This is a genomic window from Klebsiella sp. 54 (assembly GCF_018223875.1).
Lineage (GTDB): Bacteria > Pseudomonadota > Gammaproteobacteria > Enterobacterales > Enterobacteriaceae > Klebsiella > Klebsiella quasipneumoniae.
The window spans coordinates 115,344-344,221 of sequence record NZ_JAGRRA010000010.1; the positions used below are offsets into that span (position 1 = coordinate 115,344).

Consider the following 228,878-nt stretch of genomic DNA (forward strand, 5'->3'; position numbering starts at 1 on the left):
CTGTAACCCCGGCGGGCGGGGTTACAGGCGGGCGCTACCGCGATAACGGCAAACTTACGGTTTCTTCGACTGGTCGTGCTTCGGCCAGTCGTCGTCATCGTCCCATTTATCGTTAAAATCACGGTGCGGCGGCAGATCGGGTTTGTTGTTGAGGAATTTTTTGTGGTCAACGCGGTTTAGATCTTTAATCACGTTGATAATTACCCCCACCAAAAAGACCAGCACCAGAATCCACCAGTGTTTAATAAGCCATTCCATGCGCGCTTCCTCTTTACGTCAGTACGTCAGGCGACCAGCTGTTCCATTACGCGTTGATACATCCGCGCCAGCAGCTGCAGGTCGGCGGCGTTCACACATTCATTAATTTTGTGAATTGTGGCGTTCACGGGGCCCAGCTCAACCACCTGCGCCCCCATGCGCGCGATAAACCGTCCGTCTGAGGTGCCGCCGTTGGTTAACAGCTGCGGTTTGATCTCATTATAGTGCTCAATGGCATTGACGACCGCATCCACCAGCTTGCCCCGTCCGGTAAGGAACGGCTGTCCGGAGAGCCACCACTCCACGCTGTAACGCAGCTGGTATTTTTCCAGCAGGGCGACCACCCGGGCTTTGATCGTCTCGTCAGTCAGTTCCGTACTGAAGCGGAAGTTGAACTGGACGAACATATCGCCAGGGATCACGTTGTTGCTGCCGGTACCGGACTGCACGTTGGCAATCTGCATGCTGGTCGGCGGGAAGTATTCATTGCCTTTATCCCACTCGATATTGACCAGCTCCGCCAGCATCGGCGCGGCGCGATGGACGGGGTTATCGGCAAGGTGCGGATAGGCGACGTGGCCCTGTACGCCGTGAATGGTCAGGTTACAAGTCAGCGAGCCGCGGCGGCCGTTTTTCACCACATCGCCGACCACTTCGGTACTGGAGGGTTCGCCGACCAGACAGTAGTCCAGACGCTCGTTACGCGCCATCAGCGTCTCCACCACTTTGACGGTGCCGTTTTTCGCGCTGGCCTCTTCATCAGAGGTGATCAAAAACGCCAGCCGGCCCCGATGGTCCGGGTACTGCGCGACAAAACGCTCTGCGGCAACCACCATCGCCGCCAGCGAGCCTTTCATATCCGCCGCCCCGCGGCCAAACAGCATCCCGTCGCGGATGGTGGGTTCGAACGGGGGGTTGATCCAGCGGTCGGCGTCGCCTGCCGGGACCACGTCGGTGTGGCCGGCGAAGGCCAGCGTCTCGCCGTGGCCGCGCCAGGCCCAGAAGTTCTGCGTATCGCCGAAATCCATCGGTTCAACGGTAAAGCCGATCGCACGCAGGCGTTCAATCATTAACGCCTGGCATCCCGCATCATCGGGGCTAAGGGAAGGGCGGCGAATAAGCTGCTGAGCCAGCTCAATGACCGGGCAAGACATAGACTATACCTCGTTAAACTGCTGATAACTTGCTTCACTAAAACCCAGCAGCATAGGACGACCGGGCGCGCAGAGCAATGGGCGTTTGATGATCGCCGGCATTTCCAGCATCAATGCGGCGGCGGCATCGGCATTATCGATGCTGTTGCGCAGCGATTCGTCCAGTTTGCGCCAGGTGGTGCCGCGGGTGTTCAGCAGCGCCTGCCAGCCCAGTTCGGCAATAAAGGTATCCAGTTGCGCGCGGTCGAGGCCATCGGTGCGGTAGTCATGGAAGCGATAGTCAATCTGATGTGCTTCCAGCCAGCGGCGGGCTTTTTTAATGGTATCGCAGTTTTTAATTCCGTACATGGTGAGCATAGATAAACCTTTAACATTCAATTAAGCGGTTAACTCAGATATTTCCGAATATATAAGCCTTGTTGAAATAATACGTGATTCAGATGAATAAATATAACCTTTTACCGGGTATCTCATGCAATGCGTTAGGGTGATTAAAATTCGCCCAGCCGCGGGCATGATGTGAGGGCATTAACAATATTACGAAAATGTTGCTTGATGGTGCTCTGTATCACATAATTTTTACATACGAGACGGCATAGTGGCGGCAACCAGAGGTTTTATCTCTGTCAGCGGTCCACAAGACAATCAGAGCAATAGGGGAGCACAACTTCCCATCAGCAATGAAGTTATATAGAATCGACCATAATAATAAGAGAGGCTATTATGATTGAACATGAACTGGGGAACTGGAAAGATTTTATTGAAGGCATGCTTCGTAAATAAATTTCCGCAATGTGAGCAGGGGAATAACGCGACGTAAATAAGCGCGTCATAGTTCTGAACACATAAAGAAGGCGACCATCCAGGTCGCCTTTTCTGTTATTACGGCTCGCCGCCGTCGCCCGACGGTTTATTGCGGACGCTCCTTCAGCGGAAAGCGGCGACGCACCAGCACAAAGAACAGCGGTACGAAAAAGATGGCCAGCACGGTGGCGGAGATCATCCCGCCCATCACCCCGGTGCCGACCGCATGCTGGCTGCCGGAACCGGCGCCGGTACTGGTGGCCATCGGCAGCACGCCGAAGATAAACGCCAGCGAGGTCATCAGGATAGGGCGCAGGCGCTGACGGCAGGCCGACAGCGTGGCGCTGAGCAGATCCTGGCCTTTCTCGTTAAGCTCATTGGCGAACTCGACGATCAGAATGGCGTTTTTCGCCGACAGGCCGATCACCGTCAACAGGCCCACCTGAAAGTAAACGTCGTTCTCCAGGCCGCGCATCCAGGTCGCCAGCAGAGCGCCAATCACCCCGAGCGGAACCACCAGCATCACCGAGAACGGCACCGACCAGCTCTCGTACAGCGCCGCCAGGCACAGGAACACCACCAGCAGGGAAATTGCGTACAGGGCCGGCGCCTGAGCGCCGGAGAGGCGTTCCTGATAGGACATGGCGGTCCATTCGAGGCCAAAGCCGGTCGGCAGCTGCGCGGCCAGCTTCTCCATCATGTCCATCGCGGTACCGGTACTGATGCCCGGCGCCGCTTCACCGACGATCTCCACCGCCGAGTAGCCATTGTAGCGCTCCAGGCGCGGCGAACCGGTCTCCCAGCGCGAGGTGGCGAAGGCCGAGAACGGCACCATCGTGCCGCTGCTGTTGCGGACGTACCAGAGATTGATATCGTCAGGCAGCATCCGATATTTCGCCGCCGCCTGGACGTAGACTTTCTTCACCCTCCCGCGATCCATAAAGTCGTTGACGTAGCTCGACCCCCAGGCGGTTTGCAGCGTATCGTTGATGTCGTCAATGGAGACGCCCAGCGCCTGAGCTTTACGCTGATCGATATCGACCTGTAGCTGCGGGCTGTCGTCGAGCCCGTTATGCCGGACGCGGGTCAACAGCGGGTTTTTAGCCGCCAGCTCAAGCAGCGTATCGCGCGCCGCCATCAGCGCATCGTGCCCCTTACCGGCGTGATCTTCCAGCTCCATGTCGAAGCCTGCCGAACTGCCGAGGCCGCTGATTGCCGGCGGGCTGCTGGCGATGACCCGGGCTTCGTTGATCTGATTAAACGCTTTGGTGGCGCGTTCAATAATGGCAAAGGAGGAGCCGGTTTGCGGATCGCGCTGGTCCCAGTCTTTGAGGCGCACAAACATGCGGGCTACGTTCTGCCCGTTGCCGCCGGGGCCGGAGCCAACGGTAGCGAACACTGACTCGACGTTCTGCTTCTCGTTATTGAGGAAGTAATCTTCCGCTTTCTGTACCACTTTCAGCGTCTGCTGTTGGGTGCTGCCGCTCGGCAACTGTACCGAGGTGGTGAACATCCCCCGATCCTCCAGCGGCAGGAACGAAGTGGGCAGATGCAGGAACAGGAATACCATCCCGCCGAGCAGGACGATGTAGATCAGCATCCAGCGCAGCGAGCGGTGAAGGATCTTGCCGACGAAAGTTTCATAGCGGCTGGCGCTGCGGTTAAAGGTGCGGTTGAACCAGCCGAAGAAGCCTTTTCGCTCATGGGATTCACCTGGTTTAATCGGCTTGAGCAGGGTAGCGCAAAGGGCCGGGGTGAGGATCATGGCCACCAGCACCGAGAGGACCATCGCCGCGACGATAGTAATAGAGAACTGGCGATAGATAGCGCCGGTGGTGCCGCCGAAGAAGGCCATCGGCACAAACACCGCCGACAGCACCATCGCGATCCCCACCAGCGCGCCCTGAATTTGTCCCATCGATTTGCGGGTGGCTTCCCGCGGCGACAGGCCTTCCTCGCTCATGATGCGCTCAACGTTCTCCACCACCACGATGGCGTCATCCACCAGCAGGCCGATCGCCAGCACCATCGCGAACATCGTCAGGGTGTTGATGCTGTAACCACAGGCATAGAGCACCGCGAAGGTGCCCATCAGCACCACCGGTACGGCGATGGTCGGGATCAGAGTGGCGCGGAAGTTCTGCAGGAAAAGATACATCACGAGGAAAACCAGCAGGATCGCCTCCAGCAGGGTTTTCACCACGTCGGTAATAGAAGCCTTCACGAAGGAGGTGGTCTCGTAGGCGACTTTATATTCCAGCCCGTGCGGGAAATACTGCGAGAGCTCATTGAGGCGAGCGATCACGCGCTCCGCGGTGGCCATTTCGTTGGCGCCGGAGGCGAGCTTAATTCCCAGGCCAGAGGCGGCCTGGCGATTGTAGCGGCTAAGATAGTCATACTTCTCCGCCCCCATCTCCACGGTAGCGACATCGCCGAGGGTCACCTCTGAGCCATCCTGATTGACGCGCAGGGTGATATTGCGGAACTGTTCGGGGGTTTGCAGCAGAGATTGCGCGTTGATGGTGGCGTTCAGCGCCTGCTTATCCACGGAAGGCGTGCCGCCGAGCTGGCCGACGGCAATCTGGGCGTTCTGCGAACTAATAGCGTCGGTAACATCCTTGGTGGTCAGCTGGAAGCTATTGAGCTTTGCCGGATCGAGCCAGATGCGCATTGAGTATTGCGAGCCGTAGGCGTCGATATCCCCCACGCCGTTGACGCGACTGAGCGGGTCCTGAATGTTACTGGCGACGTAGTCGGCGATATCCTGTTTATCCATACTGCCGTCGGTGGAGACGAAGGCGAGGGTCAGGATATTGGTATCGCCGGTCTTGCGTACCGTAACCCCCTGGTTTTGCACCGCCTGCGGCAGTTTACGCATCGCCGACTGCAGCTGGTTTTGCACCTGCTGTACCGCTTCGTCCGGGTCGGTACCGGCGGTAAAACTGAGGGTGATGGTCGCCTGGCCGGTGGCGCTGCTCTGGGATGACATATACATCAGGTTATCGAGGCCGGTCATATTCTGTTCGATAACCTGGGTGACGGTATTCTCCAGGGTTTGTGCGGAGGCGCCAGGATAGTTGGCTGTAACCCGTACATTCGGCGGGGCCAGATCGGGATACTGTTCAACTGGCAGCGACAAAATGGCAAGGGTGCCCGTCAGGCATAACAGGATTGCCAGCACCCACGCAAAAATGGGGCGATCGATAAAGAAATTCGCCATCAGAATGAAAACCTCATATGCACATGTTCTTGTTATTGCACAGCCTGTGCCACTTTAGCGCCAGCGCCTCCGGCAATCGTGGAGAAATTAAGGAGATAGTGTAATTTATCATGTTGCTTTTGCCGTATCGTAAAGAAACATCGACCTTTCGTGCCGCCAGGTCGGCCACACCGCTTCGCCCGCCGCACCCGGGGACGCATTATCCCTTGCCGGTGTGAAACCTGATTTCATATAAGTCAAAAAAATTGATCCAAAACGGATTCTTTCCAGAAAAAGGGTATCCTGGGCAAATGAACATTGTTCCGGCCTCGTCTTGTCGGGTAATAAATAGGCATGCGCATTAAGGGGTTATTCACCAATAAGACAAAAGGAAGCCATGAACCACTTTATATTGAGCGATAGCCGAAAATGTATCGGTTGCCAGGCCTGCGAAGTGGCCTGCGTAATGGCGCATAACGAGGAGCAACATGCGCTGACCCCGCAGCGCTTTTTGCCACGTATCACCGTGATTAAAGCAGAGGGGCAGCGTAACGCCATCACCTGCCGCCACTGCGAAGACGCCCCCTGCCTCCGCAGCTGCCCCAACGGCGCCATCGCCCAGACTGGCGACAGCGTTCAGGTCTGTCAGGAGAAATGCATTGGCTGTAAATCCTGCATGGTGGCCTGCCCGTTCGGGGTGATGGAGGTGGTGGTGACGCCGCAGGCCGCAGGCCAGGTGAAAGCCAGCGCGCAGAAATGCGATCTGTGCGCGGGCCGCGAGGCGGGACCGGCCTGTGTGGAAAACTGTCCGGCGCAGGCGCTGACCCTCGCCGACGATGAGACATTGACCACGATGGCCAGGCAGCGGCGTCTGCGTTCGGCCTGCCAGGAGGCGCAGCCGTGGCAGCGCGGCGCGGCCCCCGCCAGACAGCCCGACGCCGGCGAGAAGGTCAGGCAGATGGCGATGACGCCGCCGCGCGGAGAGCCGGATAAGCTGCCGGCGGAGGTGCGCAAGAACCACTTTGAGGAGATCTATCAGCCGTTCAGCCCGACCCAGGCCCGGCAGCAGGCCGCCCGCTGCCTGAAATGTGGAGAACACAGCATCTGTGAATGGACCTGCCCGCTACATAACACTATTCCGCAGTGGGTCGAGCTGGTGAAGGCAGGGGATATCGCCGCCGCGGTCGCCCTGTCCCATCAGACCAACTGTCTGCCGGAGATCACCGGCCGCGTCTGCCCCCAGGACCGGCTGTGTGAGGGTGCCTGCACCCTGCGTGAGGAAAGCGGTGCGGTCACCATCGGCAATATTGAGCGATTTATATCCGACCAGGCGCTGGCCAGTGGCTGGCGTCCGGACCTCTCGCAGATTAAGCTGAACGGTAAACGGGTGGCGATTATCGGCGCCGGGCCGGCCGGTCTGGCCTGCGCCGATGTGCTGGTGCGCCACGGCGTGCAGCCGGTGGTCTTTGACCGTCATCCGGAGATCGGCGGTCTGCTGACCTTCGGCATTCCGGCGTTCAAGCTGGATAAGTCGCTGCTGACCCGGCGGCGGGCGATTTTCAGCGAGATGGGCGTCCGCTTTGAGCTCAACTGCGAGGTGGGGAAAGATATCCCTCTGGCGACGCTGCTGGCCGAGTATGACGCGGTGTTCGTCGGCGCCGGAACCTATCGCTCCATGAAGGCCGGCCTGCCGAATGAAGAGGCCCCCGGGGTCTACGATGCGCTGCCGTTTCTTATCGCCAACACCAAACAGGTGATGGGGCTGGCGGAATCGGCGCAGGAGCCTTATGTCAACACCGCCGGGCTGAACGTGGTGGTGCTGGGGGGCGGCGATACGGCAATGGACTGCGTGCGTACCGCGCTGCGCCATGGCGCCCGCCAGGTGACCTGCGCCTATCGGCGGGATGAAGCCAACATGCCGGGCTCGAAAAAAGAGGTCAAAAACGCCCGCGAAGAGGGAGCGCTTTTTGAGTTTAACGTCCAGCCGGTGACGCTTGAGCTGGACGAGAACGGGCGGGTGAACGGGGTTCGCTTTTTGCGCACCGAGCTGGGTGCTCCGGACGCCGGGGGAAGACGCCGCCCGACGCCGATCCCCGGCAGCGAGTTTGTTATGCCGGCAGATGCGGTGATCATGGCCTTTGGCTTCCACCCGCACCGCATGCCCTGGCTGGAAGCGGCGGGGGTGGCGCTGGACAGCCAGGGGCGTATTAAAGCCGGAGTGGAGAGCCGTTACCGTTATCAGACCAGCCAGGAGAAGATTTTTGCCGGCGGCGATGCCGTGCGCGGCGCCGACCTGGTGGTGACGGCGATGGCGGAAGGCCGTCACGCGGCGCAGGGGATCCTTGACTACCTGGGGCTGAAAACGACGCCGCTTCACTGACGACAAACCCGGCTCCGCAGCGTAGTATGAGGGCGTCCTTTTACGCTGTGGGGTCGGTATGTCACTCAATATTCACGTCATTAAAGATAAAATCCTCTCTGAGAACTGGTTCGTACTACGCAACATGACCTATGAGCTGACGCGGGCGGACGGCAGCGTGGTGCGCCACAAGCGCGAGGTCTACGATCGCGGCAATGGCGCCACCGTGCTGCTCTATAACCGCCATAAGCAGACGGTGGTCCTGGTGCGTCAGTTTCGGGTCGCCACCTGGGTCAATGGCAATCATGACGGCATGCTGATTGAAACCTGCGCCGGGCTGCTGGACAACGACGAGCCGGAGGCCTGCATTCGTAAAGAGGCAGTGGAAGAGACCGGCTATGAAGTGGGCGAGGTGCGAAAGCTGTTTGAGCTGTTTATGTCGCCAGGGGGCGTCACCGAAGTGGTGCATTTCTTTATCGCTGAGTACAGCGACGCGCAGCGAACGACCAGCGGCGGCGGGGTGGATGACGAAGCCATCGAGGTGCTGGAGCTGCCCTTTAGCCAGGCGCTGCAGATGGTCGCTGACGGGGAGATCCGCGACGGGAAAGCGGTCATTCTGCTGCAGTATTTGCAAACCTCTGGCCTGATGTCGGGGAACTCTGACAAATCCGATTGAGTCAGCGGCTGCCGTTGTCCAGGATAGGCGCCGTGGTTGGGTTTATCTGGGGTCGGGCGGTTCATGCTTTTTCGCATCATTTTTTTCCTCTTTCTGGCGGTGCTGCCTTGCTCACAGGCATGGTCGGCACCGGCGCAGCAGCGCTTCAACGACTGGCAGGTCACCTGTAATAACCAAAACTTCTGCGTCACCCGCAACGTGGGGCTGCATTATGGTCTGGTGATGACCCTCAGCCGCAGCGCCGGGGCGGCTACTGATGCCAGCCTGCGTATCGAACTGGGCGGCACCGGCAATCCGGTGGCGACGCTCGCGCCGATAGCGCCGCGCCTGCTGCTGGATGGTAAACCGCTGTCCCTGACCGACAAGCGCTGGCGCATTGAAGATAAACTCATTAAAACTGACGACAGCGTGACGATCGATGCGTTCCTCCAGCGGGTACAGGAGGGAAAAACCCTCTCGTTGGCCAACGGCCTGCAGACTATCTCCCTGCAGGGGCTGAAAGCGGCCCTGTTTTTTATCGACGCCCGGCAAAAGCGGGTGGGCAGCGAAACGGCCTGGGTTGGCAAAGGGGAGGAGCCGCCGCTCAGCGTACCGCCGGCGCCGGCGCTGCGCGCGGTGGCGAGCGCAGACATGGCGCAGTCGCCGCTGGGGCGTGATGAGCTCAACGATCTGATGGACTATGGCAATGAGCGGATGAGCAACAGTAACTGCTCCCTCGATCCGTTCCGCCGCGAAATTCGCGTCACTGCCCTGACGGATGACAAAGTGCTGCTGATGACCAGCTGCGAATCCGGGGCGTACAACACCGTCTGGCTGGCCTGGCTGGTCTCCCGCCAGCGCCCGTATGTCGCCCGCCAGGTGCGGCTAACGCTGCCATTTCAGCCGCCGGGCGAGGCGCCGCGGGAGATAGAGCTTATTAACGCCAGCTATGATGACCGCCGCCATGAGCTGGTGACCCTGGACAAGGGGCGCGCGTCTGGCGATTGCGGGATCCAGACCCGCTGGCGTTTTGACGGCCAGCGGTTCAGCCTCTCCCGCTACGCGCAGCAGCCGACGTGCGACAACTGGCAGGGGCCAGACGCCTGGCCCACGCTGTGGATCACCCGTTAAGCACCTGTTCGGCGGTGGCGACGATATGGTCGACCGTAAAGCCAAAGAACGGGAACAGCTGCTCCGCCGGGGCGGATTCACCGTAGCCGGTCATGCCGACAATCTTGCCTTTTAAGCCGACATATTTATACCAGTAGTCCGCTATCCCGGCCTCGACCGCCACCCGGGCGCTGACGTCCGACGGCAGCACCGACTCGCGCCAGGCCTCGTCCTGAGCGTCAAACACATCGGTGGAGGGGAGCGAAACCACTCGCACATTCACCCCGTTGGCCAACAATTTTTCCGCCGCCAGGACGGTGATCTCCACTTCCGAGCCGGTGGCGATGAGGATCAGGTCGGGTTTGCCTCCGGCATCCTTCAGCACGTAGCCGCCCCGGGCGATATCCTGCACCTGTTGCGGGGTGCGCGGCATCTGCGCCAGGTTTTGTCGCGACAGGATCAGCGCCGTCGGTCCGCCCTGACGCGCGATGGCCGCCTGCCAGGCGACAGCGGTCTCCACCTGGTCGCATGGGCGCCAGGTGCTGAAGTTGGGCGTCAGCCGCAGACTGGCCAGCTGTTCCACCGCCTGGTGGGTCGGACCGTCTTCCCCCAGACCGATGGAGTCATGGGTATAGACCATGATCTGCCGGGCCTTCATCAGCGCCGCCATGCGCGCGGCGTTGCGGGCGTATTCCACAAACATCAGGAAGGTCGAGGTATAGGGGATGAATCCCCCGTGTAGGGCGATGCCGTTGGCCACCGCGGTCATGCCGAATTCGCGCACGCCGTAGTGAATATAGTTGCCCGCGGCATCCTCTTTAATCGATGTCGAGCCAGACCATATGGTCAGGTTACTCGGCGCCAGATCCGCCGAACCGCCCAGCAGCTCCGGGAGGTGCGGGCCATACGCGTTCAGCGCGTTCTGCGAGGCTTTCCGGCTGGCGATCTTCGCCGGCTCGGCCTGCAGCTTCGCCACGTAGTCGCGGGCGGTCGCGGCAAAATCCTCCGGCAGGGCGCCATCCATGCGGCGGGTCAGCTCAGCGGCCAGCTCCGGGAACTGCTGCCGGTAGGCGGCGAATTTCTCGTTCCAGTCGTGCTCGGCTTTTTCGCCGCGTGGACGCGCATCCCAGCCCTGATAGATCTCTTTCGGGATCTCAAAGGGGGGATGTTTCCAGCCCAGCTGCTGGCGGGCCAGGGCCACCTCTTTTTCACCCAGCGCCGCGCCGTGCGACTCCTCTGAGCCGGCTTTGTTGGGCGAACCGAAGCCGATGATGGTCCGACAAATGATCAGCGACGGCTTATCTTTCACCGCCTGCGCTTCCGTAATGGCCTGTTTGATGGCCTGCGGATCGTGGCCGTCAATGTCGCCGATCACGTGCCAGTGGTAGGCGCGGAAACGTTCTGCCGTATCATCGGTAAACCAGCCGTCGGTTTTGCCGTCGATGGAGATGCCGTTGTGGTCGTAAAAACCGATCAGCTTGCCCAGTCCGAGCGTGCCTGCCAGCGAACAGGCCTCATGGGAGATCCCCTCCATCAGACAACCATCGCCCATGAAAACCCAGGTGTGATGGTCGATAATCTCATGACCGGGGCGGTTAAACTGCGCCGCCAGGGTGCGTTCGGCGATGGCCATACCGACGGCGTTCGCCAGCCCCTGGCCCAGCGGGCCGGTGGTGGTCTCCACCCCGGGGGTATAGCCATGCTCCGGGTGACCCGGCGTTTTAGAGTGCAGCTGGCGGAACTGCTTCAGCTCTGACAGCGGCAGATCGTAGCCGGACAGGTGCAGCAGACTGTAGAGCAGCATCGACGCGTGGCCGTTGGACAGAATAAAACGGTCGCGGTCCACCCAGCCAGGGTTCTGCGGATTGTGCTTGAGAAAATCGTTCCACAGCACTTCGGCAATGTCTGCCATCCCCATTGGCGCACCGGGGTGGCCGGAATTGGCTTTCTGCACCGCGTCCATGCTCAGGGCGCGGATGGCGTTGGCAAGCTCTCTTCGGGACATAGTTTTCTCCGTGAGACTAAAGTGACAGTTTGGCGGCAAGCAGATCTTCCAGTTTGCGTTGATCGACGGCGAACAGGCGGATACCCTCCGCCAGCTTTTCGACCGCCATCGGATCCTGATTATGTTCCCAGCGGAACTCCGCCTCGCTGAGCGGCACCGGGCGCGGCAGGATCTGGCTGGCAGGGATCAGTTTGCGCACCACCGGGGCGTCGCTGGCCTGCAGCTCTTTTAACAGGGGCGGGGCGATGGTCAGCCGGTCGCAGCCGACCAGGGCAAGGATCTGCTCGGTGCGGCGGAAGCTGGCGCCCATCACGATGGTGTTGTATTTATGCTGTTTGAAGTAGTCATAGATATTGCGCACGGATTTCACCCCCGGATCTTCCTCAACCACGTAAGGATCCAGCGGTTTGCGCGCCTGATACCAGTCATAAATACGTCCGACGAAAGGGGAGATCAGATAGACCCCGGCCTCGGCGCAGGCCCGGGCCTGGGCGAAGGAAAACAGCAGCGTCAGGTTGCAGTGGATCCCCTCTTTTTCCAGGGTCTCGGCGGCACGGATCCCCTCCCAGGTGGAGGCCAGCTTGATCAGGATCCGTGACTTATCAATGCCCATCTCCTGATACAGCGCCACCAGATGGCGCGCTTTCTCGATGCTCTTCTCCCGGTTGAAGGAGAGCCGGGCGTCTACCTCGGTGGAAACCCGGCCCGGAATGCTTTTGAGGATCTCCGCGCCAAAATTGACCGCCAGCTTATCGCAGGCGTGAGTCACCTGCGCTTCACGGCCGCCTCCTTGCTTTTTCGCCCAGGCGATCGCGTCGTCAATGAGTCCGCTATAGGACGCCAGGCCGGCGGCCTTCAGCAGCAGGGAGGGGTTAGTGGTGGCATCTTCCGGATGGTAGTGGCGGATGGATTCGATGTCGCCGCTGTCGGCGACCACGGTGGTGAACTGCTTGATACTGTCTAGCTGATTCATAGATAAGTCCTCCTGGAACAAGGTGTTACATGAGTGCTTGCCGGTATGCGGTATAAATATTGATGAGGTACATAACCAAAAAGCATAGCAGACGGGGCTATTATTGGCGGCGAATCCGGGTAACATAACCGCTATAAATTGATAACAACCAGATCATAGCGATGGCTAGAGTTTGGCGGTGTTCAAAGTTTATCGCCCCGCCAGGAGGGATACTGTCTGCCACTGAAAGGTGAACGACAGGATGGTCATCACGCTTTTTCCCTACGAACGATACGTGAAAGAAAGGAATATAAAATGGATGAGCAGTTAAAACAGAGCGCCCTCGACTTCCACGAATTTCCGGTTCCCGGAAAAATCCAGGTCTCGCCGACCAAACCTCTCGCCACCCAGCGCGATCTGGCGCTGGCCTACTCGCCGGGCGTCGCGGCCCCCTGTCTGGAAATTGAAAAAGATCCGCTGGCGGCCTACAAATATACCGCCCGCGGCAACCTGGTGGCGGTGGTCTCCAACGGCACCGCGGTGCTGGGACTCGGTAACATCGGCGCGCTGGCCGGCAAGCCGGTGATGGAGGGCAAAGGCGTCCTGTTTAAGAAATTCGCCGGCATCGATGTGTTTGATATCGAAGTCGATGAGCTGGACCCGGATAAATTCATTAACGTCGTCGCCGCCCTCGAGCCGACCTTCGGCGGTATCAACCTCGAAGATATTAAAGCGCCTGAGTGTTTCTACATTGAGCAGCAGCTGCGCGAGCGGATGAATATTCCGGTTTTCCACGACGATCAGCACGGCACGGCGATCATCAGCACCGCGGCGATCCTCAACGGCCTGCGCGTCGTTGAGAAGAATCTGTCCGACGTGCGGATGGTGGTCTCCGGCGCCGGGGCGGCGGCAATTGCCTGCATGAACCTGCTGGTGGCGCTGGGGATGCAAAAGCACAACATCGTGGTCTGCGATTCGAAAGGCGTTATCTATAAGGATCGTGAGCCCAACATGGCGGAAACCAAAGCGGCCTATGCAGTGGAAGACGACGGCAAACGCACCCTCGATGACGTGATCGACGGCGCGGACATTTTCCTCGGCTGCTCCGGTCCGAAAGTGCTGACCCCGGAGATGGTGAAGAAGATGGCGCGCGCGCCGCTGATCCTCGCCCTGGCCAATCCGGAGCCGGAAATTCTGCCGCCGCTGGCGAAGCAGGTCCGCGATGATGCCATCATCTGCACCGGCCGCTCCGACTATCCTAACCAGGTCAACAACGTGCTCTGCTTCCCGTTCATCTTCCGCGGCGCGCTGGACGTCGGCGCGACGGCGATCAACGAAGAGATGAAGCTGGCGGCGGTGCATGCCATTGCCGAGCTGGCCCACGCTGAGCAGAGCGAAGTGGTGGCCTCCGCCTACGGCGATCAGGATTTAAGCTTTGGCCCGGACTACATCATTCCGAAACCGTTCGACCCGCGGCTGATCGTCAAGATCGCCCCCGCGGTGGCGAAGGCGGCGATGGACTCCGGCGTGGCGACGCGCCCGATCGCTGATTTTGACGCCTATATCGAGAAGCTGAGCGAGTTCGTCTATAAGACCAACCTGTTTATGAAGCCTATCTTCTCTCAGGCGCGCAAAGAGCCGAAGCGTGTGGTGCTGGCGGAAGGGGAGGAGACCCGGGTGCTGCACGCCACCCAGGAGCTGGTGTCGCTGGGGCTGGCCAAACCGATTCTGGTGGGCCGCCCAAGCGTGATTGAAATGCGCATCCAGAAGCTGGGCCTGCAGATCAAGGCCGGCGTTGACTTCGAGATCGTCAATAATGAATCCGACCCGCGGTTTAAAGAGTACTGGAGCGAGTACTATCAGCTGATGAAGCGCCGCGGCATTACCCAGGAGCAGGCGCAGCGGGCGGTGATTAGCAACACCACAGTGATTGGCGCCATCATGGTTCACCGTGGCGAAGCGGATGCGATGATCTGCGGCACCATTGGCGAGTACCACGACCACTACCGCGTGGTGCAGCCGCTGTTCGGCTATCGCGACGGCGTCAGCACCGCCGGGGCGATGAACGCGCTGCTGCTGCCGAGCGGTAACACCTTTATCGCCGATACCTATGTCAATCACGATCCCTCGCCGGAAGAGCTGGCAGAGATCACCCTGATGGCGGCGGAAAGCGTGCGTCGCTTTGGTATTGAGCCGCGGGTGGCGTTGCTGTCGCACTCCAACTTTGGCTCTGCCGACTGCCCGTCAGCCAGCAAGATGCGTAAAACCCTGGAGCTGGTGAAGGCCCGCGCCCCGGAGCTGATGATCGATGGTGAAATGCATGGCGACGCCGCGCTGGTGGAAAGCATCCGCAACGATCGCATGCCGGACAGCCCGCTGAAGGGGTCGGCCAATATTCTGGTGATGCCGAATATGGAAGCCGCCCGGATCAGCTATAACCTGCTGCGCGTCTCCAGTTCGGAAGGGGTAACCGTCGGGCCGGTGCTGATGGGAGTCGCGAAGCCGGTGCATATTCTGACGCCGATCGCCTCCGTGCGTCGCATCGTGAATATGGTGGCGCTGGCGGTTGTCGAAGCGCAAACCGAACCGCTGTAAACGTCATAAAAAAGCCCCGGTACTCCGGGGCTTTTGGTCTGAATTGGCTTCGTTTAGATCCAAGCTTTCACTTTAATAAACTCGCTCAGCGCCGCTTCGGGGCTGCCGGCCTCCGGCTGGTAATCATATTCCCAGCGTACCAGCGGCGGCATCGACATCAGAATCGATTCCGTCCTACCGCCGGTCTGCAGACCGAACAGGGTGCCGCGGTCCCAGACCAGATTGAATTCAACGTAGCGGCCGCGGCGATAGAGCTGAAAATGGCGCTCGCGCTCGCCGTACGGCGTGGCTTTCCGGCGTTCGACGATGGGTAAATAGGCATCAGCATAGCCGTTCCCAACCGCCTGCATAAAGGCGAAGCAGTGGTCAAAATCCGGGGTGTTCAGGTCGTCAAAGAACAGACCGCCGATGCCGCGCTGCTCCTGGCGGTGCTTGAGATAGAAGTACTCATCGCACCATTTTTTATAGCGCGGATAGACTTCCTCGCCGAACGGCTGACACAGATCGCGGGCGGTACGATGCCAGTGGACGGCATCCTCTTCAAAGCCATAGTAAGGGGTTAAATCAAAGCCGCCGCCGAACCACCACACCGGGTCGGCGCCGGGCTTCTCGGCAATAAAGAACCGCACGTTGGCATGGCTGGTGGGCACATAGGGGTTCAGCGGATGAACCACCAGCGAGACGCCCATGGCTTCAAAGCTGCGTCCGGCCAGCTCCGGGCGGTGGGCCGTGGCGGAGGCAGGCATGGCGTCGCCATGGACGTGGGAGAAATTGACCCCGGCCTGTTCGAACACATTGCCCTCGCGCAGCACCCGGCTGCGTCCGCCGCCGCCGCCTTCCCGCTGCCAGGCGTCTTCAATAAACGGCGCGCCATCTACGGCGCTCAGCTGCTGACAGAGGCTGTCCTGCAGCTGGAGCAGAAAAGTTTTAACCTGCGCGGCATCGGGTTTCATTAACGTCTCTTCGAATGGGCTTTCTGGTTATCGAACCAGTGGAAATAGCTGATAATGCCGTTGGCAATCGCGGTGGCGATTTTCTGCCGGAAGGCGGTGGTGCCGAGCAGTTTTTCCTCGTTCGGGTTAGTAATGAACGAGGTTTCCACCAGCACGGACGGTATGGACGGCGACTTCAGCACCACGAACGCCGCCTGTTCGGTATTGCGGCTGTGTAGCTTATGCACCGGCTTGATCTTTTTGAGGATATGCGAGCCCAGCGTCAGGCTGTTTTTAATGGTGTCGGTCTGCACCAGATCGAACAGCACCTGCTGCAGCAGATGGTCTTTATCCGTCGCTTTCTTACCGGCGACCTCGTCGGCGCGGTTTTCGCGATCGGAGAGGTATTTCGCCATGGCGCTACTCGCCCCGCGGTTTGACAGGGCGAACACCGAGGCGCCGGCGGCGCTCGGGTTGGTGAAGCCGTCGGCGTGGATCGACATAAACAGATCGGCGCCATGCTGATGGGCAATCTCCACGCGGTCATACAGCGGGATAAAGGTATCGCCGGTGCGGGTCAAGCGGGCGTCAATGCCGTTGCTGCGCAAGATGCTGCGCACGTTCTTAGCGATCGCCAGCACCACATGCTTCTCTTTCGAGCCATTATGGCCGATAGCCCCGGTGTCGATGCCGCCGTGGCCCGGGTCGAGCATCACAATGCGGCGGGCGCCGGCCTTTTTGGCGGCGGGTTTGCTGTGTCCATTTGATGTTTTCAGTGGCTGCTCTTTTGCGCTGACCTGTGCAGTGACGCCGCTCAGCGTCATGGCAGCCAGCCCGGCTTTCAGCACCTGACGGCGCGAAGCAAGTATTTTTAAGGGTTTAAAAGTGCTCATTCGGCCTGAATTGTAAACAAGTGATGTCCAATGTTATATCGTATCGCGTTTGCCGTTACGACCATTCAAAATAAGAATTGTTTTACTTTTCATTTCAATACATGACAAAGTCATATTATGCCATTTTTTGTCGCTGATTTCGCCTGATATTGGCTATCAGTCATATTCGCGCCATAATCACTGTTTTTAACCGTCAATGGTGGGGAATACCATGGAGATTCGCGTTTTTCGCCAGCAGGATTTCGAAGAGGTTGTGACGCTGTGGGAGCGTTGCGATCTGCTGCGTCCCTGGAACGATCCGGAGATGGATATTGAGCGCAAGCTGAATCACGATGTCAGCCTGTTCCTGGTGGCGGAAGTGAACGGCGAAGTCGTCGGTACGGTGATGGGCGGATATGACGGCCATCGCGGGTCGGCCTACTATCTGGGGGTCCATCCGGAATATCGCGGCCGGGGTATCGCGAACGCGTTGCTCAACCGTCTGGAGAAAAAGCTGATTGCTCGCGGCTGCCCGAAAATCAATATTATGGTCCGCGAGGACAACGACGTGGTGCAGGGGATGTACGAGCGGCTGGGCTATGAGTACGCCGACGTTCTGACCCTGGGCAAACGCCTGATTGAAGATGAAGAATACTGAGTTTATCCCCGCCGATTTTGATGCCCATGGCCGTCTGCGCCTGCCTTTTCTTTTCTGGTGCGTACTGTTGTTACAGGCCCGCACGTGGGTGCTGTTCTTGATGGCCGGCGCGTCGCGCCAGCAGGGCGACGCGATTCTGAATCTGTTCTATCCCGATCACGACCGCTTCTGGCTCGGTTTACTTCCCGGCGTGCCGGCGGTGCTGGCCTTTCTGCTTAGCGGCTATCGTCAGCGCCTGCCGCGCCTGTGGCGGGCGATGCGCTGGCTGCTGGTGCTATCGCAAGTGCTGCTGTTGCTCTGGCAGCCGATGCTATGGCTGAGCGGCGAATCGCCCTCATCGCTGACCATTGCGCTGCTGGTCGCGGATGGCTATGCCCTGTGGTGGCTGGCAACCAGCCGTCGCCTCGGCGCCTGTTTTCGCCAGACTAGCTTTTAATGGCACTTTTTACCGATCGTGAACTCCAACATGCGTTGAATGACTCAGAAAGGATTGTGAAATGAAATCGCTACGTGTAATGCTCTGCGCGCTTCCGCTGGCGCTCACCGGCTGCTCAACGATGAGCGCGGTCAACTGGTCGGCGGCCTATCCGTGGAACTGGTTTGGTTCTTCCACCGAGGTGACCGAGCAGGGGGTGGGTAAACTGACGGCGTCCACGCCGCTCAACGAACAGGCCATTAGCGATGCCCTGGGGGGCGACTATCGTTTGCGCAGCGGAATGAAGACCGATCAGGGCAATATCGTCCACTACTTTGAAGCGCTGAAAGACAACAGTGTGGCGCTGACCATCAATGGTGACAACGGTGCCATCAGCCGGATTGAGGTGCGTGATGCCGAAATCAAAACCGCCAGCGGCGTGAAAATCGGCACACCGTTCAGCGATCTGTACAGCAAAGCCTTCGGCAACTGCCAGAAAGGCAGCAATGACAACGGGGCGGTCGTCGAGTGCCAGGCCGAGGGGAGCCAGCATATCAGTTACGCCTTCACTGGCCACTGGAGCGGCCCGGACGAACTGATGCCCTCCGACGATACGCTGAAAAACTGGAAGGTCAGCAAAATTATCTGGCGTCGCTAAATTGATCTGAAGAGACACGACGGCCCTGAAAAACGGTTACAATGGCGCGTTAGCAACGCGACAGCGTTGTGGTTGCATCATTTCAGGAGGAGCGATGTCTCAGGTTCAGAGCGGCATTTTGCCGGAACATTGCCGCGCGGCGATTTGGATTGAAGCCAATGTCAAAGGGGACGTTAACGCCCTGCGCGAAGCGAGCAAAATTTTTGTCGATAAAGTGGCCACCTTTCAGGCTAAATTCCCTGACGCCAAACTCGGTGCCGTGGTGGCGTTCGGCAATAACGCCTGGCGTCAGCTGAGCGGCGGCGAAGGGGCGGAAGAGTTAAAAGATTTTCCGGTCTACGGCAAAGGGCTGGCGCCGTCCACCCAGTATGACCTGCTGATTCATATTTTATCCGCCCGCCATGAAGTGAACTTCTCGGTAGCGCAGGCCGCGCTGGCCGCCTTTGGCGACGCTATCGAGGTGAAAGAAGAGATCCACGGCTTCCGCTGGGTGGAAGAGCGTGACCTCAGCGGCTTCGTCGACGGCACCGAAAACCCGGCGGGGGAAGAAACCCGTCGTGAAGTGGCGGTGATCAAAGACGGCGTGGACGCGGGCGGCAGCTACGTGTTCGTCCAGCGCTGGGAGCATAATCTCAAACAGCTGAACCGCATGAGCGTGCCGGATCAGGAGATGATGATCGGCCGCACCAAGGAAGCCAATGAAGAGATCGATGGCGACGAACGTCCGGTCACGTCGCACCTGAGCCGCGTTGACTTAAAAGAAGATGGCAAAGGGCTGAAAATTGTTCGCCAGAGCCTGCCGTATGGCACCGCCAGCGGTACCCATGGCCTCTATTTTTGCGCTTACTGCGCGCGTCTGTACAACATCGAGCAGCAGCTGCTGAGCATGTTCGGCGATACCGACGGCAAACGCGACGCGATGCTGCGCTTCACCAAACCAGTGACCGGCGGCTATTACTTCGCGCCGTCGCTTGAGCGTATTCAGGCGCTGTAATTTGTCCCCTCACCCTAACCCTCTCCCCAAAGGGGAGAGGGGACGGTACGGTGCGGTTATGGAATCTGCGTGTGGACTCTCTTTCTCCCTCTCGTTGAGGGAGAGGGAACCGTTCGGTGCGGTTATGGAATCTGCGTGCGGACTCTCTTTCTCCCTCTCCCTCAGGGAGAGGGGCGGGGTGAGGGCATTGGCGACTCAAGCGCTTCAAGTATCCTCTCCATCACCGCCTCTTCATACTCTTCAAACTCATTATTCCAGAAGCGTAAAACCCGCCATCCCTGACTCTGTAGCCAGCGGGTGCGGCGAACATCGTAGACGCGTCTCGGATCGTGTTGACCGCCGTCCAGTTCAATCGCCAGCCATGTTGCGCAGCAGGCAAAATCGAGAATATAGGGGCCAACGGGATGCTGGCGGCGAAACTTATAGCAAGCAAAACGGCGGTTGCGCAGTAAGTACCATAGTCGACGTTCTGTTGGCGTTAAGCTACGTCTGAGCTGACGAGCAAATATCTGTGTGTTTTTCATATAAACCCAGTGCGCGCCTGGCTGCCGTTTGTCACAATGACACGTCTAATCTGCGAGCCGCTTTCAGCTAAGCTTTGCCAGGTGCTTATTCCCTTTTCGACTTCCAAATCGCCAAACGGTATATAAAACCGTTACTCCTTTCGTACCCGTTATAAATATGATGATCATCAGTAAATGATCATTTTTGATAAGGGTGCGCAATGGCCGTTAAATCACTGAAAAAAGGATATCTGGCGCTGGCGGCTTCCCTGCTGCTGGTGGCGCAGGCGCAGGCGACGGAGCTGCTGAACAGCTCCTATGATGTCTCCCGCGAGCTGTTTGCCGCCCTTAACCCGCCTTTTGAGCAGCAGTGGGCGAAGGACAATGGTGGAGACAAGCTGACCATCAAGCAGTCGCACGCCGGCTCTTCCAAGCAGGCGCTGGCGATCCTGCAGGGCCTGAAGGCGGACGTGGTGACCTACAACCAGGTGACGGACGTGCAGATCCTGCATGACAAAGGCAACCTGATCCCGGCCGACTGGCAAAGCCGCCTGCCAAACAACAGCTCGCCGTTCTATTCGACGATGGGCTTCCTGGTGCGCAAAGGCAACCCGAAAAACATTCATGACTGGAACGACCTGGTCCGCTCTGACGTTAAGCTGATCTTCCCGAACCCGAAAACCTCGGGCAACGCGCGGTACACCTACCTGGCGGCTTGGGGCGCGGCGGATAAAGCCGACGGTGGCGATAAAGCCAAAACCGAACAGTTTATGACCCAGTTCCTGAAGAACGTCGAAGTCTTCGACACCGGCGGACGCGGGGCGACCACTACCTTCGCCGAGCGCGGCCTGGGCGATGTGCTGATCAGTTTCGAGTCGGAAGTGAACAATATTCGCAAGCAGTATGAGGCGCAGGGATTTGAAGTGGTGATCCCGAAAACCAACATTCTGGCGGAGTTCCCGGTGGCCTGGGTGGATAAAAACGTCAAAGCCAACGGCACGGAAAAGGCGGCGAAAGCCTATCTGAACTGGCTCTACAGCCCGCAGGCGCAGAGCATCATTACCGACTACTACTATCGGGTAAACAACCCGAAAGTGATGGATTCGCTGAAGGATAAATTCCCGCAGACCGAACTGTTCCGCGTGGAGGACAAGTTTGGCTCCTGGCCTGAGGTGATGAAAACCCACTTCGCCAGCGGCGGCGAACTGGACAAACTGCTGGCGGCGGGGCGTAAGTAATGTTTGCTGTGTCGTCCAAGCGCGTGCTGCCGGGCTTTACCCTGAGCCTCGGCACCAGCCTGCTGTTTGTCTGTCTGATTCTGTTATTACCGCTCAGCGCGCTGGTGATGCAGCTGGCGCAGATGAGCTGGGCGCAGTACTGGGATGTGATCACCAACCCGCAGGTGGTGGCGGCCTATAAGGTGACCCTGCTGTCGGCGTTCGTGGCCTCGATTTTTAACGGCGTCTTCGGTCTGCTGATGGCGTGGATCCTTACCCGCTATCGTTTTCCGGGCCGCACGCTGCTGGATGCCTTAATGGACCTGCCGTTTGCGCTGCCGACGGCGGTAGCCGGCCTGACCCTGGCCTCGCTGTTTTCGGTAAACGGCATTTACGGGGAATGGCTGGCGAAGTTCGATATTAAAGTGACCTATACCTGGCTCGGTATCGCCGTGGCGATGGCTTTCACCAGCATCCCGTTCGTGGTGCGTACCGTGCAGCCGGTGCTGGAAGAGCTGGGACCGGAATATGAAGAGGCAGCGGAAACGCTGGGCGCCACGCGCTGGCAGAGTTTCCGCAAGGTGGTCCTGCCGGAGCTGTCGCCGGCGCTGCTGGCGGGCATCGCTCTGTCGTTTACCCGCAGCCTCGGCGAATTCGGCGCGGTGATTTTTATCGCCGGCAACATCGCGTGGAAGACGGAAGTGACGTCGCTGATGATCTTTATTCGTCTGCAGGAGTTTGACTATCCGGCGGCGAGCGCCATCGCCTCGGTGATCCTGGCCGCCTCGCTGCTGCTGCTGTTTTCCATCAATACCCTGCAGAGTCGCTTTGGTCGACGCGTGGTAGGTCACTAATGGCGGAAGTTACTCAATTGAAACGCTACGACGCGCCCCGCATCAACTGGGGCAAATGGTTTCTGATTGGCGTCGGGATGCTGGTTTCCGCCTTCATCCTTGTGGTGCCGATGCTCTATATCTTCATCCAGGCCTTCAGCAAAGGGTTAATGCCGGTGCTGGAAAACCTGGCGAACCCGGACATGCTGCACGCCATCTGGCTGACGGTGATGATCGCCTTGATTACCGTGCCGGTGAATCTGGTGTTCGGGACCTTGCTGGCCTGGCTGGTCACGCGCTTTACGTTCCCGGGACGCCAGCTGCTGTTGACGATGCTGGATATCCCGTTCGCCGTCTCGCCGGTGGTCGCGGGTCTGGTTTATCTGCTGTTCTACGGCTCTAACGGTCCGCTGGGCGGCTGGCTTGATGCACATAATCTGCAAATCATGTTCGCCTGGCCGGGCATGGTGCTGGCGACGATCTTTGTCACCTGTCCGTTTGTGGTGCGTGAGCTGGTGCCGGTGATGATGAGTCAGGGCAGCCATGAAGATGAGGCGGCGGTATTGCTGGGGGCTTCCGGATGGCAGATGTTCCGCCGGGTGACGTTGCCCAATATTCGCTGGGCGCTGCTGTACGGCGTGGTGTTGACCAACGCCCGCGCCATCGGCGAATTCGGCGCGGTGTCGGTGGTCTCCGGTTCGATCCGCGGAGAAACGCTGTCGCTGCCGCTGCAAATTGAATTACTGGAGCAGGATTACAACACCGTCGGCTCGTTTACCGCCGCGGCCCTGCTGACGTTAATGGCTATTCTGACCCTGTTTTTAAAGAGTATGTTGCAATGGCGTCTGGCCAATCAGGAAAAACGCGCGCAACAGGAGGGAAATCATGAGCATTGAGATTGCCAATATTAAGAAATCGTTTGGTCGCACCCAGGTGCTGAATGATATCTCGCTGGATATCCCTTCCGGACAAATGGTCGCGCTGCTGGGGCCTTCCGGCTCCGGGAAAACTACCCTGCTGCGGATTATCGCCGGGCTGGAGCATCAGACCAGCGGTCATATCCGCTTCCACGGCACCGACGTCAGCCGGATGCACGCCCGCGACCGTAAAGTGGGCTTCGTCTTCCAGCACTATGCGCTGTTCCGCCATATGACGGTGTTCGATAACATCGCTTTTGGCCTGACCGTGCTGCCGCGCCGTGAACGACCCAATGCGGCGGCGATTAAAGCCAAAGTGACCAAACTGCTGGAGATGGTGCAGCTGGCTCACCTGGCGGATCGCTATCCGGCGCAGCTGTCCGGTGGTCAGAAGCAGCGCGTGGCGCTGGCGCGCGCCCTGGCGGTAGAGCCGCAAATTCTGCTGCTGGATGAACCTTTCGGCGCGCTGGATGCGCAGGTGCGTAAAGAGCTGCGCCGCTGGCTGCGTCAGCTGCATGAAGAGCTAAAATTTACCAGCGTGTTCGTCACCCACGATCAGGAAGAGGCGATGGAAGTTGCCGACCGGGTGGTGGTGATGAGCCAGGGCAACATCGAACAGGCCGATGCGCCTGAACGCGTGTGGCGTGAGCCGTCCACCCGCTTCGTGCTGGAGTTCATGGGGGAAGTGAATCGTCTGCAGGGGGTTATCCGCGGCGGACAGTTCCACGTTGGCGCCCACCGCTGGCCGTTAGGCTATACCCCGGCATACCAGGGGCCGGTGGATCTGTTCCTGCGTCCGTGGGAAGTGGACATCAGCCGCCGAACCAGCCTGGATTCGCCGCTGCCGGTGCAGGTCCTGGAGGCCAGTCCGAAAGGACACTACACCCAATTAGTCGTCCAGCCTCTGGGGTGGTATGACGAACCGCTGAGCGTGGTGTTAACGGGCGATGAGGCGCCGTCCCGCGGCGAACGGCTGTTCGTCGGGCTGCAAAATGCGCGCCTGTACAACGGTACCGAGCGTATCGAGCCACGCGGCGAGCTTGCTCTGGCGCAGTCGGCCTGATAGCTTAAATCCATGTGCTTTTGCCGGGTGAGGCTGTGCTTACCCGGTCTGAAATTATCACGCGTCTGGTAGGCCGGGTAAGCGAAGCGCCGCCCGGCTTTTTTATTGAGTAAACATCGTGAATACACTCGAACACACCATCGGCAATACCCCTCTGGTCAAACTTCAGCGTCTGGGGCCGGACAACGGCAGCGAAATCTGGGTCAAACTCGAAGGCAATAATCCGGCCGGTTCGGTGAAAGATCGCGCTGCGCTGTCGATGATCGTCGAAGCGGAAAAGCGCGGCGAAATTCAGCCCGGCGACGTGCTGATCGAAGCGACCAGCGGCAACACCGGTATCGCGCTGGCGATGATCGCCGCGCTGAAAGGCTACCGGATGAAGCTGCTGATGCCCGACAACATGAGCCAGGAGCGCCGGGCCGCGATGCGCGCCTACGGCGCCGAGCTGATCCTGGTCACCAAAGAGCAGGGGATGGAAGGGGCTCGCGACCTGGCCCTCGAGATGGCTCAGCGCGGGGAGGGCAAACTGCTCGATCAGTTTAACAACCCGGACAACCCCTACGCCCACTACACCACCACCGGGCCGGAAATCTGGCAGCAGACCGCAGGGCGTATCACCCACTTTGTCTCCAGTATGGGGACCACCGGCACCATTACCGGCGTGTCACGATTTCTGCGCGAACAGAGTAAACCGGTGACCATCGTCGGCCTGCAGCCGGAGGAGAGCAGCAGTATTCCCGGGATCCGCCGCTGGCCGGCAGAGTATATGCCGGGGATCTTTAACGCTTCGCTGGTGGATGCGGTGCTGGATATTCATCAGCAGGATGCCGAGAACACCATGCGTCAGCTGGCGGTGCGGGAAGGCATTTTCTGCGGCGTTAGCTCTGGCGGCGCGGTAGCCGGGGCGTTACGTATCGCCCGCGAAAATCCAGGCGCGGTGGTGGTGGCGATCGTCTGCGATCGCGGCGATCGCTACCTCTCCACCGGCGTGTTCGGCGAGGAACACTTTAGCCAGGGAGCGGGTATTTAATCATCGAGCAGGTCGGTGCCGTAGGAGTTATCGACCGTGCACAACCAGCGCTCCCCCTGCTTCTGAAAGACATAGGTTGCACGTCGCGTAACCTGTGTTATCCCCTGTGCCGTCGGGATATCCAGCCGGGTCTCCATTATCACCAGCGCATTGCCGCCGCCCTCAATGACCTCCATTTTCCCCTGGGTCACTATCAGCCGGTGCTGGAAATAGTCGGCAATGGCGATAAACGCTTTGCGGATATTCTCTTTCCCTCTGACCACCATGCCCGGTTTGACGACCAGCGCGGCGTCTTCCGCGTAATAGCCCATCAGGGTATCGTAATCTTCCTGCGAGATAGCGCGGTCGCAGGCTTCGATGACTGCTTTTAGGGTCAGGTCAATGTGATGCATCTCTGGTGCTCCTTATTGTGAGCGATGTGTCCGCCACCGTGAGCGTTTCATCCGTTTCGACGATCCGGACATGCAGGTAAGACTACGCCTGTTTTCGTTTATTTTTACAGTAACTTGTCGGCAGTAGCTACCACTCCCCGATGAGTTCGACACACTACCTGCGTCAGGGAGCGTCTAAGACCTGGGCTATATCGGCCGCCAGGCGGGCAATCTCATCGTCATTCAGGCGGCCCAGCGACAGGCGTAGCCCGTGGGAGGGCGTACGAATGCCAAACACCTCCCCCTCGCGGACCAGCCAGCCGGCGCGGGCCAGCCGTAAGGCGTAGGGCTGGCTCGCTGTTGGCAGCGGCAGCCAGAAATTAAGGCCGTCGCCAGGCGTAGCATGGCTGTAGCCGTGCCGGGCCAGCGCTGCCGCCAGTTTCTCATTCTGCTGGGGATAGTGACGGCGGGTTTCCGTCATCGAGGCGATAAACGCCTCATCGGTGAGACAGGCCAGCGTCAGATCCTGCAGCAGATGGCTCACCCACTGGCTGCCGGCGTTAAGCCGCAGGCGCAGCGCCGAGGAGGTGTCGATATCGCTGGCGATAAAGGCCAGCCGCAGGTCTGGCCCGAGCGTTTTTGACATCGAACGCACCACCGCCCAGCGCTGGGTGCTCGCGGGCAGAGGAGAAAACCAGGGCGTAGCCGACAGCAGGGCAAAATGATCATCGACGATCGCCAGCACCTGCGGATAACGGACCAGCACCTCCCGCAGGGCATGCGCCCGGGTTTCCGTCAGGCTACAGCCGGTAGGATTGTGCGCGCGCGGGGTTAAGATCACCGCCCGCGCGCCGTTGCGTAACGCCTCCTCCAGCCCGACAGGATCCATCCCCTCGGCATCCACCGCCACCGGGCAGGGGGTAAAGCCAGCGTAACGCACCATATTGATGCTGCTAAGAAAACAAGGATCTTCAACCACCACGCCGTCGCCGGGGAGCAGCAAGGCGCAGAGCAGACGCTCCAGCGCGTCAATCGCCCCGCTGGCGAGGTTCAGGGCAAAGGGAACGGTTATCTCCCCGGCAAACCATGCCTCAGCCCATTCGCCAAGCCGCGGCTCGATGGGGGCATCGCCATACAGGTGGGGCATGCGGGCAATTTGGCCCAGATAGCGTGCTAAATCAGGCAGTCTGGCGGGGTCCGGATTGCCGCTGGAGAGATCGTTCAGCGGCGTCGTGGGGTCACCGCCCTCCAGCGCCGGCAGCGGATCCCGTGCTTTGATGGCCGTGCCGTTTCGTCCCTGGCTCACGGCCAGCCCGGAGGTGACCAGCCGTTTATAAGCGGCGGCGACGGTATTGCGATTCACCGCCAGCTGGCTGGCGAGCTCGCGTACCGGCGGCAGAACTTCTCCGGGCTGCAGGCCACCGCTCTGCACCAGATGGCGGATATGATCGAAGATATCGCTGGCGGTTTTTCCGGCAAACATTATTGACCTATGACAAAATGAAATTTAGCATAGGACGAATCATAATCAGAGCGTGACCCGCTGTCCAGCGGGGGGAGAAAAGATGGGCCAGCAAGATGACATACAATCAGTGCTCTTTCACGACAAAAGCCGGGCGTCGGAAGTCGATATCGTCGCCGTGCAGTCGCAGGTAGTTTACGGCAGCGTCGGCAACAGTATCGCGGTACCGGCGATTAAACAGCACGGTTTGCGTGTGCTGGCGGTGCCGACGGTGCTGTTCAGCAATACGCCCCATTATGAGACGTTCTATGGCGGCATTATCCCGGAGGAGTGGTTTGTCGGGTACCTGCAGGCGCTTGAGGAGCGCGACGCGTTGCGCGAACTGCGTGCGGTGACCACCGGCTATATGGGCAACGCCGTGCAAATTGAACGCCTGGCGCAGTGGCTGACGCGGGTCCGCGACCGCCATCCCGATCTCTGTATTCTGGTGGATCCGGTGATTGGCGATGTCGACAGCGGCATCTACGTCAAGGCCGAGATCCCGGACGCCTATCGTCAGCACCTGCTGCCGCTGGCGCAAGGGATCACCCCTAATCTGTTTGAGCTGGAGACGCTGAGCGGCCGGCGCTGTCGCAATCAGCAGGAGGCGGTCGCCGCGGCGCGAAGCCTGCTGTCGGACAGTCTCAAGTGGGTGGTGATCACCAGCGCGCCAGGAGAGGCCGCTTCGACAATCAATGTGCTGGTGGTGACGGCCGATGCAGTGCAGGTGGTGGTTCACCCGCGGGTGGAGACGGACTTGAAGGGTACCGGCGATCTGTTTTGCGCTGAGCTGGTGAGCGGGTTGCTTTCGGGCCTGGCGCTGGGGGCAGCGACGGAAGCAGCCGCCCAGCGCGTGCTGGAGGTGATGAACTGGACTGCCGCGCAGGGGTGTGACGAACTGATCCTGCCGCCGCTGGAGCAACAGAGATGAAAAGCTATCGGTTAGTGATCCGTCAGCAGGGACGCATTGTTGGTCATTTTGATACCACAGGGGAGGCGGCGCTGGAGGATGCCTGCGTGGCGCGGTCGCTGTTCGGCCTGGCCGGAGGATATCAGTGCGAACTGCTGGTCTCTGACGGCGAGCGGCGCATTCTGGAGAGCACCCCGGAAGGATTGCGTCTCTTATCTCGCGAAAAATGCTATCAGCCGGTGACCCACGCGATATAAAAAAATGGCGCCTTTCGGCGCCATTTCTATGCAGCAATCATTACTTCTTGATGCGGATTACCGGGGTTTCACCCACGGTCACGCTACCGGACAGTTTGATCAGCTCTTTGATCTCGTCCATGTTGGAGATAACCACCGGAGTCAGGGTAGACTTGGCTTTCTCTTCCAGCAACGGCAGATCGAATTCGATAACCGGGTCGCCGACTTTCACGCGCTGGCCTTCTTCAGCGATACGCTTGAAGCCTTCGCCTTTCAGTTCAACGGTATCAATACCGAAGTGAACGAACAGCTCGATGCCGCTATCAGATTCAATAGAGAACGCATGGTTGGTTTCGAAAATTTTACCAATGGTACCGTCTACCGGCGCGACCATTTTGTTGCCGGTCGGTTTGATGGCAATCCCATCGCCCACAATTTTTTCCGCAAAAACCACATCCGGCACGTCTTCAATGTTGACGATCTCACCGGAGAGGGGAGCAACAATCTCAATAGTTCCGGTGTCTTTCTTGTCATCAGAAACCAGAGATTTCAATTTATCAAACAAACCCATGATCTTCTCCTAAGCAGTAATTTGGGCCGCGCATCTCGTGGATTAGCAGATTGTTTTTTCTTCAATGAACTTGTTAACCAGCGTCATTAACTCGTCCGTTGTCGGTTGAGCAAGAGCCTGCTCTGCTAATACTTTCGCATCTTCGAAGTTCGTGTTACGAATAATCTTCTTGATGCGCGGGATGGAAATGGCGCTCATAGAGAATTCGTCCAGCCCCATACCCAGCAACAGAAGTGTAGCACGTTCATCGCCCGCAAGCTCACCGCACATGCCAGTCCATTTACCTTCAGCGTGAGAAGCATCAATAACTTGCTTAATCAGATTCAGTACAGACGGTGACATCGGCTGGTAAAGATGTGAAATCATATCATTACCACGGTCAACTGCCAGAGTATATTGCGTTAAATCATTGGTGCCGATACTAAAGAAATCAACTTCTTTGGCCAGATGACGAGCAATGGTCGCCGCAGCCGGTGTTTCCACCATCACGCCGATCTCAATGGATTCGTCAAATGCTTTACCTTCGTCACGCAGTTCCTGTTTGTAGATTTCGATCTCTTTCTTCAGCGCACGCACTTCTTCAACAGAGATGATCATCGGGAACATAATGCGCAGCTTACCGAAAGCGGAGGCACGCAGGATGGCGCGAACCTGATCGCGGAGGATCTCTTTACGATCCATGGCGATACGCACGGCACGCCAGCCGAGGAACGGGTTCTCTTCTTTCGGGAAGTTCATGTACGGCAGCTCTTTGTCGCCGCCGATGTCCATGGTACGCACGATAACGGCCTGAGAGCCACAGGCTTCAGCCACCGCTTTATAAGCCGCAAACTGCTCTTCTTCGGTTGGCAGCGCGTCGCGATCCATGAACAGGAATTCAGTACGATACAGGCCTACGCCTTCGGCGCCGTTGCGCTCAGCACCTTCGACGTCGCGAACGGTACCGATGTTGGCGCACACTTCAACCTGATGGCCGTCGAGAGTAATCGCCGGCAGATCTTTCAGTTTCGCCAGTTCGGCTTTTTCTTCCGCAACCTGAGCCTGCAGATTACGCAGCGCTTCAATTTGCTCGTTAGACGGGTTGATCAGAACCTGGTTGTTCACCGCGTCGAGAATCAGATAGTCGCCGTTTTTCACCTGCGCCGTGATGCTGCCGGTGCCCACGATGGCCGGCAGTTCCAGGGAACGCGCCATGATGGAGGTGTGGGAGGTACGGCCGCCCGCGTCGGTGATGAAACCCAGCACTTTTTTCAGGTTCAGCTGTGCGGTTTCAGACGGGGTCAGATCGGCGGCGACGAGGATGACTTCATCCTGAATCGCGCTCAGATCGATGATAGCCAGACCAAGGATGTTGCGCAGCAGGCGCTTACCGATATCACGTACGTCAGCCGCACGTTCTTTCAGGTATTCATCGTCCAGCTCTTCCAGGGCAGTGGCCTGACCGTCGATAACTTCATTGGCTGCCGCGTCGGCAGTCATGTGCTTATCTTTAATCAGGGCTATGATTTCCTGCTCAAGCTCCTCATCTTCCAGCAGCATAATATGCCCTTCGAAGATGGCTTCTTTTTCTTCACCGAAAGTTTCACCAGCTTTGGTTTTGATGACCTCCAGCTGGGCGGAGGCCTTGGCGCGGCCGCTCAGGAAACGTTCGACTTCCTGATCAACCTTATCGGCAGAAATTTTCTTCCGGTCGATGACAATTTCATCTTCCTTCAGCAGCAGTGCTTTGCCGAAGGCGATACCCGGGGATGCTAAAATGCCTGAAATCATAACCCTACCTTACTTGTGACTGATATGAAAAAGAACCCGTGAACTTACTCGAGTTCAGCCATCAGTTTAACCAGATGCTCAACAGCTTTCTGCTCATCTTCGCCTTCCGCGGAGAGGGTCACTACGGTGCCCTGGGTCAGGCCCAGAGTCTGCAGTTTGAACAGGCTTTTGGCGCTGGCGCTTTTGCCGTTGGAGGTTACAGTGATCTCAGAAGTGAAGCCTTTAGCTTCTTTAACAAACTGAGCAGCAGGGCGGGTGTGCAGACCGTTCGGAGCGGTAATGGTAACTTCTTGCTGGAACATTATATTTCCCCAACTTATAGGTTTAGTGTTGTGGACCTAAAGTCTAGTCTAACGACTCGACTTTAGCCTGTATTATTAGCGCCGGCGTTACGTTTCCGGCCTTGGCGTCGGCAGCGCCTGGCGCTGCGAAGACCTGCGGGCCATTGACGTCTAGCACGTCATTAAACATTATGCCGCGAAAGGAAGACTTGAACCAAATCATAAAATCGATTCAGCTGGCGGAAATCCTCTTCTGAATAATTTCGCGCATCAAAATAAATGTGCTGGTTAAATACCAGACCCTACGAGGTGAATCAATGCCAGGAGGGGTAAAACTTTGACGTATGCCACAAAAAAGCACCTGAAAAGGTGCTTTTTTACACATTATTTACAAGCTGGCACTACTGTTGCAGTTCTTTCTCGGTGAAGAGATCGGCAAACAGCGCGGTGCTTAAATAACGCTCACCCGAGGAAGGCAGGATAACCACAATATTCTTATTGGTAAAGGCCTCATCTTCCTGCAGCTTCAGCGCCGCGGCAACGGCGGCCCCGGAAGAGATACCCGCCAGGATGCCTTCTTCTTCCATCAGGCGGCGTGCGGTGGAGATCGCTTCATCATTGGTGATGCCGATTACTTTGTCCACCAGCTTCAGATCCAGGTTGCCAGGAATGAAGCCGGCGCCGATGCCCTGAATTTTGTGCGGGCCCGGCTTGAGCTCTTCACCCGCCAGTGCCTGGGAGATGACCGGCGAATCGGTCGGTTCAACCGCGACGGTGATCAGATCTTTTTTGCCCTTGGTGTTTTTAATGTAGCGGCTGACGCCGGTCAGCGTACCGCCGGTACCGACGCCGGAGATGAAGACATCCACCTGACCGTCGGTGTCTTCCCAGATTTCCGGACCGGTGGTCTTTTCGTGGATTTCCGGGTTAGCCGGGTTGCTGAACTGCTGCAGCAGCAGGAATTTTTCCGGGTTGCTGGCGACAATCTCTTCCGCTTTCTGAATGGCGCCTTTCATGCCTTTGGCACCTTCGGTCAGCACCAGGTTGGCGCCCAGCGCTTTCAGAAGCTTACGACGCTCAATGCTCATGGTTTCCGGCATGGTTAGCGTTAGCTTGTAGCCGCGTGCCGCCGCCACGTAGGCGAGGGCGATACCGGTGTTGCCGCTGGTCGGTTCGACCAGTTCCACGCCAGGTTTCAGCACGCCGCGCTTTTCAGCATCCCAGATCATATTGGCGCCGATACGGCATTTTACGCTAAAGCTCGGGTTACGAGATTCTACCTTTGCCAGGATACGACCGTTACCAATTCGGTTCAGTCGTACCAGCGGCGTATGACCGATAGTCAGGGAGTTGTCTTCAAAAATCTTACTCATGGCCCGTCCTTAACTGTATGAAATTTGGGGGTACGGCATCAGCATACCCGCTTAAAGAATATGCGGAAGTAAGGATTTAGCATATCTATATGCGTAAGGGAAATAATGATGAGCAAGAAGGAATAAGCGGAGATATAAGGAGCGGCGCTCGCCGCTCCCCGGGGGAGGTGTGACGACTACTTCCAGCTGGCGTGTCTGTCGCGATAGCAATCGACCCACATGGCGGTGGCGCCGCAGATAGCCACCGGGAGGATCACCAGGTTTAACACCGGGATCATGGTGAACAGGCTGGTGAGCGCGCCAAACTGCATATTCATCACCTTGCGGCTGCGCAGCGCTTCGCGCATGGTCCTGAAGGGGACCTTGTGGTTATCGAAGGGGTAATCGCAGTATTGAATCGCCAGCATCCATGCGCTGAACAGGAACCAGAGTACCGGAGCCACCGTCTGGCCAACGCCGGGTATAAAGTAGAGCAGCAACAGCACGATGGCGCGGGGCAGGTACCATGCCAGCTTCTGCCACTCACGCTTCATGATGCGTGGAATATCCTTCATGATGCCAAAGACGCCGACGTCCGGCGGGGTGGCGCCAGTCAGACGCGCTTCCAGCTGTTCCGCCAGCAGGCCGCTGAACGGGGCGGCAATCCAGTTGGCAATAGTAGAAAAGAAGTAGCCAAACACCAGCAGGATCGACAGCACCACCACCGGCCACAGCAGGTAGTTCAGCCACTGCAGCCAGTCAGGTACATGGCTCATCAGCGAAGGGATCCAGCTGTCGAGACGGGTAAACAGCCACCAGAAAGCACCGCCCATCAGCAGCACGTTAACCAGTAAAGGCAGGAAGACATAACGACGTATGCCCGGCAGCCCGATGAGTTTCCAGCCCTGCGAAAAATAGTGTACGCCGCTACGCGGGGTCGGTGCGGATGATGAAACCATAGCCAGGCATTGCTCCTTTTTTAACATCCAGTGTGAATGCTCGCTTATTTTATCGGGTCGTCAGACAATAACCAGTTAGGAAATGTTCGAAAAAACAGCAAAAAGCACGATTTAGTTCATCTTTATGTGGTGAAAGCGACCGACGCACTTGCACTTGAGGTAATCGGCAAATACTCTTAGTGAGTAAATGTTTGCCGTGGTGGCAAGGTGTTAGAACAACAGAGAATATAATGATGCAGGATTTGCGTCTGATATTAATCATTGTTGGCGCGATCGCCATAATCGCTTTACTGGTACATGGTTTCTGGACCAGCCGTAAAGAACGTTCTTCGATGTTTCGCGATCGCCCACTGAAACGTATGAAGTCGCGCGACGATGAGTCGGAAAACGACGACTTTGATGATAATGTTGAAGGCGTAGGTGAAGTCCGCGTTCATCCGGTGACTCACGCTCCGCACGGCGCGCATGGGGAGCATGAAGCCCCTCGTCAGGCGCCGAAGCACCAGTACCAGCCGCCTTACGAGCGCCAGATGCAGCAGCCTGTGCGTCCTGAGGAACCGGTTCGTCAGGCGCCGCCGCCGCGCCAGGCCCCGGTACAACCGCAGGGACAACCGTCTGCGCCGCATGCGGCTCCGCAGCCGGGCTGGCAACAGCCGCAACCCGCGCAGCCGCCCGTGCAACCGCAACACCAGCCGCAGCCTGTTGTGCAACAGCCTGTCGCGCCGCAGCCGGTGACCCCGACCGTCGCCCAGCCGCAGCCGGCCGCTCCGCAGCAGCCTGCGCCACAGCCTGTTGCCGCGCCGCAGCCCGCGGTGGCTGAACCGCAGCCGACAGAACCGCAGCAGCCTGCAGCGCCGCAGCCGAAAGAGCGTAAAGAGACGGTCATCGTGATGAACGTCGCCGCGCACCATGGCGCGCAGCTTAACGGCGAGGTGCTTATCAATAGCATCCAGCAGGCCGGCTTCAAGTTTGGTGAAATGAATATTTTCCACCGCCATCTGAGCCCGGACGGCAGCGGCCCGGTGCTGTTCAGCCTGGCCAACATGGTGAAGCCGGGGACCTTCAATCCGGACAGCATGGCGGATATGATGACCCCTGGGGTGACTATCTTTATGCAGGTCCCTTCCTACGGTGATGAGCTGCAGAACTTCAAGCTGATGCTGCAGTCTGCGCAGTATATCGCCGATGAAGTGGGCGGCGTGGTGCTTGACGATCAGCGTCGCATGATGACGCCGCAAAAACTGCGTGAATACCAGGATCGTATTCGCGAAGTGAAAGACGCGAACGCCTGACGTCCCGCGTTATCTCAACTCCTTCTCAACCCCCGCCTGTCGGGGGTTTTTTATCATTGATGGTGTGATATGGAACCGATCGAACAACAACTGACTGAACTGCGAACCACGCTTCGCCATCATGAATACCTGTACCACGTTATGGACGCGCCGGAAGTGCCCGATGCGGAGTACGACCGGCTGATGCGCGAGCTGCGCGAGCTGGAGAGCCAGCATCCGGAGCTGATTACCCCGGATTCGCCGACTCAGCGCGTAGGGGCGGCGCCACTGACCGCCTTCAGCCAGATCCGCCATGAAGTGCCGATGCTGTCACTGGACAACGTGTTTGACGAAGAGAGCTTTCTGGCCTTCAACAAGCGGGTGCTGGATCGCCTGAAAAGCACTGACCCGCTCATCTACTGCTGCGAGCTGAAGCTCGACGGTCTCGCGGTGAGCATTCTCTACGAAAACGGCGTGCTGGTGCAGGCGGCGACCCGCGGCGACGGCACCACCGGCGAGGATATTACCTCTAACGTGCGAACCATCCGCACCATCCCGCTCAGGCTGCATGGCGATAATATCCCCGCACGCCTGGAGGTGCGCGGGGAAGTGTTCCTCCCGCAGGCCGGGTTCGAAAAAATCAATGAAGAAGCTCGCCGCACCGGCGGAAAAGTGTTTGCTAACCCGCGCAATGCGGCGGCGGGCTCGTTGCGCCAGCTGGACCCGCGCATCACCGCGAAGCGACCGCTTACTTTCTTCTGCTACGGCGTTGGGGTGCTGGAGGGCGGTGAGCTGCCGGCCAGCCACTCGGCCCGTTTACAGCAGTTCAAAGCATGGGGATTACCGGTGAGCGATCGCGTCACCCTTTGCCATACCCCCGAGGAAGTGCTCACTTACTATCGTAAAGTCGAGGAAGATCGTCCCCATCTGGGCTTTGACATTGATGGCGTGGTGATCAAAGTCGATTCGCTGGCGCTGCAGGAACAGCTGGGTTTCGTCGCCCGCGCGCCGCGCTGGGCCGTAGCCTTTAAGTTCCCGGCCCAGGAGCAGATGACTTTCGTCCGGGACGTGGAGTTCCAGGTGGGCCGCACCGGGGCGATTACGCCGGTGGCGCGCCTGGAGCCGGTCCATGTCGCCGGCGTGCTGGTGAGTAATGCCACTTTGCATAACGCCGATGAGATTGAACGCTTAGGCTTGAAAATCGGCGACAAGGTGGTGATTCGCCGGGCAGGCGATGTGATCCCGCAGGTGGTCAACGTGGTGCTTTCCGAACGTCCGGCAGATGCCCGGGATGTTGAATTCCCGACCCACTGCCCGGTCTGTCAGTCAGACGTTGAGCGAGTGGAAGGCGAGGCGGTAGCCCGCTGTACCGGCGGCCTGATCTGCGGCGCGCAGCGCAAAGAGTCGCTCAAGCACTTTGTCTCCCGTCGCGCGCTGGACGTTGACGGCATGGGCGATAAGATCATCGACCAGCTGGTGGAGAAAGAGTACGTCCATACCCCGGCGGATCTGTTCCGGCTGACCGCAGGGAAACTGACCGGGTTGGATCGGATGGGGCCGAAGTCCGCGCAAAACGTGGTCAACGCTCTCGAGAAAGCCAAAGAGACAACCTTCGCGCGTTTCCTCTACGCCTTGGGCATTCGCGAGGTAGGAGAAGCCACGGCGGCAGGCCTGGCGGCGCATTTTGGCACCCTAGAAGCCCTGGAGCAGGCTTCCATTGAGGAGCTGCAGAAGGTCCCTGATGTCGGCATCGTCGTCGCCACCCATACTTTCAACTTCTTTGCCGAAGAGAGCAACCGCGATGTCATCGCGCAGCTGCTGGCGGAAGGGGTTCACTGGCCGGCGCCGGTGGTGGTGAAGGCGGAAGAGATTGACAGCCCGTTTGCAGGCAAAACCGTCGTCCTGACCGGCAGCCTCAGTCAGTTGTCGCGGGATGATGCCAAAGCGCGTCTGGTGGCGCTAGGGGCGAAGGTGGCGGGCAGCGTGTCGAAGAAAACCGATCTGGTGATTGCAGGCGAAGCGGCGGGTTCTAAGCTGGCGAAAGCGCAGGAGCTCGGCATCGAGGTGATTGACGAAGCCGAAATGATGCGCCTGTTGGGAGAATAACGTGGATAAAGCGCAGCTGGTCGAGATCGCCAATACCGAGATGCCGTTCGGTAAATACAAGGGGCGTCGTTTAATCGATGTCCCGGAGGAGTATTTATTGTGGTTCGCGCGCAAGGATCAATTCCCTGCCGGCCATCTCGGCGAGCTGATGGCGCTGACCCTGCTGATTAAAAGCGAGGGGCTGAGCGATCTGGTCCAGCCCCTGAAGAAAGCGCGTTAGGCTTTGGCGGCGTTAGTCTTTTCCTGAGCGAGACGCGCATCGGTTTGCCGTTTATAGCGCCGCGCCAGCACCGCGCAGACCATCAGCTGGATTTGATGGAAGATCATCAGCGGCAGCACCATGATGCCGAGGATGGAGGTCGGGAAGAGAATATTGGCCATCGGGATGCCGTTGGCCAGGCTCTTTTTCGAACCGCAGAAGACGATGGTAATTTCATCAGCTTTGTTAAAGCCGCAGCGGCGGGCGACGAACACGTTGACCGCGATGACGATGGCCAGCAGCACCAGGCTGACTACCACGATAAACAGCAGCGATCCCAGGCCCACTTTATGCCAGATCCCGTTCACCACCGCCTCGCTAAAGGCGGAGTAGACCACCAGCAGAATCGAGGTCTGGTCGGTCTTACCAATCCACTTCTTATGCTTCGCCACCCAGTTGCCGATCCACGGCCGCGATAAATGGCCGAGCACGAAAGGCAACAGCAGCTGCAGCATGATCTTTCCGACCTGCTCGAGGCTACCGCCTGCGCCGTGAAGGTTCATCAGGACCCCCACCAGCAGTGGTGAAACAAAGATGCCCAACAGGCTGGAGGCCGAAGCTGAGCAGACCGCCGCCGCGACGTTGCCTCCGGCCAGCGAGGTGAAGGCGATGGCGGATTGCACGGTGGCCGGCAGAATGCACAAATAAATAAAGCCGCTGTAGAGCATTGGATCGACCTTCACCGGCGCCCACCAGGCAAACAGAACCCCCAGCACCGGGAAGAGGATAAAGGTGCTGCACATCACCCACAGATGCAAACGCCAGTGGCTGCCGCCGGCGATAATTGCCTCCCGGGAGAGTTTGGCGCCATGCATAAAGAACAGCAGGGCGATGGCGGCGGTGGTGAGATGTTCAAAGAAGGGGACGAAAGCGCCACGGGCCGGGAAGAATGAGGCCAACAGGACAACGGTGACCAGGGTTGCCGTAAACGGATCGAGAATGCGGAAAAGTTTCATAAACGCTCCTGAAAAGAGATGCGCTATTGTGCTTTTTTTGATTTGAGAAATAAAATTGATTTATTGCATCTATTCATGAATTAAAAAGATGAATTACTCTCTGCGTCAGTTAAAAGTATTCGTTACCGTTGCCCGCGCCAGGAGCTTTAGCCGGGCGGGGGAGATGATTGGCTTAAGCCAGTCGGCCGTCAGCCACAGCGTCAAGGAGCTGGAGCATCAGACCGGAGTCCGTCTCCTTGACCGTACCACCCGGGAGGTGGTCCTCACCGAGGCGGGTCAGCAGCTGGCAGGCAGGCTGGAGCGTTTGCTCGATGAGCTTGCGGTGACGCTGCGCGATGCCGGTCGGGTAGGCCAGCAGCTGAGTGGCACCGTTAAGGTCGCCGCCAGTCAGACGATTTCCGCCCACCTTATTCCGCAGTGTATTGCTCACAGTAATCGACGTTATCCTGATATCGATTTTGTGCTGCACGATCGGCCCCAGCAGTGGGTCCTGGAGAGTATTCGCCAGGGAGAAGTGGATTTTGGCATCGTGATTGATCCAGGCCCGGCGGCCGATCTGCAGTGCGAGGTAGTCCTGGCGGAACCTTTTTTGCTGCTCTGCCGGGAGGATCATCCTTTTGCCAGCCTGACTGAAGTGCCGTGGCAGGAGCTACAGAATGAGAGACTGATCCTGCAGGACTATGCTTCCGGCAGCCGTCCGCTGATTGATGCGGCGCTCAGCAGGCTGGCTGTCCGGGCGAACATTGTGCAGGAGATTGGCCATCCGGCAACGCTGTTTCCGATGGTGGAATCGGGAATTGGCATCAGCGTACTGCCGGCGCTGGCGCTGCCGTTACCGCAGGGAAGCCATCTGGCGGTAAAGCGACTGACTCCGGTAATGGAGCGGCAGCTGATGCTGGCATGCCGGAAAAACCGCTCGCTGTCGACCGCCGCCCAGGCGTTATGGGAAATCGTGCGAGAAGAAGGGGGCAATCTCACCGCCGCCAGGGTTGAAGATCCGCTGTATCAGCGTTGATCGCGTTTTATCGCCACGGGGAAGCTCGTGGCCGGGGCTGTGTTCCACGCATAGCAAAAAGGCGCCTTTAGGGCGCCTTTTTACATTGGTGGGTCGTGCAGGATTCGAACCTGCGACCAATTGATTAAAAGTCAACTGCTCTACCAACTGAGCTAACGACCCGAAGTGGTGGGTGATGACGGGATCGAACCGCCGACCCCCTCCTTGTAAGGGAGGTGCTCTCCCAGCTGAGCTAATCACCCACTTCGGTACTTCACATTTTGACAGAAAATCCAGCTGGCGAGAAAGTGGTGGGTGATGACGGGATCGAACCGCCGACCCCCTCCTTGTAAGGGAGGTGCTCTCCCAGCTGAGCTAATCACCCACTTCTCAATTTTCTGTTCTACACGGCGGAGACTACGTTAAGTAGTGGTGGGTGATGACGGGATCGAACCGCCGACCCCCTCCTTGTAAGGGAGGTGCTCTCCCAGCTGAGCTAATCACCCCCGCTGTGTGGAGTCGCATTATAGGGAGAGTTGAAAATGAGTCAACGCCTTTTCTAAAGAATTCGTTCGTTCGTCGTAAAATTAAACAAAGCGATCGTAAAACCGGCGTCATAGCATGATTTATAAACAAAAATGGCAAACCGCGACGTTCCGACGGGAACAACATTGAGGAATCAGCCCACGGTGTTAGAATATTGACCCATAATTTCCACCGGACATTGCCGTCTATCGGCATCTTTATTAAACGTAAGGCCAATTCATGAAAATCAAAACTCGCTTCGCGCCAAGCCCAACCGGCTATCTGCACGTTGGCGGTGCGCGTACTGCTCTCTATTCCTGGCTTTTTGCCCGTAACCACGGCGGTGAGTTTGTACTGCGTATTGAAGACACCGATCTCGAACGCTCCACCCCGGAAGCAATTGAAGCCATCATGGATGGCATGAACTGGCTGAATCTGCAATGGGACGAAGGTCCCTATTACCAGACCAAACGTTTCGATCGTTATAACAACGTGATCGATGAGATGCTGGAAGCCGGTACCGCTTATAAATGCTATTGCTCGAAAGAGCGTCTGGAAGCGTTGCGCGAAGAGCAGATGGCGAACGGTGAGAAGCCGCGTTACGATGGCCGCTGCCGCCATAGCCACGAGCATCATGCCGACGATGAGCCGTGCGTGGTGCGTTTCGCCAACCCGCAGGAAGGGTCAGTTATTTTTGACGATCAGATCCGCGGACCTATCGAGTTCAGCAACCAGGAGCTGGACGATCTGATCATTCGCCGTACCGATGGTTCCCCGACCTACAACTTCTGCGTCGTCGTGGATGACTGGGACATGGCGATCACCCACGTGATCCGTGGTGAAGATCATATCAATAACACGCCGCGCCAGATCAACATCCTTAAAGCGCTGAACGCGCCGGTGCCGGTATACGCGCACGTATCGATGATCAACGGCGACGATGGCAAGAAACTCTCCAAGCGCCACGGGGCGGTCAGCGTGATGCAGTATCGCGACGATGGCTACCTGCCGGAAGCGTTGCTTAACTATCTGGTGCGTCTGGGCTGGTCCCATGGCGATCAGGAGATCTTCACCCGCGAAGAGATGATCGAGTTCTTCTCGCTGGGGGCGGTCAGCAAATCCGCCAGTGCGTTCAACACCGACAAGCTGCTGTGGCTGAACCATCATTACATCAATACGCTGCCGGCGGAGTATGTGGCGACCCATCTGCAGTGGCATATCGAGCAGGAAAATATCGATACCCGCAACGGTCCGCAGCTGGCCGAGTTGGTGAAGCTGCTGGGCGAGCGTTGCAAAACGCTGAAAGAGATTGCCCAGAGCTGCCGCTACTTCTATGAAGAGTTCGCTGAGTTCGACGCCGACGCGGCGAAGAAACATTTGCGTCCGGTAGCGCGTCAGCCGCTGGAAGTCGTCCGCGACAAGCTGGCGGCGATTAGCGACTGGACGGCGGAAAACGTCCACCACGCGATTCAGGCGACCGCTGATGAGCTGGAAGTGGGCATGGGTAAAGTCGGTATGCCGCTGCGCGTGGCCGTTACCGGTGCTGGGCAGTCTCCTGCGCTTGACGTAACCGTCCATGCAATCGGCAAGTCCCGTAGCGTAGAGCGTATCAATAAAGCGCTGGCTTTTATCGCTGAGCGCGAAGGCCAGGCGTCCTGACGGGCACGTAGATAATATAACGGCAGGATATACTCCTGCCGTTTTTTTTGTCTGTTACGCCGGGCTGGCGATGCCGAGGCGGGCAAGAAAACCGCTAATCCCTTCCCGGGCCAGCAGGTCGCGGAGCTGCAGCTGTTCTGCCGGAGTCATCAGTTGCAGGGTTTCTGTGATTTGCCGCCAGATCGCGTCCGCCTCATTGACCAGGTAAGCGCCTGGCGATTCCGCGAGATGATTGTCGCTAAACAGATGGCGTCTGGCGGGAATGTTAGTCAAAAACTCACGCACCGGTTGGTCGATGACCACCAGTCGCGCTCGTCCCCCTTTAACGCCGGGTATCGCTTCTGTGCGCCATTTCTTCTCCCGAACCCAGCGATTGATCGTTTGTCTGGCCAGCCCCAGGCAGTCGGCAAGCTCTGCGGGCGTCATTTTATCTTTTAGTTTCATCATGGTTTACCGATCGCGGATCCCTAACCGAAGCAGTAACCCGGTGATCCCCTCGCGCAGCAACAGCGACATAAGCTGCTTCTGCTCGCTGGGGGTGAGTTCTTTACAGAGGGTCAGCAGCAGCGATTCCAGATCGCTGTCGTGGGGAGAATAGGTGCCGGGCGTCTCCGCCACGCGCTGGGCGCTGCGGATAAACTCCCTGACTTGCTCATTGACATGGACCAGGCGCGCCTTGCCGCCCTGGACGCCAGGCCGCGGAGAGGTCTGCCAGCCTTCTTTCCGCACCCACTTATTGATAGTTTGCCGACTGTAGCCGGTCAGATGGGCGATTTCTTCAGGTGTCATTCGTTCCTTGAGCATACTATTTCCTGAGTAAATGTATGGGAATTAGCTGTCCATGTTATAGCATCCTTTTACTGGAAAAGGTGACCTGTTTAACTTCTGGCTGCGATAAGGCTCGCAATGTCAGCAGGTTGCCTGCTTTTTCAGCGATTGAATCGAGAAGGATAATTTTGCCGTTGACACCTGAGCGAGGAATTCATATTATGCCGCCCGTCAACACGACACGCTTTACGTTACGGGGCTATAGCTCAGCTGGGAGAGCGCTTGCATGGCATGCAAGAGGTCAGCGGTTCGATCCCGCTTAGCTCCACCAAATTCTGCACCCAGCGGATTTGGTTCGTAAAGAGGTCCTGTGGGGCTATAGCTCAGCTGGGAGAGCGCTTGCATGGCATGCAAGAGGTCAGCGGTTCGATCCCGCTTAGCTCCACCAAAATTCAGAACCCTCGCTTCGGCGGGGGTTTTTGTTTTTATCTATTTTCATGTAAAGCATTTTCTGCTTAAGTCAGTTAATCTCCAGCAATTAAAATCGAAAGTAATTTCAGACTTTTTCCTGATAAATCACCTTGCCTGCCCTAAATAAGCAACATAACATTTCCCCCATTAAACGTAATGAGGTTGCCGGAGTTTTAATTAACAATAATGGTTGATAAAATTAACATTAATATCAAAAAAACTCTGTTGGCCTTTATCGTCTGTTTAGTCGCTATTCCGCTGGCTCGTTTTATTTCACCGCAAACGGTTATTGATGGCAATCTTATTTATATTGCCTGGCTGCCCATTAGCGTGATGTTTTCTGTTATTTTTATCTTTGGCCGCTATGCGATTGCGCCATTAATCCTCGCATTTGCCATCACCAATTGCTTTCTTATTAAATTAACGCTACCGCAGGCGCTTATCTTACTCTTTTGTCAGCTGTTTGCGGTGTTCTTCTCCTGCGCTATTCTAAGACTGATGGTGGGTAAGCGCTGGCGCTGTGGCCCGACGGCAAAACATATGGGAGCGCGGATCTTCTGGGGCGGCTTCTTCGCGCCGGTGCTGCTGAAACTCACCATGTACCTTGCCGGGCAATATTTTGCTTTTCCCTTATCTATTACCAGCTATTTTGGCAGTATGCCATTGATTTATACCGTAATAGATATTCAAAGTTTAATCAGCGCGGCATTAATTTTTACCACTTTTTTATATTATCCAATGCGGATGATTATCAATCCACGCTACGCCCGACGTTTCTGGCGGCAGGAATGTTTACCGTGGCTGGCAGCAAAATATCGTTCCTTTACGCTATATTGGTTTATTGCGCTGGCGGTGATATTAACGCTATTGTGTGCGCCGTATCAGTCTGAATTTATTGCCGGTTATTTAGTTCCGGTGATTTTTATCGTCTACTTTATCGGGATTAGCCGAATTGGTCATGCGCTGCTGCGTATTTCATGGTCGGTCTCGGCTTTTTTACTGGTGGTGTATAACAAAAACTTTCTCCAGGGCGTCCAAAGCGAGTATTCATTATCCTTTGTGCTCTCAGTGCTGATCTCCTTTACTATCTGTTTGTTTTATATGGCAGACACCTATGCCCGTAGCGACCGCAATAAACGCCGCTGGCGTAGTCAGGCGGAAGAAGATCCGCTGACTGGCTTGCCTAACCTGCGCGCGCTGGAGAGCCATTTACAGAGCTGTCCGCAGCAGGTTATCTGCAGCCTGCGTATTCATAATCTCGACTTTCTCAGCAGGCATTATGGCCTGATGATGGGGGTGGACTGTAAACGGCAGATTATTCGGGCGTTGCAACCGCTGCTGGGGGCGACGGATAAAGTTTTCCAGGTGCCGGGCAGCGAACTGATCCTCGTGCTTGACGGACCGGAGCCTTCGTCCCGTTTGCATCATATGGTCGCGGTTCTCAACCACAAAAAATTCAGCTGGCACAATCAGCCGCTGGATCTGGAGTTTGGCGCGGCCTGGGGCCGCGACGACGGTCAGCGCGAGGGACTTCACCAGATGCTGGGTCAGCTAAGCTGGCTTTCCGAACAGGCGGGTAGCGAACGTCGGGTGCTGGCCCTGGATGAGGAGCAGGAGCTGGTGGTGGATCAAACCACCGAACAGGTGCGTCTCCTCATGCGCGTCAAGCAGGTGCTTAAAGAGCGGGCGCTGATGCTCTATGCGCAGCCGATTCATAACAGGGAAGGGGAGGGATATCATGAGATCCTCACCCGCATGCGCTGTGGCGATAGCGTCATTATGCCCGATCAGTTTATCCCGTTGATTGTGCAGTTTAACCTCAGCCAACGTTTCGACATGCTGGTGCTTGAGACCTTGTTCAGCGTGCTTCATCAGCACCCTGGCCAGCGATTCTCGGTCAATCTGCTGCCTGCAACTCTGATGCAAAAGGACAGTGCCGTGCAGATTATCGCGCTGTTTCAGCGCTATGCGGTCTCACCAGACCTTATCACTATTGAAGTCACTGAAGAGCAGGCCTTCTCCAATGCCGACATCAGCCAGCAAAATCTTGAAGCGCTGCGCGCGTTTGGCTGCGCCATCGCCATTGATGACTTTGGCACCGGGTATGCGAACTATGAACGGCTGAAGCATCTGCAGGCCGATATCATCAAGATTGACGGCTGCTTCGTTCGCGACATCCTCACTGACCCGCTGGACGCCATTATGGTGAAATCGATTGTCGAGATGGCGCGGGCGAAACAGATGAGCGTGGTGGCGGAATATGTCGAAAGCGAACCGCAAAAAGCGCGCTTGCTGGAGCTGGGGGTGAATTATCTGCAGGGCTACCTGGTGGGCAAGCCCCAGCCGCTGGGCGAATGACGGGTAAAAAAAAGCCGGGCATTGCCCGGCTCAGAGGACTGGCGCCTGTTACAGAACCAGAGCCGCAATTGAAGCAGACAGTACGCTGACCAGCGTGGAGCCGTAAACCAGCTTCAGACCGAAGCGTGAAACCACGTTGCCCTGTTCTTCGTTCAGACCCTTGATCGCCCCGGCGATGATGCCGATAGACGAGAAGTTGGCGAAGGAGACCAGGAAGATAGAGATAATTCCTTCCGCACGCGGGGAGAGCGTCGAGGCGATTTTCTGCAGATCCATCATGGCGACGAATTCATTGGAGACCAGCTTGGTGGCCATAATACTACCCACCTGCAGCGCTTCGCTTGCCGGCACACCCATCACCCAGGCGACCGGGTAGAAGATATAGCCAAGGATCCCCTGGAAGGAGATGCTGTAGCCGAACCAGCCGGTCACGGTGGCGAACAGGGCGTTCAGCGCGGAGATCAGCGCGATGAAGCCGATCAGCATCGCCGCCACGATAATCGCAACTTTAAAGCCCGCCAGAATGTATTCGCCCAGCATCTCGAAGAAGCTTTGACCTTCGTGCAGATTGGACATCTGCAGATTTTCTTCACTCTCTTCCACGCGGTACGGGTTAATCAACGACAGCACGATAAAGGTGCTGAACATGTTGAGCACCAGCGCCGCGACGACGTACTTCGGCTGCAGCATGGTCATATACGCGCCGACGATGGACATCGATACGGTGGACATCGCGGTCGCCGCCATGGTGTACATACGGTTGCGCGACATTTTGCCGAGAATATCTTTATAGGCAATAAAGTTTTCCGACTGGCCGAGGATCAGCGAGCTGACGGCGTTGAAGGACTCCAGTTTGCCCATGCCGTTGATTTTCGACAGCACGGTACCGATGGCGCGGATAACAATCGGCAGGATGCGAATATGCTGCAAAATACCGATCAAAGCGGAAATGAAGACGATAGGGCACAGAACCTTAAGGAAGAAGAAGGCCAGACCTTTGTCGTTCATACTGCCGAACACGAAGTTTGTCCCTTCGTTGGCAAAGCCGAGAAGTTTTTCAAACATCTCGGAGAAGCCTTTCACAAAACCCAGACCAATATCGGAGTTCAGGAAGAACCAGGCCAGCAGGACTTCAATGACAAGCAGTTGAACAACATAACGAATACGGATCTTTTTACGGTCATGACTGACCAACAGGGCCAGTATAGCCACCACAACGATCGCGAGGACAAAATGCAAGACGCGGTCCATAGTTGCTCCAAATATGAGGCAGGTTAAATTTCCGTGCACATTCTATGCAACGGCTTTAAAGAAAACGAGATCAATTGCACACTATTGCAAGGAACTGTGACCAATGGCAAAAATAGTGATCAAACATCCACTTTTGTTATGTTACGTAAAGGTTTTAAAAGTTGCATTCTTGTACTACTCTTAATATTTGGCGCGATCGGGTTTTCTGACGCCCTTTTCCATATCCGGCCAGCAATTGTTCCCTCCTATCACAGCAATTATTATCTCCATTCTAAATGAACTTGATAATCATTCGCATTTTGATAGCATGAAACATAGCAAAGGCTATATTTCCAGAGGCAGAAGATGACTAGCAGTCGCGTTGAGAATAGCAGTAGTCGCGCCGCGCGCAAGGTGAAGCTCGCCTTAATGGGGCCCGCTTTCGTCGCTGCCATTGGCTATATCGATCCGGGTAATTTCGCCACGAATATTCAGGCTGGCGCCAGCTTTGGCTATCAGCTGCTGTGGGTCGTAGTATGGGCCAACCTGATGGCGATGCTGATCCAGGTGCTCTCTGCCAAACTGGGCATTGCCACCGGTAAAAACCTGGCCGAGCAGATCCGCGACCATTACCCGCGCCCGGTCGTGTGGTTTTACTGGGTACAGGCGGAAATCATCGCCATGGCCACCGATCTGGCCGAATTTATCGGCGCTGCGATTGGCTTTAAGCTGGTGCTGGGCGTATCGCTTCTGCAAGGGGCGGTGCTGACCGGGGTGGCGACCTTCCTGATCCTGATGCTGCAGCGGCGCGGGCAAAAACCGCTGGAGAAGGTGATTGGCGGCTTGCTGCTGTTTGTTGCCGTCGCCTATGTCGTTGAATTGATCTTTTCCCAGCCCACGCTGGCTCCCCTGACCAAAGGGCTGGCGATCCCTACGCTGCCCAACGGCGAGGCGGTATTCTTAGCCGCCGGGGTGCTGGGGGCCACTATTATGCCGCACGTGATCTACTTACACTCCTCGCTTACCCAGCATCTGCACGGCGGGACGCGAAAAGAACGCTATAACGCGACCCGCTGGGATGTGGCGATCGCCATGACCATTGCGGGGTTCGTTAACCTGGCGATGATGGCGACCGCCGCGGCGGCATTCCACTTCAACGGCCATACCGGCGTCGCCGATCTCGATCAGGCTTACAGAACGCTTGAGCCACTGCTGAGCCACGCGGCGGCGACTATCTTTGGCCTCAGCCTGGTCGCTGCAGGTTTATCCTCGACGGTGGTGGGGACTCTCGCAGGTCAGGTGGTCATGCAGGGCTTCATCCGCTTTCATATTCCGCTGTGGTTTCGCCGGGCGGTCACCATGCTGCCGTCGTTTGTCGTCATTCTGCTGGGACTGGATCCAACGCGTATTCTGGTGATGAGTCAGGTGTTGCTCAGCTTTGGTATTGCGCTTGCCCTGGTGCCGCTGCTGATATTTACCAGCAATGCAAAGCTAATGGGAGACCTGGTGAATACCCGTTGGGTGAGAGGCATCGGCTGGGCGATAGTCGCCATTGTGGTGAGCCTGAACGGCTGGTTAATTGTGGGATCGCTGCTCGGGGTGGATTGATGACTTCCTGCTGCGGAATAAAGCAAAGGGGAGCCGATGGGCTCCCCTTTTCGTCTGTTAGTGATGGCCATGTCCATGACCGTGACCGCGTCCGCCGGGACCTCGTCCCCAGCCGCCGCGATGGTCGTCGCGGTCGCTCCAGCCCGCGCGATAGCCGCGCTCCCAGGCTTTATCTCTGCCTTTGTCCCAGCCGCGGTGCCAGCCGTTGTCATGACGATGCCAACGGTTATCACGCCATTCATAGTGACGACGCCAGTAATCACGGTCGCGCCAGCCGCCACCGTCCCAGTAGTTACCGTAATTGTCACGATCGCCTATTTGTAATTTTACTGATGGCAGCAGGGTGATTTCACCAGCGTTAGCGACTAGTGGCGCTGCGGCCAGCAGTACTGCTGCCAGAATCAGTGACCTGAACATACTCTTCTCCTTCACGATCGGGGCCGTAAGCGGCCTGTTAACCTGATATTACGGGCCGGTAAAGACCCGTCGCATCGGACGAACTCCGAAAGCGCAGAAAAGAGCACTTTTTGCTAAAGTAACATTTGCTTTACAGCGCCAGGATGGCATCAATCGCCGCGCACTCCCCGGCGCTGAAATGACGGTTTTTCAGCATCCCAACCGCATCATCCAACTGGGCGGTTTTGCTGGCGCCGATCAGCACGGAGGTGACTTTCTCCTCGCGCAGCACCCAGGCCAGCGCCATCTGCGACAGCTTCTGCCCGCGGGCTTCCGCCAGCATATTCAGCTGACGAATTTTTTCTAATTTGGCGCTGGTCAGTTGCTCCGGCTGCAGAAAACGACTGCTGCTGGCGGCGCGTGAGTCTGCCGGAATGCCGTTAAGATAGCGGTCGGTCAGCTGGCCGCCGGCCAGCGGTGAAAACGCTATACTTCCCACCCCTTCGGTCTGCAAAAAATCCAGTAATCCCTCTTCCACACCGCGTTCAAACATGGAGTAGCGAGGCTGGTGAATGACGCAGGGGGTGCCGAGGTCGTTAAGGATTTTCACCGCTTCTCGCGCCTGGGCGAGCGGATAGTTAGAGAGGCCGACGTACAACGCTTTACCCTGGCGGACAAGATGATCGAGCGCGCGCATCGTTTCCGTCAGCGGTGTCTCCGGGTCCGGGCGGTGATGATAAAAAATATCGACATACTCCAGCCCCATGCGCCGCAGGCTCTGGTTCAGACTGGCCACCAGGTATTTGCGTGAACCCCAGTCGCCGTAAGGGCCGTCCCACATGGTGTAACCCGCTTTGGTGGAGATGATCAACTCATCGCGATAGGGCAGGAGGGCCTCTTTAAGGATGCGGCCAAAATTGCTCTCCGCCGAGCCCGGCGGCGGCCCATAATTATTGGCCAGGTCGAAATGGGTAATGCCGAGATCAAACGCGTGCAGGAGCATCTGCCGGCTGGTTTCCACCCGCGTTTCATCGCCAAAGTTATGCCACAGACCGAGAGAAATCGCCGGGAGCTGAAGGCCGCTGCTCCCGCAGCGACGATAGGCCATCGTTTGATATCGCGTGGTGCTTGCCTGGTAAACCATTCTTCCTCCGCAGATAAAACAAGGTGTGTATGCGTTTACACTAATCAATGTTTTGCGTGGAGTACACCGCTTTTTAGGCGTAACTATTGCTTTACACCGGCTTTATCGTCCCCCTTCTGGACAGGCGGATCGCTTATTCAATACTCAAATTACACCTGCACCAAAATGAGGATAATGGACATGCAACCGACCTACACTATTGGGGATTATCTGCTGGATCGCCTTGTTGACTGCGGTATTGACCGCTTGTTCGGCGTACCAGGAGATTACAACTTACAGTTTCTCGATCGCGTCATTGCGCACAGCGCCTTGGGGTGGGTCGGCTGCGCCAACGAGCTGAATGCGGCCTATGCTGCTGACGGTTACGCACGCATTAAGGGGGCCGGCGCGTTACTAACAACCTACGGCGTCGGCGAACTAAGCGCCCTGAACGGCGTGGCGGGAAGCTATGCGGAGCATATTCCGGTATTACATATCGTCGGTGCGCCCTCCACTGGCGCTCAGCAGCGCGGCGAACTGCTGCATCACACCCTGGGTGACGGCGATTTCCGCCATTTTGCGCGAATGAGCGAGCAGATCACCTGTAGCCAGGCGCTGCTGACCGCTGGCAACGCCTGCCATGAGATCGACCGTGTTCTGCGCGATATGCTGACGCATCATCGACCTGGCTATCTGATGTTGCCGGCCGATGTCGCCAGAGCGGCAGCGATTGCCCCAGCGCAGCGCTTGCTGGTGGAGGCCGCTCCGGCGGATCAAAACCAGCTCGCCGGATTCTGCGAACATGCCAGCCGCCTGCTGCGGGGCAGTCGACGCATTTCCCTGCTGGCGGACTTCCTCGCGCAACGCTATGGCCTGCAGAACACGCTCCGGGAGTGGGTAGCGAAAACCCCCGTCGCCCACGCCACCATGCTCATGGGCAAGGGGCTGTTCGATGAGCAGCAGAGAGGTTTTGTCGGCACCTACAGCGGCATCGCCAGCGCGCCGCAGACCCGGGAGGCTATCGAAAACGCCGACACCATCATCTGCATTGGGACGCGCTTCACCGACACTATCACCGCAGGATTCACCCAGCATCTGGCGCGGGAGAAGACGATAGAGATCCAGCCTTTCGCGGTCAGGGTGGGCGACCACTGGTTCAGCGGCGTGCCGATGGATCAAGCCCTGGCTGCATTAATGACGCTTTCCGCCCCGCTGGCGGCGGAGTGGACGGCGCCTCAGGTCGTGGCGCCGGAAGTGGAAGAGGAGGGCGAAGGCGAGTTAACCCAGAAGAATTTCTGGTCGACAGTGCAGGATGCGCTGCGCCCCGGCGATATTATCCTCGCCGATCAGGGGACGGCGGCATTTGGCATCGCGGCGCTTAAGCTCCCCTCTGAGGCATCGCTGATCGTCCAGCCGCTGTGGGGATCGATTGGTTTTACCCTCCCGGCCGCCTATGGCGCGCAAACCGCGGCGGCAGAGCGGCGGGTGGTGCTGATCGTCGGCGATGGCGCTGCCCAACTCACGATTCAGGAGATGGGCTCTATGCTGCGCGATAAGCAAAAGCCGCTTATTCTGCTGCTGAATAACGAAGGGTATACCGTGGAGCGGGCGATTCATGGCCCTGAGCAGCGCTACAATGATATTGCCCTGTGGGACTGGCAGCGCCTGCCGGAAGCCTTCGCCCCGGACGTTGCCTCGCGCTGCTGGCGGGTTACGCACACTGCTGAGCTACGGGAGGCGATGGCGGAGAGTATCACCTCCGATACTCTCACCCTGGTGGAAGTGATGCTACCGAAAATGGATATCCCCGATTTCCTGCGCGCGGTGACGCAGGCGCTGGAGGAACGAAACAGCCGCGTTTAGTCGGTATGGTGTCTGGCAATCATTAAGGGCCTCCCGGCCAGCAGCAGCCAGGCCGGGAGCATCACAATGCACAGCAGCGGCAGCAGCGTGGTGTCCGGAACCACCACAGCGGCCATAAACAGGCTCAGCCAGCCGTCGCGGGTGACGACCAGCACCATGCCGAGGATCGCGCAGGAGACGGTAATTGCCGCCGGCACGGCGTCCACGTGGGCATGCAGCATCAGCCCCAGCGCCACGCCGACGAAGACCGCGGGGAAAATCCGCCCGCCGCGAAAGCCGCAGGCCGAGGCGAGAACCAGCGCAGCCAGTTTGACCAGCGCAATGAGCAGATAATCCGAGGCGGTCAGCGTCTGGCTGAAGGCCAACTGCTGCATCTCATCCAGCCCCTTAAACAGCGTTAAATGTCCGCCAATGGTTCCAAGGATCCCTAACAGCAAGCCGCCGAGGCCCAGCGTCAGGATTGGGTTTTTCAGGCGATGCATCAGCGTGTGCAGGCGCGGCAGACACCAGACGGCGACCATACCGACAGCGATAGCGATCAGGGCGACGATCATGCCGCTGACGATATCGACGAAGTGCATCTGGCTATAGTGCGCGATCGGCAGCGTGAAGTGGGGGTGGAAAAACAGCCCGGTCGTCAGCGCGCCCGCGGCGGCGGCAAGCATCGGGGCAAACAGACGATCCCACAGCGGCGACTCGTTGCTGCTGTTCAGGGTTTGCGAAAAAATCAGCGCGGCGGCCACCGGGGTGCCGAAGAGGGCGCCGATGGTGCCTGAGGCTGCGAGAATGGTCCAGTCCAGAGAGCTGACCCGGGGGAACAGTCGGGAGCCGACGGCGACGGCCAGCGCAATATTCACCACCATAATTGGATGCTCCGGGCCCAGGCTGACGCCGCCGGCGAGGCCAAGGATCAGCGCCGCCAGCAGCCCGGGCAGCGCGCCGGTGGCAATAGGCGCGCCGATTAACGACTCGGTCGCCGGGTCCGGCCCGGCGTGCCCCGGGCTGTAACGGACGACCAGGCCCACCGCGATCCCCGTCGCCGTGAGAATGGCGATGATCCACAGCGGGTTGTCGGCGCTCACCCCAAACTGCACAGGCAGATTGCTCCACAGGAAGCGCTGCAGCAACGCGGCAACTTTCATCGCGCCGATCAGGATCAAACTGGAGGCGATGCCAATCAGAATAGCTGGCACCGACAGGATCAGCATTGTTCTGGCGCGAGGATGGAGCATGAAAATGTCCTTGTTAAAGTTCAGGAGCACTACTTTGCCTTTGTCGACGGGGATCGTCGATGCAAATGGTGCTGAAACGATAAAGTTAAGGCGGCGTCTGATACCCGTGGCCTCGTTAATAGGCTACTTTGCATTGATTACAAACTAAATGTGAACTGTGTCGCTAAACAAGGGGCGTCCGCGAGTTGGACGTTGTTGTTAAGCCGCCATGAATTTACAGTGTGCCAAAAGATTTATTTTGACTTTAGCGGAGCCGTAACGGAATGACAAAATTTGCTTTAGTAGGAGATGTCGGGGGGACCAACGCCCGCCTGGCGCTGTGTGATCTGGCGAGCGGAGAGATCTCTCGTGCAAAGACCTATTCCGGGCTCGATTACCCCAGTCTGGAGGCGGTGGTGCGCGTCTATCTCGAGGAGCATCAGGTGACGGTCAGCGAAGGCTGTATCGCCATCGCTTGCCCGATCACCGGCGACTGGGTGGCGATGACCAACCATACCTGGGCCTTCTCCATCGCCGAGATGAAGCGCAACCTTGGCTTTGCGCACCTGGAGATTATTAACGATTTCACCGCCGTTTCAATGGCCATCCCGATGCTGAAAGCTGAGCACCTGATTCAGTTCGGCGGCAGCGCGCCGGTAGCCGGCAAACCGATCGCCGTTTATGGCGCCGGAACCGGGCTGGGCGTAGCCCATCTGGTGCACGTTGATAAGCGCTGGGTCAGCCTGCCAGGCGAAGGCGGCCATGTCGATTTTGCGCCGAACAGTGAAGAAGAGGGCATTATTCTGGAAGAGCTGCGCGCTGAACTGGGGCACGTCTCCGCAGAACGCGTGCTCTCGGGGCCTGGTCTGGTCAACCTCTATCGCGCGATAGTCAAATCGGATGGTCGACTGCCGGAGAACCTGCAGCCGCGTGAGGTCACCGAGCGGGCGCTGGCGGATAGCTGCACCGACTGTCGCCGGGCGCTGTCGCTGTTCTGCGTCATTATGGGGCGCTTCGGTGGAAACCTGGCGCTGACCCTGGGGACGTTTGGCGGCGTGTATATCGCCGGCGGCATCGTGCCGCGCTTCCTGGAGTTCTTTAAAGCCTCCGGCTTCCGCGGCGGTTTTGAGGACAAAGGCCGATTTAAAGCCTATGTCCAGGATATCCCGGTTTACCTGATCGTGCATGACAACCCAGGCCTGCTGGGCTCCGGCGCGCATCTGCGTCAGACGCTGGGTCAGGTGCTGTAAGCGCATTCCTCCCGGGCTACCGCCGTAGCCCGGCAAGGCGGGGCTCCCCGTCGTCTACAGATTCATCAGCTGGCGAAACTCTTTCACTTTACTGCGACTGACCGGAACCTGAAACTCCAGGTCGCGCAGGCGTAGCACGTAGGTATTGTTAAACCATGGCTCAATTTCACGAATTTTGCTGAGATTCACACAGTACGAGCGGTGACAGCGAAAGAAATGTGCGGTGGGCAGTTTGCTGCAGAATTCGGTAATGTTCATCGGCATGACGAAAGACTCCCGGCGAGTGTAGACGAAGGTCATCTTCTCGTGCGCCTCTGCATAATAGATATCATGGATACTGGTGACGATGATCCGCTCATCTTTTATCAGATTGATGGTGTCGTTTTCCCGAGGCGCCGCGCTGGCTAGCCCGGAGGCGGCGTTATTTTGCTGCTGCCAGGCGGCGGTCAGCTTCTGCAGCATATTGATGATGCGCGACTCCTGGTAGGGCTTCAGAATGTAGTCAAACGCCTCCAGCTCAAAGGCTTCCACGGCGTGTTCTTTCCACGCGGTGATAAAAACGATAAAAGGCTTATGGGCGAACTGGCTGATGTTCTGCGCCAGCAGAACGCCATCCAGCGACGGAATATTGATATCGAGAAAGATGGCGTCGACCTTGTTGTGCTGGAGAAATTTCAGCACGTCCAGGCCGTCGTCAAAGCTGCCGACGATCTCCATCTGGCTGTGGGTGTTGATAAGCCAGGAGAGCTCCTGTTGGGCCAGAAACTCATCCTCCACAATGATAACTTTCATCTTTTCTCCGCTCATGACAACAGAGACTCCGTCAGCGCCTGCGGCGTAGAGTGATTGGGGACATAAAAGGCGATTTCCGTTCCTGGCGTCAGGGTGCGGATATGCAGCCCCTCGCCGTAGAGCAGTTTCACCCGATGATGAACGTTGAGCAGGCCGATTTTGTTACCTGGCATTTCATCGGCTTCCACGCGGGCGACCACGGCGGGATCGATGCCGTTGCCGGTGTCGCGAACGCTGATGCGAACCCGATTGCCGCACTCATTGATGCCGATCGTCACCACCCCTTTCCCTTTACACGGCTGAATGCCGTGCACAATGGCATTTTCCACCAGGGGCTGGATAAGCAGGCTCGGGATTACGCAGCTGACGTCGTCGTCAATATCATAGATGACCGTCAGTTTGTCGCCGAATCGCGCCTGTTCAATGGCGATGTAATCTTTGATCTGATACAGCTCTCGTTTGATATCGATCTGCTCATCGTCTTTTAATTCGATGTTATAGCGCAGATAGCGCGACAGATTAAAAATGAGCTGGCGCGCGGTGTCCGGATTAAGGCGAATCGAGGAGGAGATCGCGTTCAGGGCATTGAATAAAAAGTGTGGGTTAATCTTGCTTTGCAGAGCGCGCAGCTCCGCTTTGTTGGCCATCTCCCGCAGCTGTTCGGCGCGGGAAACCTCCAGCTGGGTGGAGATGATTTGTGACAGGCCTATCGCCATCTCCTGCAGCGTCGAGGTGATGCGATGGGCGTGGCAGTAATAGATTTTTAGCGTGCCGGTGACCACCCCCTTTTCCCACAGCGGGATGACCATTAAGGAGTGGATCTCCGGCGTGCGGTGGGCTTCGTCATTGTTTTTTATAATGATCTTTCCATAACGAATGGCCTGTCGGGTGGTGGGGCTGATGACATCGTCATGGTGTTGATAGTTGGCTTCACCGACGCCCACGTAGGCCAGCACGTGTTCCGTATTGGTGATTGCCACCGCGTCGGCGGTAATGTCGCGGCGGATGATGTCGCAAACCTGGCGCAGAGAATCGCTGTTGACCTGACGGAACAGCGGCAGGGTTTTGTTGGCAATGTCGAGCGCCAGTTTCGCCTGCCGCGCGGCGCTGGCCTCCTTTTCCCCTTCCACGCTCTGCACCAGCAGCACGATAAAGCCGATGCAGACGCTGCCAAGGATCATCGGGATACCAATTTTCGAGACGATATCCAGGCCGAGGCTCAGAGAGGGCGCCCAAACTATCACCAGGATCATGGTCAGGGTCTCGCAGAGCATGCCGGCCAGAATGCCGATTTTCCAGCGTTGATCGCGGGCCACCTTGCGGTTAATCAACCCCGACAGCAGACCGGCGATGATGCTGGTGATAAAGCAGGGTACGGCGGTCACGCCGTCAATATCAATCAGATAGCGGTGCACACCGGCAATCACCCCGACAATGGCTCCCACCCATGGGCCAAACAGGATCCCGCCGGACATCACGGCGATGATGCGCACGTTTACCAGCGATCCTTCCACCGGCACACCGGACCAGGTACTGAAGAGCGCGAACAGCGAGAAGATGGCGGTGACAGCCAGCAGCTCTTTCGGCGTATGCGCTGATTTATGCAGCAGTTCGCGGAACAGGCGGAGGCGAATAAGGAAAAACAGGCAAATAAGCATCAGGGCCGCACGATCATAGACCGCCAGCATCATAGTAAAGATTTCGTGCATGGGTGCGCCGCGTCAGTGGCCAGAAAAGGACATGATAAAAAACCTGACGACAGAAGACCAGCCGCAGAAAAATAATGAGGAAAAGGCACACTTTTAAAAGGGGATTGAATCATAGCAAGGCGACAAACCGCTAGACGCCAGAGGAAACGATAAATACCCGTGATAGAAAAGATATCAATATGTTACCACTTGCATACAAAACGGTATTCATCCCGCGGCGTACTGCCGTATTTAGCGCAGACGATACCCGTTTTTAACGCCAGTGATTATTTTTCGTCAGGGCACTCGACAACGTGTTTTTTTTCAGGTTATTTTCTAAACGAGCCGCAACAGCGGCAGCGTCGCTCGGACGGTCCGGGCGCTAACGTTAATCAGAGGAACCTATGGCTGAATCCAGTCCTGAACGCCGTTTTACGCGTATCGATCGTCTCCCCCCGTACGTTTTTAATATTACTGCCGAACTGAAAATGGCTGCGCGCCGGCGCGGCGAAGATATTATCGATTTCAGTATGGGCAATCCCGATGGCGCGACGCCGCCGCATATCGTGGAAAAACTCTGCACCGTCGCGCAGCGGCCTGACACCCATGGTTACTCTACCTCGCGGGGGATCCCACGCCTGCGTCGCGCTATTTCGCGCTGGTATGAAGAACGCTATAACGTCGATATCGATCCGGAATCGGAAGCGATTGTCACCATTGGTTCGAAAGAGGGGCTGGCGCACCTGATGCTGGCGACGCTGGATCATGGCGACACCGTGCTGGTGCCGAACCCCAGCTATCCGATCCATATCTACGGCGCGGTGATTGCCGGGGCGCAGGTGCGCTCGGTGCCGTTGGTGGAAGGGGTGGATTTCTTTAACGAACTGGAACGCGCCATCCGCGAGAGCTATCCGAAGCCGAAGATGATGATCCTTGGCTTTCCCTCGAATCCGACCGCGCAGTGCGTTGAGCTGGATTTCTTTGAAAAGGTTGTCGCCCTGGCGAAGCAGTATGACATCCTGGTCGTCCACGATCTGGCCTATGCCGATATCGTATATGACGGCTGGAAAGCGCCCTCCATTATGCAGGTGCCCGGCGCGCGCGATGTCGCCGTCGAGTTCTTTACCCTGTCGAAAAGCTATAACATGGCCGGCTGGCGCATTGGCTTTATGGTCGGCAATAAGACCCTGGTGAACGCGCTCGCCCGCATCAAAAGCTACCATGACTACGGCACGTTTACGCCGCTGCAGGTGGCGGCGATAGCGGCCCTGGAGGGCGATCAGCAATGCGTGCGGGATATCGCGGAACAGTATAAGCGCCGCCGCGATGTGCTGGTGAAAGGGCTCCACGAGGCCGGCTGGATGGTTGAGTGTCCGAAGGCGTCCATGTACGTCTGGGCGAAAATTCCGGAACCTTATGCCGACATGGGCTCGCTGGAGTTTGCGAAAAAGCTGCTTAACGAAGCGAAGGTTTGCGTCTCTCCTGGGATTGGCTTTGGCGATTATGGCGATACCCATGTCCGCTTCGCGCTGATCGAGAACCGGGACCGGACGCGTCAGGCGATCCGCGGCATCAAGGCGATGTTCCGCGCGGATGGCTTACTGCCCGCCGCGAGCTAGCGCTTCGGCGAATACGCTATAACAAAAACGGGAGCCTGTGGGCTCCCGTTTTTTTGACACCGCTGCAGTCTAGATCATCAGGGCAAAAGTACCGGCCCAAACGATGACCATAAAAGAGAGACCCATAAAGAAGTATTTCACGACTCATCACTCCACGCGCTTATGCGACGTTCAAATGAATTAATTGTTCTGTTTTTCAAGGGCTGTCGCCGGTGAAATCTCACCCTGCGGCAGCTCGCAATTCTGTGCGTTTAGTGCTCCAGATGGCGCTAATGTACGCCTAAAAAATCAGGGAAACAAGGGGCATTTTTTTATTAATTTTTAGTTACTTACGAGTGTCGTGATTCGGCGACACATTAATTTCGCCCGGTAATAAATTTAGCGCCAGCGACGCTACCAAAACGGGTTTCTCGTTAGTGAGATTAGCGGGGCTAGTCAGGCTTGGCGCGCGGCATTCAGGTTGCCACGCGCCGCCGGTTTAATGCAGATCAGAGGCGCGCTGTCGCCACTCGGCCGGGTAGTGCGCTGGGATAAAGCGCAGCGTGAGCGCCATGAGTAACAGGACACAAAGCGCATGCCAGGACCAGTCAAGGGTGTAGTTCCCGCTCAGGCTACGCAGCAGGCCGGAAAGCCAGGGCGACAGGCCGGCGATGATAAATCCGATACCTTGCATAAAGGCTACCAGCCGGCCGGCCACCGTCGGTTGCCCGGCGTGATCGAGGGCCAGCACCAGGCACAGGGGAAACGCGCCGCCCAGACCCACGCCGCAGGCGAGGGCCCAAAGCGCTGGGAAGTGCTGCGGCAGCCAGATGAAGCCGCAGAACCCAATCAGCTGTAGCGCCAGAGCAAGCAGCAGAAGCTGGCGCCGGTCATCCTGGCGAGCCAGCGCCGGCAGCAGCAGCGCGCCCGCGGTTTGCCCAACCGTCAGCAGCGCCAGCAGCGAGCCGCTGTACTGGGCGCTGTCGCCAAGCTGCATATAGTAGGGCGGCAGCCAGGCGATTAGACTGGCGTAGCCGGCGTTGATCAGTCCGAAATAGAGTCCCAGCGTCCAGGCGCGGCGCTGGCCAATAATCGCCACCCGGGGCGCGGCGCTGGTCTGATGCGGGGCGCGGGGCAGGTGCCGACAAATCGCCAGCCAGCTGAACAGGGCGAGGAGGGCGGGGAGCGCCCACCAGGCCAGCGCATCCCGCCATGCTGTGCTATGCGACGCCAGCCATGGCGTAAACGCAGCGCCTAACCCGCCACCGCCCATTAGCGCCGCTGACCATAGCCCCATCACCAGCGGCGTCCGGCGGGCGAACAAGCGCTTAATTACCGCCGGGATGGCAGCCTGGATTATGCCGATGCCAACGCCTCCGGCCAGGGCGCTGGTGAGCAGTAGGCCGCTATTCGGAGCGATTTCCCGCAGCAGGGCGCCCGCCGCGATAATCAGCAAGCTTAGCGCAATGCTACGGTTTTGACCGACATAACGATCGACCGAACCGGCGGCCAGCGCCAGCACGCCCATCGCTATCACCGGCAGGGCGGTCAGTAGCGCGGCCAGGGTATAGCTCATCCCGCTGGCGTCGCGGATCTCCGGAAGCAAAGGGCCGATGGAGGTGAGCAGCGGTCGCATATTTATGCCGATCAGCACCAGGATCCCCAGCGTCAGATTCTGTCGCAATACGGCTTTCATGGCTGCTGTTCCGCCCACCGCTGATAAACTGCCAGCCCCTCCGGCTGCGGGCGATGATGGATCGGCAACGTCTGCTGCGCCAGCGGCTGCTGCAACTGCTGATAAATCGCGGCGGTAGATAGCTGGAAAGGTTCTCCGTCCTGATTGCTGTTGGCGAAAAACACTTCCCGCACGCCAGTTAAATAGAGGGCGCTAAGACACATCGGGCAAGGTTGTCCGCTGGCGTAGATAACGCACTCGCGCAGAACCTCGCTCCCCAGCCTGGCGGCAATATCGCGGACGGCATTTAGTTCGGCATGCGCCGTTGGGTCGCCGCTTAGATGAAAGGTATTGACGGCTTGGGCGATAACCTCGTCATGGCGCACCAGCACGGCGCCAAAGGGACGACCGCCGTGGCTGATGTTGTGGTTTGCCAGCGTTAGGGCGCGCTGGAGATAGCGATCGTGAGCGGACATAGTCACTCCTGCATAAGATGATGTTCAGGGGAAAAAAGGCAACGGGTCGTGCGTAGAGGGTACGTAACTTGTTTCATAAGTTAAAAGACTTATTTATGATTAACCCTAGTTGAATTACTTATAGGTAAGCGGATGCTCCTGCGCCATCTTTCCTACTTTATCGCCGTGGCAGAACACCGTGGCTTTACTCGCGCCGCCGCGGCGCTGCACGTCTCCCAGCCTGCGCTGTCACAGCAGATCCGCCAGCTTGAAGCCATGCTGGAGGTTCAGCTTTTCGACCGTTCTGGCCGTTATACCCGGTTAACCGATGCCGGAGAGATCTGGCTGGAGTATACCCGCCGGGCGTTACGCGATCTTGAGGAAGGGCGGCGCGCTCTGCATGACGCTGAGGATCTACAGCGTGGCAAACTCCGCATTGCCATGACGCCGACCTTCACCACCTATATGCTGGGACCGCTGGTGGAAAACTACTATCGACGCTACCCCGGAGTGAAATTGCTGATTCAGGAGATGAACCAGGAGCGCATGGAAACGATGTTGCTGCAGGATGAACTGGATGTCGGCATTGCCTTTGACGAAAGCCGTTCCCGGGATATTGTCGTTCATCCGCTGCTGACGGAAACCCTCGCGTTGGTGGTGAGCCGCAGTCATCCTCTGGCCAGAGAGAGCGCGCTCCGGCTGCAGGCGCTCGACGCGCAGCCGCTGATTTTACTGAGCAGCGAGTTTGCCACCCGGGAGCAGATCGATCGTTATTGCCGTCGTCATCGGCTCGAACCTGACGTGCGGATGGAGGCCAACTCTATCGGCGCCGTTATGTCGGTCATTCGGCGCACGCCCCTTGCGACACTGCTGCCGGCGGCGATCGCCGGGCAGTTTGATGATGTAGTGGCTATTGAGCTCGAACCTGCGCTGCTGCAGCGAACGGCCTGTTTGCTACAGCGCAGGGATGCATGGCAGAGCGCCGCGGCACGCGAATTTATCGCCCTGGCGCGGGAGATTGCGCTAACGCTTGAGCAGGAAAACCGCCTGCCTCCTGCCTGACGGCCTGCGTCGCTCGGCGGCGAGCCTGGACTAACGGTGGGTTGCGCTGCTGAAGTCGGCCTCATCGGGCAGGACATCCTCTCTCAGCATGACTTCCTCCTTAAGCCTTTCCAGCACGTGATGAAAGAGCTGGGTCTTGTCTGGCTCAGCCATCTTCTGCAATTTCACATTAAATAAAGTATGGGACTGAATTAGATCGTGGATAAATTCCAGCAGTACCTCACTTTGCGGAAGGGAGGTTAATTCCTGATGGATATAACCGGTTTGTTGCCGTAGCGGATTTTTTGTGACATCCATCGGTCGGGCGCTAATGCTATGGGCAAATATTTTCTCAATTGCCTGACTGGTAATATAGAGCCGGTTCAATGACAGGGTGGGGTTTTCTGCCTCCTGCGGAATGAAGTGACAATATACAAACGGTTTCTCAGGCAGCATCATGCTGAGCCTGTTTTCATGATGAATATCGTCAGGCGCCTCCAGTAACGCCATTAAATTCCGGCTGTGCGGATGCCAGAGACCTGACGCAGTGACCTTGACGTTGAACTGCGTGACGGTATTCCCGCGCAGGGTTTCCATGACGGGAATATCGCCATCAAGCCGCAGAATGCTATGGACATGAGAGTGTGGCGACCAGAAGGTTTCCATCGTCTCCGATGAATTGAGTGGATTAAATGTGCTGGTTACTTCTTTTTCCTGATGAGAAAGGACGGCGAGTTTTAATGTTCCCCGCGTCGGGTTAAGCTTCAGGCATAGATTGATCGCGCCGATATCATGCCAGTGAAGAATGTCTTCAATTTCGCAGTTTAATAATTTTTGCGCCCGGGGGAGAGAGCAATACTCCATTGGCGGTAAATTATTTAATTTCCAGATATTCCGTTCTGTTATATTCATAAGTTTTTTTGTTGCTAAAAAATAGCGGTTAGTATTGGGCGTAATCATCTAACAGCCACGTTTTATTGCTTGGGTTTAATGACCTGATTAATGAAATGCATTCACGTTGAGAATATTATATCGATAAGTTGATTATTCTTATTGTTACGTCAGATATTAACTTGACTGCGTTATCCTATCATTTATTTCGCTCGAGAAAAATAGTTTGCTTAACGCCTGAATACAACACTTTTTTGTTATTTTTTATTAATGACTCCGACGAGGGAGAACACAGCATGAGGAAAACGCGGCTCTCGAGATAAATGCCATGACGACAGGGATAACGCAAACGGACGCTCTCGGCATCCGTTTGCGGCGGCCATGCTTATCGGCTGACAGAGGGATAGCGATCCCCCGGCTGCGCGATGGCATACCAGGCCATCATCTCCGCGGTTCCCGGCTGCCCTTCAGCTGGCGCCCAGTCCATAGTGTCGATTTCAGCAAGCGGCTGATAAGCGCCTTGTTTAACTTCAAATACCATTCCTCCTGCGTCAAGTGAGAGCACCGTATGCCAGGTGCCGGGCTCCATTTCCAGGGCCGTGCAGGTTTCACCCAGCACCACCCGGTTAGTAATCACGCCATGGTCATCAAAATTTAGCACCACAAAGCGGCCTTTCAGCGACAGCAAAAGTTCAAAAGTATGTCGGTGCCGGTGCGGGCGGATATAGGTGCCGGGTTCCATAGCGATAGCCAGGCGCTGCACCGGATCGCTCAGCTCAGGGTGAAAATTGCGATGGGCACGTAAGCGCGGGGAAGTGGCTGCCGCTTCGCTCTGCTGCTGCATATCGCTAAGGGTGATCTGTTTCATACCAACGCCTGGCTCCTTTGTTGTCCAGAGAGTGTTGAATCGGCAGGGCGGCAGGTTGACGCCCAGGCCACGCGATATTGTACGCAGAAAGTGTGTTGCTGTCGGTTAATTGTCGAGGCTATCGAGTACAGGAGGACTTCTGCCAGGCAACCACACAATTCCTTCCTGCTTTTTTTGCCCGGTACAGGGCGTCGTCGGCGCGGTTAAGTAATTCAGTCTCTACCGTTTTAGGATCCTCCGTAGTGGCAAGGCCGATACTGATCGTGACGCTCTCGGGGAGTTTAACCCTGCTGCTGACGTCGCCTGGGGAGATAATAGCCTGGCGAATCCGCTCGGCGATGAGTTGCGCCTGCTGTTGGCCAACGTCAGGCAGTAATAGTGCAAATTCCTCGCCGCCTGTTCTGGCCACAATATCATCTCTTCGAACCTGATCCTGAAGAACCCAGGCTACATACTGAATAACAAGATCTCCCTGAAAGTGGCCATATTTGTCATTTATGCGTTTGAAATGATCGATGTCGCATAACAAGATAGACAATGGTTTTTGCACAGAGACCCGTTGCATTTTTTTTGTCAGCGCAAGGTAAAAATAGCGACGGTTGTACAGCTGCGTCAGATAATCACGAATCGAGTTCTGATAGGCATTCTCATATTTATTGTTGGATAATTGATAAAGCTTAAACGCATTAAGGAAAATAATAATAATAAAGATCAGGGTGCCCAGCGTTTCGAAAAGCCTCGCTTTATACCATGTGTTTTCGCTAGCGACATCTGCGGTTGTTAAGAAAGAGAAGGTTAAGATATAAACGAAGCAGTAAAAATAGATTCCTGTCCAGAATATATTTCTGAAGCGGGTTAATGCAATCGTCGTGAAAAAGAGGAGCGTCCACATGTAAACCATTATATTACTGGCTAAGCGTATCGTTGGTTCATACAAGTGCATTGAGGAAAATCCAACAATCAGGACGATAGCTAAAGTAAGGCTTATGCAGGCAAAGGTAATAATAATGTGATTATGGGAGGCCAGCAGGCGATGAGAACGAAATCTGTATACTAATGCCGCGGTGATGATTTGGGTGAGTGTTAAGGCGTTGCGGTAAAAGTAATATCGCAGAAATTCATTGTATGAGATTGAGTCGTTGAGATTGCAATAAAACAGTTTGCTGTAATTTTGTAACGCAAGAATCATCATTATTGCAGAGCCAATAAAGGCACAGGCTACTGGTATGAGAAACAGACAGCGTTTATCACTTAAGTATTTTAAAGCGATAGTTATTGATATTAAAAAGTAAAATATCAGTATAATAAGGGTCATGCCGTAAAACAACAACGGCGCCGGGGTCGTTATCGTGTTAATGTAGGTTGTGGTAAAATTAATTAAGCAAAATAGCGCCAGTATAGATACTATAAAAAACAACGGTGTCCGGAGCGTTAATGAGGCTGAAGGCCTGTTCATTAGGTCATACCTGTCAGGGTAAGAAAACTATGTTGTTATGATCGTGAATATCAATATTGTGAATGACGGTGAGGAGTGAGCAGTATGCTTTTCGTGCGGTTGCTGCTGACGATATCATTACGTTTTACAACTCGTCTTTTCCTGTGAGTCTTTCATTTTATTTGTAAAATGATCACTGGTGTTTTCCTCTTTTTAAAAAGAGGAATGGCGCAACGGGTTTTATATCTATAAATAAATCACTTTGTGCGTTAACAGGGAGGGGCATTGATGATCAGGTCGGTACTAGCTTGAGTGAACTATCTACCGGAGCTGCAGAAAAATCATCAAAAATCGCCGTGGATCCGACATAAAACAGGAGGGTAATGGTGTCCCCTGCAGGAATCGAACCTGCAACTAGCCCTTAGGAGGGGCTCGTTATATCCATTTAACTAAGGGGACAAGGCGGCACGAGTATAGCGTTTTTCGCCCGCCTGAGTAAGTGCCATACCGTCTGACTGCTTAAACCCTCGCCATTCTGAGCGCTTTTTTTATGCCCGGTCGGCGTTTTTGGCTTTTCCGGCGGCCTGCGCGCGGGCTTCTGCTTTTCGCTTGTTGCTCATGTCGTTACGGATCTGCGCATGGCTCAACAGCGCGAAGATGAAGGTTCCGCCGCAGATATTTCCCGCCAGCGTCGGCAGGGCGAACGGCCAGATGAAGTCGCTCCAGGGCAGGCTTCCGTTAAATACCAGATAGAGGATCTCTACCGAGCCCACCACGATATGGGTGGTATCCGCCAGGGCGATAAGCCAGGTCATCAGAATGATCACCACGATTTTGGCGGCGCCGGCGAGGGGAAACATCCAGACCATGGTGGCGACCAGCCAGCCGGAAATAATCGCATTGGCGAACATCTCCGTCGGGCTGTTTTTCATCACATCTTCGGCGATGCTGACGAAGGCCTGGCGGGTCGGCTCATCAAAAACAGGCATATAATTGAAGGCCCATGCGGCAACCGCGGTGCCGATGAGATTGCCCGCCAGTACCACCGACCATAGCCGCATCAGCAAACCGACGTTTCCGGGGGTGGGATTGTGCATCACCGGCAGTACGGCGGTGACCGTGTTTTCCGTGAACAGCTGCTGGCGGGCCATAATCACGATAATAAAGCCGAAGGTATACCCGAGGTTCTCGAGTAAAAATCCGCCAGGGATCCCCTCCAGTTTGACGTGAAAAATCCCTTTCGCCAGCAGGGAGGCGCCCATCGACAGACCGGCTGCAATCGCCGACCACAGCAGGGCCAGCGCATCGCGCTCCATCTCTTTTTCCCCTTCCTGGCGAATATGTTCATGGATCGCCATCGCCCGAGAGGGAAGGCGATCTTCGTCAACTTCTATCTCTTCACCGCGCTGTTTTTCTTCACTTTCGACCTCGCGTTCGTCATCCGCAGGCTTTAATTTGTTATCGTCTGGTTCATCCATTTCACGGCCCTCGCTGACAATTTATCTAGTTAAAGCGTAGCGGCTTTCCCTGGCGACTGGCTGGGGATACTCTTAAATCGCAAAAATGGTTACGCCAGATTTTTATCGCTCCGCTAGAATAGGAGCCCCGCGATCTCGTTATTCCCAGGCTATGATCAAATCAACAACTTGGGTGATATAGACATCGTTCAACGTGCTGTTACAATCGCTCACATCTTTACGGGCGGAAACGTTGTCTTTCCGTCATGGATGGCAACTCGCGATAGCCATAAAAACCAGGGAGACATCTATGAATTATCGCCTGTCGGCGCTTGCGCTTGGCGCCACATTGCTGGTGGGATGTGCCAGTTCCAGCTCTGGCGATCAGCCGCAGGGGCGCTCAGACCCGTTAGAAGGGTTTAACCGCACGATGTTCAATTTCAACTTTAACGTGGTTGATCCTTACGTGCTTCGTCCCGTCGCGGTGGCATGGCGTGACTATGTTCCGCAGCCGGCGCGCAATGGCTTAAGTAACTTCACCAGCAACCTGGAAGAGCCGGCGGTGATGGTGAACTCCTTCCTGCAGGGCGACCCCTATAAAGGGATGGTCCACTTTACCCGCTTCTTCCTGAACACCATCCTCGGGATGGGGGGGCTGATCGATGTCGCCGGGATGGCTAATCCGCAGCTGCAGCGCGTTGAACCGCATCGTTTCGGCAGCACGCTTGGCCACTATGGCGTCGGCTATGGTCCGTATGTGCAACTGCCATTCTACGGCAGCTTTACCCTGCGCGACGAAGGCGGCGATATGGCCGATGGCCTCTATCCGGTGCTCTCCTGGCTGACCTGGCCGATGTCGATCGGCAAATGGGCGGTGGAAGGCATTGAAACACGCGCTCAGCTGCTGGATTCCGACGGCCTGCTGCGCCAGTCTTCCGATCCTTACATTATGGTGCGTGAAGCTTACTTCCAGCGTCATGACTTTATCGCCAACGGCGGTAAGCTGACCCCGGCGGACAATCCGAACGCCCAGGCCATTCAGGATGAACTGAAAGATATCGATTCACAGTAATCGGCAAAGAAAAAAAGGGTGAACATGATGTTCACCCTTTTTTGTTGTGTGCCGCTTATCAGAAGCGGTAGTTGAAGTTGGCGCCGTACAGCCAGGCGGTCCCTTCGGAACGGAAGGTATACGGGCCTTCCTTGATTTCAACATGCTGCCCGTGCATATAGGAAATTCCGACGTCAACCGACGCATCCTTGTTGAACGCGTAGGTGGTACCCGCGCTCAGCCACAGGCGATCCTGATCCGGAATGGAAATGGAGCGATTGTTGGCTGGTACCGGGCTGTCATCGAAGGCGATACCGGTGCGGAAGGTCCAGTTATCGTCATAATAATAGGTGGTCCCCAACGCAAGTCGGTAGGCGTCCTTAAAGCCTTCCTCTTTATAGAACAGCGTCTGGCCGTTGCTGCCGGTGGCTTTCAGCTCCTGGAACTGACTCCAGCTGGTGTAGGTCAGACTGTAGTGGACCGCCCACTGCGGTGCTACGCGGTTATAACCCGACAGCTCCCACATTTCCGGCAGGTTAAGGGTTAGTGAACCGTCGGTGGTTTGGCCATTAGTACCTGCTGGCAGACCGAAGTTGCCGAGGATCTGGTTATAGGCTGCCGGCAGGCTGCTGCGGTAGTTACCGTCGAAGTCGATCTTGACCTCGGAACGGTAGGTGAAACCGTAGCGGTTATTTTTATCCAGCTCGTAGAGGATACCGGCGTTCCAGCCAAAGCCCCAGGCGTTGCCGTTAAGATGGGCGATCTGCGTGTCGGCCGGGATCTTCGCTACCTGGCCCGCCAGCGCCGGCGGCAGCGCGCCCGAGCCAGCGACAATCTGCCCCAGATCGCCAGCATAGCGCTCGATCTTCGCCTTAGCGTAGACCGCGTCAAAGCCTAAGCCGAAGCTCCAGTTGCTGTCGAGACGGTAGGCGCCGCTCAGGTTAAAGTTCGCGGTGGTCAGGTCGGTTTTCCCGCCCATGCTGCCGGCGGCATAGTCATCGTTGTATTCGGTTGCCAGGCCGTAGTTGGAGGTGATGGACGCCCCCCAACCAAACTGATCGTTAATCGGCGCGACAAAGTGGAAGTTAGGTACCCACGCCGTCGGGGCGATATTGTCCGCATTCAGGCTTTTGCCGGTGGGTGAAGTCCCGGAGACATTGACGCCCGGGTCGACAAAAACGGCGCCCGCCGACATGGTCGGACGGTCAAACATCATAATTAATGCCGGGTTACGACTGGCATTGCCTGCATCGTCTGCGATAGCCCCTTCACCGGAATAGGCCCGACCCAGCCCTGATGAAGAGAATTCGTTGAGCTGGAAGCCTGCTGACCAGGCCTGGGTGGAAACAAGTGCGACAGCCACTGCAAGGGCAGATTGGGTAAAGCGGGTTTTCTGGCTCATGCCCATAACCTCATTGAGTTATTTTTTTTTAAACTATGTTACATGCCGTAACAGAAGCGCGGAAGTGTAGGGTCTGCGGTACAACAGAGAAATCAGACCAGTGCGCTGAGTATAGGTCTGACCAGATGAGTTGTTGCAAGTTTGTTTATGAAGTTTTTCAATTGTGATAACAGAAACGCGATCCAGCTGGCAAAATTGTCGGGGGAAAGGAGAGAGAGAAAAGGTGATTTTTGTTTTAGATCATTTTTAAGTGTGATTTCTGTCACTTAACGCCGCGATGGCGATTATCGGCTGGAGGCAGACCAGGGAGCGGGCGTAAAATAGGCACATAAATTGTCTGGCACCGCAGGTGCATATCCAGAGGAAATCTACGATGAGTAAATGTAGCGCTGATGAAACCCCGGTTTGCTGCTGTATGGATGTTGGGACCATTGTCGACAACACCGACTGCACCGCCTCATACAGCCGCGTATTCGCCAACCGTGCGGAAGCAGAGCAAATGCTCGCCGCGCTGAGCGAAAAAGCCCGCAGTGTGGAATCTGAACCGTGCAAGATTAATCCCGTCTTCGCCGACGTTGACGGCGGCGTACAGCTGGATATCGATTTTGTGTTTAGCTGTGAGGCCGAATCCCTGATCTTCCAGTTGGGTCTGCGTTAATCCCTCCGCTTAACGCCCCGTGAAAGGGGCGTTATCTTTTCCGTTCAATGTGTTTTGGCTCGCAATTTTTCGCTTCCCCGATTGGCTTAATGTAAAAAATTAGTTAACAATGCTATCAGGTCAGACCACTTGTTTGTCTTGGTTAACAGGGGAGAGTTATGAGTCAGGCATTACCGCTTATCACCCGGCAGGGCGATCGCATTGCCATTGTCACAGGGTTACGCACGCCGTTTGCGCGTCAGGCGACGGCATTTCATGGCATTCCCGCCGTTGATTTAGGAAAAATGGTGGTTGGCGAAATGCTGGCGCGCAGCGACATTCCTGCGCAAGCCATTGAGCAACTGGTCTTCGGTCAGGTCGTGCAGATGCCGGAGGCGCCGAATATCGCCCGAGAAATTGTGCTCGGTACCGGAATGAGCGTGCACACCGACGCTTACAGTGTCAGTCGCGCCTGCGCCACCAGCTTCCAGGCCGTGGCGAATGTCGCTGAAAGCCTGATGGCCGGCACCATCCGCGCCGGTATCGCCGGCGGTGCCGACTCCTCCTCTGTGTTGCCTATCGGCGTCAGCAAAACGCTGGCCCGCACGCTGGTAGATGCGAACAAAGCCCGCACGCTGAGCCAGAAACTGAAGCTGTTTTCCCGCCTGCGGCCGCGCGACCTGCTGCCGGTTCCCCCGGCGGTTGCTGAATATTCAACCGGCTTACGGATGGGCGATACCGCCGAGCAGATGGCGAAAAGCTGGGGGATCACCCGGGAACAACAGGATGCGCTGGCACATCGTTCACACCAGCTGGCAGCGAAAGCCTGGGAGGAGGGCAAACTGTCCGCAGAGGTGATGACCGCCTATGCTTCTCCCTTCCGCGAACCGCTGGAGCAGGATAACAATATCCGTAAAAATTCAACCCTCGCGGATTACCAAAAGTTACGTCCGGCCTTCGACCGTAAACATGGCACCGTTACCGCCGCCAACAGCACGCCGCTGACGGATGGCGCGGCGGCGGTGATCCTGATGACCGAGTCGCGGGCCAAAGAGCTGGGTCTGACGCCGTTGGGTTATCTGCGCAGCTATGCCTTTACCGCCATCGATGTCTGGCAGGATATGCTGCTGGGGCCCGCATGGTCCACGCCGCTGGCGCTGGAGCGCGCTGGCCTGACGCTGGCGGATCTCACGCTTATCGATATGCACGAAGCTTTCGCCGCGCAGACGCTGGCCAATCTCCAGTGTCTGGCAAGCGACCGCTTTTCCCGCGAGGTGCTGGGCCGCGCGCAGGCCACCGGTGAGGTGGATGAGAGTAAATTTAACGTCCTCGGCGGCTCTATCGCCTACGGTCACCCCTTTGCCGCCACCGGCGCGCGGATGATCACCCAGACGCTGCATGAGCTGCGGCGACGGGGAGGGGGATTTGGTCTGGTGACGGCCTGCGCGGCAGGCGGTCTGGGCGCGGCGATGATTGTGGAGGCTGAATAATGGATACTGTTTCCGCTTTTAAGCTTGAGGTCCGTGAGGACAAAATCGCGGTGATCACCATTGATGCTCCGGGTGAAAAAATGAATACCCTGAAGGCCGAGTTCGGCAATCAGGTGCGGGGACTGATACGCCAGATACGCGACGATAAGTCGGTGCGCGGCGTGGTATTTATCTCCGCCAAAGCCGATAACTTTATCGCCGGCGCAGACATCAACATGATTGCCCGCTGCCGCAGCGCGCAGGAGGCGGAAGCGCTGGCGCGCCAGGGGCAGCAGATTATGGCCGAAATCCATGGCTTGTCGATTCCGGTCATTGCCGCCATCCATGGCGCCTGTCTGGGCGGCGGACTGGAGCTGGCGCTGGCCTGCCATGGCCGCATCTGTAGCGATGACGAAAAAACCCGACTCGGGTTGCCGGAGGTACAGCTTGGTCTGCTGCCGGGTTCCGGTGGGACGCAGCGTTTACCGCGGCTAATCGGCGTCAGCACGGCGCTGGATATGATGCTCACCGGCAGGCAATTACGGCCGCGCCAGGCGCTGAAGGCCGGTCTGGTGGACGAGGTGGTGCCGCAGACAATTTTACTGCAGGCGGCGGTGGAGCTGGCGCTGAAGGGACGTCCGACCAGCCGCGAGGTGCCGGTTCGCGAACGCGTGCTGGCGGGCCCCCTCGGTCGCCATCTGTTATTTCAGTACGTCGGCAAGCAAACGCAGCGCAAGACCCAGGGCAACTACCCGGCGGTGAAGCGAATTTTGCAGGTCGTCGAGAATGGTCTGGCCCACGGCTGCAGCAGCGGTTACGCCGAAGAGGCCCGCGCGTTTGGCGAACTGGCGATGACCCCGCAGTCGCAGGCGCTGCGATCGATCTTCTTTGCCAGTACCGATCTGAAAAAAGACCGTGGCGCCGAGGCGGAACCCGCTCCGCTGAGAAGCGTTGCAGTCCTGGGCGGCGGCCTGATGGGCGGGGGGATCGCCTATGTGACCGCCTGTAAAGGCGGACTGCCGGTGCGAATTAAAGATATTCAGCCGAGCGGGATCAACCACGCCTTAAAGTACAGCTGGGATCTGCTGAACAAACAGGTTCGCCAGCGCCGACTGCGCCCCAGCGAGCGCGATCGTCAGCTGGCGCTGATCACAGGCACTACCGACTATCAGGGCTTTGCCCATCGCGACGTGGTGATTGAGGCGGTATTCGAAGACCTGGCGCTGAAACAGCGGATGGTCAGTGAAGTGGAGCAAAACGGCGGGCCGCAGACTATCTTTGCCTCGAATACGTCGTCGTTACCGATAGGCGATATAGCCGCCCATGCCAGCCACCCTGAGCGGGTGGTCGGCCTGCACTTTTTCAGTCCGGTGGAGAAAATGCCGCTGGTTGAGGTGATCCCGCATAAGGGAACCGATCCGCAGACCATTGCCACGGTGGTGCAACTGGCTAAACGTCAGGGGAAAACGCCGATCGTCGTGGCGGACAAAGCGGGCTTCTATGTGAACCGCATTCTCGCGCCGTATATAAATGAAGCGATGCGTCTGCTGGTGGAGGGAGAACCGGTTGAGGTGATTGATAAGGCCCTGGTGAAATTCGGTTTTCCGGTGGGACCGGTTCAACTGCTGGATGAGGTGGGTATCGATACCGGCACCAAAATTATTCCCGTACTGGAGAATGCCTTTGGAGAACGTTTTAGCCCGCCTGCAAACATCATTGACGCGATTTTGAAGGACGATCGCAAAGGTAGAAAAAATAATCGTGGTTTCTATCTTTATGAGATAAAAGGGCGTAAAAGCAAAAAACGGCCCGACCCGGCAGTCTATCCGCTGCTGGGCATCGACCGCCCGCAGTCGCGGTTGTCCGCGCAGCAGGTGGCTGAGCGCTGTGTGATGCTGATGCTTAACGAGGCGGCGCGCTGCTTTGATGAGCAGATCATCCGTAGCGCGCGCGATGGTGATATCGGCGCCGTATTTGGTATAGGGTTTCCGCCATTTCTTGGCGGCCCGTTCCGGTATATGGATACTATCGGCGCGGGTGAAGTTGCCGCGATCCTGCAGCGCCTGGCCGCCCAGTACGGCCCACGTTTTACACCCTGTGACACTTTGTTACGCATGGCCGAACAGGGGACCACCTTTTGGCCAGCGGATGAACGGCTGACCTAAGTTGTGGTCAAAGAAGGTAAATCCGGCTGCGGATGACGCTGTTGATTGGCTGTTTTGTAAACAATCATTGACTATACTTACGCCATTGAGGTAAAAAACAGCGTTTCATTCGTTGAATGGATCAGGCACAATGCCCGGCCACCGGGTTGCCTGCGTATTGTCTTCGCAGGCTAAACTTCGGTGCTTCTGGTTAACAAAAGCGGTGCAATATGCAAGTTTTTATTATGCGTCACGGCGACGCTGCCCTCGATGCAGCCAGCGACTCGGTTCGTCCATTAACCGTATGCGGTTGTGATGAGTCTCGTCAGATGGCAACCTGGCTGAAAGGTCAAAAAGTGGATATTGAGCGCGTTCTTGTCAGTCCCTATCTGCGTGCGGAACAGACGCTGGATATTGTTGGGGAGTGCATGAACCTGCCGAAACATGTCGACGTGATGCCGGAACTCACGCCGTGCGGCGATGTAGGTATGGTGAGCGCCTATCTGCAGGCGCTGGCAAATGAAGGCGTGGCGACGGCGCTGGTCGTCTCCCACCTGCCGCTGGTGGGGTACCTCGTCTCAGAGCTGTGCCCGGGGGAAACGCCCCCGATGTTCACCACCTCGGCTATCGCCTGCGTCAATCTGGACGCCGACGGCAAGGGTGAATACCTCTGGCAGAAAAGCCCCTGCAACCTCAAAATGGCCAACGCCATCTGATGGCCCCCGGAGCTCGCCGTCAAGGCAGCTCCGGTGGTTGCCACTCCTCGACCTCAATCAGAATCAGCAGTGCGGCGTCACCGCCGTACTCTTTTGGCGCCTGATGAAAAGCCATGATGTGTGGATGCTGCGCCAGCCACAGCGGGGTTTGCTGTTTGAGAATGTGCTTGCCGTGCCCGTGCATCACGCAGGCGCAAAACACATGCTCGCGGCGGCAGGCGGCAATCAGCGCGCCCAGTTCCTGTTTGGCCTGCTGCTGGGTGAGCCCATGCAAATCGAGAAACAGTTCCGGCGAATAATCCCCACGGCGCAGCTTTTTCAGCTCAAAATGGCTGACGTCGGCGCGGACATATTTCGTCGAGCCTTCGGTATTCAGTAGCGGCTGAAACTCATCGGAAAAATAGTGGCTGTTGTCGGCCTGTTCCTGCAACAGACGCTTAGGGGCAACCTCGGTGATTTTCTTGCGCTGCGGGCGGTGCACGATGGTGTCCTGTTTGATCTTCCGCGTGCCGGTCATCAGCTGACGGAACAGCGCCTGATCCTCCTCGCTAAGCGATGTCTTCTTTTTCATTGTCCGCTCTCATTAATACTTTGCGCTAGTTTACCCGACTCAATATCCCTTCGGGCAAGGAAAACCTGTTTTTTCCCCCGCCACCCTACGCAAGAATGCTGATTTATCGCCGTCTTCATGGCACACTAGCCGCCGAATTTATAGCAGAGTGTGCCCTGGAGGATGTCGTGGATAAAATTTTTGTTGATGAGGCAGTCAATGAGCTGCATACCATTCAGGACATGCTGCGCTGGGCGGTAAGCCGTTTCAGCGCTGCTAATATCTGGTACGGTCACGGGACTGACAACCCGTGGGACGAGGCGGTACAGCTGGTGCTGCCTTCACTGTATCTGCCGCTGGATATCCCGGAAGATATGCGCACTGCGCGCCTGACCTCCAGCGAGAAACACCGCATTGTAGAGCGGGTGATTCGCCGCGTGAACGAGCGTATTCCCGTCGCCTATCTGACCAACAAAGCGTGGTTCTGCGGCCATGAGTTTTTCGTTGATGAGCGGGTGCTGGTGCCGCGCTCCCCGATCGGCGAACTGATCAATAACCAGTTTGCCGGTCTAATTAACCATAAGCCGCAGCATATCCTTGATATGTGCACCGGCAGCGGCTGCATCGCCATCGCCTGCGCCTATGCCTTCCCGGAAGCCGAAGTCGACGCCGTGGATATCTCCCCGGACGCGCTGGCCGTCGCCGAGCACAACGTGGAATCCCATGGCCTGATCCATCACGTGACCCCGATCCGTTCCGACCTGTTTCGCGATCTGCCGAAGCTACAGTACGATCTGATCGTCACTAATCCGCCGTATGTCGATGAAGAGGACATGGCCGACCTGCCGGAAGAGTATGAGCATGAGCCGGTTCTGGGTCTGGCCTCCGGAAGCGATGGCCTGAAGCTGACGCGCCGCATCCTCGGCAATGCGCCGGATTATCTCAGCGACGACGGCATTCTGATTTGTGAAGTCGGTAACAGCATGGTACATCTGATGGAGCAGTATCCGGACGTGCCGTTTACCTGGCTTGAGTTTGATAACGGCGGCGACGGCGTCTTTATGCTGACCAAACAACAGCTGATTGACGCTCGCGCGCACTTCGGTATTTATAAAGACTAAAAAAAACAACACGCCAACATAACGACAAATAATGGAGCCGTGATGGCAGGAAATACAATTGGACAACTCTTTCGCGTCACCACCTTCGGCGAGTCGCACGGCCTGGCGCTTGGCTGCATCGTTGATGGTGTGCCGCCGGGCATTCCGCTGACCGAAGCCGATCTGCAGCACGACCTCGATCGTCGTCGCCCGGGCACCTCGCGTTACACCACGCAGCGTCGCGAGCCGGATCAGGTCAAAATCCTCTCCGGCGTCTTCGAAGGCGTCACCACCGGGACCAGTATCGGGCTGCTGATTGAGAACACCGATCAGCGTTCGCAGGATTACGGCGCGATCAAAGATCTGTTTCGTCCTGGCCATGCGGATTACACCTACGAACAAAAGTATGGTCTACGCGACTATCGTGGCGGCGGTCGCTCCTCCGCCCGCGAAACCGCGATGCGCGTGGCGGCCGGGGCGATTGCCAAAAAATTCCTCGCCGCGAAGTTCGGCATCGTCATTCGCGGTTGCCTGACGCAGATGGGCGACATTCCGCTGGCCATTAAGGACTGGGAACAGGTTGAACAGAATCCCTTCTTCTGCCCGGATCCGGAGAAAATCGACGCTCTCGATGAACTGATGCGCGGTCTGAAAAAAGAGGGCGACTCCATTGGCGCCAAAGTTACCGTCGTCGCCGACGGCGTACCGCCGGGCCTTGGCGAGCCGGTCTTTGACCGCCTTGACGCCGATATCGCCCATGCGCTGATGAGCATCAACGCCGTGAAAGGCGTGGAGATTGGCGACGGTTTCGAGGTGGTGAAGCTGCGCGGCAGCGAAAACCGCGATGAGATCACCAAAGCCGGATTCCAGAGCAACCACGCCGGCGGCATTCTTGGCGGCATCAGCAGCGGTCAGCAGATCGTTGCCAACATCGCGCTGAAGCCGACCTCCAGTATTACCGTTCCCGGTCATACCATTAACCGCTTTGGCGAAGAGGTGGAGATGATCACCAAAGGGCGTCACGATCCGTGCGTCGGCATTCGCGCCGTACCGATCGCTGAGGCCATGCTGGCGATCGTTTTAATGGATCATTTTATGCGTCAGCGCGCGCAGAATGGCGACGTGACGACGACAATTCCACGCTGGTAACCATGAAAAACACCGTTATCGCCCTGTTGGCGCTGCTGGCCAGCGCCGGCAGCCTGGCCGCCACGCCATGGCAGAAGATATCCCAGCCAATCGGCGGCAGCGCGCAGTCGATTGGCGCGTTCTCCAATGGCTGTATCGTTGGCGCCGAGGCGCTGCCGCTGAACGCTGTCGGCTATCAGGTGATGCGTACCGATCAGCGGCGCTACTTCGGTCATCCGGATCTGATTCAGTTTATTCAGCGCCTGAGCAATCAGGTGCACAATAAAGGCATGGGGACCGTGCTGATTGGCGACATGGGGATGCCGGCAGGCGGCCGTTTTAACGGCGGCCACGCCAGCCATCAGACGGGCCTCGATGTCGATATCTTCCTCCAGCTGCCGCAGACGCGCTGGACATCGTCCCAGCTGCTGAAGCCGCAGGCCCTGGATCTGGTCGCCAGCGATGGCAAACGCGTGGTACCGTCGCTGTGGAGTCCGCAAATCAGCCAGCTGATCAAGCTGGCGGCGGAAGATAGCGAGGTGACCCGCATCTTCGTCAACCCGGCGATTAAACAGCAGCTGTGCCTGGACGCGGGAAGCGACCGCCAGTGGCTGCGCAAAGTTCGTCCCTGGTTCCAGCATCGCGCCCATATGCACGTCCGTCTGCGCTGCCCGGCAGGCAGCCTGGAGTGCGAAGATCAGGCGCCACCGCCGGCCGGCGATGGCTGCGGAGCGGAGCTGCAGAGCTGGTTCGAGCCACCTAAACCCGGGTCTACCCCACCTGTGAAGAAGACGCCGCCGCCGTTGCCGCCTTCCTGCCAGGCGCTACTGGATGAGCATGTGCTGTAATGGATAGTTTTATCGAGTTGTTTTCCGTATCGCCGCTGGTGCTGGTGGTGCTTTTTTTTGTCGCCATCCTGGCCGGTTTTATTGATTCACTGGCCGGGGGCGGGGGCTTACTGACCGTGCCGGCGCTTATGGCGGCAGGCATGCCGCCGGCCCAGGCGCTGGCGACCAATAAGCTGCAGGCCTGCGGCGGATCGCTGTCGGCGACCCTCTACTTTGTCCGGCGCAAGGTGGTCAATCTCGCCGATCAGAAGCTGAATATTCTGATGACCTTTATCGGTTCAACCGCCGGCGCGCTGCTGGTCCAGCACGTGCAGTCCGATATTCTTAAGCAGATCCTGCCGTTGCTGGTGATCGGCATCGGTCTCTATTTTCTGCTGATGCCGAAACTGGGCGAAGCGGACCGGCAGCGTCGGCTCTACGGTCTGCCGTTTGCGCTGGTCGCTGGCGGCAGCGTCGGGTTTTACGACGGTTTTTTCGGCCCCGGCGCCGGTTCGTTTTATGCGCTGGCGTTTGTCACCCTCGCCGGGTTTAACCTGGCGAAGTCGACGGCCCACGCCAAACTGCTCAACGCCACCTCGAACGTCGGCGGCCTGCTGCTGTTTATTATCGGCGGGAAGGTTATCTGGGCCACCGGCTTTGTGATGATGGCCGGACAATTTATTGGCGCCCGCGCCGGCTCCCGGCTGGTTCTGAGTAAAGGGCAATCGCTGATCCGACCGATGATCGTTATCGTCTCGGCGGTGATGAGCGCGAAGCTTCTCTACGACAGCCACGGGGCGGAGATTTTGCAGTGGTTGGGAATTCATTAATGCAACAGCAACACCATTATCAGCAGCTGATCGATCTCTTCGATAGCTGCTTTGCCGCAGATTTTAATACTCGCCTGGTGAAAGGCGACGATGAGCCGATCTACCTTCCGGCAGACGATGACACGCCATATCACCGTATCGTGTTCGCGCACGGTTTTTTTGCCAGCGCCCTGCACGAGATCTCCCACTGGTGTATCGCCGGCAAAGCCCGCCGCGAGCTGGTGGATTTCGGCTACTGGTACTGCCCGGACGGTCGCGATGCAATGACCCAAAGCCAGTTTGAGGACGTCGAGGTGAAACCGCAGGCCCTGGAGTGGCTGTTCTGCGTGGCGGCGGGATTTCCGTTTAACGTCAGCTGTGACAATCTGGAAGGTGACGTCGAACCCGATCGCATCGCCTTTCAGCGCCGGGTACATGCCCAGGTGATGACTCTGCTTGAACAAGGGATCCCCGAACGTCCGGCGCGTCTTATTCGCGCACTACAACACTATTATCAAACGCCGCCATTGACGGCAGAACACTTTCCGTGGCCGGAAGACCTGCACTAAGGCCACACATTACATGACAAGAGGTAAGACGATGATCGCGGAGTTTGAATCACGCATTCTGGCGCTGATTGACAACATGGTAGACCACGCCAGTGATGATGAACTGTTTGCCGGCGGTTATCTGCGCGGCCACCTGACGCTGGCGGTGGCTGAGCTGGAAGGTGAGGGTGAGCATTCAGCTGAAGCGGTACACAGCAAAGTCAGCCATAGCCTGGAGAAAGCCATCGGCGCTGGCGAGCTGTCGCCGCCGGACCAAATTCTGGTGCAGGGCATGTGGGAAAACCTGTATCTGCAGGCAAAAAATCAGGCCTGAGCCATGTTGTAGCCCGGGTCAGGCGTCAGCCGTACCCGGGAAATTGCCTGCCCTCATGGTTTTATTTCACCGCTTTTCCCTTCAGCAGTTTTCTCACCCATAGCCGATTCGGATTCAGCGCCGCCAGGGTGTCGCTATCCAGCGGCAGCGGTTCAGCGCTCATCTGCGCCGCCAGTATCTCAGCGCTTAACGGCGCGGTGCAAATGCCTCGCGATCCGAGGGCGCCAAGCATAAACAGGTTATGAAAGACCGGCGCGCTACCGGCGCTATCCTGCCGTTCGTGGAGGTTGGCGTATTGCGTCAATGTCGCCGCATAGTCCGGGACGTTGCCGACCATCGGCAGATGATCGCGGGTGGCGCAGCGCACGCCGCAGCGGGCGTCACTGGCGCTGATATCCACGTCCTGCGGCCACTCCGCGCCCGGGAAGCAGTCGATCAGCCGTTGCCGGTTGTGCTGCTGATCTTCTTCGCTGAAGGTGGTGTCGGTTTTGCCGCGATGGTAGCTGGCGCCAATACAATGCTGCTGGTTTTGCGGATTCTGCGGCGTCAGGTAGCCATCGTAGCACAGCACCTGGCGCAAGGCGGAAAGCCGCGGGGTGGTGGGTATATGGCTGACCTGGCCACCCACGGGATAGACGGGCAACGGCGCGGTTTGCGCAAAATCCGCGATGCGGTGGCCGTTGGCCAGCACGACCGCCTGATGATAGCGCTGGTGGTTGAGCAGCCAGCCATCGCCTTCTGCACTCAGCGTCTCGACCTGATAACCATAATGCACGTGCAGACCGCGAGTTGCCGCCAGCGCCAGCAGCTCGGCGGTGAGCTGCTGTGGACACAGCCAACCGCCGGCCGGATAGGTTATGCCGCCGCAGCCGGTCTCGACGCCGGTCAGCTCCGCGGCCTGATCCGCCGTCACCGCGCAGGCGATATCAGGGGGCAACTCCAGGGCCAGCATCTGGGCGATTTTGTGCGCGCTTTTTTCATCCCAGCCAAGCTGGGTGACCCCGCACCATTGATGATCGAACAGCACCGGCAGCGCGTCGTAGGTGCGGCGGGCGAAGGTAAAGGCGGCCGGGAAAAAGCGCGCCAGCGCCGGATCGTGCTGGCTTAACAGCGGGTAGAGCGCGCCCTGGCGATTACCGGAGGCGCCCTGCGCCGGGGCGTCGTCCGCGCAGTAGAGGGTCACCTGCCAGCCGCGACGCAGCAGCGCCAGGGAGAGCAGGGCGCTGGCGATACCGCCGCCGACGATGGCCGCTTCGCGGGCCTCGCTGCCTCGGCGGGCGAACCAGGGCGCGCGCGCCGGAAAGGCCAGCGTTTGCGCCATCTCGCCGGTCAGCATCTCCCGTTTGCGGCCGAAGCCCTTGGTTTTACGCAGGGTAAATCCGGCTTCCTGCAGGCCGCGGCGGACAAAACCGGCGGAGGTAAAAGTGGCCAGCGTTCCGCCGGGACGCGCCAGGCGCGCCATGGCATTGAACAGATCCTGGGTCCACATGTCGGGATTTTTCGCCGGGGCAAAGCCGTCGAGAAACCAGGCGTCCACCTGCTGATTCAGCGAATCATCCAGCTCTCTGGTCAGCTCGTTGATATCGCCAAACCACAGATCGAGCGTCACCCGTCCGCCGTCGAGCAGCAGACGATGGCACCCGGCGAAGGCCGAAGGCCATTGCGCCTGCAGCTGTTCTGCCCATGGGGCCAGCTCTGGCCAGCGCTGGTGCGCCAGGCGGAGATCTTCCGCCTTCAGCGGATATTTCTCAAAACTGATGAAATGTAACCTTTGCAGGGTAACGTCCGGGTTATCGCGAACAAAAACGTCAAACGCCTGCCAGAGGGTGAGGAAATTGAGCCCGGTGCCGAAGCCGCTCTCCGCGACGATCAACAGCGGGCGAGGGTGGCTGGAGAAGCGCTCCGGCAGGCGATTTCCGCCGAGAAAGACGTAGCGCGTCTCTTCCAGACCGTTGTCATTGGAAAAGTAAACATCGTCGAAATCTCGGGAAACAGGTGTACCCTCAGCATTGAATTCCAGGTTGGCGGGTTGTATAGCGTTTTGTTTCACGTAAGTTACTCGAATCACAAGGCGTAGCGCGATCTTAGCGATGTGTGCCTGAGGGCGCAAATTTATACACAAAATGTCTGATCGGACTTGTTCGGCGTACAAGTGTACGCTATTGTGCGACACGAAACTTAAAATAGTGCGACTTACAGAGGTATTTAATGAAACGTGCAGTGATTACTGGCTTGGGCATCGTTTCCAGCATCGGTAATAACCAGCAGGAAGTCCTGGCATCTCTGCGTGAAGGACGTTCAGGGATCACTTTCTCTCAGGAGCTTAAAGATTCAGGGATGCGCAGCCACGTATGGGGCAACGTTAAACTGGATACCACTGGCCTCATTGACCGCAAAGTAGTGCGCTTCATGAGCGACGCCTCCATCTATGCTTACCTGTCCATGGAACAGGCCGTTGCCGACGCAGGTCTGGCGCCGGAAGCATACCAGAATAACCCGCGTGTCGGCCTGATCGCAGGCTCCGGCGGCGGCTCCCCGAAATTCCAGGTCTTCGGCGCTGATGCCATGCGTAGCCCGCGTGGTCTGAAAGCCGTGGGTCCGTATGTGGTCACCAAAGCGATGGCTTCCGGCGTTTCCGCCTGCCTCGCCACGCCGTTTAAAATCCACGGCGTTAACTACTCCATCAGCTCCGCCTGCGCCACTTCCGCACACTGCATCGGTAATGCGGTAGAGCAGATTCAGCTGGGCAAACAGGATATCGTCTTTGCCGGCGGCGGCGAAGAACTGTGCTGGGAAATGGCCTGCGAGTTCGACGCCATGGGCGCGCTGTCCACCAAATACAACGACACTCCAGAAAAAGCCTCCCGCACCTATGACGCCAACCGTGACGGCTTCGTTATCGCCGGCGGCGGCGGTATGGTCGTGGTGGAAGAGCTGGAACATGCTCTGGCGCGCGGCGCGCACATCTATGCCGAAATCGTCGGCTATGGCGCAACCTCCGATGGCGCAGACATGGTAGCTCCATCGGGTGAAGGCGCAGTGCGCTGTATGCAGATGGCGATGCACGGCGTGGATACCCCGATCGACTACCTGAACTCTCACGGCACCTCCACGCCGGTCGGCGACGTGAAAGAGCTGGGCGCGATCCGCGAAGTGTTCGGCGATAACAGCCCGGCTATCTCGGCGACCAAAGCGATGACCGGCCACTCGCTGGGCGCGGCGGGCGTACAGGAAGCTATCTACTCCCTGCTGATGCTGGAGCACGGCTTTATCGCGCCGAGCATCAACGTCGAAGAGCTGGACGAGCAGGCAGCCGGCCTGAACATCGTCACCAAACCGACTGACGCTAAGCTGACCACCGTGATGTCCAACAGCTTCGGCTTCGGCGGCACCAACGCCACGCTGGTGATGCGTAAATACAACGCCTAATCAGCACTCGATGCACTGAGGGGAGCCACCGGCTCCCCTTTTTTGTCATCTTGACAGGGTAAGGTCCCGCAGGCACACTGCTGGCGAATCCATTAGTCTCTCCACTAATGCGTAAGCGTTTAACGTCAACCAACGCGCCTTAACCCTGATAGTCAGGTGGAGGGGGCGTGTCGCTTTGCTCGCCTTACTCTGCGAATCTGGAGTAATGCATGTCCGCAGTCACTGAAACAACATCTCATTCTTCCGCGAATTTTTCGCTTTTTCGCATTACATTCGCCGTCTTTTTGACCTATATGACCGTCGGTTTGCCGCTGCCGGTGATCCCGCTATTTGTCCATCAGGAGCTGGGATTTGGTAACACTGTGGTCGGCGTGGCGGTGGGGATCCAGTTCCTCGCCACCGTTCTGACCCGCGGCTACGCCGGGCGTCTGGCAGACCAGTACGGCGCCAAACGTTCCGTCCTGCAGGGGATGCTGGCCTGCGCCCTGGCCGGTGCGGCCTGGCTGGCCGCTGCGCTGCTGCCGCTGCCGGTGTTCGCGAAGTTGGGCCTGTTGCTGCTGGGCCGCCTGATCCTCGGGTTTGGCGAAAGCCAGCTGCTGACCGGCAACCTGAGCTGGGGGATGGGCCTGGTGGGGCCGGCCCGCTCCGGCAAAGTGATGTCATGGAACGGCATGGCGATGTACGGTTCGCTGGCGGTGGGCGCCCCGCTGGGATTGTTAATATATAGCCATTTTGGCGTGGCGGTCCTCGCCTGCGTCACCATGACACTGCCGCTCGTCGCCTGGCTCATCAACGGGACGGTGCGCAAAGTGGCGGCGCACGGAGGCGAGCGGCCTTCACTGTGGAGCGTCATCGGCATGATCTGGCGGCCGGGGATTGGTCTGGGCCTGCAGGGCGTCGGCTTTGCGGTGATCGGCACCTTCGTCTCCCTCTATTTTGCCAGCCATCACTGGCCGATGGCCGGCTTTACCCTGACGGCGTTTGGCGGCGCTTTTGTGCTGATGCGGGTGCTGTTCGGCTGGATGCCGGATCGGTTTGGCGGCGTTAAAGTGGCGATGGTCTCGCTGCTGATAGAGGCGGTCGGTCTGACGCTGCTGGGGCTGGCGTCGGGCGTCTGGGTAGCGCTGGCCGGCGCGGCGCTGACCGGATGCGGCTGTTCGCTTATTTTCCCGTCGCTTGGCGTGGAGGTGGTGAAGCGCGTCCCGGCGCAGGTGCGCGGCACTGCGCTCGGCGGCTATGCGGCCTTTCAGGATATCTCTTATGGCCTGACCGGGCCGCTGACCGGTCTACTGGCCACTTCGCTGGGCTACTCGTCGGTATTTCTTGCCGGCGCCCTCTGCGCGGCGCTGGGGATCCTCGTCACCCTCATCTCATTTCGCCGCTAGGTTGTTGTCCGGCCTGAAACCGCTGTAGTCAACACCGTGGCGTTTGGCATGAAAGGGAGCCGTAAACGCCACCTGTGCCTGCTGGGCTACAGCAGGAGCCACAGCACCAGGAGCAGGACAACCGCTCCCAGCGCCAGCTGCCAGGGCTTAGCGGCCCATGTCCGCCGGGTCACGGGCTCCTCCTGCGGGATCGCCAGCGTCTCCTGGGCGCGGGCTACCCGCAGCACAAACACCTTGTTCAACAGCGCCAGGATCTGCGCCGGGCTCAGCGTGGTCTGCGGCGTAACCTGCCAGTTGCGACGGGCAAAGTCGACAATCTTCTGCCACTCTGCGGTCTCAAGCGGCTGCTTGAGCGCCCCCTGCAGTGAGGTCAGCGTCGGCGCGGTTTGCGCGCTGAGGGTCTGCCGCGCCTGTAGCCAGTAGGAAAGCGGCGTGAAGTGCGTCGCCGGGATCAGCTCCCCTGACTTGACGCCGCAAAGTTCCAGCATGGACTGCCAAATCAGCTTGCTTGGTTCGCCGGTGGCGGCCGCCAGCTTCGTCACCAGCTGATTGAGCGTGTTGTGCTCGGCTGGCAACAGCGGGCGGAGGGTCGGCGGGCGCTGCTGCGGCTGCGGGATAGACAGCTGACCACGCTGCAGCAGATGCAGAATGTGCTCCAGTTGCGTCTGGCTGAGGGCATGCAGCGCCGTTTGCCCATAATGCTGACGAATATAATCGCTCACCGCCTGACGGTTATTGCCCTGGCCGAGCAGATCGCTGAGCTGCGCCAGGGTCTGGCGATGATGATGATTGTCCTGCGCGGCGGCTAAGCGCTGGTTGAGACTGGCCTCTGCGGCGCTGAAATGGCGGGCCAGCAGGGGCGTGTCGCCTTTTAGTCCGAGATCATGTTTGACGCAGGCCCACACTTCCGCATTCTGCTGCGAGGTCAGCGCCACCAGGCGCGTGATCAATCGCTCCAGGACGGTGCGTTGCTGCATGGAAAGCGAAGGTTCGCCGGTGGCGGCAGTGCCTGATGGGCCTCGCCCAGGAGGACGGTCTGGCATATCTGCAAGGGGGTGCGTCATGATTCATCCTTTCGATATCGCGGTACTGGAACCAGGTGATGAGTATGCCTGGCGGCCAGATTATGGCACACTTCCCCGGTTAACTCTCGTTCTCAGACAGGTACTGAACTGTGAAAATCCTCGTTGATGAAAATATGCCCTATGCCCGTGAGCTCTTTAGCCGTTTAGGCGACGTGCAGGCGATCCCGGGCCGCCCGGTTCCGGCCGATGCCCTGACCGATGCGGATGCCTTAATGGTGCGCTCGGTCACCCGGGTCAATGAAGCATTGCTTGCCGGCAAGGCCATCAGGTTCGTCGGCACCGCGACCGCAGGCACCGATCATGTCGATCAGGCGTGGCTGCAGCAGGCGGGGATTGGTTTCTCCGCGGCGCCCGGCTGCAACGCTATCGCGGTGGTGGAGTATGTCTTTTCAGCGCTGCTGATGCTGGCCGAACGTGACGGCTTCGCGCTGCGCGATCGCACCGTCGGGATCGTCGGCGTCGGTAACGTCGGCGGGCGGCTGCAAAAGCGCCTGGAGGCGTTGGGTATCAAAACCCTGCTTTGCGATCCCCCGCGTGCCGACCGCGGCGACGAAGGCGACTTCCGCTCCCTCGACGATCTGGTCCAGCAAGCTGATGTCATCACCTTCCATACCCCGCTGTATAAAGAAGGGCAATATAAAACCCTGCATCTGGCGGATGAGGCGCTGATTAGCCGCCTGAAGCCCGGAACGATTTTGATCAACGCCTGCCGCGGGCCGGTGGTGGATAACGCTGCATTGCTGAAACGGCTGGAAGCCGGTCAGTCCCTGAGCGTGGTGCTGGACGTTTGGGAGCCGGAGCCGGATCTCAACGTAGAGCTTCTTAAGCGAGTGGATATCGGCACGGCGCATATCGCCGGCTATACCCTTGAAGGGAAGGCGCGCGGGACGACGCAGGTGTTCGAAGCCTATAGCGCCTTTATCGGCCATCCGCAGCAGGTGGCGCTGGATACCCTGTTGCCGGCCCCGGAGTTTGGCCGCATCACCCTGCATGGCCCGCTCGATCAGCCGACGCTGAAAAGACTGGTTCATTTGGTGTATGATGTGCGCCGCGATGATGCGCCGCTGCGGAAGGTGGCGGGCGTCGCCGGTGAATTCGACAAGCTGCGTAAAAATTATCAGGAACGTCGCGAATGGTCTTCGCTGTACGTGCAGTGCAGCGATGAGCAGGCGGCGGCCCTGTTGCGCCAGCTCGGTTTTAACGCCGTGCATCATCCTGTTCGTTAATGTCTTCTTAATGCCCCTGCCGGATACTCCGGCAGGGCCGCTTTATTTCTGGAGTAAACCACCATGTCTGAAGGCTGGAATATTGCCGTACTGGGCGCAACGGGCGCCGTAGGCGAAGCCCTGCTCGAAACTCTTGCTGAACGCCAGTTCCCGGTGGGGGAGATTTTTGCTCTGGCGCGCAATGAAAGCGCGGGCGAACATCTGCGTTTTGGTGGCAAGTCGGTGATCGTCAAGGACGCCGCCGAGTTTGACTGGACCCAGGCCCAGCTGGCTTTCTTTGCCGCAGGCGCAGAAGCCAGTGCGGCGTATGTCGAAGATGCGACAAACGCCGGGTGTCTGGTTATCGATCTCAGCGGCCTGTTTGCGCTGGAGCCGGACGTACCGCTGGTGGTGCCGGACGTGAACCCGTTTGTTTTAGGCGATTATCGCAACCGCAATCTGATTGCGGTGCCCAACAGTCTGACCAGCCAGCTGCTGACGGCGCTCAAGCCGCTTATCGATCAGGGTGGACTATCGCGCATTAGCGTCACTAACCTCCTCTCCGCCTCAGGGCAGGGGAAAAAAGCGGTGGATGCGCTGGCAGGGCAGAGCGCCAAGCTGTTGAACGGCATCCCCATCGATGAAGACGATTTCTTTGGCCGCCAGCTGGCGTTCAACATGCTGCCGCTGCTGCCGGATCGTGAAGGTAGCGTGCGCGAAGAGCGCCGTATCGTCGATGAAGCGCGCAAAATTCTGCAGGATGACGGGCTGATGATCTCCGCCAGCGTCGTCCAGTCGCCGGTCTTCTACGGCCATGCGCAGATGGTGAACTTTGAAGCGATGCGTCCGCTGGCGGCGGAAGAGGCGCGTGACGCCTTTACCCGCGGCGAGGAGATCGAACTGGCTGAAGAGGGCGAATTCCCCACTCAGGTTGGCGACGCCTCCGGTAACGCCCGTCTCTCCATCGGCTGCGTGCATAATGACTACGGCATGCCGGAGCAGGTCCAGTTCTGGTCGGTGGCGGATAACGTCCGCTTCGGCGGCGCGCTGATGGCGGTGAAGATCGCCGAGAAGCTGATTGAGGAGTACCTGTACTGATGTCTGAGATGGAGCAACAGCCGGTCTGTAAAATCGCGCTGGGCATCGAGTACGACGGTAGCAAATATTACGGCTGGCAGCGGCAAAACGAAGTGCGCAGCGTGCAGGAGAAGCTGGAAAAGGCGCTCTCGCAGGTGGCGAACGAACCGATTACCGTCTTTTGCGCCGGCCGCACCGACGCCGGTGTCCATGGCACCGGCCAGGTGGTGCATTTCGAAACCCGGGCGCAGCGTAAAGATGCCGCCTGGACGCTGGGGGTAAATGCGAATTTACCTGGTGACATCGCGGTGCGTTGGGTCAAACATGTACCGGCGGATTTTCATGCCCGGTTCAGCGCCACGGCGCGCCGCTATCGTTACGTCATCTATAATCATCGCCTGCGTCCGGCGGTATTGAGTCATGGCGTCACGCATTTTCACCAGCCGCTCGACGCCGCGCGCATGCAGCGCGCCGCGCAGTGTCTGCTGGGGGAGAATGACTTTACCTCGTTTCGCGCAGTGCAGTGCCAGTCGCGAACCCCGTGGCGCAACGTGATGCACATTAACGTTACCCGCTACGGCGCTTATGTGGTGGTGGATATCAAAGCGAATGCCTTTGTACATCATATGGTCAGGAATATTGTGGGCAGCCTGATGGAAATCGGCGCCGGAAACCAGCCGGAGAGCTGGATGGCAGAACTGCTGGCAGCAAAAGACAGGACGCTCGCTGCGGCAACGGCAAAAGCGGAAGGGTTGTATCTGGTGTCGGTGGATTACCCGGCCCATTATGATTTACCGGTGCTGCCAATGGGCCCGCTGTTTCTGGCGGACTAATAGGGTCATTAAGGGTAAAGACAAACATGGACTTGATTCACTTTTTAATTGATTTCATCCTGCATATTGATGTGCACCTGGCCGAGCTGGTCGCCCAGTACGGCGTCTGGGTTTATGCCATTCTGTTTTTGATTCTGTTCTGCGAAACCGGGCTGGTGGTGACGCCGTTTCTGCCGGGAGATTCCCTGCTGTTCGTCGCGGGCGCGCTCTCGGCCCTGCCCACCAACGATCTTAATGTCCATCTGATGGTATTGCTGATGGTCATCGCGGCTATCGTCGGCGATGCGGTCAACTACACCATTGGCCGGCTGTTCGGCGAAAAGCTGTTCAGCAATCCGAACTCGAAGATTTTCCGTCGCAGCTATCTGGATAAAACCCATAGCTTCTATGAACGTCACGGTGGAAAAACCATTATCCTCGCGCGCTTTGTGCCGATAGTCCGAACCTTCGCGCCGTTTGTGGCGGGAATGGGGCATATGTCCTATCGTCATTTTGCGGCCTATAACGTCGTCGGGGCGCTGCTGTGGGTGCTGCTGTTCACCTACGCCGGCTATCTGTTTGGCGATCTGCCGGTGGTGCAGGAGAACCTTAAGCTGTTGATCGTGGCGATCATCGTGCTTTCCGTCCTGCCGGGCGTGATTGAGATTATTCGCCATAAGCGGGCGGCGGCGAAGCAGGCGAAGTAGTTTAGCCTGTGTTGCGCGTGACGGTGCAGAGCGTCACGCGCAGCGGTTTGACCACTTTTTTATCCCATGTTCCGGGATGATATGATTTAATGTGCAACATTCATGGTCTGTAAGAGGCAAAAATGGCATTATGCGCCCCTTACGACAAAACTGGCATCGACCAGGTTCAGGCAGAAAGGTTATCAATGAGCTGGATTGAACGAATTAAAAGCAACATCACTCCCACCCGCAAGGCGAGCATTCCTGAGGGTGTATGGACCAAGTGCGACAGCTGCGGTCAGGTACTCTACCGCGCCGAGCTGGAGCGCAACCTGGAGGTTTGTCCTAAGTGCGATCACCATATGCGCATGTCGGCGCGTAATCGCCTGCATAGCCTGTTGGATGAAGGTTCTCTGGTGGAACTGGGAAGCGAACTTGAGCCAAAAGATGTGCTGAAGTTCCGCGATTCAAAAAAATACAAAGACCGCCTGGCGTCCGCTCAAAAAGAGACGGGCGAGAAAGACGCGCTGGTGGTAATGAAAGGTACGCTCTACGCGATGCCGGTTGTGGCCGCCGCCTTTGAGTTCTCCTTTATGGGGGGATCGATGGGTTCCGTCGTTGGCGCACGCTTTGTGCGCGCGGTGGAGCAGGCGCTGGAAGATAACTGCCCGCTGATCTGCTTCTCCGCCTCCGGTGGCGCCCGTATGCAGGAAGCGCTGATGTCGCTGATGCAGATGGCGAAAACCTCCGCGGCGCTGGCGAAAATGCAGGAGCGCGGATTACCGTACATCTCTGTGCTGACCGACCCGACCATGGGCGGCGTATCGGCGAGCTTTGCGATGCTGGGTGACCTGAACATTGCCGAGCCGAAAGCGCTGATCGGCTTTGCCGGTCCTCGCGTCATTGAGCAGACCGTACGTGAGAAGCTGCCGCCGGGATTCCAGCGCAGTGAGTTCCTGATTGAAAAAGGGGCGATCGATATGATCGTTCGCCGTCCGGAAATGCGTCTCAAGCTGGCCAGCATTCTGGCGAAGCTGATGAACCTGCCGGCGCCGGTTGCCGCTTCGGAAACGCCTCATGAAGGCGTGGTGGTGCCGCCGGCACCGGATCAGGAACCCGAGGCCTGATAAAGCAGAGGGCAGGGCCTGGCGGCGCTGCCCTTTTTTATTCATACGCGTTAACCGTCAATTCTTGCGGGCATCATGGAAAAAGATCCTATTCCTCAGGCCACGTCGCCCCTGGCTACGTGGCTTTCTTATCTGGAACATCTGCACAGTAAAACCATCGACCTGGGGCTGGCGCGCGTCAGCGAGGTCGCGCGGCAGATGGATATCGTCAAACCGGCGCCGTTCGTCTTTACGGTCGCGGGTACCAATGGCAAAGGCACCACCTGCCGCACGCTGGAAACCGTCCTGATGGCGGCCGGCTATAAAGTGGGGGTCTACAGCTCTCCGCATCTGGTGCGTTACACCGAACGCGTGCGCATTCAGGGAGCGGAACTGCCGGAGGCGGCGCATACGGCCTCGTTTGCGGAGATTGAAGCGGCGCGGGGCGACATCTCGCTGACCTACTTTGAGTACGGCACGCTCTCTGCGCTATGGTTGTTTAAGCAGGCGCAGCTGGATGTGGTGATCCTGGAGGTGGGGCTCGGCGGCCGTCTCGACGCCACTAATATCGTGGATGCCGATGTCGCCGTGGTTACCAGCATCGCTCTCGATCATACCGACTGGCTGGGACCGGATCGCGAAAGTATCGGCCGGGAGAAAGCCGGTATCTTCCGTGCCGGAAAACCGGCGGTAGTAGGGGAGCCGGATATGCCGCACACCATTGCTGAAGTGGCGAGCGAGAAGGGCGCCCTGCTCCAGCGCCGCGGCGTCGACTGGCGCTATGAGGTGGAAGGCGAGACATGGTCTTTCCGCGACGCGGGCGGGGCGTTAAGCCGCCTGCCTCTGCCTCAGGTGCCGTTGCCTAACGCCGCCACGGCCGTGGCGGCGCTGCGCGCCAGCGGACTTGCCGTGGATGACGCTATCCTGCGCGCGGGGATCCGCGACGCGATGCTGCCGGGACGCTTTCAGATAATCAGCGACGCCCCGCGGGTGATCCTCGATGTGGCGCATAACCCGCACGCGGCGGCTTATCTCGCCGGGCGTCTCAAAACGTTAGCGAAAACGGGACGCGTGCTGGCGGTTATTGGTATGCTGCATGATAAGGACATTGCCGGCACGTTGGCCAATCTGGCCCCGGAAGTCGACGCCTGGTACTGCGCGCCGCTGGAAGGGCCGCGCGGGGCGACGGCGGAGCAGCTGGTGGAACATTTGCGTGGCGGCACAGTCTATAGCAGCGTGGCGCAGGCGTGGCATGCGGCCATGGCTGACGCTAAAGTGGAAGATACCGTGCTGGTGTGTGGTTCGTTTCACACGGTCGCACAGGTTATGGAAGAGATAGACGCGGGGAGAATCGGTGGCGAGTAAGTTTCAGAACCGTTTAGTCGGGACAATCGTGCTGGTGGCGCTGGGGGTGATTATCCTGCCAGGGCTGCTGGACGGGCAGAAAAAGCATTACCAGGATGAGTTTGCCGCGATCCCGCTGGTGCCGAAACCGGGCGATCGTGATGAACCGGATATGCTGCCGGCGGCGACTCAGGCGCTGCCTTCGCAGCCGCCGGAAGGGGCGGCGGAAGAGGTGCGGGCGGGCGATGCCGCCGCGCCATCGTTAGATCCGTCGCGTATCCCGGTGAACAGCAACAGCTTCGATGACGTTCAGGAGCCGGTAGTGGCCGCGAAACCCCAGCCTAAACCTCAGCCGAAGCCGCAGCCGCAACAGCAGGCCGCGACGCCAACGCCGCCGCCTGCTAAGCCACAGCAGCAACAACCGCAGCAGCAGGCGGCCCTGCCGGCGCCGACCGGCAAAGCCTATGTGGTTCAGCTGGGCGCGTTGAAGAACGCCGATAAGGTGAACGAGATCGTTGGTAAACTGCGGGCGTCGGGCTTCAAAGTCTATACGTCGCCTTCGACGCCGGTACAGGGTAAAATTACCCGTATCCTCGTCGGGCCGGATGCGTCAAAAGACAAGCTTAAGGGCCAGCTGGGCGATCTGCAACAGATCTCCGGGCTCAGCGGGGTAGTGATGGGCTTCACCCCGAACTGATTGTTTTTTCCGCGATGCGGAAAGAACGCGGCGGGGCTAAACGCCCCGTGAACCCTGTCTCAGCCGCCCTGAAGAGGCGAAAGACAGTCTGGCGTTGAATGTTTTTTCAGCGCCATTTTTATTTCTGTAGGGCAAGGAAATCCCTACGCAAACGTTTTCTTTTTCTGTTAGAATGCGCCCCGAACTGGACGACAGGGCGTAAAATCGTGGGACGTATATGGTCTGGATTGATTACGCCATTATGGCGGTGCTGGGTCTTTCTTGCCTGGTCAGCCTGATCCGCGGCTTCGTTCGCGAAGCTTTATCGTTAGTCACGTGGGGTTGCGCGTTTTATGTCGCCAGCCACTACTACGCTGATCTGTCTGTCTGGTTTACGGGCTTTGAGGATGAACGGGTTCGAAATGGGATTGCTATTGCGGCACTGTTTATCGTGACGCTCATCGTTGGCGCTATCGTGAACTATGTGATAGGCCAGCTGGTGGAGAAAACCGGTTTGTCAGGTACCGACAGGGTATTGGGGATCTGCTTCGGCGCGCTACGTGGGGTGCTGATCATCGCCGCTATTCTGTTCTTCCTTGACACCTTTACCGGGATGGCGAAGAGCGATGACTGGCATCAGTCGCAGTTTATTCCCTATTTTACCCCCGTCATCAGATGGTTTTTTGAATACCTGCAAAGCTCGTCAAGTTTCTTGCCTAAAGTATAGACTTTAGGTCGTTGCTGAACGAGGAAAAGACGTATGTGCGGTATTGTCGGTATCGCCGGTGTTATGCCGGTTAACCAGTCGATTTATGATGCGCTAACGGTGCTCCAGCACCGTGGACAGGATGCCGCTGGCATCATCACCATTGATGCCAACAACTGCTTCCGGTTGCGTAAGGCTAACGGGCTGGTAAGCGACGTATTCGAAGCCCGCCATATGCAGCGTATGCAGGGCAATATGGGGATTGGCCACGTGCGTTACCCCACGGCGGGCAGCTCCAGCGCCTCCGAAGCGCAGCCGTTTTACGTCAACTCGCCGTATGGCATCACGTTGGCGCATAACGGCAACCTGACCAACGCCCATGAGCTGCGTAAAAAGCTGTTTGAAGAAAAACGCCGCCACATCAATACCACCTCAGATTCCGAAATCCTCCTCAATATTTTCGCCAGTGAGCTGGATAACTTCCGTCACTACCCACTGGAAGCGGATAACATCTTTGCCGCGATTGCGGCGACCAACCGCTTGATCCGCGGCGCGTATGCTTGCGTGGCGATGATCATCGGTCATGGCATGGTGGCCTTCCGCGACCCGAACGGCATTCGTCCGCTGGTGTTGGGCAAACGTGACGTAGGCGATGGCCGCACCGAGTATATGGTGGCCTCGGAAAGCGTGGCGCTTGACACCCTTGGCTTTGAATTCCTGCGCGATGTGGCGCCGGGCGAAGCGGTTTATATTACCGAGAAGGGCCAGCTGTTTACCCGTCAGTGCGCCGATAACCCGGTCAGCAACCCGTGCCTGTTCGAGTACGTCTATTTTGCCCGTCCGGACTCGTTTATCGACAAAATTTCCGTCTACAGCGCCCGCGTTAATATGGGAACCAAGCTGGGCGAGAAGATTGCCCGCGAGTGGGAAGATCTGGATATTGACGTCGTTATCCCGATCCCGGAGACCTCCTGCGATATCGCGCTGGAGATCGCCCGCATCCTCGACAAGCCTTATCGACAGGGCTTCGTGAAGAACCGCTACGTCGGCCGCACATTTATCATGCCGGGCCAGCAGCTGCGTCGTAAGTCTGTGCGCCGCAAGCTCAACGCCAACCGTGCGGAGTTCCGCGATAAGAACGTGCTGCTGGTGGACGATTCCATCGTTCGCGGCACCACCTCGGAGCAGATCATCGAGATGGCGCGCGAAGCAGGGGCGAAAAAAGTGTATCTGGCCTCAGCCGCGCCGGAAATTCGTTTCCCGAACGTGTACGGTATCGATATGCCGACCGCCAACGAACTTATCGCTCATGGCCGCGAAGTGGATGAGATCCGCCAGATCATCGGCGCCGATGGCCTGATTTTTCAGGATCTCAACGATCTGATCGAGGCGGTGCGCGCGGAAAATCCGGATATTCAGCAGTTTGAATGTTCTGTGTTCAACGGCGTGTACGTCACCCGGGATGTCGACCAGCAGTACCTCGACTACCTCGATTCCCTGCGTAACGATGATGCCAAAGCGGTTCAGCTGCAGAACGAAGTCGAAAACCTCGAGATGCACAACGAGGGTTAAGCCGTTCACGCGTCGCGGGCCTGCCGTTCCTGATGGACGGCGGGCCTTTTTTTCGCCCGGCAACGGTGCGTCAATGGTTGCACCAACGGCTATAATCCGGCAAAGTCTGCGGCATGACGCGCAAGGGGTAACAGAACGTGAAACGACTGATTATTGGCATTTCCGGCGCCAGCGGCGCCATCTATGGCGTGCGGATGCTGCAGGTGCTGCGGGATGTGCCGGATATTGAAACCCATCTGATCCTCAGTCAGGCGGCGCGCCAGACGCTGGCGATGGAGACCGACTTTACCGTGCGTGAAGTGCAGGCGCTGGCTGATGTGGTGCATGATGCCCGCGACATCGCCGCCAGTATCTCCTCCGGCTCGTTTAAAACCGCCGGGATGGTGATTTTACCCTGCTCAATGAAAACGCTCTCGGGTATTGTCCATAGCTACACGGATGGTCTGCTGACGCGGGCGGCGGATGTGGTGCTGAAGGAGCGTCGTCCGCTGGTGCTCTGCGTGCGGGAGACTCCGTTCCATCTTGGCCATCTGCGACTGCTGGTGCAGGCTGCGGAGCTGGGGGCGGTGATTATGCCGCCGGTGCCGGCCTTCTACCATCGGCCGCAAAGCCTGGATGATGTTATCAACCAGACCGTCAACCGGGTACTCGATCAGTTCGACATTAGCCTGGAACAAGACTTATTTACGCGCTGGCAAGGGTCACAGGATTGCACCAAATAGGTGCGTGAAATGTACGCTTGCGCTGCGCTGGTGCAAATTTGTCGTCCCGATCAAATCCTCGACATTTATTTCGTCTTTTTGCGCTCAGGCGCTGCGGTTTCGCCAGTAATGCTGGTATCTTCCCTTTTAAGACAATCCTGCAACTTTATTTTAACAAATTTAACCCTGTTCCCGGCACGCACCGGGAAGATGGCACAAAAACTGCAGGATTGATCGGCAATCACCATAACAAGCAACGCACCACATCACGACACTTAAGGGTACTGTATGAAGAAGACGATTCTGGCTCTCTCTTTACTCGTGGGAATGAGCAGCACGGCCAGTGTGTTTGCTGCTCTGCCGCAGAGCATTCGCATTGGCACTGACGCGACCTATGCGCCCTTTTCGTCGAAAGACGCGAAAGGGGACTTTGTTGGCTTTGATATCGATTTAGGCAATGAACTGTGCTCCCGTATTAAGGTGAAATGTACCTGGGTCGGCAGTGATTTTGACTCCCTGATCCCCTCCCTCAAGGCGAAGAAAATTGACGCCATCATCTCCTCGCTCTCCATCACCGAGAAGCGCCAGCAAGAGATCGCCTTCTCTGACAAGCTTTATGCCGCCGACTCCCGGCTGATCGCGGCCAAAGGCTCGCCGATCCAGCCGACGCTGGAGGCGCTGAAAGGTAAGCACGTCGGCGTGCTGCAGGGCTCCACGCAGGAAGCCTATGCTAACGATCGCTGGCGCAGCCAGGGCGTTGACGTGGTGGCATATCAGAACCAGGACCTGATCTATTCCGACCTCTCCGCTGGTCGTCTGGATGCGGCGCTGCAGGATGAAGTCGCCGCCAGCGAAGGCTTCCTGAAGCAGCCTGCCGGGAAAGATTTCGCCTTTGCCGGCCCGTCCGTTAAAGACAAAAAGTACTTTGGCGACGGCACCGGTATCGGCCTGCGTAAGGACGACGCCGAGCTGAAAGCCGCGTTTGATAAAGCGCTGGGCGAGATGCGCAAAGACGGCACTTACGACAAAATGGCGAAGAAATACTTCGATTTTAACGTCTACGGCGACTAAGACTGCCGCAGGCCCGCGCTATCGGGTGGGCCTGCCGCCATGCTCGTGTAAAAGCCCTGAAAAGGTGCATCGTCAGACGCTGTGGATCATTTTAGTGCAAAGGCAGGCGCTTTTGTGGCTAAAAATGCATAGTTAAGCGTTTGTGATGCAAAAAAATGGCCTTTCTGGTGCATAAATCTTTGCCCTCAAGGGGCGAATAATGGCACGATAACTGGTGTTAATAGTTCTAATAAACCCGTTAGAATGACAGTCTGTCGAGGATAGTTATGAAAAAACTGGCGTTGTCTCTCTCTTTAGCGCTGGCCCTTTCCAGCGTTTCCACGGTCTTTGCCGCTATTCCGCAAAAAATTCGTATCGGTACCGATCCGACTTATGCTCCCTTCGAATCGAAGAATGCGCAGGGGGAATTGGTGGGTTTTGATATCGATCTGGCAAAAGAGCTGTGTAAGCGTATTAATACCCAATGTACCTTTGTGGAAAACCCGCTGGATGCGCTGATCCCCTCTTTAAAAGCGAAGAAAATCGACGCGATTATGTCTTCGCTGTCGATTACCGAAAAGCGTCAGCAGGAAATCGCTTTCACCGACAAACTGTATGCGGCTGATTCGCGTCTGGTGGTGAAAAAGGGCAGCCCGGTAACGCCGGATCTTGCCACCCTGAAGGGTAAGCGCGTGGGCGTGCTGCAGGGTACGACGCAGGAAACTTATGGTAATGAGCACTGGGCGCCGAAAGGTATCGAAATTGTCTCCTATCAGGGGCAGGACAATATCTATTCCGACCTGACCGCCGGCCGTATTGACGCCGCTTTCCAGGATGAGGTCGCGGCCAGCGAAGGGTTCCTGAAACAGCCTATCGGTAAAGATTATCAGTTTGGCGGTCCGTCGATTAAGGACGAAAAGCTGTTCGGCGTCGGCACCGGTATGGGGCTGCGTAAGGAAGACAACGAACTGCGCGAAGCGCTGAATAAAGCGTTTGCAGAGATGCGTAAGGACGGCACCTACGACAAGCTGGCGAAAAAATATTTCGATTTTAACGTATACGGCGAATAATTCTCACGCCTCACCATTGCGCGTCCGATTCACGCGCAATGGTGGATGACAGACAGGGTAGGCAGCATGCTGTATGGGTTTTCACAGGTTATTTTGCAGGGTGCGCTTGTCACCCTGGAGCTTGCGCTCAGCTCGGTCGTTCTCGCCGTCCTGATTGGGCTGGCGGGCGCTGGCGCAAAGCTATCGAGCAATCGTCCTCTGGCGCTGGTATTTGAAGGCTATACCACACTGATCCGCGGCGTCCCCGACCTGGTGCTGATGCTGTTGATTTTCTACGGCCTGCAGATTGCGCTTAACAGCGTTACCGACGCGCTGGGCATGGCGCAGTTTGATATTGACCCGATGATCGCCGGGATTATTACCCTTGGCTTTATCTATGGCGCCTATTTTACGGAAACCTTCCGCGGCGCCTACCTGGCGGTGCCGAAGGGGCATATCGAAGCGGCCACCGCCTTTGGCTTCAGCGGCGGGCAGACGTTCCGGCGCATCCTGTTCCCGGCGATGATGCGCTACGCGCTGCCGGGGATCGGCAACAACTGGCAGGTTATCCTCAAGGCGACGGCGCTGGTCTCGCTGCTGGGGCTGGAGGATGTGGTCAAAGCCACGCAGCTGGCGGGCAAAAGCACCTGGCAGCCGTTCTACTTCGCCATCGTCTGCGGCCTGATTTATCTGGTATTTACCACCTTTTCTAATGGCGTACTGCTGCTGCTCGAACGCCGCTATACCGTTGGCGTCAAGAGGGCTGACCTGTGATTGAAATTATTCAGGAATACTGGAAATCCCTGCTGTGGACCGACGGCTATCGCTTTACCGGCGTGGCGATTACCTTATGGTTGCTGATCTCTTCGGTGGTCATGGGGGGCATCCTGGCGGTCTTTCTGGCAATCGGCCGCGTTTCGAGCAATAAGTTCATCCAGTTTCCCATCTGGCTGTTTACTTACATATTTCGCGGCACGCCGCTGTATGTGCAGCTGTTGGTCTTTTACTCCGGTATGTACACCCTGGAAATCGTCAAAGGCACTGAACTGCTGAACGCCTTTTTCCGCAGCGGGCTAAACTGTACGGTGCTGGCGCTGACCCTGAACACCTGCGCTTATACCACCGAAATTTTCGCCGGCGCGATCCGCTCGGTACCGGCGGGCGAAATTGAAGCGGCGCGGGCCTACGGCTTCTCTTCGGTCAAACTGTACCGCTGCATCATCCTGCCTTCCGCGCTGCGGATTGCGCTGCCGGCCTACAGTAACGAAGTGATCCTGATGCTGCACTCGACGGCGCTGGCGTTTACCGCTACGGTGCCGGATCTGCTGAAAATCGCCCGCGATATCAACTCGGCCACCTATCAGCCGTTCACCGCCTTTGGCATCGCCGCGGTGCTCTATTTAATTATCTCGTATGTGCTGATTAGCTTGTTCCGCAAAGCGGAAAAGCGTTGGTTGCAGCATATCAAACCTTCTTCGACGCATTGAGAACGCCATGTCCGACAATAAATTAAACGTTATCGATCTGCATAAACGCTATGGGGAACACGAGGTGCTGAAGGGCGTCTCGCTGCAGGCGAAAGCCGGGGACGTTATCAGTATCATCGGTTCATCGGGTTCCGGGAAAAGTACCTTTTTACGCTGTATTAACTTCCTTGAAAAACCGAGCGAAGGCACGATCGTCGTCAGCGGCCAGAATATTGGCCTGGTACGGGATAAAGACGGTCAGCTGAAGGTGGCCGACAAGAACCAGCTGCGCCTGCTGCGCACCCGGTTGACCATGGTGTTTCAGCATTTCAATCTGTGGAGCCATATGACGGTGCTGGAGAACGTCATGGAGGCGCCGATTCAGGTGCTGGGCTTAAGCAAACAGGAAGCGCGCGAACGGGCGGTAAAATACCTGGCCAAGGTCGGGATAGACGAACGTCAGCAGGCAAAATACCCGGTGCATCTTTCCGGCGGCCAGCAGCAGCGTGTCTCTATTGCCCGCGCGCTGGCGATGGAGCCGGAAGTGCTGCTGTTCGATGAGCCGACCTCCGCGCTGGATCCGGAGCTGGTGGGCGAAGTGTTACGCATCATGCAGCAGCTGGCGGAAGAGGGGAAAACCATGGTGGTGGTGACCCACGAAATGGGCTTTGCCCGCCACGTCTCTTCACATGTCATTTTCCTGCATCAGGGAAAAATCGAAGAGGAAGGGCATCCGGACGCGCTGTTCGGCGCGCCGAAAAGCCCGCGCCTGCAGCAGTTTCTGAAAGGTTCGCTGAAATAAACGGCTTACCCGGCGTCTGCGGGCGCCGGGTGGGATTCACGCTCCAGCCGGTAAATCCAGTCATCGTAATCGACGCCGTTCAGATGATAGGCTTTCTCCAGCACCTGCGTGCGCACAAAGCCTTGCTTCTCCAGCAGGCGCGATGATCCACGATTCTCTCCCAACACCCAGGCATTGATGGCCTGTACCCCCAGCGTGCTGAAACCATAATCGCAGATCGCCCGCAGCGCTTCGCTGGCATAGCCTTTTCCCTGAGCCTCGGGCAGCAGCGCATAGCCGACGTCGGCCTCGTGCGGATTTTTAGGGCTGATGCGAAGCCCAATATCGCCCAGCGCATCGCCGCGCTTATTACGCAGAACATACACGCCGGGATCGGCGCAGCGACTGGCGAACACGCTGCGCAACGCCTCCTCGCTTAACACTTCGCCCATAAAACGCATCACCTGCGGATCCTGGCGCAGGCGCAGAAAAAAGGGCCAGTCATCGGTAACAAAGCGGGTAAGCGAAAGGCGAGGCGTGGTGATGGTCGTCATAAAGCAGTCAATTCGAAGAAGAAAAGGCCTACCTTAGCACTTTGCTTCGCCAGGTAACACCGGCGAACCGGCCGGCTGGCGATGAACTCAGGCGCTTCAGGGCGCTGGTTGTCCGGGATATGGCGATGCTGCAGCGCCAGGCTGAGGCCATCCAGGCGTGGAGCATGAGCCAGCAGAATGGAATCAGGGGAGCCAATGCTCCCCTGTGTCAGCCATTAACTCAGCACATCCTTTAGCGCTTCGTCGAGATCGTACCAGCGGAAGGCGAAGCCGGCGGCTTCCAGTCGCTTAGGCAGCGCGCGCTGGCCGCCGAGCACCAGCACAGCGGATTCGCCCATCAGCAGGCGGATGGCGGCGGCGGGAACGCGGAAAATCGCCGGTCGATTGAGCGCATGCCCCAGCGCGTGGGCGAACTGCTCGTTATGCACGGGATAGGGCGAAACCATATTGAATGGGCCGCGCAGATCGTTATCCAGCAGCCACAGAATGCCGTTAACCATATCGTCGATATGGATCCAGGCCAGGTACTGTCTGCCGCTGCCGATAGGCCCACCGAGGCCGAGCTTAAAGGCCGGGGTCATTTTGCCAAGAATACCGCCCCGCGGCGCCAGTACCACGCCGGTGCGCAGCAGACAGACGCGGGTGCGCTCGCTTTGCGCTTCGCAGGCAATTTGCTCCCAGCGGGCGCAGAGCTTATGGGTAAACTCATTGTGCGGCGGCTCTTCTTCAGTCACCACCACTTCGCCGAGGTCGCCGTAATAGCCGGTGGCTGACCCGCTGATCAGCACGGAGGGAGGGGTGTCGCTGGCGTGGATCAAGCCCACCAGCCGCTGAGTGAGATCCCAGCGACTATGGCATAAGCGCTGTTTCTGCTCGGCGGTCCAGCGTTTATCGGCGATGGGCTCGCCCGCCAGATTGATGACGGCATCGATGTCATTGAGGTGGTGATGGCCCTCGAAATCGCGCCACAGCGTGACGCGCGGATCGAGACGGGCGCGGGCGGTATCCGGATGTCGGGTGGAGACCGTGACGCTATGCCCAAGCTCCAGCAGTCTGGGTATCAGATGTCGGCCAATCAGGCCGGTACCACCAGTAAGCAGGATCTTCATACCACCTCCCTGACATGGTTAGCGCCGCCAGCTCATGGTCATGGATACCGAGTCGGCATAGCGCAGCGCGTGAAGTTTATCGATCTCCACTTCAGCATATGTGACCCAGTGATGTTCGCATGCGATATTCAGCACATCCTGAGTTAATTTTTCCAGCAGCGAGAAACGACCATTCTCAAGATGGCTAATGATGCGTTTGGTAATGGTGCGGTAGTTCAACGCATCATTAATGTCCTCGCTGTCGCGCGCTTTATCGGCAGGGTAGTGAATGGCCACATTCACTACCACGTCCTGGCGGTTGGCGATCTCTTCCTCTTTAATACCAATAAAAGTACGCAGGCGCAGGTTCTTAATACGAATAATGGCGTCTGGTTGAGACATTGCAGGCTTCCTCCGTGGTTTAAGTCCTGCAATCATACAACAAAGCGCGACGGGCGAGCAGGGGGTTAATAAGGCTGAATTTTTAGCATCGCTTCCACCGTCGCCGGCCGCTGCTTAATGCGCTCATACCAGTTATGCACCGCCGGATAGTTCGCCAGATCGATCCGCTGGCGGACATGGCAGTTCACCCAGGGCCAGGCGGCGATGTCGGCGATGCTGTAGTGGTCCCCGCCCAGCCACGGGCTGGATCCCAGGCGGTGATTCAGTACCCCATAGAGTCGCTGGGTTTCCACCTGAAAACGCTCAATCGCGTAGGGCACGGTTTGCGGCGCTGAGTGGGAAAAATGCTGATTTTGCCCCAGCATCGGCCCCAGGCCGCCGACCTGCCAGAACAGCCACTGCAGGGTGGTATAGCGCGCCCGCAGCTCCCCGCTCAGCAGCTTGCCGCTTTTTTCCGCCAGATAGAGCAGGATGGCGCCGGACTCGAAGACGCTCAACGGCGCGCCGCCGTCGGCAGGCATGTGGTCGACGATAGCTGGAATTTTGTTATTCGGCGAAATCGCCAGAAACTGCGGATGAAACTGCTCCCCTTTGCCAATATCGACCCGAATTAGCCGATAGGCCAGCTGCGCCTCTTCGAGAAACAGGGTGATTTTGTGGCCGTTTGGGGTGGGTGCATAGTAGAGATCGATCATAATATTTCCCGCCGTCGTGGGTCGCAAACTGATCGAGTATAGGTGAAGCTGCGCGACCCGGGAAAAAATCCGCGAGCGGGGCGCCAGCCACGCAGCGGACGAGCAGTGACATCGCCGGTAAGACAGGCTATGTTGGTTTATTGCCCTGTCTACCAACCCTGAGGAAGTTATGAGCCAGCCTGTGATTACCCTGTGGTCCGATGCCGATTTTTTCTCACCGTACGTGATGTCTGTTTATGTCGCGCTGCAGGAAAAGAGCCTGCCTTTTAGCCTTAAAACCATCGACCTGGGCAGCGGCGAACATCTGCAGGCCGGCTGGACGGGCTATACCGCCACCCGTCGCGTACCGCTGCTGGAGGTTGACGATTTCGCGCTGAGCGAGTCTTCGGCGATTACCGAATATCTCGATGAGCGTTTCGCACCGCCTGAGTGGGAGCGCCTTTATCCACACGATCTGCAAAAGCGGGCCCGCGCCCGGCAGATCCAGGCCTGGCTACGCAGCGATCTGGTGCCCATTCGTGAAGAGCGATCCACCGCCGTGGTGTTTGGCGGGGTGAAAATGCCGGCGCTCAGCGAGGCAGGCAAGCGGTCGGCGGAAAAACTGTTTGCCACCGCTACCACGCTGCTGGCCCACGGCGGGCAAAATTTATTCGGCGAATGGTCTATTGCCGATGCCGACCTGGCGCTGATGCTCAATCGTCTGGTTCTCAATGGCGATGAGGTGCCGGAGGCGCTGGCGGATTATGCGACTTTCCAGTGGCAGCGGGCCTCAATCCAGCGTTACGCGGCGCTTTCCGCCAAACGCGGAGGCTGATAACCCGCCGCGCTTCCGCTATCATAGAGGCATCGTAACCAGTGGAGATGGAACCTATGAAGCTGATGTTTGCCTCCGATATTCATGGTTCGCTACCTGCGACGGAACGCGTGCTTGAGCGGTTCGCGCAAAGTGGCGCCAGGTGGCTGATCATCCTCGGCGATGTGCTTAATCACGGGCCACGCAACGCGCTGCCGGAAGGCTATGCGCCGGCGGAGGTGGCCGAGCGGCTGAACAGCGTGGCGGAGCGCATCATTGCGGTTCGCGGTAACTGCGACAGCGAAGTGGATCAAATGCTGCTTCGTTTTCCCATGACCGCGCCCTGGCAGCAGGTGCTTGGCGAAGGCTACCGCCTGTTTCTGACCCACGGTCATCTTTATAGCCCGGACAATTTGCCGCCACTTGCCGCTGGCGATGTCCTGGCGTATGGCCATACTCATATTCCGGTTGCTGAAAAACGCGGGGCGTTCTCTCTGTTTAATCCAGGCTCAGTGAGTATCCCGAAAGGGGGATATTCCGCCAGCTATGGGCTACTGGATGAGGGGCGTCTGCAGGTTTTAGCACTCAATGATAATCAGGTTATTGCAGAGGTCGCAATTTACCCGTAATTTAGCCCTCAATCATAAAGACGCGCCGCAAGAGCGCTTTTAAAGTAAGGTTTCCTGATGGCGGAACAGAATCATTTGGCAAGCACAGAATGGGTCGATATTGTTAATGAAAACAATGAGGTGATAGCACAGTCCAGCCGCGAGCAGATGCGCGCGCAGTGCCTGCGCCACCGGGCGACCTATATCGTCGTTCACGACGGAATGGGGAAAATTCTGGTGCAGCGACGCACCGAGACAAAAGACTTTCATCCGGGCATGCTGGATGCCACCGCCGGCGGCGTCGTGCAGGCTGATGAGCAGCTACTGGAGTCGGCCCGTCGCGAGGCGGAAGAGGAGTTAGGCATCGCCGGGGTGCCGTTTGCCGATCACGGCCAGTTCTACTACGAAGATAAATTCTGCCGCGTCTGGGGAAGCCTGTTCAGCTGCGTCTCCCACGGGCCGTTTGCCCTGCAGGAAGAGGAGGTGAGCGAGGTGTGCTGGTTAACGCCGGAAGAGATCACCGCCCGTTGCGATGAGTTCACGCCCGACTCGCTGAAAGCGCTGGCGCTGTGGATGACCCGTAACGCCGGCAACGAGTATGATGACGCGGAAGAGAGCGAGCGCGAATAAACGCGCTAACGCGTGGCAGCAACTGCTGTTCGCCTCCTGACAAAAAAGGCAGCCATCTGGCTGCCTTTTGCTTTCTCTCAGCGGGCGATTACTTCTGCTGCTGAGCTGACTGGATCGCGGTCAGTGCGATGGTGTAGACGATATCGTCAACCAGCGCGCCACGAGACAGATCGTTGACCGGCTTGCGCATACCCTGCAGCATCGGCCCGATGGAGATCAGGTCGGCAGAGCGCTGTACCGCTTTGTAAGTGGTGTTACCGGTGTTCAGATCCGGGAAGATGAACACGGTCGCACGGCCAGCTACCGGCGAGTTCGGCGCTTTGGATTTCGCGACGTCAGCCATCACCGCGGCGTCATACTGCAGCGGGCCGTCGATCATCAGGTCAGGACGTTTTTCCTGCGCCAGACGGGTCGCTTCGCGGACTTTTTCTACATCGCTACCCGCGCCGGAAGTACCGGTGGAGTAGGAGAGCATCGCCACGCGCGGTTCGATGCCGAAGGCAATCGCGGAGTCAGCGGACTGAATCGCGATTTCCGCCAGCTGCTCTGCGGTCGGATCCGGGTTGATCGCGCAGTCGCCGTAAACATAAACTTGTTCCGGCAGCAGCATGAAGAACACGGAAGAGACCAGCGAGCTGCCCGGTGCGGTTTTGATCAGCTGCAGCGGCGGACGAATGGTGTTGGCGGTGGTGTGTACCGCGCCGGACACCAGGCCATCGACTTCGTCCTGTTCCAGCATCAGGGTGCCGAGAACCACGTTATCTTCCAGCTGCTCGCGGGCGACGGCTTCGGTCATGCCCTTGTTCTTACGCAGTTCGACCAGGCGAGCCACGTAGCTTTCGCGCACCACTTCCGGGTCGACGATTTCGATACCGGCGCCCAGCTCAACGCCCTGCGCTGCTGCAACGCGGTTAATCTCATCCGGGTTGCCCAGCAGCACACAGGTGGCGATCCCTCGTTCGGCGCAGATGGCTGCAGCTTTCACGGTACGCGGCTCGTCGCCTTCCGGCAGAACGACGCGTTTGCCGGCTTTGCGCGCCAGCTCGGTCAGCTGGTAGCGGAAGGCTGGCGGAGAGAGACGACGGCTGCGCTCGGAGGTCGCGGTCAGCGATTCGATCCAGTCGGCGTTGATGTAGTTGGCAACGTATTCCTGAACTTTCTCAATGCGCTCGTGATCGTCAACCGGTACTTCGAGGTTGAAGCTCTGCAGGCTCAGGGAGGTCTGCCAGGTGTTGGTGTTGACCATAAACACCGGCAGGCCGGTGGCGAAGGCGCGTTCGCACAGCTTGCTGATGCGCGCGTCCATTTCATAGCCGCCGGTCAGCAGGATGGCGCCGATTTCCACGCCGTTCATCGCTGCCAGGCAGGCGGCAACCAGCACGTCAGGACGATCTGCGGAAGTAACCAGCAGCGAACCTGCGCGGAAGTGCTCCAGCATGTGCGGGATGCTGCGCGCGCAGAAGGTCACGGATTTCACGCGGCGGGTGTTGATATCGCCTTCGTTGATGATGGTCGCATTCAGGTGATGGGCCATGTCGATCGCGCGGGTGGCGATCAGATCGAAGCTCCACGGTACGGCGCCCAGCACCGGCAGCGCGCTGCCTTTTTGCAGCTGAGCCGGGTCGATCTTCACGACTTTCGCTTTGGATGAGTCGTCGAAAATTTCCGACAGGTCAGGACGGGTACGGCCCTGCTCGTCGACCGGCGCGTTCAGTTTGTTGATGATAACGCCGGTGATGCTGGTGTTTTTCGCGCCGCCAAAACTGTTGCGGGTCAGTTCAATACGCTCGTTCAGCTGTTCTGGCGTATCGGTACCTTGCGACATGACGAAGACGATTTCCGCGTTCAGGGTTTTGGCGATTTCAAAGTTCAGCGCCTGAGCGAACTGATGCTTACGGGTCGGCACCAGGCCTTCCACCAGCACCACTTCCGCGTCCTGGGTGTTCGCGTGATAGTTGGCGATGATCTCTTCCATCAGCACATCTTTCTGATTGCTGGAGAGCAGAGATTCAACGTGGTTCATCTTCAGCGGTTCAGCAGCGGTGGTGGTGGAGGAGCTGGCGCGAACGATGGTGGTGGTCTGGTCCGGGGCATCGCCGCCGGAGCGCGGCTGGGCGATAGGTTTAAAGACGCTCAGACGAACGCCTTTGCGTTCCATAGCGCGGATCACACCGAGGCTGACGCTGGTCAGACCTACGCTGGTACCGGTAGGAATTAACATGATAGTACGGGACACGGTATATCCTCTTTCGTTACCGCCAGTATCAGGCGGGATACAAAACAGCACCACCAGCGACCCGTCATACTCCACGTTGCACGTGCGTTGGCTCTACTTGCTCACCCCGGTCGCGTATGCGCCGGGGATCTGCTGTGTCGCCGCCTTCCTGCAGCGCGAAGTATTGCGGGTCAGGGCTGGCGGTGTGGAATTATGCGGTCAGACGGCTGGCGTCTTGCGCGATGACCAGCTCTTCGTTGGTCGGGATAACCACGGCAGGACGGGTGCCTTCTTTGTTGATGAAGCCAGACTTGCCGAAGCGGGCAGCCAGGTTACGCTCATGGTCAACTTCGAAGCCCAGTACGCCCAGTTTGCCCAGCGACAGCTCACGCACCATCGCGGCGTTTTCACCGATGCCACCGGTGAAGACCACGGCGTCGAGACGGCCGTCCATCAGCGCGGTGTAGGAGCCGATGTATTTCGCCAGGCGGTGGCAGTAGACGTCCATCGCGCGTTTAGCGTCGGCTTTTTCCTGGTAGTTGTCTTCTACGTAGCGGCAGTCGCTGGTGACTTCGGTCAGGCCCAGCAGGCCGGACTCTTTGGTCAGCATTTTGTTGATGGCGTCAACGCTCATGCCCAGGGTGTCGTGCAGATGGAAGATGATTGCCGGATCGATATCGCCGGAGCGGGTACCCATCACCAGGCCTTCCAGCGGGGTCAGACCCATGGAGGTGTCAACGCATTTGCCGTTACGAATAGCGGAAACCGAACCACCGTTGCCAAGGTGGCAGGTGATGATGTTCAGCTCTTCAACCGGCTTGTTCAGGATCTTAGCGGCTTCCTGAGTCACGTAGAAGTGGCTGGTGCCGTGTGCGCCGTAACGACGAACGCCGTGCTCTTTGTACAGGCTGTACGGCAGGGCGTAGAGATAGGATTCTTCCGGCATGGTCTGGTGGAACGCCGTATCGAATACTGCCACGTTTTTGTCTTTCAGGTGCGGGAAGGATTTCAGCGCTTCAGCGATGCCGATCAGATGTGCCGGGTTGTGCAGCGGTGCGAAGGACGCCGCGTCTTTAATGCCCTGAATCACGGACTCGTCGATGACGACGGAGCTGGTGTATTTTTCACCGCCGTGGACGATACGGTGGCCAATTGCGGTCAGCTGAGCAGACAGTTCTGGTTTTTGTGCCAGAATAGTGTTAACGATAAAGTTCAGTGCTTCGCTGTGCGCGGCGCCCGCGCCTAATTCGGCTTCTTGTTTGCCGCCGTCAATTTTCCATTTGATACGGGCTTCTGGCAGGTGGAAGCATTCCGCTAAACCGGACAGGTATTCGTCGCCGTTAACGGCGTCAAGGATAGCAAATTTCAGAGAGGAGCTACCGCAGTTCAGAACCAGTACTAACTTACTCGACATGGAAGTACCTTTTTATGATACGTGGCTAAAAAAACGTCAGTGTGTCATTAGCGTAGCGCAGGATGACCTCGACATTTATGATTAACATCATGCCTTGTTCTGTTTTCAGGCACGATGAGATAAGTACATTTGATTTTATGCCATTTTGCATAATTTTCAGCCAATGGCAGAATATGCGATAATTTGACTAGCCTGGCAAAAGAGTCTATCCGCCCTTTCAGGCGGGCACAGGATACCTGATTGCGGCATCCTTTGCCAAAATCTTTTGAACGATGTCATGCATAGTTGGTGTTTTGCACGAATTTTTTAAGTTTTATATGTAAAGTTGAGGTAAAGCCATGTCGACCCCTGAGAAACGCCCCGTTAGCTTCTTTAGCTTGTTCAACCGCGGGCAGCACTACGCGAAGACCTGGCCTCTCGACAAGCGCCTCGCGCCGGTATTTATTGAAAACCGCATCATTCGTGCCACCCGCTACGCCATCCGCATCATGCCGCCGATCGCCATTTTCACCCTCTGCTGGCAGATAGCGCTGGGCGGCCAGCTGGGGCCCGCCGTGGCCACTGCGCTGTTTGCACTGAGCCTGCCGATGCAGGGGTTATGGTGGTTGGGTAAACGTTCAGTGACGCCGCTGCCGCCTTCCATTCTTAACTGGTTCTACGAAGTACGCGGCAAACTGCAGGAGGCGGGGCAGGCGCTGGCGCCTGTCGAAGGCAAGCCCGATTATCAGGCGTTGGCTGACACGCTTAAGCGCGCCTTCAAACAACTCGATAAAACTTTCCTTGATGATTTGTAATTCACTACGGAAAACGCATATAAAAGAAGGCGCATGATTTATGCGCCTTCTTTATTTCACGCCCTACCGTGCTACAGGAGTCACAACATGGAAATGACCAATGCGCAGCGTCTGATTTTATCCAATCAGTACAAGATGATGACGATGCTCGACCCGGACAATGCGGAGCGCTACCGTCGTCTGCAAACCATCATTGAGCGTGGGTATGGGCTGCAGATGCGTGAACTGGACCGCGAGTTCGGCCAGCTGACGGAAGAAACCTGCCGTACCGTAATCGACATCATGGAGATGTACCACGCGCTACACGTCTCCTGGACCAACCTGAAAGATGCGGCGGGTATCGACGAGCGTCGGGTCACCTTCCTCGGATTTGATGCCGCCACCGAAGCGCGTTTTCTCGGCTACGTGCGCTTTATGGTCAACGTTGAAGGCCGTTACAGCCACTTTGACGCCGGCACCCATGGCTTTAACTCGCAGACCCCGATGTGGGAGAAATATCAGCGGATGCTGAGCGTCTGGCACGCCTGCCCACGCCAGTATCATCTGAGCAGTAACGAAATTAACCAAATCATCAATGCCTGAGGGAGGTGCCCGTGCAGTGTAAAGGTTTCCTGTTCGATTTAGACGGGACACTGGTGGATTCCTTGCCGGTGGTGGAGCGTTCATGGTGCAAATGGGGGGATCGTTTCGCCATTGACCATGATGAAATTCTCAGTTTTATTCACGGCAAGCAGGCCATTACCTCCATTCGCCATTTTATGCCGGGTCGCAGCGAGGAGGATATCCAGGCCGAATTCCGTTATCTCGAGCAGATGGAAGCCACTGATATCGAAGGCATCGTCGCTCTACCGGGGGCGTTAGCCCTGTTGAATACGCTCAATGAGGCTGGGATCCCGTGGGCGATTGTCACCTCCGGCTCGATTCCGGTTGCCCATGCGCGTCACCGCGCGGCGGGCCTGCCGATGCCGGAGGTGTTTGTCACCGCTGAGCAGGTGAAGCATGGCAAGCCGGCGCCGGACGCCTATCTGCTGGGCGCCGAGCGGCTGGGTCTGCCTGCCGGGGAGTGCGCGGTGGTGGAAGATGCGCCGGCGGGGCTCCTCTCCGGACTGGCGGCCGGCTGTCGCACTATCGCGGTCAACGTGCCCGCCGATGCCCCCCGTCGGGATGAAGCCGACCTCGTGCTGAGCAGCCTGGAAGATCTGGTGGTTGAACGCCAGACTGACGGCGTGGTAAATGTGCGTCTTAAAGCGTAAACCCATGATTTCGCCCCGCGTCGTCGGGGCTTTTTTATGCCACTATGTCGACTCCCACTTGTGACAAGGAAACGTTGTGAACGGTGAATTGATTTGGGTTTTATCCCTCCTGGCCATCGCAGTTGTTCTGTTTGCTACCGGTAAGGTGCGCATGGATGCTATCGCCCTGATGGTCATTGTCGCCTTTGTCCTCAGCGGCACGCTGACGCTGACCGAAGCTTTTTCCGGGTTCAGCGATCCTAACGTGATCTTGATTGCCGCCCTGTTTATTATCGGCGACGGCCTGGTGCGTACCGGGGTGGCCACCAAGATGGGCGCCTGGCTGGTGAGCGTGGCAGGCAACAGCGAAACCAAAATGCTGATCTACCTGATGCTCACCGTCGCCGGGTTGGGCGCGTTTATGAGCTCCACCGGCGTGGTCGCCATTTTCATTCCGGTGGTCCTTAGCGTCTCGGCGCGGATGAATACCTCACCCTCGCGGCTGATGATGCCGCTGAGCTTCGCCGGGCTTATCAGCGGGATGATGACCCTGGTGGCGACGCCGCCCAACCTGGTGGTCAACAGTGAACTGCTGCGCGAAGGACTGCACGGCTTCAGTTTTTTCAGCGTCACGCCGATTGGCCTGGTGGTGCTGATCCTGGGCATCGTCTATATGCTGGCGGTGCGCTTTATGCTGAAGACGGATAATGGCGATTCCGCGCGCGATGGGCGAAAAAGAAGTACCTTTCGCGATTTGATCCGCGAATATCACCTCACCGGCCGCGCCCGCCGGCTGGCGATCCGACCCGGTTCGCCGATGATCGGTCAGCGGCTGGATGATTTAAAGCTGCGTGAGCGCTACTGTGCCAACGTCATCGGCGTTGAGCGCTGGCGACGGTTCCGTCGGGTGATTGTTAACGTCAATGGGGTCTCGGAATTTCGCGCCCGCGACGTCCTGCTGATCGATATGTCTGCCTCCGATGTCGACTTGCGCCAGTTCTGCGGCGAGCAAATGCTCGAGCCGATGGTGCTGCGCGGGGAGTATTTTGCCGATCAGGCGCTGGATGTGGGGATGGCGGAGGTGGCGCTGATCCCGGATTCAGAGATGATGGGCAAAACGGTGCGTGAGATAGCCTTCCGCACCCGGTTTGGTCTCAATATCGTCGGCATGAAGCGCGATGGCAAGGCGATGGATGGTTCCGTGGTCGATGAGCCGCTGCAGCTCGGCGATATTCTGCTGGTGGTCGGCAACTGGCGGCAAATTGCCCTGCTGGCGAAGCGCGGCCGGGATTTCGTGGTGCTCAATATGCCGGTTGAGGTTGATGACGCTTCGCCGGCCCACAGCCAGGCTCCGCACGCGATTTTCTGTCTGGTGCTGATGGTGGCCCTGATGCTGACGGATGAAATCCCCAACCCCATCGCCGCGATCATCGCCTGTCTGCTGATGGGCAAATTCCGCTGTATCAACGCCGAAAGCGCCTACAAGGCGATCCACTGGCCGAGCATCATTCTGATTGTCGGGATGATGCCGTTCGCCCTGGCGTTGCAGAAAACCGGTGGGGTGGATCTGGTGGTTAAGGGACTAATGGACGTCGCCGGAGGCGAGGGGCCTTATCTGATGCTCGGCTGCCTGTTTGTGATGTGCGCGGCGATAGGCCTGTTTATCTCTAACACGGCCACCGCGGTGCTGATGGCGCCTATTGCCCTGGCGGCGGCGAAGTCGATGGGTGTGTCGCCTTATCCCTTTGCCATGGTGGTGGCGATGGCGGCTTCGGCGGCGTTTATGACCCCGGTCTCGTCGCCGGTTAATACTCTGGTGCTTGGCCCGGGTAAGTACTCATTTAGCGATTTTGTCAAAATCGGCGTGCCCTTTACCGTGCTGGTGATGGTGGTCTGCGTTCTGCTGATCCCGGTGCTCTTCCCGTTTTAAGATATGCAGGCCGGGTAGGGGGCGACCGCTGCCCAGCCTGAAAAATTACAGCGGCGAATCCTGGCTGATTTCATCCAGCGACAGCTGGAAGCTCGGGACAAACACCTGCATAAAATAATCCATCTCCGCGCTGCGCCGCGACGCCAGCGTTTTTTCCAGACGGCCTTTGGCCAGCAGAAATTCGTTGTTGCCCGCCGACAGCTCTTCGAGGCATTTCAGGTAGGCGCAGAGGGCGTCAGCCTGTTTGACGATCGACTGCTCTTCCTCACTGTAATGATGCTCGTCAATCAGCGGTTCGAAAATATCGCGCAGCTCGTCAGGCACCATATCCACTAGCTTCTGCTGGGCGATTTTCTCAATCGCCTTATATTCCTGGGCAATCTGTGAATTAAAATATTTCACTGGGGTAGGGAGATCACCGGTTAAAACCTCGGAGGCGTCGTGGTACATCGCCAGCAGGGCGATACGCTCTGGGTTGACCTGGCCGCCAAATTTGCGGTTTTTAATCGCCGCCAGCGCGTGGGCGACCATCGCCACCTGCAGGCTGTGCTCGGAGACATTTTCGGTGCGCACGTTGCGCATCAGCGGCCAGCGGTTAATCAGTTTCAGACGGGAGAGGTGGGCAAAGAAATGACTCTGACTCATAGGAACCCTTAATCAGTGACAACATCGGGTTCCATTGTGCGCAGGGATCGCCGCCGGATGCAAATGCCGGCGGCAGCACGACTAAAGCTGATGGTAGCCGGAGAGGAAGCGGCCAAAGCGGGAGATCGCCATCTCCAGGTCGTCTTCGCGAGGCAGGGTCACAATACGCACGTGATCCGGCCACGGCCAGTTAAAGGCAGTACCCTGCACCAGCAGCACTTTCTCCTGCAGCAGGAAATCGAGCACCATTTTCTGGTCGTCGTGAATATTGAAGCGTTTGGCGTCAATTTTCGGGAACATGTACAGCGCGCCTTTTGGCTTCATGCAGGAGACGCCCGGAATATCGTTGATCAGCTCCCAGGCGCGGTTGCGTTGTTCATACAGACGCCCGCCGGGAATGATGAATTCGCTGATACTCTGGTAGCCGCCCAGCGCGGTCTGGATAGCATGCTGGGCCGGCACGTTGGCGCACAGACGCATTGAGGCCAGCATTTCCAGTCCTTCGATATAGCCTTTCGCGTGTTTTTTCGGGCCATTCAGCACCATCCAGCCCTGACGGAAGCCGGCGACGCGGTAAGTTTTCGACAGTCCGTTGAAGGTCACCGTCAGCAGATCCGGCGCCAGAGCGGCAATCGAGTGATGCTGGGCTTCGTCGTAGAGGATCTTGTCGTAGATCTCATCGGCGAAAATAATCAGGTTGTGCTGGCGGGCGATCTCCACGATCTCCTGCAGCAGCTCTTTGGAGTAGACCGCGCCGGTGGGGTTGTTGGGGTTGATGATCACGATCCCGCGGGTGCGAGGCGTGATTTTGGCGCGGATATCGTCAAGATCCGGAAACCAGTCAGAGGATTCGTCACACAGATAGTGCACCGCTTTACCACTGGAAAGAGACACCGCCGCCGTCCACAGCGGGTAGTCCGGAGCGGGAACCAGCATCTCATCGCCACTGTTTAACAGCGCCTGCATCGCCTGCACAATCAGCTCGGACACGCCGTTGCCGATGTAAATATCTTCCACGGTGACATCGCGCATTCCCCGCGCCTGGTAATGCTGCATGATAGCTTTACGCGCCGAGTACAATCCTTTCGAATCGCAGTATCCCTGGGCGGTAGGCAGATTGCGGATGACGTCGACGAGGATCTCGTCAGGGGCCTCGAAGCCGAAGGGTGCCGGGTTGCCGATGTTCAGTTTCAGAACCTTATTGCCTTCTTCTTCAAGACGTTTCGCTTCTTTCAGAACCGGTCCGCGGATGTCATAACAGACGTTCTCTAACTTGCTGGATTTTTCGATGGGGGACATGAATCTTGACCTTTTAGCTGTTATCGCCACTCCCTGCCGTGGAAGTCAGCACGGAACAATGTACTCCGCCTCCCCGCTGTTTTGAAGGCTTTGCAGGAGAAGATTTTGCTAATGCAGGATTTTAAGCGTAATTGATTTATCTGTTGGTTGCTGGTTTTTCCTATGGTTTATGCCTTTTCATGGCATTTTTTCGGTCGTCTATGTTGATGTAGTGCCTTTTTTACCATCATTTATCTGGTTTGTTGGTTAGGTAAACGGGGCGCTGGAGAATGGGGGGCGGCTAGAAAACGCTATTCTTAATCTCATAGCGGTTGATTTGTAATTTTGATGTTAAATAATTTTAATAAAAAACTGCGCGTAAGCGCATTATTATTATTTTTGACAGGTAATAATCTGAGGTTTGTTAATTTATATAAAATGTTGAAAAAAATTTAAAATTATCTCAGTTAATCCTTATTAAGGCTTATAAAAAGGATGGGAATCGGTTAGAATATCGCCGTTAATATCAGTGGTAGTCGGCATGAATTATGGCTGAATTGATATTTAATATATTGTTATTACAGGATTTTATTGTTCGTCGTTCGCCAAAAAGAAGTCCGGCGAAAGAGAGGCTTTCTCACCGCTACTGCGCGATTTTCCGGGGCGACGTAAGACGCCTGGCTGGCCGTGGTAATAAATAATAATGAGAAATACGAACAATATATTACTCCGGTGTTCTGCGCATTTGCTCAGACGAGTACTTTGGCATGTAATAACGTTCGTCCAGTTGTTTATCCGCCATCAGACGGTGAGCACGAGGCTCAGGGAATAGCCGGAAACCTGGCGTAAAGCATCAACAAGGCAGGTCAGCGTTAGCCACCTGTAAGTGAAGAAAGATGATTAATACAACACGTCCGATACTCAACCTCGATCTCGATCTGCTGCGCACCTTTGTAGCAGTCGCTGATTTGAACACCTTCGCCGCCGCCGCCGCCGCAGTGTGTCGTACCCAGTCCGCGGTCAGCCAGCAAATGCAACGCCTGGAGCAACTGGTTGGCAAGGAGCTTTTCGCTCGTCACGGACGCAATAAACTGCTGACCGAGCAGGGCATCCAGTTGCTGGGCTATGCCCGCAAAATCCTGCGCTTTAACGATGAAGCCTGCATGTCGCTGATGTATGGCAGCCTGCAGGGGGGACTGACCATCGGCGCGTCGGAAGAAACCGCTGATACTATCCTGCCGTTTCTGTTAAACCGCATCGGCTGCTTCTATCCCAGAATGACGCTGGAGATTAAAGTCCATCCCCATGCCGTCATCATGGCGATGCTGAGCGCGGGAGAGGTCGATCTGGCATTAACCACCCATCAGCTTCCCGGTTTTACTGCTTTCACGCTGAGAACGTCGCCTACCCTCTGGTACTGTGCAGCGGACTACGTGCTGGCGAAAGGGGAATCGATCCCCCTCATCTTGCTCGAAGAGCCTGGCCCGTTCCGTGAGGACATCATCGCCGCGCTGGAGGCTGCCCGCGTCTCCTGGCATCTGGCCCACGGCGCCTCGTCGCTCTCCGGGGTGAAAGCGGCGGTGAAAGCCGGGCTGGGGGTCACCGCGCGTGCGGTCGAAATGATGAGCCCGGATTTGCGCGTGGCCGGCATCAGCGATGGCCTGCCGGTCCTGCCGGATACCCGGTACGTCGTTAGCTGCAATCCGCAGACGGTGGGCGAACTACCGCAGGCGATTTTTCAGTCTCTGAGCCAGGAGAGCGATCCCTGGCGCGCCGGGCCGGCACTTACTCCGGAAGAGGGAGGAAGCACCTTCATTTTGTGAGGTTATTTTGCTAACAAAGATCACAAAAACTGGTAACAGAATGTAAGTGCCCAAAAAGAGCCTCAAGGGTGGGTTTCCCGTCTGGTGGCTCTTTTTTTTGCACTATTATTGATGTTTTGAATCTTTTTTTTATTTCTTTGCAAGAAAATCAGCATATTGGCGTGACCTGGCGCTCACCTTGCCGACTTTTCCCAGCACTTTCAACACTTCCTGCTAATGTTAAAAAACCGGATGGATTGTTGCCGATTTCCTGGGGTAATTAACAAAACCGTGTCGCAGATCAAGAAAATACCCCTCTTTGGGGGGAGGAATCGAGGCTAAATCCTGTCAAAATAGCAGGGATTTTTGATTTACGACGGAAACGGACACGATTCAACAACACTAAAACCGAACAGTATGCAAGGTTATTTCGCATAAAAGGGCATTTAATGTTAATGAAAAGATTCCAATGTAAATTAATGTTATGAAAACTTTTGTTAAAGTTGACAAAAGGTTAAAGAAAGGGGTAAAAAGCCACGGCATCTGGGCTTCTCACATCTTCCAGGGACGCTTTTTTGCACGGTTATTTTTTATTCCTCCCGTGAAACGCTGTGGCGTTCATCTGCCAGTAAGAGCAGAGGGTTTTGGCGCTACACTTTTTTGGTTAAGCAATGCGTATGTCAACATCCACTGAAGTCATCGCTCATCACTGGGCATTCGCTATATTTCTCATCATCGCTATCGGCCTGTGCTGCCTGATGCTCGTCGGCGGCTGGTACCTTGGCGGTCGCGCGCGCGCGCGTAGCAAAAACACGCCGTTTGAATCGGGGATCGACTCCGTTGGTTCGGCCCGCTTACGTCTTTCTGCGAAGTTTTATCTGGTTGCCATGTTCTTCGTTATCTTCGACGTGGAAGCCCTGTATCTCTACGCATGGTCGACCTCCATCCGCGAGAGCGGTTGGGTCGGCTTTGTGGAAGCCGCAATTTTCATTTTAGTGCTACTGGCTGGTCTGGTTTATCTCGTTCGCATCGGCGCACTGGACTGGACGCCTGCGCGTTCCCGTCGCACGCTGGTTAACCCGGAAACAGACAGTCCCACTAACCGTCATATGCAGTAAAAGCGAGGCAATAAGATGGATTATACGCTCACCCGCATAGATCCTAACGGTGAGAACGACCGTTACCCCCTGCAGAAACAGGAGATCGTTACCGACCCCCTGGAGCAGGAAGTCAACAAAAGCGTGTATATGGGGAAACTCGAACACGCGCTGCATGACATGGTGAACTGGGGCCGTAAGAACTCAATTTGGCCGTATAACTTCGGCCTTTCTTGCTGTTATGTGGAAATGGTGACGTCATTCACTGCGGTGCATGACGTTGCGCGCTTTGGGGCCGAAGTTCTGCGCGCCTCTCCGCGTCAGGCGGACCTGATGGTGGTCGCCGGAACCTGCTTCACCAAAATGGCGCCGGTGATTCAGCGTCTCTATGATCAGATGCTGGAGCCGAAGTGGGTGATTTCCATGGGCGCCTGCGCGAACTCCGGCGGCATGTACGACATCTATTCCGTCGTCCAGGGCGTGGATAAATTCATCCCGGTCGATGTGTACATCCCGGGCTGCCCGCCGCGTCCGGAGGCCTATATGCAGGCGCTGATGCTGCTGCAGGAGTCCATTGGTAAAGAACGTCGTCCGCTCTCATGGGTGGTTGGCGATCAGGGCGTCTATCGCGCCAATATGCAGTCGGAACGCGAGCGTAAACGCGGCGAACGTATTGCAGTGACCAATCTGCGGACGCCGGACGAGATTTAATTTGCGCCTGCGGGCGGGAGAAACACTTCGCAAATCAATCTACAACAGCGCGAAGTCTCGCCCGGCAGTCACCACGGACCTTTTGCAATGGTGAACAATATGACCGATTTAACCGCGCATGACGCCGCACCAGCCTGGCAAACCCGCGATCACCTTGATGACCCGGTGATCGGCGAACTGCGCAACCGCTTTGGGCCGGATGCCTTTACCGTTCAGCCAACCCGCACCGGCGTACCGGTGGTATGGGTCAAGCGCGAGCAGCTGCTTGAGGTGGGTGATTTCCTGAAGAAATTGCCGAAGCCTTACGTGATGCTGTTTGACCTGCACGGTATGGACGAACGTCTGCGCACGCACCGCGATGCCCTGCCCGCCGCGGATTTTTCCGTTTTCTATCACCTGATTTCCATCGACCGCAACCGCGACATCATGCTCAAGGTGGCGCTGTCTGAAAACGATCTGCATCTGCCAACCTTCACCAAACTGTTCCCCAACGCCAACTGGTATGAGCGTGAAACCTGGGAAATGTTTGGTATTACCTTTGATGGCCACCCAAATCTGCGTCGCATCATGATGCCGCCGACCTGGGAAGGCCACCCGCTGCGTAAAGACTACCCGGCGCGCGCCACCGAATTCGATCCATTTGAGCTGACCAAAGCCAAACAGGATCTGGAGATGGAAGCGCTGACTTTCAAACCGGAAGAGTGGGGCATGAAACGCGGCACCGACAACGAGGACTTCATGTTCCTCAACCTCGGTCCGAACCACCCGTCCGCGCACGGTGCCTTCCGCATTATTCTGCAGCTGGATGGCGAAGAGATCGTCGACTGCGTGCCGGATATCGGTTACCACCACCGCGGCGCCGAGAAGATGGGCGAGCGCCAGTCCTGGCACAGCTACATCCCGTACACCGACCGTATCGAATACCTTGGCGGCTGCGTCAACGAGATGCCGTACGTGCTGGCCGTAGAAAAACTGGCCGGGATCACCGTGCCGGATCGCGTCAACGTGATCCGCGTGATGCTCTCCGAACTGTTCCGCATCAACAGCCACCTGCTGTATATCTCAACCTTTATTCAGGACGTCGGCGCGATGACGCCGGTCTTCTTCGCCTTTACCGATCGGCAGAAAATCTACGATCTGGTGGAAGCGATCACCGGTTTCCGTATGCACCCGGCGTGGTTCCGCATCGGCGGCGTCGCGCACGATCTGCCGCGCGGCTGGGATCGTCTGCTGCGTGAGTTCCTCGAGTGGATGCCGAAGCGTCTGGACTCCTATGAAAAAGCCGCCCTGCGCAACACCATTCTGAAGGGCCGTTCCGTCGGCGTGGCAGCCTATACCGCCAAAGAGGCGCTGGAGTGGGGCACCACCGGCGCAGGCCTGCGCGCCACAGGTATCGGCTTCGACGTGCGTAAATGGCGTCCTTATTCTGGCTACGAAAATTTCGACTTCGAAGTCCCGACCGGCGGTGGCGTTTCTGACTGCTACACCCGCGTGATGCTGAAAGTCGAAGAGCTGCGCCAGAGCCTGCGCATTCTTCAGCAGTGCCTCGACAATATGCCGGAAGGGCCGTTCAAAGCGGATCACCCGCTGACCACGCCGCCGCCGAAAGAGCGCACGCTGCAGCATATCGAAACCCTGATCACCCACTTCCTGCAGGTATCGTGGGGCCCGGTCATGCCGGCCAACGAATCCTTCCAGATGATTGAGGCGACCAAGGGGATTAACAGTTACTACCTGACCAGCGACGGCAGCACCATGAGCTACCGTACCCGCGTCCGCACGCCGAGCTTTGCGCACCTGCAGCAGATCCCGTCGGCGATCCGCGGCAGCCTGGTATCCGACCTGATCGTCTATCTGGGTAGTATCGATTTTGTTATGTCAGACGTGGACCGCTAATTATGCACGAGAATCAACAACCACAAACCGAGGCTTTTGAGCTGAGTGCGGCAGAGCGTGAGGCTATTGAGCACGAGAAGCACCACTACGAAGACCCGCGTGCGGCGTCCATCGAAGCGCTGAAAATCGTTCAGAAACAGCGCGGCTGGGTGCCGGATGGCGCGATCTACGCCATTGCCGATGTGCTGGGCATCCCGGCCAGCGACGTCGAAGGCGTGGCGACGTTCTACAGCCAAATTTTCCGCCAGCCGGTTGGCCGTCACGTGATCCGCTACTGCGACAGCGTGGTGTGTCACATTACCGGCTATCAGGGGATTCAGGCCGCCATCGAGAAGAAGCTGAACATCAAGCCAGGGCAGACCACCTTTGATGGCCGCTTTACCCTGCTGCCGACCTGCTGCCTGGGCAACTGCGACAAGGGACCGACCATGATGATTGATGAGGACACTCACAGCCATCTGACGCCGGAGGCAATTCCTGACCTGCTGGAGCAGTACAAATGAAAACCGTAATTCGTACTGCGGAAACGCATCCGCTCACCTGGCGCCTGCGCGACGACAAGCAGCCGGTCTGGCTGGACGAGTATCGCAGCAAAAATGGCTATGAAGGGGCGCGAAAAGCGCTGACCGGCATGGCGCCGGACGAGATCGTCACGGCGGTAAAAGACGCTGGCCTGAAAGGGCGCGGCGGCGCGGGCTTCTCCACCGGTCTGAAGTGGAGCCTGATGCCGAAAGACGAATCCATGAACATCCGTTACCTGCTGTGTAACGCCGATGAGATGGAGCCGGGCACCTATAAAGACCGCCTGCTGATGGAGCAGCTCCCGCACCTGCTGGTGGAAGGCATGCTGATCTCCGCCTTTGCGCTGAAGGCTTATCGCGGCTACATCTTCCTGCGCGGAGAGTATATCGAAGCGGCCCAGCATCTGCGCCGCGCGATTGCCGAAGCCACCGAGGCGGGCCTGCTGGGGAAAAATATCCTCGGCACTGGTTTTGACTTCGAGCTGTTTGTCCACACCGGGGCAGGACGCTATATCTGCGGCGAAGAGACGGCGCTGATCAACTCCCTGGAAGGCCGCCGCGCTAACCCGCGCTCCAAGCCGCCGTTCCCGGCGAGCTCCGGCGTGTGGGGTAAGCCGACCTGCGTCAACAACGTGGAAACCCTGTGCAACGTGCCGGCGATTCTGGCTAACGGCGTCGAGTGGTACCAGAACATCTCCACCAGTAAAGATGCCGGCACCAAGCTGATGGGCTTCTCCGGCCGCGTGAAGAACCCGGGTGTCTGGGAGCTGCCGTTCGGCACCACGGCCCGCGAGATCCTTGAAGATTACGCCGGCGGTATGCGCGATGGCCTGAAGTTTAAAGCCTGGCAGCCGGGTGGGGCAGGGACCGACTTCCTCACCGAAGCGCACCTCGATCTGCCGATGGAGTTCGAAAGCATTGGTAAAGCGGGCAGCCGTCTGGGCACCTCGCTGGCGATGGCCGTTGACCACGAGATCAACATGGTCTCGCTGGTGCGCAACCTCGAAGAGTTCTTTGCCCGCGAGTCCTGTGGCTGGTGTACGCCGTGCCGCGATGGTCTGCCGTGGAGCGTGAAGATCCTGCGCGCCCTGGAGCGCGGCGAAGGTCAGCCTGGCGATATCGAAACGCTTGAGCAACTGTGTCGATTCCTGGGCCCAGGGAAAACCTTCTGCGCGCACGCGCCGGGCGCGGTTGAGCCGCTGCAGAGCGCGATTAAATATTTCCGCGAAGAATTCGAGGCTGGCATTAAGCAGCAGTTCAGCAATACCCATGCAATCAACGGGATTCAGCCGAACCTGCTTAAGACGCGCTGGTAATCTAAAGGTTTTTTTATTTTTGGAAGCACGCTAATGGCTACGATTCATGTAGACGGCAAAGAATACGAGGTCAACGGAGCGGACAACCTGCTGGAGGCTTGTCTCTCTCTTGGGCTTGATATTCCCTACTTTTGCTGGCATCCGGCGCTAGGGAGCGTCGGTGCTTGCCGCCAGTGTGCGGTGAAGCAATATCAGAACGCGGAAGACACGCGTGGTCGCCTGGTGATGTCCTGTATGACTCCGGCATCCGACGGCACCTTTATTTCTATCGACGACGGCGAAGCGAAGCAGTTCCGCGAAAGCGTGGTGGAGTGGCTGATGACCAACCACCCGCACGACTGCCCGGTCTGCGAAGAGGGCGGCAACTGCCACCTGCAGGATATGACGGTGATGACCGGCCATAGCTTCCGCCGCTATCGTTTTACCAAGCGTACCCACCGCAACCAGGATCTGGGGCCGTTTATTTCTCACGAAATGAACCGCTGCATCGCCTGCTACCGCTGCGTGCGCTACTACAAAGATTATGCCGACGGCACCGATCTGGGCGTCTATGGCGCCCACGACAACGTCTACTTCGGCCGCCCGGAAGATGGCACCCTGGAAAGCGAATTCTCCGGCAACCTGGTGGAAGTCTGCCCGACCGGCGTCTTCACCGATAAAACGCACTCCGAGCGTTATAACCGTAAGTGGGACATGCAGTTTGCGCCGAGCATCTGCCAGCAGTGTTCCATTGGCTGCAACATCAGCCCGGGCGAACGCTATGGCGAGCTGCGTCGTATCGAAAACCGCTATAACGGGACCGTTAACCGCTACTTCCTCTGCGACCGCGGTCGTTTCGGCTATGGCTATGTGAACCTGAAAGACCGTCCGCGTCAGCCGGTTCAGCGCCGCGGCGACGATCTGATTACCCTCAACGCCGAGCAGGCGATGCAGGGCGCGGCGGATATTCTGCGCCAGTCGAAGAAAGTGATCGGCATCGGCTCCCCGCGCGCCAGCATTGAAAGCAACTTCGCGCTGCGCGAGCTGGTGGGCGCCGACAACTTCTATACCGGCATCGCCAAAGGCGAACAAGCGCGCCTGCAGATGATGCTGAAAGTGCTGCGCGAAGGTGGGATCCACACCCCAAGCCTGCGCGATATCGAATCCTACGACGCGGTACTGGTGCTGGGCGAAGACATTACCCAGACCGGCGCGCGCGTCGCGCTGGCGGTGCGTCAGGCGGTGAAAGGGAAAGCACGCGAAATGGCGGCGGCACAGAAAGTGGCCGACTGGCAGATTGCGGCGATCCTCAACATCGGCCAGCGCGCCAAGCACCCGCTATTCGTCACCAACATCGATGACACCCGCCTGGATGACATCGCCGCGTGGACCTACCGCGCGCCGGTAGAAGATCAGGCGCGTCTCGGCTTCGCCATCGCCCATGCGCTGGACGACAGCGCGCCGGCGGTTGACGGCCTGAGCCGCGAACTGCAGGGTAAAGTCGATGTCATCGTCCAGGCGCTGGCCGGGGCGAAAAAACCACTGATTATTTCCGGGACCAACGCCGGCAGCATGGAGATCATCCAGGCCGCTGCTAACGTGGCGAAAGCTCTGAAAGGCCGTGGCGCCGACGTCGGCGTGACCATGGTTGCCCGCGCGGTGAACAGCGTCGGTCTGGGTATGATCGGCGGCGGCTCGCTCGAGGAGGCGCTCGACGAACTGGAAAGCGGCGCCGCAGACGCAGTTATCGTGCTGGAAAACGACCTTCACCGTCATGCTTCCGCCGCCCGCGTCGACGCAGCGCTCTCCAAAGCGCCGCTGGTGATGGTGGTTGACCATCAGCGCACGGCGATTATGGACAAAGCGCACCTGGTGCTCTCCGCAGCAAGCTTTGCGGAAAGCGACGGTACCGTGGTGAACAACGAAGGCCGCGCCCAGCGTTTCTTCCAGGTCTACGACCCGGCCTACTACGACGCGAAAACCGTGATGCTGGAAAGCTGGCGCTGGCTGCATTCTCTGCACAGCACCGTTAACAACCGTCAGGTTGACTGGACGCAGCTGGACCACGTTATCGATGCCGCGATTGCCGCACTGCCGCAGCTGGCGGGCATAAAAGATGCCGCGCCGGATGCGACCTTCCGCATTCGTGGGCAGAAACTGGCGCGTGAACCGCACCGCTACAGCGGCCGCACGGCGATGCGCGCTAACATCAGCGTCCACGAGCCGCGTCAGCCGCAGGATAAAGACACGATGTTCGCCTTCTCCATGGAAGGGAACAACCAGCCGTCTGCCCCGCGTTCGCAGATCCCGTTCGCCTGGGCGCCGGGCTGGAACTCCCCGCAGGCATGGAACAAGTTCCAGGATGAAGTGGGCGGGAAACTGCGCCATGGCGATCCGGGCGTCCGCCTGTTTGAAGCTTCCGCCAGCGGGCTGGAATACTTCACGGCGGTGCCGGCCAGCTTCCAGGCGGAAGAGGGGAAATGGCGTATCGCACCTTATTATCACCTGTTTGGCAGCGATGAGTTGTCACAGCGCGCGCCGGTGTTCCAGAGCCGGATGCCTGAGCCGTACATCAAGCTGAACCCGGCGGATGCCGCGAAGCTTGGCGTCAACGCCGGGGCGATGCTCTCCTTTAGCGTGGAAGGCCAGACCCTGCGTCTGCCGCTGGTTATCTCTGAAAGTCTGACCGCAGGACAGGTTGGCTTACCGATGGGCATGCCGGGCATTGCGCCGGTACTGACCGGATCGCGTATTGATTCACTGCAGGAGGCGAAAGCATGAGCTGGTTAACGCCGGATCTTATCGACATTCTGTTAAGCATCCTGAAGGCCGTGGTCATTCTGCTGGTGGTGGTCACCTGCGGCGCGTTCATGAGCTTCGGCGAGCGTCGTCTGCTCGGTCTGTTCCAGAACCGCTACGGGCCAAACCGGGTGGGCTGGGGTGGTTCGCTGCAGCTGGTCGCCGACATGATCAAGATGTTCTTTAAAGAGGACTGGATCCCGCGCTTTTCCGATCGCGTGATCTTTACTCTGGCGCCGGTTATCGCCTTTACCTCGCTGCTGCTGGCCTTCGCTATCGTGCCGGTCAGCCCGACGTGGGTGGTGGCTGACCTGAACATCGGGATCCTGTTCTTCCTGATGATGGCAGGCCTGGCGGTTTACGCGGTGCTGTTCGCCGGTTGGTCGAGCAACAACAAATACTCCCTGCTGGGGGCGATGCGTGCTTCCGCGCAGACCCTAAGCTACGAAGTGTTCCTCGGCCTCTCCCTGATGGGCGTGGTGGCGCAGGCGGGGTCATTCAACATGACCGATATCGTCAACAACCAGGCGCATCTGTGGAACGTTATCCCGCAGTTCTTCGGCTTCGTGACGTTCGCCATCGCCGGCGTGGCGGTGTGTCACCGTCACCCGTTCGACCAGCCGGAAGCGGAGCAGGAGCTGGCCGATGGTTACCACATTGAATACTCCGGCATGAAGTTCGGTCTGTTCTTCGTGGGTGAATACATCGGTATCGTCACCGTTTCAGCGCTGATCGTCACACTGTTCTTCGGCGGCTGGAATGGCCCGTGGTTACCTCCTTTCATCTGGTTCGCGCTGAAAACCGCGTTCTTCATGATGATGTTCATTTTGATCCGCGCATCATTACCGCGTCCGCGCTATGACCAGGTAATGTCCTTTGGCTGGAAGGTATGCCTGCCGTTAACGCTGGTCAACTTGTTGGTAACGGCGGCTGTCATTCTCTGGCAGGCGCAATAAGGGGTGAATTGAACATGACCTTAAAAGAATTATTGGTGGGGTTCGGCACCCAGGTCCGGAGTATCTGGATGATTGGCCTGCATGCCTTCGCCAAACGTGAAACCCGGATGTACCCGGAAGAGCCGGTCTATTTGCCGCCGCGTTATCGCGGCCGCATCGTGCTGACGCGCGATCCGGACGGTGCAGAGCGCTGCGTCGCCTGTAACCTGTGTGCGGTAGCTTGCCCGGTGGGCTGTATTTCGCTGCAGAAAGCAGAGACGGTAGACGGCCGCTGGTACCCTGAGTTCTTCCGCATCAACTTCTCACGCTGCATCTTCTGCGGTCTGTGCGAAGAGGCGTGCCCGACCACGGCGATCCAGTTGACCCCTGACTTCGAGCTGGGTGAATACAAACGTCAGGATCTGGTGTACGAAAAAGAGGATCTGCTGATTTCCGGTCCGGGCAAATACCCGGAATATAACTTCTACCGGATGGCGGGTATGGCAATCGACGGCAAAGATAAGGGCGAAGCGGAAAACGAAGCTAAGCCGATCGACGTCAAGAGCCTGTTACCGTAAGGAGAGGGCAATGGAATTCGCTTTTTATATCTGTGGCCTGATCGCCATCCTCGCAACCTTGCGGGTCGTCACCCACACCAATCCGGTGCATGCGTTGCTGTACCTGATCATTTCGCTGTTAGCGATTGCCGGGGTGTTCTTCTCGCTGGGCGCGTACTTCGCCGGGGCGCTGGAGATTATCGTCTACGCTGGGGCCATTATGGTGCTGTTCGTCTTCGTGGTGATGATGCTCAACCTGGGCGGCAGCGAAATCGAACAGGAACGCAAATGGCTGCAGCCGGGGATCTGGATTGGCCCGGCCATCCTCTCCGCAGTGCTGCTGGTGGTTATCGTTTACGCCATTCTGGGGATTAACGACCAGGGTATCGACGGCGCGGCAATCAACGCTAAAGAAGTGGGTATTGCGCTGTTTGGGCCGTACGTCCTGGCGGTGGAGCTGGCCTCCATGCTGCTGCTGGCGGGCCTGGTGGTCGCCTTCCACATCGGTCGCGAAGAGCGCGCCGGCGAGGTGCTGAGCAACCGCGTGAACGACAGCGACAAAAGAAAAACGGAGGAACACGCATGATCCCCTTAACACATGGACTGATCCTCGCGGCCATCCTGTTTGTGCTTGGTCTGACGGGGCTGGTGATCCGCCGCAATCTGCTGTTTATGTTGATCAGCCTGGAAATCATGATTAACGCCGCCGCGCTGGCCTTTGTGGTGGCGGGCAGCTACTGGGGCCAGGCAGATGGTCAGATTATGTATATCCTCGCCATCAGCCTTGCGGCTGCGGAAGCGAGTATCGGTCTGGCGCTGCTGCTGCAGCTCCATCGTCGCCGCCAGAACCTGAACATCGATTCAGTAAGTGAGTTGCGTGGATGAACATGCTTGCCTTAACCATTCTTTTGCCATTGATTGGCTTTGTGCTGCTGGCCTTCTCCCGCGGGCGCTGGTCGGAAAACCTTTCCGCCACCGTTGGCATGGGCTCGGTAGGCCTGGCGGCGCTGGTCACCGCCTATGTCGGCGTCGACTTTTTCGCTAACGGCAAACAGGCGGTCAGCGTGCCGCTGTGGACCTGGATGTCGGTAGGGGATTTCAACATCGGCTTCAACCTGGTGCTGGACGGCCTGTCGCTGACCATGCTCTCCGTGGTGACCGGCGTCGGCTTCCTGATCCACATGTTCGCCTCCTGGTATATGCGCGGTGAAGAGGGCTACTCCCGCTTCTTCGCCTACACCAACCTGTTTATCGCCAGCATGGTGGTTCTGGTACTGGCCGACAACCTGCTGCTGATGTACCTGGGTTGGGAAGGGGTGGGTCTTTGCTCTTACCTGCTGATCGGCTTCTACTACACCGATCCGAAGAACGGCGCCGCAGCGATGAAAGCGTTTGTGGTGACCCGCGTCGGCGACGTGTTCCTCGCCTTCGCGCTGTTCATCCTCTACAACGAACTGGGTACCCTCAACTTCCGCGAAATGGTTGAGCTGGCGCCGCAGCACTTTGCTAACGGCAGTACCACGCTGCAGTGGGCGACGCTGATGCTGCTCGGCGGCGCGGTCGGTAAATCCGCCCAGCTGCCGCTGCAAACGTGGCTTGCCGATGCGATGGCGGGTCCGACGCCGGTTTCCGCGCTGATCCACGCCGCGACCATGGTCACCGCCGGCGTCTACCTGATCGCCCGTACCCACGGTCTGTTCCTGATGACGCCGGAAGTGCTGCATCTGGTCGGGATCGTCGGGGCGGTTACCCTGGTGCTGGCGGGCTTCGCCGCGCTGGTGCAGACCGACATTAAACGCGTTCTCGCTTACTCCACCATGAGCCAGATTGGCTACATGTTCCTCGCGCTGGGCGTGCAGGCATGGGACGCGGCGATTTTCCATCTGATGACTCACGCGTTCTTTAAAGCGTTGCTGTTCCTGTCGTCTGGTTCGGTGATTCTCGCCTGCCATCACGAACAGAACATCTTCAAGATGGGCGGCCTGCGCAAATCTATTCCGCTGGTGTACGTCTGCTTCCTGGTGGGGGGCGCGGCGCTGTCCGCTCTGCCGCTCATTACCGCAGGCTTCTTCAGTAAGGATGAGATCCTGGCGGGGGCGATGGCCAACGGTCATATCAACCTGATGGTGGCGGGCCTGGTCGGCGCCTTTATGACCTCGCTGTACACCTTCCGCATGATTTTCATTGTGTTCCACGGTAAAGAGCAAATTCACGCGCACGCAGGGAAGGGGATCACCCATCATCTGCCGCTGATTGTGCTGCTGGTGCTGTCCACCTTCGTTGGCGCGCTGATCGTGCCGCCGCTGGAAGGCGTCTTACCGCAGACCACTGAACTGGCGCACGGCAGCGTGATGACGCTGGAGATTGCCTCCGGGATCATCGCTATTGCCGGCATCCTGATCGCCGCATGGCTGTGGCTGGGCAAACGCACCCTGGTGACCTCTATCGCCAACAGCGCGCCTGGCCGCTTCTTCGGTACCTGGTGGTTCCATGCCTGGGGCTTCGACTGGTTATACGACAAAGTATTCGTTAAGCCATTCCTCGGCATTGCCTGGCTGCTGAAGAGCGATCCGCTGAACTCGTTGATGAATATCCCGGCGCTCCTCTCCCGCTTCGCAGGTAAAGGCCTGCTGGTGAGCGAGAACGGCTATCTGCGCTGGTATGTGGCGTCAATGAGCATTGGCGCGGTGGTGGTGCTGGCGCTGCTGATGGTATTGCGTTGAGTTTGAGAACGATTGTGTTGCCCGGCGGCCCGGTGCTTGCCGGGCCTACGGGAGCGTAGGTCGGGTTAGCATTAGCTCCACCCGACAAAACAAGCCTCAAACCGAAGTGAATTTTCTGTGAGAATTCGTTGAAAATCAGGTCGTAAAGGACAGGCGTTATCGGCGAAGTCAAAGTGGACGCCGCCTGCGCGGAGCAATCGGAGCGTACTAAAGTACGTGAGGATTGTGAGCACAGCCGGAGTTCGTTATGACGAGTAAGATAGCCTGAACCGGACTTAAATAAGGAATAAAAATCACCATGTTATTGCCTTGGTTGATATTAATCCCCTTTATCGGCGGCTTCCTGTGCTGGCAGACCGAACGCTTTGGCGTGAAAGTGCCGCGCTGGATCGCGCTGATTACCATGGGACTGACGCTGGTGCTTGGCCTGCAGCTGTGGATGCAGGGCGGCTATTCTCTGACGCAATCCGCGGGTATTCCGCAGTGGCAGTCTGAGTTCGTGCTGCCGTGGATCCCACGCTTCGGCATTAGCATTCATCTGGCGATCGACGGCCTGTCGCTGCTGATGGTAGTGCTGACCGGCCTGCTCGGCGTGCTGGCGGTGCTCTGTTCCTGGCGCGAAATCGAAAAATACCAGGGCTTCTTCCACCTCAACCTGATGTGGATCCTGGGCGGCGTCATCGGCGTGTTCCTCGCCATCGACATGTTCCTGTTCTTCTTCTTCTGGGAAATGATGTTGGTGCCGATGTACTTCCTGATCGCGCTGTGGGGCCACAAAGCCTCTGATGGTAAAACGCGTATCACGGCGGCCACCAAGTTCTTCATCTATACCCAGGCGAGCGGCCTGGTGATGCTGATTGCCATTCTGGCGCTGGCATTCGTCCACTTCAACGCCACCGGCGTGTGGACTTTCAACTATGAAGAGCTACTGAAAACCCCGATGTCCCACGGCGTGGAATATCTGCTGATGCTCGGCTTCTTCATCGCCTTCGCGGTGAAAATGCCAGTGGTGCCGCTGCACGGCTGGCTGCCGGACGCCCACTCCCAGGCGCCGACCGCCGGTTCCGTCGACCTTGCGGGGATCCTGCTGAAAACTGCGGCCTACGGTCTGCTGCGCTTTGCGCTGCCGCTGTTCCCGAACGCCTCCGCCGAGTTTGCGCCTATCGCCATGTGGCTGGGCGTGATCGGGATCTTCTACGGCGCGTGGATGGCCTTTGCCCAGACTGATATCAAACGTCTCATCGCCTACACCTCCGTGTCCCACATGGGCTTCGTGCTGATTGCTATCTACACCGGCAGCCAGCTGGCGTATCAGGGGGCGGTGATCCAGATGATTGCTCACGGTCTCTCCGCGGCGGGTCTGTTTATTCTCTGCGGCCAGCTGTACGAACGTCTACATACCCGTGACATGCGTCAGATGGGCGGTCTGTGGAGCAAAATCAAATGGCTGCCGGCGATGTCGATGTTCTTCGCCGTCGCCACCCTGGGGATGCCGGGCACCGGTAACTTCGTCGGCGAATTTATGATCCTGTTCGGCAGCTATAAAGTGGTGCCGGTGATCACCGTGATCTCGACCTTTGGTCTGGTATTCGCGTCCGTTTACTCGCTGTCGATGCTGCATCGCGCTTACTTCGGTAAAGCGAAAAGCGAAATCGCGGCGAAAGCGCTGCCGGGGATGTCCCTGCGTGAACTGTCTATCATCCTGCTGCTGGTGGTGCTGCTGGTGCTGTTGGGCTTCTTCCCGCAGCCGATCCTCGACACCTCGCATGCTGCGATGAGCAACATTCAGCAGTGGTTTGTTAATTCTGTTTCTACTACAAGGCCGTAATTCGCCATGACAATAACTCCACAACAACTGATCGCACTGCTACCGCTGCTGATCGTCGGCTTGACGGTGGTGGTTGTGATGCTCTCCATTGCGTGGCGACGCAATCATTTTCTCAATGCCACGCTGTCGGTTCTCGGGCTTAACGCCGCGCTGGTCTCGCTCTGGTTCGTCGGCCAGAATGGGGCAATGGACGTCACGCCGCTGATCCGCGTTGACGGCTACGCGATGCTCTACACTGGGCTGGTGCTGCTGGCGAGTCTCGCCACCTGTACTTTCGCCTATCCGTGGCTTGAGGGTTACAAGGACAACAAAGAAGAGTTCTACCTGCTGGTGCTGATCGCCGCCCTGGGCGGCATTCTGCTGGCCGGTGCGAATCATCTGGCGGCGCTGTTCCTCGGCATTGAGTTAATCTCGCTGCCGCTGTTCGGCCTGGTCGGCTACGCCTTCCGCCAGAAGCGTTCGCTGGAAGCGAGCATCAAATACACCATCCTCTCCGCGGCAGCCTCCTCTTTCCTGCTGTTCGGTATGGCGCTGGTGTATGCGAACTCCGGCAACCTGTCCTTCCTTGCGCTGGGCAAGAGCCTGGCGGACAACACGCTGCACGAGCCGCTGCTGCTGGCGGGTCTCGGCCTGATGATCGTCGGTCTTGGCTTTAAGCTGTCGCTGGTGCCGTTCCACCTGTGGACGCCGGACGTTTACCAGGGGGCGCCTGCGCCGGTCTCCACCTTCCTGGCGACCGCCAGCAAGATCGCCATCTTCGGCGTGGTGATGCGTCTGTTCCTGTACATGCCGGTGGGCAACAGCGAAGCGGTGCGCGTGGTGCTGGGGCTGATCGCCTTCGCCTCTATCATCTTCGGTAACCTGATGGCGCTGAGCCAGACCAATATCAAACGTCTGCTCGGTTACTCTTCTATCTCCCACCTCGGCTATCTGCTGGTGGCGCTGATCGCCCTGCAAAGCGGCGAAATGTCGATGGAAGCCGTTGGCGTCTACCTGGCCGGCTACCTGTTCAGCAGCCTCGGCGCGTTCGGCGTGGTCAGCCTGATGTCCAGCCCATACCGTGGCCCGGACGCGGACTCGCTGTTCTCCTACCGCGGTCTGTTCTGGCACCGTCCGATCCTGTCGGCGGTGATGACGGTGATGATGCTCTCCCTGGCCGGTATCCCAATGACTCTCGGCTTTATCGGTAAGTTCTACGTGCTGGCCGTCGGTGTTCACGCCCATCTGTGGTGGCTGGTTGCCGCGGTGGTTGTCGGCTCGGCGATCGGTCTCTACTACTACCTGCGCGTGGCGGTGAGCCTGTACCTGAGCGCGCCGGAGCAGCTGAACCGTGATGCGCCGTCGAACTGGCAGTACAGCGCTGGCGGTATCGTGGTGCTGATCTCTGCCCTGCTGGTGCTGGTGCTCGGTATCTGGCCGCAGCCGCTGATTAGCATCGTGCAGCTGGCGACGCCGCTGATGTAAGTGGATTGACTCAATAAAAAAACCGCCGGAATGGCGGTTTTTTTATGCCCGGAATGTTACGCCACCGTGTAAACCATAAAGTCTTCCGCCAGCAGGGTGTCCGGGAAAATCTCCCGGCATTCCGCCAGCATCCGCAGGCAGCCCTCGGCATCGTAGCGTGAGCTAAAGTGGGTGGCGATAAGCGTGCCGACGCCTGCCTCTTTAGCCAGCGTCGCGGTCTGCTGACTGGAGGAGTGGCCGCGACTATTGGCTTTCTCCGCCATCGCCTGCTCCAGGGTGGTCTCGTGGACCATCACATCCGCGCCGCGCGCCATCTCCAGCGCCTGCGGGCAGGGAGCGGTATCGCCAAAGATGGCCAGCGTTTTACCCGGCGTGGCGGGCCCCAGGTAGCGGCTGCCGTCGATCACCCGGCCATCCGCCAGCGTCACCTGTTCACCGCGCTTAAGGCGGTGAAACAGCGGCCCGGGAGGCACGCCGTCGGCAATCAGCTGGGCGGCGTCGAGGGCGCCGGGCTTGTCGTGTTGCTCAATGCGATACCCGTAGCACTCCACCGGATGGCTAAGCGGGAACGCGGTGACCCGATAGCCCTCTTCGTCGAACACCAGACCGGGGCCGACTTCGATGATGGTCAGAGGATAGTCGGTCCACGAGCCGCTGAGGCGCAGCGCGGTGTCAATGAATTCTTTTATTCCTGTTGGTCCGTAGACCGTCAGCGGCAGCGAATTCCCCTGCATCGAGCGGCTGCACAGCAGTCCGGGCAGGCCGAACAGATGGTCGCCGTGCAAATGGGTAATAAAGATCTTATTCAGTTTGCCAGGATGATGGGGCGTATGCAGAAACTGATGCTGGGTCCCTTCGCCGCAGTCAAACAACCACATTTCGGCGCGGGTTGGCTGTTGCAAATTGAGTATTATCGACGTCATATTACGCGTGCGGGTCGGCACCCCGGCGGATGTCCCCAAAAAAGTTAATTCCATCGTCCAGTGTCCTCAGGGCGAGTCGCAAAACATCAGTATATCAATAAGGAGCAGTAGATGATGACCTGGCTGGATCTCCATCATAGTGAACTCACCGTTCCCCAGCTGTATGCGCTACTGAAGCTGCGCAGCGAAGTCTTTGTCGTGGAGCAGCAGTGCGCTTATCAGGATGTCGACGGCGATGATTTGGTTGGGGAAAATCGCCATCTTCTCGGCTGGCGCGATGGCGAACTGGTGGCTTATGCGCGGATCCTTAAAAGCGAAGAGATGTACGATCCGGTGGTGATTGGCCGGGTTATCGTCAGCCCCGCCGCGCGCGGCGAAAAGCTTGGCCATCAGCTGATGGCGCAGGCGCTGGCCAGCTGTCAGCGGCACTGGCCGCAAAAGTCGATTTACCTTGGGGCGCAGGCGCACCTGCAAGCTTTTTACGCCCACTTCGGTTTTACGCCGGTGACTGAGGTCTATGATGAGGATGGCATTCCGCACATCGGCATGGCGCGGGAAAGCCGCGCTGTTTGACCCCTCAACACTCACATTCCAACCCTGTTCCGGGCCGGCGAGCAGGTGAGATAAAACCCGCTCCCTCGTCATGGGTACTGCTATTCCGCCGTCGAACCCCTTATAATGTGGGGTTTTACTACCGTGGAGGTTTGCGTGCTGTCTGTTTCCACTGCGCTGGCCCGTTTACGTGACGGCCTGAGTGAACCCTTTCCTGACTCACCCGGCACGCGAATTATCGATATTGCCTTTCCGCTGAATGATGCCTTCGATCCGCTGCTATGGTGCGGCCAGCAGCCGCAGTGGCCGCAGTTCTACTGGCAGCAGCGCAATGGCGACGAGGAGATGGCGGCGCTGGGGGCGGTAAAAAGCTTTCCCTCGCTCGACGCGGCGAACCGCTTTTTACACCAGGCCGGACGGCAGGATCTGCGCATCTGCGGCCTGAATGCGTTTGCCCCGCAGCAAGGCCGGCTGGTGCTGCCGCGTCTGGAATGGCGTCGGTGCGGCGGCAGGGCCGTGATGCGGCTGGTGCTGCACAGCGACCTCTCACTGCGCGACGATGCCATGACGGCGCGTGATTTTCTCGCCAGCCTGACCACCGCCCAGGCGACCCCTGGCGGCGTACCGCCGCTGTTGAGCGAGCGCCACTCCTCCGATTATCCCCTGTGGCAGGCAATGATAGAGCTGGCGACGCAGGCCATCGCCGCCGGCGACATGGATAAAGTGGTGCTGGCGCGGGCAACCGACCTGCAGTTTGCCGCCCCGCTGGATGCCGTGAGCATCATGGCCGCCAGCCGCAGCCGCAATCTTAACTGTTTTCATTTCCTGATGGCGTTCAATGCCCGTCAGGCGTTTTTCGGCTCCACGCCGGAGCGGCTGTGGCGCCGGCGCGGCGCGCTGCTGCGCACCGAAGCGCTGGCGGGCACCGTCGCTAATCATCAGGATGACGCGAAGGCGCAGCAGTTGGCCGACTGGTTGATGAAAGACGACAAAAATCAGCGGGAAAACATGCTGGTGGTGGAGGATATCTGCCAGCGCCTGCAGAGTGAGGCCTCGACGCTGGACGTTCTGCCGCCGCAGGTGGTGAGGTTGCGCAAGGTACAGCATCTTCGACGCTGCATCTGGACCGAACTGACGGAGCCTGACGACAGCCGCTGTCTGCTGCAGCTGCAGCCTACCGCTGCGGTGGCTGGCCTGCCGCGGCGGCCGGCGCTGGCATTCATTCAGCGCCATGAACCTTTTTCCCGTGAATGGTACGCCGGTTCCGCCGGGTATCTGTCGCTGGCGCAAAGCGAGTTTTGCGTGGCGCTGCGTTCGGCGAAAGTGGACAACGACACCCTGCGACTGTATGCCGGGGCGGGGATCGTCAGCGGCTCCGATGCGCTGCAGGAGTGGCAGGAGATTGACAACAAAGCGGCCGGGCTGCGCTCGCTACTCTGTCCATAAGCGGGAATGACGATGCATATCAAAACGCCGTCACTTTGGCTTATCTATACTTAGCATCAATATTTGATACCGGACAATTTCATGTCAGTAAGCGCATTCAACCGACGCTGGGCGGCGGTGATCCTGGAAGCTTTAACGCGCCACGGCGTGCAGCATATCTGCATCGCGCCGGGCTCGCGCTCGACACCCTTAACCCTGGCGGCGGCGGAAAACCGCGCCTTTATCCATCATACCCATTTTGACGAACGCGGCCTCGGCCACCTGGCGCTCGGTCTGGCGAAAGCCAGTCGTCAGCCGGTGGCGGTCATTGTGACCTCCGGGACCGCCACCGCGAATCTCTATCCGGCGCTGATTGAGGCGGGTCTCACCGGGGAAAAGCTGATTCTCCTGACCGCCGACCGTCCGCCGGAGCTGATCGACTGTGGCGCCAATCAGGCGATTCGTCAGCCGGGGATGTTCGCCTCCCATCCGTCGCAGACGATTTCTCTGCCGCGTCCCTCGCAGGATATTTCCGCCCGCTGGCTGGTCTCGACCATCGACCAGGCGCTGGGCGAGCTGCACGCCGGCGGGGTGCATATCAACTGCCCGTTCGCCGAACCGCTGTATGGCGATATGGATGATACCGGCGTGGAGTGGCAGCAGCAGCTCGGCAGCTGGTGGCAGAGCGATAAGCCCTGGCTGCGTCAGGCGCTGCAGAGGGAAAGTGAGAAACAGCGCGACTGGTTCTTCTGGCGGCAAAAGCGCGGCGTGGTCGTGGCGGGCAGAATGAGCGCTGCCGAAGGGAAAAAAGTGGCCGAGTGGGCCCAAACCCTCGGCTGGCCGCTGATCGGCGATGTCCTGTCGCAGACCGGGCAGCCGCTGCCGTGCGCTGACCTGTGGCTGGGTAATGGCAAAGCGGTGAGCGAGCTGGCGCAGGCGCAGATCGTGGTTCAGCTCGGCAGCAGCCTGACCGGCAAGCGGGTTCTGCAGTGGCAGGCCACCTGCGAGCCTGATGAATACTGGCTGGTGGATAATCTGCCCGGTCGTCTCGATCCGGCACAGCACCGCGGCCGCCGTCTGCTCGCCAGCGTTGACCGCTGGCTTGAGCTGCACCCGGCGGAGAAACGCCAGCCGTGGGCGACGGCCATTCCTGAACTGGCCCGTCAGGCGTGGGAGGCGGCGGTCGCCAGCAACGAACCCTTTGGCGAAGCGCAGCTGGCGCAGCGAATTCGCCGCTATCTGCCGGAACAGGGGCAACTGTTTGTCGGCAACAGCCTGGTGGTGCGCCTGATCGACGCCCTGGCGCAGCTGCCGGCCGGCTACCCGGTTTACAGCAACCGCGGCGCCAGCGGCATTGATGGCTTGATCGCCACCGCCGCCGGCGTGCAGCGCGCCAGCGCCAGGCCAACCCTGGCCATCGTCGGCGATCTTTCGGCGCTGTACGATCTCAACTCGCTGGCTCTACTGCGCCAGGCGTCGGCGCCGCTGGTGCTGATCGTGGTGAACAACAACGGCGGGCAGATTTTCTCCATGCTGCCGACGCCGCAGAACGAGCGGCGCCAGTTCTACTTAATGCCGCAGGATGTTAATTTCAGCCACGCGGCGGCGATGTTCGGTCTGGCCTATCATCGCCCGGCTGACTGGCAGACGCTGGATGAGGCGCTGGCCGGCGCCTGGCGCAGGGCAGGGGCGACGGTGATTGAGCTGGCGGTCAATGAGACCGACGGCACACAGACCCTCCAGCAGCTGCTGGCGCAGGTAAGCCGCCTGTGACCCTCAGCGCGGCTGTCGAACATGGCCAGTCGGGTTATCCCTGGCTGGTCTTTCTGCACGGTTTTTCCGGCGACCGCAACGAGTGGCGGGAAGTCGGCGACGCGTTTCGCGCCTGGCCGCGGCTGTATCTCGATCTGCCGGGCCACGGCGGCTCCGCGAATATCGCAGTGCAGGACTTTGCCGGGGTCAATATTCTGCTGCAGGCTACGCTTAATAGTTACAACATACTTAACTACTGGCTGATCGGCTACTCGCTGGGGGGCCGGGTGGCGATGAACTTCGCCTGCCAGCCGCGCGCGGGTCTGCGCGGCCTGATCGTCGAAGGCGGCCATCCGGGCCTGCAGGATGCCGAAGCGCGGCGGGCGCGGCGCAGCAACGACAGCGCCTGGGCGGACCGTTTTCGCCATGAGCCGTTGGCACAGGTCTTTGCCGACTGGTATCAGCAGCCGGTCTTCGCTTCACTGAACGCCGGGCAGCGCGCGGCGCTGGTCGCCTTACGCAGCCGGAACAACGGCGCGACGCTGGCGGCGATGCTGCAGGCGACCTCCCTTGCCGGGCAGGCCGATCTGCGCGCACCCCTGCAGGCGCGCGATTTCCCCTTTCATTACCTGTGCGGCGAGCGCGACGCGAAGTTTCATGCCATCGCCCAGGCGCTCGCGGCGGATCTCCATCTTATTCACCATGCCGGACACAACGCGCACCGGGACAACCCGGCGGCGGTGATTGCCTGTCTGGCGCAGATTTTGGCAAGTTAACTGAAGGACATTCTATGATCTCTCTTGATGAAGCAATGCTCTATGCCCCTGTTGAATGGCACGATTGTTCCGAAGGCTATACCGATATTCGCTACCACAAATCGGCCGACGGCATTGCCAAAATCACTATCAACCGCCCGCAGGTGCGCAACGCCTTCCGCCCGCTGACCGTCAAAGAAATGATCCAGGCGCTGGCGGATGCCCGTTATGACGACAATATCGGGGTGATTGTCCTGACCGGCGAAGGTGAGAAAGCCTTTTGCGCCGGCGGCGATCAGAAAGTTCGCGGTGATTACGGCGGCTATCAGGATGACTCCGGCGTACATCATCTCAACGTACTCGATTTTCAGCGCCAGATCCGCACCTGCCCGAAACCGGTGGTGGCGATGGTGGCCGGCTACTCTATCGGCGGCGGCCACGTGTTGCACATGATGTGCGATCTGACCATCGCGGCGGAAAACGCCATCTTCGGTCAGACCGGGCCGAAGGTCGGCTCCTTCGACGGCGGCTGGGGCGCCTCCTATATGGCGCGCATCGTCGGGCAGAAAAAAGCGCGGGAAATCTGGTTCCTCTGCCGTCAGTATGACGCGCAGCAGGCGCTGGATATGGGGCTGGTGAACACCGTGGTGCCGCTGGCGGATCTGGAAAAAGAGACGGTGCGTTGGTGTCGGGAAATGCTGCAGAACAGTCCAATGGCGCTGCGCTGCCTGAAAGCGGCGCTGAACGCCGACTGCGACGGCCAGGCCGGTCTGCAGGAGCTGGCGGGCAACGCCACTATGCTGTTCTACATGACGGAAGAGGGGCAGGAAGGCCGCAATGCCTTCAACCAGAAACGTCAGCCGGACTTCAGCAAATTTAAACGGAATCCCTAATGCGCATTTCGCAGGTTTACCGCTGGCAGATACCGATGGACGCGGGCGTGGTGCTGCGCGAACGGCGGTTAAAAACCCGCGATGGGCTGTTCATCCACCTGCGGGAGGGTGAACGCGAAGGCTGGGGGGAAATATCTCCCCTGCCGGGATTCAGCGCAGAGACCCTGGAGGAGGCGCAGGCGGCGCTATTGCTCTGGGCGCAGGCCTGGCGCGACGGCGCGGAGCCGGCGCTTCCTGCGCTGCCCTCTGTCGCGTTTGGCATCAGCTGCGCGCAGGCGGAGCTCAGCGGCGAGCTGCCGCTGGCCGCGGATTATCGCGCAGCGCCGCTCTGCTCCGGCGATCCGGATGAGCTGTTCGCCAGACTGGCGGCGATGCCCGGCGAGAAAGTCGCTAAGGTGAAAGTGGGTCTCTGGGAGGCGGTCCGCGACGGCATGGTGGTTAATCTGCTGCTGGAAGCCATCCCCGACCTGCAGCTGCGTCTGGATGCCAACCGGGCCTGGACGCCGCTGAAAGCGCAGCAGTTTGCGAAATACGTCAATCCGGCGTATCGCCAGCGCATTGCCTTTATTGAGGAGCCTTGTAAAACGCCGGAGGACTCACGAGCCTTTAGCCGCGAAACCGGGATCGCTATCGCCTGGGATGAAAGCCTGCGCGAGGCGGATTTTCGCTTCGTCGCCGAGCCGGGCGTGCGCGCGGTGGTGATCAAGCCGACGCTAACCGGCAGTTTACACCAGGTTCAGCAGCAGGTCGCCGCGGCCCATGCGCTGGGGCTGAGCGCGGTGATCAGTTCGTCGATCGAGTCCAGCCTCGGGTTAACTCAGCTGGCGCGGGTTGCCGCCTGGCTGACGCCGCAGACCATCCCCGGACTGGACACCCTGTCGCTGATGAGCGCCCAACTGGTACGGCCGTGGCCGGAAAGCACCCTGCCGATGATCAACATGGATACGCTGGAGGCGCTGTTGTGACCTTTTGCGACTGGCCCTGGCGCCACTGGCGCCAGCGGCGCGGAGAGGCGCAGGCGCTGCGCCTGAATGACCAGCCGCTGACCTGGCGCGACCTGTGCGACCACGTTGACGCGCTGGCGGCCGGCTTTGCCGCGCAGGGCGTAACGGCAGGTCACGGGGTGGCGCTGCAGGCTTTTAACCAGCCCTCGACGCTGCTGGCCTGGCTGGCGCTGCTGCAGTGCGGCGCGCGGGTGCTGCCGCTGAATCCGCAGCTGCCCGCAGCGTTGCTGCAGGAACTGCTGCCAGCGTTGACCGTCCAGCATCAGCTGGTGCTTAACGGCGATGCGCTGCCGGGGGATTTACCGGCGTTAACCCTGCAGGCGGCAGCGGGAACCCATGCTGTGCCGTGGCGCGGGGATCGTTTCGCCTCAATGACGCTGACCTCGGGGTCGACCGGTCTGCCGAAGGCGGCAGTGCATGATGCCAGCGCCCATCTGGCCAGCGCCGCCGGCGTGCTGGCGCTGATGCCGTTTGCCGCAGAAGATGACTGGCTGCTGTCGCTGCCGCTGTTTCATGTCTCCGGCCAGGGGATTATGTGGCGCTGGCTGCTGGCCGGCGCGCGGCTGACGGTGCGCGATAAACAACCGCTGGCGCAGATGCTGCAGGGCTGCACCCACGCTTCGCTGGTGCCGACTCAGCTGTGGCGCCTGCTGAATGACGGTGCTGCGCTCTCCCTCAAGGCGGTGCTGCTTGGCGGCGCGGCGATCCCGGTCGAGTTGACCGAGCGGGCGCGGGGGCAGGGGGTACGCACCTACTGCGGCTATGGCCTGACCGAATTTGCTTCCACCGTCTGCGCCAAAGAGGCCGACGGCGCGGCGGATGTGGGCGCGCCGTTGCCGGGGCGGGAGATGAAAATCGTTGCCGGCGAGGTCTGGCTGCGGGCGGCGAGTATGGCCGCGGGCTACTGGCGCGACGGTCAATTGTTGCCATTGACCAACGACGAAGGGTGGTTTGCCACCCGCGATCGCGGCGAGATCATCAATGGACGGCTCACTCTCCTCGGGCGCCTGGATAATCTCTTTTTCAGCGGTGGGGAAGGGATCCAGCCTGAGGAGGTGGAACGGATCATCGTGGCGCATCCGCAGATACAACAGGCGTTTGTCGTGCCGCTGGACGATGCGGAATATGGCCAGCGTCCGGTCGCGGTGGTGGAATGCGATGACGGCTGCGAGATGAGCGTGCTGGCGGCATGGAGCGCGGAGCGGCTGGCGCGTTTCCAGCAGCCGGTGCGTTGGCTGCGGCTGCCGGAAACGTTAAAGAACGGTGGGATTAAGATCTCGCGCCGGGCGCTGCGCGAATGGGTCAATTCGCCGGCTTAGCCGATATTGGCTTCGGCGCGACGCTGGCGCTGTTTACGCCGCAGACGCAGCAGCGGCGGCACCACCAGCACGGCGATGGCCAGCACCAGCAGCGTTTTGGTCACTCCACTTTGCCACAGGATCGCCAGGTTGCCGTTGCTGATGGACAGCGCGCGACGCAGGTTCTGCTCCAGCATCTCCCCCAGCACGAAGCCAAGGATCAGCGGCGACATCGGGAAGTGCATTTTGCGCATGATGTAGCCAAGCACGCCAAGCCCCACCATCAGCAACAGGTCAAAAGTGGTGCTGTGTACCGCGTAAACGCCGACGGCGGAGACCGCGGCGATGGCCGGGACCAGAAACCACAGCGGAATGGTCAGCATACGGGTGAACAGGCCGATCAACGGAATGTTCATGATAAGCAGCATCACGTTAGCGATCAGCAGGGCGGCAATCAGCCCCCAGACGATATCCGGCTGTTCGGTGAACATCGCCGGGCCGGGCGTAATGTTATACAGCGTCAGCGCGCCCATCATCACCGCGGTGGTGCCGGACCCTGGCACGCCGAGCGTCAGCATGGGAATAAAGGAACCGCAGGCGGAGGCGTTATTGGCCGCTTCCGGCGCCGCCACGCCGCGAATATCTCCCTTGCCGAAGTTATCGCTGTTACCGCTGAGTTTTTTCTCCGTCATGTAGGTAATGGCGCTGGCGATGGTCGCCCCGGCGCCGGGCAGAATACCGACGAAGAAACCCACCACCGAGGAGCGCAGCGTCGCGCCGACGCACTGTGCGGCCTCTTTGGTGTTAAACAGCATCCGTCCGGTTTTCCGCACCAGGGTTTGTCCGCCGCTGGTGCTCTCCAGCATCAGCAGGATCTCCGATACCGAGAACAAGCCGATCACCACCACAATAAACTGCACGCCGTCGGAGAGATGGACGCTGTCGAAGGTGAAGCGGTAAACCCCGGTATTGGCGTCCACTCCCACCGTCGCCAGACCCAGGCCGATTAACGCCGCGAGGAACGACTTCAGCGGGTTCTGCGCCATCATGCTGCCAAGACAGGCGATGGCGAAGACCATCAGCGCGAAGTATTCCGCTGGACCGAACGCCAGCGACCACTGGGCGAGCAGCGGCGCGAACAAAATAATGCCGCCGATGGCGATCAGTGAGCCAAAGAAGGAACTGACGGCGGAAATCGACAGCGCAACGCCGCCGCGACCCTGCTGGGCCATCGGATAGCCGTCGAGGGCGGTCATAATGGCGGCGGCATCGCCGGGCACGTTCAACAGAATCGATGAGATTCGCCCGCCGTATTCGCAACCGATATAGACCGTCGCCAGCAGGATCAGCGCCGATTCCGCGGGCAGGTGAAGGGCGAAAGCCAGCGGCAGCAGGATCGCCACGCCGTTGATAGGGCCCAGCCCCGGCAGCAGGCCGACGATCGTCCCGACAAAGCAGCCGATCAGGGCGATCAGCAGGTTCTCCGGCGTCATGGCGACGGCGAAGCCCTGCGAGAGATAGATCCAGGTATCCATAAACGCCTCCGTTAATTAAACCAGATGCCGAGGGGCAGGGTGACATCGAGCAGGGTGTCGAAGGCGTACCATAACGACACGCCCATCGCGACGCCGGCAATGCCCGCCGCCGGCAGCGTCGCGCCGAACAGCAGACCAATGATCGCCGTCAGCAGCGCGGTGGCCAACGGAAAACCGAGCCATTCAAACCCCCAGGCGTACACCACCAGCACCACGACCATGGTCAGCAGACGCTGCAGCACATGCCGTCCCGGCCACTCGACGGCGTCCGGGCGACGCAACAGCATTAACGCCGAGCACAGCAGCATCAGGCCGATGATCCCGAGCGGGAAGGGGCGCGGGCCGACGGGTTCATAGGAGTATTCGCTATGGATCTGCCAGGCGATAAACAGACCGCCAGTACATAACAACAGCCATACTCCGGCAAAAATACGATCGCTCATGAGCGCCTCCGCGGTTTATTTTGCCAGGCCAAAGGCTTTCGCCTGTTCGCGGTAGTCGCTGACCTGCTGCTTAACGTAGGTATCGAGCGCCTTGCCGTTCATATTGAATTCAAACAGGCCGCGCAGTTCACGTTGCTTTTTGAACGCTTCGGTTTGCTGCAGTTTAGTGAATTCATCGACCCACCACTGGTACTCGGCGTCGCTGACTTTCGGGCCCATAAAGAAGCCGCGAATAATCGGCCAGACCAGGTCGTAGCCCTGCTCTTTTGCAGTGGGGACATCGGCGAGCGCCCCCGGCAGCCGTTCACTGGAGAAGACCGCCAGCACGCGGATTTTATTGCCCTGCAGATAGGGCACCATCTCGCTGAGATCGCCGGAGACTGCCTGCACATGGTTACCGAGCAGCGCGGTCACCGGCTCGCCGCCGCCTTCAAAGGCGACATAGCGCATTTTATGCGGGTCGACGTTGGCTTTTTGCGCCAGCAGCGCCGCTTTCATCCAGTCCTGACTGCCGATGGAGGCCCCGGCGCCAATCACGATACTGGAGGGGTTTTTCTCCATCGCGGTCATAAACGATTTCAGATCTTTCCATGGCGAATCGGCGCGCACGGCGATCATGCCGTAGTCGGTGCCGACGCTCGCCAGCCAGCGCACGTCATCGACGCTGTAACGGCCGAATTTACCCTGCGACAGGTTTAGCAGCGAGCCGCCGGAGAAGGCGACGACGGTCCCCGGCTCTGCCGGGCGCTGGGCGACAATGGCGTTGTAGGCCACCGCGCCCACGCCGCCGGGCATATAGGTGACGCGCATCGGTTTTTCGATGGCGCCGGTTTCCATCAGGCTCACCTGAATCAGCTTACAGGTCAGGTCAAAGCCGCCGCCCGGTTTAGCAGGCGCGATACATTCGGTGCGGGACGGGGCCTCCGCGGCGAAGGCGGATGTGGTACAGAGGCACAGCGCGATGGCGCTCAGATGACGGAGAAATGGCGTTTTCATAGGCTTCCTCAGCAGGTACAGGGCAGGTTTTTTTGATTATGTGAACCGACATATGGCGATTCGGTTGCATGATTGTTAAAACAGTTACCTTTCATTTCCCTTTCAATGCGGCAGCAACGTTACAGGATGTGATATGCGTCTCTTATTAGCCGAGGATAACCGTGAGCTGGCTCACTGGCTGGAAAAAGCGCTGGTGCAGGGCGGTTTTGCCGTGGATTGCGTCGCTGACGGGCGTGCGGCCGACCATCTGCTGCAAAGCGAGCAATATGCGCTGGCGGTGCTGGATATCGGTATGCCGGGGTACGATGGCCTTGAAGTGGTCCAGCGGCTGCGCAAGCGCGGGCAGACTCTGCCGGTGCTGTTGCTGACCGCCCGCAGCGCGGTAGCGGACCGGGTGAAAGGTTTAAATGCCGGCGCGGATGACTATTTACCCAAGCCCTTTGAGCTGGAAGAGCTCGACGCCCGCCTGCGGGCGCTGCTCCGGCGCAGCGAAGGGCAGGTGCATGAGGTGCAGCAGCTTGGTGAGCTGGCGTATTGTGACGAAGGCTATTTTTTACTCCGTGGCCAGATGCTGTCTTTGACGCCGCGCGAGCTGGCGTTATTGAAGGTGCTGATGTTTCGCCGCACCCGCCCGGTTTCGCGCCAGCAGTTATTCGAACAGGTGTTCAGTCTCAGCGACGACGTCAGTCCGGAAAGCATCGAACTCTATATTCACCGTCTGCGCAAGAAACTTCAGGCGAGCAATGTGCGTATAACCACCCTGCGCGGGTTAGGCTATCTGCTTGAGTGCGAGCGCCATGAGATGGGGTAAGCCGCAATCGCTCTATGCCCAACTGTTGCTGTTTCTCGGCCTGCCGCTGGTCCTGCTGTGGGGACTCTCCGCGTTTAATAGCTACGTCAGCGCGCTGCAGGCGGCGACGCAAGCTTACGATCGTACCCTGCTGTCGTCAGCGCGGACGGTGGCCGAGCGGTTGGTGGTGCGCGGAGGACAACTGGAGGTGAATGTGCCCTGGGTGGTGCTGGACAGCTTCGAGCTCAACATGAACGATCGCCTCTATTACAAGGTGCTTGACCCGCAGGGGAAGGTCATTTCCGGCTATGACGATCTACCCGCGATGCCGCCCTCCACCTCGCGAACTCAGCTCTATCCGGCGCTGGCATGGTTTTATCATACCGAATATCGCGGTCAGGCAATTCGCGTGGCGCGCCTGCTGCAGCCCATCAACGAAGGGGGGATCGTGGGCATGGCGGAGATCTATATTGCCGAAACGCTGCAGTCCCGCCGCTGGCTGGCTGGACAGTTACTCTTTTCATCCTGGGTGTCGCAGGGGTTACTGGTCCTGTTGACGCTGGTGCTGGCAGCCTGGCTGCTGCGCCGCGTGCTGCGGCCCATGCGCCAGCTCTCCGCGCTGATGGTGCGCCGTGAACCCGGCCTGCTGACGCCGCTGCCGGAGCTGCTGCCCTGGTCAGAAACGCGGCTGCTGATTGTCGCGTTCAACCGCTATATCGACCGCCTGCGGGTGATGATCTCCCGTCAGGAGCGCTTCAGCGCCGATGCTTCCCATCAGCTGAAAACGCCGCTGGCGGTGCTGAAAACGCAGGCTTCGGTTGCGCTGGCCAGCGACGATCCGCAACTGTGGCGCGAAAGCCTGCAGGCGATGCGCGCCACGCTGGACGATACGGTCTTGTTAACGGAGCGGTTGCTGCAGCTGGCGACGGTAAAACAGCGGGAGCAGGCGTTTGCGGTGATTAACTTGCCGGAAATTGTGCGCAACAGCTGCTTTTCGCGTATTGCGCAAGCGCGGAGCAAACATATCGATCTTGGCTATGAGGGCGAGCAGTCGGCGGTACAGGTGGCAGGCGATAGCGTTCTGCTGGGGGAACTGTGCGCTAACCTGCTCGACAATGCCATTCGCTATACCCCGGAATATGGTACGGTCACGCTTAGCCTGCATCGCGACGGCGACGCCGTGCTGCTCAGCGTGGAAGACAGCGGCCCGGGAATTGACGACCAGCAGGTACACCAGGCGCTGATGCCGTTTCGCCGCCTCGATAACGCGGGCGCGATACCCGGTGCCGGGCTGGGGCTGGCGCTGGTAAACGATATCGCGCGTCTGCATCGTAGCCACCTGCAGCTTTCGCGCAGCGAAAGCCTGGGCGGACTGAAGGCGACGCTGCGCCTGCCGACCGTGGCGTCAGAGTAGCCCCTTCATGCTCAGGGTCAGGCGGGTGGCGGCGTTGAGATCGTAGTTTTTAAGCTCATCCGCTTTCACCCAGGCGTAATCGTCAAACTCCTCGTTGATCGTCACGTCACGATTGGCGCTGACGCAGTCGAAGATCAGATAGATCATATAGATCGCTTCCTGGCGCCCGTCGGGGTAAGTTTTAACGCGGGTATCATCGCGGAAGCTCCACGGCGCAATATGGGTAAGGATGAGTTTTTCGCCGAGCTCTTCGCGGATTTCCCGGCGCAGCGCCTCTTCAAGACGTTCCCCCGGCTCCACGCCGCCGCCGGATAAGGCCCATTGTCCGGGAAAAACGCCGCGGTCGGCAGCCATCTTGCACAACAGGTAATGGCCATCATTTTGGATTAGCGGGCAAACAATCGTCCTTTGACGCATGGTTTTTCTCCTTCAGGGGATAGGGCGGTAGGCTGATGAAACAGTTTGCGAGCCGCCTCGGTAAATCGCAACAGAAATAAAGCCCTGGCCTTGTCGAGTGCTACGTTAAGCGAAAATAACCGTATGGAGCACCGCCATGGAAAGGGCGACGAATTCCCCCTCGCCGCGCCGATCGTGCGGTGTGCCCCTTTTAACGTCAATGTATTTGGCGTAAATCATATTAAACATCAATATGAATGACGCTGAATTCCCGACGCCCCGCACCGGCAACGTCCGATGCCGTAAAAAGACGCAACTGGTTACACTCTTGTGAAAAATCATTTCGCCAGGTCATTGATTCCTGACGAGTGCGCAGTAGAATTTTCGGGTTTTTTCGGGACTTCTTTGATTTTAATTTTCTGGATAGAGTAAATAATGAAAAAAAGCATTTTTATGGCGCTGGCTGGCGTCATGCTGGTTTCTTCGGCGGCCCATGCGATCAGCGTTACCGGCGAAGCAGGCGAGCATTACACCAACCTTGGGGTCGGCTTCGGCACCGAGTCCACCGGTCTGGCTGTTTCGGGTAGCTGGTTGCACAGCGATAACGACGGCGACGCCGCGGGTTTAGGCCTGGGTCTGAATATTCCGCTGGGGCCGTTCCTCGCGACCGTGGGTGGTAAAGGGGTATACACCAACCCGAAACAGGGTGATGAAGGCTATGCGGCAGCGGTCGGCGGCGGCCTGCAGTGGAAAATCGGCGACAGCTTCCGTCTGTATGGCGACTACTACTACTCTCCGGATTCCCTCTCCAGCGGCATTGACAGCTATCAGGAAGCCAACGTCGGCGCCAGCTGGACCATTATGCGTCCGCTCAGCATCCAGGCGGGCTATCGCTATCTGAACCTGGCGGGTAAAGATGGCAACCGTGATAACACCATCGCCGACGGCCCGTACATCGGCGCCAGCGCCAGCTTCTAATCTCCTCCGGCGCGGTCTCTTCTTGCCGCGCCAGATTTTCCTCCTCGTCAGCCTCCCGCTTTGCGTTATAGTATTTGCCACCTGGCAGGCAAGGAGTGAGCAATGTTGAATGTGGAAATGCTGTCCACTGGCGATGAAGTGTTGCATGGTCAAATCGTTGACACCAATGCAGCATGGCTGGCGGATTTCTTTTTTAATCAGGGTTTACCATTAACGCGCCGTCATACCGTCGGCGACGATCTCGATGCGCTGGTGGCGATTCTGCGCGAACGCAGCGAACAGGCGGATGTGCTGATCGTCAATGGCGGCCTCGGCCCCACCAGCGACGACCTGAGCGCGCTGGCCGCGGCCACCGCGAAAGGCGAAGGACTTATTTTGCATCCGGAGTGGCTGGATACCATGACCCGCTTCTTTGCTGAACGCGGGCGGCCGATGGCTGAAAGCAACCGTAAGCAGGCGGAAATCCCCGCCAGCGCCGAGATGATCAATAACCCGGTGGGCACGGCCTGCGGCTTTGCCATCCAGCTCAATCGCTGCCTGATGTTTTTCACCCCCGGCGTACCCTCTGAATTTAAAGTGATGGTCGAGCAGGAGATTTTACCGCGTCTGCGCCAGCGCTTTACGCTGCCGGAGCCGCCGGTATGCCTGCGTCTGACCACCTTTGGCCGCTCGGAGAGCGAGCTGGCGCAAAGCCTCAATCCGCTGACGTTACCGCCTGGCGTCGTGATGGGCTACCGCTCGTCGATGCCGATCATTGAGCTGAAGCTGACCGGACCGGCTGAGCAGCGTGACGCCATGCTGGCTCTGTGGCCGGAAGTGCGTAAAGTGGCTGGCGACAGCCTGATTTTCGAAGGCACTGAAGGGTTACCGGCGCAGATTGCACGCTGCCTGCAGGAGCGGCAGCTGAGCCTGACGCTCAGCGAGCAGTTTACCGGCGGTCTGCTGGCGCTCCAGCTGTCCCGCGCCGGCGCGCCGCTGCTGGCCAGCGAAGTGGTCCCGGCGCAGGAGGAGACGCTGGCGCAGGCGGCCCGCTGGGCGGCCGAGCGGCGCATAAACCATTTTGCCGGCCTGGCCCTGGCGGTGAGCGGCCAGGAGAACGATCATCTTAACGTGGCCCTGGCCACCCCGGACGGCACCTTCGCGCTGCGGGTGAAGTTCAGCGTCACCCGCCACAGCCTGGCGGTACGTCAGGAAGTCTGCGCCATGATGGCATTAAACCTGCTGCGTCGCTGGCTGAATGGCCAACCGCTGGCCAGCGAACATGGCTGGATTAACGTGGTGGATTCCCTCTCGCTGTAAGTCGTTTCCCGGCGCACGGGCTTCTCCCTGGCGCCGGTTGTCCAGCCTGTTGTACTCTCCTGAAAAAATTCTGTGCGTTAAGTCGCAATTTTCCGCTGCGAACGGTCCAGCATACGGGAAAGCGATTGCCCCGCGATGTCGCTCACACTTTACCGCCCGGACAACCGCAACACTGATTCCAGTATTCAGGATTGGAGTCCAGTATGTTGGAATCAACGAAAGTCCCGGCGCTGACCCGCGCGATTGAGATCCTCAATTTAATTGGCCGCATCGGACCCTGCAGCGCGGCGACGATAATAGCGGAGCTGGGGATCCCGAAAAGCACGGTTTATCTGCTGCTGGGCGAGCTGAAAAAGCAGCGCTTCATCAGTATGGATAATCAGGATAACTACTGCCTGTGGACCAAACTGGTGGAGCTGGCCGGGCAGGCGCTAAGCAAAATGGACCTGCGCGAGCTGGCGCGGCCACGCCTGACCCGGCTGATGGATGAGTGCGGCCTGCTCTGCCATCTGGGCATTATCGATCACGGTAACGCCTACTACATTCTGAAAATTGAATCACCCGCCACCATTAGCGTGCGTTCGCACGAAGGAAAGAGCCTGTCGCTTTACCGCTCCGGGATCGGCAAATGTTTGCTGGCCTGGCAGCCCGCCGGGGTTCAGGCATCCATTATCGATGAATTGCAGTGGGAGCGGGCTACGCCAACGACCATCAGCAATGCTCAACAGCTGCGGGAGGAGCTGCGGCGGATCCGCGCCCGGGGCTGGAGCTTTGATAATGGCGAGGACTACCCGGACGTGCGCTGCGTGGCCGCCCCGGTTTTTAACGCCAATAACGACCTGACCGCCGCCATCTCGGTGGTGGGCACCCGTCTGCAAATCAATGAAGACAATCGCGATTATCTGGCCGGTAAGGCGATTGCCTGCGCGAAAGATATTTCACGACTGCTGGGGTGGAAAAGCCCCTTCGAACAACTCGCCTCATCATAAGGAGAACACCATGACCCTACCGAAAATTAAACACGTCCGTGCCTGGTTTACCGGCGGCGCCACGGCAGAGCAGGGCGCCGGCGGCGGCGATTACCACGATCAGGGGGCTAACCACTGGATTGACGATCATATCGCTACCCCGATGAGCAAATATAAACAGTATGAGCAGTCCCGCCAGTCGTTTGGCATCAACGTGCTGGGCACGCTGATTGTGGAAGTGGAGGCTGACAACGGGCAGACCGGCTTTGCCGTGTCGACGGCCGGAGAGATGGGCTGCTTTATCGTGGAGAAACATCTCAACCGCTTTATCGAAGGCAAATGCGTCAGCGATATCAAACTGATCCATGACCAGATGCTTAACGCCACCCTCTACTACGCAGGATCCGGCGGTCTGGTGATGAACACTATCTCCTGTGTCGACCTCGCGCTGTGGGATCTGTTCGGGAAAGTGGTTGGCCTGCCGGTCTACAAACTGCTGGGCGGAGCGGTGCGTGACGAAATCCAGTTCTATGCTACCGGCGCTCGTCCGGATCTGGCGCAGGAGATGGGCTTTATCGGCGGCAAAATGCCCACCCACTGGGGGCCGCACGATGGCGACGCCGGGATCCGCAAAGACGTCGCCATGGTGGCGGACATGCGCGAAAAATGCGGCCCGGATTTCTGGTTAATGCTGGACTGCTGGATGAGCCAGGACGTTAACTATGCCACCAAACTTGCCCATGCCTGCGCCCCTTACAACCTTAAGTGGATCGAAGAGTGCCTGCCGCCGCAGCAGTATGAAGGCTATCGCGAGCTGAAGCGCCAGGCGCCCGCCGGGATGATGGTGACCAGCGGCGAGCACCACGGCACCCTGCAGTCCTTCCGCACCCTGTCGGAGACCGGGATTGATATTATGCAGCCCGACGTCGGCTGGTGCGGCGGCTTAACCACGCTGGTGGAGATAGCGGCTATTGCTAAAGCGCGCGGGCAGCTGGTGGTGCCGCACGGCTCGTCGGTGTACTCACATCATGCGGTGATCACCTTCACCAACACGCCGTTCAGCGAGTTTCTGATGACCAGTCCGGACTGCGCCACGCTGCGTCCGCAGTTCGACCCGATCCTGCTCGGCGAGCCGGTGCCTGAGAGGGGGCGCATTCATAAATCGGTCCTGGATAAACCCGGCTTTGGCGTCGAGCTCAATCGCGACTGCAACCTGAAACGTCCTTATCAACACTGATCCCCCGGGCCGCCCGGCGGCCCACGCCTGAGGATATTATGATGAGCAACACTCTGCTGGAGAGCGTGGTGAAGAAAAACCGCGCCCGCTTAATCCCCTTTATGCTGGCGCTGTACGTGCTGGCGTTTCTTGACCGTTCGAATATCGGTTTCGCCAAAGAGACCTACCAGCTGGATACGGGCCTCAGCAACGAAGCCTATGCGCTGGGGGCGGGGATTTTCTTTGTGGTCTATGCCTTTCTCGGGGTACCGGCCAACCTGCTGATGCGCAAATTCGGCGCCAGAAAATGGATCGGCTGCACCACGCTGCTGTGGGGCGTGCTGTCGGCGGCGATGGCGTGGGCGGATACGGAAGCGAAATTCCTGCTGGTACGCACCCTGCTGGGCGCGGCGGAGGCGGGCTTCTTCCCCGGCATGATCTACCTCACTTCACAGTGGTTTCCCCAGCAAAACCGCGCCAGCATTATGGGGCTTTTTTATATGGGGGCGCCGCTGGCGCTGACGCTCGGTTCGCCTTTATCCGGCGCGCTGCTGGAGATGCATGGGTTTATGGGCCATCCCGGCTGGTTCTGGATGTTTGTGATTGAAGGCCTGCTTGCCGTCGCCGCGGGAGCGTTCACCTTCTTCTGGCTGGACGATTCGCCGCAGCATGCCCGCTTCCTGAGCGCTGCGGAGAAACAGGCGCTGATCGGCGAGCTGGCGCGAGAGGAGGAGAAAAAGGTCACCTCGCGCCTGTCCGATGCGCTGCGTAACGGGCGGGTCTGGCAGCTGGCGCTGATTTACATGACCATTCAGGTGGCGGTCTATGGCCTGATTTTCTTCCTGCCTACTCAAGTCGCCGCGCTGTTGGGCACCAAAGTCGGCTTCATTGCGTCGGTGGTGACGGCTATCCCATGGGTGGCGGCGCTGTTCGGCACCTGGCTTATCCCTCGCTACTCCGATCGCACCGGCGAGCGGCGCAATATTGCCGCGCTGACGCTGCTGGCGGCAGCGGTCGGGATTGCGGTTTCCGGGCTGGTGGCGCCGGTGCTGGCTATCATCGCGCTGTGCGTGGCGGCGGTTGGGGTGATTGCCGTGCAGCCGGTCTTCTGGACGATGCCGACGCAGCTGCTCTCCGGCACGGCGCTGGCCGCCGGGATTGGCTTCGTTAACCTGTTTGGCGCCATCGGCGGCTTTCTGGCGCCAATCGTTCGCGTGCAGGCCGAAACGCTGTTCGCCAGCAGCGCCGCCGGACTGTTAACCCTGGCCGGCGTGGCCATCGTCGGGGTGATCATCATCTTCTCATTAAGCCTCACCCGCGCGGTTCCTCAGCGCGGCAGCGTACAGCATTGATTAAAGGAATCGCTATGAACGCACTGTTATCTAACCCCTTCAAACGTGGATTATTACGCGGTGAGACGCAAATTGGCCTGTGGCTGAGCTCGACCTCCTCCTATATGGCGGAGATCGCTGCAACTTCGGGATACGACTGGCTGCTGATCGACGGCGAGCATGCCCCGAACACCATTCAGGACCTTTATCATCAGCTCCAGGCCATCGCTCCCTATGCCAGTCAGCCGGTGATCCGACCGGTGGAGGGCAGCCGCTGTCTGATAAAACAGGTGCTGGATATTGGCGCCAGAACGTTGCTGGTGCCGATGGTCGATACCGCCGAGCAGGCGCGGGAAGTCGTCTCGGCAACCCGTTATCCTCCCGTCGGTAGCCGCGGCGTGGGCGCCGGCGTGGCCCGGGCGGCGCGCTGGGGCAGAGTGGAGAATTATATGGCGGAGGCGAATGACGAGCTCTGTCTGCTGATTCAGGTAGAGAGCCGAACCGCGCTGGAAAATCTGGACGCTATCCTCGAGGTGGAGGGCATTGACGGCGTATTTATCGGTCCGGCGGATCTCTCCGCTTCGCTGGGGCACCCGGACGATGCCGGCCATCCTGACGTGCAGCGGGTGATTGAGCAGAGCATCCGGCGCATTCGCACGGCGGGAAAAGCGGCCGGATTTCTGGCGGTCGACCCGGCGATGGCGGAAAAATGTCTCGCCTGGGGGGCCAATTTCGTCGCCGTCGGGGTCGATACCATGCTCTACACCGAGGCGCTGGACCGCCGGCTGGCGATGTTTAAATCCGCCAGCGCTCAGCCGCAGGGGAAAGCGAGCTATTGACGGCGCAGGCTGGCGCCGGACTCAGGCGAGCGCCTGCGCCAGCACCGTCAGCGGATGTTCGCAGCGTTTGCTGGTGGACATTTCTATCTGCCATTTGCAGGTCTCGCAGTCGGTGACGACGATGTCGGCTCCGCTCTCCTCAATCTGACGGAACAGCGGGGCGCCGATAGCCTGGGATACCGCGTAATTCTCAGTCTTAAACCCGTAGGTGCCGGCGATGCCGCAGCACTGGGAATCCAGCACCTCCAGCTGCAGGCCGGGGATCAGCCGCAGCAGTTCGAGGGTATACAGCGACCAGCCCATTTTCTCCATATGGCACGGCGTGTGATAGACCACCTTCAGCGGCAGCCGGCGCAGCGGTAGCGTTTTGCCACTATCCAGTTGTTTCCAGATCCAGCGAGTGGCCAGTTCCACCCGGTCGCGGAGATCGCTGTTGTCAACATCCAGGAGGTGAGGGTATTCATCGCGCAGGGTAAAGGTGCAGGTCGAAGAGGTGGCAATGATCGGCAGCGCGTTTTCCCGCATCGCGGCGACGTTGCTCAGCGCCTGCTTACGTGCTTTGTCAAAAAAGCCGTTGGCGATCAGCGGCACGCCGCAGCATTTTTCCCTTGATAACAACTGCACGCCGGTGCCCAGCGCATTGACGACGCGAATCAGGTCCTTGCCCAGCTGCGGGTGGTTATAGTTGACGTAGCAACCATGAAAGAAGGCCACCTGCTCAGGGTACTGCGTCTGGTGGGCCGCGAGCTGGCGGTAAGCGCGGCGGAAGGTACCGAAGCCATATTTCGGCAGCGTGCGGCGATGATCGATATGGAGCGCTGCGTCGAGCAGGCGGCGTACCGGTTTTAAGCCGGTGGTGGCATTAACCAGTGGGGCAAAGGGGGTGGAAAGGGTGCCCATCAGGTCGGTATGGCTGAGGATGGCGTCGCGCAGGGTCGGCTTTTGCTGGCCGTACTGTGCCTGGGCGCGTTGAATGATATCGCCAATTTTCACATCCGACGGGCAGGCCACCTCACAGCGCTTGCAGTTGATGCAGTACTTGAGCGCCTCATCGTAAAGCGCGCCATCCTTCAGGCGGAGGCGTTCGCCATCCGGCCCCGCCTGTTTCGGCCCGGGATAACGCGGATTGACCCGGCTTACCGGACAGGTGGTGGTACAGACCGTGCACTTAATGCAGCTTTCAAAACGGGTATCGTTCATGGCCGGCCTCCGGCAAGAGCGTGGATCTGTCTGGCGGCGTGCAGCGCGGTGACGGCACAGACCCCGCCGCCGCAGCCGAGCTGAATGGCATCGAACCCGCCGAGCAGCGAACCGATGGCGAACAGATTGCTGAACGGCTGCCCGCCCAGCAGGGGACGCAGCAGGGCATCGGTTTTCACCCCGAAGCGCTGCCACGGCTGGGAGGCAAAGAAGTCCCGCTGGTACCAGTCGTCGCGCGGCAGGGTCTGTTGCAGATCGAGACCAAGAATGGGTTCGCGCACGCTCTCCCGCGTGGCGACAAGACCGTTACTGAAAAAGCTGCCGCTGGCCAGCACGGTAAAACGCGGACGCAGCGCAATATCGCCGTGATTTCGCGTCCAGACGGCCTCGACGGCGCCCTGTCGATGGCTGATGTTCACCACTTCATCGCCGGCAAGCCAGGTGCCGCCGCCGCGAATAAACTGCCGCTGCAGCAGACTGTGCAGGCGCATCCCGGGAACCGAAGGCGGCAGCGTCGGCAGCAGACGCAGCGGGCAGGGCAGGCGCGCCTGCAGCCAGTGGTACAGGCGATCGTCGGCGAGACCAAAGCAGGCGGGCATGATCAGCAGCTCATGCTGCTGCGCCAGGGGCAGCAGCGCCGCGTGCAGGGCAGGCCAGTGGTTTTCATCGTCGAGGAGGCGGGCGATATTGGCGGCGCGAAATTCGGTGGGGTTGTCACGCAACACATCCAGCAGCGGTAACTCGATTTCCGCCGCCACGGCGGTAACGCCGGTTTGCCCGAGCGCGGCGGCGGCGAGATGCGGCTGAAAATCGGCAAAGCCGCTGATCCCCACCAGGCAGACCCCTTGTCGGGGGAGTGGCGCGACAGGCACCTCCTGCGGCGATAGCCACGCCGCGCGCAGCGTCCCCAGCGGCGTTACTCGCCGGTGCGGGTGGTGCGCGTCGCCCTGCATCACCGCCCCGCAGGCGGTCAGCAGGGCTTCAGTCTGTTTAGCGTATTCGAGCACCGCCCCGGCACCGAGCCGGGAATAAGGGTGCTCAGGAAGCAGTTCAGCGAGCTGCTGCAGACCTTGCGCGAGGTCAGTGACGTTATCGCCGTTCGGCAGCGCCGAGAGCAGATCTAACGACGCGGAGGAAAAATGCAGCGCGCTTTGCCCGCGGCTGATGATAACGCTGCGCAGGCCGGACTGATTCAGCGTCAGGCCGCACAGCAGACCGGCCAGTCCGCCGCCGATAATCGCGCAGTCAAATTTCATCCTGATGCTCCTGTGGCAGTCCGCACAGGCCGAGGTAGACCCAGCGGGTGAATTCGCTTTCGCGCAGCGCGTCGCCCCAGGCGATGGGCTGCACGCCCTTCCAGCGTTCATTGAGAAACGCCGACAGCTGGGCCAACGACTGCGCGGGGGTGGTGACGTTAAAGCGCTGCAGCAGCCCGGCGGCGCGGCAGGCGCAGAGTTCCCCCTGGCAGGTCCCCATGCCAATCCGGGTACGGCGGCGCAGGTCGAGCAGGGTGTTGACCGCCAGATTTTCCACCGCGTATTTCACTTCACCAGCGGTGACGGCTTCGCATTCGCAGACCAGGCTACGGTGCTGGCGGCTGTCGCCAAGCCAGGCCGGAGTGCGATCGCCATGGCGGTAGACGGCAGAGCCGCGCAGCGGGCCAGGCAGGGAGATAATTTTTCGCAGGGTGCTTTCCGTCGGCTCCTGTGAGCCGGGCAGCGGGCTCTCGGCCGTGGTACAGGGGGTGGTGTTGCCCAGCTTACGACAGACGGCGTCGGTGGCCCACTCGGCCATCAGGCGATAGGTCATCAGCTTGCCGCCGGTGATGGTAATGAAGCCTTCCATGCCGTCACGCTGAGCATGGTCGAGCAGGACGATGCCGCGGCTGACGCTGCGTCCGCTGGGATCGTTGTCGCTGGCCACCAGCGGGCGGACGCCGGAGTAGGCGCGGAGGATCCGGGTGCGGCCCATGACCGGCGCCAGCTTTTCGCCTTCGCGCAGCAGGGTATCGACTTCCGCGGTCGTGACCCGGTTGTCGTCAATTTCGTCATAAGGAATATGCATCGAGGTGGTGCCGATCAGCGAGATGGTATCCCCGGGCACCAGAATATCGGCATCGGCCGGCTTACGGCAGCGGTTGATCACCAGGTTGTTAATCCGGTGGTCGAGGATCAACAGCGATCCCTTCGCCGGGAACATGGTGATGCGCAGGTCGGCATATTCCGCAATGCGCTGCCCCCAGATCCCGGCGGCATTAACCACTACCCCGGCGTACAGCGTGCGGGCCTGGTGAAGCTGACTGTCGTATACCTGGACGCCGCAGACGCGATCGCCCTGGCGCAGCAGGCCAGTGACTTCGCAGCCGGTGAGGATCTGCGCGCCGTGTTCGCGGGCGTCGAGCATATTGGCCGCGGTGAGGCGAAACGGGTCAATGGTGCCGTCCGGAACCTGCACCGCCCCCAGCAGCGCCGGGTTGACGGCGGGCTCGCGGCGCAGCGCCTCCTGCGCAGAGAGCGGCGTGGCCTCTATGCCAGCCTGCTGGCAGGCGGCGATAAAGGTCTGCTGATATGCCAGATCGTCTTCAGGCAGGGTTATGAACAGACCGCCGGCTGGTTCGATACAGTGACGGGCGATACGGCGCAGGATGCGGTTCTCACTGATGCATTCGCGGGCGGATTCGTTGTCAGTCACCGCATAGCGGGCGCCGCTGTGCAGCAGCCCATGATTACGGCCGGTGGCCCCGGTGGCGATATCATGACGCTCAATGAGCAGTGTGCGTAATCCGCGCCGGGCGCAATCGCGGGCGATACCGGCGCCGGTTGCTCCGCCGCCGATGATAATAACCTCGCTATCCAGACGTCCCGTCATCTTCAGCTCCTTTGCTTTCGTTTAACACCATTTAGCCACAGTCTATAAGGTTATTGTTTGATTTCGAGCATATTCGCGCGTTATTTGAGCGTGTTATGTGATTTCGTGCTCACATTGGAACCTTTTGTCATATTTCTGTAACAAATTGTGCGATGTTTCACAGTATCAGCTCTACGTATTGCCTACCATCGCGGCCAGATTCGAAGTTAGTGATTAATCTGGGATTGTTGTCGTGACGTTAGTAAAAAACAGCAAGGGCCACGGAGGCTGATATGTTAAGTATTTTTAAACCCGCCGCGCATAAAGCGCGTTTGCCAGCCGCGGAGATCGACCCGCTCTATCGTCGGTTACGCTGGCAGATTTTTATCGGCATCTTCTTTGGTTATGCCGCTTACTATCTGGTTCGTAAGAACTTTGCCCTGGCGATGCCCTATCTTATCGAGCAGGGTTTCTCCCGCGGCGACCTCGGTTTCGCCCTTTCCGGCATCTCCATTGCCTACGGATTTTCGAAATTCATCATGGGATCGGTCTCTGACCGTTCGAATCCGCGCATTTTCCTGCCGGCGGGGCTGATCCTCGCCGCGCTGGTGATGCTGGTGATGGGCTTCGTACCGTGGGCCACCTCGAGCATCATGATCATGTTCGTGCTGCTGTTCCTCTGCGGCTGGTTCCAGGGGATGGGCTGGCCGCCGTGCGGCCGTACCATGGTCCACTGGTGGTCGCAGAAAGAGCGTGGCGGAATTGTTTCAGTGTGGAACTGCGCGCATAACGTCGGCGGCGGGATCCCGCCGCTGTTGTTCCTGTTGGGTATGGCCTGGTTTAACGACTGGCACGCGGCGCTCTATATGCCGGCGTTCGCCGCTATCCTGCTGGCGATTTTCGCCTTTGCGATGATGCGCGATACTCCGCAATCCTGCGGCCTGCCGCCAATCGAAGAATATAAAAATGACTACCCGGACGATTACAGCGAAGAGCATGAACAAGAGCTGACGGCGAAGCAGATCTTTATGCAGTACATTCTGCCGAACAAGCTGCTGTGGTACATCGCGGTCGCCAACGTCTTCGTTTATCTGCTGCGCTACGGCATTCTCGACTGGTCGCCGACCTACCTGAAAGAGGTGAAGCACTTCGCGCTGGATAAATCCTCCTGGGCCTACTTCCTGTACGAGTACGCGGGGATCCCGGGCACCCTGCTGTGCGGCTGGATGTCGGATAAGGTGTTTAAAGGCAACCGCGGCGCCACCGGCGTGTTCTTTATGACCCTGGTGACCATCGCTACCATCGTGTACTGGCTGAACCCGGCGGGTAACCCGGGCGTGGATATGGCCTGTATGATTATTATCGGCTTCCTGATCTACGGCCCGGTGATGCTGATTGGTCTGCATGCGCTGGAGCTGGCGCCGAAGAAAGCTGCCGGCACCGCGGCAGGCTTCACCGGTCTGTTCGGTTATCTCGGCGGCTCCGTGGCCGCGAGCGCCATCGTCGGCTACACCGTCGATTTCTTCGGCTGGGACGGCGGCTTTATGGTAATGATCGGCGGCAGTGTGCTGGCGGTCGTCCTGCTGGTTATCGTGATGCTCGGTGAACGCCGTCATCATCAACAGCTGAAACAAGCCTAAGGAGCGGCGATGAACATGAAACTCACCACGCTAATGAGCGGCATGATGTTGGCCAGTTCGGCGCTGTGCTTCAGCGCGACAGCGGCGGATAAAATGGTTATCGCCCACCGGGGCGCCAGCGGTTATCTGCCCGAACATACCCTGCCGGCGAAAGCGATGGCCTACGCGCAGGGGGCGGATTACCTTGAGCAAGACCTGGTGATGACCAAAGACGACCGGCTGGTGGTGTTGCACGACCATTATCTCGACCGGGTGACCGACGTCGCCCAGCGCTTCCCGCAGCGGGCGCGTCAAGATGGCCGTTTCTACGCCATCGACTTTACCCTGGCCGAGATTAAGTCGCTGAAGTTTACCGAAGGCTTTGAGCCGAAAGATGGCAAGAACGTGCAAACCTACCCCGGGCGTTTCCCGATGGGCAAATCCGATTTCCGCATTCATACCTTTGAAGAGGAGATTGAGTTTGTCCAGGGGCTGAATCATTCCACCGGCAAAAACATCGGTATTTACCCGGAAATCAAAGCGCCGTGGTTCCACCATCAGGAAGGCAAAGATATTGCTGCCAGCACCCTGAAAGTGCTGAAAGAATATGGCTATACCAGCAAGCAGGATAAGGTCTATCTGCAGTGCTTTGACGCCAACGAGCTGAAGCGCATTAAAAATGAACTGGAGCCGAAGATGGGCATGGATCTTAATCTGGTGCAGCTCATCGCCTATACCGACTGGAATGAAACCCAGCAGAAACAGGCCGATGGCCAATGGGTGAACTACAGCTATGACTGGATGTTCAAGCCGGGGGCCATGGCGCAGATTGCACAATACGCCGACGGCATTGGTCCGGATTACCATATGCTGGTGGCGGAAGGCTCAAAGCCGGGGGCGGTGAAGTTGACGGCGATGGTGAAAGAGGCGCACGCCAGCCATCTGCAGGTGCATCCGTACACCGTGCGCGCGGATCAGTTGCCGGAGTACGCGACTAACGTTAATCAGCTCTATGACCTGCTGTATAACCAGGCGGGCGTCGACGGCTTGTTTACCGATTTCCCGGATAAAGCGGTGCAGTTCCTGGACGCGAAACGCTAAAAAGCCGGGTGGCGGTTGCGCCTTACCCGGCGTACGAACTGCGGTTTTGTTGACACGGTTCTCGGCGTGCAACGATTTCGACCCGGGAATAACGTTTGTTCTATGATATTTCCTGGAAGATTGCGCTCCCGATATTTCTTCTGCGTTATGCCTTTCATAGCGCAGGGAGCGCACAGGGGGAGGCCAGTCGCCGCCTCCCCCTGTACCCCCGGGCTCCGGCCAGCAAAATCGCCGCTGCGCGGTCCCTTCGACTTATCCCTGCAGGCTTCGGATCGGGCCGAGGCAGCATCCAAGCAAAACACGGCCCTCAGCCCGCATCCATGCGGGCTGCTCCGGCCTTCCGGGAACGTCTCAGCGATTTTGAGGCCGTCAACACCGTCAGTTTCAGCAGCCCAGGGCGGCAGTACGTAAACGGCCGGTCCTGGAACAGTAGCTCAGGTAAGTGTAGCGCCACCTGACAAGACTACATCTCGATCTCAATATCGCCTTTCGCCCGGCAGCAGCAGGGCAAAATCTCGCCCGGCTGGATAAAGGCCAGCGGCTCGGTCAGCCAGTCAACCTGGCCGGAGACCAGACGGGTGCGGCAGGAGCCGCAATAGCCTGCGCGGCATTGATACTCGACGTCGATATTATGCGATTCAAGAGCAGCCAACAGGGAAGGGTGTTCATCCTGACACTCAAGGCGAGTGTCAGAGATTTTCAAGAAGATCCGCTTCATTACAGCTGGAAGTTGCTCAGATCGTCGGCATCGACTTCAGAGTCGATCTGGCCGACCAGGTAAGAGCTGACCTCTACTTCCTGCGGCGCCACCTGAACGTTGTCGGAGACCAGCCAGGTGTTGATCCACGGGATCGGGTTGGAGCGGGTCTGGAACGGCAGATCAAGGCCCACCGCCTGCATGCGGATATTGGTGATGTACTCGACGTACTGGCAGAGAATATCTTTGTTCAGGCCAATCATCGAGCCGTCGCGGAACAGGTAGTCCGCCCACTCTTTCTCCTGCTGGGCCGCCAGCACGAACAGATCATAGCACTCCTGTTTGCACTCTTCGGCGATTTCCGCCATTTCCGGATCGTCGCTGCCGGAGCGCAGCAGGTTCAGCATATGCTGAGTGCCGGTCAGGTGCAGCGCTTCATCGCGGGCGATCAGGCGGATAATTTTGGCGTTGCCTTCCATCAGTTTGCGCTCGGCGAAAGCGAAGGAGCAGGCGAAGCTGACGTAGAAGCGGATCGCTTCCAGGGCGTTAACGCTCATCAGGCACAGATAGAGTTTCTTTTTCAGCTCGCGCAGATTGACGGTCACGGTCTTGCCGTTGACGGTGTGGGTGCCTTCGCCCAGCAGGTGCCAGTAGCTGGTCATCTCGATCAGCGAATCGTAATAGTGGGAGATCCCCTCGGCACGCTTCTGGATCTGCTCGTTGGTGACGATATCGTCGAACACGGTCGCCGGATCGTTGACGATGTTGCGGATGATATGGGTGTACGAGCGCGAGTGAATGGTCTCAGAGAAGGCCCAGGTTTCCACCCAGGTCTCCAGCTCCGGGATGGAGATCAGCGGCAGCAGAGCGACGTTCGGGCTGCGGCCCTGGATGGAGTCGAGCAGCGTCTGGTACTTCAGGTTGCTGATGAAAATGTGTTTTTCATGTTCCGGCAGCGCCTGGTAGTCGATGCGATCGCGGGAAACGTCAACCTCTTCCGGGCGCCAGAAGAAGGAGAGCTGCTTTTCAATCAGCTTTTCAAAGATGTCGTATTTTTGCTGATCGTAGCGGGCCACGTTAACCGGCTGGCCAAAAAACATTGGCTCAAGCAGCTGATCGTTTTTCGTCTGTGAAAAAGTGGTGTATGCCATTGAAGTGAGTCCTGTTGAACTGTATTGCCCGGCGGGAATGGGTTGGCCGGGCCTACAAAATCGTAGGCCGGGTAAGCATAGCGCCACCCGGCAAAAATACCTTAGATCTTACAAGCGCCGCTTTCGCAGCCGTCGTCCTGAATGGACGGGGCCAGGTCATCCTGAGCGTCTTCAGCGCCATCACGGGTGTTGTGATAGTACAGCGTTTTGACGCCGAATTTATAGGCGTTGAGCAGGTCTTTCAGCAACTGCTGCATCGGCACTTTTCCGGACGGGAAGCGCGTCGGATCGTAGTTGGTATTCGCAGAGATCGACTGGTCGATAAACTTCTGCATGATACCCACCAGCTGCAGGTAGCCGTCGTTGTTTGGCATTTCCCACAGCAGCTCGTAGGCGTTCTGCAGGTTTTCGTAATCCGGCACCACCTGGCGCAGGATCCCATCCTTCGAGGCTTTGATACTCACGTGACCGCGCGGCGGCTCGATGCCATTGGTGGCGTTGGAGATCTGCGACGAGGTCTCGGACGGCATTAGCGCGGAGAGCGTAGAGTTGCGCAGGCCGTGGGTTTTAATGGACTCGCGAAGCGCTTCCCAGTCGTAGTGCAGGGATTCGCTGACGATGCTGTCCAGGTCTTTTTTGTAGGTATCGATCGGCAGAATACCCTGCGCATAGGTGGTTTCGTTGAACCACGGGCAGGCGCCCTGTTCGATAGCCAGCTCGTTGGAGGCCTTCAGCAGGTAGTACTGAATCGCTTCGAACGTTTTGTGGGTCAGGTTGTTGGCGCTGCCGTCGGAGTAGCGTTTGCCATGCTTCGCCAGATAGTAAGCGAAGTTGATCACGCCGATGCCCAGCGTACGGCGGCCCATTGCGCCGCGTTTGGCGGCCGGGATGGGGTAATCCTGATAGTCGAGCAGCGCGTCCAGGGCACGCACCGCCAGCACCGCCAGCTCTTCCAGCTCGTCGAGGCTGTCGATAGCCCCGAGGTTGAAGGCCGACAGGGTGCACAGCGCGATTTCACCGTTTTCGTCGTTGACGTCTTCCAGCGGTTTAGTCGGCAGAGCGATCTCCAGGCACAGGTTAGACTGGCGCACCGGGGCGACCACCGGATCGAACGGGCTGTGGGTGTTGCAGTGGTCGACGTTCTGGATGTAGATGCGGCCGGTGGAGGCGCGCTCCTGCATCATCAGCGAGAACAGCTCAACCGCTTTAATGCGCTGCTTGCGAATGCTGTCGTCCTGCTCGTACTGGGTGTACAGGCGCTCAAACTCGTCCTGATCGGCGAAGAAGGCGTCATACAGGCCCGGGACGTCGGAAGGGCTGAACAGGGTAATGTCGCCGCCCTTCAGCAGACGGGTGTACATCAGCTTATTGATCTGCACCCCGTAGTCCATGTGACGAACGCGGTTGGCGTCGGTACCGCGGTTGTTTTTCAGCACCAACAGGCTTTCCACTTCCAGATGCCACATTGGGTAGAAGAGGGTCGCCGCGCCGCCGCGAACGCCGCCCTGCGAGCAGGATTTCACCGCGGTCTGGAAATGTTTGTAGAACGGAATGCAGCCGGTGTGGAAGGCTTCGCCGCCGCGGATCGGGCTGCCCAGCGCGCGAATGCGGCCGGCGTTGATGCCGATGCCGGCGCGCTGGGAAACGTATTTCACGATCGCGCTGGAGGTGGCATTGATGGAATCCAGGCTGTCGCCGCACTCGATCAGCACGCAGGAGCTGAACTGACGGGTCGGGGTACGCACGCCGGACATGATCGGCGTCGGCAGCGAGATTTTAAAGGTCGACACCGCGTCGTAGAAACGCTTGATGTAGTCCAGACGCGTTTCGCGCGGGTAGTTAGAGAACAGGCAGGCAGCCACCAGAATATAAAGGAACTGCGCGCTCTCATAAATTTCGCCGGTGACGCGGTTCTGTACCAGATACTTGCCTTCCAGCTGCTTCACGGCAGCATAGGAGAAGTTCATGTCGCGCCAGTGGTCGAGGAAACCGTCCATCTGCTGGAACTCTTCTTCCGTGTAGTCTTCCAGCAGATGATGATCGTATTTACCCTTCTCGACCATCTTCACCACGTGATCGTAAAGCGCCGGCGGCTCAAACTGGCCGAAGGCTTTTTTACGCAAGTGGAAGATCGCCAGACGCGCGGCGAGGTACTGGTAATCCGGCGCCTCGCGGGAGATCAGGTCCGCAGCGGCTTTAATAATGGTTTCGTGGATGTCCGCGGTTTTAATGCCGTCATAGAACTGGATATGCGAGCGCAGCTCTACCTGGGAAATCGAAACGTTATTCAGTCCTTCTGCCGCCCAATCCAGTACGCGATGGATTTTGTCGAGATTGATGCGCTCGGTGGTCCCGTCGCGCTTTGTCACCAGCAGACTCTGATTCATGTGGATTTTACCTGTCCGTGAAAGAAAATATCCCCCGTTTATCCACAGAAGGCCGTTGTGACTAACTCTGTGGATAAATACTATATGTAGGGGGTTGTCGATAAAAGGAACGCTATATGGTGAGTATTTTAGTAAGGAATCTTTTGAGTACAAGGGTTGATTTTGACGTTAAATTGAGGTTGCGGAAGGGTAATAATCCGCAAGTCCACGTCGCATAAGGCCTGGAGAAGAAGTCAATAAAACAGAAAAAAAAATGAAAATTTGATCGAGTGCTGATTTCTTCATCGGAAGAAATAATCACGCGGCTTGATGCCGCGCAATCATCATAAGCGCAGCTGCTGACGTCACGCTTTTTTGGCGCTGGTATGCAACATATAGTTAACATCAACCCCTGGCGCCAACTTGAAGGTGTTGGTCAACGGATTGTAATGCAGACCGATGATATGCTGCTCTTTCAGAGTAGTCTGATCTACCCAGCCCAGCAGTTCGGCCGGCTTGATAAACTTTTTCACATCATGGGTGCCTTTGGGCACCATCTTCATGACATATTCCGCGCCGACCACCGCCATCAGCCACGCTTTACCGTTGCGGTTGATGGTGGAGAAGAAGACCTGACCGCCAGGCTTCACCAGCCGCGCGCAGGCGTGGACTACCGACTGTGGGTCAGGGACGTGCTCCAGCATTTCCATGCAGGTGACGACATCGTATTGCTGCGCGTGCTTCGCGGCATGTTCCTCAACCGTTTCCTGAACATATTCCACCTGAATACCGCTCTCCAGGGCGTGCAGTTTCGCCACCTGCAGCGGTTCGGCGCCCATGTCCAGTCCGGTGACCGTCGCGCCTTCGCGCGCCATACTCTCGGCGAGGATGCCGCCGCCGCAGCCGACATCGAGGACTTTTTTACCGAACAGGCCGCCTGAGCGTTCGGCGATATAGCCCAGCCGCAGGGGATTAATGCGGTGGAGCGGTTTGAACTCGCCCTCCAGATCCCACCAGCGCGAGGCGACGGCTTCGAATTTGGCGATTTCAGCATGATCGACGTTAGGGGCTACCGACGTTTTTTCGGCATTCATGGGCGCTTTTACTCCTTTTCTGTTCAGACCTGGGAGTATATCAGCAGCGCGCCATGAATAAACCGTATTGCTTTACCTCTCTTAGCGCGGCTGTGTTATAATTTGCGACCTTTGAATCCGGGATACAGTAGAGGGATAGCGGTTAGATGAGCGACCTTGCGAGAGAAATTACACCGGTCAACATTGAGGAAGAGCTTAAGAACTCTTATCTGGATTATGCGATGTCGGTCATTGTTGGCCGTGCGCTGCCGGATGTCCGAGATGGCCTGAAGCCGGTACACCGTCGCGTACTTTACGCCATGAACGTATTGGGCAATGACTGGAACAAAGCCTATAAAAAATCAGCCCGTGTCGTTGGTGACGTAATCGGTAAATACCACCCGCACGGCGACTCCGCGGTATACGACACCATCGTCCGTATGGCGCAGCCGTTCTCGCTGCGTTACATGCTGGTGGACGGCCAGGGTAACTTTGGTTCCATCGACGGCGACTCCGCCGCGGCGATGCGTTATACCGAAATTCGTCTGGCGAAAATCGCTCATGAGCTGATGGCCGATCTTGAAAAAGAGACGGTCGATTTCGTTGACAACTATGACGGTACGGAGCGTATTCCGGACGTCATGCCGACCAAAATTCCTAACCTGCTGGTAAACGGCGCCTCCGGGATCGCCGTCGGGATGGCCACCAACATACCGCCGCATAACCTGACGGAAGTGATCAACGGCTGTCTGGCCTATGTCGACGACGAAGACATCAGCATTGAAGGGCTGATGGCGCATATTCCTGGCCCTGATTTCCCGACCGCCGCCATTATCAACGGCCGTCGCGGCATTGAAGAGGCCTACCGCACCGGTCGCGGTAAAGTCTACATCCGCGCGCGCGCGGAAGTGGAAGTGGACGCCAAATCCGGCCGCGAAACCATCATCGTGCATGAAATTCCTTATCAGGTGAACAAAGCGCGCCTGATTGAGAAAATCGCCGAGCTGGTAAAAGAAAAACGCGTGGAAGGCATCAGCGCGCTGCGTGATGAGTCTGATAAAGACGGGATGCGCATCGTGATTGAAGTGAAGCGCGACGCGGTAGGGGAAGTGGTGCTCAACAACCTCTATTCCCAGACCCAGCTGCAGGTCTCCTTCGGTATCAACATGGTTGCGCTGCACCATGGCCAGCCGAAGATCATGAACCTGAAAGACATCATCGCCGCCTTCGTGCGCCACCGCCGCGAAGTGGTGACCCGTCGTACGATTTTCGAACTGCGCAAAGCGCGCGACCGGGCGCATATCCTCGAAGCGCTGGCCGTGGCGCTGGCCAACATCGACCCGATTATCGAACTGATCCGTCGCGCGCCGACCCCGGCTGAAGCGAAAGCGGCGCTGGTTGCCCAGGCGTGGGATCTCGGTAATGTCGCGGCGATGCTGGAACGTGCCGGTGATGACGCCGCGCGTCCGGAATGGCTGGAGCCAGAGTTCGGCGTGCGCGAGGGTAAATACTACCTGACCGAGCAGCAGGCTCAGGCGATTCTGGATCTGCGTCTGCAGAAATTGACCGGCCTTGAGCATGAAAAACTGCTCGACGAATATAAAGAGCTGCTGGAACAGATCGCGGAACTGCTGCACATCCTCGGCAGCGCCGACCGTCTGATGGAAGTGATTCGCGAAGAGCTGGAGCTGATCCGCGACCAGTTCGGCGACGAACGTCGTACCGAAATCACCGCCAACAGCGCTGATATCAACATCGAAGATCTGATCAACCAGGAAGACGTGGTGGTCACCCTGTCGCATCAGGGCTATGTGAAGTATCAGCCGTTGACCGACTACGAAGCACAGCGTCGTGGCGGTAAAGGCAAATCGGCAGCGCGCATTAAAGAAGAAGACTTTATTGACCGCCTGCTGGTGGCCAACACCCATGACACTATCCTCTGCTTCTCAAGCCGCGGTCGTCTGTACTGGATGAAGGTCTATCAGCTGCCGGAAGCCAGCCGCGGCGCGCGCGGTCGTCCGATCGTCAACCTGCTGCCGCTGGAAGCCGATGAGCGTATCACCGCTATCCTGCCGGTCCGCGAGTACGAAGAGGGCGTTAACGTCTTTATGGCCACCGCCAGCGGTACCGTGAAGAAAACCGCGCTGACCGAGTTCAGCCGTCCGCGTTCCGCTGGCATCATCGCGGTGAACCTGAACGAAGGCGATGAGCTGATCGGCGTCGATCTGACCTCTGGTCAGGACGAAGTGATGCTGTTCTCCGCGGCCGGCAAGGTCGTGCGCTTCAAAGAAGATGCCGTTCGCGCCATGGGCCGTACCGCCACCGGCGTACGCGGCATTAAGCTGGCGGAAAACGACAGCGTCGTCTCGCTGATTATTCCGCGCGGCGAAGGCGCGATCCTGACGGTGACGCAAAACGGTTACGGTAAACGTACCGCCGCGGCTGAGTATCCGACCAAGTCGCGTGCTACCCAGGGCGTTATCTCGATCAAAGTCACCGAGCGTAACGGTTCCGTGGTCGGCGCCGTACAGGTGGATGATTGCGATCAGATCATGATGATCACCGACGCCGGGACGCTGGTGCGTACCCGCGTTTCCGAAGTGAGCATCGTGGGCCGTAACACCCAGGGCGTGATCCTCATCCGCACCGCGGAAGATGAAAACGTGGTGGGTCTGCAGCGCGTCGCTGAGCCGGTAGACGATGAAGAGCTGGACGCCATCGACGGTAGCGCGGCGGAAGGCGATGATGATATCGCCCCGGAAGCAGATACCGATGACGACATCGCCGAAGACGAAGAGTAATCGTCCCAGGTAAATGTTCTGAAAGGGCCGGGTATTCTCCCGGCCCTTTTTGCATTAACATTGCGGCAAAGCCGGTTTACCGCTACTTTAACCCCATTCTGTTGAGTCCCTGACGGCCGAGCATCGCCACATTGAAATATCTTGCCTCTTTCCACACAACCCTGAAGGTTTCACGTTATCTGTTCAGAGCGCTGGCGGTATTGCTGTGGCTGCTGATTGCGTTTGTCTCTGTGTTTTATATCGTCAACGCGCTACACGAGCGGGAAGCCGAGATCCATCAGGAGCTCAATCTCAATGCCGATCAGGCCCAGCGCTACATTCAGCGTACGGCGGACGTGATTAAAGAGCTGAAGTATGTCGCCGGTAACCGGCTGTCGGCAGGGGATGCGGTAGCGCAAGGGCAAAGCGGCGATATTGCGATCCCCAGCTTTGAACCCCTGTATCCTGACTCCGACTGCAGCGCGATGAGTAGCGCCTGGCGTAATTCGCTCCAATCGCTGGCGTGGTTTATGCGCTACTGGCGGGATAATTTTACCGCCGCCTACGACCTTAACCGCATCTTTCTCATCGGCAGCGATAATCTGTGTATGGCCAACTTTGGCCTGCGGGACGTGCCGATTGAGCGCGATCAGGCGCTGAAAGTCCTGCATCAACGCATTGAGCAATACCGCAATGCGCCGCAAAACGAGCGCGGCAACAACCTGTTCTGGATAAGCCAGGGCGTGCGCCCCGGGGTGGGCTACTTTTACGCCCTGACGCCGATCTATATGGCCAATCGCCTGCAGGCGATGCTCGGCGTGGAGCAGACCATCCGCATGGAAAGCTTCTTTACGCCGGGCAGCCTGCCGATGAGCGTGACGATCTTCGACGATAACGGCCAGCCGCTGATCTCGCTGGCCGGCGCGGAAGGCAAAATCCAGAGCGAAGCGAAGTGGATGCAGGAGCGAATGTGGTTTGGCTACAGCACGGGTTTCCGCGAGCTGGTGCTGAAGAAAAGCCTCGCGCCGTCCTCCCTGAGCATCGTCTATTCCGTCTCGGTAGACCAGGTGCTGGAGCGGATCCGCATGCTGATCATCAACGCCATCGTTCTCAATATCCTCAGCGGTGCGATGCTGTTTGCGCTGGCGCGGATGTATGAGCGGCGCATTTTTATCCCGGCGGAAAATGACGCTCAACGGCTGGAAGAGCATGAGCAGTTCAACCGCAAAATCGTGGCCTCCGCCCCGGTGGGGATCTGTATTCTGCGCACCCTCGACGGAACCAACATTCTCAGTAACGAGCTGGCGCACAACTATCTGAACATGCTGACCCACGAGGACCGCCAGCGGCTGACGCAGATTATCTGCGGCCAGCAGGTCAACTTTGTCGATGTGCTGACCAGCAACCATACCAACCTGCAGATTAGCTTTGTCCACTCGCGCTATCGCAATGAAAACGTGGCGATTTGCGTGCTGGTGGACGTTTCCGCCCGCGTGAAGATGGAGGAGTCGCTGCAGGAGATGGCCCAGGCGGCGGAGCAGGCCAGCCAGTCGAAATCGATGTTCCTTGCCACCGTCAGCCATGAGCTGCGTACCCCGCTGTATGGCATCATTGGTAACCTCGATCTGCTGCAGACTAAAGCCTTGCCGAAAGGCGTCGATCGCCTGGTGACGGCGATGAACAACTCCTCGAGCCTGCTGCTGAAAATCATCAGCGATATTCTCGATTTCTCCAAAATCGAGTCCGAGCAGTTGAAGATCGAGCCGCGGGAATTTTCCCCGCGCGAGGTCATGAACCATATCTCCGCCAACTATCTGCCGCTGGTGGTGCGCAAGCAGCTGGGTCTGTACTGCTTTATCGAACCGGACGTTCCGGAACAGATGTCCGGCGACCCGATGCGTCTGCAGCAGGTGATCTCAAACCTGCTGAGCAATGCGATCAAGTTCACCGACACCGGCTGCATTATCCTCCACGTTCAGTGCGCGGGAGATTATCTGCAGATTAGCGTCCGCGACACCGGGGAGGGGATCCCGGCGAAAGAGGTATTGCGCCTCTTCGACCCTTTCTTCCAGGTGGGGACCGGCGTGCAGCGCAACTTCCAGGGCACCGGTCTTGGCCTGGCGATCTGCGAAAAACTGATCAGCATGATGGATGGCGATATCGCCGTGGAAACGGAGCCGGGAATGGGCAGCCGCTTTACCATCCGCATCCCGCTGTATGGCGTGCAGAACACGCCGCAGGTGACGGCGGACGGTTTCGCTGGCAAGACCTGCTGGCTGGCCATCCACAATACCTCGTTGGCGATGTTCGTCACCTCGCTGCTCAGCTATCACGGCCTGACGGTACGCCGCCATGCCGGAGAAACCCCGGACGCCGAGGATGTCTTACTCACTGACGATGAAGCGCTGAGCGGCTGGCAGGGAAGGGCGATGGTCATCTTCTGCCGTCGTCATATCGGTATTCCGCAGGAGCGGGCCGCCGGCGAGTGGCTGCATAGCGTGACGACGCCGCATGAACTGCTGCCGCTGTTGGGACGTATTTTCCACGTCGCGCTGGCCAGTGTGGAGAATAGCCGGGCGCTGATGGCGCCGGAGGCGCAGGTCGGCAATAACGACGACATGATGATTCTCGTGGTCGACGATCATCCGATCAACCGCCGCCTGCTGGCGGATCAGCTGGGATCGCTCGGCTACCAGTGCGTGACCGCCAACGACGGGGTCGACGCGCTCAACGTCCTCAGCAAGCAGCACATCGATATTGTGCTCAGCGACGTCAACATGCCTAATATGGATGGTTATCGTCTGACGCAGCGCATTCGTCAGCTTGGCCTGACGCTGCCAGTGATTGGCGTAACGGCCAATGCCCTGGCGGAAGAGAAGCAGCGCTGTCTGGAATCGGGGATGGACAGCTGTCTGTCCAAGCCGGTGACGCTTGACGTGCTGAAGCAAACGCTGACGGTATATGCGGCGCGGGTACGTAAAGGGCGGGAATAATCGGGAGCTCCGTCTCGCCGGGGCGAGACGGAGAGCGCGTCGGGATTACTCTTTGTCCGTCGAGCTCAGCGAGACGGAGGAGAGGTAGTTCAGCAGGGCGATGTCGTTTTCGACGCCCAGCTTCATCATCGCCGACTTTTTCTGGCTACTGATGGTTTTGATGCTGCGGTTCAGCTTTTTGGCGATCTCGGTCACCAGGAAGCCTTCGGCGAACAGACGCAGCACTTCGCTCTCTTTCGGCGACAGACGTTTATCGCCATAGCCGCTGGCGCTGATTTTTTCCAGCAGACGAGAGACGCTTTCCGGGGTGAATTTCTTTCCTTTCTGCAGCGCGGCCAGCGCTTTAGGCAGATCGGTCGGCGCCCCCTGCTTGAGGACGATCCCTTCGATATCCAGATCCAGCACCGCGCTGAGGATCGCCGGGTTATTGTTCATGGTCAGAACAATGATCGACAGATCCGGGAAGTGGCGCTTGATGTATTTGATCAGCGTGATCCCGTCGCCGTATTTATCACCGGGCATGGACAGATCGGTGATCAGCACATGGGCGTCCAGCTTCGGAAGATTGTTGATAAGGGCCGTGGAGTCTTCAAACTCGCCAACGACGTTCACCCACTCAATTTGCTCAAGTGACTTACGAATACCGAACAGTACAATCGGATGGTCATCGGCAATAATTACGTTCATAGTGTTCATGTATAAGGCTACCTTCTACAGCAAGCTCTTGACGTAAGCGTCAATGTCGCTGATATATTTTTCTATGCCTTGCGCATCCTTTTCGCGAATCAGATGCTCAAGCGTTTCACATAACTGCTTGCCGGGTATCAGATTAAGCATAGCAAATGCCCCTTTGAGGCGGTGGGCGGTTTGCGCCAGAGCAGCAAAATCACCCGCTTCGTTTTCAGTATACAATCTCTGAACATCATCCGGTACCGTATCGGCAAACAGTGCGTAATAGCCGCTGGCATGGAGTTCGGCGTTACTCTCGTTTCCTGAGGTGGCGGGCTGAACCGCCTCCTCCGCCAGCTGCTGCTCAATAAGCTGCAGGATAGCCTCCTGCATCGCCGTGCTAATATTAAAGTTGACCCGCAGTTGGCCCGGGCCGATTTTGCGTATCCCAACCTCATCATCGCTTAAAAGCAAGCCCGAAGCAGTAAGATTAGACGGATTATCCGTTAAATACAGATCGAACGCTTGACTTGTCGCTCGATCGTCCGGCGTGATGCAGGACGCCCCCCAGCTCTCCAGCTGGCGGGTGACAATCCGCCGTACTTCGCTGGAGGTCACATCCAGCAGGACGATAACGTCATCCAGCAGATGTTCTCCCGCCTCTGGCGCCTCTTCGCTGGCCGGCATTTTCAGATGCAGGCTATAGCGAGTCCCCAGCGACTCCCGCGCTTTGATGGTCAACTGCCCGCCCAGCTTGCGCGTCATACGGTCACATAACCAGAAGGTAAGGGCGTTCGCTTTGCCGTACAGATCGCTCTGAGTCTCATTGAGATACGGGAAGTGCATATTGTCGATCTCGTTTGCCGAGACCCCGTTGCCAGTATCCAGTATGCGGAAGGTCAGGCGATCGCTGGCCGACTCTTCCTGGCAGACGTCGAGGGAGATCTTGCCGATAGGCGTGGTGGTGATGGAATACTGGATCAGCAGTACCAGCGTGCGCCGCAGGGCTTCACGGTCGCCATAGCGTTGCTCGCCGGCAGGCAGCGCGTTATTGATAAGCAACTGCAGACCCTTGCGCTTCATCGCCGGCAGCACCTCCGGTACGACGTCGTCGATCAGCTCCTGCACCGAGAACAGCGACTGGCTGGTTTTCCAGGCATCGCTTTCCAGCAGGTTGGCGAGCTGAATATCATCGATCAGTTTGACCAGCTCATCGGCATGCTGCGCCAGCGTCCGGCTCTCCGCGCCGTCGAGCGCCGCTGCCTCAGCCGCCAGGTTAAGGGCTGGCTGCTTCAGGGCGCTGCCGATATGCCGCATAAAGGTCGTCCGGCCCTGCTGGTTTTTCTCATACAAGCGCTGGGCCTGTTTGAGCTTTTTATTGACCAGCACTTCGCGGTCCTGGTCTCGGATAATCAGGATCTGCGTGCGCGGCGCAACCTGGCTGCGATACTGGCGGATCTCATACTGTTCGTTGTTGACGGTGGCCTGGATCACCCCCTGATGCTGGTCCGCCATGTTAGTGATGTTCTGCAGATTCAGGTGCGGAAGCAGATGGTCGGCAATTGGGTTGCTGATCACCGTTCGGTTGGCTTCCTGATCGTGGACCAGCAGCCCCAGCGGCAGCAAAGAAACAATTTCTTCATTAAGGGCACGCAGTAAACGCAGTTCGCTATTGGCGGCGGAGGGGAGCCCGGCGCCCGAGGCGCTGCTGCGACCTTTATAATGCCGAAAGGTCGTGAAACCGAACAGCGCCAGCGCCAGCAGGCCAATGTTAAGCAGCAGCGGCAGAAGAATGTTTTGCAGGGATTCCAGCAGCATGGTGCTCATCGGTACCGTCCACACTAACTGCATACCGGTGGTGCTGATGTCGGTGGCGATGTCAATCTGCATGCCGTTGAAGGTGATCCCGATATGATCGCTAGCCTCTTTCTCGGGGCTGGCGGCCACATTTTGCGTGGGATCAGGCTCGATACGAAAGCTATCCAGCGCCATGCCCGGCGGGATCAGATCGTTAATCGGCAGGTCGAAGGCGACCACCGTTGCCAGGTGTCCTGGCTGATTGAAGGTAGTACGTAACGTAAAGTAGTGCGCGTTCTGCCAGGCAAGATGGCGCAGCGGCGAGAAGGTCTCGCGCTCATCAAGGGTATTGGCCTGCAGCAGCATTTCCGCGCGCCGGGATTCCACCACGCTGCTGATCGTTGACTCTTTAAAGCTTGAGGAGAGGTCCTTCAACGGCAGGGTGGAGATAAGGATCAGGCTATTGTCCAGCCCATTGAGATAGTACATCGACCACGGAATGGTCTCCGCGCCCCACAAAATATCCAGATAATCGGACATTTTCTGCGTCATCTCGAGGGTCGAACTGTCGTGGGAGCCAAAGATCAGGGCTTCGGTTTTACGCCGGGGCTTCTCCAGATAGTACACGTCCTGCTTTAAACGCGTCTCCTGCAGACCGCCGCTGGCGGTGTTGGCGGAGGTGGCGGCGATATTGTCGTAGATCTGCCAGGTGGCATAGCGCCAGGTATCAATGCGTTGGTGCAGGGCATGGGAGACATCAACTACCTGATAGCTCTTCTCTTTCAGCCAGGCATTGACGGCGCTTTGAATCATCACCCCCATCGTCGCCAGCAGGACAATAACCATCAAAATGAAGAAGCGGCTGATGTTGCCGGGGATCAGAGAGAATTTTTTCGGGGTCATCTTGTGGCTGAACGACTCATCATTGTTTGTAAACAGGATGTAGCGCCAGAGTAACTGGCAACAAAGCAGATGCTGCAGGCAGTATAAAGGCTAATGGCGTAAATCCATACTACAGATTGGTGCCAGCGGCGCGATACCGCCCAGGAATTATCTTAGAAACGAAGCGTAAATGAAACCGCGTCCGCAAGACTGACCAGTGACGATATTGACAGAAACAAAAGCCAGGAATCGCACGAAATAACAAGACATTGGCAGAATAAGCGCAAAAGACGGCCTAATTGATTGATTAATAGTCGTTAGGGAATCATTGGCTGTAGCACAGATAAATTAAAGTTGTGTAAAGAAGGGTAAAAAAAACCGGATGCGAGGCATCCGGTTGAAATAGGGGTAAACAGACATTCAGAACTGAATGACGGTAATAAATAAAGTTAATGATGATAGCGACTATTATTTTAGTCACCGATGATCATTTTGTTTTACCATTCAGTGCTATAGGCTTAGTTTTGTATATCGTGTTGATTTTAAATGGCTAAATAATTTTTTTGATTATTAGTGCGTATTTCCCTGGCCATTTTGGGGTAAAAAAAAGTTCCGCCATATTTACAAATTGAAACATCTTGTGGGAACTTTGAAACATCTTAGAAGTTTTAGTATCATATTCTTGTTGGATTATTCTGCATTTTGCAGCACAATGAAATAGCCGACTGATTAGAAGGGTAATCAGTAAGCAGTGGCATAATAAAAGGCATATAACAAACAGAGGGTTAATAACATGAAAGTTAAAGTACTGTCCCTCCTGGTACCGGCTCTGCTGGTAGCAGGCGCAGCAAATGCGGCTGAAATTTATAACAAAGACGGCAACAAATTAGACCTGTACGGTAAAATTGACGGTCTGCACTACTTCTCTGACGACAAGAGCGTCGACGGCGACCAGACCTACATGCGTGTAGGCGTGAAAGGCGAAACTCAGATCAACGACCAGCTGACCGGTTACGGCCAGTGGGAATACAACGTTCAGGCGAACAACACTGAAAGCTCCAGCAATCAGGCATGGACTCGTCTGGCATTCGCCGGTCTGAAATTTGGCGACGCGGGCTCTTTCGACTACGGTCGTAACTACGGCGTAGTATACGACGTAACGTCCTGGACCGACGTTCTGCCGGAATTCGGCGGCGACACCTACGGTTCTGACAACTTCCTGCAGTCCCGTGCTAACGGCGTTGCAACCTACCGTAACTCTGACTTCTTCGGTCTGGTTGACGGCCTGAACTTTGCTCTGCAGTACCAGGGTAAAAACGGCAGCGTCAGCGGCGAAGGCGCGACCAACAACGGTCGTGGCGCTCAGAAACAGAACGGCGACGGCTTCGGTACCTCTGTAACTTATGACATCTTTGATGGCATCAGCGCTGGTTTCGCGTACTCTCACTCTAAACGTACCGACGATCAGAACAACCTGGTTCTGGGTAACGGCGACAACGCTGAAACCTACACCGGCGGTCTGAAATACGACGCGAACAACATCTACCTGGCCACTCAGTACACCCAGACCTACAACGCGACCCGCGCTGGTTCTCTGGGCTTTGCTAACAAAGCGCAGAACTTCGAAGTGGTTGCTCAGTACCAGTTCGACTTCGGTCTGCGTCCGTCCGTGGCTTACCTGCAGTCTAAAGGTAAGGATCTGGAAGGCTACGGCGACCAGGACATCCTGAAATATGTTGACGTGGGCGCGACCTACTACTTCAACAAAAACATGTCCACCTATGTTGATTACAAAATCAACCTGCTGGACGACAACAGCTTCACCCGCAACGCCGGTGTTTCTACCGACGACGTGGTTGCACTGGGCCTGGTTTACCAGTTCTAAGTCGCAAGATGCATAACAAAAAGGCGCCTCCGGCGCCTTTTTTTATGTCTGGTTTAACCTCGCTGGTATACTCTTGTCGCCCTGGTAAGAGGAGCCTCGATTAATGGATATGACTTTCTTTCGCGCCGCGCTGTTGGGCGCCTGCGTACTGTTCTCTGGCTGCGATTCAGCCACCACTCCCGCGACACCCGCATCAACGGCCACCGTGCTGGATGGCAAAACAATGGGCACCTTCTGGCGGGTCAGCGTTATCGGCGTGGATGAGGCAAAGGCGCAGGCGCTGCGCGCCAAGGTTCAGGCCCAGCTGGACGCCGACGATCGCCTGCTGTCGACCTGGAAAAACGACTCGGCGCTGATGCGTTTCAACCACGCGACGGATACCCGGCCCTGGCCGGTGAGCGAAGCGATGGCGGATATCGTCACCCTGTCGCTGCGGATTGGCGCCAAAACGCACGGCGCGATGGATATTACCGTAGGGCCGCTGGTCAACCTGTGGGGCTTTGGCCCGGATAAACAGCCGGTCGCCACCCCGGATGCGCAGGCGATCGCCGCGGCGAAAGCGCGCACCGGCCTGCAGCATCTGCAGGTTATCAATCAGAGCGGCAGGCAGTTCCTGCAAAAAGATATTCCCGATCTGTTTGTCGACCTCTCCACTGTGGGGGAAGGCTATGCCGCCGACCACCTCGCGCGCTTGATGGAGCAGGAAGGGATCTCCCGCTATCTGGTGTCGGTAGGCGGGGCGCTGGTGAGCCGCGGGATGAACGGCGAAGGCAAGCCCTGGCGGGTGGCGATCCAGAAACCGACCGACCGGGAAAACGCCGTTCAGGCGATTGTCGACATCAATGGTCACGGCATCAGCACCTCCGGCAGCTATCGCAACTACTATGAACTCGATGGCAAACGTATCTCGCACGTCATCGATCCGCAGACCGGGCAGCCGATAACCCATAAGCTGGTCTCCGTGACCGTCATTGCGCCAACGGCGCTGGAGGCGGACGGCTGGGATACCGGGCTGATGGTGCTGGGGCCGGAAAAAGCGCAGCAGGTGGTGCGCGAGCAGGGCCTGGCGGTCTACATGATCGTCAAAGAGGGGGAGGGCTTTAAAACCTGGATGTCGCCGCAGTTCCGTACCTTTCTCGTCGGCGAAAAAAATTAAAAAGCAAGATTGCGGGTTTTTTGCTGCGGGCTTTACCGCAGACTGAGGATACACTTACAGCAGGAGACCCGTGATGAAACCGATAGTTGCCGATACCGATGACCGCCGCTGGAAGGCGGTCTGCGAGCGTGATACCCGGGCCGATGGTCAGTTCGTCTTTGCGGTACTGACCACCGGCGTCTGCTGCCGTCCCTCCTGCCGCTCACGGCGCGCGCGGCGGGAAAACGTGCGCTTTTTTGCTGACGTCGCTGCTGCCGTGGCGGCGGGATTCCGCCCCTGCAAACGCTGCCAGCCGGATAAAGACTCTCCGCAGCAGCAAAGGATCGACAAGGTGGCGCAGGCCTGTCGGCTGCTGGAGCAGGAGGCGCCCCTGACCCTCGAGGCGCTGGCGTGCGAGCTGGCGGTCAGCCCGTTTCATTTCCACCGTTTATTCAAATCCGTCACCGGCATGACCCCGAAAGCCTGGCAGCAGGCGTGGCGCGCGCGACGCCTGCGGGAGGCGCTGGAGCAGGGGAAACCGGTGACCCGCGCCGCGCTGGCGGCCGGCTTTCCCGACAGCAGCAGCTATTATCGCCAGGCCGATGCCGCCTTAGGGATGACCGCCAGCCAGTTTCGCCGCGGCGGCGCCGCCACCGTGGTGACCTGGACGACGGGCGACTGTGCGCTGGGCCGCTGCCTGGTGGCGCAAAGTGAACGCGGCGTCTGCGCTGTGCTGCCGGGTGATAACGATGCTGCTTTGCTCGACGATCTGCGTCAGCGCTTTCCCCGCGCCGAGCTGCGTCAGGGCGACCCTGAGTTTCGTCGTCAGATGGCGGAGATTTTCGCCCACCTCGACGACAGCCGGCGGCCGGTGTCGCTGCCGCTGGATCTGCGGGGCACCGCGTTCCAGCTGCAGGTCTGGCAGGCGCTGCGGCAGATCCCGGCGGGGGAGACCCGAAGCTACCGCCAGGTGGCCGAGCATATTGGCCAGCCGCGGGCGGTAAGAGCCGTGGCCGGCGCCTGCGCGGCGAATTCACTGGCGGTGATCGTTCCCTGCCATCGGGTGGTGCGTGAAGATGGCGCGCTATCCGGTTATCGCTGGGGAACGGCGCGAAAAGCGCAGCTGCTGGCGCGCGAGGCGCAACGAGAGGAGGAGTAATGCTCGATCTGTTTAGCGATACCCCACCGTGGCAGGAGCCGCTGGCCCCCGGCGCGGTGGTGCTTCGCCGCTTTGCCCGCGAGCGTGCCCCAGGGCTGCTGCAGGCGATTGCCGACGTCGCCCGCCAGTCGCCGTTTCGCCAGATGGTCACGCCGGGCGGGTACACCATGTCGGTGGCGATGACCAACTGCGGCCGGCTGGGCTGGACCACCGATCGCCACGGCTACCTCTACGCCCCGGTCGATCCGGTCACCCGTCACACCTGGCCGCCGATGCCGGCCGTGTTCCATGAACTGGCGCTGGCGGCAGCCGCGGCCGGCGGCTATCCGGGCTTTTCCCCCGACGCCTGTCTGATTAACCGCTACCAGCCCGGCGCAAAGCTGTCGTTGCATCAGGATAAAGATGAACAGGATCTGCGGGCGCCGATCGTCTCGGTCTCCCTGGGCCTGCCGGCCATCTTTCAGTTTGGCGGGTTGCAGCGCAGCGACCCGCTGCAGCGGCTGTTGCTGGAGCATGGCGATGTGGTGGTCTGGGGCGGGGAGTCGCGCCTGTTTTATCATGGCATTCAGCCGCTGAAAGCGGGCCATCATCCCGAGACCGGCGACTGTCGATATAACCTCACCTTTCGGCAGGCGGGCCGTCCCGGCGATTAAAATAAGAATTATTCTTGATGTCACCGGCGAGCCGTTTAAACTGCTGGCTGTTTTGCTTTTCCGGATAGCCTGTTATGGAACTTCTTTCTCTCGTCTGGCGCCAGTATCGCTGGCCGTTTCTGGGCGTTATTGCCCTTAGCCTGCTCAGCGCCGCGCTGGGTATCGGCTTAATCGCTTTTATTAACATGCGCCTGATCGCCACTGTCGATACCTCGCTGCGGGTGCTGCCGGAATTTCTTGGCCTGCTGGGGCTGTTAATGGCGGTGACCCTGGGCTCGCAGCTGGCGCTGACCACCCTCGGCCACCATTTTGTTTTTCGCCTGCGCGGCGAGTTTGTGAAACGCATCCTCGATACCCAGATTGAACAGGTGGAGAAGATCGGCAACGCGTCGCTGCTTGCCGGGCTGACCAGCGATATCCGCAATATTACCATCGCCTTTGTACGCCTCCCTGAGCTGGTGCAGGGGATCATTCTCACCTTCGGCTCCGCCGCTTATCTGGCCTGGCTGTCAGGAAAAATGATGCTGGTGACGGCCCTGTGGATGGCGCTCACCATCTGGGGCGGCTTTGTGCTGGTGTCGCGGGTGTACAAACATATGGCCAGCCTGCGCGAAACGGAAGATAAGCTCTATCACGACTACCAGACGGTGCTGGAAGGGCGCAAAGAGCTGACCCTCAACCGGGAGCGCGCGGAGTATGTGTTTAATCAGCTCTATCTCCCGGACGCCCGCGACTACCGGCACCACATCGTTCGCGCCGATACCTTCCATCTCAGCGCGGTCAACTGGTCGAATATTATGATGCTTGGCGCCATCGGGCTGGTGTTCTGGATGGCCAACAGCCTCGGCTGGGCCGATACCGCTGTGGCGGCGACCTACTCCCTGACGCTGCTATTTCTGCGCACGCCGCTGCTCTCCGCCGTCGGCGCGCTGCCCACGTTGCTTAGCGCCCAGGTGGCGTTCAACAAGCTGCGCCAGTTCTCGCTCGCCCCTTACCGGGCGGATTTCCCCCGGCCGCAGCCGCAGGCTGACTGGCAGACGCTGGAACTGCGCGATGTCACTTTCCATTATCCGGACCATCGCTTTGCGGTAGGGCCGCTTAACCTGACGCTAAAACGCGGCGAGCTGGTGTTTCTCATCGGCGGCAACGGCAGCGGCAAGTCAACCCTGGCGATGCTCCTGACCGGCCTGTATCAGCCGGTTTCCGGTCAGATTCTGGTGGACGGCCAGCCGCTGGCGGCGGATAAACCGGAGGCGTACCGCAAACTGTTCTCCGCGGTGTTTACTGACGTCTGGTTGTTCGACCGTCTGCTCGGACCGCAGGGCGAGGAGGCCGATCCGGCGCTGGTGGCAACGTGGCTGGAGCGTCTGCAAATGGCCCACAAGCTGCAGCTGGAAAACGGTAAGATCGGCGACCTGCGGCTGTCGAAAGGGCAGAAGAAGCGCGTGGCGCTCCTGCTGGCGCTGGCCGAGTCCCGGGATATCATTCTGCTGGATGAATGGGCAGCGGATCAGGATCCGCATTTCCGCCGCGAGTTCTACCAGGTCCTGCTGCCGCTGATGAAGCAGATGGGGAAAACCGTGTTTGCCATCAGCCATGACGATCACTACTTCCAGCACGCCGATCGCCTGCTGGAGATGCGTGCCGGGCAGCTGTCCGAGCTCACTGGCGAAGAGCGGGCGCAGGCCTCCCGCGATGCGGTGGCCCGCACGGCCTGATTCACGCTGCGCGCCCGGGGAAAGCCGGGCGCACCTGAAATTTTTAGCGTCTACAGTGCTGACGGTTATTATTTCCCCCTCCTCGCGCTATGCTTAAGGCTTCCGGCCCGCAGGCCGGCTCACTATTCTCAAAAGGATTGCCTGACCGATGTCCGTTTTGCATAAAAAAAGCGCCCGCTTGCGTGACGAAGAGCGCGCCCGTCTGATTTGGCTCTTGAGCACCGATAAAGCGGTGACCTCCGCGCTGCTGGGCAAACTGACGCTGGCCGAACGTTACGATGAAGGGACGCTGGCCGATGACCTGGCTGAAGTGGAAATGCTGGTCTCGCATCTGCCGCCGCCGGATCTCGCCGATGCGCTGGAAGCGCTCCCCTATGACGCCCGCACCGCGCTGTGGTGCCTGGTGCCCGACGATAAACGCGGCGAAGTGCTGCTGGAAGCTTCAGAAAACGTCTGGGGCGACCTCATCGATAAGATGAGCGACCACGAGCTGCTGCAGGCGATGCAGCCGCTGGATATCGATGAACAGGTTTACCTGCTGCAGCATCTGCCGCGCAATCTGACCGGACGGTTGCTGGCGACCCTGCCGGCTGAGAAGCGCGCCCGTATTCGCCAGATTATGCGCTATGCCGACAACAGCGTCGGGTCGATCATGGAGTTTGAGGTCATTACGGTGCGGCCGGAGGCCACCCTGGCGGCGGTCCAGCGCTATCTGCGGCGTCTCGGGAAAATGCCGGAGAACACCGATAAACTGTTCGTCACCACCCGCAATAAGCTGCTGCTCGGCGAGCTGGAGCTGCAGACCATTCTGCTCAACGATGCGCAGAAGCGGGTGGGGGAGGTGATGGAGGGCGATCCGGTCACCTTTCAGCCGCATGAAGAAGCGGAGAAGGTGGCGCGCACCTTCGAGCGTGATGACTTGCTCAGCGCCGCCGTTATCGATGCCGATGGCAAACTGATCGGCCGTCTGACCATCGATGAGATCGTCGATGTGGTCTATGAAGAGACCGACAACGATCTGCGGCGGATGGGCGGCCTGAGCGATGAAGAAGATGTCTTCGCCCCGGTCAGCAAAGCGGTGAAAACGCGCTGGGCGTGGCTGGCGGTGAACCTGTGTACGGCGTTTATCGCTTCCAGGGTCATCGACGGCTTCGAACATACCATTTCACAGCTGGTGGCGCTGGCCTCGCTGATGCCGATCGTCGCCGGGATCGGCGGCAATACCGGCAACCAGACGATCACCATGATCGTTCGGGCGATGGCGCTGCAGCAGATCCAGCCCGGCAGCTTTACCTTTCTGATCCTGCGTGAAATGGGCGTTGCGCTGATTAATGGCCTGGTGTGGGGCGGGATCATGGGGGCCATCACCTGGTGGCTGTATGACGATCCGCAGCTTGGCGGGGTGATGACGCTGGCCATGATGCTCAACCTGCTGATGGCGGCGATGATGGGCGTGATAATCCCGATGGTCATGGTGAAGCTGGGGCGTGACCCGGCGGTCGGCTCCAGCGTAATGATTACCGCTATCACCGACACCGGCGGCTTCTTTATTTTTCTGGGTCTGGCGACGCTGTTTCTGATGTAGCCTGCGCTTTTGCCCGCAGGCGGCGGGGGATGATCGCCATCGCGACAATCCCCGCCAGCACGCCAATCGCCAGATTGCTGGTTCCCACCGTCGCGGCGACGGTCACCAGCATCACCAGCGTTTCCGGCCACGGATTGCGCGCCAGCTCGCCCGGGAGAATGCTGTGCCAGCTAAAGGTCTTCACCGCCACGATCACCATCACCCCGGCCAGGACCGCCATCGGGATTTTCGCCATCACCTGGCTGAGCGCTGTCACCAGCAGGAGCAGCACCAGGCCGGCGATAACCGTTGAGAGACGGCTACGGGCTTTGCCCATTTCCACGTTAACGATAGTCTGGCCGATCATCGCGCAGCCCGCGATACCGCCATAACAGCCGGCGAGGATGTTGGCGATCCCCAGCCCGGCGCTCTCCCGCGATTTATTCGACGGCGTATGGGTCAGGTCATCCACCAGCTTAGCCGTCAGCAGAGACTCCATGAGGCCGACAAAGGCGATGCTGAGGGCGCACGGCCAGATTATCTGCAGGGTGGTCAGGTTCAGGGGAACGGTCAGGGCGGTGAACCCCGGCAGGCCGCCGCTCATTGACCCTTCATCACCCACGGTCGGCAGCAGCTGGCCGGTGGTCGCGGTATAGAGAGTGAGCGCGACGATGGCGATCAGCGGCGCCGGGATAGTCTTAATAAAGCGCGGCGCCCACAGAACGATAAGCAGCGTCAGGACGAACAGGCCGACGATCAGCGGCTGGCGGCTCCAGAAGTGCGGCACCTGGGCGAAGAAAATCAGGATCCCGAGGGCGTTGACGAACCCGGTCATCACCGCCGGGGGAATAAAGCGCATCAGACGCGCCATGCCGCACAGACCAAACAAAATTTGAATCATACCCGCCAGAATGACGGCTGGCAGAATGTAACCCACGCCGTGCTGATGCACCATCGGGCCAATGACCAGCGCCACTGATCCCGCGGCGGCGGTGACCATCGCCGGGCGTCCGCCCAGTAGCGACATCGCCAGACAGAGCACGACGGAAGCAATCAGGCTCACCTGCGGGTCAACGCCGGCAATAACCGAAAACGAAATCACTTCAGGAATTAACGCCAGGGCGGTGAGCACGCCGGCCAGGACTTCGCGCGTCAGCAGCGACGGAGAACGAAGGATCGGACGCAGGTTGCCGGAAGCGGCGGGGTCTGAAACTGGGGGCATAAAAAAAGTTCGCAGATTATAAAAAAAGGAGGAGCGGTGTCAGGCCCTGCTTCCGTGCGGTCTGTCACAAAACCAGGGATGATAGCGCGGAATCTGCCAGGGCACCAGTACAAAAAGTGATTTGGTGTATACATTTATTAAACATTTTTATAACGGATCTCAAAACAGAACTTAAAATTTAAACAATATTTAAATTTTTGAGCTTCGGTGGTAACGTGAGGGGTGAGAATCGTATCACCTGCGCTAAATAAAACAGCGAGTAAAGTAAGGCTCAAATCCGATGAATAAAAAGATGGCCGTACCACGCTCACAGGCGGTTGGTCCCAACAGCACTCGGACCAACACCCGCCATGAGCAAGAGACGGATGTATTGTTGATTGGCGGCGGCATTATGAGCGCCACACTGGGAACCTGGCTGCAGGAGCTTGAGCCAGACTGGTCTATTACCATGGTTGAGCAGATGTCCAGCGTGGCGGAAGAGAGCTCAAACGGGTGGAACAATGCGGGTACCGGCCACGCGGCGCTGATGGAGCTGAACTATACGCCGCAGACCGCCAACGGCATCAATATCGACAAAGCGGTCGACATCAACGAAGCCTTCCACATCTCGCGTCAGTTCTGGGCGCATCAGGTGACGCGCGGCGTCCTGAACAAACCAAAATCATTCATTAACAGCGTGCCGCACATGAGCTTTGTGTGGGGCGAAGATAACGTCAACTTCCTGCGCGCGCGCTATGCGGCGCTGCAGCAGAGCGAACTGTTCCGCGGCATTCGTTATTCTGAAGACCATCAGCAGATCAAAGCCTGGGCGCCGCTGGTGATGGAAGGCCGCGACCCGCTGCAAAAGGTGGCCGCCACCCGTACGGAAATGGGAACCGACGTCAACTATGGGGAAATCACCCGCCAGCTGATCGCCAGCCTGCAAAAGCATGATAATTTCTCCCTGCAGCTGGGCACCGTGGTGCGTCGCTTCAAGCGCAACGCCGACAAGAGCTGGACGGTGACCCTCGCGGATGCCGACAACCGTCGTCAGAAGCGGGTTATTAAAGCCAAATTTATCTTTATCGGCGCCGGCGGCGCGGCGCTGACCCTGCTGCAGGAAACCGGCATTCCGCAGGCCAAAGAGTATGCCGGCTTCCCGGTCGGCGGCCAGTTCCTGGTCTGCGCAAATCCGGAGGTAGTAAACCACCATCTGGCTAAGGTTTACGGCCAGGCCGAAGTGGGCGCGCCGCCGATGTCGGTGCCGCACATCGATACCCGTATTATCGACGGTAAACGCGTGGTGCTGTTCGGGCCGTTCGCGACCTTCTCGACCCGCTTCCTGAAGAACGGTTCGCTGTGGGATCTGCTGGCCTCGACCAATACCTCGAATATCCTGCCGATGCTCAACGTCGGCCTGGACAACTTCGATCTGGTGAAATACCTGATTAGCCAGGTGATGCAGAAAGATAAAGATCGTCTGGCCGCGCTGTGCGAATACTATCCGGAAGCGCGGAAAGAGGACTGGCGGTTGTGGCAGGCCGGTCAGCGCGTGCAGATCATCAAGCGCGATGCGAAGAAGGGCGGGGTACTGCGCCTGGGCACCGAAGTGGTCAGCGATGACGAAGGCACCGTCGCGGCGCTGCTCGGCGCATCGCCAGGCGCCTCCACCGCGGCGCCTATCATGCTGCAGCTTATGGAAAAAGTGTTTAAAGACAAAGTGAATTCGCCCGAATGGCAGGCCAGGCTGAAGGCGATCATCCCGACCTACGGTATTCGCCTTGATGGCAACCCGGCGGAGATTGAGAAAGCGCTGGCGTGGACCAGTGAAGTGCTGGAGCTGAAATATGAGCCGGCCGCGGCGGCGGATGAAGCTCCGCAGGCGGAGCTGAAGCCGCTGAGCGGCGGCAAGCCGATGGCGGACATCGCGCTCTGACAAAAACGGCAGCCTGCGGGCTGCCGTTGTTTTATTGCTGATTCAATTGCGCGCCTTAGCGGATCTCGGCGTTGCCGATAGTCTCGTCGGCGCGCCAGATGCGATATTTTACATCGACATTAGTCGGCGTGTAGATAACGATCGGCAGCTTGCTGTTGTAGCGCAGCATAGCGTCATCGCCGAGGCCGGCAGTAACAAATTTCTTCGTTTTCTTGCCGTCCGGGCAGGCCATCATGGTGGATACCGGGCCGCTCAGCTTATCAAAGACATAGTAGTCATAACCCCAGCCTTCCAGGGTTTTGCTTTCCAGCTGCCCGCCAAAACGATGGTGGTTGCAGTCGACTTCCAGCGTCTGGCCGATCATCAGCTCAACCTTCAACGCCGACTCATCCTGCTGCTGCGGCAGCTGAATAACCTGACGCTTCATGCCTTTTTCCGCTTTCGGGAACGGCGCGACTTTTTCCAGCGGCTGGTCTGCGGCCAGGGCGCCGGCAGACATGCAGGCGGCGGTGAGCAGAGAAACGGCTAGCGTAGTGATTTTTTTCACGGTTGATCATCCTTTATTTTCGTTCCTGACAGGGATAGCCTATCATCACTTAGCTGAATGTTAAGATTTATTTACCATTTTTTGCAAAGTGAACAGTGTTATCTACTGGCAAAAGGGCAGCGTTCAGAGCGCAACAGAGGCGCTGGCGGGCCGCCAGACGCCTGCCGGAGAAGCTATTCAGTACGGCTATTTTTCGCTTCCTCAATAAACTCTTCATCGATTTCATCGGTGTTGCCAGCATGTTCCCGTCCCGACAGCAAATTCCAGCAGGCGATAAACAAGGCGGCGATCAGTGGCCCGATCACGAATCCATTGATACCGTAGATCTCCATGCCGCCTAAAGTAGCGATCAGGATCAGGTAGTCCGGCATCTTGGTATCCTTGCCCACCAGCAGCGGACGCAGAATATTGTCCACCAGACCAATCACAACGACAAAGAAGCCCACGATAAAGGCGCCCTGCCACAACTGGCCGGTAGCAAAAAGGTAAATAGCCGCCGGCACCCAGATAATGGCCGAGCCCACCGCCGGGATAAGCGACAGGAACGCCATCAGCGCCCCCCAGAGAATGCTGCCGTCCAGACCGGCGATCCAGAAGGCTAAGCCGCCCAGCGCCCCCTGCGCCAGCGCCACGGCGACGGTGCCTTTTACCGTGGCGCGGGCCACTGCGGCGAACTTAGCGAACAGGTGCTGCTTCACATAGCTGGATAACGGCAGAGATTCGAGGATCAACAGCACCAGGTAAGGTCCATCCTTCAGCAGGAAAAACAGTAGGTACAGCATGATGCCGAAGCTGACGGTAAAGCCAAAGGTCCCTTTGCCAATCAGAAACGCGCTGCCGGCCAGATACTGGCCACCTTTCAGGGCGACATCGGAGAGCTGCTGCTGGATCTGCTGCGCGCTATCAAGGTTATGTTCTGCCAGGAAGCTTCTGGCCCAGCCGGGGAGGTGGGCAATCAGGCTGGCGACCACCGTCGGGAACTGGGTATCGTTATGCTGCAGTTTGCTGTACACCACGTTCAGCTCGTAGGCCAGTGACGACAGGATAATCGCCAGCGGCGTAAACACGATAAGGCAGATAATGACGATGGTCATCAGCGCCGCGAGGCCATTACGCTCGCCGAGGCGGGTGCGAATTTTGTTTTTGACCGGATTAAAAATCACCGCGAGGATCGCGGCCCAGAGAATGGCGGAATAGTAGGGTGAGAGAACATCAAAAAAGGCCAGGGTTACAATGAAGACGATAAGGATGAAAAATCCTTTGGTAAGTCCATTAACTCTCATGTCATCCGCTCCTGCTTATGAGTCATACGGTCGAATAATAGATGCTACGACGTAATTTACCATCAGGATAGTCGTACTCTATACGCTGTGGCGCGGAAAGGGCACAAATTCAACGAGGTGGGGGACGGGCGTAAAAGAGAGACATAAAAAAACCAGCCTTAAAAGGCTGGTTTCTCTGGGATTTTTGGTCGGCACGAGAGGATTTGAACCTCCGACCCCCGACACCCCATGACGGTGCGCTACCAGGCTGCGCTACGTGCCGACGCGTGGGGAACAATATTACCCGTTCCCCAGGCGAATGCAAGCGGGTCGCGCGCGATTGATTCATAATTAATCAATCAGTTAGCGATAAAGCGTTTTTCGTCGGTCAGGACCTGCAGCAACAGGCTGAGCTGCGGTTTCTGATCTTTGATTTTCTCGCCGTCGCGGCTCCAGGTGGTGTAGGTGCCGTTATGGTTGAGGACCACGGTGATGGTCGGGGTGGTAATGGCCAGCGTATCGCCGTTGGCCGCGGTGACCCAGTTCCGACGCCGCGCGGCGCTGAACAGATCTTCACCCTGCGAATACTCATTGGCCGGCGTCGAAACGTGAAGCAGGCGCTGCATCAGCGTGGTCATCACATCTTTGTTATCGGTCAGGGTGGCAATTTCCTGGGCTGGCGTGCCCGGCCAGTGAATAACCAGCGGCACCTGCAGCTGCTCGCGCGACCAGTCGAATGAGTCGTGTTTGACGTTAAGCGGCTTGCCGTGGCCGCCGGTGATAATCACCACCGTATTATCGAGCTTGCCGGCTTCGCGCAGCGCGTTCAGCACCCGATCGATCTGGGCATCAACGTCGCCTGCCGCCTTGCTATAACGGCGGACAAAGTTCTGCTGCTGCGTGTCGTCGAGAGTGGTGCCATTCAGCGAGATCCACGAGAACCAGCGATTCTCATCCTGCGCGTAACGGTCCAGCCAACTGATCCACTGATTGGCGGTCTGCTCGTCGCTCTGGGTCTTCGCGCTCGGCAGCGAGAAGTCGGAGAGCAGCGCCTGGCGATACAGCGGGCTGCTAAACCCATCGGAAGAGAACAGCCCCAGCTGGTAGCCCTGCTGGTTGAGGGCGGTGATCAGCGCTGCGGGAATACGCGCCGAGAGGACACCGTCCATATAGGCTGGCGAAATGCCGTAGAACAGGCCAAACAGGCCGCTGTCGGCGGTATTGCCCGAGCTCATATGCTGGGTAAAGTTGACGTTTTCTTTGGCAAACGCCGCCAGCGCCGGCATCGTCTTTTCAAACCGCGAGTAGTTCAGGTTGTCGACGGTGATCAGCAACACGTTATAGCCCGCGCCGAGGTCGCGGTAGCGCAGGTTACTGAGCGGATACTGGACCGATACCGCCTCCGGCGCCCCTTGTTCCACCAAGCGACGCTGATAATCCTGGGCGTCGAGCAGGCCATGTTTCTCAAGGAAACGACGGGCGGTCATCGGATAGGAAAGCGGTAGATTCGCTCGCTGCATGGTGATCGGGCGATAGAAGTTGGCATCCGCCCAGATATAGACCAGGTGGCTGCTGACGAACGACAAAAAGAAGAACCAGGCCACCGGGCGGGCGTAATGGCGGCGGCGCGTCAGGCTGCGCAGCTTTTGCCAGCTCCAGGTGGCGAAGAGCATTTCAATCAAAAAGATGACCGGGACGCTGATAAACATCAGCTGCCAGTCGCGCGCCATCTCATTCTGGTCAGGGTTGATGACCAGCTCCCAGACCACCGGATTTAAATGAAGATGGAAGCGGGTAAAGACCTCGCTGTCTATCAGCAACAGCGTCATCCCGGCGGTGGCAAGGATCACCGACAGGAAGCGCATCAGGCGCTGCGAGACCACGATAAAGGTCAACGGAAAGAGGATCAGCACATAGCTGGTAAACACCAGGAAGCTGAAGTGCCCGACGAGACTGACGTACGAAAAGAGTCGTCCGGCAAGCGTCGTCGGCCAGTCGGCGACAAAAAGGTAGCGGCTGCCGAGCACCATGGCCAACAACATGTTGAACAGGGCGAACCAGTGCCCCCAGCTAACCATCTGGGAGACTTTTTCTCGGTAGGGCTGACGTAGAGTCACCATATACTGTTGCTGTTATCCTTAATGCGCTGGATCGTCGTTAATCGAAGATTGCAAAGCCTGCGCGAAAGAACGGGCGATGGCCTGACGCTGCGCCGGCGCGACGCTACTGTTGATCAGGTTGGTCACCATATTGCCTAACACCATCAGTGAAAGGTCAACCGGGGCTTTGTGTGATTCCAGGACGTTCGTCAGCTCGCTGAGCAACTGTTCGACCTGTTGATCGCTATAGCGGGAAATTTGCGGCATAAACTCAAAATCTGTTTGTTCGTGAAAGGGCAACATATTACCGTAGCAGCAGCTTTTTTTCCGCATTTTTTCGCCGCGGCGCAAAAGCGCACCGATCGTCAGTCATGACGTCGAAATGTGTGGCGCCAGTTGCGTCGGCTACCCGGCGGTGGTTGAATACCGCCCGGTCTAAAAGGAGAGTTTAACATGAGTCTGGATATCGACCAGATTGCCCTGCATCAGTTAATCAAACGTGATGAACAAAATCTGGAGCTGGTGCTGCGCGAGTCACTGCTGGAGCCGAACGCGACGGTCGTCGAGATGATGGCTGAACTGCACCGGGTTTATAGCGCCAAAAGCAAAGCCTATGGGCTGTTCAATGAAGAGAGCGAACTGGCGCAGGCGCTGCGCCTGCAGCGTCAGGGCGAAGAGGAGTTTCTGGCGTTCAGCCGCGCGGCGACCGGCCGCCTACGCGATGAGCTGGCGAAATACCCGTTCGCCGAAGGGGGCATTGTCCTCTTCTGCCAGTATCGTTACCTGGCGGTCGAGTATCTGCTGGTGGCGGTGCTCAATAACCTGAGCAGTATGCGCGTCAACGAAGAGCTGGATATCCGCTCGACCCATTATCTGGATATTAACCATGCCGATATCGTCGCGCGCATCGATCTGACCGAGTGGGAAACCAACCCGGAGTCGACCCGCTACTTAACCTTCCTGAAAGGGCGGGTGGGGCGCAAAGTGGCCGATTTCTTTATGGATTTCCTCGGGGCCAGCGAAGGCCTCAACGCCAAAGCGCAGAACCGCGGCCTGCTGCAGGCGGTGGACGACTTCGCCGCCGACGCGCAGCTTGATAAATCCGAGCGACAGAATGTGCGTCAGCAGGTCTATGCGTACTGCAACGAACAGCTGCAGGCCGGGGAAGAGATTGAGCTGGAATCGCTGTCCAAAGAGCTGGCCGGCGTCAGCGAAAAGAGCTTCCAGGAATTCACCGCCGAACAGGGTTACGAACTGGAAGAGAGCTTCCCGGCGGATCGCAGCACCTTACGCCAGCTGACCAAGTTTGCCGGCAGCGGCGGCGGTTTAACCATTAACTTCGACGCGATGCTGCTGGGCGAACGCGTATTCTGGGATCCCGCCACCGATACTCTGACCATTAAGGGCACCCCGCCGAACCTGCGCGACCAGCTGCAGCGCCGGACCTCCGGCGGCAACTAAGCGCCGCGCCCCGTTCAGCGCGACCGCTGAACGGGGACGATCTCCACGCCGCGCTGCACCAGCTGCTGGCGCAGCGCGGCGTCGGGATCCCCATCGACGATAAGCGTACTGGCGAGGTTCAGCTCGCCGATGGCAAAGGCCGACGCGGCGTTGAGCTTTTCCCGGGAGGCCATCACCACGGTTTCCGCGGCCCTGGCCGCCAGCGCGCGCTTGATGCCTGCCTCTTCATAATCACCGGTGGTAAAACCCGCTCGCGGGTGGACGCCGGTCACCCCCATAAAGAACACATCGGCGTTGATCCGCGCCATTCCTTCCAGCGTTTCGGGGCCGACGGCGACAACTGAATGCTTAAACACTTTGCCGCCAAGCAGGATCACCTCGATTCGCGGGTGATCGACCAGCGCCACGGCGATGCCGGGGCTGTGGGTGACCACCGTGCAGCTGAGGTCGGCGGGTAAGAAGCCGATCATCGCCGCGGTGGTGGTGCCGCCATCGACAATCACCACCTGTCCAGGCTGGATCAGGGCGGCGGCGGCGCGCGCCACCGCCTGCTTGGAGGCGATTTGCACGCTTTTGCGTGTTTCAATAGGGGCGATGGCAGCGGAGACCGGCAGCGCCCCGCCGTGGACCCGCTGCAGTTTTCCTTCCGCCGCCAGCTCGCGCAGGTCGCGGCGAATGGAGTCCTCTGAGACGTTAAACCGCTGGCTCAGCTCCCCGGACATCACCTGTTTTTCCTCCGCAAGAATCTGCAGGATTTGCTGTTTTCGTTGACTGGCGAGCATGAGTTTTCCTTCACGAGTGATCTTGTTTGTGCACGATTATGCATGTTATGGTGCCTACTGTCATCTTAAAGGGGATATAACATGCAAACTCATGCACCGCACGTCCGCCACATTCGCGAGACGCTGCTCTCTGATAACTGGTACACGCTGAAAAAATATACCTTTGAACTGCAGCGCCGGGACGGACGCTGGCAGGAGCAGAGCCGCGAGGCCTACGATCGCGGCAACGGCGCGGTCATTTTACTCTACAACCGGGAAAAGCGGACGGTGGTCCTGACTCGTCAGTTCCGTTTTCCGGTGTTTACTCACGGTCACGACGGATATCTCATTGAAGCGGCGGCCGGGCTGTTGGATAACGCCTCGCCGGAGACGAGGATCGTTGCCGAAGCGGAAGAGGAGACCGGCTTTCGGGTGACGCGCATCGAGCCCGTCTTCACCGTCTTTATGAGCCCCGGATCTGTCACCGAAAAACTCTACTTTTTTATCGCCGAATATCAGGCCGATGACCGGCAGGGAGAGGGCGGCGGGCTGGCGGCGGAAGGTGAGGACATTGAAGTGCTGGAGTGGCCGCTGGCGCGGGCGCTGCAGGCCATTCGCGATGGCGAGATCATGGATGCCAAAACCATTATCCTGCTGCAGCACCTGGCGCTGAATGCCGACACGATCCTCGCCGGCTGAGCGGCAAGGAGCGGGGGGGTTAACGCAGCTCGCGGGCAATGGCGCTGTACATCAGCGCCGCTTCCAGCGGCTGGGCGTTAAAGGAGGGTTCCGCCTGCGGCCAGGTCGACCACTGGACGATCACCAGGTGTTCCGCGCGGTTCACCATGATCACCTGGCCGTAGATACCCAGCGCCCACAGCGAGTCCTTCAGCCCTTCCTGCGGCGTCGGCTGGACGTTTTGCGCATTCGCCGGAATGGCGTTATTCCACCACTGATAACCGTAGATACCTTGCGGATGCGCCGCCGAGACCGAGTTCAGCGCTGTGGTCCAGCTTGCGGCCTGATCGAACCAGCCCGCAGGCACCAGCTGTTTGCCGTTGCTTAACCGACCATCGCGGGCGACGAATTCGCCGAAGCGGCCCCAGTCTTCAAGGGTGGCGTTAAAGCCATGGGCGCCAACATCATGCTTCCCTTGCTGATAAGCATGCCATACGCCGTCGTGGGCCATCCCGGCGGGCTGCCACAGCGACTGCTCAAGCCAGGCGGCCAGCGGCATACCGGTGGCGCGCTCCAGGATATCGCCCAACAGCCAGGCGCCGCCGGAAGAGTAGGACCACTGCTCGCCCGCAGGATGCTGGCGCGCCAGGCCGGTGACGATCTTGCGCACGCAGGCATAGGCGCCGGGCTGCGCCTCGCACTGGGTCAGGCGGGCGAAGTGCGACTGCGGGTCGGTGTAGTCTTCATTCCATTCCACACCGCTGGTGTGCTGCATCAACTGCTTCAGCGTCACGCCGTCCCAGGCGGTGCCTTTCAGTTCGGGTTCATAAACGGTAATCAGATCATCGAGGGAGTGGATCTTACCCTGCTGAATGGCGATGCCCACCAGCGTCGAGACCACCGATTTTCCCACCGAGCGTGAGGTCCACAGGGTGGTATCGGTGTTGCCGTCGCCAAGATATTTCCAGGCGACCTTGCCGTCTTTCAGCACCAGCATACCGCTGACGTTCTCGCGCTTCAGGTAATCCTGCAGGGTCCAGGTGTGGCCGTTAAGGGTATAGCGGGCATCGGTCAATTGTTTTTCAGCGCGTTCCAGCGGCACTGAGGCGCCGTGGCGGAAGACATCCCCGGCATAGTTGCGATAGTCATTGCGAAAGCCAATCACGCGTGAAGTCTGATCCCAGCTGAGCATGTCTTTGGCCGCGGGTAGCGTTTGATCGTAAGGCGTTGGGCAGACATCCAGCGTCAGGCCGCCGCAGTTTTGCGCCATTGCCGCCGCCGGCAGCGCCGCCAGGATTAACGCCAGGGCCAGTGGTTTTCTTATCATCTTCCTTTCCTCGTTTGCCATAGATTCGCTGCGCAGTATATAAATCGGCGCGCGCCGGCTAAAATCAGCACAGGGGGGATTTTCCCCCGTAAGGGAGAGAAGGATGAAAACCCTGCAATATTCTTTCGCGCAGATTGAAGCATTCGCCACCATCGCCGAGACCGGAAGCCTGTCGCGGGCGGCCATTCGTTTAGGTAAAGACCGAACCACGCTGCGCGATCTGCTGGACTATCTGGAAGACGCGCTGGGGTACCATCTGTTCAGCCGGGAAGGGCGTACCCTGACCTTAACCGCCGAAGGCGAGCAGCTTTTTCGTCAGGCGCATCTGCTGTTGCGCCAGGCGCAGGCTTTCGAGTCTTTTGCGCAAACGCTGCCGCAAACCACCGGACAGGCGCTGCGTCTGGTGTACGATCCCTTTATCCCACGTGATTTTCTCTGCGCGCTGGCCGATACGCTGGCCCGGCGGCAGATCCGCCTGAGCTGCTGGAGCGCCTCGCGGCGCGAAGCCGAGCAGGCGCTGAGCGATGGCGTGGCGGATATGGCGCTGTGCCAGGCTAACAACCGCACGCTGGGGAGCGAAATGGAGTGGCGGGCGCTCGGCACCGTGGATCTGCGTTTCTACGCGGCGGACAGCCTGTTCCACGACGCTCCGCGGCCGCTGACGCTATTGAATCTTTCGTTGACGCCGCAGTTAGTGATGCACCGGCGCAGTGACGATCAGATTGCCCGCCGGCTGCAGATCTCCGGCCATACGCTGTATATGAACGAAATTACTCTGCTGCGCCATGCGCTGGAGCAGGGGAGGGGCTGGGGGTTTTTACCGGACCATTTGCGGCCAGGCGAGTGGCAGGGAGTCAGTGAAATCGCGACGGAGGTCGGCAGTCAGGGGCTGAACGTCACCATGGTGATGCTCTGGCTGCCCGGAATGAATAAGCACCGGATGCTTAGCGACATCGTGGACAAGGCGCCGGAGCTTTGGCGGCGCGGATAACAAAACGCCCCGGAGCCGAAGACCCCGGGGCGCTTGCCATACAACTTGCTATCGGCGATTACGCGCGAACGAAGTCGATGTGAGTCAGTTTCGGCTTGAACGCGTGGCGCTGAACAGCCTGAACTTTGACTTTTTCTTCTTTGCCATCAACCACGACGGTCAGAACTTCGCCGTAAAACTCAGCTTTGTCCTGCATGTTCCAAACTTTGTCGTGGTCCAGTTCGATAGCAACCGGAGCAGCTTCGCCACCGTAGATGATTGCCGGGAACTTGTTAGCTGCGCGCAGGCGGCGGCTCGCACCCTTACCCTGCTCTTTACGTACTTCTGCGTTGATAGTAAACATTGATGTCTCTCTATATATAAAGCCTGCTACAGGCGACCCAGCAACAGGCGGATTATCTGCTTTGCGAATGCAAAAGCGGGCGGCATTATAGCCGCCAAACGACACCCGGGCAATCAAAACCTCAGCTTTCGGGTGATTAACGCAGCTCGTTGGCGCGGCGAAAACGCCCCTGATAATCGAACACTTTTTCCCGCACCTGCCAGTACTGGCCTTTCATGCGGGCGACGACAAAGTCCGGATGGCGCAGCAGCGCCTGCTGGGCCACGATATCCGCCGGCGTTATCCAGCGCAGCGGCACCCCCGGCGTGCGGGTATGCGGGCGAATAAACAACTGCTCAAAGGCGGTACGCTGGGCGGGCGTCTGCAGACGGAAGCGCTCACTGACGTCGGCGCCGTCTTCATCGTAGTAGGTGATTTTCAGCCACGGGCCTTTCTCGTCGCCGCCGTGCTGCAGGGCCATGCCGCTGCAGCGTAGCACCAGCGCGTCCTTCAGCTTCAGCGCCGCCTTCAGCATATCGTCCGGGTCAACCAGAATGGTGTCGCACTCCCGGCAGCGGCGGGCGGCGATATCGTTTTCCGCGTTGCACTGCGGACAGTTTTTGAAGCGAAAGCGGAAGTCGCACTGTTCGCGGTGGCCGTCGTCATCTTCGAACCACCCCTGGCAGCGGCGGCCAAAATGCTCAATCAAGGTGCCGTCGGCGGTGGTTTTGCCCCAGAAGGTATTGGCGAAGCCGCAGGCCGGGCAGAAGACCTGCACCGGCACGTTGTCGCTTTTACCCTTCGGCGTTCCCACTTCCGGGGCGTACAGGTCGTGCGGGTTGCCGGCGTAGTCGAGGATCAGGCAGTCAGTTTTTCCCGGCGCCAGGCGCAGGCCGCGGCCAACGATCTGTTGGTAAAGACTCACCGACTCGGTGGGGCGGAGGATGGCGATCAGGTCGACGTGCGGGGCGTCGAAGCCGGTGGTCAGCACCGCGACGTTCACCAGATAGCGATACTCCTGCGCTTTAAACGCCTCGATGATGCGATCCCGTTCCGGACCCGGGGTTTCCCCGGTGATCAGCGCCGCCTGGCCTGCCGGCAGCAGGCCGGTCACTTCCCGGGCGTGCTCCACGGTGGCGGTGAAGATCATCACCCCTTTGCGGCTTTCGGCGAACTCCACGATCTGGCTGACGATATGTGGGGTGATACGCTGCTGTTTTTTCAGCTCATGGTTAAGATCGGCTTCGCTGAACAGGCCGTTGCTTTGCGCCTGCAGGCGACTGAAATCGTACTGCACCACCGGCATATCGAGGCGCTCCGGCGGCGTCAGGTAGCCGTGTTTAATCATATAGCGCAGCGGTAGCTCATAGATGCAGTCGCGGAACAGGGCCTTTTCATCGCCGCGCACCATCCCGTGGTAGTGGAACTGATAGATCCAGCCCTTGCCAAGGCGGAACGGAGTGGCCGTCAGGCCGAGCAGCCGGATCTGCGGATTGACCTGCCGCAGGTGACCGATGATCTGCTGATACTGGCTGTCGTCATCATCGCTAATGCGGTGGCATTCATCGATGATGAGTAGCGAAAATTCGCTGCGAAACTGGTCGAGATTGCGCGCCACCGACTGTACGCTGCCGAACACCACTTTGCCGTGGCTCTCTTTTCGCTGCAGACCGGCGGCAAAGATATCCGCCTCAAGGCCAAGGGCGCAGTATTTGGCATGATTCTGCGCCACCAGCTCTTTGACGTGGGCCAGCACCAGCACGCGGCCGCGGGCCAGGCGGGCAAGTTCGGCGATCACCAGGCTTTTGCCCGCGCCGGTGGGCAGGACAATCGCCGCCGGCTCGGTATGGCGACGGAACCAGGCGAGGGTGGCATCGACGGCTTCTTGTTGGTAAGGACGTAATGTAAAAGTCATGAATTCACGGGGCTAATTAACTCGCGAATAGTATGCCATGAATCTTTTCCCTTGAGTGGTGTTAAGAGCCCGTTATACTAGCCAGTGAAATTCTTCTTTTTCGGGCGATTTGCCCGCTCCAGCACTTTGACAGGCTAAAAAAATCTCATGCGACTTGATAAGTTTATCGCTCAGCAGCTTGGCGTCAGCCGGGCTATTGCCGGGCGTGAAATCCGCGGCAGCCGCGTTACCGTGGACGGCGACATTGTAAAAGATGCTTCCTTTAAGCTTCAGCCGGAGCACGAGGTGGAGTATGACGGAAACACGCTGACCCAGCAGAACGGCCCGCGCTATTTTATGCTCAACAAGCCGCAAGGCTACGTCTGTTCCACCGACGATCCCGATCATCCGACTATCCTTTATTTCCTCGACGAGCCGGTGGCGCATAAGCTGCACGCCGCCGGACGGCTGGATATCGACACCACCGGACTGGTGCTGATGACCGATGACGGCCAGTGGTCGCACCGCATTACCTCGCCACGCCACCATTGTGAAAAAACCTATCTGGTGGCGCTGGAAAGCCCGCTGGCGGAAGGGACCGCGGAGCTGTTCGCCAAAGGGGTCCAGCTGCATAACGAAAAAGATCTCACCAAACCGGCGGTGCTGGAAGTGATCACTCCGACCGAAGTGCGCCTCACCATCAGCGAAGGCCGCTACCATCAGGTGAAACGCATGTTCGCCGCCGTGGGTAACCACGTGGTTGGCCTGCATCGGGAACGCATCGGCGACATCCAGCTGGATGAATCGCTGGCGCCGGGTGAATATCGTCCGCTGACGGAAGCGGAAATTGCCAGCGTGGGCGCCCCGCAGCCACGGAGTAAAACGTGACGCTGAAGCAGAATTCTTCACTGGGGATTGTGTTTATCCTTGGCCTGCTGGCCATGCTGATGCCGCTGTCGATCGATATGTACCTCCCGGCCCTGCCGGTGATCGCTGCCCAGTACCACGTGCCGGACGGCAGCGCGCAGATGACCCTCAGCACCTATATCCTCGGCTTTGCGTTGGGTCAGCTGCTGTACGGTCCGATGGCTGACAGCCTCGGCCGCAAGCCGGTGATCCTCGGCGGAACGCTGGTCTTCGCGGCGGCCGCGGTGGCCTGCGCCCTGTCGCAGACCATCGAGATGCTGATCGCCATGCGCTTCTTCCACGGTCTGGCGGCCGCGGCGGCCAGCGTGGTGATTAACGCCCTGATGCGCGACATCTATCCGAAAGATGAGTTTTCGCGGATGATGTCGTTTGTCATGCTGGTGACGACCATTGCGCCGCTGGTGGCGCCGATGGTCGGCGGGGCGGTGCTGGTCTGGTTCAGCTGGCATGCCATTTTCTGGATCCTCGCCCTGGTGGCCCTGCTGGCGTCGCTGATGATCGGCCTGTTTATCCGCGAAACGCTACCGGCTGAAAGGCGTCAGCCGTTCCACCTGCGCACCACGCTGGGTAACTTTGCCACCCTGTTCCGCCATAAGCGGGTCCTGAGCTATATGCTGGCGAGCGGCTTTAGCTTCGCGGGCATGTTCTCTTTCCTAAGCGCCGGGCCTTTCGTCTATATCAATATTAACCACGTTGCGCCTCAGCACTTTGGCTACTATTTTGCGCTGAACATTGTCTTTTTATTCCTGATGACCATGTTCAACAGCCGGTTTGTGCGGCGGGTAGGGGCGTTGCGCATGTTCCGCGCCGGGCTGTGGATCCAGTTTGCCATGGCGGTGTGGATGGTGGTTTGCGCGCTGCTCGACGTCGGTTTCTGGTCGCTGGTGATCGGCGTGGCGGCCTTCGTTGGCTGCGTATCGATGGTGTCGTCTAACGCTATGGCGGTGATCCTCGATGAGTTTCCGCATATGGCGGGCACCGCTTCGTCGCTGGCGGGGACTTTCCGCTTTGGTATCGGGGCGATTATCGGCGCGCTGCTGTCGATGGCGACCTTTACCACCGCCTGGCCGATGCTGATCTCTATCGCCTTCTGCGCCACCAGCTCTATTTTCTTCTCGCTTTACGCTTCCCGCCGGCGAAAAATCGCACGCTAGGTCACATTTTCAGGGGCGAAATCGCCCCTTTCTTGATGCATGTCAACCGTAATGGGCTTCAGGGTTCTGTGATTTGTTTCCTTTATGTAAAATCAATTAGTGTAAAAAGTCGCATTGTTGCGATAAAAAAGTTGTTTTGGATCACAGAAACGGGTACATATAGCGCCAATCGGCTTGCCGGGTTAAAAAATAACACGCTGGAATATAAGCGCTTAACCCTGGTCCGACGCGGCTGTAAACGTTTTCTGCGTCTGAGCAGGACTATTTGTCAACAGTGTGTTAATATTGATGTAAATTTATTGTGAAGCCTTTTGCTTCCGGGGAAACCACGTGAATACACAACAACTCTCTATCGTACACCGTCTGCCGCAGAGCTATCGCTGGCTGGCCGGTTTTGCGGGTTCCAGAGTTGAACCGATTCCGCAAAACGGCGCGCAGAACGAAAACAGTCTCGTCGCCCTGAAACTGCTGAGTCCGGACGGTGAAAAAGCCTGGCCGGTGATGCATAAGCTCAGCCAGGCGTTAAGCGACATCGAAGTCGACTGTTCCGTTCTTGAGTGCGAAGGCGAACCCTGCCTGTTCGTTAATCTGCAGGATGAGTTTGCCGCCACCTGTCGTCTGAAAAATTTTGGCGTGGCGATCGCCGAGCCCTTCTCCGGCAATAACCCTTTCTGACCGTCAGCTTAGCGCCAGCAGCTGGCGGGTATACTCATGCCGGGGCGCGCTGAAGACGGACTGGCACTCGCCCTGTTCAACCACCATTCCCTGCCGCAGCACCATCACCTGGTGACACAGCGCGCGCACCACGCCTAAATCATGGCTGATAAAAATATAGGCCAGCTGATGCTTCAGCTGTAATGCTTTCAACAGATTCAGGATCTGCGCCTGAACGGTTTTATCCAGCGAGGAAGTCGGCTCGTCGAGGACGATCAGTTGCGGCTTGACGATTAACGCTCTGGCGATGGCGATACGCTGGCGCTGGCCGCCGGAGAATGCCGCCGGGTAGCGCTGGCGGCTGGCCGGATCGAGCCCGACCTCCTGCATGGCAAGGATTACCGCCTGTTCGCGTTCGACTGCCGTCAGCGTCGGCTGGTGGACGCGCAATCCTTCTTCAATAATCTGCTGCGCCGTCAGGCGCGGATTGAGCGACGAGTTCGGATCCTGAAAAACCACCTGCATTTGTCGGCGCAGCGGCAGCAGCTGTCGACGGTTACGCCCCTGAATCGGCTGACCGGTAAAGGTTATCCTGCCCTCGGATGAGATCAGGCGCAGCAGCGCCAGACCGGTGGTGCTTTTCCCCGATCCCGATTCGCCCACCAGCCCCAGCGTCTCGCCGGCGCGTAGCTGAAAACTGAGGCTGTTGACCACCCGATGGTGATCGACAACCCGGCGCAGTATCCCTTTGCGAACAGGAAATGCCACGTTTAAATCGTCCACCTGCAGCAGCACCGGGGCATCGACGGCCAACGGCACCGGCTCACCGTCCGGTTCGCTATCCAGCAGGCGTTGGGTGTAGGGATGAGCCGGCGCGCTGAACAGCGCCCGACAGTGATTGTGCTCCACGCAGCGGCCGTTCTGCATTACCGCCACCCGGTCAGCCAGCTGGCGGACGATGCTCAGGTTATGGGTAATAAACAGCATCCCCATGTTCAGCTCCCGCTTCAGCTCGCGCAGCAGCTGCAGAATTTGCGCCTGCACTGACACATCGAGAGCGGTGGTCGGCTCGTCGGCAATCAGCAGCTCAGGGCGCGTCAGCAGCGCCATGGCGATCATCACCCGCTGGCGCTCGCCGCCGGAGAGCTGGTGCGGATAGTCCGCCAGCCGCCGTGGCGCCTGTCGGATCCCGACGCGCTCCAGACAGTCGAGGATCTCCCCGCGCGCCGCCTCTTTGCGCATTCCCCGGTGTAAAGACAGCACCTCGTAGAGCTGTTTTTCCAGGGTATGAAGGGGATTGAGCGACACCATTGGCTCCTGAAAGATCATCGCGATCCGGTTGCCGCGCACGCCGCGCAGGGTCGCCTCATCCGCATGCAGCAGCGACTGGCCATGAAAACGGATATCGCCGCTGGGGTAGCTGGCCGGCGGGGTAGGGAGCAGCCGCAGCACCGACAGGGCGGAGATGCTCTTACCGGAGCCGGATTCACCCACCAGGGCCAGCGTTTCGCCGACCGCCACCTCGAGCGACAGATTATGCACGACGGTCTGCGTCTCGCCCTGCTGGCGAAAGGCGATAGAGAGATTGTCGATAGCTAACAGCGGGTGGGTCATATTACACCGCCTTACTGGGGTCAAAGGCGTCGCGAACCGCTTCACCGATGAAAATCAGCAGCGTCAGCAGCACGGCGACGGAAAGAAACGCGGCAATACCCAGCCAGGGCGCCTGCAGGTTGTTTTTGCCCTGCAGGAGCAGCTCGCCGAGTGAGGGCGAGCCAAGCGGCAGGCCGAAGCCGAGAAAATCCAGCGACGTCAGGGTGGTAATAGAGCTGCAGAGAATAAAAGGCAGGAAGGTAAGGGTCGCCACCATCGCGTTGGGCAGCATATGCCGCAGGATGATCTGCCGGTCGCTGACCCCTAACGCCTGCGCCGCCCGGATGTAGTCGTAGTTGCGGGTGCGGAGAAATTCAGCGCGCACCACGCCCACCAGCGTCATCCAGCCAAACAGGACGGTGATCGCCAACAGCCACCAGAAGCCCGGCTGCACCACGCTGGAGAGCAGAATGATCAGAAACAGCGTCGGCATGCCGGACCAGACTTCGATAAAACGCTGCCCCCAGAGGTCGATTTTACCGCCGTAATAACCCTGGATCGCCCCGGCCAGCACCCCCAGCACGCTAGAGAACAGCGTCAGCAGCAGGCCAAAGAGTACCGAGATGCGCGTCCCATAGAGGATCCGCGCCAGCACATCGCCGCCGTTGGCGTCGGTGCCGAGCCAGTTGCTGGCTGAGGGCGGCGAGGGAAAAGGAACCGTGCTGGCAAAATTGATCGTCGTCGCGCCGAAGCGCACCGGCGGCCAAAGCGCCCAGCCGTGGCTGGCCAGCTGGTGCTGCAGCCACGGATCCTGATAGTCAGCGGCGGTGGCGAATGCGCCGCCGAAGGTCTGCTCGGTGTAGTTTTTTAATACCGGGACGTACAGCTGGCCCCGGTACTGCACCAGCAGCGGCCGATCGTTGGCCAGCAGCTCAGCCCCCAGGCTGCAGAGGAAGAGAATTAAAAACAGCCACAGCGACCAGTAACCGCGACGGTTGTGGCGAAAGCGCGCCCAGCGGGCCTGATTAACGGGACTGAAGAACGACATTAGCGGCCCTCAAAATCAATACGCGGGTCGACCAGCGTATAGCTGATATCGCTGACGATATTAAGCAGCAGGCCGATCAGGGTGAAAATATAGAGCGTCCCGAACATCACCGGATAGTCGCGGGAGACCGTCGCTTCATAGCCCAGCAGCCCCAGACCATTCAACGAGAACATCACTTCGATCAGCAGCGAGCCGGTAAAGAACATACTGATAAAGGTGGCCGGGAAACCAGCGATCACCAGCAGCATGGCGTTGCGGAACACGTGTCCCCAGAGGATCTGTTTCTCCCCGACGCCTTTGGCGCGGGCGGTAACCACATACTGTTTGCGGATCTCGTCGAGGAAGCTGTTTTTGGTCAGCATGGTCAGGGCGGCGAAGCCGCCGATCACCGTCGCCAGCACCGGCAGGGTGATGTGCCACAGATAGTCGAGGATCTTTTCATACCACGGCAGGGTGTCGAAGTTTGGCGAGACCAGACCGCGCAGCGGGAAAAGGTCGAAATAGCTGCCGCCGGCAAAAATCACGATCAGCAGGATGGCGAACAGAAAGGCGGGGATCGCATAGCCAATGATAATCAGCGTACTGCTCCAGAGGTCAAAGCGGCTGCCGTTGCTGACGGCTTTGCGGATGCCCAGCGGAATGGAGACCAGATAGATGATCAGCGTGCTCCACAGCCCGAGGCTCACCGAGACCGGCAGGCTGTCTTTAATCAGCTGCAGCACGGAGGCGCTGCGAAACAGGCTGTCGCCAAAATCAAAGCGCAGATAATCGCCCAGCATCTTCAGGTAGCGCTCGTGCAGCGGTTTGTCGAAGCCGTAGCGGTGGGTGATCTCGGCGATGACTTCCGGATCGAGGCCGCGCCCGCCGCGATAGTGCCCCTCGCTGATATTGCCGGCGCCGGTGCGGGCATGGCTGGCGCCCATCCCGCCGTCGCCGGCGCCTGGCATTCCGCCGTGCTGACCAAATTCGATGGCGGCGATGGCCTGGTCGACCGGGCCGCCGGGGGCGATCTGCACAATAAAAAAGTTAATGGTGATGATGGCCCACAGGGTGGGGATCACTAACAGCAAACGGCGGATCAGGTAACTGCCCATGGTATGTCCTTAGCGTCTGTCCGCGGGGAGGGTGGCCGCTTTGTTCGCGTCATACCACCAGGTATCAAGGCCGGACGAATAAATGGGGCGGGTTTTCGGGAACGAGAATTTATTCCACCACGCGGTGCGGTCCTGCGCCATATACCACATCGGCAACATATAGTGATTCCAGGTAAGGACGCGGTCCAGCGCCCGGCCGAGCGGGATCAGCTTCTGCTTATTACCCTGCCACTGCAGGATCTGCGCAATCAGTTTATCTACCACCGGACTCTGCACCCCCGGCGCGTTGTAGCTGGAGTGAATATAGTCTGACGCCCAGGAGATTTGCAGGTCGGTCCCCGGCCAGGGCATGGCACGCCACAGGCTTGGCATCATGTCGTAATCGCGGCTGCGGCGGCGGTTGCTGTACTGCGAGTTATCCACCTGACGAATATCCATGACGATCCCCAGGCGCTGCAGGTTGTGCTGGAACGGCAGCACCCAGCGGTCATTGCTTCCGGCCGGCATCAGCAGCTCAAAGCGCAGCGGCTTACCGGTGGCGGCGTTAACCCGGCGCTGGTTCTTCACCGTCCAGCCTGCCGCGTTGAGCAGGGCGTCGGCTTTGAGTAAGTTGGCGCGGTCAAAGCCATCGCCGCGGGAGACCGGCGGCTGGTAAACCTGGCTGAAGAGCTCGGGGGGCAGTTCGTTTTTCATCGGCGTCAGCAGGGCCAGTTCGGCCGCGTCGGGCAGGCTGCGGGCGGCATATTCGGTGTTCTGGAAATAGCTATTGGCGCGCTGATAGGCGCTGTAGAACAGCGCTTTGTTCATCCATTCAAAATCAAACGCCAGGGTAATGGCCTCCCGCACCCGGCGATCGGCGAATACCGGGCGCTGGATATTGAACGCCAGCCACTGGGTATCCTGCGCCGAGGTGTTGGCATACTCCTCTTTGATGATATAGCCGCGGCTGAAGTTGCGGCCAACGTAGCGGGTAGCCCAGTTTTTGGCGACTGTCTCTTCCCGGCGGTCAACGGCCCCGGCTTTAAAGGCTTCAAAAGCGACGTTGTCGTCAAGATAATAGTCATAGCGCAGCGTATCGAAGTTCCAGCGACCGCGGTTGACCGGCAGGTCGGCCGCCCAGTAGTCGGCGACCCGGGAATAGGTAATATACTGTCCCATCCGCCAGGCGCTGATGCGATAGGGTCCGCTGGCCAGCGGCGGCTTTGACAGCGGGTCGCTAAGTTTGTGATGGCGCCAGAACGCCTCGGGCATCACCGGTAGGCTCAGCAGGCTCAGCATATTCTCTTTACCGGGCTGGCCGAGGTCGATACGCACAGTCAACGGCGCGATGGCCTTCACGGTGGTGCCTTTATAAAAGAGGCGGAACTGCGGCACCCCTTCGGTCATAAACTTCTTGAAGGTAAAAGCGACATCCTGGGCGGTGATTGGCGTGCCGTCGTGAAAACGGGCGCGGGGGTTGAGAGCGATCTCCATCCATGAATAGTCCCCGGCGTAGCGCGCCCGCTCGGCAATCAGCGGATAATAGCTCCCGGGCTCATCATCCGAAGTGGTGAACAGGGGATCGTAGAGCGCCTCAGTTCGTACCGCGGGATTGCCGCGCAGCGCGTAGCGGTTGAAGTTGTCGAAGGTGCCGATTGCCGCCAGGGTGAGGGTACCGCCTTTCGGCGCCTGTGGATTGACATAATCAAAATGGCTGAAACCGGCGGCGTATTTGGGCTCGCCGATAATCGCGAAGGCGACGCTTTCCTGAATGGATTGCGCGTTAGCGCTCAGGCTAAACAGAGCAAGCAGAAGCAGAAAAAGTCGCGCATACATAGGCGGCAGAATACCCTGTCATAGCCGGCCCCCGTGGCCGACTTCTGTTCCCGCATCATAAGTGAGACTTAACGCGTTGTGAAATAATTCGCGGGTTCATCGTGCGCGGCCATCAGCGCCGCCAGCGACAGCGGCCGGCTGATCCAGTACCCCTGCAGGAAATGAACCCCCTGAGCGCGGAGCCACTCCGCCTGCTCCTGGGTCTCCACCCCTTCGGCGATGGTCATTAATTTCAGCCGGCGGCTGAGGGTCAGCACCGCATCCAGCACCGGCGAGGTAACAGTTTCGGTGCCAATCGCCTGCACAAAGCCGCGATCGATCTTCAGATAGTCGAAGTTATAGCGCTCAAGATAGATCAGCGCGCTATGCCCGGTGCCAAAATCATCAATCGCGATTTCGAATCCCTGGCGGTGGAGCCAGGCGAAGTTAGCCATCGATTTTTCTTTATCAATCATCGCCCGCTCGGTCACCTCCAGCACCACGTGAAAATGGCCGGCGGGCAGGGCGGCGGTGAAGCGCAGCATATCGTCGCGGAAGCTGTCGGCCTGCAGATGCGCAGGGGAAATATTCAGCCCCAGCTTGACGCCGCGCGGCAGAATACGCTGCAGCGCCGGCGCGTCGCGGGCGATCAGCGCCAGCAGGTGATCGGTCAGCGGCACGATCATCTGCTGGGTTTCCGCGAGGTTAATAAAGATGTCAGGCGGGATTTCGCCCACCACCGGATGGCGCCAGCGCATCAGAACCTCCACGCCCATGATCCGCAAGGTCTGAGCATTCACCACCGGCTGATAGACGATGTAGAACTGGTTGTTTTTGATCCCCAGGAGAATGGATTTTCGCGGATCGGATTTGATCGTCAGCACGTAATAGCAGAGCAGCCCCGCCAGCAGGCCGCACACCACCCCGAGCAGCAGAGCAAACTGCGTATTTTCCGCCAGCCAGCTGTTGGCATACAGGTAGACCTTCAGCGGTAAACCCTCGATCTGTGTCTGGCGGATCGGCGCGTCATGCAGCGTTTGCGGATCCACCAGCCGGTTACTGAAGGTGGAGATGGCGGTGTGATCGATGGCCAGCGCAATGCCGCTGAAATCATTCTGCCGTGCAGAATAGAGGATATACGGTGTGAGATTGGCGTTAATCGACACGAAAATGCCGCTGTTTTTATCACCAGGTTTTCCTACCCACAACGCCAGCGCCGCGCTCTTCGGCATCATCGGCGTGCCCGGCAAAATGGCCATATCAAGGGGTTTGCGGATATCAATGGCCGGGATCAGCTGGGTGAGGGGGGTATCCATGGCGCCGGTTGCCGAGGAGCAAAAGGCCACGCCGTTTTTGACCAGCAGAAAGGCGCGGACGTTAGGGCTGAAAGCGGCATGGGAGGTGAGCCCGGAGTCAATATTCTCGCAGGGCTGGTCCACCAGCGGCTGCAGGCCGTCGATGGTCTGCCGCAGGTCGTGAAAGTAGCTCTTCAGATAGGTATTAACGTTGTTGATAATGGCGTCGAAACGCTCCGCCCGGTTATGGTAAATCACCATAAACTGAATGCTGCCGGCCAGTAGCGCGACGATAACTCCCACGCACAAGCTGGTTATCCAGGTTTTACGCTGGGGCGAAAAGTAGCGAGTCAGCATAGCTATAGTCTTTCCGTGTTATTGATGCGCAGCAACGGGTTGTCAGTCGTCGTTTTTCTCATTCCCACTTAAAAGACATAGCTTATTTTGCGTCGTTCAGAATCAGGTGGCAAAAAAAAACACTGCCGGGGCAGTGTTTTTTATCCCGCTTCCAGCCAAGGGATAACCGGCGGCGGTAGAGGACAGTTTACGAGCGGCTCAGGACTCGACGCGCTTCGTTGTAGCGCTTTTTCCAGTATGGCTCATCCATGCTGGAGATAGTCACCCCGCTGCTGGTAGAGGCGTGAACAAACTGGTTGTTGCCGAGGTAGATCCCTACATGGCGGCCGGTAGAACCGGCACGGAACAGAACCAGATCGCCGGTACGCAGCTGGGTACGGGAAATCGATTTTCCGGTTTCCTGCTGTTCAGAAGTTGAACGCGGCAGTTCCAGACCAAATTGTTCGCGGAAGGTGCGCTGCACGAACGCCGAGCAGTCGATACCTTTGCGGGTGCTGCCGCCGAGGCGGTAACGCACGCCTTTCCAGCTGGCATACTGATCCATTAAACGGGACTTCACGTCCAGGTTACGGACCATCGTTTCAAATTCATCCTGAGAGGCTTGCAGTGATGATAAATCGCCACTACCCACAGCATGCGTCTCAGAATGCATATTCCTGGCGGTACTTGTTGAACTACACGCGGAAAGCAGAACCGCTACTGCAATCGCGGGGGCTACCCGCAAGATGTATCTCAAAATCGGCTGAGATTTGACCATGCTGTTTATTTTCCCTTGTTGTCCTTAACGACAATGTCGTTATAAAAAATGCCAAACGTGTTAGAGCCTAAATACCCATCCGCAATGAGACAATTCCTTAAGCTTAAATTTGTGCAGTCACGCACAATTTTATTCACGCCTTGAATTAATGTTGCGGAAAAGGCAAAACGAGAACGAGATTACCCTATCAAACGCCGCATGGCGAGCGGTTTTGCGCGATTTCTTATAAGTATTTTGGTGACAAAAAGTGAATCATCGGGAAAGGCCAAAATAGCGACAATATCGGGCAAAAAACAGACAATTCCTTCATTTGTCACGGGATTAATGTGACAAGAAGATGAACGTGATGTAGAAAAAAAGGACAATTGAAAAAAAGGGACCCAAAAGGTCCCCTTATAGATAATGAGTCTGGCGACTGCCGGAGACATTATTTGGCTGATATTCCACCGGGTAAGTAGCGATCGAAAAAGGCGATCAGTTTATCGCTCAGGGAAGTCATCAATACCCAGGGCGCGCCAATCAGCACGGCGGTCAGCGAGCCGACGGCAATATCGCTGAACCAGTGGGCGCCAATCATCACCCGCGGGAAAGCAAAGACCACAAATATTACCAGCGCCACGGCCAGCGCGCGGCGACCAAAATAGCGCCACATAAAGCTCGCGAAGATCAGCAGCATCATCCCATGATCGCCGGGGAAGCTGTCCTTGGAAGCATCCTTAGTGGGGAAGTTAACGACGTCGCTGACGCGGGTCACATCGCTGAAAAACAGCGACGGGCTGGCGCGCTGAACCGGCATCAGGTGCTGCGCCAGCTGGTTGATGATCACCGCCGCCAGCAGCATCACCAGGCCCATAATGGCGATCTGACGACGGCCTGCCGCCGGCGCCTTGAGCCAGTAGCTAAGCATCAGGCACCCCATCGCCAGCAGCGAGCAGGCGTCGAAGGCGCGATTGTTGATGATCGCCAGCAGCCAGGCGTAAGCGCGGCTGACGCTGACGCCATGGTTAAAGAAATGGAAGATCGCGGAGTCAACAGGCGCCCACGCGCCGTGGTTGGCTGGCAGATACCAGGAGCAAAATAGCGCCACACCCGCGATGTTTAGCAGCAAGATTAAAGGAATTCGGTTTTTCATCATAGCCATTGCGATTTTGTGACAGTCGGCGGCAACCTTAGCCGCCTTAACTTAAACGAAGCCTCAACAATGAGGTCTGGAGCGCATTCCAGTCGGCTTCATTAGCGGAGATAAGCTCGATGCGGCTATCGGGCGGGGCGACGCTGAGGGTCTCGATATGCAGATCCTCACCCTGGCGGTTGATCCGCACCGCCCCTTCGGCAATGCGCAGCACACCTTTGACGCGCGCCACCGGCGCCAGCCGGGCCCACTCCAGCAGGGCGATGGTGTCAAAGACCGTTTCCGCGTCGAAGATCCAACCGCAGGCCTGATAGCCCTGGCCGCTGTTAAGGTGGCGGCGCCAGCGCTGGTGTTCCGCCAGGCTAAGGGCGGCGAGACCGGCTGTTGGAGGATGGCGATGGGCGTGCTCCGCGCTCGCCGGCAGTGAGGCGGTGTTGCGCCGGGGTTCATCAAGCAGGGCGAGGTCGATATTCCCCTGGATCGCCGACACCTGGCGGCGCTCGCCACCCCAGCGTTGCCACCAGTCGGCAAACGCCTGAGCGCTTTCGGGCGTTTCCCGATCGCTTTTATTGGCCACGATGATATCCGCCGCCGCCAGCTGGTCGCGAAAGTTGTCGTTGTTGACCGCTTTCTCGTCCAGTAACTGACGCGGATCGAGGATGCACAGGGTCGCGCGCAGATCGATCCAGGGTTCATACACCGCCGCGGTGAGAATATCGAGGATCTGCTTTGGATGGCCAAGTCCGGTAGGTTCGATCAACAGACGATCGGGTTTCCCCTGGCGCAGCAGGGTGTTCAGCCCGACCTGCATTGGCAGGCCATTGACACAGCACATGCAGCCGCCGGGGATCTCTTTGAGCAGGGCGCCGCTGTCGGCCAGCAGCGCGCCGTCTATCCCGACTTCGCCAAACTCGTTAACCAGTACGGCCCATTTTTCATCCGCAGGCTTCTGCGCCAGCAGATGAAGAATCGAGGTCGTCTTACCGCTGCCGAGAAAGCCGGTGATCAAATTGGTTCTGGTCACTCTTTTCTCCAGGATAAATGTAATGTTGTAACAGTTATGCCTATCCTGACGAAAAAAGAGGGAAAAGAGAAGTCCTGAGGCGGACAGAAGGGAATTCTGTCCGCATAAGCGCAAATATTGTTAAGAATCGAGCGCGCGGGCAACTGCCTCGCGGGCGCCGTGCATCGCCAGCTGCTGCCAGGCGGCGCGGATCCCGGCGACAAACAGGGCGTTGCGCGGCAGGTCGCGGCCAAATATTTCCTCCAGACCCAGCAGGGCGTCAACACGCTGCTGCTCATCGCTCTGCGCCACCCGCTGCTGGATCTTGTCTACCAGCGGATCGCGCACGTCGATGGTCTGACCGGCATCATCCGTGCCGCTGACGTAGCGCATCCAGCCGGCCACGCCGAGGGCCAGCAGCGGCCAGCGGCTGCCGCGCTCAAGATGCACGCGAATACCGTCGAGCATGCGCTGGGGTAGCTTCTGGCTGCCGTCCATGGCGATTTGCCAGGTACGGTGTTTGAGCGCCGGGTTGCTGAAGCGCGCGATTAAGCTGTCGGCATAGGCCGCCAGGTCGACGCCGGTAATGGTCAGCGTCGGGGCCTGTTCATCAAGCATCAGCTGGCGAGCGGCACGGCGGAAGACCTCATCCTGCATGCAGTCGCTAACGTGCGCATGACCTGCCAGATAGCCAAGCCAGGCGAGGAAAGAGTGGCTGCCGTTGAGCATCCGCAGCTTCATCTGCTCCCAGGGCAGCACGTCGTCGGTCATCTGCACGCCTGCCGTCTCCCAGGCGGGGCGCCCGGCGACAAAGTGGTCTTCGACTACCCACTGAATGAAGGGTTCGCAGCTGATGGCGCAGGGATCTTCCACCCCCAGCACGGCGGCGATTTCCGCCAGCGATTCGGCGGTGGCGGCGGGAACAATGCGATCCACCATGGTGCCCGGGAAGCTAACGTTGTCGGCGATCCAGCTCGCCAGCGCCGGACTGCGTTTTTCCGCCATGCCGAGGACGGCATTTTTCACCACGTGGCCGTTATCGGGAATGTTATCGCAGGAGAGCACGGTAAAGGGCGGCAGGCCGCGTTCCCGGCGGCGGGCCAGCGCTTCAACTAAAATACCGGGAGCCGACTGCGGGAGCGTCGGATTTTCCAGATCGTGAACGATGCGCGGATGCGTCGGATCCAGCTTGCCGGTCGCCGGATCGATGCAATAGCCTTTTTCCGTGATGGTCAGCGAGACAATCGCCACCTGCGGCTCGCAAAATTTCTCGATAATTGCCGCCAGCGAATCGAGCCTGGCGTTCAGGCATTCGTGCACTGCGCCGATAATAATGGGCTGATCACCGTCGGCGCCTTTTTCCAGTACGGTAAACAGGTGGTCCTGTTCGCGAAGCTGGCTCATCAGCGTATCGCCGCTGAACAGACTGATTTCGCAGATCCCCCAGTCGCCGCCGAAGTTATTCAGCACGCGATCGGTCAGCAGCGCCTGGTGCGCGCGATGAAACGCGCCAAAGCCGAAATGGACAATACGCGAGCGGAGCTGGCTGCGATCGTACTGAGGACGTTGCACGTTTTCCGGTAGCGTAGCGGTTGCAATTGTTGTCATTCTTTACACACCTGTTTAACTGCTTATTAACATTACCAGTCTAAAGTTATATGACAGGAAATTAAATTGGTAAGCCGAAATTATCCGCTGACTGTGAGCTGGATCAATCAATGCGCCGGCACTGTTTGCAGCCTGCTGAGAAACATGTATGGTAGTCGTCATGAGTGTCGCCATTATTGGTATAACAACTTTTGTGAGGGCATAGCGATGGAGCAAACCTGGCGGTGGTATGGGCCGAACGATCCGGTATCGCTTGATGATGTACGGCAGGCAGGGGCGACCGGGGTCGTCACTGCGCTGCACCATATTGCAAACGGTCAGGTCTGGCCGATCGACGAGATTAAAGCGCGTCAGGCGCTGTTAGCGGCGAAAGGGCTGACCTGGTCGGTGGTCGAAAGCATTCCGGTGCACGAGGATATTAAAACCCACAGCGGGCAGTATGCGACCTGGATTGCCAACTATCAGCAGAGCATCCGCAACCTCGCGGCCTGCGGCATCGATACCGTATGCTACAACTTTATGCCGATCCTCGACTGGACGCGCACCGATCTGGAATATGAGCTGCCGGACGGCTCCCGGGCGCTGCGTTTCGATCAGATCGCCTTCGCCGCCTTTGAACTGCATATCCTCAAACGCCCGGGGGCGGAAGCGGATTACAGCGAAGAAGAGCAGCGCCAGGCCGAGGCGTATTACAAGGCGATGAGCGAAGCGGACATTGAGAAACTGACCCGCAATATCATCGCCGGCCTGCCGGGGGCGGAAGAGGGTTACACCCTCGACCAGTTCCGCGCGCGTCTGGCGGAATATGACCACATCGATAAAGCGCAGCTGCGCGAAAATATGGCCTATTTCCTGCGGGCCATCGTGCCGGTGTGCGAAGAGGTGGGGATCCGTCTGGCTGTGCATCCGGACGATCCGCCGCGGCCGATCCTTGGCCTGCCGCGTATCGTCTCGACCATTGAAGATATGCAGTGGCTGAAAGAGACAGTAGACAGCATTAATAATGGCTTTACCATGTGCACCGGATCCTATGGCGTCCGCGCCGATAACGATCTGGTAAAGATGGTGGAGACCTTTGGCGATCGCATTCACTTTACCCATCTGCGCTCCACCTGCCGTGAAGCGAACCCGAAAACCTTCCACGAGGCGGCGCACCTTAGCGGCGACGTTAATATGGTGGCGGTGGTGGATGCGATTCTGCGTGAAGAGCAGCGGCGTAAGCAGGCCGGCGATCTGCGCCCGATCCCCTTCCGTCCGGATCATGGTCATCAGATGCTCGACGATCTGCGGAAGAAAACCAACCCAGGCTATTCGGCGATTGGCCGTCTCAAGGGGATGGCGGAAGTACGCGGCGTGGAGCTGGCGCTGAAGATGACCAAATACCCTGAACTGCTGTAATCGCGGCAATGGGGATAATAAAAAGGACAGCCAGCGGCTGTCCTTTTTTATGTCAACTCGTCACGGAAGATTAATCCGCGCGGCCCATATAGCGGCACTCTTCGATATGAATGCGGATTTTCTCACCGGTGGTCAGGTATTCCGGCACCTGAATCACCAGGCCAGTGCTCATGGTGGCGGGCTTGGTGCGGGAGCTGGCGGATGCCCCTTTAATCCCCGGCGCGGTTTCGATAATTTCCAGGTCCACGGTCTGCGGCAGCTCAAGCGCCAGCAGTTGCCCATCCCAGGTCAGCACCTGCATATCCGGCATGCCGCCTTCCGGAATAAACTGCAGCTCTTCTTCGATCTGCTCTTTTGTGAAGGTGTAAGGGGTGTAGTCTTCTTTATCCATGAACACGTATTCGTTGCCATCGACATAAGAGAAGTCAACGAAACGGCGGGTCAGGGTCACGGTATCGACGATATCGTCGCCTTTGAAGCGCTCTTCTACTTTCAGGCCGGTACGCACATCGGAGAAGCGCATTTTATACAGTGTCGCAGCACCGCGGGCGCTGGGTGACTGAATATCGATATTTTTCACAATCAGCAGCTTGCCGTTGTAATTCAGCACCATACCTTTTTTAATTTCATTCGCTCTTGGCATTGCAGTAATCCTGTCACTTAACGAGTCAAAAATATCGCGTAAAACTACTCGCGCCCGGGCGTTCAGGCAAGTGGAATTCGCGAGTTTTGCTATCTTCTGGCAAAACGTTTAGGCTGTGGCGCAAAATGAGCGTTCGGGAGCTGGGTTGTGGAATGTCGTACTGATTGTGGCGCATGTTGCATCGCCCCCTCTATATCATCGCCGATCCCCGGCATGCCGCAGGGCAAGCCGGCCAACACTCGCTGTATTCAGCTCTCCGAGCACAATCTGTGCCTCATTTTCGGTTCCCCACTGCGCCCGAAGGTGTGCGCCAGCCTGCAGCCCTCGCCGGAGATGTGCTTGACTCATCGTGATGAAGCCATTACCTGGCTGCTGGCGCTTGAGCTGGCCACCGCGCCCTGAGCTTAAAGCAGCAAATGAGACAGGTTTTTGATATGGACGCTGAGGCCGTCCAGCAGCGCCTGGACGCGCAGCGGAAGAATGTCCCGTCGCTGGTAGATAAGCCAGGCCTGCAGATCGATACAGCGCTCCTTTTTCAGACAGGGAACCAACTGTCCTGCCGCCAGCTCGGTGGCGAGTGAATAGTAGGGCGCATAAACGATCCCCATCCCCAGCTTCGCCAGCTCCACCGCCGGCAGCGTGTTATCGCACACGAATCCCCCCTTTACCGTGAGATTAAGCGGTTTGCCGTTTTTGCTTTTGAAGGTCCAGATATTGTCGCTACCGCCCAGCATACGCAGGGTGATGCACTCATGATCCACCAGCGCCTCCGGTTCGGCGATAGGGTGTTGCGCGAGGTAATCCGGGGAGGCGAAGACGCCGGTACGAAAGCGGGTAAACGGGCGGGCGATGAGGTTTTCATTCTGTGGCTTAAAGGGGCTTATCAGCAGATCGCAGTCGCTATTGAAAATGGCGCCGTATTTCTGTTCCCGCTCGCTGGCGTTGCGGGTGACCAGATTGATCTGCAGCTCCGGCAGCGTTTTTCTTAGCGCTGGCAGAATATAGCGCCCGAGAAACTGGTGGATGCCGATGGGCGCTCCAAGGGTGACAACGCCCTGCAGTGTGTTCTTATAACGGTCGGCGAGGTTGATAAGCTGCTCATGCTGCGCAAGAACGGCGCTGCTGGCGTGAATAAACTGCTCGCCGAACTCGGTACGCACCAGTTCCCTGGCGGTGCGCAGAAAAATAGCCAGACCGACTTTCCGCTCCACGCTGGTCAGCGTCCGTGAGACGTTAGACTGGGGCATATTCAGGCGCTGGGCTGCCCGGCTTACGCTGGCGGTTTCGGCGATGGCGCAGAGGATCCTCAGCTCGTCCATTTTAAAGTCTTTCAACATCTTATCGCTGCCTGATATTAATAGTATATCAAAAATGATATACCAGTTTGGCTGAATTGCCATGTGATTTATTGATCCGCTGAACGTATGATGGCCTTTGCGTTGAACAGTCGTTTATTTAAGGAAATCTGTGCGTTTTATTGCTTCTTTTGTGGTTCTCGACGTGATTAAAAATAACGATCTTCCCGCTGGCTTACTGAGTGTATATGCACCATGCTGCTTAATTATTTTGCTTTGTTTGTATTAATACTGGTATTTCTCATATTGTTTTATGGAGTTATTATTATCCACGATATTCCCTATCACATCGCGCAAAAACGCCAGCATCCCCATCAGGACGCGATTCATGTAGCAGGCTGGATAAGCCTGTTTACCCTGCATGCTATCTGGCCTTTTCTGTGGATCTGGGCCACGTTGTACCGGCCTGATCGTGGCTGGGGGATGGCCTCACAGACCGAAGGACATCAGCAGCGAGCGGAGCTGGAGAAACGCATTGCGTTACTTGAAGCGGCATTAAAAAACAGCCAGCAGGCGTCGGTGGAGAATAGCGAGAAATAATATGGATCTGTTAATTATCCTTTGCTATGTCGCCATTGCCTGGGGCGTGTTTAAAATATTTCGCATTCCAGTAAATAAATGGACGATCCCCACCGCTATATTAGGCGGAATAGTGATCGTCGGTGCACTAATATTAACGATGAACTATAACCACCCCTATACGATGCGAGCGCAAAAAATTGTCGTCTCCATTCCGATGGTGCCGCAGGTATCAGGCGAGGTGGTGGAGGTGACCAGTAAAACCAATGTGTTAATGAAGAAGGGCGAACTGCTGTTTCGCATCGACGATACCCGCTACCGCGCACGGCTGAACAAGCTGAAAGCCGATCTGGCGGCCGAGGAGGCCACGCTGCGGGCGAAGCAGGCAACCATTGACGATGCCAGCGCCAGAGTACAGCAGGCGCAGGCGGAGTACGACCGGGTCACCCGCGACTACCAGCGCTATGCCCAGGGAGCGGCCATGCCGGTGAATCCTTTTTCGGAACAGGATGTGACTCATGCCAGGCAGCAGGTGCAGAGCCAGTCGGCGGTACTGCAGGCGGCGAAAGCGCAATTACAAAACGCCCGAGAGCAGGTATCCGGACGCTACCACGGGCTGGATGCCAATATTGCCAGCCTGAAATCGCAGATCCTTGAAGCGGAGTATAATCTGGCGCAAACCGTGATTCGCGCGCCGAGCGACGGCTACGTCACCCAGCTTCTGGCGCGGCCGGGGATGACCGCGGTGCGTCTGCCCTTCAAGCCGGTGCTGGTGTTTATTCCCCAGCAAAAGCGCCAGGTGGTGGCGGTATTCCGCCAGAATTCGGTCCTGCGTCTGACGGCCGGGGATAGCGCGGAGGTGGTGTTTAACGGTCTGCCAGGCAGCGTCTACAGCGGTAAGGTATCACGGGTGTTGCCGACCGTCCCGGACGGCAGCTACCAGGCCAGCGGCGCGCTGCAAGGGCTGAACGCCGGGGCAGGGAAAGAGGGCATTTACGTGCTGATCGACCTCGATCCCCATCCGGAAGTGGAACATTTACCGGACGGGGTCAGCGCCCAGGCGGCGGTGTATACCGATTATTTTGCCCATGTGTCGATTATGCGCAAAGTGCTGCTGCGCATGACCAGCTGGCTGCATTATCTCTATCTGGATCATTAATCCCCATTGCCCGGCTCCGGCCGGGCAACCTTATCTAGACGTCCCTGATCCGCCACAGGCAGGCCTGCGTGGCGATCCCCATGACCAGCGCAATCCAGAACACCGCATGATAGCTCCAGATCTCTGCCACCACGCCCGCCAGTGAGCCGGCGATGATCCAACCGACGCGGGTGGTATTGGTGTAGAGGGTGGTGGCAGCGCCTGCCTGCCCGGGCATCAAATCCTGGAAATAAAGCATGCCAATCCCGGCGAGGATCCCAATATAGATGGCGTTCAGCACCTGCATCGCCAGCAGCAGCCCCGGCGTATGTACCGTCAGCATGCCCACATAAAACAGCACCCCAGCCACCGCGGAGAGGCGCATCAGAAAGCGTTTACCGAAGCGCCGGGCATAGTAACCGGCAATCAGCATGGTGGGGATTTCCAGCCCGGCGGCGGTACCCATCATCAGGCCGGCCAGCTTCTCCGGCAGATGCAGCTCGTTAATGATAAACAGCGGCATATTAATGATGTACAGGCTGTTCGTGCCCCACATCAGCGTGCAGATGCTGAACAGCAACAGCGCATCGCGGCGGTGCGTGCGCGGGGCCTCCAGCCGGCCGGTCGCCACCGCCTTCGCTTTGCGCATGCTGGGCAAGAACAGCCAGACCATTATCCCGCAGACGATAAACGCCGCCGCGGCGCTGAGGTACATCGCGGTAAAGCCAAACCCCATCGCCAGCGCATAGGCCAGCGGGGGACCAATCACCCATGCCAGGGAAACCTGGGCGCGCAAAATGGAGCTGAACATTACCGCTTCGCGGCCGGTTTTGTCGGCATGCTCGCGCGCGAGGGCGAACATCTGTGGGTTGGCGGTCGAACCAAAGCTGCTGAGGAAGACGCCGACGAACAGCAAAATGAAGTAGTTCCGGTTCCAGGCAAACAGCACGCAGGCCAGCACTCCCAGCAGGCAGCAGACGACAATCAGCTGCTTGCGGTCGCCCTGACGGTCAGAACGTCCGGCGAGGAACTGGCTGACCAGAATGCCTATGACGGCGCTGCCGGTAAAAAAGAAACCCACCATCGCCGGGCGGACGTGTACTTCATTGGTCAGAAACAGGCTCAGGGTCGGCGTCTGCAACGCCCCGGCAATGCCCGTCAGAAAGGCGACGATCAGGAAGGCGGAAGAGGTGACATCGAATCCGCGTCGGGGAAGGGCGGCGCTTCGGTTTTCCATGTGTTTGGTTTTCTGTAGTTTCAGGAGACGGCGCGGAGTTTACGCCTGCTGGCTGAAAATAAACAGTAGTATGGCACGAATAATTAAAAAGGCGTTTCAAAATACAAGGTTCAGCAAAAAGCTGACGCTTACCCCAGCCAGGCGCCAGGGCTTCAGCAAAAGTGTGCAGTACCTCTAAGTTCTGCAATCAAGTCGCTGACGTACCTTGCGCATTGAGCAAGAAAGGTACAAAATTCTTGAAACGTTTCAGCGTCATTCGACATATCGTTCACCGTCAGATGGCGCCTTTTTTCTCAAGTTAGCTGAAACGATTCAATTCAGCAGGAGAGGAGAACCATGTTCCAGTTATCTGTGCAGGATATTCATCCCGGCCAGCAGGCCGGTAATAAAGAAGAGGCCATCCGGCAGGTCGCCGCCGCGCTGGTCAGCGCCGGCAACGTGGCCGATGGCTACGTGAACGGCATGCTGGCCCGCGAGCAGCAGACCTCGACCTTCCTCGGCAACGGGATCGCGATCCCGCACGGCACGACGGATACGCGTGATCAGGTGCTGAAGACCGGCGTTCAGGTGTTTCAGTTCCCGCAGGGCGTCACCTGGGGCGAAGGGCAGACCGCCTATGTGGCGATCGGGATTGCCGCCAGCTCAGATGAACACCTCGGCCTGCTGCGTCAGCTGACCCACGTGCTGAGCGATGACGCCGTCGCCGCCCAGCTGCAGTCCGCCACCACCGCGGAAGAGCTGCGTGCGCTGCTGATGGGAGAGAAACAGAGCGAAGCGCTGAAGCTGGACAACGAGACCCTCAGTCTCGACGTCGCGGCCAGCGATCTGCTGACCCTGCAGGCGCTGAACGCCGCGCGTCTGAAAGAAGCAGGCGCGGTGGATTCCGCCTTCGTTAGCCACGTCATTAACGATACGCCGCTGAACCTCGGTCAGGGCATCTGGCTGAACGACAGCGCTGAAGGCAATCTGCGCAGCGCCGTGGCGGTCAGCCGCGCCGCCACCGCCTTCACCCGCGACGATCAGCCGGTTTCCCTGCTGGTCACGGTGGCGATGACCGACGAGCAGCCAACCGCGGTGCTGAACCGCCTGAGCAAGCTGCTGCTGGACAAGAAAGCTGACCATCTGCTGAAAGCCGACGCCGCCACCGTGCTGGCGCTGCTGACCAGCGACGACGCGATTGCCGAAGATGTGCTGAGCGCCGAATTTGTGGTGCGCAATGAGCATGGCCTGCATGCCCGTCCGGGCACCATGCTGGTCAACACCATTAAACAATTTTCCAGCGACGTCACCGTCACTAACCTCGACGGTTCCGGCAAGCCGGCCAACGGTCGTAGCCTGATGAAGGTCGTGGCGCTGGGTGTGAAAAAAGGTCACCGTCTGCGCTTTACCGCGCAGGGTGAAGATGCGCAACAAGCGCTGGATGCGATTGGCGAAGCGATCGCCGCAGGCCTTGGGGAGGGCGCATAAATGAGCAGACGTGTAGCAACCATTACTTTAAACCCGGCGTACGATCTGGTGGGCTTCACCCCGGAGATCGAGCGCGGTGAAGTGAACCTGGTGCGTACCACCGGCCTGCACGCCGCCGGGAAAGGCATCAACGTGGCGAAAGTGCTGAAAGATCTTGGCATTGACGTCACCGTCGGCGGCTTCCTGGGGAAAGACAACCAGGATGGCTTTCAGCAGCTGTTCAGCGAGCTGGGGATCGCCAACCGTTTCCAGGTGGTGCAGGGCCGGACCCGCATCAACGTTAAGCTGACGGAAAAAGATGGCGAAGTGACCGATTTCAACTTCTCCGGCTTCGAAGTGACCCCGGGCGACTGGGAACGCTTCGTCAACGACTCCCTGAGCTGGCTCGGGCAGTTCGATATGGTCTGCGTCAGCGGCAGTCTGCCGTCCGGCGTCAGCCCGGAGGCCTTTACCGACTGGATGACCCGTTTGCGCAGCCAGTGCCCGTGCATCATTTTCGACAGCAGCCGCGAAGCGCTGGTTGCCGGACTGAAAGCGGCGCCGTGGCTGGTGAAACCGAACCGTCGCGAGCTGGAAATCTGGGCTGGCCGTAAGCTGCCGGAGATGAAAGACGTTATCGACGCCGCCCATGCGCTGCGCGAGCAGGGGATCGCTCACGTAGTGATTTCCCTGGGCGAAGAGGGCGCGCTGTGGGTGAACGCCTCCGGCGAGTGGATTGCCAAGCCGCCTTCAGTCGAAGTGGTCAGCACCGTTGGCGCCGGCGATTCGATGGTCGGCGGCCTGATTTACGGCCTGCTGATGCGTGAATCCAGCGAACATACCCTGCGCCTGGCGACCGCTGTCGCTGCCCTGGCCGTCAGCCAGAGCAATGTAGGGATCACCGACCGTACCCAGTTGGCCGCGATGATGGCGCGCGTCGACTTACAACCCTTTAATTGACAGCAGGAGAGGCATAATGAAAACGCTGCTGATTATTGATGCCGGACTCGGACAGGCGCGCGCCTATATGGCGAAAACCCTGCTGGGCGCCGCCGCGCCAAAAGCGCACCTTGAACTGATTGATAACCCCAACGACGCCGAACTGGTGATTGTTCTCGGGTCGGCGCTGCCCACTGACAGCGCGCTGAACGGCAAACAGGTTTTCCTCGGCGATATTAATCGCGCCGTGGCGCACCCGGAGCTGTTCCTGAGCGAAGCCAAGGGCCATGCGACGCCGTACGCGGCGCCTGCCGCCGCGGCAGTCCCGGCGGCCACCAGCGGACCGAAACGTATTGTCGCGGTCACCGCCTGTCCGACCGGCGTCGCCCATACCTTTATGGCCGCTGAAGCCATTGAAACCGAAGCGAAAAAACGCGGATGGTGGGTGAAAGTGGAAACTCGCGGCTCCGTCGGCGCGGGCAATGCTATCACCCCGGAAGAGGTGGCCGAGGCGGATCTGGTGATCGTCGCCGCTGATATCGAAGTCGACCTGGCGAAATTCGCCGGCAAGCCGATGTATCGCACTACCACCGGTCTGGCGCTGAAGAAAACCGCCCAGGAGCTGGACAAAGCGGTGGTGGAAGCCAAACCGTACCAGCCTTCCGGGAAACCTCAGGCTGCTGGCGAAGGTAAAAAAGAGTCGGCGGGCGCCTACCGCCACCTGCTGACCGGCGTCTCCTACATGCTGCCGATGGTGGTGGCGGGCGGCCTGTGTATCGCGCTCTCCTTTGCCTTCGGGATCAAAGCGTTTGAAGTAAAAGACACTCTTGCGGCGGCGCTGATGCAAATCGGCGGCGGCTCGGCCTTCGCGCTGATGGTGCCGGTGCTGGCGGGCTTTATCGCCTTCTCTATTGCCGACCGTCCGGGTCTGACCCCGGGTCTTATCGGCGGTATGCTGGCGGTCAGCGGCGGCTCCGGCTTTATCGGCGGGATCATCGCCGGTTTCCTTGCCGGTTACGTGGCGAAAGCCATCAGCACTAAGCTGAAACTGCCGCAGAGTATGGAAGCGCTGAAGCCAATCCTGATCATTCCGCTGGTTTCCAGCCTGATCGTGGGCCTGGCGATGATCTACCTGATCGGTAAACCGGTCGCCGGTATCCTTGCCTGGCTGACCCACTGGCTGCAAACCATGGGCACCGCCAACGCGGTTCTGCTGGGCGCGATCCTCGGCGCGATGATGTGTACCGACATGGGCGGCCCGGTGAACAAAGCGGCCTATGCCTTCGGCGTTGGCCTGCTGAGTACCCAGACTTACGCGCCGATGGCGGCGATCATGGCGGCCGGTATGGTGCCTCCGCTGGCGATGGGTGTCGCGACGCTGGTTGCCCGCAATAAGTTTGACAAAGGGCAGCGGGAAGGGGGCAAAGCCGCGCTGGTTCTTGGCCTGTGCTTTATCTCTGAAGGGGCGATTCCTTTTGCCGCCCGTGACCCGATGCGCGTGCTGCCTTGCTGTATCGTCGGCGGCGCGGTAACCGGCGCTATCTCGATGGCAATTGGCGCAAAACTGATGGCGCCGCACGGCGGGCTGTTTGTTCTGCTGATCCCGGGGGCGATTACGCCAGTGCTGGGCTACCTGCTGGCGATTGTCGCCGGGACGCTGGTGGCGGGCCTCTCCTACGCGGTGCTGAAACGCCCGGAAGCGCAGGTAGCGGAAGTCGAAAAAGCGGCATAATCTCTCCGCAATAAAAAAGGGCCGACAGTTCGGCCCTTTTTTTATGTCTCTGTTTACGCCACTTCGGCGATCTGCTGCGCCCGCAGCCAGGCTATCTCTTCCGCCCAGATATCCGGGTTGATGGTTTCCAGAATCAGCGGAATACCGTCGAAGCGGCTGTCCTGCATGATCCAGCTGAAGCAGTCGTGGCCGATGTTGCCTTCCCCCAGACTATGGTGACGGTCAACCCGGCTGCCAAAGGCGCTCTTGGCATCGTTGAGGTGCATGCCGCGCAGATACTGAAAGCCGACGATACGCTCGAAGTCGGCAAAGGTCTTCTCGCAGGCTTCGGCGCTCCGCAGGTCGTAGCCGGCGGCGAAGGCGTGGCAGGTATCGATGCAGACGCCGACACGGGTTTTATCTTCCACGCCATCGATGATGGCCGCGAGATGCTCGAACTTAAAGCCGAGGTTGCTGCCCTGGCCGGCGGTGTTTTCGATCACGGCGGTGACGCCTTCGGTCTTGGCCAGCGCGATATTGATCGATTCGGCGATGCGCGCCAGGCACTCCTCCTCCGGGATCTGCTGCAGATGGCTGCCGGGGTGGAAGTTGAGCAGCGTCAGCCCCAGCTGCTGGCAGCGGGTCATCTCATCGATGAAGGCATCACGGGATTTTTCCAGCGCTTCTTCCACCGGATGGCCGAGGTTAATCAGGTAGCTGTCGTGCGGCAGGATCTGCCCGGGGCCAAAGTGATACTTTTCACAGGCGGCTTTGAATTCGGCGATGGTCTCGTCGCTGAGCGGCGCGGCGCGCCACTGGCGCTGGTTTTTGGTGAAGAGGGCGAAGGCGGTTGCTTCGATTTCGGCGGCGCGAATGGCGGCATTGGCCAGTCCACCTGAAGCGCTCACGTGCGCTCCTACGTATTTCATAAAAAAACTCCAGTTAAAGCCGCTGGGGGGTGGGTAATGATAGCGGCTTAACTGGAGAAAGATGTAGTGCTTTATGCCATCAGGCTGTGGATCGCGACGTTAATGGCCCCGCCGCCGACAATCAACCAGACGAACAGCATCAGCGCCATCAGCAGCGGTTTCGCCCCGGCTTTTTTCAGCGCGCTGACGTGAGTGGTCACCCCAAGAGCGGCCATGGCCATCGCCAGCAGGACGGTATCCAGCGTCACCAGCATATCCACGACCGCTTTCGGCAGCAGATGGAAGGAGTTAAACACTGCCACCAGGATGAACATAATGGCAAACCACGGAATGGTGATTTTGCTTTTCTCGCCGTTACCCGCCGGGGTCAGCTGTTTAACACGCGCCGCCAGGAACAGCAGGAACGGGGCCAGCATCATCACGCGCAGCATTTTAGCGATAACCGCGGCATTCTCCGCATCCGGGCTGACCGCATGGCCGGCGGCGACGACCTGCGCCACTTCATGCATGGTGGAACCCATATAGATCCCGTAGGTCTCCGGGGTAAACCAGTGCGCCAGCAGCGGGTACATCGCCGGGTAGAGGAAGATGGCGATGGTACCGAAGATCACCACCGTGGCGACGGCGACGGTCACTTTACTGGCTTCGGCTTTGACCACCGGCTCGCTGGCGAGCACAGCTGCAGCGCCGCAGATGCTGCTGCCGGCGCCGATCAGCCAGCTGGTGTGCTTATCGAGCCCAAACACTTTCTGGCCCAGGAAGCAGGCGATGAAAAAGGTGCTGGAGAGCGTCAGAACGTCAATCAAAATACCGCTCACGCCGACGTCGGCAATCTGGGCGAACGTCAGGCGGAAGCCGTAGAGGATGATCCCCAGGCGCAGCAGATGCTGTTTGGCGAAGATCACCCCGCCGTCGCAGGGTTGCCAGATTTTCGGATAGACCGTGTTACCGACGACCATCCCGAACAGGATAGCGAGGGTCAGGGCGCTGAAGCCCGCCCCGGCGATGGCCGGAAAGCTACCGGCCCACAGGGCGGCGCCGGTCAGGGCGGCGGTCAGCGCCAGGCCTGGGACAAAATGCCACAGGGAACGATGTTTGGTGGGTAAAGTGAGTGCTGTCATAACCTTCTCCTTTGTCTGCCTAAAGGTTACGCCGCGCGGGATTAAATATAAAATTGATTATATGTTTATAATCAATCGTAATAAGTGGTTAATGACCGCTTCGCCGGTGACAATGGGGCAGGGGAGTGAGGCGCGGAGGCGAGCTGTTCTTGTCAGCAAGACGATGATTTTGTGACGTAAGGGGATTTTCCTTCCATCAGCCGCCTCGATTTGTGTCACCATAGTAAGAAAGGTTATTCAGACTGGATTACTCAACGGGTGGGTTATGCATATTACGCTGCGGCAGCTGGAAGTGTTCGCCGAAGTCCACAAGAGTGGGTCGACCATTCAGGCGTCACAGATGCTGGCGCTTTCGCAATCTGCGGTCAGCGCCGCGCTGACCGATCTGGAAGGGCAGCTCGGCGTACAGCTGTTCGACCGCGTCGGCAAGCGGCTGGTGGTCAATGAGCATGGACGGCTGCTCTATCCGCGCGCCCTGGCGCTGCTGGAGCGGGCCCTGGAGATCGAGCAGCTGTTTCGCGGCGACAACGGGGCGATTCGGGTCTTCGCCAGCAGCACCATCGGCAACTATATTATGCCGGAGATCATTGCCCGCTATCGCCATGACTTCCCGGATCTGCCGGTTGAGCTGAGCGTGGGCAACAGCCTGGACGTGATCAACGCCGTTGCCGACCTGCGGGTGGATTTCGGTCTGATCGAGGGGCCGTGTCATGCCGCCGATATTATTGCCGAGCCGTGGCTGGAAGATGAGCTGGTGGTGTTTGCCGCGCCTGACTCGCCGCTGCTGGCGGGGGAGGTGACCCTGCAGCAACTGGCCGAGGCGCCGTGGATCCTGCGCGAGCATGGATCCGGCACCCGGGAGATTGTCGATTACGTTCTGCTGTCGCATCTGCCGGCGTTTCATCTGGGGATGGAGCTCGGCAACTCGGAGGCGATCAAACACGCGGTACGCCATGGGCTGGGGATCAGCTGCTTATCGCGGCGGGTGATTGCCGAACAGCTGGCCTCCGGCACGCTGGCGGAGCTGAAAGTGCCGCTGCCCCGGCTGACGCGCACGCTATGGCGGATCCACCACCGGCAGAAGCATATTTCCAAAGCATTACAACGTTTTCTGCAGTATTGCCAGGTGTAGCGATCCGGCTTTATCGCCTGATAATGGTGGGGGGAATTTGCTGGCAATTCCGCAGGTTAGTGCTTTACTAATAATTTGCGGTCGATCATGAAGCTCTCTTATAACTTTGCATTTGTACCGGATGGAACCCCGATCGTCTGCTACAATCGCGCCTCATTTTTTGGATGGATAGCATTATCACATGGTTTCGGAAACTAAAACCACAGAAGCGCCCACGCTACGTCGTGAACTGAAGGCGCGCCACTTGACCATGATCGCCATCGGCGGTTCCATCGGTACGGGTCTTTTTGTTGCCTCTGGCGCAACGATTTCGCAAGCAGGTCCCGGCGGGGCGCTGCTGTCTTATATTCTGATCGGTCTGATGGTCTATTTCCTGATGACCAGCCTGGGCGAACTGGCGGCGTTTATGCCGGTGTCCGGTTCCTTCGCCACCTACGGGCAGAATTATGTTGAAGAGGGCTTTGGCTTCGCGCTGGGCTGGAACTACTGGTACAACTGGGCGGTAACGATCGCCGTTGATCTGGTGGCCTCGCAGCTGGTGATGAGCTACTGGTTCCCTGACACCCCGGGCTGGATTTGGAGCGCCTTGTTCCTCGGCATTATGTTCCTGCTGAACTGGATCTCGGTGCGCGGCTTTGGCGAGGCGGAATACTGGTTCTCGCTGATCAAAGTGGCCACCGTCATTATCTTTATCATCGTCGGCGTGATGATGATTGTCGGCATCTTCAAAGGGGCGCAGCCTGCCGGCTGGAGCAACTGGGGGATCGCGGATGCGCCGTTTGCCGGCGGCTTCTCGGCGATGATCGGCGTGGCGATGATTGTCGGCTTCTCCTTCCAGGGCACCGAGCTTATCGGTATTGCCGCCGGTGAGTCTGAGAACCCGGAGAAGAACATTCCGCGCGCGGTGCGCCAGGTCTTCTGGCGTATCCTGCTGTTTTACGTCTTCGCGATCCTGATTATCAGCCTGATCATTCCATATACCGATCCGAGCCTGCTGCGCAACGACGTTAAAGATATCTCCGTCAGCCCGTTCACGCTGGTCTTCCAGCACGCCGGTCTGCTGTCGGCGGCGGCGATCATGAACGCCGTTATCCTGACGGCCGTTCTGTCGGCGGGTAACTCGGGGATGTACGCCTCTACGCGTATGCTGTATACCCTGGCCTGCGACGGCAAAGCGCCGCGCATCTTCTCGAAGCTGTCGCGTGGCGGCGTGCCGCGCAACGCCCTGTACGCGACCACCGTTATCGCGGCGCTGTGCTTCCTGACTTCAATGTTCGGTAACCAGACGGTGTACCTGTGGCTGCTGAACACCTCCGGGATGACGGGCTTTATCGCCTGGCTGGGGATTGCCATCAGCCACTACCGTTTCCGTCGCGGCTACGTCCTGCAGGGTAACGATCTCCATAACCTGCCATATCGTTCCGGGTTCTTCCCGCTGGGGCCGATCTTCGCCTTCGTGCTGTGCCTCATCATCACCCTGGGACAGAACTATGAAGCGTTCCTCAAGGACACCATTGACTGGGGCGGTGTGGCGGCGACCTACATCGGTATTCCGCTGTTCCTCGTCATCTGGTTTGGCTACAAACTGGCCAAAGGCACCCGCTTCGTTCGTTACAGCGATATGACCTTCCCGGACCGCTTTAAGCGTTAATCCCGGCGGTGATACAGCATAAGCCCTCTGATACAGAGGGCTTTTTTTATGTCCGCGCAGTTACAGCCTGACACAATTCTTCATAATTATATTGATAATAGAAATCATTATCTTTATCATTTCCGACCATTACGGATGAAGCCACTCCCCCGTCTCTGCCATGTGTACAGACTGACATCGGGCGACCAGCCACATCGACAAGAAAACAGCGAGTCTACCGCCGACAGAGCGGCAGGCCGCCAGCGCGTGTGAGCAGCACCTTTTTTGTTTGTTTGGTTGTACACCTCATGGAGATTTGGAATGTTCAGGTTAAACCCTTTTATCCGGGCGGGATTGTCTGCGTCCGTCGTATCGTTGGCGTTTCCGGCCCTGGCCGACGTGAATGAAGAAACGCTGGTGGTGACCGCCTCGGCGACTGAACAGAGCGTCAAAGACGCGCCAGCGAGCATCAGCGTCATCACTCAGCAGGATTTGCAGCGCAAGCCGGTCCAGAACCTGAAAGACGTACTGCGCGATGTGCCCGGGGTCCAGCTCACCAACGAAGGGGATAACCGCAAAGGCGTCAGCATCCGCGGTCTGAGCAGCAGCTATACCCTGATCCTGGTTGACGGCAAGCGCGTCAACTCGCGGAACGCCGTCTTCCGCCACAACGACTTCGACCTTAACTGGATCCCGGTGGATGCCATCGAACGTATCGAAGTGGTGCGCGGCCCGATGTCTTCCCTGTACGGCTCCGATGCGCTCGGCGGCGTGGTCAACATTATTACCAAAAAAATCGGCCAGAAATGGACCGGGACGCTGAGCGCTGATACCACCATCCAGGAGCACCGCGACCGCGGGGATACCTGGAACAGCCAGTTCTTCACCAGCGGCCCGCTGATCGACGGCGTGCTCGGGATGAAGGCCTACGGCAGCCTGGCGAAACGCGCCAAGGACGATCCGCAGTCCTCCAGCAATGCCACCGGCGAAACGCCGCGCATCGAGGGCTTCACCAGCCGCGATGGCAATGTTGAATTCGCCTGGACGCCGAACGACAGCCACGATTTCACCGCGGGCTATGGCTTTGACCGCCAGGATCGCGACTCCGATTCCCTTGACCGCAACCGCCTTGAGCGTGAGAACTACTCCCTGAGCCATAACGGCCGCTGGGATATGGGCAACAGCGAGCTCAAGTTCTACGGCGAAAAGGTGGATAACAAAAATCCGGGGCAGAACGGGACCATCACTTCGGAAAGCAATGCCATCGACGGCAAGTACGTTCTGCCGCTGGACATGATTAACCAGCTGGTGACCTTCGGCGGCGAATGGCGCCACGACAAGCTGAAAGATCCGGTCAACCTGAGCAGCGGCGGTCAGTCAACGTCGGCCAGCCAGTACGCCCTGTTTATTGAAGACGAATGGCGCATCATCGAGCCGCTGGCGCTGACCACCGGCATTCGTATGGACGACCATCAGACCTATGGCGATCACTGGAGCCCGCGCGCCTATCTGGTGTATAACGCCACCGATACCGTCACCGTTAAAGGCGGCTGGGCGACGGCGTTTAAAGCCCCGTCCCTGCTGCAGCTTAATCCCGACTGGACCACCAACTCCTGCCGCGGCTCGTGCAGCATCGTTGGTAACCCGGATCTAAAACCGGAAACCAGCGAAAGCTTCGAGCTCGGTCTCTACTACCGCGGGGAAGAGGGCTGGCTTGAAAATGTCGAAGGCAGCATCACCACCTTCCAGAATAATGTCGACGACATGATCGATGTTCTGCGCACCTCCAGCGCCAGCGAAGCGCCGGGCTACCCGAACTTTGTCGGCTGGAAAACCGTCAACGGCAAGCGCGTGCCGATCTTCCGCTATTTCAACGTCAACAAAGCGCGCATCAAAGGGGTGGAGACCGAGGTGAAGATCCCGTTTGGCGATGAGTGGAAGCTGACGGTGAACTACACCTACAACGATGGTCGCGATCTGAGCAACGGCGGCGACAAACCGCTGCAGACGCTGCCGTTCCATACCGCCAACGGCACGCTCGACTGGAAACCGCTGGATGACTGGTCCTTCTACGTGACGGCCAACTATACTGGCCAGCAGCGCGCGGTGAGCGCCACCGGCAAAACGCCGGGCGGCTATACCCTGTTTGACGTCGGCGCGGCGTGGCAGGTCACCAAGAATGTGAAACTGCGCTCCGGGGTGCAGAACGTGGGCGATAAAGATCTCAGCCGGGACGACTACAGCTATACCGAAGAGGGCCGTCGCTACTTTATGGCGGTGGATTATCGCTTCTGATTGCCGGCGCTAAAACGCGTCCTGTAGGCCTGAACATGCGCCGCGATGCAGCTTCGCGGCGCATTTGCGTTTAGCCAAAGAGATGCTGCGCATGGAAGCGCAAATGGTCTTCAATAAACGAGGCAATGAAGTAGTAGCTGTGGTCGTAACCGGGCTGGATGCGCAGCGTTAACGGCCAGGCCTTCTGCCGCGCGACCTCCGCCAGTACCGCCGGCTGCAACTGTCCGGCAAGGAATGGATCGCTGTCGCCCTGATCGATAAGCGTCGGCACAGCGTCCGCCGGCTGGCTGGCCTGCATCAGGGCGCAGCTGTCCCAGGCGTGCCATGTCGATTCATCGGCGCCGAGATAGGCGGTAAACGCTTTCTTACCCCACGGCACCTGGGAGGGATTGACGATCGGCGCGAAGGCGGAGACGCTGACGTAGCGGCCGGGATTGTTGAGCGCCATGATAAGCGCGCCGTGACCGCCCATCGAGTGGCCGCTGATGGCGCAGCGGTCGCCGATGCTAAACTCGCTGCGGATAATCGCGGGCAGTTCGTCGCGCAGGTAATCGTACATTCGGTAGTGCGCCGCCCAGGGCGCCTGGGTGGCGTTCAGGTAGAAGCCGGCGCCTTGCCCCAGATCGTAACTGTCGTCGTTGGCCACCTCGTCACCGCGCGGGCTGGTATCCGGCATCACCAGCGCGATGCCCAGCTCGGCGGCAATGCGCTGCGCGCCCGCCTTGGTGGTAAAGTTTTCATCGTTACAGGTCAGCCCGGACAGCCAGTACAGCACCGGCGGCGGCGTTTCGCGCTCAGGCGGTAAAAAAATGCTGAACGTCATGGCGCAGTTCAGGACAGGGGAGTGATGACGCCAGCGTTGTTGCCGGCCGTCAAAACAGCGATGCTCTTCAAGCAGTTCCATGCAAGGCTCCTCGGAAGGGGTGTGCGCGTAAACGTTCATAATACAGATATTTCATTAGCCGGTGAGCAACTTTCACTTTCTCCTTTTGAGAACTTACTGCATCATTAATGCAACTTATAGCCAACATGCCGGTGTAGCGATGGCGCTTATGGATGCGTACAGCGGTTGGATCATTCCGGATTCGGCGGTAGGGATTTGGCGCCGCGCTTGAGGCGAGACTTCGCGCCTTAATAAAAGGCAGCGCCAATTTCAATAATTATCGTTACGGCTACTGGATTCTGTGCGCCGCCTCACGCACAATGAATACAAACTTTGCCCCCAGAAAAAGCAAAGAGCGCCACACCTGCAGGAGAAACCCAAATGTCATCACTGAGTAAAGAAGCCGTCCTCGTTCATGAAGCGCTGGTCGCTCGTGGGCTGGAGACGCCGATGCGTGCGCCAGTACAAGAAATTGATAACGAAACACGCAAGCGTTTGATTACCGGTCATATGACCGAGATTATGCAACTGCTGAATCTGGATCTGAGTGATGACAGTCTGATGGAGACCCCGCATCGCATCGCCAAAATGTATGTCGATGAGATCTTCTCCGGACTGGATTATTCTCGCTTCCCGAAAATCACCGTCATTGAAAACAAAATGAAGGTCGATGAAATGGTCACTGTACGCGATATCACCCTGACCAGCACCTGTGAACACCATTTCGTCACCATCGATGGTAAAGCGACGGTAGCCTATATCCCGAAAGATTCGGTGATCGGCCTGTCGAAAATCAACCGTATCGTGCAGTTTTTCGCCCAGCGTCCGCAGGTCCAGGAGCGTCTGACGCAGCAGATCCTGATTGCGCTGCAGACGCTGCTCGGCACCAGCAACGTGGCGGTATCCATTGACGCGGTGCATTACTGCGTGAAAGCGCGCGGCATCCGCGACGCGACCAGCGCCACTACTACCACCTCCCTCGGTGGCCTGTTCAAATCCAGCCAGAATACCCGCCAGGAATTCCTGCGCGCAGTACGTCACCACAGCTAAAACGGAGCAGGGTACATGGAGAGAAATGTCACGCTGGACTTTGTCCGCGGCGTCGCCATCCTCGGTATCCTGCTTCTCAATATCAGCGCCTTCGGCTTGCCGAAGGCCGCTTACCTCAATCCGGCCTGGTCAGGAAGCGCGACCCTCGGCGATACCTGGACCTGGGCGCTTCTCGACCTGCTGGCGCAGGTGAAATTTCTCACCCTGTTCGCGCTGCTGTTTGGCGCCGGTCTGCAGCTTCTGCTCCCCCGCGGAAAACGCTGGATCCAGTCGCGCCTGACCCTGCTGGCGCTGCTTGGTTTCATTCACGGTCTTTTCTTCTGGGATGGCGATATTCTGCTGGCCTACGCCCTGGTGGGGCTGGTGAGCTGGCGCATGGTGCGCGAGGCGCAGCATGTCAAATCGCTGTTCAACACCGGGGTGGTGCTCTACCTCACCGGCATTGCGGTGCTGGTCCTGCTGGGGATGATCTCCGGACCCGCAGCCAATCGCTCCTGGGTCCCGGACGCGGCCAATCTGCAGTATGAGCAGTACTGGAAGCTGCACGGCGGCATGGAGGCGGTCAGCAACCGGGCGGATATGCTGTCGGACAATCTGCTGGCGCTCGGCGCGCAGTATGGCTGGCAGC

206 protein-coding genes and 8 tRNA genes (2 of these 214 cut by a window edge) are annotated in these 228,878 nt (G+C 58.3%); 125 read left to right on the forward strand and 89 right to left on the reverse strand.

Features of this window, described 5'->3' with window-relative positions:
- Positions 1 to 6, forward strand: the 3' portion of a protein-coding gene (gene ypfH, locus KHQ24_RS19045) for an esterase (protein ID WP_004201952.1). 690 nt of this gene lie to the left of the window's left edge; only the last 6 of its 696 coding nucleotides appear in the window; its start codon lies off the left edge, out of view; it ends in the stop codon at positions 4 to 6.
- Between the two features lie 48 nt (positions 7 to 54).
- Here the strand turns inward: ypfH and KHQ24_RS19050 are convergent, their stop codons facing one another.
- From KHQ24_RS19050 to KHQ24_RS19060, 3 genes are read right to left on the reverse strand one after another with little or no spacing between them, the layout of a single operon-like run.
- Positions 55 to 258, reverse strand: coding sequence for a YpfN family protein (locus KHQ24_RS19050; protein WP_002913768.1), 204 nt, complete (start codon positions 256 to 258; stop codon positions 55 to 57).
- A gap of 26 nt (positions 259 to 284) precedes the next feature.
- On the reverse strand, positions 285 to 1,412 hold the full coding sequence (dapE, locus tag KHQ24_RS19055) for a succinyl-diaminopimelate desuccinylase (protein WP_060656186.1): 1,128 nt from the start codon (positions 1,410 to 1,412) through the stop codon (positions 285 to 287).
- A 3-nt stretch (positions 1,413 to 1,415) separates the two neighbouring features.
- Entirely contained in the window at positions 1,416 to 1,769 is a 354-nt protein-coding gene (locus KHQ24_RS19060; protein ID WP_004201956.1) for an ArsC family reductase, read from the reverse strand.
- A gap of 366 nt (positions 1,770 to 2,135) precedes the next feature.
- Between KHQ24_RS19060 and ypfM the strand changes: the two genes are divergently transcribed.
- Complete coding sequence (gene ypfM, locus KHQ24_RS19065; protein ID WP_100181659.1) at positions 2,136 to 2,195, forward strand: protein YpfM; 60 nt, start codon at positions 2,136 to 2,138, stop codon at positions 2,193 to 2,195.
- A gap of 127 nt (positions 2,196 to 2,322) precedes the next feature.
- Here ypfM and acrD read toward each other — a convergent pair whose 3' ends face one another.
- Positions 2,323 to 5,436: a multidrug efflux RND transporter permease AcrD gene (gene acrD / locus KHQ24_RS19070; protein ID WP_004201959.1), complete on the reverse strand. Its 3,114-nt coding sequence runs from the start codon at positions 5,434 to 5,436 to the stop codon at positions 2,323 to 2,325.
- A 376-nt stretch (positions 5,437 to 5,812) separates the two neighbouring features.
- On the opposite strand from acrD, the gene aegA reads away from it, so the two are divergent.
- The 3 genes from aegA to KHQ24_RS19085 all read left to right on the forward strand — a co-directional run bounded on the left by aegA (position 5,813) and on the right by KHQ24_RS19085 (position 9,560).
- Complete coding sequence (gene aegA / locus KHQ24_RS19075; RefSeq protein ID WP_004201961.1) at positions 5,813 to 7,795, forward strand: formate-dependent uric acid utilization protein AegA; 1,983 nt, start codon at positions 5,813 to 5,815, stop codon at positions 7,793 to 7,795.
- A 58-nt stretch (positions 7,796 to 7,853) separates the two neighbouring features.
- Positions 7,854 to 8,450, forward strand: coding sequence for a GDP-mannose pyrophosphatase NudK (gene nudK, locus KHQ24_RS19080; RefSeq protein ID WP_002913754.1), 597 nt, complete (start codon positions 7,854 to 7,856; stop codon positions 8,448 to 8,450).
- Positions 8,451 to 8,513: 63 nt separating this feature from the next.
- Positions 8,514 to 9,560, forward strand: a complete 1,047-nt coding sequence (locus tag KHQ24_RS19085) for a DUF1176 domain-containing protein (protein ID WP_004201962.1) — start codon at positions 8,514 to 8,516, stop codon at positions 9,558 to 9,560.
- Here KHQ24_RS19085 and tkt read toward each other — a convergent pair.
- Positions 9,550 to 11,544 carry a transketolase gene (gene tkt, locus KHQ24_RS19090; protein ID WP_004201964.1) on the reverse strand — a complete coding sequence of 665 codons (1,995 nt, stop codon included), beginning with the start codon at positions 11,542 to 11,544 and terminating at the stop codon, positions 9,550 to 9,552. The two genes, KHQ24_RS19085 and tkt, sit on opposite strands and share 11 nt — an antisense overlap.
- Before the next feature lie 16 nt (positions 11,545 to 11,560).
- Positions 11,561 to 12,517 carry a transaldolase gene (gene tal, locus KHQ24_RS19095; protein WP_004201965.1) on the reverse strand — a complete coding sequence of 319 codons (957 nt, stop codon included), beginning with the start codon at positions 12,515 to 12,517 and terminating at the stop codon, positions 11,561 to 11,563.
- Positions 12,518 to 12,811: 294 nt separating this feature from the next.
- Here tal and maeB point away from each other — a divergent pair, with 294 nt between their 5' ends.
- Positions 12,812 to 15,091, forward strand: coding sequence for an NADP-dependent oxaloacetate-decarboxylating malate dehydrogenase (maeB, locus tag KHQ24_RS19100; protein ID WP_004201966.1), 2,280 nt, complete (start codon positions 12,812 to 12,814; stop codon positions 15,089 to 15,091).
- 53 nt (positions 15,092 to 15,144) lie between these two features.
- Here the strand turns inward: maeB and hemF are convergent, their stop codons facing one another.
- A complete protein-coding gene (gene hemF / locus KHQ24_RS19105) occupies positions 15,145 to 16,044 on the reverse strand; it encodes an oxygen-dependent coproporphyrinogen oxidase (protein WP_064189602.1) in 900 nt (299 codons plus the stop codon).
- Positions 16,044 to 16,916, reverse strand: coding sequence for an N-acetylmuramoyl-L-alanine amidase AmiA (gene amiA, locus KHQ24_RS19110; protein WP_004201984.1), 873 nt, complete (start codon positions 16,914 to 16,916; stop codon positions 16,044 to 16,046). The genes hemF and amiA overlap by 1 nt, the downstream gene beginning before the upstream one ends.
- Before the next feature lie 211 nt (positions 16,917 to 17,127).
- Here amiA and KHQ24_RS19115 point away from each other — a divergent pair, with 211 nt between their 5' ends.
- From KHQ24_RS19115 to KHQ24_RS19130, 4 genes are all read left to right on the forward strand, one after another.
- A complete protein-coding gene (locus tag KHQ24_RS19115; RefSeq protein WP_002913637.1) occupies positions 17,128 to 17,553 on the forward strand; it encodes a GNAT family acetyltransferase in 426 nt (141 codons plus the stop codon).
- Positions 17,540 to 17,989, forward strand: a complete 450-nt coding sequence (locus KHQ24_RS19120; protein WP_017900453.1) for a DUF2919 domain-containing protein — start codon at positions 17,540 to 17,542, stop codon at positions 17,987 to 17,989. Before KHQ24_RS19115 ends, KHQ24_RS19120 begins: the two co-directional genes overlap by 14 nt.
- Positions 17,990 to 18,050: 61 nt before the next feature.
- The gene (locus KHQ24_RS19125) at positions 18,051 to 18,626 is read left to right on the forward strand and encodes an RpoE-regulated lipoprotein (RefSeq protein WP_057216558.1); all 576 of its coding nucleotides are present in this window, start codon (positions 18,051 to 18,053) and stop codon (positions 18,624 to 18,626) included.
- Positions 18,627 to 18,720: 94 nt separating this feature from the next.
- A complete protein-coding gene (locus KHQ24_RS19130) occupies positions 18,721 to 19,620 on the forward strand; it encodes a Dyp-type peroxidase (RefSeq protein WP_211777415.1) in 900 nt (299 codons plus the stop codon).
- Positions 19,621 to 19,781: 161 nt separating this feature from the next.
- On the opposite strand, the gene KHQ24_RS19135 is transcribed toward KHQ24_RS19130, so the two are convergent.
- Complete coding sequence (locus tag KHQ24_RS19135; protein ID WP_072140508.1) at positions 19,782 to 20,144, reverse strand: endonuclease domain-containing protein; 363 nt, start codon at positions 20,142 to 20,144, stop codon at positions 19,782 to 19,784.
- A 200-nt stretch (positions 20,145 to 20,344) separates the two neighbouring features.
- Between KHQ24_RS19135 and cysP the strand changes: the two genes are divergently transcribed.
- The 5 genes from cysP (at position 20,345) to cysM (ending at position 25,183) form a co-directional block, all read left to right on the forward strand.
- Positions 20,345 to 21,361: a thiosulfate/sulfate ABC transporter substrate-binding protein CysP gene (gene cysP, locus KHQ24_RS19140; protein ID WP_152650931.1), complete on the forward strand. Its 1,017-nt coding sequence runs from the start codon at positions 20,345 to 20,347 to the stop codon at positions 21,359 to 21,361.
- Positions 21,361 to 22,194 carry a sulfate/thiosulfate ABC transporter permease CysT gene (gene cysT, locus KHQ24_RS19145; RefSeq protein ID WP_002913626.1) on the forward strand — a complete coding sequence of 278 codons (834 nt, stop codon included), beginning with the start codon at positions 21,361 to 21,363 and terminating at the stop codon, positions 22,192 to 22,194. The genes cysP and cysT overlap by 1 nt, the downstream gene beginning before the upstream one ends.
- A complete protein-coding gene (cysW, locus tag KHQ24_RS19150; RefSeq protein WP_004201990.1) occupies positions 22,194 to 23,069 on the forward strand; it encodes a sulfate/thiosulfate ABC transporter permease CysW in 876 nt (291 codons plus the stop codon). Before cysT ends, cysW begins: the two co-directional genes overlap by 1 nt.
- Positions 23,059 to 24,153, forward strand: a complete 1,095-nt coding sequence (cysA, locus tag KHQ24_RS19155; protein WP_004201991.1) for a sulfate/thiosulfate ABC transporter ATP-binding protein CysA — start codon at positions 23,059 to 23,061, stop codon at positions 24,151 to 24,153. The genes cysW and cysA overlap by 11 nt, the downstream gene beginning before the upstream one ends.
- Positions 24,154 to 24,271: 118 nt before the next feature.
- Entirely contained in the window at positions 24,272 to 25,183 is a 912-nt protein-coding gene (gene cysM / locus KHQ24_RS19160; protein WP_211777416.1) for a cysteine synthase CysM, read from the forward strand.
- On the opposite strand, the gene KHQ24_RS19165 is transcribed toward cysM, so the two are convergent.
- Positions 25,180 to 25,575 carry a YybH family protein gene (locus KHQ24_RS19165; protein WP_004201993.1) on the reverse strand — a complete coding sequence of 132 codons (396 nt, stop codon included), beginning with the start codon at positions 25,573 to 25,575 and terminating at the stop codon, positions 25,180 to 25,182. The genes cysM and KHQ24_RS19165 overlap by 4 nt on opposite strands.
- Positions 25,576 to 25,738: 163 nt before the next feature.
- Positions 25,739 to 27,037: a transcriptional regulator PtsJ gene (ptsJ, locus tag KHQ24_RS19170; protein WP_211777417.1), complete on the reverse strand. Its 1,299-nt coding sequence runs from the start codon at positions 27,035 to 27,037 to the stop codon at positions 25,739 to 25,741.
- 82 nt (positions 27,038 to 27,119) lie between these two features.
- Here ptsJ and pdxK point away from each other — a divergent pair, with 82 nt between their 5' ends.
- The gene (pdxK, locus tag KHQ24_RS19175) at positions 27,120 to 27,986 is read left to right on the forward strand and encodes a pyridoxine/pyridoxal/pyridoxamine kinase (protein WP_004201995.1); all 867 of its coding nucleotides are present in this window, start codon (positions 27,120 to 27,122) and stop codon (positions 27,984 to 27,986) included.
- Positions 27,983 to 28,222 (forward strand): hypothetical protein, encoded by a 240-nt coding sequence (locus KHQ24_RS19180; RefSeq protein ID WP_017900460.1) that lies wholly within the window; start codon positions 27,983 to 27,985, stop codon positions 28,220 to 28,222. Before pdxK ends, KHQ24_RS19180 begins: the two co-directional genes overlap by 4 nt.
- Positions 28,223 to 28,262: 40 nt before the next feature.
- On the opposite strand, the gene crr is transcribed toward KHQ24_RS19180, so the two are convergent.
- From crr to cysZ, 5 genes are all read right to left on the reverse strand, one after another.
- A complete protein-coding gene (gene crr / locus KHQ24_RS19185) occupies positions 28,263 to 28,772 on the reverse strand; it encodes a PTS glucose transporter subunit IIA (protein WP_000522253.1) in 510 nt (169 codons plus the stop codon).
- A 42-nt stretch (positions 28,773 to 28,814) separates the two neighbouring features.
- Positions 28,815 to 30,542, reverse strand: coding sequence for a phosphoenolpyruvate-protein phosphotransferase PtsI (gene ptsI, locus KHQ24_RS19190; RefSeq protein WP_004201998.1), 1,728 nt, complete (start codon positions 30,540 to 30,542; stop codon positions 28,815 to 28,817).
- A gap of 44 nt (positions 30,543 to 30,586) precedes the next feature.
- Positions 30,587 to 30,844 carry a phosphocarrier protein Hpr gene (gene ptsH, locus KHQ24_RS19195; RefSeq protein ID WP_002913505.1) on the reverse strand — a complete coding sequence of 86 codons (258 nt, stop codon included), beginning with the start codon at positions 30,842 to 30,844 and terminating at the stop codon, positions 30,587 to 30,589.
- Positions 30,845 to 31,224: 380 nt separating this feature from the next.
- Complete coding sequence (gene cysK, locus KHQ24_RS19200; protein WP_004202001.1) at positions 31,225 to 32,196, reverse strand: cysteine synthase A; 972 nt, start codon at positions 32,194 to 32,196, stop codon at positions 31,225 to 31,227.
- 176 nt (positions 32,197 to 32,372) lie between these two features.
- Positions 32,373 to 33,134 (reverse strand): sulfate transporter CysZ, encoded by a 762-nt coding sequence (gene cysZ / locus KHQ24_RS19205; RefSeq protein WP_017900461.1) that lies wholly within the window; start codon positions 33,132 to 33,134, stop codon positions 32,373 to 32,375.
- A gap of 230 nt (positions 33,135 to 33,364) precedes the next feature.
- Here cysZ and zipA point away from each other — a divergent pair, with 230 nt between their 5' ends.
- The 3 genes from zipA to KHQ24_RS19220 all read left to right on the forward strand — a co-directional run bounded on the left by zipA (position 33,365) and on the right by KHQ24_RS19220 (position 36,731).
- Complete coding sequence (gene zipA / locus KHQ24_RS19210) at positions 33,365 to 34,426, forward strand: cell division protein ZipA (protein ID WP_180242082.1); 1,062 nt, start codon at positions 33,365 to 33,367, stop codon at positions 34,424 to 34,426.
- A gap of 69 nt (positions 34,427 to 34,495) precedes the next feature.
- Positions 34,496 to 36,511: an NAD-dependent DNA ligase LigA gene (ligA, locus tag KHQ24_RS19215; RefSeq protein WP_004202005.1), complete on the forward strand. Its 2,016-nt coding sequence runs from the start codon at positions 34,496 to 34,498 to the stop codon at positions 36,509 to 36,511.
- Between the two features lies 1 nt (position 36,512).
- Entirely contained in the window at positions 36,513 to 36,731 is a 219-nt protein-coding gene (locus KHQ24_RS19220; RefSeq protein WP_004202007.1) for a DUF3820 family protein, read from the forward strand.
- Here KHQ24_RS19220 and KHQ24_RS19225 read toward each other — a convergent pair.
- Positions 36,728 to 37,726: a bile acid:sodium symporter family protein gene (locus tag KHQ24_RS19225; RefSeq protein WP_004202009.1), complete on the reverse strand. Its 999-nt coding sequence runs from the start codon at positions 37,724 to 37,726 to the stop codon at positions 36,728 to 36,730. The two genes, KHQ24_RS19220 and KHQ24_RS19225, sit on opposite strands and share 4 nt — an antisense overlap.
- Positions 37,727 to 37,814: 88 nt before the next feature.
- Here KHQ24_RS19225 and KHQ24_RS19230 point away from each other — a divergent pair, with 88 nt between their 5' ends.
- Positions 37,815 to 38,741 (forward strand): LysR family transcriptional regulator, encoded by a 927-nt coding sequence (locus KHQ24_RS19230; RefSeq protein WP_208692371.1) that lies wholly within the window; start codon positions 37,815 to 37,817, stop codon positions 38,739 to 38,741.
- A gap of 86 nt (positions 38,742 to 38,827) precedes the next feature.
- Here KHQ24_RS19230 and KHQ24_RS19235 read toward each other — a convergent pair.
- The 4 genes from KHQ24_RS19235 to KHQ24_RS19250 form a co-directional block, all read right to left on the reverse strand.
- Positions 38,828 to 38,903, reverse strand: a tRNA-Lys gene (locus tag KHQ24_RS19235).
- A 4-nt stretch (positions 38,904 to 38,907) separates the two neighbouring features.
- Positions 38,908 to 38,983: transfer RNA gene (locus KHQ24_RS19240), tRNA-Val, on the reverse strand.
- 46 nt (positions 38,984 to 39,029) lie between these two features.
- Positions 39,030 to 39,105: transfer RNA gene (locus KHQ24_RS19245), tRNA-Val, on the reverse strand.
- A gap of 45 nt (positions 39,106 to 39,150) precedes the next feature.
- A tRNA-Val gene (locus tag KHQ24_RS19250) sits at positions 39,151 to 39,226 on the reverse strand.
- Between the two features lie 259 nt (positions 39,227 to 39,485).
- On the opposite strand from KHQ24_RS19250, the gene gltX reads away from it, so the two are divergent.
- On the forward strand, positions 39,486 to 40,904 hold the full coding sequence (gene gltX, locus KHQ24_RS19255) for a glutamate--tRNA ligase (RefSeq protein WP_004202014.1): 1,419 nt from the start codon (positions 39,486 to 39,488) through the stop codon (positions 40,902 to 40,904).
- Positions 40,905 to 40,958: 54 nt separating this feature from the next.
- Here the strand turns inward: gltX and KHQ24_RS19260 are convergent, their stop codons facing one another.
- On the reverse strand, positions 40,959 to 41,351 hold the full coding sequence (locus tag KHQ24_RS19260; RefSeq protein WP_004202015.1) for a MerR family transcriptional regulator: 393 nt from the start codon (positions 41,349 to 41,351) through the stop codon (positions 40,959 to 40,961).
- 3 nt (positions 41,352 to 41,354) lie between these two features.
- Positions 41,355 to 41,708: a YfeC-like transcriptional regulator gene (locus KHQ24_RS19265; protein WP_004202017.1), complete on the reverse strand. Its 354-nt coding sequence runs from the start codon at positions 41,706 to 41,708 to the stop codon at positions 41,355 to 41,357.
- A gap of 219 nt (positions 41,709 to 41,927) precedes the next feature.
- Between KHQ24_RS19265 and KHQ24_RS19270 the strand changes: the two genes are divergently transcribed.
- The 3 genes from KHQ24_RS19270 to KHQ24_RS19280 all read left to right on the forward strand — a co-directional run bounded on the left by KHQ24_RS19270 (position 41,928) and on the right by KHQ24_RS19280 (position 44,501).
- A tRNA-Ala gene (locus KHQ24_RS19270) sits at positions 41,928 to 42,003 on the forward strand.
- Between the two features lie 41 nt (positions 42,004 to 42,044).
- Positions 42,045 to 42,120: transfer RNA gene (locus KHQ24_RS19275), tRNA-Ala, on the forward strand.
- Positions 42,121 to 42,329: 209 nt separating this feature from the next.
- Entirely contained in the window at positions 42,330 to 44,501 is a 2,172-nt protein-coding gene (locus KHQ24_RS19280) for an EAL domain-containing protein (protein ID WP_064794924.1), read from the forward strand.
- 48 nt (positions 44,502 to 44,549) lie between these two features.
- On the opposite strand, the gene nupC is transcribed toward KHQ24_RS19280, so the two are convergent.
- Entirely contained in the window at positions 44,550 to 45,752 is a 1,203-nt protein-coding gene (gene nupC, locus KHQ24_RS19285; protein ID WP_012540950.1) for a nucleoside permease NupC, read from the reverse strand.
- Between the two features lie 345 nt (positions 45,753 to 46,097).
- Between nupC and KHQ24_RS19290 the strand changes: the two genes are divergently transcribed.
- Positions 46,098 to 47,339 (forward strand): Nramp family divalent metal transporter, encoded by a 1,242-nt coding sequence (locus tag KHQ24_RS19290; protein ID WP_146411712.1) that lies wholly within the window; start codon positions 46,098 to 46,100, stop codon positions 47,337 to 47,339.
- 57 nt (positions 47,340 to 47,396) lie between these two features.
- On the opposite strand, the gene KHQ24_RS19295 is transcribed toward KHQ24_RS19290, so the two are convergent.
- Together KHQ24_RS19295 and KHQ24_RS19300 are read right to left on the reverse strand one after the other, a co-directional pair.
- The gene (locus tag KHQ24_RS19295; protein ID WP_004202022.1) at positions 47,397 to 47,756 is read right to left on the reverse strand and encodes a DUF2502 domain-containing protein; all 360 of its coding nucleotides are present in this window, start codon (positions 47,754 to 47,756) and stop codon (positions 47,397 to 47,399) included.
- A gap of 130 nt (positions 47,757 to 47,886) precedes the next feature.
- Complete coding sequence (locus tag KHQ24_RS19300; protein WP_211777418.1) at positions 47,887 to 48,879, reverse strand: aldo/keto reductase; 993 nt, start codon at positions 48,877 to 48,879, stop codon at positions 47,887 to 47,889.
- Positions 48,880 to 49,059: 180 nt separating this feature from the next.
- On the opposite strand from KHQ24_RS19300, the gene KHQ24_RS19305 reads away from it, so the two are divergent.
- Complete coding sequence (locus tag KHQ24_RS19305) at positions 49,060 to 50,721, forward strand: alpha-keto acid decarboxylase family protein (RefSeq protein ID WP_064183433.1); 1,662 nt, start codon at positions 49,060 to 49,062, stop codon at positions 50,719 to 50,721.
- Here KHQ24_RS19305 and KHQ24_RS19310 read toward each other — a convergent pair.
- Positions 50,718 to 51,953 carry an ion channel protein gene (locus tag KHQ24_RS19310; protein WP_023318842.1) on the reverse strand — a complete coding sequence of 412 codons (1,236 nt, stop codon included), beginning with the start codon at positions 51,951 to 51,953 and terminating at the stop codon, positions 50,718 to 50,720. The two genes, KHQ24_RS19305 and KHQ24_RS19310, sit on opposite strands and share 4 nt — an antisense overlap.
- 263 nt (positions 51,954 to 52,216) lie before the next feature.
- On the opposite strand from KHQ24_RS19310, the gene glk reads away from it, so the two are divergent.
- On the forward strand, positions 52,217 to 53,182 hold the full coding sequence (glk, locus tag KHQ24_RS19315) for a glucokinase (RefSeq protein WP_004202027.1): 966 nt from the start codon (positions 52,217 to 52,219) through the stop codon (positions 53,180 to 53,182).
- Between the two features lie 54 nt (positions 53,183 to 53,236).
- Here the strand turns inward: glk and KHQ24_RS19320 are convergent, their stop codons facing one another.
- Both KHQ24_RS19320 and KHQ24_RS19325 read right to left on the reverse strand, forming a co-directional pair.
- A complete protein-coding gene (locus KHQ24_RS19320) occupies positions 53,237 to 53,974 on the reverse strand; it encodes a LytR/AlgR family response regulator transcription factor (RefSeq protein WP_004202028.1) in 738 nt (245 codons plus the stop codon).
- Between the two features lie 11 nt (positions 53,975 to 53,985).
- The gene (locus KHQ24_RS19325; protein ID WP_023318840.1) at positions 53,986 to 55,683 is read right to left on the reverse strand and encodes a sensor histidine kinase; all 1,698 of its coding nucleotides are present in this window, start codon (positions 55,681 to 55,683) and stop codon (positions 53,986 to 53,988) included.
- On the opposite strand from KHQ24_RS19325, the gene KHQ24_RS19330 reads away from it, so the two are divergent.
- Together KHQ24_RS19330 and alaC are read left to right on the forward strand one after the other, a co-directional pair.
- Positions 55,682 to 55,780 (forward strand): hypothetical protein, encoded by a 99-nt coding sequence (locus KHQ24_RS19330; protein ID WP_032428955.1) that lies wholly within the window; start codon positions 55,682 to 55,684, stop codon positions 55,778 to 55,780. The genes KHQ24_RS19325 and KHQ24_RS19330 overlap by 2 nt on opposite strands.
- 286 nt (positions 55,781 to 56,066) lie before the next feature.
- Entirely contained in the window at positions 56,067 to 57,281 is a 1,215-nt protein-coding gene (gene alaC, locus KHQ24_RS19335) for an alanine transaminase (RefSeq protein ID WP_004202031.1), read from the forward strand.
- A 69-nt stretch (positions 57,282 to 57,350) separates the two neighbouring features.
- Here the strand turns inward: alaC and ypdK are convergent, their stop codons facing one another.
- The 3 genes from ypdK to KHQ24_RS19350 all read right to left on the reverse strand — a co-directional run bounded on the left by ypdK (position 57,351) and on the right by KHQ24_RS19350 (position 59,411).
- Positions 57,351 to 57,422: a membrane protein YpdK gene (gene ypdK / locus KHQ24_RS19340; RefSeq protein WP_099119320.1), complete on the reverse strand. Its 72-nt coding sequence runs from the start codon at positions 57,420 to 57,422 to the stop codon at positions 57,351 to 57,353.
- A 337-nt stretch (positions 57,423 to 57,759) separates the two neighbouring features.
- On the reverse strand, positions 57,760 to 58,956 hold the full coding sequence (locus KHQ24_RS19345) for a CynX/NimT family MFS transporter (RefSeq protein WP_200982389.1): 1,197 nt from the start codon (positions 58,954 to 58,956) through the stop codon (positions 57,760 to 57,762).
- Positions 58,953 to 59,411 carry a nucleoside deaminase gene (locus tag KHQ24_RS19350; protein ID WP_211777419.1) on the reverse strand — a complete coding sequence of 153 codons (459 nt, stop codon included), beginning with the start codon at positions 59,409 to 59,411 and terminating at the stop codon, positions 58,953 to 58,955. Before KHQ24_RS19350 ends, KHQ24_RS19345 begins: the two co-directional genes overlap by 4 nt.
- A 132-nt stretch (positions 59,412 to 59,543) precedes the next feature.
- On the opposite strand from KHQ24_RS19350, the gene cynR reads away from it, so the two are divergent.
- A complete protein-coding gene (gene cynR / locus KHQ24_RS19355; protein ID WP_108433474.1) occupies positions 59,544 to 60,452 on the forward strand; it encodes a transcriptional regulator CynR in 909 nt (302 codons plus the stop codon).
- Positions 60,453 to 60,482: 30 nt separating this feature from the next.
- Here the strand turns inward: cynR and KHQ24_RS19360 are convergent, their stop codons facing one another.
- The 5 genes from KHQ24_RS19360 to KHQ24_RS19380 form a co-directional block, all read right to left on the reverse strand.
- Complete coding sequence (locus KHQ24_RS19360) at positions 60,483 to 61,343, reverse strand: hypothetical protein (RefSeq protein WP_100051214.1); 861 nt, start codon at positions 61,341 to 61,343, stop codon at positions 60,483 to 60,485.
- 364 nt (positions 61,344 to 61,707) lie between these two features.
- The gene (locus KHQ24_RS19365) at positions 61,708 to 62,190 is read right to left on the reverse strand and encodes a WbuC family cupin fold metalloprotein (protein WP_043520206.1); all 483 of its coding nucleotides are present in this window, start codon (positions 62,188 to 62,190) and stop codon (positions 61,708 to 61,710) included.
- 118 nt (positions 62,191 to 62,308) lie between these two features.
- Entirely contained in the window at positions 62,309 to 63,646 is a 1,338-nt protein-coding gene (locus KHQ24_RS19370) for a sensor domain-containing diguanylate cyclase (protein WP_211777420.1), read from the reverse strand.
- A 363-nt stretch (positions 63,647 to 64,009) separates the two neighbouring features.
- Positions 64,010 to 64,084 (reverse strand) — tRNA-Arg (locus KHQ24_RS19375).
- 89 nt (positions 64,085 to 64,173) lie between these two features.
- Positions 64,174 to 65,103, reverse strand: a complete 930-nt coding sequence (locus KHQ24_RS19380; RefSeq protein WP_004201800.1) for a formate/nitrite transporter family protein — start codon at positions 65,101 to 65,103, stop codon at positions 64,174 to 64,176.
- Positions 65,104 to 65,392: 289 nt separating this feature from the next.
- Here KHQ24_RS19380 and mlaA point away from each other — a divergent pair, with 289 nt between their 5' ends.
- Positions 65,393 to 66,154 (forward strand): phospholipid-binding lipoprotein MlaA, encoded by a 762-nt coding sequence (mlaA, locus tag KHQ24_RS19385; protein WP_004201799.1) that lies wholly within the window; start codon positions 65,393 to 65,395, stop codon positions 66,152 to 66,154.
- Between the two features lie 58 nt (positions 66,155 to 66,212).
- Here mlaA and fadL read toward each other — a convergent pair whose 3' ends face one another.
- Positions 66,213 to 67,535, reverse strand: coding sequence for a long-chain fatty acid transporter FadL (gene fadL / locus KHQ24_RS19390; protein WP_023318794.1), 1,323 nt, complete (start codon positions 67,533 to 67,535; stop codon positions 66,213 to 66,215).
- Positions 67,536 to 67,908: 373 nt separating this feature from the next.
- Between fadL and KHQ24_RS19395 the strand changes: the two genes are divergently transcribed.
- The 4 genes from KHQ24_RS19395 to sixA all read left to right on the forward strand — a co-directional run bounded on the left by KHQ24_RS19395 (position 67,909) and on the right by sixA (position 72,501).
- Positions 67,909 to 68,193 (forward strand): YfcZ/YiiS family protein, encoded by a 285-nt coding sequence (locus tag KHQ24_RS19395; RefSeq protein WP_004201797.1) that lies wholly within the window; start codon positions 67,909 to 67,911, stop codon positions 68,191 to 68,193.
- Between the two features lie 158 nt (positions 68,194 to 68,351).
- Positions 68,352 to 69,662: an acetyl-CoA C-acyltransferase FadI gene (gene fadI / locus KHQ24_RS19400; RefSeq protein WP_057216383.1), complete on the forward strand. Its 1,311-nt coding sequence runs from the start codon at positions 68,352 to 68,354 to the stop codon at positions 69,660 to 69,662.
- Positions 69,662 to 71,806, forward strand: a complete 2,145-nt coding sequence (gene fadJ / locus KHQ24_RS19405) for a fatty acid oxidation complex subunit alpha FadJ (protein ID WP_004201795.1) — start codon at positions 69,662 to 69,664, stop codon at positions 71,804 to 71,806. Before fadI ends, fadJ begins: the two co-directional genes overlap by 1 nt.
- Before the next feature lie 209 nt (positions 71,807 to 72,015).
- The gene (sixA, locus tag KHQ24_RS19410) at positions 72,016 to 72,501 is read left to right on the forward strand and encodes a phosphohistidine phosphatase SixA (protein WP_004201794.1); all 486 of its coding nucleotides are present in this window, start codon (positions 72,016 to 72,018) and stop codon (positions 72,499 to 72,501) included.
- 19 nt (positions 72,502 to 72,520) lie between these two features.
- Here sixA and smrB read toward each other — a convergent pair whose 3' ends face one another.
- Complete coding sequence (gene smrB / locus KHQ24_RS19415) at positions 72,521 to 73,072, reverse strand: endonuclease SmrB (RefSeq protein ID WP_004201792.1); 552 nt, start codon at positions 73,070 to 73,072, stop codon at positions 72,521 to 72,523.
- Positions 73,073 to 73,239: 167 nt separating this feature from the next.
- Here smrB and prmB point away from each other — a divergent pair, with 167 nt between their 5' ends.
- From prmB to KHQ24_RS19445, 6 genes are read left to right on the forward strand one after another with little or no spacing between them, the layout of a single operon-like run.
- On the forward strand, positions 73,240 to 74,172 hold the full coding sequence (prmB, locus tag KHQ24_RS19420; protein WP_004201790.1) for a 50S ribosomal protein L3 N(5)-glutamine methyltransferase: 933 nt from the start codon (positions 73,240 to 73,242) through the stop codon (positions 74,170 to 74,172).
- Between the two features lie 42 nt (positions 74,173 to 74,214).
- On the forward strand, positions 74,215 to 75,300 hold the full coding sequence (aroC, locus tag KHQ24_RS19425) for a chorismate synthase (protein WP_017899506.1): 1,086 nt from the start codon (positions 74,215 to 74,217) through the stop codon (positions 75,298 to 75,300).
- 2 nt (positions 75,301 to 75,302) lie between these two features.
- Positions 75,303 to 76,127 carry a penicillin-insensitive murein endopeptidase gene (gene mepA / locus KHQ24_RS19430; RefSeq protein ID WP_004201788.1) on the forward strand — a complete coding sequence of 275 codons (825 nt, stop codon included), beginning with the start codon at positions 75,303 to 75,305 and terminating at the stop codon, positions 76,125 to 76,127.
- On the forward strand, positions 76,127 to 76,936 hold the full coding sequence (locus tag KHQ24_RS19435; protein ID WP_004201787.1) for a sulfite exporter TauE/SafE family protein: 810 nt from the start codon (positions 76,127 to 76,129) through the stop codon (positions 76,934 to 76,936). The genes mepA and KHQ24_RS19435 overlap by 1 nt, the downstream gene beginning before the upstream one ends.
- A complete protein-coding gene (locus tag KHQ24_RS19440) occupies positions 76,936 to 77,484 on the forward strand; it encodes an elongation factor P hydroxylase (protein WP_032456437.1) in 549 nt (182 codons plus the stop codon). Before KHQ24_RS19435 ends, KHQ24_RS19440 begins: the two co-directional genes overlap by 1 nt.
- Before the next feature lie 31 nt (positions 77,485 to 77,515).
- Positions 77,516 to 77,797, forward strand: a complete 282-nt coding sequence (locus tag KHQ24_RS19445) for a YfcL family protein (RefSeq protein ID WP_004201785.1) — start codon at positions 77,516 to 77,518, stop codon at positions 77,795 to 77,797.
- 61 nt (positions 77,798 to 77,858) lie between these two features.
- Here KHQ24_RS19445 and mnmC read toward each other — a convergent pair whose 3' ends face one another.
- Complete coding sequence (mnmC, locus tag KHQ24_RS19450) at positions 77,859 to 79,847, reverse strand: bifunctional tRNA (5-methylaminomethyl-2-thiouridine)(34)-methyltransferase MnmD/FAD-dependent 5-carboxymethylaminomethyl-2-thiouridine(34) oxidoreductase MnmC (RefSeq protein WP_057216867.1); 1,989 nt, start codon at positions 79,845 to 79,847, stop codon at positions 77,859 to 77,861.
- Positions 79,848 to 80,005: 158 nt separating this feature from the next.
- Here mnmC and fabB point away from each other — a divergent pair, with 158 nt between their 5' ends.
- Together fabB and KHQ24_RS19460 are read left to right on the forward strand one after the other, a co-directional pair.
- Positions 80,006 to 81,226: a beta-ketoacyl-ACP synthase I gene (gene fabB / locus KHQ24_RS19455; protein WP_002913291.1), complete on the forward strand. Its 1,221-nt coding sequence runs from the start codon at positions 80,006 to 80,008 to the stop codon at positions 81,224 to 81,226.
- Between the two features lie 209 nt (positions 81,227 to 81,435).
- Positions 81,436 to 82,611, forward strand: coding sequence for an MFS transporter (locus KHQ24_RS19460; protein WP_043520214.1), 1,176 nt, complete (start codon positions 81,436 to 81,438; stop codon positions 82,609 to 82,611).
- An 86-nt stretch (positions 82,612 to 82,697) separates the two neighbouring features.
- Here KHQ24_RS19460 and flk read toward each other — a convergent pair whose 3' ends face one another.
- Positions 82,698 to 83,675, reverse strand: coding sequence for a flagella biosynthesis regulator Flk (gene flk / locus KHQ24_RS19465; RefSeq protein WP_043520216.1), 978 nt, complete (start codon positions 83,673 to 83,675; stop codon positions 82,698 to 82,700).
- Positions 83,676 to 83,785: 110 nt separating this feature from the next.
- On the opposite strand from flk, the gene pdxB reads away from it, so the two are divergent.
- The 10 genes from pdxB to KHQ24_RS19515 all read left to right on the forward strand — a co-directional run bounded on the left by pdxB (position 83,786) and on the right by KHQ24_RS19515 (position 93,602).
- A complete protein-coding gene (gene pdxB, locus KHQ24_RS19470) occupies positions 83,786 to 84,922 on the forward strand; it encodes a 4-phosphoerythronate dehydrogenase PdxB (protein WP_004201779.1) in 1,137 nt (378 codons plus the stop codon).
- 63 nt (positions 84,923 to 84,985) lie between these two features.
- Complete coding sequence (locus KHQ24_RS19475; RefSeq protein WP_049092823.1) at positions 84,986 to 85,999, forward strand: aspartate-semialdehyde dehydrogenase; 1,014 nt, start codon at positions 84,986 to 84,988, stop codon at positions 85,997 to 85,999.
- Positions 85,999 to 86,811 carry a tRNA pseudouridine(38-40) synthase TruA gene (truA, locus tag KHQ24_RS19480; protein ID WP_004201775.1) on the forward strand — a complete coding sequence of 271 codons (813 nt, stop codon included), beginning with the start codon at positions 85,999 to 86,001 and terminating at the stop codon, positions 86,809 to 86,811. The genes KHQ24_RS19475 and truA overlap by 1 nt, the downstream gene beginning before the upstream one ends.
- 26 nt (positions 86,812 to 86,837) lie before the next feature.
- Positions 86,838 to 87,497: a DedA family protein gene (locus KHQ24_RS19485; RefSeq protein WP_002913221.1), complete on the forward strand. Its 660-nt coding sequence runs from the start codon at positions 86,838 to 86,840 to the stop codon at positions 87,495 to 87,497.
- 185 nt (positions 87,498 to 87,682) lie between these two features.
- Positions 87,683 to 88,603 (forward strand): acetyl-CoA carboxylase, carboxyltransferase subunit beta, encoded by a 921-nt coding sequence (gene accD / locus KHQ24_RS19490; RefSeq protein ID WP_004201773.1) that lies wholly within the window; start codon positions 87,683 to 87,685, stop codon positions 88,601 to 88,603.
- A gap of 75 nt (positions 88,604 to 88,678) precedes the next feature.
- A complete protein-coding gene (gene folC, locus KHQ24_RS19495) occupies positions 88,679 to 89,947 on the forward strand; it encodes a bifunctional tetrahydrofolate synthase/dihydrofolate synthase (RefSeq protein WP_017899514.1) in 1,269 nt (422 codons plus the stop codon).
- The gene (dedD, locus tag KHQ24_RS19500) at positions 89,937 to 90,623 is read left to right on the forward strand and encodes a cell division protein DedD (protein WP_004201770.1); all 687 of its coding nucleotides are present in this window, start codon (positions 89,937 to 89,939) and stop codon (positions 90,621 to 90,623) included. Before folC ends, dedD begins: the two co-directional genes overlap by 11 nt.
- A gap of 217 nt (positions 90,624 to 90,840) precedes the next feature.
- Positions 90,841 to 91,329, forward strand: a complete 489-nt coding sequence (gene cvpA, locus KHQ24_RS19505; RefSeq protein ID WP_002913214.1) for a colicin V production protein — start codon at positions 90,841 to 90,843, stop codon at positions 91,327 to 91,329.
- Between the two features lie 33 nt (positions 91,330 to 91,362).
- Positions 91,363 to 92,880 (forward strand): amidophosphoribosyltransferase, encoded by a 1,518-nt coding sequence (purF, locus tag KHQ24_RS19510; protein ID WP_004180758.1) that lies wholly within the window; start codon positions 91,363 to 91,365, stop codon positions 92,878 to 92,880.
- Positions 92,881 to 93,017: 137 nt separating this feature from the next.
- Positions 93,018 to 93,602 (forward strand): UbiX family flavin prenyltransferase, encoded by a 585-nt coding sequence (locus tag KHQ24_RS19515; protein ID WP_004180755.1) that lies wholly within the window; start codon positions 93,018 to 93,020, stop codon positions 93,600 to 93,602.
- A gap of 65 nt (positions 93,603 to 93,667) precedes the next feature.
- On the opposite strand, the gene KHQ24_RS19520 is transcribed toward KHQ24_RS19515, so the two are convergent.
- Entirely contained in the window at positions 93,668 to 93,829 is a 162-nt protein-coding gene (locus KHQ24_RS19520; RefSeq protein ID WP_004140952.1) for a hypothetical protein, read from the reverse strand.
- 40 nt (positions 93,830 to 93,869) lie between these two features.
- Here KHQ24_RS19520 and argT point away from each other — a divergent pair, with 40 nt between their 5' ends.
- The 5 genes from argT to hisP all read left to right on the forward strand — a co-directional run bounded on the left by argT (position 93,870) and on the right by hisP (position 97,948).
- On the forward strand, positions 93,870 to 94,652 hold the full coding sequence (argT, locus tag KHQ24_RS19525; protein ID WP_004180753.1) for a lysine/arginine/ornithine ABC transporter substrate-binding protein ArgT: 783 nt from the start codon (positions 93,870 to 93,872) through the stop codon (positions 94,650 to 94,652).
- A 266-nt stretch (positions 94,653 to 94,918) separates the two neighbouring features.
- The gene (hisJ, locus tag KHQ24_RS19530; protein WP_002913209.1) at positions 94,919 to 95,701 is read left to right on the forward strand and encodes a histidine ABC transporter substrate-binding protein HisJ; all 783 of its coding nucleotides are present in this window, start codon (positions 94,919 to 94,921) and stop codon (positions 95,699 to 95,701) included.
- A gap of 66 nt (positions 95,702 to 95,767) precedes the next feature.
- Entirely contained in the window at positions 95,768 to 96,454 is a 687-nt protein-coding gene (locus KHQ24_RS19535; protein WP_153668563.1) for a histidine ABC transporter permease HisQ, read from the forward strand.
- Positions 96,451 to 97,167 carry a histidine ABC transporter permease HisM gene (gene hisM, locus KHQ24_RS19540; RefSeq protein WP_002913207.1) on the forward strand — a complete coding sequence of 239 codons (717 nt, stop codon included), beginning with the start codon at positions 96,451 to 96,453 and terminating at the stop codon, positions 97,165 to 97,167. The genes KHQ24_RS19535 and hisM overlap by 4 nt, the downstream gene beginning before the upstream one ends.
- Before the next feature lie 7 nt (positions 97,168 to 97,174).
- Positions 97,175 to 97,948 carry a histidine ABC transporter ATP-binding protein HisP gene (gene hisP / locus KHQ24_RS19545; protein WP_002913206.1) on the forward strand — a complete coding sequence of 258 codons (774 nt, stop codon included), beginning with the start codon at positions 97,175 to 97,177 and terminating at the stop codon, positions 97,946 to 97,948.
- A gap of 5 nt (positions 97,949 to 97,953) precedes the next feature.
- Here the strand turns inward: hisP and KHQ24_RS19550 are convergent, their stop codons facing one another.
- Positions 97,954 to 98,481 (reverse strand): GNAT family N-acetyltransferase, encoded by a 528-nt coding sequence (locus KHQ24_RS19550; RefSeq protein WP_017899517.1) that lies wholly within the window; start codon positions 98,479 to 98,481, stop codon positions 97,954 to 97,956.
- A 119-nt stretch (positions 98,482 to 98,600) separates the two neighbouring features.
- Between KHQ24_RS19550 and KHQ24_RS19555 the strand changes: the two genes are divergently transcribed.
- A complete protein-coding gene (locus tag KHQ24_RS19555; protein WP_032425776.1) occupies positions 98,601 to 98,717 on the forward strand; it encodes a hypothetical protein in 117 nt (38 codons plus the stop codon).
- On the opposite strand, the gene KHQ24_RS19560 is transcribed toward KHQ24_RS19555, so the two are convergent.
- The 3 genes from KHQ24_RS19560 to yfcG all read right to left on the reverse strand — a co-directional run bounded on the left by KHQ24_RS19560 (position 98,697) and on the right by yfcG (position 100,666).
- Positions 98,697 to 99,590 (reverse strand): TIGR01777 family oxidoreductase, encoded by an 894-nt coding sequence (locus KHQ24_RS19560; protein ID WP_017899519.1) that lies wholly within the window; start codon positions 99,588 to 99,590, stop codon positions 98,697 to 98,699. The genes KHQ24_RS19555 and KHQ24_RS19560 overlap by 21 nt on opposite strands.
- 18 nt (positions 99,591 to 99,608) lie before the next feature.
- On the reverse strand, positions 99,609 to 99,971 hold the full coding sequence (folX, locus tag KHQ24_RS19565; protein ID WP_002913200.1) for a dihydroneopterin triphosphate 2'-epimerase: 363 nt from the start codon (positions 99,969 to 99,971) through the stop codon (positions 99,609 to 99,611).
- Between the two features lie 65 nt (positions 99,972 to 100,036).
- On the reverse strand, positions 100,037 to 100,666 hold the full coding sequence (gene yfcG, locus KHQ24_RS19570; protein ID WP_004201763.1) for a GSH-dependent disulfide bond oxidoreductase: 630 nt from the start codon (positions 100,664 to 100,666) through the stop codon (positions 100,037 to 100,039).
- 169 nt (positions 100,667 to 100,835) lie between these two features.
- On the opposite strand from yfcG, the gene yfcF reads away from it, so the two are divergent.
- From yfcF to yfcD, 3 genes are read left to right on the forward strand one after another with little or no spacing between them, the layout of a single operon-like run.
- Entirely contained in the window at positions 100,836 to 101,480 is a 645-nt protein-coding gene (gene yfcF, locus KHQ24_RS19575) for a glutathione transferase (RefSeq protein ID WP_004201762.1), read from the forward strand.
- Positions 101,481 to 101,536: 56 nt separating this feature from the next.
- Entirely contained in the window at positions 101,537 to 102,088 is a 552-nt protein-coding gene (gene yfcE / locus KHQ24_RS19580) for a phosphodiesterase (RefSeq protein WP_004201761.1), read from the forward strand.
- A 57-nt stretch (positions 102,089 to 102,145) separates the two neighbouring features.
- On the forward strand, positions 102,146 to 102,697 hold the full coding sequence (gene yfcD / locus KHQ24_RS19585) for an NUDIX hydrolase YfcD (RefSeq protein WP_002913197.1): 552 nt from the start codon (positions 102,146 to 102,148) through the stop codon (positions 102,695 to 102,697).
- Positions 102,698 to 102,785: 88 nt separating this feature from the next.
- Here yfcD and pta read toward each other — a convergent pair whose 3' ends face one another.
- Both pta and ackA read right to left on the reverse strand, forming a co-directional pair.
- On the reverse strand, positions 102,786 to 104,933 hold the full coding sequence (gene pta / locus KHQ24_RS19590) for a phosphate acetyltransferase (protein WP_004201759.1): 2,148 nt from the start codon (positions 104,931 to 104,933) through the stop codon (positions 102,786 to 102,788).
- Positions 104,934 to 105,123: 190 nt separating this feature from the next.
- A complete protein-coding gene (ackA, locus tag KHQ24_RS19595; RefSeq protein ID WP_004201756.1) occupies positions 105,124 to 106,326 on the reverse strand; it encodes an acetate kinase in 1,203 nt (400 codons plus the stop codon).
- A 338-nt stretch (positions 106,327 to 106,664) separates the two neighbouring features.
- Between ackA and yfbV the strand changes: the two genes are divergently transcribed.
- The 4 genes from yfbV (at position 106,665) to KHQ24_RS19615 (ending at position 110,282) form a co-directional block, all read left to right on the forward strand.
- Positions 106,665 to 107,120: a terminus macrodomain insulation protein YfbV gene (gene yfbV / locus KHQ24_RS19600; RefSeq protein WP_002913194.1), complete on the forward strand. Its 456-nt coding sequence runs from the start codon at positions 106,665 to 106,667 to the stop codon at positions 107,118 to 107,120.
- An 87-nt stretch (positions 107,121 to 107,207) separates the two neighbouring features.
- On the forward strand, positions 107,208 to 107,702 hold the full coding sequence (locus KHQ24_RS19605; protein WP_004201754.1) for a YfbU family protein: 495 nt from the start codon (positions 107,208 to 107,210) through the stop codon (positions 107,700 to 107,702).
- Positions 107,703 to 107,713: 11 nt separating this feature from the next.
- Complete coding sequence (locus tag KHQ24_RS19610) at positions 107,714 to 108,373, forward strand: sugar phosphatase (RefSeq protein ID WP_004201751.1); 660 nt, start codon at positions 107,714 to 107,716, stop codon at positions 108,371 to 108,373.
- Between the two features lie 76 nt (positions 108,374 to 108,449).
- Positions 108,450 to 110,282: an SLC13 family permease gene (locus KHQ24_RS19615; protein WP_023318785.1), complete on the forward strand. Its 1,833-nt coding sequence runs from the start codon at positions 108,450 to 108,452 to the stop codon at positions 110,280 to 110,282.
- A 45-nt stretch (positions 110,283 to 110,327) separates the two neighbouring features.
- On the opposite strand, the gene yfbR is transcribed toward KHQ24_RS19615, so the two are convergent.
- Both yfbR and alaA read right to left on the reverse strand, forming a co-directional pair.
- The gene (yfbR, locus tag KHQ24_RS19620; protein ID WP_004201749.1) at positions 110,328 to 110,927 is read right to left on the reverse strand and encodes a 5'-deoxynucleotidase; all 600 of its coding nucleotides are present in this window, start codon (positions 110,925 to 110,927) and stop codon (positions 110,328 to 110,330) included.
- Between the two features lie 81 nt (positions 110,928 to 111,008).
- Positions 111,009 to 112,226: an alanine transaminase AlaA gene (gene alaA / locus KHQ24_RS19625; protein ID WP_004201748.1), complete on the reverse strand. Its 1,218-nt coding sequence runs from the start codon at positions 112,224 to 112,226 to the stop codon at positions 111,009 to 111,011.
- A gap of 875 nt (positions 112,227 to 113,101) precedes the next feature.
- On the opposite strand from alaA, the gene KHQ24_RS19630 reads away from it, so the two are divergent.
- The 14 genes from KHQ24_RS19630 to nuoN all read left to right on the forward strand — a co-directional run bounded on the left by KHQ24_RS19630 (position 113,102) and on the right by nuoN (position 129,833).
- Positions 113,102 to 114,028 carry a LysR family transcriptional regulator gene (locus KHQ24_RS19630; protein ID WP_094311684.1) on the forward strand — a complete coding sequence of 309 codons (927 nt, stop codon included), beginning with the start codon at positions 113,102 to 113,104 and terminating at the stop codon, positions 114,026 to 114,028.
- Between the two features lie 650 nt (positions 114,029 to 114,678).
- Positions 114,679 to 115,125, forward strand: a complete 447-nt coding sequence (gene nuoA, locus KHQ24_RS19635) for an NADH-quinone oxidoreductase subunit NuoA (RefSeq protein WP_002913181.1) — start codon at positions 114,679 to 114,681, stop codon at positions 115,123 to 115,125.
- Positions 115,126 to 115,140: 15 nt separating this feature from the next.
- Entirely contained in the window at positions 115,141 to 115,815 is a 675-nt protein-coding gene (gene nuoB / locus KHQ24_RS19640; protein ID WP_002913178.1) for an NADH-quinone oxidoreductase subunit NuoB, read from the forward strand.
- An 87-nt stretch (positions 115,816 to 115,902) separates the two neighbouring features.
- A complete protein-coding gene (gene nuoC / locus KHQ24_RS19645) occupies positions 115,903 to 117,711 on the forward strand; it encodes an NADH-quinone oxidoreductase subunit C/D (protein WP_211777421.1) in 1,809 nt (602 codons plus the stop codon).
- Positions 117,712 to 117,713: 2 nt separating this feature from the next.
- A complete protein-coding gene (gene nuoE, locus KHQ24_RS19650) occupies positions 117,714 to 118,214 on the forward strand; it encodes an NADH-quinone oxidoreductase subunit NuoE (RefSeq protein ID WP_002913160.1) in 501 nt (166 codons plus the stop codon).
- Positions 118,211 to 119,548, forward strand: a complete 1,338-nt coding sequence (nuoF, locus tag KHQ24_RS19655) for an NADH-quinone oxidoreductase subunit NuoF (RefSeq protein WP_002913158.1) — start codon at positions 118,211 to 118,213, stop codon at positions 119,546 to 119,548. Before nuoE ends, nuoF begins: the two co-directional genes overlap by 4 nt.
- A gap of 33 nt (positions 119,549 to 119,581) precedes the next feature.
- Complete coding sequence (nuoG, locus tag KHQ24_RS19660) at positions 119,582 to 122,308, forward strand: NADH-quinone oxidoreductase subunit NuoG (RefSeq protein ID WP_211777422.1); 2,727 nt, start codon at positions 119,582 to 119,584, stop codon at positions 122,306 to 122,308.
- On the forward strand, positions 122,305 to 123,282 hold the full coding sequence (nuoH, locus tag KHQ24_RS19665; protein ID WP_002913156.1) for an NADH-quinone oxidoreductase subunit NuoH: 978 nt from the start codon (positions 122,305 to 122,307) through the stop codon (positions 123,280 to 123,282). Before nuoG ends, nuoH begins: the two co-directional genes overlap by 4 nt.
- A 14-nt stretch (positions 123,283 to 123,296) precedes the next feature.
- Positions 123,297 to 123,839, forward strand: a complete 543-nt coding sequence (gene nuoI, locus KHQ24_RS19670; protein ID WP_002913152.1) for an NADH-quinone oxidoreductase subunit NuoI — start codon at positions 123,297 to 123,299, stop codon at positions 123,837 to 123,839.
- 10 nt (positions 123,840 to 123,849) lie between these two features.
- Positions 123,850 to 124,404 carry an NADH-quinone oxidoreductase subunit J gene (gene nuoJ / locus KHQ24_RS19675; RefSeq protein WP_004201743.1) on the forward strand — a complete coding sequence of 185 codons (555 nt, stop codon included), beginning with the start codon at positions 123,850 to 123,852 and terminating at the stop codon, positions 124,402 to 124,404.
- Entirely contained in the window at positions 124,401 to 124,703 is a 303-nt protein-coding gene (gene nuoK, locus KHQ24_RS19680) for an NADH-quinone oxidoreductase subunit NuoK (protein WP_002913148.1), read from the forward strand. The genes nuoJ and nuoK overlap by 4 nt, the downstream gene beginning before the upstream one ends.
- Positions 124,700 to 126,541, forward strand: coding sequence for an NADH-quinone oxidoreductase subunit L (gene nuoL / locus KHQ24_RS19685; RefSeq protein ID WP_004201740.1), 1,842 nt, complete (start codon positions 124,700 to 124,702; stop codon positions 126,539 to 126,541). Before nuoK ends, nuoL begins: the two co-directional genes overlap by 4 nt.
- 298 nt (positions 126,542 to 126,839) lie before the next feature.
- Positions 126,840 to 128,369, forward strand: coding sequence for an NADH-quinone oxidoreductase subunit M (gene nuoM / locus KHQ24_RS19690; protein WP_004201738.1), 1,530 nt, complete (start codon positions 126,840 to 126,842; stop codon positions 128,367 to 128,369).
- A gap of 6 nt (positions 128,370 to 128,375) precedes the next feature.
- Positions 128,376 to 129,833 (forward strand): NADH-quinone oxidoreductase subunit NuoN, encoded by a 1,458-nt coding sequence (gene nuoN / locus KHQ24_RS19695; protein ID WP_004201737.1) that lies wholly within the window; start codon positions 128,376 to 128,378, stop codon positions 129,831 to 129,833.
- A 56-nt stretch (positions 129,834 to 129,889) separates the two neighbouring features.
- Here the strand turns inward: nuoN and rnz are convergent, their stop codons facing one another.
- Positions 129,890 to 130,810, reverse strand: a complete 921-nt coding sequence (rnz, locus tag KHQ24_RS19700) for a ribonuclease Z (RefSeq protein ID WP_004201736.1) — start codon at positions 130,808 to 130,810, stop codon at positions 129,890 to 129,892.
- Positions 130,811 to 130,867: 57 nt separating this feature from the next.
- On the opposite strand from rnz, the gene KHQ24_RS19705 reads away from it, so the two are divergent.
- The 7 genes from KHQ24_RS19705 (at position 130,868) to menE (ending at position 138,456) form a co-directional block, all read left to right on the forward strand.
- Entirely contained in the window at positions 130,868 to 131,329 is a 462-nt protein-coding gene (locus KHQ24_RS19705; RefSeq protein ID WP_163619382.1) for a GNAT family N-acetyltransferase, read from the forward strand.
- A gap of 135 nt (positions 131,330 to 131,464) precedes the next feature.
- Positions 131,465 to 132,754, forward strand: coding sequence for an isochorismate synthase MenF (gene menF, locus KHQ24_RS19710; protein ID WP_211777423.1), 1,290 nt, complete (start codon positions 131,465 to 131,467; stop codon positions 132,752 to 132,754).
- Between the two features lie 81 nt (positions 132,755 to 132,835).
- Positions 132,836 to 134,506, forward strand: coding sequence for a 2-succinyl-5-enolpyruvyl-6-hydroxy-3-cyclohexene-1-carboxylic-acid synthase (gene menD / locus KHQ24_RS19715; RefSeq protein WP_124989393.1), 1,671 nt, complete (start codon positions 132,836 to 132,838; stop codon positions 134,504 to 134,506).
- Positions 134,503 to 135,261 (forward strand): 2-succinyl-6-hydroxy-2,4-cyclohexadiene-1-carboxylate synthase, encoded by a 759-nt coding sequence (gene menH / locus KHQ24_RS19720; RefSeq protein ID WP_211777424.1) that lies wholly within the window; start codon positions 134,503 to 134,505, stop codon positions 135,259 to 135,261. The genes menD and menH overlap by 4 nt, the downstream gene beginning before the upstream one ends.
- Before the next feature lie 14 nt (positions 135,262 to 135,275).
- On the forward strand, positions 135,276 to 136,133 hold the full coding sequence (gene menB / locus KHQ24_RS19725; protein ID WP_004201730.1) for a 1,4-dihydroxy-2-naphthoyl-CoA synthase: 858 nt from the start codon (positions 135,276 to 135,278) through the stop codon (positions 136,131 to 136,133).
- Positions 136,133 to 137,098: an o-succinylbenzoate synthase gene (menC, locus tag KHQ24_RS19730; protein ID WP_064178359.1), complete on the forward strand. Its 966-nt coding sequence runs from the start codon at positions 136,133 to 136,135 to the stop codon at positions 137,096 to 137,098. The genes menB and menC overlap by 1 nt, the downstream gene beginning before the upstream one ends.
- Complete coding sequence (menE, locus tag KHQ24_RS19735; RefSeq protein WP_080847679.1) at positions 137,095 to 138,456, forward strand: o-succinylbenzoate--CoA ligase; 1,362 nt, start codon at positions 137,095 to 137,097, stop codon at positions 138,454 to 138,456. The genes menC and menE overlap by 4 nt, the downstream gene beginning before the upstream one ends.
- On the opposite strand, the gene KHQ24_RS19740 is transcribed toward menE, so the two are convergent.
- Genes KHQ24_RS19740 through KHQ24_RS19750 form a run of 3 tightly spaced genes read right to left on the reverse strand, consistent with a single transcriptional unit; the run spans position 138,453 to position 141,409 of the window.
- Positions 138,453 to 139,970 carry a tripartite tricarboxylate transporter permease gene (locus KHQ24_RS19740; protein ID WP_004201726.1) on the reverse strand — a complete coding sequence of 506 codons (1,518 nt, stop codon included), beginning with the start codon at positions 139,968 to 139,970 and terminating at the stop codon, positions 138,453 to 138,455. The two genes, menE and KHQ24_RS19740, sit on opposite strands and share 4 nt — an antisense overlap.
- Before the next feature lie 11 nt (positions 139,971 to 139,981).
- Positions 139,982 to 140,413, reverse strand: a complete 432-nt coding sequence (locus KHQ24_RS19745) for a tripartite tricarboxylate transporter TctB family protein (protein ID WP_004201725.1) — start codon at positions 140,411 to 140,413, stop codon at positions 139,982 to 139,984.
- A gap of 15 nt (positions 140,414 to 140,428) precedes the next feature.
- Positions 140,429 to 141,409 carry a Bug family tripartite tricarboxylate transporter substrate binding protein gene (locus KHQ24_RS19750; protein WP_017899284.1) on the reverse strand — a complete coding sequence of 327 codons (981 nt, stop codon included), beginning with the start codon at positions 141,407 to 141,409 and terminating at the stop codon, positions 140,429 to 140,431.
- A 133-nt stretch (positions 141,410 to 141,542) separates the two neighbouring features.
- On the opposite strand from KHQ24_RS19750, the gene tctD reads away from it, so the two are divergent.
- Entirely contained in the window at positions 141,543 to 142,220 is a 678-nt protein-coding gene (tctD, locus tag KHQ24_RS19755; protein ID WP_004201723.1) for a transcriptional regulator TctD, read from the forward strand.
- Positions 142,207 to 143,613 carry a HAMP domain-containing histidine kinase gene (locus KHQ24_RS19760; RefSeq protein WP_004201716.1) on the forward strand — a complete coding sequence of 469 codons (1,407 nt, stop codon included), beginning with the start codon at positions 142,207 to 142,209 and terminating at the stop codon, positions 143,611 to 143,613. Before tctD ends, KHQ24_RS19760 begins: the two co-directional genes overlap by 14 nt.
- Here the strand turns inward: KHQ24_RS19760 and nudI are convergent.
- Positions 143,605 to 144,030 (reverse strand): nucleoside triphosphatase NudI, encoded by a 426-nt coding sequence (gene nudI, locus KHQ24_RS19765; RefSeq protein ID WP_017899287.1) that lies wholly within the window; start codon positions 144,028 to 144,030, stop codon positions 143,605 to 143,607. The two genes, KHQ24_RS19760 and nudI, sit on opposite strands and share 9 nt — an antisense overlap.
- Before the next feature lie 414 nt (positions 144,031 to 144,444).
- On the opposite strand from nudI, the gene KHQ24_RS19770 reads away from it, so the two are divergent.
- The 6 genes from KHQ24_RS19770 (at position 144,445) to yfaU (ending at position 150,640) form a co-directional block, all read left to right on the forward strand.
- Positions 144,445 to 144,987, forward strand: a complete 543-nt coding sequence (locus KHQ24_RS19770) for a YfaZ family outer membrane protein (RefSeq protein WP_211777425.1) — start codon at positions 144,445 to 144,447, stop codon at positions 144,985 to 144,987.
- A gap of 102 nt (positions 144,988 to 145,089) precedes the next feature.
- Complete coding sequence (locus tag KHQ24_RS19775) at positions 145,090 to 146,286, forward strand: nicotinamide mononucleotide deamidase-related protein YfaY (RefSeq protein WP_048325207.1); 1,197 nt, start codon at positions 145,090 to 145,092, stop codon at positions 146,284 to 146,286.
- 203 nt (positions 146,287 to 146,489) lie between these two features.
- On the forward strand, positions 146,490 to 147,275 hold the full coding sequence (locus tag KHQ24_RS19780; RefSeq protein WP_048325206.1) for an IclR family transcriptional regulator: 786 nt from the start codon (positions 146,490 to 146,492) through the stop codon (positions 147,273 to 147,275).
- Positions 147,276 to 147,285: 10 nt separating this feature from the next.
- Complete coding sequence (gene rhmD / locus KHQ24_RS19785; RefSeq protein WP_017899291.1) at positions 147,286 to 148,491, forward strand: L-rhamnonate dehydratase; 1,206 nt, start codon at positions 147,286 to 147,288, stop codon at positions 148,489 to 148,491.
- A gap of 41 nt (positions 148,492 to 148,532) precedes the next feature.
- Positions 148,533 to 149,822, forward strand: coding sequence for an MFS transporter (locus tag KHQ24_RS19790; RefSeq protein WP_004201705.1), 1,290 nt, complete (start codon positions 148,533 to 148,535; stop codon positions 149,820 to 149,822).
- A 14-nt stretch (positions 149,823 to 149,836) separates the two neighbouring features.
- Positions 149,837 to 150,640 (forward strand): 2-keto-3-deoxy-L-rhamnonate aldolase, encoded by an 804-nt coding sequence (yfaU, locus tag KHQ24_RS19795; RefSeq protein WP_194007360.1) that lies wholly within the window; start codon positions 149,837 to 149,839, stop codon positions 150,638 to 150,640.
- 21 nt (positions 150,641 to 150,661) lie between these two features.
- Here yfaU and glpC read toward each other — a convergent pair whose 3' ends face one another.
- From glpC to glpA, 3 genes are read right to left on the reverse strand one after another with little or no spacing between them, the layout of a single operon-like run.
- A complete protein-coding gene (gene glpC, locus KHQ24_RS19800; protein WP_211777426.1) occupies positions 150,662 to 151,840 on the reverse strand; it encodes an anaerobic glycerol-3-phosphate dehydrogenase subunit GlpC in 1,179 nt (392 codons plus the stop codon).
- Positions 151,837 to 153,096 carry a glycerol-3-phosphate dehydrogenase subunit GlpB gene (glpB, locus tag KHQ24_RS19805; RefSeq protein ID WP_065878329.1) on the reverse strand — a complete coding sequence of 420 codons (1,260 nt, stop codon included), beginning with the start codon at positions 153,094 to 153,096 and terminating at the stop codon, positions 151,837 to 151,839. The genes glpC and glpB overlap by 4 nt, the downstream gene beginning before the upstream one ends.
- Positions 153,086 to 154,708 (reverse strand): anaerobic glycerol-3-phosphate dehydrogenase subunit A, encoded by a 1,623-nt coding sequence (gene glpA / locus KHQ24_RS19810; protein ID WP_004201696.1) that lies wholly within the window; start codon positions 154,706 to 154,708, stop codon positions 153,086 to 153,088. Before glpA ends, glpB begins: the two co-directional genes overlap by 11 nt.
- 272 nt (positions 154,709 to 154,980) lie before the next feature.
- On the opposite strand from glpA, the gene glpT reads away from it, so the two are divergent.
- Complete coding sequence (glpT, locus tag KHQ24_RS19815) at positions 154,981 to 156,327, forward strand: glycerol-3-phosphate transporter (RefSeq protein ID WP_004201695.1); 1,347 nt, start codon at positions 154,981 to 154,983, stop codon at positions 156,325 to 156,327.
- 9 nt (positions 156,328 to 156,336) lie between these two features.
- The gene (glpQ, locus tag KHQ24_RS19820; RefSeq protein WP_004201693.1) at positions 156,337 to 157,407 is read left to right on the forward strand and encodes a glycerophosphodiester phosphodiesterase; all 1,071 of its coding nucleotides are present in this window, start codon (positions 156,337 to 156,339) and stop codon (positions 157,405 to 157,407) included.
- A 463-nt stretch (positions 157,408 to 157,870) separates the two neighbouring features.
- Here the strand turns inward: glpQ and yfaE are convergent, their stop codons facing one another.
- The 4 genes from yfaE to ubiG form a co-directional block, all read right to left on the reverse strand.
- Entirely contained in the window at positions 157,871 to 158,125 is a 255-nt protein-coding gene (gene yfaE, locus KHQ24_RS19825) for a class I ribonucleotide reductase maintenance protein YfaE (RefSeq protein ID WP_004201692.1), read from the reverse strand.
- The gene (nrdB, locus tag KHQ24_RS19830; protein ID WP_004140835.1) at positions 158,125 to 159,255 is read right to left on the reverse strand and encodes a class Ia ribonucleoside-diphosphate reductase subunit beta; all 1,131 of its coding nucleotides are present in this window, start codon (positions 159,253 to 159,255) and stop codon (positions 158,125 to 158,127) included. The genes yfaE and nrdB overlap by 1 nt, the downstream gene beginning before the upstream one ends.
- A 101-nt stretch (positions 159,256 to 159,356) precedes the next feature.
- Positions 159,357 to 161,642, reverse strand: a complete 2,286-nt coding sequence (gene nrdA, locus KHQ24_RS19835; protein WP_043520274.1) for a class 1a ribonucleoside-diphosphate reductase subunit alpha — start codon at positions 161,640 to 161,642, stop codon at positions 159,357 to 159,359.
- A gap of 344 nt (positions 161,643 to 161,986) precedes the next feature.
- A complete protein-coding gene (ubiG, locus tag KHQ24_RS19840; RefSeq protein ID WP_004201690.1) occupies positions 161,987 to 162,715 on the reverse strand; it encodes a bifunctional 2-polyprenyl-6-hydroxyphenol methylase/3-demethylubiquinol 3-O-methyltransferase UbiG in 729 nt (242 codons plus the stop codon).
- Positions 162,716 to 162,861: 146 nt separating this feature from the next.
- Between ubiG and gyrA the strand changes: the two genes are divergently transcribed.
- Together gyrA and rcsC are read left to right on the forward strand one after the other, a co-directional pair.
- Positions 162,862 to 165,495, forward strand: coding sequence for a DNA topoisomerase (ATP-hydrolyzing) subunit A (gene gyrA / locus KHQ24_RS19845; protein WP_004201688.1), 2,634 nt, complete (start codon positions 162,862 to 162,864; stop codon positions 165,493 to 165,495).
- A 131-nt stretch (positions 165,496 to 165,626) separates the two neighbouring features.
- Positions 165,627 to 168,467, forward strand: a complete 2,841-nt coding sequence (gene rcsC, locus KHQ24_RS19850; RefSeq protein ID WP_080838112.1) for a two-component system sensor histidine kinase RcsC — start codon at positions 165,627 to 165,629, stop codon at positions 168,465 to 168,467.
- 45 nt (positions 168,468 to 168,512) lie between these two features.
- On the opposite strand, the gene rcsB is transcribed toward rcsC, so the two are convergent.
- Positions 168,513 to 169,163: a response regulator transcription factor RcsB gene (rcsB, locus tag KHQ24_RS19855; RefSeq protein WP_004201684.1), complete on the reverse strand. Its 651-nt coding sequence runs from the start codon at positions 169,161 to 169,163 to the stop codon at positions 168,513 to 168,515.
- Positions 169,164 to 169,178: 15 nt separating this feature from the next.
- Positions 169,179 to 171,836 (reverse strand): phosphotransferase RcsD, encoded by a 2,658-nt coding sequence (gene rcsD, locus KHQ24_RS19860; RefSeq protein ID WP_064150955.1) that lies wholly within the window; start codon positions 171,834 to 171,836, stop codon positions 169,179 to 169,181.
- A 772-nt stretch (positions 171,837 to 172,608) separates the two neighbouring features.
- Here rcsD and ompK36 point away from each other — a divergent pair.
- The 6 genes from ompK36 (at position 172,609) to mgtE (ending at position 179,950) form a co-directional block, all read left to right on the forward strand.
- Positions 172,609 to 173,700 carry a porin OmpK36 gene (gene ompK36 / locus KHQ24_RS19865; protein WP_004201679.1) on the forward strand — a complete coding sequence of 364 codons (1,092 nt, stop codon included), beginning with the start codon at positions 172,609 to 172,611 and terminating at the stop codon, positions 173,698 to 173,700.
- Between the two features lie 103 nt (positions 173,701 to 173,803).
- Positions 173,804 to 174,856 (forward strand): FAD:protein FMN transferase ApbE, encoded by a 1,053-nt coding sequence (gene apbE / locus KHQ24_RS19870; protein ID WP_004201678.1) that lies wholly within the window; start codon positions 173,804 to 173,806, stop codon positions 174,854 to 174,856.
- Between the two features lie 73 nt (positions 174,857 to 174,929).
- Positions 174,930 to 175,994 (forward strand): bifunctional DNA-binding transcriptional regulator/O6-methylguanine-DNA methyltransferase Ada, encoded by a 1,065-nt coding sequence (gene ada, locus KHQ24_RS19875; RefSeq protein WP_053810125.1) that lies wholly within the window; start codon positions 174,930 to 174,932, stop codon positions 175,992 to 175,994.
- Positions 175,994 to 176,647: a DNA oxidative demethylase AlkB gene (gene alkB / locus KHQ24_RS19880; RefSeq protein ID WP_017899302.1), complete on the forward strand. Its 654-nt coding sequence runs from the start codon at positions 175,994 to 175,996 to the stop codon at positions 176,645 to 176,647. Before ada ends, alkB begins: the two co-directional genes overlap by 1 nt.
- A gap of 74 nt (positions 176,648 to 176,721) precedes the next feature.
- Positions 176,722 to 178,365 carry a multidrug ABC transporter permease/ATP-binding protein gene (locus KHQ24_RS19885; RefSeq protein WP_211777427.1) on the forward strand — a complete coding sequence of 548 codons (1,644 nt, stop codon included), beginning with the start codon at positions 176,722 to 176,724 and terminating at the stop codon, positions 178,363 to 178,365.
- A gap of 148 nt (positions 178,366 to 178,513) precedes the next feature.
- A complete protein-coding gene (mgtE, locus tag KHQ24_RS19890; RefSeq protein ID WP_004201674.1) occupies positions 178,514 to 179,950 on the forward strand; it encodes a magnesium transporter in 1,437 nt (478 codons plus the stop codon).
- On the opposite strand, the gene KHQ24_RS19895 is transcribed toward mgtE, so the two are convergent.
- A complete protein-coding gene (locus tag KHQ24_RS19895) occupies positions 179,913 to 181,151 on the reverse strand; it encodes a SulP family inorganic anion transporter (RefSeq protein WP_004201673.1) in 1,239 nt (412 codons plus the stop codon). The two genes, mgtE and KHQ24_RS19895, sit on opposite strands and share 38 nt — an antisense overlap.
- 280 nt (positions 181,152 to 181,431) lie before the next feature.
- On the opposite strand from KHQ24_RS19895, the gene mqo reads away from it, so the two are divergent.
- Complete coding sequence (gene mqo, locus KHQ24_RS19900) at positions 181,432 to 183,066, forward strand: malate dehydrogenase (quinone) (RefSeq protein ID WP_211777428.1); 1,635 nt, start codon at positions 181,432 to 181,434, stop codon at positions 183,064 to 183,066.
- 55 nt (positions 183,067 to 183,121) lie between these two features.
- On the opposite strand, the gene eco is transcribed toward mqo, so the two are convergent.
- The 5 genes from eco to KHQ24_RS19925 all read right to left on the reverse strand — a co-directional run bounded on the left by eco (position 183,122) and on the right by KHQ24_RS19925 (position 187,241).
- Positions 183,122 to 183,613 (reverse strand): serine protease inhibitor ecotin, encoded by a 492-nt coding sequence (gene eco, locus KHQ24_RS19905; RefSeq protein WP_004201671.1) that lies wholly within the window; start codon positions 183,611 to 183,613, stop codon positions 183,122 to 183,124.
- 173 nt (positions 183,614 to 183,786) lie between these two features.
- On the reverse strand, positions 183,787 to 184,896 hold the full coding sequence (locus tag KHQ24_RS19910; RefSeq protein WP_004201670.1) for an AI-2E family transporter: 1,110 nt from the start codon (positions 184,894 to 184,896) through the stop codon (positions 183,787 to 183,789).
- 185 nt (positions 184,897 to 185,081) lie between these two features.
- Positions 185,082 to 185,158, reverse strand: a tRNA-Pro gene (locus tag KHQ24_RS19915).
- Between the two features lie 76 nt (positions 185,159 to 185,234).
- Complete coding sequence (gene yejM, locus KHQ24_RS19920; protein WP_048295224.1) at positions 185,235 to 186,995, reverse strand: LPS biosynthesis-modulating metalloenzyme YejM; 1,761 nt, start codon at positions 186,993 to 186,995, stop codon at positions 185,235 to 185,237.
- A gap of 18 nt (positions 186,996 to 187,013) precedes the next feature.
- Positions 187,014 to 187,241 carry a YejL family protein gene (locus tag KHQ24_RS19925; RefSeq protein WP_004195346.1) on the reverse strand — a complete coding sequence of 76 codons (228 nt, stop codon included), beginning with the start codon at positions 187,239 to 187,241 and terminating at the stop codon, positions 187,014 to 187,016.
- A gap of 186 nt (positions 187,242 to 187,427) precedes the next feature.
- Here KHQ24_RS19925 and yejK point away from each other — a divergent pair, with 186 nt between their 5' ends.
- Positions 187,428 to 188,435 carry a nucleoid-associated protein YejK gene (yejK, locus tag KHQ24_RS19930; protein WP_004144267.1) on the forward strand — a complete coding sequence of 336 codons (1,008 nt, stop codon included), beginning with the start codon at positions 187,428 to 187,430 and terminating at the stop codon, positions 188,433 to 188,435.
- Between the two features lie 14 nt (positions 188,436 to 188,449).
- Here yejK and KHQ24_RS19935 read toward each other — a convergent pair whose 3' ends face one another.
- Positions 188,450 to 189,217: a DeoR/GlpR family DNA-binding transcription regulator gene (locus tag KHQ24_RS19935; protein ID WP_004201668.1), complete on the reverse strand. Its 768-nt coding sequence runs from the start codon at positions 189,215 to 189,217 to the stop codon at positions 188,450 to 188,452.
- Between the two features lie 81 nt (positions 189,218 to 189,298).
- Here KHQ24_RS19935 and KHQ24_RS19940 point away from each other — a divergent pair, with 81 nt between their 5' ends.
- Entirely contained in the window at positions 189,299 to 189,895 is a 597-nt protein-coding gene (locus KHQ24_RS19940; RefSeq protein WP_043520291.1) for an NUDIX domain-containing protein, read from the forward strand.
- Positions 189,896 to 189,914: 19 nt separating this feature from the next.
- Here KHQ24_RS19940 and KHQ24_RS19945 read toward each other — a convergent pair whose 3' ends face one another.
- Positions 189,915 to 191,201 carry a serine hydrolase domain-containing protein gene (locus tag KHQ24_RS19945; RefSeq protein WP_057216306.1) on the reverse strand — a complete coding sequence of 429 codons (1,287 nt, stop codon included), beginning with the start codon at positions 191,199 to 191,201 and terminating at the stop codon, positions 189,915 to 189,917.
- 103 nt (positions 191,202 to 191,304) lie between these two features.
- Here KHQ24_RS19945 and KHQ24_RS19950 point away from each other — a divergent pair, with 103 nt between their 5' ends.
- Positions 191,305 to 192,192, forward strand: coding sequence for a LysR family transcriptional regulator (locus tag KHQ24_RS19950; RefSeq protein ID WP_048295221.1), 888 nt, complete (start codon positions 191,305 to 191,307; stop codon positions 192,190 to 192,192).
- Positions 192,193 to 192,250: 58 nt separating this feature from the next.
- On the opposite strand, the gene rplY is transcribed toward KHQ24_RS19950, so the two are convergent.
- Both rplY and KHQ24_RS19960 read right to left on the reverse strand, forming a co-directional pair.
- A complete protein-coding gene (gene rplY / locus KHQ24_RS19955; RefSeq protein ID WP_004201664.1) occupies positions 192,251 to 192,535 on the reverse strand; it encodes a 50S ribosomal protein L25 in 285 nt (94 codons plus the stop codon).
- Between the two features lie 136 nt (positions 192,536 to 192,671).
- The gene (locus tag KHQ24_RS19960) at positions 192,672 to 194,429 is read right to left on the reverse strand and encodes a DEAD/DEAH box helicase (protein ID WP_211777429.1); all 1,758 of its coding nucleotides are present in this window, start codon (positions 194,427 to 194,429) and stop codon (positions 192,672 to 192,674) included.
- Between the two features lie 147 nt (positions 194,430 to 194,576).
- Here KHQ24_RS19960 and rsuA point away from each other — a divergent pair, with 147 nt between their 5' ends.
- The 3 genes from rsuA (at position 194,577) to KHQ24_RS19975 (ending at position 197,164) form a co-directional block, all read left to right on the forward strand.
- Complete coding sequence (rsuA, locus tag KHQ24_RS19965; protein ID WP_064178377.1) at positions 194,577 to 195,296, forward strand: 16S rRNA pseudouridine(516) synthase RsuA; 720 nt, start codon at positions 194,577 to 194,579, stop codon at positions 195,294 to 195,296.
- Positions 195,293 to 196,489 carry a Bcr/CflA family multidrug efflux MFS transporter gene (locus KHQ24_RS19970; protein WP_004201661.1) on the forward strand — a complete coding sequence of 399 codons (1,197 nt, stop codon included), beginning with the start codon at positions 195,293 to 195,295 and terminating at the stop codon, positions 196,487 to 196,489. Before rsuA ends, KHQ24_RS19970 begins: the two co-directional genes overlap by 4 nt.
- Before the next feature lie 330 nt (positions 196,490 to 196,819).
- On the forward strand, positions 196,820 to 197,164 hold the full coding sequence (locus KHQ24_RS19975; RefSeq protein WP_002912974.1) for a YejG family protein: 345 nt from the start codon (positions 196,820 to 196,822) through the stop codon (positions 197,162 to 197,164).
- Between the two features lie 3 nt (positions 197,165 to 197,167).
- Here KHQ24_RS19975 and yejF read toward each other — a convergent pair whose 3' ends face one another.
- From yejF to KHQ24_RS20020, 9 genes are all read right to left on the reverse strand, one after another.
- A complete protein-coding gene (gene yejF / locus KHQ24_RS19980) occupies positions 197,168 to 198,757 on the reverse strand; it encodes a microcin C ABC transporter ATP-binding protein YejF (protein WP_053810127.1) in 1,590 nt (529 codons plus the stop codon).
- A gap of 1 nt (position 198,758) precedes the next feature.
- Complete coding sequence (locus KHQ24_RS19985) at positions 198,759 to 199,784, reverse strand: microcin C ABC transporter permease (RefSeq protein WP_017899313.1); 1,026 nt, start codon at positions 199,782 to 199,784, stop codon at positions 198,759 to 198,761.
- Positions 199,784 to 200,878 (reverse strand): microcin C ABC transporter permease YejB, encoded by a 1,095-nt coding sequence (locus KHQ24_RS19990; RefSeq protein ID WP_048295218.1) that lies wholly within the window; start codon positions 200,876 to 200,878, stop codon positions 199,784 to 199,786. Before KHQ24_RS19990 ends, KHQ24_RS19985 begins: the two co-directional genes overlap by 1 nt.
- A 9-nt stretch (positions 200,879 to 200,887) precedes the next feature.
- Positions 200,888 to 202,693, reverse strand: coding sequence for an extracellular solute-binding protein (locus KHQ24_RS19995; RefSeq protein WP_049004213.1), 1,806 nt, complete (start codon positions 202,691 to 202,693; stop codon positions 200,888 to 200,890).
- A 68-nt stretch (positions 202,694 to 202,761) separates the two neighbouring features.
- Positions 202,762 to 204,324: a cyclic di-GMP phosphodiesterase gene (locus KHQ24_RS20000; protein ID WP_205426245.1), complete on the reverse strand. Its 1,563-nt coding sequence runs from the start codon at positions 204,322 to 204,324 to the stop codon at positions 202,762 to 202,764.
- A gap of 187 nt (positions 204,325 to 204,511) precedes the next feature.
- On the reverse strand, positions 204,512 to 205,081 hold the full coding sequence (gene mepS / locus KHQ24_RS20005) for a bifunctional murein DD-endopeptidase/murein LD-carboxypeptidase (protein WP_004201653.1): 570 nt from the start codon (positions 205,079 to 205,081) through the stop codon (positions 204,512 to 204,514).
- A 427-nt stretch (positions 205,082 to 205,508) separates the two neighbouring features.
- Complete coding sequence (locus tag KHQ24_RS20010) at positions 205,509 to 206,222, reverse strand: phosphatase PAP2 family protein (RefSeq protein ID WP_017899316.1); 714 nt, start codon at positions 206,220 to 206,222, stop codon at positions 205,509 to 205,511.
- Positions 206,223 to 206,259: 37 nt separating this feature from the next.
- Positions 206,260 to 207,237, reverse strand: coding sequence for a CobW family GTP-binding protein (locus KHQ24_RS20015; RefSeq protein ID WP_017899317.1), 978 nt, complete (start codon positions 207,235 to 207,237; stop codon positions 206,260 to 206,262).
- A gap of 120 nt (positions 207,238 to 207,357) precedes the next feature.
- On the reverse strand, positions 207,358 to 208,824 hold the full coding sequence (locus KHQ24_RS20020) for a mannitol dehydrogenase family protein (RefSeq protein ID WP_114505946.1): 1,467 nt from the start codon (positions 208,822 to 208,824) through the stop codon (positions 207,358 to 207,360).
- Between the two features lie 207 nt (positions 208,825 to 209,031).
- Here KHQ24_RS20020 and uxuA point away from each other — a divergent pair, with 207 nt between their 5' ends.
- Complete coding sequence (gene uxuA / locus KHQ24_RS20025; protein ID WP_211777430.1) at positions 209,032 to 210,222, forward strand: mannonate dehydratase; 1,191 nt, start codon at positions 209,032 to 209,034, stop codon at positions 210,220 to 210,222.
- 70 nt (positions 210,223 to 210,292) lie between these two features.
- Here uxuA and yeiP read toward each other — a convergent pair whose 3' ends face one another.
- A complete protein-coding gene (yeiP, locus tag KHQ24_RS20030; protein WP_002912951.1) occupies positions 210,293 to 210,865 on the reverse strand; it encodes an elongation factor P-like protein YeiP in 573 nt (190 codons plus the stop codon).
- Between the two features lie 147 nt (positions 210,866 to 211,012).
- On the opposite strand from yeiP, the gene KHQ24_RS20035 reads away from it, so the two are divergent.
- Positions 211,013 to 211,267, forward strand: coding sequence for a YkgJ family cysteine cluster protein (locus KHQ24_RS20035; RefSeq protein WP_004201647.1), 255 nt, complete (start codon positions 211,013 to 211,015; stop codon positions 211,265 to 211,267).
- A 2-nt stretch (positions 211,268 to 211,269) separates the two neighbouring features.
- Here KHQ24_RS20035 and KHQ24_RS20040 read toward each other — a convergent pair whose 3' ends face one another.
- Positions 211,270 to 212,202, reverse strand: coding sequence for a LysR family transcriptional regulator (locus KHQ24_RS20040; RefSeq protein WP_017899320.1), 933 nt, complete (start codon positions 212,200 to 212,202; stop codon positions 211,270 to 211,272).
- Between the two features lie 213 nt (positions 212,203 to 212,415).
- Here KHQ24_RS20040 and KHQ24_RS20045 point away from each other — a divergent pair, with 213 nt between their 5' ends.
- Both KHQ24_RS20045 and KHQ24_RS20050 read left to right on the forward strand, forming a co-directional pair.
- Positions 212,416 to 212,760 (forward strand): DUF3302 domain-containing protein, encoded by a 345-nt coding sequence (locus KHQ24_RS20045; protein ID WP_017899321.1) that lies wholly within the window; start codon positions 212,416 to 212,418, stop codon positions 212,758 to 212,760.
- 1 nt (position 212,761) lies between these two features.
- Positions 212,762 to 213,898, forward strand: a complete 1,137-nt coding sequence (locus tag KHQ24_RS20050) for an HlyD family secretion protein (RefSeq protein ID WP_211777431.1) — start codon at positions 212,762 to 212,764, stop codon at positions 213,896 to 213,898.
- A 34-nt stretch (positions 213,899 to 213,932) separates the two neighbouring features.
- On the opposite strand, the gene setB is transcribed toward KHQ24_RS20050, so the two are convergent.
- The gene (gene setB / locus KHQ24_RS20055; protein ID WP_048325162.1) at positions 213,933 to 215,114 is read right to left on the reverse strand and encodes a sugar efflux transporter SetB; all 1,182 of its coding nucleotides are present in this window, start codon (positions 215,112 to 215,114) and stop codon (positions 213,933 to 213,935) included.
- Positions 215,115 to 215,450: 336 nt separating this feature from the next.
- Here setB and fruB point away from each other — a divergent pair, with 336 nt between their 5' ends.
- The 3 genes from fruB to fruA are packed head-to-tail and all read left to right on the forward strand — an operon-like array spanning position 215,451 to position 219,231.
- Positions 215,451 to 216,581, forward strand: coding sequence for a fused PTS fructose transporter subunit IIA/HPr protein (gene fruB, locus KHQ24_RS20060; protein WP_004201642.1), 1,131 nt, complete (start codon positions 215,451 to 215,453; stop codon positions 216,579 to 216,581).
- Positions 216,582 to 217,520, forward strand: a complete 939-nt coding sequence (fruK, locus tag KHQ24_RS20065) for a 1-phosphofructokinase (protein WP_002912941.1) — start codon at positions 216,582 to 216,584, stop codon at positions 217,518 to 217,520. It abuts the gene before it with no gap.
- A 16-nt stretch (positions 217,521 to 217,536) separates the two neighbouring features.
- Positions 217,537 to 219,231 (forward strand): PTS fructose transporter subunit IIBC, encoded by a 1,695-nt coding sequence (fruA, locus tag KHQ24_RS20070; RefSeq protein ID WP_004201641.1) that lies wholly within the window; start codon positions 217,537 to 217,539, stop codon positions 219,229 to 219,231.
- A gap of 53 nt (positions 219,232 to 219,284) precedes the next feature.
- Here the strand turns inward: fruA and nfo are convergent, their stop codons facing one another.
- Entirely contained in the window at positions 219,285 to 220,139 is an 855-nt protein-coding gene (gene nfo, locus KHQ24_RS20075; protein ID WP_023318749.1) for a deoxyribonuclease IV, read from the reverse strand.
- Between the two features lie 71 nt (positions 220,140 to 220,210).
- Positions 220,211 to 221,260, reverse strand: a complete 1,050-nt coding sequence (locus tag KHQ24_RS20080) for a YeiH family protein (protein WP_004201639.1) — start codon at positions 221,258 to 221,260, stop codon at positions 220,211 to 220,213.
- A 265-nt stretch (positions 221,261 to 221,525) separates the two neighbouring features.
- Here KHQ24_RS20080 and yieE point away from each other — a divergent pair, with 265 nt between their 5' ends.
- From yieE to cirA, 3 genes are all read left to right on the forward strand, one after another.
- The gene (yieE, locus tag KHQ24_RS20085; RefSeq protein WP_211777432.1) at positions 221,526 to 222,392 is read left to right on the forward strand and encodes a DNA-binding transcriptional regulator YeiE; all 867 of its coding nucleotides are present in this window, start codon (positions 221,526 to 221,528) and stop codon (positions 222,390 to 222,392) included.
- A 181-nt stretch (positions 222,393 to 222,573) separates the two neighbouring features.
- Entirely contained in the window at positions 222,574 to 224,043 is a 1,470-nt protein-coding gene (locus KHQ24_RS20090; RefSeq protein WP_053810130.1) for an amino acid permease, read from the forward strand.
- 300 nt (positions 224,044 to 224,343) lie between these two features.
- Entirely contained in the window at positions 224,344 to 226,317 is a 1,974-nt protein-coding gene (cirA, locus tag KHQ24_RS20095; protein WP_211777433.1) for a catecholate siderophore receptor CirA, read from the forward strand.
- A gap of 70 nt (positions 226,318 to 226,387) precedes the next feature.
- Here cirA and fghA read toward each other — a convergent pair whose 3' ends face one another.
- On the reverse strand, positions 226,388 to 227,221 hold the full coding sequence (gene fghA, locus KHQ24_RS20100) for an S-formylglutathione hydrolase (RefSeq protein ID WP_004201634.1): 834 nt from the start codon (positions 227,219 to 227,221) through the stop codon (positions 226,388 to 226,390).
- Between the two features lie 360 nt (positions 227,222 to 227,581).
- On the opposite strand from fghA, the gene folE reads away from it, so the two are divergent.
- Together folE and yeiB are read left to right on the forward strand one after the other, a co-directional pair.
- Entirely contained in the window at positions 227,582 to 228,250 is a 669-nt protein-coding gene (folE, locus tag KHQ24_RS20105; RefSeq protein WP_004201633.1) for a GTP cyclohydrolase I FolE, read from the forward strand.
- A gap of 15 nt (positions 228,251 to 228,265) precedes the next feature.
- Positions 228,266 to 228,878 carry the 5' portion of a DUF418 domain-containing protein YeiB gene (gene yeiB / locus KHQ24_RS20110; protein WP_004201630.1) on the forward strand. It continues 545 nt past the right edge of the window, so only the first 613 of its 1,158 coding nucleotides appear in the window; it begins with the start codon at positions 228,266 to 228,268; its stop codon lies beyond the right edge, outside the window.

Bases quoted from the DNA above. Each gene is read 5' to 3' on its own strand.
- KHQ24_RS19790 (WP_004201705.1), top strand. From the start codon at position 148,533: ATGAGCAACACTCTGCTGGAGAGCGTGGTGAAGAAAAACCGCGCCCGC.
- aroC (WP_017899506.1), top strand. From the start codon at position 74,215: ATGGCAGGAAATACAATTGGACAACTCTTTCGCGTCACCACCTTCGGC.
- yfbV (WP_002913194.1), top strand. From the start codon at position 106,665: ATGTCGACCCCTGAGAAACGCCCCGTTAGCTTCTTTAGCTTGTTCAAC.
- nupC (WP_012540950.1), bottom strand. From the start codon at position 45,752: ATGGACCGCGTCTTGCATTTTGTCCTCGCGATCGTTGTGGTGGCTATA.
- KHQ24_RS19555 (WP_032425776.1), top strand. From the start codon at position 98,601: ATGGCGATGCTGCAGCGCCAGGCTGAGGCCATCCAGGCGTGGAGCATG.
- yfbR (WP_004201749.1), bottom strand. From the start codon at position 110,927: ATGAGTCAGAGTCATTTCTTTGCCCACCTCTCCCGTCTGAAACTGATT.
- nuoF (WP_002913158.1), top strand. From the start codon at position 118,211: ATGAAAACCGTAATTCGTACTGCGGAAACGCATCCGCTCACCTGGCGC.
- KHQ24_RS19925 (WP_004195346.1), bottom strand. From the start codon at position 187,241: ATGCCGCAAATTTCCCGCTATAGCGATCAACAGGTCGAACAGTTGCTC.
- KHQ24_RS19460 (WP_043520214.1), top strand. From the start codon at position 81,436: ATGTCCGCAGTCACTGAAACAACATCTCATTCTTCCGCGAATTTTTCG.
- KHQ24_RS19605 (WP_004201754.1), top strand. From the start codon at position 107,208: ATGGAAATGACCAATGCGCAGCGTCTGATTTTATCCAATCAGTACAAG.
- yejK (WP_004144267.1), top strand. From the start codon at position 187,428: ATGAGTCTGGATATCGACCAGATTGCCCTGCATCAGTTAATCAAACGT.
- folX (WP_002913200.1), bottom strand. From the start codon at position 99,971: ATGTCTCAACCAGACGCCATTATTCGTATTAAGAACCTGCGCCTGCGT.
- fadJ (WP_004201795.1), top strand. From the start codon at position 69,662: ATGGATACTGTTTCCGCTTTTAAGCTTGAGGTCCGTGAGGACAAAATC.
- menB (WP_004201730.1), top strand. From the start codon at position 135,276: ATGATCTCTCTTGATGAAGCAATGCTCTATGCCCCTGTTGAATGGCAC.
- mlaA (WP_004201799.1), top strand. From the start codon at position 65,393: ATGAATTATCGCCTGTCGGCGCTTGCGCTTGGCGCCACATTGCTGGTG.
- yieE (WP_211777432.1), top strand. From the start codon at position 221,526: ATGCATATTACGCTGCGGCAGCTGGAAGTGTTCGCCGAAGTCCACAAG.
- KHQ24_RS19365 (WP_043520206.1), bottom strand. From the start codon at position 62,190: ATGAAACAGATCACCCTTAGCGATATGCAGCAGCAGAGCGAAGCGGCA.
- glpT (WP_004201695.1), top strand. From the start codon at position 154,981: ATGTTAAGTATTTTTAAACCCGCCGCGCATAAAGCGCGTTTGCCAGCC.
- KHQ24_RS19940 (WP_043520291.1), top strand. From the start codon at position 189,299: ATGCAAACTCATGCACCGCACGTCCGCCACATTCGCGAGACGCTGCTC.
- mepS (WP_004201653.1), bottom strand. From the start codon at position 205,081: ATGGTCAAATCTCAGCCGATTTTGAGATACATCTTGCGGGTAGCCCCC.
- nudK (WP_002913754.1), top strand. From the start codon at position 7,854: ATGTCACTCAATATTCACGTCATTAAAGATAAAATCCTCTCTGAGAAC.
- nuoK (WP_002913148.1), top strand. From the start codon at position 124,401: ATGATCCCCTTAACACATGGACTGATCCTCGCGGCCATCCTGTTTGTG.
- crr (WP_000522253.1), bottom strand. From the start codon at position 28,772: ATGGGTTTGTTTGATAAATTGAAATCTCTGGTTTCTGATGACAAGAAA.
- uxuA (WP_211777430.1), top strand. From the start codon at position 209,032: ATGGAGCAAACCTGGCGGTGGTATGGGCCGAACGATCCGGTATCGCTT.
- aegA (WP_004201961.1), top strand. From the start codon at position 5,813: ATGAACCACTTTATATTGAGCGATAGCCGAAAATGTATCGGTTGCCAG.
- apbE (WP_004201678.1), top strand. From the start codon at position 173,804: ATGGATATGACTTTCTTTCGCGCCGCGCTGTTGGGCGCCTGCGTACTG.
- KHQ24_RS19265 (WP_004202017.1), bottom strand. From the start codon at position 41,708: ATGCTCAAGGAACGAATGACACCTGAAGAAATCGCCCATCTGACCGGC.
- yfaU (WP_194007360.1), top strand. From the start codon at position 149,837: ATGAACGCACTGTTATCTAACCCCTTCAAACGTGGATTATTACGCGGT.
- KHQ24_RS19780 (WP_048325206.1), top strand. From the start codon at position 146,490: ATGTTGGAATCAACGAAAGTCCCGGCGCTGACCCGCGCGATTGAGATC.
- nuoN (WP_004201737.1), top strand. From the start codon at position 128,376: ATGACAATAACTCCACAACAACTGATCGCACTGCTACCGCTGCTGATC.
- KHQ24_RS19745 (WP_004201725.1), bottom strand. From the start codon at position 140,413: ATGAGCGATCGTATTTTTGCCGGAGTATGGCTGTTGTTATGTACTGGC.
- KHQ24_RS19990 (WP_048295218.1), bottom strand. From the start codon at position 200,878: ATGGGCAGTTACCTGATCCGCCGTTTGCTGTTAGTGATCCCCACCCTG.
- rcsD (WP_064150955.1), bottom strand. From the start codon at position 171,836: ATGACCCCGAAAAAATTCTCTCTGATCCCCGGCAACATCAGCCGCTTC.
- KHQ24_RS20090 (WP_053810130.1), top strand. From the start codon at position 222,574: ATGGTTTCGGAAACTAAAACCACAGAAGCGCCCACGCTACGTCGTGAA.
- nuoC (WP_211777421.1), top strand. From the start codon at position 115,903: ATGGTGAACAATATGACCGATTTAACCGCGCATGACGCCGCACCAGCC.
- ptsH (WP_002913505.1), bottom strand. From the start codon at position 30,844: ATGTTCCAGCAAGAAGTTACCATTACCGCTCCGAACGGTCTGCACACC.
- KHQ24_RS19945 (WP_057216306.1), bottom strand. From the start codon at position 191,201: ATGATAAGAAAACCACTGGCCCTGGCGTTAATCCTGGCGGCGCTGCCG.
- folC (WP_017899514.1), top strand. From the start codon at position 88,679: ATGGAAAAAGATCCTATTCCTCAGGCCACGTCGCCCCTGGCTACGTGG.
- cysP (WP_152650931.1), top strand. From the start codon at position 20,345: ATGGCCGTTAAATCACTGAAAAAAGGATATCTGGCGCTGGCGGCTTCC.
- KHQ24_RS19135 (WP_072140508.1), bottom strand. From the start codon at position 20,144: ATGAAAAACACACAGATATTTGCTCGTCAGCTCAGACGTAGCTTAACG.
- accD (WP_004201773.1), top strand. From the start codon at position 87,683: ATGAGCTGGATTGAACGAATTAAAAGCAACATCACTCCCACCCGCAAG.
- glpB (WP_065878329.1), bottom strand. From the start codon at position 153,096: ATGAAATTTGACTGCGCGATTATCGGCGGCGGACTGGCCGGTCTGCTG.
- alaC (WP_004202031.1), top strand. From the start codon at position 56,067: ATGGCTGAATCCAGTCCTGAACGCCGTTTTACGCGTATCGATCGTCTC.
- KHQ24_RS19935 (WP_004201668.1), bottom strand. From the start codon at position 189,217: ATGCTCGCCAGTCAACGAAAACAGCAAATCCTGCAGATTCTTGCGGAG.
- smrB (WP_004201792.1), bottom strand. From the start codon at position 73,072: ATGAAAAAGAAGACATCGCTTAGCGAGGAGGATCAGGCGCTGTTCCGT.
- KHQ24_RS20010 (WP_017899316.1), bottom strand. From the start codon at position 206,222: ATGGCTATGATGAAAAACCGAATTCCTTTAATCTTGCTGCTAAACATC.
- KHQ24_RS19305 (WP_064183433.1), top strand. From the start codon at position 49,060: ATGCAACCGACCTACACTATTGGGGATTATCTGCTGGATCGCCTTGTT.
- nuoG (WP_211777422.1), top strand. From the start codon at position 119,582: ATGGCTACGATTCATGTAGACGGCAAAGAATACGAGGTCAACGGAGCG.
- KHQ24_RS20000 (WP_205426245.1), bottom strand. From the start codon at position 204,324: ATGCTGACTCGCTACTTTTCGCCCCAGCGTAAAACCTGGATAACCAGC.
- sixA (WP_004201794.1), top strand. From the start codon at position 72,016: ATGCAAGTTTTTATTATGCGTCACGGCGACGCTGCCCTCGATGCAGCC.
- hisJ (WP_002913209.1), top strand. From the start codon at position 94,919: ATGAAAAAACTGGCGTTGTCTCTCTCTTTAGCGCTGGCCCTTTCCAGC.
- mgtE (WP_004201674.1), top strand. From the start codon at position 178,514: ATGTCCGTTTTGCATAAAAAAAGCGCCCGCTTGCGTGACGAAGAGCGC.
- cirA (WP_211777433.1), top strand. From the start codon at position 224,344: ATGTTCAGGTTAAACCCTTTTATCCGGGCGGGATTGTCTGCGTCCGTC.
- ptsJ (WP_211777417.1), bottom strand. From the start codon at position 27,037: ATGTTTGCCGGAAAAACCGCCAGCGATATCTTCGATCATATCCGCCAT.
- KHQ24_RS20080 (WP_004201639.1), bottom strand. From the start codon at position 221,260: ATGACAGCACTCACTTTACCCACCAAACATCGTTCCCTGTGGCATTTT.
- yfcE (WP_004201761.1), top strand. From the start codon at position 101,537: ATGAAGCTGATGTTTGCCTCCGATATTCATGGTTCGCTACCTGCGACG.
- ptsI (WP_004201998.1), bottom strand. From the start codon at position 30,542: ATGATTTCAGGCATTTTAGCATCCCCGGGTATCGCCTTCGGCAAAGCA.
- nuoB (WP_002913178.1), top strand. From the start codon at position 115,141: ATGGATTATACGCTCACCCGCATAGATCCTAACGGTGAGAACGACCGT.
- KHQ24_RS19300 (WP_211777418.1), bottom strand. From the start codon at position 48,879: ATGGTTTACCAGGCAAGCACCACGCGATATCAAACGATGGCCTATCGT.
- KHQ24_RS20050 (WP_211777431.1), top strand. From the start codon at position 212,762: ATGGATCTGTTAATTATCCTTTGCTATGTCGCCATTGCCTGGGGCGTG.
- cysA (WP_004201991.1), top strand. From the start codon at position 23,059: ATGAGCATTGAGATTGCCAATATTAAGAAATCGTTTGGTCGCACCCAG.
- rplY (WP_004201664.1), bottom strand. From the start codon at position 192,535: ATGTTTACTATCAACGCAGAAGTACGTAAAGAGCAGGGTAAGGGTGCG.
- yejM (WP_048295224.1), bottom strand. From the start codon at position 186,995: ATGGTGACTCTACGTCAGCCCTACCGAGAAAAAGTCTCCCAGATGGTT.
- alaA (WP_004201748.1), bottom strand. From the start codon at position 112,226: ATGTCCCCCATCGAAAAATCCAGCAAGTTAGAGAACGTCTGTTATGAC.
- argT (WP_004180753.1), top strand. From the start codon at position 93,870: ATGAAGAAGACGATTCTGGCTCTCTCTTTACTCGTGGGAATGAGCAGC.
- KHQ24_RS19130 (WP_211777415.1), top strand. From the start codon at position 18,721: ATGTCTCAGGTTCAGAGCGGCATTTTGCCGGAACATTGCCGCGCGGCG.
- KHQ24_RS19740 (WP_004201726.1), bottom strand. From the start codon at position 139,970: ATGGATACCTGGATCTATCTCTCGCAGGGCTTCGCCGTCGCCATGACG.
- rhmD (WP_017899291.1), top strand. From the start codon at position 147,286: ATGACCCTACCGAAAATTAAACACGTCCGTGCCTGGTTTACCGGCGGC.
- KHQ24_RS19985 (WP_017899313.1), bottom strand. From the start codon at position 199,784: ATGTCGTTCTTCAGTCCCGTTAATCAGGCCCGCTGGGCGCGCTTTCGC.
- KHQ24_RS19445 (WP_004201785.1), top strand. From the start codon at position 77,516: ATGATCGCGGAGTTTGAATCACGCATTCTGGCGCTGATTGACAACATG.
- yfcD (WP_002913197.1), top strand. From the start codon at position 102,146: ATGGCGGAACAGAATCATTTGGCAAGCACAGAATGGGTCGATATTGTT.
- KHQ24_RS19310 (WP_023318842.1), bottom strand. From the start codon at position 51,953: ATGCTCCATCCTCGCGCCAGAACAATGCTGATCCTGTCGGTGCCAGCT.
- KHQ24_RS19995 (WP_049004213.1), bottom strand. From the start codon at position 202,693: ATGTATGCGCGACTTTTTCTGCTTCTGCTTGCTCTGTTTAGCCTGAGC.
- KHQ24_RS19395 (WP_004201797.1), top strand. From the start codon at position 67,909: ATGAGTAAATGTAGCGCTGATGAAACCCCGGTTTGCTGCTGTATGGAT.
- truA (WP_004201775.1), top strand. From the start codon at position 85,999: ATGTCTGAGATGGAGCAACAGCCGGTCTGTAAAATCGCGCTGGGCATC.
- KHQ24_RS19750 (WP_017899284.1), bottom strand. From the start codon at position 141,409: ATGAAAACGCCATTTCTCCGTCATCTGAGCGCCATCGCGCTGTGCCTC.
- fghA (WP_004201634.1), bottom strand. From the start codon at position 227,221: ATGGAACTGCTTGAAGAGCATCGCTGTTTTGACGGCCGGCAACAACGC.
- dapE (WP_060656186.1), bottom strand. From the start codon at position 1,412: ATGTCTTGCCCGGTCATTGAGCTGGCTCAGCAGCTTATTCGCCGCCCT.
- KHQ24_RS19085 (WP_004201962.1), top strand. From the start codon at position 8,514: ATGCTTTTTCGCATCATTTTTTTCCTCTTTCTGGCGGTGCTGCCTTGC.
- flk (WP_043520216.1), bottom strand. From the start codon at position 83,675: ATGACGCACCCCCTTGCAGATATGCCAGACCGTCCTCCTGGGCGAGGC.
- cysZ (WP_017900461.1), bottom strand. From the start codon at position 33,134: ATGGTTTCATCATCCGCACCGACCCCGCGTAGCGGCGTACACTATTTT.
- pdxK (WP_004201995.1), top strand. From the start codon at position 27,120: ATGGGCCAGCAAGATGACATACAATCAGTGCTCTTTCACGACAAAAGC.
- amiA (WP_004201984.1), bottom strand. From the start codon at position 16,916: ATGAGCACTTTTAAACCCTTAAAAATACTTGCTTCGCGCCGTCAGGTG.
- KHQ24_RS19960 (WP_211777429.1), bottom strand. From the start codon at position 194,429: ATGACTTTTACATTACGTCCTTACCAACAAGAAGCCGTCGATGCCACC.
- KHQ24_RS20045 (WP_017899321.1), top strand. From the start codon at position 212,416: ATGCTGCTTAATTATTTTGCTTTGTTTGTATTAATACTGGTATTTCTC.
- acrD (WP_004201959.1), bottom strand. From the start codon at position 5,436: ATGGCGAATTTCTTTATCGATCGCCCCATTTTTGCGTGGGTGCTGGCA.
- yfcF (WP_004201762.1), top strand. From the start codon at position 100,836: ATGAGCCAGCCTGTGATTACCCTGTGGTCCGATGCCGATTTTTTCTCA.
- KHQ24_RS19115 (WP_002913637.1), top strand. From the start codon at position 17,128: ATGGAGATTCGCGTTTTTCGCCAGCAGGATTTCGAAGAGGTTGTGACG.
- KHQ24_RS19320 (WP_004202028.1), bottom strand. From the start codon at position 53,974: ATGAAAGTTATCATTGTGGAGGATGAGTTTCTGGCCCAACAGGAGCTC.
- nuoJ (WP_004201743.1), top strand. From the start codon at position 123,850: ATGGAATTCGCTTTTTATATCTGTGGCCTGATCGCCATCCTCGCAACC.
- KHQ24_RS19910 (WP_004201670.1), bottom strand. From the start codon at position 184,896: ATGAGAGTTAATGGACTTACCAAAGGATTTTTCATCCTTATCGTCTTC.
- menC (WP_064178359.1), top strand. From the start codon at position 136,133: ATGCGCATTTCGCAGGTTTACCGCTGGCAGATACCGATGGACGCGGGC.
- KHQ24_RS19770 (WP_211777425.1), top strand. From the start codon at position 144,445: ATGAAAAAAAGCATTTTTATGGCGCTGGCTGGCGTCATGCTGGTTTCT.
- KHQ24_RS19295 (WP_004202022.1), bottom strand. From the start codon at position 47,756: ATGTTCAGGTCACTGATTCTGGCAGCAGTACTGCTGGCCGCAGCGCCA.
- nrdB (WP_004140835.1), bottom strand. From the start codon at position 159,255: ATGGCATACACCACTTTTTCACAGACGAAAAACGATCAGCTGCTTGAG.
- ligA (WP_004202005.1), top strand. From the start codon at position 34,496: ATGGAACCGATCGAACAACAACTGACTGAACTGCGAACCACGCTTCGC.
- yejF (WP_053810127.1), bottom strand. From the start codon at position 198,757: ATGACCCACCCGCTGTTAGCTATCGACAATCTCTCTATCGCCTTTCGC.
- KHQ24_RS19550 (WP_017899517.1), bottom strand. From the start codon at position 98,481: ATGACGACCATCACCACGCCTCGCCTTTCGCTTACCCGCTTTGTTACC.
- fruK (WP_002912941.1), top strand. From the start codon at position 216,582: ATGAGCAGACGTGTAGCAACCATTACTTTAAACCCGGCGTACGATCTG.
- gyrA (WP_004201688.1), top strand. From the start codon at position 162,862: ATGAGCGACCTTGCGAGAGAAATTACACCGGTCAACATTGAGGAAGAG.
- fadL (WP_023318794.1), bottom strand. From the start codon at position 67,535: ATGAGCCAGAAAACCCGCTTTACCCAATCTGCCCTTGCAGTGGCTGTC.
- KHQ24_RS19225 (WP_004202009.1), bottom strand. From the start codon at position 37,726: ATGAAACTTTTCCGCATTCTCGATCCGTTTACGGCAACCCTGGTCACC.
- glk (WP_004202027.1), top strand. From the start codon at position 52,217: ATGACAAAATTTGCTTTAGTAGGAGATGTCGGGGGGACCAACGCCCGC.
- cvpA (WP_002913214.1), top strand. From the start codon at position 90,841: ATGGTCTGGATTGATTACGCCATTATGGCGGTGCTGGGTCTTTCTTGC.
- folE (WP_004201633.1), top strand. From the start codon at position 227,582: ATGTCATCACTGAGTAAAGAAGCCGTCCTCGTTCATGAAGCGCTGGTC.
- rsuA (WP_064178377.1), top strand. From the start codon at position 194,577: ATGCGACTTGATAAGTTTATCGCTCAGCAGCTTGGCGTCAGCCGGGCT.
- nrdA (WP_043520274.1), bottom strand. From the start codon at position 161,642: ATGAATCAGAGTCTGCTGGTGACAAAGCGCGACGGGACCACCGAGCGC.
- fadI (WP_057216383.1), top strand. From the start codon at position 68,352: ATGAGTCAGGCATTACCGCTTATCACCCGGCAGGGCGATCGCATTGCC.
- KHQ24_RS19520 (WP_004140952.1), bottom strand. From the start codon at position 93,829: ATGGTGATTGCCGATCAATCCTGCAGTTTTTGTGCCATCTTCCCGGTG.
- KHQ24_RS19325 (WP_023318840.1), bottom strand. From the start codon at position 55,683: ATGCACGAAATCTTTACTATGATGCTGGCGGTCTATGATCGTGCGGCC.
- cysK (WP_004202001.1), bottom strand. From the start codon at position 32,196: ATGAGTAAGATTTTTGAAGACAACTCCCTGACTATCGGTCATACGCCG.
- mqo (WP_211777428.1), top strand. From the start codon at position 181,432: ATGAATAAAAAGATGGCCGTACCACGCTCACAGGCGGTTGGTCCCAAC.
- hemF (WP_064189602.1), bottom strand. From the start codon at position 16,044: ATGAAACCCGATGCCGCGCAGGTTAAAACTTTTCTGCTCCAGCTGCAG.
- KHQ24_RS19630 (WP_094311684.1), top strand. From the start codon at position 113,102: ATGATTAATACAACACGTCCGATACTCAACCTCGATCTCGATCTGCTG.
- KHQ24_RS19350 (WP_211777419.1), bottom strand. From the start codon at position 59,411: ATGTCCGCTCACGATCGCTATCTCCAGCGCGCCCTAACGCTGGCAAAC.
- KHQ24_RS19705 (WP_163619382.1), top strand. From the start codon at position 130,868: ATGATGACCTGGCTGGATCTCCATCATAGTGAACTCACCGTTCCCCAG.
- KHQ24_RS20020 (WP_114505946.1), bottom strand. From the start codon at position 208,824: ATGACAACAATTGCAACCGCTACGCTACCGGAAAACGTGCAACGTCCT.
- nuoI (WP_002913152.1), top strand. From the start codon at position 123,297: ATGACCTTAAAAGAATTATTGGTGGGGTTCGGCACCCAGGTCCGGAGT.
- rnz (WP_004201736.1), bottom strand. From the start codon at position 130,810: ATGGAATTAACTTTTTTGGGGACATCCGCCGGGGTGCCGACCCGCACG.
- KHQ24_RS19180 (WP_017900460.1), top strand. From the start codon at position 27,983: ATGAAAAGCTATCGGTTAGTGATCCGTCAGCAGGGACGCATTGTTGGT.
- glpA (WP_004201696.1), bottom strand. From the start codon at position 154,708: ATGACGGGACGTCTGGATAGCGAGGTTATTATCATCGGCGGCGGAGCA.
- cysW (WP_004201990.1), top strand. From the start codon at position 22,194: ATGGCGGAAGTTACTCAATTGAAACGCTACGACGCGCCCCGCATCAAC.
- KHQ24_RS19330 (WP_032428955.1), top strand. From the start codon at position 55,682: ATGGGTGCGCCGCGTCAGTGGCCAGAAAAGGACATGATAAAAAACCTG.
- gltX (WP_004202014.1), top strand. From the start codon at position 39,486: ATGAAAATCAAAACTCGCTTCGCGCCAAGCCCAACCGGCTATCTGCAC.
- fruB (WP_004201642.1), top strand. From the start codon at position 215,451: ATGTTCCAGTTATCTGTGCAGGATATTCATCCCGGCCAGCAGGCCGGT.
- KHQ24_RS19060 (WP_004201956.1), bottom strand. From the start codon at position 1,769: ATGCTCACCATGTACGGAATTAAAAACTGCGATACCATTAAAAAAGCC.
- KHQ24_RS19950 (WP_048295221.1), top strand. From the start codon at position 191,305: ATGAAAACCCTGCAATATTCTTTCGCGCAGATTGAAGCATTCGCCACC.
- ompK36 (WP_004201679.1), top strand. From the start codon at position 172,609: ATGAAAGTTAAAGTACTGTCCCTCCTGGTACCGGCTCTGCTGGTAGCA.
- KHQ24_RS19280 (WP_064794924.1), top strand. From the start codon at position 42,330: ATGGTTGATAAAATTAACATTAATATCAAAAAAACTCTGTTGGCCTTT.
- glpC (WP_211777426.1), bottom strand. From the start codon at position 151,840: ATGAACGATACCCGTTTTGAAAGCTGCATTAAGTGCACGGTCTGTACC.
- KHQ24_RS19885 (WP_211777427.1), top strand. From the start codon at position 176,722: ATGGAACTTCTTTCTCTCGTCTGGCGCCAGTATCGCTGGCCGTTTCTG.
- rcsB (WP_004201684.1), bottom strand. From the start codon at position 169,163: ATGAACACTATGAACGTAATTATTGCCGATGACCATCCGATTGTACTG.
- KHQ24_RS19475 (WP_049092823.1), top strand. From the start codon at position 84,986: ATGTCTGAAGGCTGGAATATTGCCGTACTGGGCGCAACGGGCGCCGTA.
- alkB (WP_017899302.1), top strand. From the start codon at position 175,994: ATGCTCGATCTGTTTAGCGATACCCCACCGTGGCAGGAGCCGCTGGCC.
- ackA (WP_004201756.1), bottom strand. From the start codon at position 106,326: ATGTCGAGTAAGTTAGTACTGGTTCTGAACTGCGGTAGCTCCTCTCTG.
- purF (WP_004180758.1), top strand. From the start codon at position 91,363: ATGTGCGGTATTGTCGGTATCGCCGGTGTTATGCCGGTTAACCAGTCG.
- KHQ24_RS19050 (WP_002913768.1), bottom strand. From the start codon at position 258: ATGGAATGGCTTATTAAACACTGGTGGATTCTGGTGCTGGTCTTTTTG.
- fruA (WP_004201641.1), top strand. From the start codon at position 217,537: ATGAAAACGCTGCTGATTATTGATGCCGGACTCGGACAGGCGCGCGCC.
- KHQ24_RS19760 (WP_004201716.1), top strand. From the start codon at position 142,207: ATGAGATGGGGTAAGCCGCAATCGCTCTATGCCCAACTGTTGCTGTTT.
- menD (WP_124989393.1), top strand. From the start codon at position 132,836: ATGTCAGTAAGCGCATTCAACCGACGCTGGGCGGCGGTGATCCTGGAA.
- KHQ24_RS19440 (WP_032456437.1), top strand. From the start codon at position 76,936: ATGCAACAGCAACACCATTATCAGCAGCTGATCGATCTCTTCGATAGC.
- tkt (WP_004201964.1), bottom strand. From the start codon at position 11,544: ATGTCCCGAAGAGAGCTTGCCAACGCCATCCGCGCCCTGAGCATGGAC.
- setB (WP_048325162.1), bottom strand. From the start codon at position 215,114: ATGGAAAACCGAAGCGCCGCCCTTCCCCGACGCGGATTCGATGTCACC.
- nuoL (WP_004201740.1), top strand. From the start codon at position 124,700: ATGAACATGCTTGCCTTAACCATTCTTTTGCCATTGATTGGCTTTGTG.
- KHQ24_RS20040 (WP_017899320.1), bottom strand. From the start codon at position 212,202: ATGTTGAAAGACTTTAAAATGGACGAGCTGAGGATCCTCTGCGCCATC.
- KHQ24_RS19260 (WP_004202015.1), bottom strand. From the start codon at position 41,351: ATGATGAAACTAAAAGATAAAATGACGCCCGCAGAGCTTGCCGACTGC.
- hisP (WP_002913206.1), top strand. From the start codon at position 97,175: ATGTCCGACAATAAATTAAACGTTATCGATCTGCATAAACGCTATGGG.
- KHQ24_RS19380 (WP_004201800.1), bottom strand. From the start codon at position 65,103: ATGGATGAACCAGACGATAACAAATTAAAGCCTGCGGATGACGAACGC.
- KHQ24_RS19775 (WP_048325207.1), top strand. From the start codon at position 145,090: ATGTTGAATGTGGAAATGCTGTCCACTGGCGATGAAGTGTTGCATGGT.
- cysT (WP_002913626.1), top strand. From the start codon at position 21,361: ATGTTTGCTGTGTCGTCCAAGCGCGTGCTGCCGGGCTTTACCCTGAGC.
- fabB (WP_002913291.1), top strand. From the start codon at position 80,006: ATGAAACGTGCAGTGATTACTGGCTTGGGCATCGTTTCCAGCATCGGT.
- yfaE (WP_004201692.1), bottom strand. From the start codon at position 158,125: ATGAAGCGGATCTTCTTGAAAATCTCTGACACTCGCCTTGAGTGTCAG.
- KHQ24_RS19360 (WP_100051214.1), bottom strand. From the start codon at position 61,343: ATGAATATAACAGAACGGAATATCTGGAAATTAAATAATTTACCGCCA.
- ubiG (WP_004201690.1), bottom strand. From the start codon at position 162,715: ATGAATGCCGAAAAAACGTCGGTAGCCCCTAACGTCGATCATGCTGAA.
- nuoH (WP_002913156.1), top strand. From the start codon at position 122,305: ATGAGCTGGTTAACGCCGGATCTTATCGACATTCTGTTAAGCATCCTG.
- glpQ (WP_004201693.1), top strand. From the start codon at position 156,337: ATGAACATGAAACTCACCACGCTAATGAGCGGCATGATGTTGGCCAGT.
- KHQ24_RS19165 (WP_004201993.1), bottom strand. From the start codon at position 25,575: ATGCATCACATTGACCTGACCCTAAAAGCAGTCATCGAAGCCTGCGAC.
- KHQ24_RS19895 (WP_004201673.1), bottom strand. From the start codon at position 181,151: ATGCCCCCAGTTTCAGACCCCGCCGCTTCCGGCAACCTGCGTCCGATC.
- yfcG (WP_004201763.1), bottom strand. From the start codon at position 100,666: ATGATCGATCTCTACTATGCACCCACCCCAAACGGCCACAAAATCACC.
- KHQ24_RS19230 (WP_208692371.1), top strand. From the start codon at position 37,815: ATGAATTACTCTCTGCGTCAGTTAAAAGTATTCGTTACCGTTGCCCGC.
- KHQ24_RS19120 (WP_017900453.1), top strand. From the start codon at position 17,540: ATGAAGAATACTGAGTTTATCCCCGCCGATTTTGATGCCCATGGCCGT.
- KHQ24_RS19485 (WP_002913221.1), top strand. From the start codon at position 86,838: ATGGACTTGATTCACTTTTTAATTGATTTCATCCTGCATATTGATGTG.
- zipA (WP_180242082.1), top strand. From the start codon at position 33,365: ATGATGCAGGATTTGCGTCTGATATTAATCATTGTTGGCGCGATCGCC.
- ada (WP_053810125.1), top strand. From the start codon at position 174,930: ATGAAACCGATAGTTGCCGATACCGATGACCGCCGCTGGAAGGCGGTC.
- KHQ24_RS19560 (WP_017899519.1), bottom strand. From the start codon at position 99,590: ATGAAGATCCTGCTTACTGGTGGTACCGGCCTGATTGGCCGACATCTG.
- KHQ24_RS19535 (WP_153668563.1), top strand. From the start codon at position 95,768: ATGCTGTATGGGTTTTCACAGGTTATTTTGCAGGGTGCGCTTGTCACC.
- nfo (WP_023318749.1), bottom strand. From the start codon at position 220,139: ATGAAATACGTAGGAGCGCACGTGAGCGCTTCAGGTGGACTGGCCAAT.
- nuoM (WP_004201738.1), top strand. From the start codon at position 126,840: ATGTTATTGCCTTGGTTGATATTAATCCCCTTTATCGGCGGCTTCCTG.
- KHQ24_RS19435 (WP_004201787.1), top strand. From the start codon at position 76,127: ATGGATAGTTTTATCGAGTTGTTTTCCGTATCGCCGCTGGTGCTGGTG.
- KHQ24_RS19345 (WP_200982389.1), bottom strand. From the start codon at position 58,956: ATGAAAGCCGTATTGCGACAGAATCTGACGCTGGGGATCCTGGTGCTG.
- tal (WP_004201965.1), bottom strand. From the start codon at position 12,517: ATGAATCAGCTAGACAGTATCAAGCAGTTCACCACCGTGGTCGCCGAC.
- yeiP (WP_002912951.1), bottom strand. From the start codon at position 210,865: ATGCCAAGAGCGAATGAAATTAAAAAAGGTATGGTGCTGAATTACAAC.
- tctD (WP_004201723.1), top strand. From the start codon at position 141,543: ATGCGTCTCTTATTAGCCGAGGATAACCGTGAGCTGGCTCACTGGCTG.
- maeB (WP_004201966.1), top strand. From the start codon at position 12,812: ATGGATGAGCAGTTAAAACAGAGCGCCCTCGACTTCCACGAATTTCCG.
- KHQ24_RS19125 (WP_057216558.1), top strand. From the start codon at position 18,051: ATGAAATCGCTACGTGTAATGCTCTGCGCGCTTCCGCTGGCGCTCACC.
- KHQ24_RS19370 (WP_211777420.1), bottom strand. From the start codon at position 63,646: ATGAACAGGCCTTCAGCCTCATTAACGCTCCGGACACCGTTGTTTTTT.
- nudI (WP_017899287.1), bottom strand. From the start codon at position 144,030: ATGCGTCAAAGGACGATTGTTTGCCCGCTAATCCAAAATGATGGCCAT.
- nuoA (WP_002913181.1), top strand. From the start codon at position 114,679: ATGCGTATGTCAACATCCACTGAAGTCATCGCTCATCACTGGGCATTC.
- cynR (WP_108433474.1), top strand. From the start codon at position 59,544: ATGCTCCTGCGCCATCTTTCCTACTTTATCGCCGTGGCAGAACACCGT.
- mepA (WP_004201788.1), top strand. From the start codon at position 75,303: ATGAAAAACACCGTTATCGCCCTGTTGGCGCTGCTGGCCAGCGCCGGC.
- KHQ24_RS19290 (WP_146411712.1), top strand. From the start codon at position 46,098: ATGACTAGCAGTCGCGTTGAGAATAGCAGTAGTCGCGCCGCGCGCAAG.
- nuoE (WP_002913160.1), top strand. From the start codon at position 117,714: ATGCACGAGAATCAACAACCACAAACCGAGGCTTTTGAGCTGAGTGCG.